At 60.3% G+C, this 230,686-nt stretch carries 188 protein-coding genes, 2 tRNA genes, 5 pseudogenes and 1 riboswitch (1 of these 196 only partly in view); of the genes and pseudogenes, 80 read left to right on the forward strand and 115 right to left on the reverse strand.

Annotated features, from left to right (window positions below):
- Positions 1 to 93: the beginning of a YebC/PmpR family DNA-binding transcriptional regulator gene (locus tag MPZ60_RS15570; protein ID WP_003053809.1), read on the reverse strand. The gene continues 612 nt to the left of window position 1, outside the view; only the first 93 of its 705 coding nucleotides appear in the window; it begins with the start codon at positions 91 to 93; its stop codon lies beyond the left edge, outside the window.
- A gap of 187 nt (positions 94 to 280) precedes the next feature.
- On the opposite strand from MPZ60_RS15570, the gene MPZ60_RS15575 reads away from it, so the two are divergent.
- The gene (locus MPZ60_RS15575) at positions 281 to 1,423 is read left to right on the forward strand and encodes a PQQ-dependent sugar dehydrogenase (RefSeq protein WP_034358411.1); all 1,143 of its coding nucleotides are present in this window, start codon (positions 281 to 283) and stop codon (positions 1,421 to 1,423) included.
- Positions 1,424 to 1,430: 7 nt separating this feature from the next.
- Here the strand turns inward: MPZ60_RS15575 and MPZ60_RS15580 are convergent, their stop codons facing one another.
- On the reverse strand, positions 1,431 to 1,856 hold the full coding sequence (locus tag MPZ60_RS15580; protein ID WP_034358413.1) for a hypothetical protein: 426 nt from the start codon (positions 1,854 to 1,856) through the stop codon (positions 1,431 to 1,433).
- A 134-nt stretch (positions 1,857 to 1,990) separates the two neighbouring features.
- Here MPZ60_RS15580 and MPZ60_RS15585 point away from each other — a divergent pair, with 134 nt between their 5' ends.
- Both MPZ60_RS15585 and MPZ60_RS15590 read left to right on the forward strand, forming a co-directional pair.
- A complete protein-coding gene (locus MPZ60_RS15585; RefSeq protein ID WP_034358630.1) occupies positions 1,991 to 3,220 on the forward strand; it encodes a nucleoside recognition domain-containing protein in 1,230 nt (409 codons plus the stop codon).
- Positions 3,221 to 3,235: 15 nt separating this feature from the next.
- Entirely contained in the window at positions 3,236 to 3,856 is a 621-nt protein-coding gene (locus MPZ60_RS15590) for an N-methyl-D-aspartate receptor NMDAR2C subunit (protein WP_034358415.1), read from the forward strand.
- Between the two features lie 37 nt (positions 3,857 to 3,893).
- Here MPZ60_RS15590 and MPZ60_RS15595 read toward each other — a convergent pair whose 3' ends face one another.
- Together MPZ60_RS15595 and MPZ60_RS15600 are read right to left on the reverse strand one after the other, a co-directional pair.
- Complete coding sequence (locus tag MPZ60_RS15595) at positions 3,894 to 4,817, reverse strand: amino acid ABC transporter substrate-binding protein (protein ID WP_034358417.1); 924 nt, start codon at positions 4,815 to 4,817, stop codon at positions 3,894 to 3,896.
- An 82-nt stretch (positions 4,818 to 4,899) separates the two neighbouring features.
- The gene (locus MPZ60_RS15600; protein ID WP_034358420.1) at positions 4,900 to 5,325 is read right to left on the reverse strand and encodes a VOC family protein; all 426 of its coding nucleotides are present in this window, start codon (positions 5,323 to 5,325) and stop codon (positions 4,900 to 4,902) included.
- A 185-nt stretch (positions 5,326 to 5,510) separates the two neighbouring features.
- Here MPZ60_RS15600 and MPZ60_RS15605 point away from each other — a divergent pair, with 185 nt between their 5' ends.
- On the forward strand, positions 5,511 to 6,398 hold the full coding sequence (locus MPZ60_RS15605; protein ID WP_034358422.1) for a LysR substrate-binding domain-containing protein: 888 nt from the start codon (positions 5,511 to 5,513) through the stop codon (positions 6,396 to 6,398).
- Between the two features lie 24 nt (positions 6,399 to 6,422).
- On the opposite strand, the gene sbcB is transcribed toward MPZ60_RS15605, so the two are convergent.
- Together sbcB and MPZ60_RS15615 are read right to left on the reverse strand one after the other, a co-directional pair.
- A complete protein-coding gene (gene sbcB / locus MPZ60_RS15610) occupies positions 6,423 to 7,862 on the reverse strand; it encodes an exodeoxyribonuclease I (protein WP_034358424.1) in 1,440 nt (479 codons plus the stop codon).
- 101 nt (positions 7,863 to 7,963) lie between these two features.
- Complete coding sequence (locus MPZ60_RS15615) at positions 7,964 to 8,143, reverse strand: hypothetical protein (protein WP_034358426.1); 180 nt, start codon at positions 8,141 to 8,143, stop codon at positions 7,964 to 7,966.
- A 9-nt stretch (positions 8,144 to 8,152) separates the two neighbouring features.
- Here MPZ60_RS15615 and MPZ60_RS15620 point away from each other — a divergent pair.
- The 3 genes and pseudogenes from MPZ60_RS15620 to MPZ60_RS15630 form a co-directional block, all read left to right on the forward strand.
- Positions 8,153 to 8,592, forward strand: a pseudogene (locus tag MPZ60_RS15620) (RtcB family protein); the annotation flags it as partial.
- A 359-nt stretch (positions 8,593 to 8,951) separates the two neighbouring features.
- The gene (locus MPZ60_RS15625) at positions 8,952 to 9,908 is read left to right on the forward strand and encodes an AEC family transporter (RefSeq protein WP_034358431.1); all 957 of its coding nucleotides are present in this window, start codon (positions 8,952 to 8,954) and stop codon (positions 9,906 to 9,908) included.
- A gap of 414 nt (positions 9,909 to 10,322) precedes the next feature.
- Positions 10,323 to 12,056 carry a methyl-accepting chemotaxis protein gene (locus MPZ60_RS15630; protein ID WP_034358433.1) on the forward strand — a complete coding sequence of 578 codons (1,734 nt, stop codon included), beginning with the start codon at positions 10,323 to 10,325 and terminating at the stop codon, positions 12,054 to 12,056.
- Positions 12,057 to 12,482: 426 nt separating this feature from the next.
- Here MPZ60_RS15630 and MPZ60_RS15635 read toward each other — a convergent pair whose 3' ends face one another.
- Positions 12,483 to 13,427 carry a GlxA family transcriptional regulator gene (locus MPZ60_RS15635; RefSeq protein ID WP_034358435.1) on the reverse strand — a complete coding sequence of 315 codons (945 nt, stop codon included), beginning with the start codon at positions 13,425 to 13,427 and terminating at the stop codon, positions 12,483 to 12,485.
- A gap of 116 nt (positions 13,428 to 13,543) precedes the next feature.
- Between MPZ60_RS15635 and MPZ60_RS15640 the strand changes: the two genes are divergently transcribed.
- The 3 genes from MPZ60_RS15640 to MPZ60_RS15650 are packed head-to-tail and all read left to right on the forward strand — an operon-like array spanning position 13,544 to position 15,962.
- The gene (locus tag MPZ60_RS15640; RefSeq protein WP_034358437.1) at positions 13,544 to 14,344 is read left to right on the forward strand and encodes an SDR family oxidoreductase; all 801 of its coding nucleotides are present in this window, start codon (positions 13,544 to 13,546) and stop codon (positions 14,342 to 14,344) included.
- Between the two features lie 21 nt (positions 14,345 to 14,365).
- Positions 14,366 to 15,499, forward strand: coding sequence for a thiolase family protein (locus tag MPZ60_RS15645; protein WP_034358439.1), 1,134 nt, complete (start codon positions 14,366 to 14,368; stop codon positions 15,497 to 15,499).
- A 49-nt stretch (positions 15,500 to 15,548) separates the two neighbouring features.
- On the forward strand, positions 15,549 to 15,962 hold the full coding sequence (locus MPZ60_RS15650; RefSeq protein WP_034358441.1) for a PaaI family thioesterase: 414 nt from the start codon (positions 15,549 to 15,551) through the stop codon (positions 15,960 to 15,962).
- 456 nt (positions 15,963 to 16,418) lie between these two features.
- Here the strand turns inward: MPZ60_RS15650 and MPZ60_RS15655 are convergent, their stop codons facing one another.
- A complete protein-coding gene (locus tag MPZ60_RS15655; protein WP_034358443.1) occupies positions 16,419 to 17,270 on the reverse strand; it encodes an NAD-dependent protein deacetylase in 852 nt (283 codons plus the stop codon).
- On the reverse strand, positions 17,270 to 18,709 hold the full coding sequence (gene cls / locus MPZ60_RS15660) for a cardiolipin synthase (RefSeq protein WP_034358446.1): 1,440 nt from the start codon (positions 18,707 to 18,709) through the stop codon (positions 17,270 to 17,272). Before cls ends, MPZ60_RS15655 begins: the two co-directional genes overlap by 1 nt.
- A 168-nt stretch (positions 18,710 to 18,877) precedes the next feature.
- On the opposite strand from cls, the gene MPZ60_RS15665 reads away from it, so the two are divergent.
- Entirely contained in the window at positions 18,878 to 19,174 is a 297-nt protein-coding gene (locus MPZ60_RS15665) for a helix-turn-helix transcriptional regulator (RefSeq protein ID WP_034358448.1), read from the forward strand.
- A gap of 88 nt (positions 19,175 to 19,262) precedes the next feature.
- The gene (locus MPZ60_RS15670; RefSeq protein ID WP_034358451.1) at positions 19,263 to 19,850 is read left to right on the forward strand and encodes a GAF domain-containing protein; all 588 of its coding nucleotides are present in this window, start codon (positions 19,263 to 19,265) and stop codon (positions 19,848 to 19,850) included.
- Between the two features lie 27 nt (positions 19,851 to 19,877).
- Here the strand turns inward: MPZ60_RS15670 and MPZ60_RS15675 are convergent, their stop codons facing one another.
- Complete coding sequence (locus MPZ60_RS15675; RefSeq protein ID WP_034358453.1) at positions 19,878 to 20,726, reverse strand: fumarylacetoacetate hydrolase family protein; 849 nt, start codon at positions 20,724 to 20,726, stop codon at positions 19,878 to 19,880.
- Between the two features lie 49 nt (positions 20,727 to 20,775).
- Positions 20,776 to 21,507 (reverse strand): aspartate/glutamate racemase family protein, encoded by a 732-nt coding sequence (locus MPZ60_RS15680; protein ID WP_034358456.1) that lies wholly within the window; start codon positions 21,505 to 21,507, stop codon positions 20,776 to 20,778.
- A gap of 268 nt (positions 21,508 to 21,775) precedes the next feature.
- On the opposite strand from MPZ60_RS15680, the pseudogene MPZ60_RS15685 reads away from it, so the two are divergent.
- From MPZ60_RS15685 to MPZ60_RS15715, 7 genes and pseudogenes are all read left to right on the forward strand, one after another.
- A pseudogene (locus MPZ60_RS15685) lies at positions 21,776 to 23,083 on the forward strand (MFS transporter).
- A 30-nt stretch (positions 23,084 to 23,113) separates the two neighbouring features.
- Positions 23,114 to 24,340, forward strand: a complete 1,227-nt coding sequence (locus MPZ60_RS15690) for a serine hydrolase (RefSeq protein WP_080746243.1) — start codon at positions 23,114 to 23,116, stop codon at positions 24,338 to 24,340.
- 8 nt (positions 24,341 to 24,348) lie between these two features.
- Positions 24,349 to 25,782, forward strand: coding sequence for a dihydropyrimidinase (gene hydA, locus MPZ60_RS15695; RefSeq protein ID WP_034358459.1), 1,434 nt, complete (start codon positions 24,349 to 24,351; stop codon positions 25,780 to 25,782).
- Between the two features lie 20 nt (positions 25,783 to 25,802).
- Complete coding sequence (locus MPZ60_RS15700) at positions 25,803 to 26,549, forward strand: aspartate/glutamate racemase family protein (protein ID WP_034358461.1); 747 nt, start codon at positions 25,803 to 25,805, stop codon at positions 26,547 to 26,549.
- Between the two features lie 142 nt (positions 26,550 to 26,691).
- Positions 26,692 to 27,339 (forward strand): GntR family transcriptional regulator, encoded by a 648-nt coding sequence (locus MPZ60_RS15705; RefSeq protein WP_034358464.1) that lies wholly within the window; start codon positions 26,692 to 26,694, stop codon positions 27,337 to 27,339.
- Between the two features lie 158 nt (positions 27,340 to 27,497).
- Complete coding sequence (locus MPZ60_RS15710) at positions 27,498 to 28,085, forward strand: chromate transporter (protein WP_034358466.1); 588 nt, start codon at positions 27,498 to 27,500, stop codon at positions 28,083 to 28,085.
- Complete coding sequence (locus tag MPZ60_RS15715; RefSeq protein ID WP_034358468.1) at positions 28,082 to 28,681, forward strand: chromate transporter; 600 nt, start codon at positions 28,082 to 28,084, stop codon at positions 28,679 to 28,681. Before MPZ60_RS15710 ends, MPZ60_RS15715 begins: the two co-directional genes overlap by 4 nt.
- A gap of 87 nt (positions 28,682 to 28,768) precedes the next feature.
- Here MPZ60_RS15715 and MPZ60_RS15720 read toward each other — a convergent pair whose 3' ends face one another.
- Positions 28,769 to 29,542 (reverse strand): NAD-dependent deacylase, encoded by a 774-nt coding sequence (locus MPZ60_RS15720; protein ID WP_052057660.1) that lies wholly within the window; start codon positions 29,540 to 29,542, stop codon positions 28,769 to 28,771.
- A 91-nt stretch (positions 29,543 to 29,633) separates the two neighbouring features.
- Between MPZ60_RS15720 and MPZ60_RS15725 the strand changes: the two genes are divergently transcribed.
- Complete coding sequence (locus tag MPZ60_RS15725) at positions 29,634 to 31,574, forward strand: hybrid sensor histidine kinase/response regulator (protein ID WP_034358474.1); 1,941 nt, start codon at positions 29,634 to 29,636, stop codon at positions 31,572 to 31,574.
- Between the two features lie 85 nt (positions 31,575 to 31,659).
- On the opposite strand, the gene rlmB is transcribed toward MPZ60_RS15725, so the two are convergent.
- A complete protein-coding gene (gene rlmB / locus MPZ60_RS15730; RefSeq protein WP_003069467.1) occupies positions 31,660 to 32,430 on the reverse strand; it encodes a 23S rRNA (guanosine(2251)-2'-O)-methyltransferase RlmB in 771 nt (256 codons plus the stop codon).
- 305 nt (positions 32,431 to 32,735) lie between these two features.
- On the opposite strand from rlmB, the gene sstT reads away from it, so the two are divergent.
- Positions 32,736 to 33,968 carry a serine/threonine transporter SstT gene (gene sstT / locus MPZ60_RS15735; protein ID WP_003069469.1) on the forward strand — a complete coding sequence of 411 codons (1,233 nt, stop codon included), beginning with the start codon at positions 32,736 to 32,738 and terminating at the stop codon, positions 33,966 to 33,968.
- 100 nt (positions 33,969 to 34,068) lie between these two features.
- Here the strand turns inward: sstT and MPZ60_RS15740 are convergent, their stop codons facing one another.
- Positions 34,069 to 34,749, reverse strand: a complete 681-nt coding sequence (locus MPZ60_RS15740; RefSeq protein ID WP_003069470.1) for an ABC transporter ATP-binding protein — start codon at positions 34,747 to 34,749, stop codon at positions 34,069 to 34,071.
- Between MPZ60_RS15740 and MPZ60_RS15745 the strand changes: the two genes are divergently transcribed.
- Entirely contained in the window at positions 34,748 to 35,479 is a 732-nt protein-coding gene (locus MPZ60_RS15745) for an arylesterase (RefSeq protein ID WP_034358476.1), read from the forward strand. The two genes, MPZ60_RS15740 and MPZ60_RS15745, sit on opposite strands and share 2 nt — an antisense overlap.
- A gap of 17 nt (positions 35,480 to 35,496) precedes the next feature.
- Here the strand turns inward: MPZ60_RS15745 and MPZ60_RS15750 are convergent, their stop codons facing one another.
- The 5 genes from MPZ60_RS15750 to MPZ60_RS15770 form a co-directional block, all read right to left on the reverse strand.
- Complete coding sequence (locus tag MPZ60_RS15750; RefSeq protein WP_034358478.1) at positions 35,497 to 35,715, reverse strand: hypothetical protein; 219 nt, start codon at positions 35,713 to 35,715, stop codon at positions 35,497 to 35,499.
- Between the two features lie 20 nt (positions 35,716 to 35,735).
- Entirely contained in the window at positions 35,736 to 36,533 is a 798-nt protein-coding gene (locus tag MPZ60_RS15755) for a DUF2189 domain-containing protein (protein WP_034358480.1), read from the reverse strand.
- 222 nt (positions 36,534 to 36,755) lie between these two features.
- Entirely contained in the window at positions 36,756 to 37,979 is a 1,224-nt protein-coding gene (locus MPZ60_RS15760) for a PLP-dependent transferase (protein ID WP_034358482.1), read from the reverse strand.
- 85 nt (positions 37,980 to 38,064) lie between these two features.
- Positions 38,065 to 38,574, reverse strand: coding sequence for a BON domain-containing protein (locus tag MPZ60_RS15765; protein WP_034358484.1), 510 nt, complete (start codon positions 38,572 to 38,574; stop codon positions 38,065 to 38,067).
- 176 nt (positions 38,575 to 38,750) lie between these two features.
- Positions 38,751 to 40,016 (reverse strand): MFS transporter, encoded by a 1,266-nt coding sequence (locus MPZ60_RS15770; RefSeq protein WP_052057661.1) that lies wholly within the window; start codon positions 40,014 to 40,016, stop codon positions 38,751 to 38,753.
- A gap of 275 nt (positions 40,017 to 40,291) precedes the next feature.
- On the opposite strand from MPZ60_RS15770, the gene MPZ60_RS15775 reads away from it, so the two are divergent.
- Entirely contained in the window at positions 40,292 to 41,323 is a 1,032-nt protein-coding gene (locus tag MPZ60_RS15775) for a patatin-like phospholipase family protein (RefSeq protein WP_034358633.1), read from the forward strand.
- 60 nt (positions 41,324 to 41,383) lie between these two features.
- Here the strand turns inward: MPZ60_RS15775 and MPZ60_RS15780 are convergent, their stop codons facing one another.
- The 11 genes from MPZ60_RS15780 to MPZ60_RS15830 form a co-directional block, all read right to left on the reverse strand.
- Positions 41,384 to 43,243 (reverse strand): acyl-CoA dehydrogenase, encoded by a 1,860-nt coding sequence (locus tag MPZ60_RS15780; RefSeq protein WP_034358486.1) that lies wholly within the window; start codon positions 43,241 to 43,243, stop codon positions 41,384 to 41,386.
- A gap of 138 nt (positions 43,244 to 43,381) precedes the next feature.
- Positions 43,382 to 44,557 (reverse strand): acetyl-CoA C-acyltransferase, encoded by a 1,176-nt coding sequence (locus MPZ60_RS15785; RefSeq protein WP_012838912.1) that lies wholly within the window; start codon positions 44,555 to 44,557, stop codon positions 43,382 to 43,384.
- A gap of 45 nt (positions 44,558 to 44,602) precedes the next feature.
- Complete coding sequence (locus tag MPZ60_RS15790) at positions 44,603 to 46,702, reverse strand: 3-hydroxyacyl-CoA dehydrogenase NAD-binding domain-containing protein (RefSeq protein ID WP_034358488.1); 2,100 nt, start codon at positions 46,700 to 46,702, stop codon at positions 44,603 to 44,605.
- Between the two features lie 242 nt (positions 46,703 to 46,944).
- Entirely contained in the window at positions 46,945 to 47,640 is a 696-nt protein-coding gene (locus MPZ60_RS15795; protein ID WP_003069489.1) for an ABC transporter ATP-binding protein, read from the reverse strand.
- Between the two features lies 1 nt (position 47,641).
- Entirely contained in the window at positions 47,642 to 48,460 is an 819-nt protein-coding gene (locus MPZ60_RS15800; protein ID WP_034358490.1) for an ABC transporter ATP-binding protein, read from the reverse strand.
- 3 nt (positions 48,461 to 48,463) lie between these two features.
- Positions 48,464 to 49,804, reverse strand: coding sequence for a branched-chain amino acid ABC transporter permease (locus MPZ60_RS15805; protein WP_034358493.1), 1,341 nt, complete (start codon positions 49,802 to 49,804; stop codon positions 48,464 to 48,466).
- A 3-nt stretch (positions 49,805 to 49,807) separates the two neighbouring features.
- Positions 49,808 to 50,761, reverse strand: coding sequence for a branched-chain amino acid ABC transporter permease (locus MPZ60_RS15810; protein ID WP_012838916.1), 954 nt, complete (start codon positions 50,759 to 50,761; stop codon positions 49,808 to 49,810).
- 103 nt (positions 50,762 to 50,864) lie between these two features.
- Positions 50,865 to 52,100, reverse strand: coding sequence for a branched-chain amino acid ABC transporter substrate-binding protein (locus MPZ60_RS15815; protein WP_012838917.1), 1,236 nt, complete (start codon positions 52,098 to 52,100; stop codon positions 50,865 to 50,867).
- 230 nt (positions 52,101 to 52,330) lie between these two features.
- A complete protein-coding gene (locus MPZ60_RS15820) occupies positions 52,331 to 53,566 on the reverse strand; it encodes a branched-chain amino acid ABC transporter substrate-binding protein (protein WP_034358496.1) in 1,236 nt (411 codons plus the stop codon).
- A gap of 186 nt (positions 53,567 to 53,752) precedes the next feature.
- Positions 53,753 to 54,775: a DUF4123 domain-containing protein gene (locus tag MPZ60_RS15825; RefSeq protein ID WP_034358498.1), complete on the reverse strand. Its 1,023-nt coding sequence runs from the start codon at positions 54,773 to 54,775 to the stop codon at positions 53,753 to 53,755.
- Positions 54,776 to 55,109: 334 nt separating this feature from the next.
- Positions 55,110 to 56,753: a 3-(methylthio)propionyl-CoA ligase gene (locus MPZ60_RS15830; RefSeq protein ID WP_034358501.1), complete on the reverse strand. Its 1,644-nt coding sequence runs from the start codon at positions 56,751 to 56,753 to the stop codon at positions 55,110 to 55,112.
- Between the two features lie 204 nt (positions 56,754 to 56,957).
- Between MPZ60_RS15830 and MPZ60_RS15835 the strand changes: the two genes are divergently transcribed.
- The 5 genes from MPZ60_RS15835 (at position 56,958) to MPZ60_RS15855 (ending at position 60,835) form a co-directional block, all read left to right on the forward strand.
- Complete coding sequence (locus MPZ60_RS15835; RefSeq protein ID WP_034358504.1) at positions 56,958 to 58,493, forward strand: YdiU family protein; 1,536 nt, start codon at positions 56,958 to 56,960, stop codon at positions 58,491 to 58,493.
- Entirely contained in the window at positions 58,490 to 58,906 is a 417-nt protein-coding gene (gene msrB, locus MPZ60_RS15840) for a peptide-methionine (R)-S-oxide reductase MsrB (RefSeq protein WP_012838923.1), read from the forward strand. The genes MPZ60_RS15835 and msrB overlap by 4 nt, the downstream gene beginning before the upstream one ends.
- Positions 58,907 to 59,123: 217 nt before the next feature.
- Entirely contained in the window at positions 59,124 to 59,693 is a 570-nt protein-coding gene (locus MPZ60_RS15845; RefSeq protein WP_034358508.1) for a septation protein A, read from the forward strand.
- Complete coding sequence (locus tag MPZ60_RS15850; RefSeq protein ID WP_003061279.1) at positions 59,690 to 59,956, forward strand: BolA family transcriptional regulator; 267 nt, start codon at positions 59,690 to 59,692, stop codon at positions 59,954 to 59,956. The genes MPZ60_RS15845 and MPZ60_RS15850 overlap by 4 nt, the downstream gene beginning before the upstream one ends.
- A 93-nt stretch (positions 59,957 to 60,049) precedes the next feature.
- Entirely contained in the window at positions 60,050 to 60,835 is a 786-nt protein-coding gene (locus MPZ60_RS15855) for a peptidylprolyl isomerase (RefSeq protein ID WP_034358635.1), read from the forward strand.
- 75 nt (positions 60,836 to 60,910) lie between these two features.
- On the opposite strand, the gene MPZ60_RS15860 is transcribed toward MPZ60_RS15855, so the two are convergent.
- The 3 genes from MPZ60_RS15860 to MPZ60_RS15870 are packed head-to-tail and all read right to left on the reverse strand — an operon-like array spanning position 60,911 to position 63,290.
- A complete protein-coding gene (locus tag MPZ60_RS15860; RefSeq protein ID WP_034358511.1) occupies positions 60,911 to 61,774 on the reverse strand; it encodes a hypothetical protein in 864 nt (287 codons plus the stop codon).
- On the reverse strand, positions 61,771 to 62,358 hold the full coding sequence (locus MPZ60_RS15865) for a sigma-70 family RNA polymerase sigma factor (RefSeq protein ID WP_034358513.1): 588 nt from the start codon (positions 62,356 to 62,358) through the stop codon (positions 61,771 to 61,773). The genes MPZ60_RS15860 and MPZ60_RS15865 overlap by 4 nt, the downstream gene beginning before the upstream one ends.
- A gap of 35 nt (positions 62,359 to 62,393) precedes the next feature.
- A complete protein-coding gene (locus MPZ60_RS15870; RefSeq protein ID WP_034358515.1) occupies positions 62,394 to 63,290 on the reverse strand; it encodes a hypothetical protein in 897 nt (298 codons plus the stop codon).
- A 405-nt stretch (positions 63,291 to 63,695) separates the two neighbouring features.
- Between MPZ60_RS15870 and MPZ60_RS15875 the strand changes: the two genes are divergently transcribed.
- A complete protein-coding gene (locus MPZ60_RS15875; protein WP_034358517.1) occupies positions 63,696 to 64,988 on the forward strand; it encodes a cytosine permease in 1,293 nt (430 codons plus the stop codon).
- A 65-nt stretch (positions 64,989 to 65,053) separates the two neighbouring features.
- On the opposite strand, the gene MPZ60_RS15880 is transcribed toward MPZ60_RS15875, so the two are convergent.
- The gene (locus tag MPZ60_RS15880; RefSeq protein ID WP_034358519.1) at positions 65,054 to 65,821 is read right to left on the reverse strand and encodes an ankyrin repeat domain-containing protein; all 768 of its coding nucleotides are present in this window, start codon (positions 65,819 to 65,821) and stop codon (positions 65,054 to 65,056) included.
- Between the two features lie 123 nt (positions 65,822 to 65,944).
- On the opposite strand from MPZ60_RS15880, the gene MPZ60_RS15885 reads away from it, so the two are divergent.
- Entirely contained in the window at positions 65,945 to 66,418 is a 474-nt protein-coding gene (locus MPZ60_RS15885) for an SH3 domain-containing protein (protein ID WP_034358521.1), read from the forward strand.
- Positions 66,419 to 66,484: 66 nt separating this feature from the next.
- On the opposite strand, the gene thiD is transcribed toward MPZ60_RS15885, so the two are convergent.
- Positions 66,485 to 67,357, reverse strand: coding sequence for a bifunctional hydroxymethylpyrimidine kinase/phosphomethylpyrimidine kinase (thiD, locus tag MPZ60_RS15890; RefSeq protein ID WP_034358523.1), 873 nt, complete (start codon positions 67,355 to 67,357; stop codon positions 66,485 to 66,487).
- Positions 67,358 to 67,422: 65 nt separating this feature from the next.
- A riboswitch (TPP riboswitch) is annotated at positions 67,423 to 67,584 on the forward strand.
- Positions 67,585 to 67,647: 63 nt separating this feature from the next.
- On the opposite strand from thiD, the gene MPZ60_RS15895 reads away from it, so the two are divergent.
- The 7 genes from MPZ60_RS15895 (at position 67,648) to MPZ60_RS15925 (ending at position 74,674) form a co-directional block, all read left to right on the forward strand.
- Positions 67,648 to 68,742 carry an FAD-dependent oxidoreductase gene (locus MPZ60_RS15895; protein ID WP_080746032.1) on the forward strand — a complete coding sequence of 365 codons (1,095 nt, stop codon included), beginning with the start codon at positions 67,648 to 67,650 and terminating at the stop codon, positions 68,740 to 68,742.
- Between the two features lie 105 nt (positions 68,743 to 68,847).
- The gene (gene thiS, locus MPZ60_RS15900; RefSeq protein WP_003061260.1) at positions 68,848 to 69,045 is read left to right on the forward strand and encodes a sulfur carrier protein ThiS; all 198 of its coding nucleotides are present in this window, start codon (positions 68,848 to 68,850) and stop codon (positions 69,043 to 69,045) included.
- 159 nt (positions 69,046 to 69,204) lie between these two features.
- Entirely contained in the window at positions 69,205 to 70,008 is an 804-nt protein-coding gene (locus MPZ60_RS15905) for a thiazole synthase (protein WP_003061258.1), read from the forward strand.
- A gap of 10 nt (positions 70,009 to 70,018) precedes the next feature.
- Positions 70,019 to 70,960, forward strand: coding sequence for a thiamine phosphate synthase (locus tag MPZ60_RS15910; protein WP_034358527.1), 942 nt, complete (start codon positions 70,019 to 70,021; stop codon positions 70,958 to 70,960).
- 325 nt (positions 70,961 to 71,285) lie between these two features.
- A complete protein-coding gene (locus MPZ60_RS15915) occupies positions 71,286 to 72,005 on the forward strand; it encodes a Crp/Fnr family transcriptional regulator (RefSeq protein WP_034349335.1) in 720 nt (239 codons plus the stop codon).
- 256 nt (positions 72,006 to 72,261) lie between these two features.
- On the forward strand, positions 72,262 to 73,347 hold the full coding sequence (locus MPZ60_RS15920) for a phosphotransferase (RefSeq protein WP_034358529.1): 1,086 nt from the start codon (positions 72,262 to 72,264) through the stop codon (positions 73,345 to 73,347).
- A gap of 52 nt (positions 73,348 to 73,399) precedes the next feature.
- Positions 73,400 to 74,674 (forward strand): acyl-CoA dehydrogenase family protein, encoded by a 1,275-nt coding sequence (locus MPZ60_RS15925; protein WP_034358531.1) that lies wholly within the window; start codon positions 73,400 to 73,402, stop codon positions 74,672 to 74,674.
- Between the two features lie 258 nt (positions 74,675 to 74,932).
- On the opposite strand, the gene MPZ60_RS15930 is transcribed toward MPZ60_RS15925, so the two are convergent.
- Positions 74,933 to 76,711, reverse strand: a complete 1,779-nt coding sequence (locus tag MPZ60_RS15930) for a methyl-accepting chemotaxis protein (RefSeq protein ID WP_034358533.1) — start codon at positions 76,709 to 76,711, stop codon at positions 74,933 to 74,935.
- Positions 76,712 to 77,007: 296 nt separating this feature from the next.
- Here MPZ60_RS15930 and prfB point away from each other — a divergent pair.
- From prfB to MPZ60_RS15955, 5 genes are all read left to right on the forward strand, one after another.
- A protein-coding gene (prfB, locus tag MPZ60_RS15935; protein WP_100086375.1) for a peptide chain release factor 2 occupies positions 77,008 to 78,112 on the forward strand; the annotation gives its coding sequence in 2 pieces (ribosomal slippage) (positions 77,008 to 77,088 and positions 77,090 to 78,112; 1,104 coding nt in all).
- 18 nt (positions 78,113 to 78,130) lie between these two features.
- Positions 78,131 to 80,833, forward strand: coding sequence for an aminopeptidase N (pepN, locus tag MPZ60_RS15940; protein WP_034358536.1), 2,703 nt, complete (start codon positions 78,131 to 78,133; stop codon positions 80,831 to 80,833).
- Positions 80,834 to 80,844: 11 nt separating this feature from the next.
- On the forward strand, positions 80,845 to 81,825 hold the full coding sequence (locus MPZ60_RS15945) for a hypothetical protein (protein ID WP_242607052.1): 981 nt from the start codon (positions 80,845 to 80,847) through the stop codon (positions 81,823 to 81,825).
- A 65-nt stretch (positions 81,826 to 81,890) separates the two neighbouring features.
- Positions 81,891 to 82,913, forward strand: a complete 1,023-nt coding sequence (locus tag MPZ60_RS15950; protein ID WP_003061245.1) for a class 1 fructose-bisphosphatase — start codon at positions 81,891 to 81,893, stop codon at positions 82,911 to 82,913.
- 13 nt (positions 82,914 to 82,926) lie between these two features.
- Positions 82,927 to 83,002: transfer RNA gene (locus tag MPZ60_RS15955), tRNA-Thr, on the forward strand.
- Positions 83,003 to 83,253: 251 nt separating this feature from the next.
- On the opposite strand, the pseudogene MPZ60_RS25260 reads toward MPZ60_RS15955, so the two are convergent.
- The 18 genes and pseudogenes from MPZ60_RS25260 to MPZ60_RS16040 all read right to left on the reverse strand — a co-directional run.
- Positions 83,254 to 83,363 (reverse strand): annotated as a pseudogene (locus MPZ60_RS25260) (IS481 family transposase); the annotation flags it as partial.
- Positions 83,364 to 83,481: 118 nt separating this feature from the next.
- Entirely contained in the window at positions 83,482 to 85,554 is a 2,073-nt protein-coding gene (locus MPZ60_RS15960; RefSeq protein WP_034358540.1) for a UvrD-helicase domain-containing protein, read from the reverse strand.
- Positions 85,551 to 91,976: a DEAD/DEAH box helicase gene (locus MPZ60_RS15965; RefSeq protein WP_034358542.1), complete on the reverse strand. Its 6,426-nt coding sequence runs from the start codon at positions 91,974 to 91,976 to the stop codon at positions 85,551 to 85,553. Before MPZ60_RS15965 ends, MPZ60_RS15960 begins: the two co-directional genes overlap by 4 nt.
- 9 nt (positions 91,977 to 91,985) lie before the next feature.
- A complete protein-coding gene (locus MPZ60_RS15970) occupies positions 91,986 to 92,708 on the reverse strand; it encodes a hypothetical protein (RefSeq protein ID WP_034358545.1) in 723 nt (240 codons plus the stop codon).
- 134 nt (positions 92,709 to 92,842) lie between these two features.
- Positions 92,843 to 93,778, reverse strand: coding sequence for an Abi family protein (locus tag MPZ60_RS15975; protein ID WP_207383074.1), 936 nt, complete (start codon positions 93,776 to 93,778; stop codon positions 92,843 to 92,845).
- Between the two features lie 209 nt (positions 93,779 to 93,987).
- Positions 93,988 to 95,751, reverse strand: coding sequence for a DUF262 domain-containing protein (locus tag MPZ60_RS15980; RefSeq protein WP_034358547.1), 1,764 nt, complete (start codon positions 95,749 to 95,751; stop codon positions 93,988 to 93,990).
- A 67-nt stretch (positions 95,752 to 95,818) separates the two neighbouring features.
- Positions 95,819 to 101,035, reverse strand: a complete 5,217-nt coding sequence (locus MPZ60_RS15985; protein ID WP_034358549.1) for a hypothetical protein — start codon at positions 101,033 to 101,035, stop codon at positions 95,819 to 95,821.
- A gap of 6 nt (positions 101,036 to 101,041) precedes the next feature.
- A complete protein-coding gene (locus MPZ60_RS15990; protein ID WP_034358551.1) occupies positions 101,042 to 104,014 on the reverse strand; it encodes a DEAD/DEAH box helicase in 2,973 nt (990 codons plus the stop codon).
- A gap of 398 nt (positions 104,015 to 104,412) precedes the next feature.
- On the reverse strand, positions 104,413 to 104,979 hold the full coding sequence (locus MPZ60_RS15995) for a hypothetical protein (protein WP_165571841.1): 567 nt from the start codon (positions 104,977 to 104,979) through the stop codon (positions 104,413 to 104,415).
- Positions 104,980 to 105,098: 119 nt separating this feature from the next.
- A complete protein-coding gene (locus tag MPZ60_RS16000) occupies positions 105,099 to 106,934 on the reverse strand; it encodes a DUF927 domain-containing protein (RefSeq protein ID WP_080746132.1) in 1,836 nt (611 codons plus the stop codon).
- Entirely contained in the window at positions 106,924 to 107,874 is a 951-nt protein-coding gene (locus MPZ60_RS16005; RefSeq protein ID WP_052057663.1) for a toprim domain-containing protein, read from the reverse strand. Before MPZ60_RS16005 ends, MPZ60_RS16000 begins: the two co-directional genes overlap by 11 nt.
- Complete coding sequence (locus MPZ60_RS16010; protein WP_034358553.1) at positions 107,874 to 108,218, reverse strand: hypothetical protein; 345 nt, start codon at positions 108,216 to 108,218, stop codon at positions 107,874 to 107,876. Before MPZ60_RS16010 ends, MPZ60_RS16005 begins: the two co-directional genes overlap by 1 nt.
- 61 nt (positions 108,219 to 108,279) lie before the next feature.
- Positions 108,280 to 108,561 (reverse strand): hypothetical protein, encoded by a 282-nt coding sequence (locus MPZ60_RS16015; protein WP_034358555.1) that lies wholly within the window; start codon positions 108,559 to 108,561, stop codon positions 108,280 to 108,282.
- Positions 108,561 to 108,809, reverse strand: coding sequence for a hypothetical protein (locus tag MPZ60_RS16020; RefSeq protein WP_034358558.1), 249 nt, complete (start codon positions 108,807 to 108,809; stop codon positions 108,561 to 108,563). The genes MPZ60_RS16015 and MPZ60_RS16020 overlap by 1 nt, the downstream gene beginning before the upstream one ends.
- Positions 108,810 to 108,955: 146 nt before the next feature.
- On the reverse strand, positions 108,956 to 109,798 hold the full coding sequence (locus tag MPZ60_RS16025; RefSeq protein WP_131324717.1) for a hypothetical protein: 843 nt from the start codon (positions 109,796 to 109,798) through the stop codon (positions 108,956 to 108,958).
- A gap of 182 nt (positions 109,799 to 109,980) precedes the next feature.
- A complete protein-coding gene (locus MPZ60_RS16030; RefSeq protein ID WP_187771848.1) occupies positions 109,981 to 110,277 on the reverse strand; it encodes an addiction module antidote protein in 297 nt (98 codons plus the stop codon).
- Positions 110,278 to 110,279: 2 nt separating this feature from the next.
- Positions 110,280 to 110,576: a type II toxin-antitoxin system RelE/ParE family toxin gene (locus MPZ60_RS16035; RefSeq protein WP_034358561.1), complete on the reverse strand. Its 297-nt coding sequence runs from the start codon at positions 110,574 to 110,576 to the stop codon at positions 110,280 to 110,282.
- A gap of 350 nt (positions 110,577 to 110,926) precedes the next feature.
- A complete protein-coding gene (locus tag MPZ60_RS16040) occupies positions 110,927 to 112,267 on the reverse strand; it encodes an integrase family protein (RefSeq protein ID WP_034358562.1) in 1,341 nt (446 codons plus the stop codon).
- Positions 112,268 to 112,815: 548 nt separating this feature from the next.
- Here MPZ60_RS16040 and MPZ60_RS16045 point away from each other — a divergent pair.
- The gene (locus MPZ60_RS16045; protein WP_003053604.1) at positions 112,816 to 113,034 is read left to right on the forward strand and encodes a hypothetical protein; all 219 of its coding nucleotides are present in this window, start codon (positions 112,816 to 112,818) and stop codon (positions 113,032 to 113,034) included.
- A 23-nt stretch (positions 113,035 to 113,057) separates the two neighbouring features.
- Positions 113,058 to 113,321 carry a translation initiation factor IF-1 gene (infA, locus tag MPZ60_RS16050; RefSeq protein ID WP_003061434.1) on the forward strand — a complete coding sequence of 88 codons (264 nt, stop codon included), beginning with the start codon at positions 113,058 to 113,060 and terminating at the stop codon, positions 113,319 to 113,321.
- 686 nt (positions 113,322 to 114,007) lie between these two features.
- On the opposite strand, the gene MPZ60_RS16055 is transcribed toward infA, so the two are convergent.
- Positions 114,008 to 115,576: a sensor domain-containing diguanylate cyclase gene (locus tag MPZ60_RS16055; protein ID WP_034358565.1), complete on the reverse strand. Its 1,569-nt coding sequence runs from the start codon at positions 115,574 to 115,576 to the stop codon at positions 114,008 to 114,010.
- A 940-nt stretch (positions 115,577 to 116,516) separates the two neighbouring features.
- On the opposite strand from MPZ60_RS16055, the gene MPZ60_RS16060 reads away from it, so the two are divergent.
- A complete protein-coding gene (locus MPZ60_RS16060) occupies positions 116,517 to 116,831 on the forward strand; it encodes a hypothetical protein (protein WP_034358567.1) in 315 nt (104 codons plus the stop codon).
- 4 nt (positions 116,832 to 116,835) lie between these two features.
- Here the strand turns inward: MPZ60_RS16060 and MPZ60_RS16065 are convergent, their stop codons facing one another.
- Entirely contained in the window at positions 116,836 to 117,768 is a 933-nt protein-coding gene (locus tag MPZ60_RS16065; RefSeq protein WP_034358569.1) for a LysR family transcriptional regulator, read from the reverse strand.
- Between the two features lie 119 nt (positions 117,769 to 117,887).
- Between MPZ60_RS16065 and MPZ60_RS16070 the strand changes: the two genes are divergently transcribed.
- Positions 117,888 to 118,877 carry a bile acid:sodium symporter family protein gene (locus tag MPZ60_RS16070; protein ID WP_034358571.1) on the forward strand — a complete coding sequence of 330 codons (990 nt, stop codon included), beginning with the start codon at positions 117,888 to 117,890 and terminating at the stop codon, positions 118,875 to 118,877.
- Positions 118,878 to 118,944: 67 nt separating this feature from the next.
- Here MPZ60_RS16070 and MPZ60_RS16075 read toward each other — a convergent pair whose 3' ends face one another.
- From MPZ60_RS16075 to aceA, 19 genes are all read right to left on the reverse strand, one after another.
- Positions 118,945 to 120,930, reverse strand: coding sequence for a LapD/MoxY N-terminal periplasmic domain-containing protein (locus tag MPZ60_RS16075; RefSeq protein ID WP_034358573.1), 1,986 nt, complete (start codon positions 120,928 to 120,930; stop codon positions 118,945 to 118,947).
- A 65-nt stretch (positions 120,931 to 120,995) separates the two neighbouring features.
- Complete coding sequence (locus MPZ60_RS16080; RefSeq protein ID WP_052057665.1) at positions 120,996 to 121,679, reverse strand: transglutaminase-like cysteine peptidase; 684 nt, start codon at positions 121,677 to 121,679, stop codon at positions 120,996 to 120,998.
- Between the two features lie 277 nt (positions 121,680 to 121,956).
- On the reverse strand, positions 121,957 to 136,491 hold the full coding sequence (locus tag MPZ60_RS16085; RefSeq protein ID WP_242899876.1) for a VCBS domain-containing protein: 14,535 nt from the start codon (positions 136,489 to 136,491) through the stop codon (positions 121,957 to 121,959).
- A gap of 258 nt (positions 136,492 to 136,749) precedes the next feature.
- Positions 136,750 to 137,388, reverse strand: coding sequence for a response regulator transcription factor (locus MPZ60_RS16090; protein WP_034358891.1), 639 nt, complete (start codon positions 137,386 to 137,388; stop codon positions 136,750 to 136,752).
- Between the two features lie 33 nt (positions 137,389 to 137,421).
- Positions 137,422 to 138,834, reverse strand: coding sequence for an HlyD family type I secretion periplasmic adaptor subunit (locus MPZ60_RS16095; protein WP_012838971.1), 1,413 nt, complete (start codon positions 138,832 to 138,834; stop codon positions 137,422 to 137,424).
- Positions 138,831 to 140,969 (reverse strand): type I secretion system permease/ATPase, encoded by a 2,139-nt coding sequence (locus tag MPZ60_RS16100; protein WP_052057675.1) that lies wholly within the window; start codon positions 140,967 to 140,969, stop codon positions 138,831 to 138,833. Before MPZ60_RS16100 ends, MPZ60_RS16095 begins: the two co-directional genes overlap by 4 nt.
- Positions 140,970 to 141,151: 182 nt before the next feature.
- A complete protein-coding gene (locus tag MPZ60_RS16105; protein WP_003069983.1) occupies positions 141,152 to 141,397 on the reverse strand; it encodes a hypothetical protein in 246 nt (81 codons plus the stop codon).
- 38 nt (positions 141,398 to 141,435) lie between these two features.
- A complete protein-coding gene (locus tag MPZ60_RS16110) occupies positions 141,436 to 142,947 on the reverse strand; it encodes a TolC family outer membrane protein (RefSeq protein ID WP_034358892.1) in 1,512 nt (503 codons plus the stop codon).
- 53 nt (positions 142,948 to 143,000) lie between these two features.
- Positions 143,001 to 143,564 (reverse strand): hypothetical protein, encoded by a 564-nt coding sequence (locus MPZ60_RS16115; protein ID WP_131324729.1) that lies wholly within the window; start codon positions 143,562 to 143,564, stop codon positions 143,001 to 143,003.
- Between the two features lie 190 nt (positions 143,565 to 143,754).
- Positions 143,755 to 143,831 (reverse strand) — tRNA-Pro (locus MPZ60_RS16120).
- 30 nt (positions 143,832 to 143,861) lie between these two features.
- Positions 143,862 to 144,311 (reverse strand): MerR family transcriptional regulator, encoded by a 450-nt coding sequence (locus MPZ60_RS16125; protein WP_034358893.1) that lies wholly within the window; start codon positions 144,309 to 144,311, stop codon positions 143,862 to 143,864.
- Positions 144,312 to 144,552: 241 nt separating this feature from the next.
- Complete coding sequence (locus MPZ60_RS16130) at positions 144,553 to 144,879, reverse strand: integration host factor subunit alpha (RefSeq protein ID WP_012838976.1); 327 nt, start codon at positions 144,877 to 144,879, stop codon at positions 144,553 to 144,555.
- A gap of 28 nt (positions 144,880 to 144,907) precedes the next feature.
- Entirely contained in the window at positions 144,908 to 147,376 is a 2,469-nt protein-coding gene (gene pheT / locus MPZ60_RS16135; protein WP_034358896.1) for a phenylalanine--tRNA ligase subunit beta, read from the reverse strand.
- A 165-nt stretch (positions 147,377 to 147,541) separates the two neighbouring features.
- A complete protein-coding gene (gene pheS, locus MPZ60_RS16140; protein WP_003069975.1) occupies positions 147,542 to 148,594 on the reverse strand; it encodes a phenylalanine--tRNA ligase subunit alpha in 1,053 nt (350 codons plus the stop codon).
- Between the two features lie 200 nt (positions 148,595 to 148,794).
- On the reverse strand, positions 148,795 to 149,154 hold the full coding sequence (rplT, locus tag MPZ60_RS16145; protein WP_003053572.1) for a 50S ribosomal protein L20: 360 nt from the start codon (positions 149,152 to 149,154) through the stop codon (positions 148,795 to 148,797).
- A 26-nt stretch (positions 149,155 to 149,180) separates the two neighbouring features.
- On the reverse strand, positions 149,181 to 149,384 hold the full coding sequence (gene rpmI / locus MPZ60_RS16150; RefSeq protein WP_003053571.1) for a 50S ribosomal protein L35: 204 nt from the start codon (positions 149,382 to 149,384) through the stop codon (positions 149,181 to 149,183).
- Positions 149,385 to 149,577: 193 nt separating this feature from the next.
- Positions 149,578 to 150,210, reverse strand: coding sequence for a translation initiation factor IF-3 (gene infC / locus MPZ60_RS16155; RefSeq protein WP_080745935.1), 633 nt, complete (start codon positions 150,208 to 150,210; stop codon positions 149,578 to 149,580).
- Between the two features lie 82 nt (positions 150,211 to 150,292).
- Positions 150,293 to 152,212, reverse strand: coding sequence for a threonine--tRNA ligase (gene thrS, locus MPZ60_RS16160; RefSeq protein ID WP_034396897.1), 1,920 nt, complete (start codon positions 152,210 to 152,212; stop codon positions 150,293 to 150,295).
- Positions 152,213 to 152,532: 320 nt separating this feature from the next.
- The gene (gene aceA, locus MPZ60_RS16165; protein WP_003053566.1) at positions 152,533 to 153,864 is read right to left on the reverse strand and encodes an isocitrate lyase; all 1,332 of its coding nucleotides are present in this window, start codon (positions 153,862 to 153,864) and stop codon (positions 152,533 to 152,535) included.
- Positions 153,865 to 154,370: 506 nt separating this feature from the next.
- Between aceA and MPZ60_RS16170 the strand changes: the two genes are divergently transcribed.
- The gene (locus MPZ60_RS16170; protein WP_034358902.1) at positions 154,371 to 155,282 is read left to right on the forward strand and encodes a DMT family transporter; all 912 of its coding nucleotides are present in this window, start codon (positions 154,371 to 154,373) and stop codon (positions 155,280 to 155,282) included.
- Positions 155,283 to 155,298: 16 nt separating this feature from the next.
- On the opposite strand, the gene rraA is transcribed toward MPZ60_RS16170, so the two are convergent.
- A complete protein-coding gene (gene rraA / locus MPZ60_RS16175) occupies positions 155,299 to 155,814 on the reverse strand; it encodes a ribonuclease E activity regulator RraA (protein WP_034358905.1) in 516 nt (171 codons plus the stop codon).
- A 278-nt stretch (positions 155,815 to 156,092) separates the two neighbouring features.
- Here rraA and MPZ60_RS16180 point away from each other — a divergent pair, with 278 nt between their 5' ends.
- Entirely contained in the window at positions 156,093 to 156,401 is a 309-nt protein-coding gene (locus MPZ60_RS16180) for an SWIB/MDM2 domain-containing protein (RefSeq protein ID WP_003053560.1), read from the forward strand.
- Positions 156,402 to 156,990: 589 nt separating this feature from the next.
- Here MPZ60_RS16180 and MPZ60_RS16185 read toward each other — a convergent pair.
- Complete coding sequence (locus tag MPZ60_RS16185; RefSeq protein ID WP_012838982.1) at positions 156,991 to 157,251, reverse strand: helix-turn-helix domain-containing protein; 261 nt, start codon at positions 157,249 to 157,251, stop codon at positions 156,991 to 156,993.
- 105 nt (positions 157,252 to 157,356) lie between these two features.
- Here MPZ60_RS16185 and MPZ60_RS16190 point away from each other — a divergent pair, with 105 nt between their 5' ends.
- Positions 157,357 to 157,752: a helix-turn-helix domain-containing protein gene (locus tag MPZ60_RS16190; RefSeq protein WP_080745936.1), complete on the forward strand. Its 396-nt coding sequence runs from the start codon at positions 157,357 to 157,359 to the stop codon at positions 157,750 to 157,752.
- A gap of 103 nt (positions 157,753 to 157,855) precedes the next feature.
- Here the strand turns inward: MPZ60_RS16190 and MPZ60_RS16195 are convergent, their stop codons facing one another.
- The 5 genes from MPZ60_RS16195 to MPZ60_RS16215 all read right to left on the reverse strand — a co-directional run bounded on the left by MPZ60_RS16195 (position 157,856) and on the right by MPZ60_RS16215 (position 162,613).
- A complete protein-coding gene (locus MPZ60_RS16195; RefSeq protein WP_034358907.1) occupies positions 157,856 to 159,259 on the reverse strand; it encodes a sulfite reductase subunit alpha in 1,404 nt (467 codons plus the stop codon).
- The gene (locus MPZ60_RS16200; protein WP_242607091.1) at positions 159,256 to 160,374 is read right to left on the reverse strand and encodes an FAD:protein FMN transferase; all 1,119 of its coding nucleotides are present in this window, start codon (positions 160,372 to 160,374) and stop codon (positions 159,256 to 159,258) included. Before MPZ60_RS16200 ends, MPZ60_RS16195 begins: the two co-directional genes overlap by 4 nt.
- 87 nt (positions 160,375 to 160,461) lie before the next feature.
- Positions 160,462 to 161,262 (reverse strand): DUF4198 domain-containing protein, encoded by an 801-nt coding sequence (locus MPZ60_RS16205; protein ID WP_003069955.1) that lies wholly within the window; start codon positions 161,260 to 161,262, stop codon positions 160,462 to 160,464.
- A 150-nt stretch (positions 161,263 to 161,412) separates the two neighbouring features.
- Positions 161,413 to 161,934 carry a DUF2271 domain-containing protein gene (locus MPZ60_RS16210; protein ID WP_012838986.1) on the reverse strand — a complete coding sequence of 174 codons (522 nt, stop codon included), beginning with the start codon at positions 161,932 to 161,934 and terminating at the stop codon, positions 161,413 to 161,415.
- A 28-nt stretch (positions 161,935 to 161,962) separates the two neighbouring features.
- Positions 161,963 to 162,613: a PepSY-associated TM helix domain-containing protein gene (locus tag MPZ60_RS16215; protein WP_034358910.1), complete on the reverse strand. Its 651-nt coding sequence runs from the start codon at positions 162,611 to 162,613 to the stop codon at positions 161,963 to 161,965.
- Positions 162,614 to 162,985: 372 nt separating this feature from the next.
- Between MPZ60_RS16215 and MPZ60_RS16220 the strand changes: the two genes are divergently transcribed.
- From MPZ60_RS16220 to hemP, 8 genes are all read left to right on the forward strand, one after another.
- Positions 162,986 to 165,238: a TonB-dependent siderophore receptor gene (locus tag MPZ60_RS16220; RefSeq protein ID WP_052057674.1), complete on the forward strand. Its 2,253-nt coding sequence runs from the start codon at positions 162,986 to 162,988 to the stop codon at positions 165,236 to 165,238.
- A gap of 312 nt (positions 165,239 to 165,550) precedes the next feature.
- The gene (locus tag MPZ60_RS16225) at positions 165,551 to 166,231 is read left to right on the forward strand and encodes a Fe2+-dependent dioxygenase (protein ID WP_034358914.1); all 681 of its coding nucleotides are present in this window, start codon (positions 165,551 to 165,553) and stop codon (positions 166,229 to 166,231) included.
- Between the two features lie 120 nt (positions 166,232 to 166,351).
- Entirely contained in the window at positions 166,352 to 167,479 is a 1,128-nt protein-coding gene (locus MPZ60_RS16230) for an alpha-hydroxy acid oxidase (RefSeq protein WP_034358916.1), read from the forward strand.
- 95 nt (positions 167,480 to 167,574) lie between these two features.
- Entirely contained in the window at positions 167,575 to 167,868 is a 294-nt protein-coding gene (locus MPZ60_RS16235; RefSeq protein ID WP_034358951.1) for a bacterioferritin-associated ferredoxin, read from the forward strand.
- A 144-nt stretch (positions 167,869 to 168,012) separates the two neighbouring features.
- Positions 168,013 to 168,741, forward strand: coding sequence for an energy transducer TonB (locus MPZ60_RS16240; RefSeq protein ID WP_034358917.1), 729 nt, complete (start codon positions 168,013 to 168,015; stop codon positions 168,739 to 168,741).
- Between the two features lie 23 nt (positions 168,742 to 168,764).
- A complete protein-coding gene (locus tag MPZ60_RS16245; protein WP_003069935.1) occupies positions 168,765 to 169,487 on the forward strand; it encodes a MotA/TolQ/ExbB proton channel family protein in 723 nt (240 codons plus the stop codon).
- 3 nt (positions 169,488 to 169,490) lie between these two features.
- Positions 169,491 to 169,907: a biopolymer transporter ExbD gene (locus MPZ60_RS16250; RefSeq protein ID WP_034358920.1), complete on the forward strand. Its 417-nt coding sequence runs from the start codon at positions 169,491 to 169,493 to the stop codon at positions 169,905 to 169,907.
- 249 nt (positions 169,908 to 170,156) lie between these two features.
- The gene (gene hemP, locus MPZ60_RS16255) at positions 170,157 to 170,366 is read left to right on the forward strand and encodes a hemin uptake protein HemP (RefSeq protein ID WP_003069932.1); all 210 of its coding nucleotides are present in this window, start codon (positions 170,157 to 170,159) and stop codon (positions 170,364 to 170,366) included.
- A 203-nt stretch (positions 170,367 to 170,569) separates the two neighbouring features.
- On the opposite strand, the gene MPZ60_RS16260 is transcribed toward hemP, so the two are convergent.
- Positions 170,570 to 170,977, reverse strand: a complete 408-nt coding sequence (locus MPZ60_RS16260; protein ID WP_003053536.1) for a heme-binding protein — start codon at positions 170,975 to 170,977, stop codon at positions 170,570 to 170,572.
- Between the two features lie 192 nt (positions 170,978 to 171,169).
- Between MPZ60_RS16260 and MPZ60_RS16265 the strand changes: the two genes are divergently transcribed.
- The 6 genes from MPZ60_RS16265 (at position 171,170) to MPZ60_RS16290 (ending at position 175,272) form a co-directional block, all read left to right on the forward strand.
- Positions 171,170 to 171,862 (forward strand): Bax inhibitor-1/YccA family protein, encoded by a 693-nt coding sequence (locus MPZ60_RS16265; protein WP_003053535.1) that lies wholly within the window; start codon positions 171,170 to 171,172, stop codon positions 171,860 to 171,862.
- A 145-nt stretch (positions 171,863 to 172,007) separates the two neighbouring features.
- Positions 172,008 to 172,361, forward strand: coding sequence for a hypothetical protein (locus tag MPZ60_RS16270; protein ID WP_034358922.1), 354 nt, complete (start codon positions 172,008 to 172,010; stop codon positions 172,359 to 172,361).
- A gap of 310 nt (positions 172,362 to 172,671) precedes the next feature.
- Positions 172,672 to 173,172 (forward strand): DUF2325 domain-containing protein, encoded by a 501-nt coding sequence (locus MPZ60_RS16275; protein WP_034358930.1) that lies wholly within the window; start codon positions 172,672 to 172,674, stop codon positions 173,170 to 173,172.
- Positions 173,169 to 173,684: a hypothetical protein gene (locus tag MPZ60_RS16280; protein ID WP_034358932.1), complete on the forward strand. Its 516-nt coding sequence runs from the start codon at positions 173,169 to 173,171 to the stop codon at positions 173,682 to 173,684. The genes MPZ60_RS16275 and MPZ60_RS16280 overlap by 4 nt, the downstream gene beginning before the upstream one ends.
- A 31-nt stretch (positions 173,685 to 173,715) precedes the next feature.
- A complete protein-coding gene (locus MPZ60_RS16285) occupies positions 173,716 to 174,351 on the forward strand; it encodes a superoxide dismutase (protein WP_034358934.1) in 636 nt (211 codons plus the stop codon).
- A gap of 3 nt (positions 174,352 to 174,354) precedes the next feature.
- Complete coding sequence (locus tag MPZ60_RS16290; protein WP_034358935.1) at positions 174,355 to 175,272, forward strand: ZIP family metal transporter; 918 nt, start codon at positions 174,355 to 174,357, stop codon at positions 175,270 to 175,272.
- A gap of 36 nt (positions 175,273 to 175,308) precedes the next feature.
- Here MPZ60_RS16290 and rlmD read toward each other — a convergent pair whose 3' ends face one another.
- Together rlmD and MPZ60_RS16300 are read right to left on the reverse strand one after the other, a co-directional pair.
- The gene (gene rlmD, locus MPZ60_RS16295) at positions 175,309 to 176,808 is read right to left on the reverse strand and encodes a 23S rRNA (uracil(1939)-C(5))-methyltransferase RlmD (RefSeq protein WP_034358953.1); all 1,500 of its coding nucleotides are present in this window, start codon (positions 176,806 to 176,808) and stop codon (positions 175,309 to 175,311) included.
- A gap of 152 nt (positions 176,809 to 176,960) precedes the next feature.
- Positions 176,961 to 177,272 carry a hypothetical protein gene (locus tag MPZ60_RS16300; RefSeq protein WP_012838997.1) on the reverse strand — a complete coding sequence of 104 codons (312 nt, stop codon included), beginning with the start codon at positions 177,270 to 177,272 and terminating at the stop codon, positions 176,961 to 176,963.
- Positions 177,273 to 177,502: 230 nt separating this feature from the next.
- Between MPZ60_RS16300 and MPZ60_RS16305 the strand changes: the two genes are divergently transcribed.
- From MPZ60_RS16305 to MPZ60_RS16320, 4 genes are read left to right on the forward strand one after another with little or no spacing between them, the layout of a single operon-like run.
- A complete protein-coding gene (locus tag MPZ60_RS16305) occupies positions 177,503 to 178,042 on the forward strand; it encodes a GbsR/MarR family transcriptional regulator (protein WP_012838998.1) in 540 nt (179 codons plus the stop codon).
- Positions 178,043 to 178,089: 47 nt separating this feature from the next.
- Positions 178,090 to 178,974, forward strand: coding sequence for an NAD-dependent epimerase/dehydratase family protein (locus MPZ60_RS16310; protein WP_034358936.1), 885 nt, complete (start codon positions 178,090 to 178,092; stop codon positions 178,972 to 178,974).
- Positions 178,967 to 179,404: a DoxX-like family protein gene (locus tag MPZ60_RS16315; RefSeq protein ID WP_034358937.1), complete on the forward strand. Its 438-nt coding sequence runs from the start codon at positions 178,967 to 178,969 to the stop codon at positions 179,402 to 179,404. The genes MPZ60_RS16310 and MPZ60_RS16315 overlap by 8 nt, the downstream gene beginning before the upstream one ends.
- Positions 179,401 to 179,877 (forward strand): DUF2269 domain-containing protein, encoded by a 477-nt coding sequence (locus MPZ60_RS16320; RefSeq protein ID WP_034358941.1) that lies wholly within the window; start codon positions 179,401 to 179,403, stop codon positions 179,875 to 179,877. The genes MPZ60_RS16315 and MPZ60_RS16320 overlap by 4 nt, the downstream gene beginning before the upstream one ends.
- Positions 179,878 to 179,985: 108 nt before the next feature.
- Here the strand turns inward: MPZ60_RS16320 and MPZ60_RS16325 are convergent, their stop codons facing one another.
- Together MPZ60_RS16325 and MPZ60_RS16330 are read right to left on the reverse strand one after the other, a co-directional pair.
- Positions 179,986 to 181,530, reverse strand: a complete 1,545-nt coding sequence (locus MPZ60_RS16325; protein ID WP_242882044.1) for a PAS domain-containing methyl-accepting chemotaxis protein — start codon at positions 181,528 to 181,530, stop codon at positions 179,986 to 179,988.
- A gap of 196 nt (positions 181,531 to 181,726) precedes the next feature.
- Positions 181,727 to 182,203, reverse strand: coding sequence for an Lrp/AsnC ligand binding domain-containing protein (locus MPZ60_RS16330; protein ID WP_034356242.1), 477 nt, complete (start codon positions 182,201 to 182,203; stop codon positions 181,727 to 181,729).
- Between the two features lie 115 nt (positions 182,204 to 182,318).
- Here MPZ60_RS16330 and putA point away from each other — a divergent pair, with 115 nt between their 5' ends.
- Positions 182,319 to 186,173, forward strand: a complete 3,855-nt coding sequence (gene putA, locus MPZ60_RS16335; protein ID WP_034356245.1) for a trifunctional transcriptional regulator/proline dehydrogenase/L-glutamate gamma-semialdehyde dehydrogenase — start codon at positions 182,319 to 182,321, stop codon at positions 186,171 to 186,173.
- A gap of 299 nt (positions 186,174 to 186,472) precedes the next feature.
- Here the strand turns inward: putA and MPZ60_RS16340 are convergent, their stop codons facing one another.
- From MPZ60_RS16340 to MPZ60_RS16380, 9 genes are all read right to left on the reverse strand, one after another.
- Entirely contained in the window at positions 186,473 to 186,688 is a 216-nt protein-coding gene (locus MPZ60_RS16340; protein WP_003053517.1) for a molybdopterin-binding protein, read from the reverse strand.
- A 346-nt stretch (positions 186,689 to 187,034) separates the two neighbouring features.
- Positions 187,035 to 187,967 (reverse strand): CysB family HTH-type transcriptional regulator, encoded by a 933-nt coding sequence (locus MPZ60_RS16345; RefSeq protein WP_034356248.1) that lies wholly within the window; start codon positions 187,965 to 187,967, stop codon positions 187,035 to 187,037.
- Positions 187,968 to 188,036: 69 nt separating this feature from the next.
- Positions 188,037 to 189,047 carry an ATP-binding cassette domain-containing protein gene (locus tag MPZ60_RS16350; RefSeq protein WP_034356250.1) on the reverse strand — a complete coding sequence of 337 codons (1,011 nt, stop codon included), beginning with the start codon at positions 189,045 to 189,047 and terminating at the stop codon, positions 188,037 to 188,039.
- A 112-nt stretch (positions 189,048 to 189,159) separates the two neighbouring features.
- Positions 189,160 to 190,005, reverse strand: a complete 846-nt coding sequence (ssuC, locus tag MPZ60_RS16355; protein WP_034356253.1) for an aliphatic sulfonate ABC transporter permease SsuC — start codon at positions 190,003 to 190,005, stop codon at positions 189,160 to 189,162.
- Between the two features lie 10 nt (positions 190,006 to 190,015).
- Entirely contained in the window at positions 190,016 to 191,239 is a 1,224-nt protein-coding gene (gene ssuD, locus MPZ60_RS16360) for an FMNH2-dependent alkanesulfonate monooxygenase (protein ID WP_034356256.1), read from the reverse strand.
- A 23-nt stretch (positions 191,240 to 191,262) separates the two neighbouring features.
- Positions 191,263 to 192,345: a sulfonate ABC transporter substrate-binding protein gene (locus MPZ60_RS16365; protein ID WP_034356259.1), complete on the reverse strand. Its 1,083-nt coding sequence runs from the start codon at positions 192,343 to 192,345 to the stop codon at positions 191,263 to 191,265.
- A 20-nt stretch (positions 192,346 to 192,365) separates the two neighbouring features.
- Positions 192,366 to 193,388 carry a sulfonate ABC transporter substrate-binding protein gene (locus MPZ60_RS16370; protein WP_045840483.1) on the reverse strand — a complete coding sequence of 341 codons (1,023 nt, stop codon included), beginning with the start codon at positions 193,386 to 193,388 and terminating at the stop codon, positions 192,366 to 192,368.
- A gap of 221 nt (positions 193,389 to 193,609) precedes the next feature.
- The gene (gene ssuE / locus MPZ60_RS16375; protein ID WP_242882043.1) at positions 193,610 to 194,206 is read right to left on the reverse strand and encodes an NADPH-dependent FMN reductase; all 597 of its coding nucleotides are present in this window, start codon (positions 194,204 to 194,206) and stop codon (positions 193,610 to 193,612) included.
- 68 nt (positions 194,207 to 194,274) lie between these two features.
- Complete coding sequence (locus tag MPZ60_RS16380) at positions 194,275 to 195,306, reverse strand: sulfate ABC transporter substrate-binding protein (protein ID WP_003066547.1); 1,032 nt, start codon at positions 195,304 to 195,306, stop codon at positions 194,275 to 194,277.
- A gap of 144 nt (positions 195,307 to 195,450) precedes the next feature.
- Between MPZ60_RS16380 and MPZ60_RS16385 the strand changes: the two genes are divergently transcribed.
- The 4 genes and pseudogenes from MPZ60_RS16385 to MPZ60_RS16400 all read left to right on the forward strand — a co-directional run bounded on the left by MPZ60_RS16385 (position 195,451) and on the right by MPZ60_RS16400 (position 199,223).
- Positions 195,451 to 195,726, forward strand: coding sequence for an oxidative damage protection protein (locus tag MPZ60_RS16385; protein WP_003053502.1), 276 nt, complete (start codon positions 195,451 to 195,453; stop codon positions 195,724 to 195,726).
- 341 nt (positions 195,727 to 196,067) lie between these two features.
- A complete protein-coding gene (locus MPZ60_RS16390) occupies positions 196,068 to 197,231 on the forward strand; it encodes a GGDEF domain-containing protein (RefSeq protein WP_034356269.1) in 1,164 nt (387 codons plus the stop codon).
- 65 nt (positions 197,232 to 197,296) lie between these two features.
- Positions 197,297 to 198,222: pseudogene (locus MPZ60_RS16395) on the forward strand (IS5 family transposase).
- Between the two features lie 275 nt (positions 198,223 to 198,497).
- The gene (locus MPZ60_RS16400; RefSeq protein WP_034356273.1) at positions 198,498 to 199,223 is read left to right on the forward strand and encodes an FAD-dependent oxidoreductase; all 726 of its coding nucleotides are present in this window, start codon (positions 198,498 to 198,500) and stop codon (positions 199,221 to 199,223) included.
- 81 nt (positions 199,224 to 199,304) lie between these two features.
- Here MPZ60_RS16400 and MPZ60_RS16405 read toward each other — a convergent pair whose 3' ends face one another.
- The 5 genes from MPZ60_RS16405 to MPZ60_RS16425 form a co-directional block, all read right to left on the reverse strand.
- Positions 199,305 to 199,745, reverse strand: a complete 441-nt coding sequence (locus MPZ60_RS16405; RefSeq protein ID WP_034356276.1) for a CopD family copper resistance protein — start codon at positions 199,743 to 199,745, stop codon at positions 199,305 to 199,307.
- The gene (locus MPZ60_RS16410; RefSeq protein ID WP_003066673.1) at positions 199,742 to 200,203 is read right to left on the reverse strand and encodes an Rrf2 family transcriptional regulator; all 462 of its coding nucleotides are present in this window, start codon (positions 200,201 to 200,203) and stop codon (positions 199,742 to 199,744) included. The genes MPZ60_RS16405 and MPZ60_RS16410 overlap by 4 nt, the downstream gene beginning before the upstream one ends.
- Before the next feature lie 13 nt (positions 200,204 to 200,216).
- Positions 200,217 to 201,482 carry an NnrS family protein gene (locus tag MPZ60_RS16415; RefSeq protein WP_034356279.1) on the reverse strand — a complete coding sequence of 422 codons (1,266 nt, stop codon included), beginning with the start codon at positions 201,480 to 201,482 and terminating at the stop codon, positions 200,217 to 200,219.
- Positions 201,475 to 201,879 (reverse strand): group III truncated hemoglobin, encoded by a 405-nt coding sequence (locus tag MPZ60_RS16420; RefSeq protein ID WP_034356282.1) that lies wholly within the window; start codon positions 201,877 to 201,879, stop codon positions 201,475 to 201,477. Before MPZ60_RS16420 ends, MPZ60_RS16415 begins: the two co-directional genes overlap by 8 nt.
- A gap of 390 nt (positions 201,880 to 202,269) precedes the next feature.
- Complete coding sequence (locus MPZ60_RS16425) at positions 202,270 to 202,659, reverse strand: MerR family transcriptional regulator (protein ID WP_012839044.1); 390 nt, start codon at positions 202,657 to 202,659, stop codon at positions 202,270 to 202,272.
- Positions 202,660 to 202,732: 73 nt separating this feature from the next.
- On the opposite strand from MPZ60_RS16425, the gene MPZ60_RS16430 reads away from it, so the two are divergent.
- Entirely contained in the window at positions 202,733 to 203,812 is a 1,080-nt protein-coding gene (locus MPZ60_RS16430) for an SDR family oxidoreductase (RefSeq protein ID WP_034356285.1), read from the forward strand.
- 242 nt (positions 203,813 to 204,054) lie between these two features.
- Here MPZ60_RS16430 and MPZ60_RS16435 read toward each other — a convergent pair whose 3' ends face one another.
- Both MPZ60_RS16435 and MPZ60_RS16440 read right to left on the reverse strand, forming a co-directional pair.
- Positions 204,055 to 204,453 (reverse strand): Fur family transcriptional regulator, encoded by a 399-nt coding sequence (locus MPZ60_RS16435; protein WP_034385118.1) that lies wholly within the window; start codon positions 204,451 to 204,453, stop codon positions 204,055 to 204,057.
- A gap of 67 nt (positions 204,454 to 204,520) precedes the next feature.
- The gene (locus MPZ60_RS16440; protein ID WP_034356288.1) at positions 204,521 to 205,618 is read right to left on the reverse strand and encodes a DUF1624 domain-containing protein; all 1,098 of its coding nucleotides are present in this window, start codon (positions 205,616 to 205,618) and stop codon (positions 204,521 to 204,523) included.
- Between MPZ60_RS16440 and MPZ60_RS16445 the strand changes: the two genes are divergently transcribed.
- Positions 205,608 to 207,173: an OprD family outer membrane porin gene (locus MPZ60_RS16445; RefSeq protein WP_242607051.1), complete on the forward strand. Its 1,566-nt coding sequence runs from the start codon at positions 205,608 to 205,610 to the stop codon at positions 207,171 to 207,173. The two genes, MPZ60_RS16440 and MPZ60_RS16445, sit on opposite strands and share 11 nt — an antisense overlap.
- Before the next feature lie 244 nt (positions 207,174 to 207,417).
- Here MPZ60_RS16445 and MPZ60_RS16450 read toward each other — a convergent pair whose 3' ends face one another.
- From MPZ60_RS16450 to MPZ60_RS16490, 8 genes are all read right to left on the reverse strand, one after another.
- A complete protein-coding gene (locus tag MPZ60_RS16450; protein ID WP_034356405.1) occupies positions 207,418 to 207,915 on the reverse strand; it encodes a hypothetical protein in 498 nt (165 codons plus the stop codon).
- A gap of 254 nt (positions 207,916 to 208,169) precedes the next feature.
- On the reverse strand, positions 208,170 to 214,070 hold the full coding sequence (locus MPZ60_RS16455) for a pilus assembly protein (protein ID WP_034356289.1): 5,901 nt from the start codon (positions 214,068 to 214,070) through the stop codon (positions 208,170 to 208,172).
- A gap of 131 nt (positions 214,071 to 214,201) precedes the next feature.
- The gene (locus tag MPZ60_RS16460; protein ID WP_165571815.1) at positions 214,202 to 214,768 is read right to left on the reverse strand and encodes a hypothetical protein; all 567 of its coding nucleotides are present in this window, start codon (positions 214,766 to 214,768) and stop codon (positions 214,202 to 214,204) included.
- 5 nt (positions 214,769 to 214,773) lie between these two features.
- Positions 214,774 to 215,904, reverse strand: a complete 1,131-nt coding sequence (locus MPZ60_RS16465) for a PilW family protein (RefSeq protein ID WP_080746125.1) — start codon at positions 215,902 to 215,904, stop codon at positions 214,774 to 214,776.
- A 3-nt stretch (positions 215,905 to 215,907) separates the two neighbouring features.
- A complete protein-coding gene (locus MPZ60_RS16470) occupies positions 215,908 to 216,423 on the reverse strand; it encodes a hypothetical protein (protein WP_034356298.1) in 516 nt (171 codons plus the stop codon).
- Positions 216,417 to 216,983 (reverse strand): GspH/FimT family pseudopilin, encoded by a 567-nt coding sequence (locus MPZ60_RS16475; protein WP_034356301.1) that lies wholly within the window; start codon positions 216,981 to 216,983, stop codon positions 216,417 to 216,419. Before MPZ60_RS16475 ends, MPZ60_RS16470 begins: the two co-directional genes overlap by 7 nt.
- Complete coding sequence (locus MPZ60_RS16480) at positions 216,983 to 217,399, reverse strand: type IV pilin protein (protein ID WP_052057621.1); 417 nt, start codon at positions 217,397 to 217,399, stop codon at positions 216,983 to 216,985. The genes MPZ60_RS16475 and MPZ60_RS16480 overlap by 1 nt, the downstream gene beginning before the upstream one ends.
- Before the next feature lie 237 nt (positions 217,400 to 217,636).
- Entirely contained in the window at positions 217,637 to 217,891 is a 255-nt protein-coding gene (locus tag MPZ60_RS16490) for a hypothetical protein (protein ID WP_131324677.1), read from the reverse strand.
- Positions 217,892 to 218,490: 599 nt separating this feature from the next.
- Between MPZ60_RS16490 and MPZ60_RS16495 the strand changes: the two genes are divergently transcribed.
- Positions 218,491 to 219,471, forward strand: coding sequence for a helix-turn-helix domain-containing protein (locus MPZ60_RS16495; protein WP_242882042.1), 981 nt, complete (start codon positions 218,491 to 218,493; stop codon positions 219,469 to 219,471).
- A 100-nt stretch (positions 219,472 to 219,571) separates the two neighbouring features.
- A pseudogene (locus MPZ60_RS16500) lies at positions 219,572 to 219,721 on the forward strand (LysR family transcriptional regulator); the annotation flags it as partial.
- A gap of 357 nt (positions 219,722 to 220,078) precedes the next feature.
- On the opposite strand, the gene MPZ60_RS16505 reads toward MPZ60_RS16500, so the two are convergent.
- Positions 220,079 to 221,479 (reverse strand): PLP-dependent aminotransferase family protein, encoded by a 1,401-nt coding sequence (locus MPZ60_RS16505; protein ID WP_034356316.1) that lies wholly within the window; start codon positions 221,477 to 221,479, stop codon positions 220,079 to 220,081.
- A gap of 171 nt (positions 221,480 to 221,650) precedes the next feature.
- Between MPZ60_RS16505 and MPZ60_RS16510 the strand changes: the two genes are divergently transcribed.
- From MPZ60_RS16510 to MPZ60_RS16525, 4 genes are all read left to right on the forward strand, one after another.
- Positions 221,651 to 222,940: a hydroxymethylglutaryl-CoA reductase, degradative gene (locus tag MPZ60_RS16510; protein WP_034356319.1), complete on the forward strand. Its 1,290-nt coding sequence runs from the start codon at positions 221,651 to 221,653 to the stop codon at positions 222,938 to 222,940.
- 82 nt (positions 222,941 to 223,022) lie between these two features.
- Complete coding sequence (locus MPZ60_RS16515) at positions 223,023 to 223,466, forward strand: hypothetical protein (RefSeq protein ID WP_034356323.1); 444 nt, start codon at positions 223,023 to 223,025, stop codon at positions 223,464 to 223,466.
- A gap of 17 nt (positions 223,467 to 223,483) precedes the next feature.
- Complete coding sequence (locus tag MPZ60_RS16520; RefSeq protein WP_003066594.1) at positions 223,484 to 224,866, forward strand: tripartite tricarboxylate transporter permease; 1,383 nt, start codon at positions 223,484 to 223,486, stop codon at positions 224,864 to 224,866.
- Positions 224,867 to 224,880: 14 nt separating this feature from the next.
- Positions 224,881 to 225,774, forward strand: a complete 894-nt coding sequence (locus MPZ60_RS16525; protein ID WP_034356325.1) for a hydroxymethylglutaryl-CoA lyase — start codon at positions 224,881 to 224,883, stop codon at positions 225,772 to 225,774.
- Positions 225,775 to 226,081: 307 nt separating this feature from the next.
- On the opposite strand, the gene MPZ60_RS16530 is transcribed toward MPZ60_RS16525, so the two are convergent.
- The 3 genes from MPZ60_RS16530 to MPZ60_RS16540 form a co-directional block, all read right to left on the reverse strand.
- Entirely contained in the window at positions 226,082 to 226,537 is a 456-nt protein-coding gene (locus tag MPZ60_RS16530; RefSeq protein WP_224648492.1) for a DUF4198 domain-containing protein, read from the reverse strand.
- Positions 226,538 to 226,970: 433 nt separating this feature from the next.
- The gene (locus MPZ60_RS16535) at positions 226,971 to 229,385 is read right to left on the reverse strand and encodes a TonB-dependent receptor (RefSeq protein WP_034356331.1); all 2,415 of its coding nucleotides are present in this window, start codon (positions 229,383 to 229,385) and stop codon (positions 226,971 to 226,973) included.
- Between the two features lie 130 nt (positions 229,386 to 229,515).
- A complete protein-coding gene (locus MPZ60_RS16540) occupies positions 229,516 to 230,676 on the reverse strand; it encodes a FecR family protein (protein WP_034356335.1) in 1,161 nt (386 codons plus the stop codon).
- Between the last annotated feature and the right edge of the window lie 10 nt (positions 230,677 to 230,686).

Below are 230,686 nucleotides of genomic sequence, written 5' to 3' on the forward strand. Positions count from 1 at the left end.
TGCAACCATGATTTCCTTGACCAGCTTGCCAAACAGCTTACCCTTGGCATCGGCGACCAGCGCCTTGCCCTTTGCTTTCCATTGCGCGCCCATGGCTGCGTTCCTTGTTGAATGTTGTCAAAACCCGCGCTATGCACACGCAAGCCGCCCGCCAAAACATCGGCGAGCAAAAGCCGGATTTATACACCTGCGCGCAATCTTTTGTCGGCAAACTGCATCAAGTCCGGGTCATAAATACAGGCAAACAGCAAGCGGCTGACCGCCCACCTAGGAGGAAAAAATGCACCGCATCACCATTCACGCCCTCACCTGCAGCGTGCTGGCCCTGCTCGGCTCGCAGGCCCTGGCGGCAGCCGAGCTGGGCACGCAAACCGTGGCAACGGGGCTGGAGCACCCCTGGGCACTGGCCTTCTTGCCAGACGGACGCTATCTGGTCACGGAGCGCCCCGGCCGCATGCGCATTGTGGAGGCCGGGGGCAGGCTCAACGCCCCTCTCAAAGGTCTTCCCGCCATTGCCGCAGCCGGGCAAGGCGGCCTGCTGGACGTGGTGCTGGACAGCGACTTTGCCAGCAACCGCCAGCTCTATTTCTGCTTCTCGGAACCGGGTCAGGGAGCGGACCGGGGCAAGAACAGCACGGCCATGGCCAAAGCCCGACTCTCAGCCGACGCCAGCGCCCTGGAAAACGTGCAGATTCTGTTCAGCCAGCGCCCCAAGATCGATTCGGCCCTGCACTTCGGCTGCCGCATAGTGGAGCGCAAGGTGAACGGCAAGCCCGACGGCTCGCTGTTTCTGAGCCTGGGCGAGCGCTACAAGGCCATGCAGGAGGCCCAGAACCTGCAGACCCACCTGGGCAAGATCGTGCGCGTCAACAAGGATGGCAGCGTGCCTCGCGACAACCCCTTTGCGGGCAGGCCCGATGCGCTGGCCGAAATCTGGAGCTATGGCCACCGCAACAGCCAGGGCGCCGCACTGGGGCCGGATGACGAACTCTGGATGACAGAGCATGGCCCGCAGGGCGGCGATGAACTCAACCGCATCGAGCCAGGCAAGAATTACGGCTGGCCCGTCATTACCTATGGCGAAAACTATGGCGGCGGCAAGATCGGTGCCGGCATCACCGAAAAGACGGGCATGGAACAACCCCGGCATTACTGGGTACCGTCCATCGCTGCTTCGGGACTCGCCTATCTGAGCAGCGAGCGCTATGGCGTGGCCTGGAAAGGCTCCTTCATCACGGGTGCGCTCAAGGCCATGCAGCTGCAGCGCCTGCAGATTGCCGATGGCAGGGTCACCGCCACTGAAGTGCTGCTGCCGCGCCTGGGCCAGCGCGTACGCGATGTGCGCCAGGGACCGGACGGCCTGCTGTACCTGCTCACCGATTCATCCAATGGGCAATTGATGCGCGTGCTGGCAACGCCTTGAGCTTAGATCAGCGCAGCACGCCGCGGCTTTTGAGCCAGTAGAGATAGCCCACTATGCAGAGCCAGAAGATGGCCTCTCCCAGCCACAAGCCCAGCGACAGCATATCGACCTGGCTGCCGAGCCTGCTGACATACCAGAACATGCCAGCCTGGCTGACCACGCCGAGCACCACGTAAAGAGCGCCCAGCAGCAAAGCTGCGCGATTGCGCGTCCACAGCAGCCACACCAGCGTGAAGCACATGGCCGAGTTCAGCGCCAGCATGGCCTGCAGCACCAGCGCCCACTGAATCCTGGCGCCAGTACGCCAGCCGTCGGAGAAATCGGCCTCCAGCAACATCCACCCGCTCATCAGGCCAAGAAAGCCGAACAGACACATCAACAGGGCCAGCCCTTTGCCATAGGGCTGCTCCCACAGAACTTGCTTTGCTGTCATCCGTCCACTGTCCCTGTCTGATTCAAAACATCTGAGGGCCCGCCATGCTCACCCGGGCAACCAAGGAGCCACAGTGTGCCATCGCGCCCCTGGTTTCGCGCCACAATCGGCAGCAGTACAGAACAGGCGCTCATATGCTCAATGCCTTGTGGCTCGGTTTTTTTCTCGTGGCAGCAGTGGCTGCCCTCGCGCAGTGGCTGCTGGGCGGTCAGGCAGATGTGTTCTCATCCATGGTGCAGGCTCTATTTGCCATGGCCAGGCTGTCGGTCGAAGTGATGGTGCTGCTGTTTGGCACGCTCACGCTGTGGCTGGGCTTTCTGCGCATTGCAGAAAAGGCGGGCGTGGTCGAATGGCTGGCAAAAATGCTGGGCCCACTGTTTGCCAAGCTCATGCCCGAGGTGCCGCGCGGTCACCCAGCACTGGGCCTGATCACGCTGAACTTTGCCGCCAACGGGCTGGGGCTGGACAACGCGGCCACGCCCATGGGCCTCAAGGCCATGCGTGCGCTGCAGGAGCTGAACCCGCAGCCCGACACCGCGACCAATGCGCAGATTCTGTTTCTCGTGCTCAATGCCTCGTCGCTGACGCTGCTGCCGGTCACCATCTTCATGTACCGCATGCAGCAGGGTGCGGCCGATCCGACGCTGGTCTTCCTGCCGATTCTGCTGGCCACTTCCGCCTCTACGCTGGTGGGCCTGTTCAGCGTCGCACTCGTGCAGCGGCTGCCCCTGTTCAGTCCCGTGGTGCTGGCCTACCTGCTGCCCGTGGGGCTGGCGCTGGCAGCCTTTATGGCCTTTCTGGCCACGCTCAGCGCGGCGGCGCTGGCCCAGCTTTCCTCGCTCATGGGCAACCTCACGCTGTTTGCGCTGATCGTGCTGTTCGTGGGCGTGGGCGCGCTGCGCAAGGTGGCCGTGTACGACAGCTTTATCGAGGGGGCCAAGGAGGGCTTCGATGTGGCCAGGAACCTGCTGCCCTATCTAGTCGCCATGCTTTGCGCCGTGGGCGTGTTTCGCGCCTCGGGGGCACTGGAATATGCGCTGTCGGCCATCCGCTGGACGGTGGACGTCCTGGGCGTGGACGCCCGCTTTGTCGATGCCCTGCCCACGGCGCTGGTCAAACCCTTTTCGGGTAGCGCGGCCCGCGCCATGCTGATCGAGACCATGCAAAGCCAGGGCGTGGACAGTTTTGCGGCTCTGGCCGCAGCCACGATTCAGGGCAGTACCGAAACCACGTTCTACGTGCTGGCCGTGTACTTTGGTGCCGTGGGCATTCAGCGCGCGCGCCATGCCGTGCCCTGCGCGCTGGTGGCCGAGCTGGCCGGCGTGGTTGCGGCCATCGTGGTTTGCTATCGCTTTTTTGGTTGATGTCCGGGAAACCGCATGACAGCTTCAGACCCCCTCTTAGAACGCTCCTGGCGGCGAGCCTGGCAGGCGCTTCACGCCACGCCGCCCCATGACCTGCAACAGGCCATTCTTGCCGCCTATGCCGAGCCGCAGCGCCACTATCACACGCTGCAGCATCTGAGCGAATGCCTGGCGCATTTCGAAACCGTGGCGTACCAGGCCCGGCACCCTGGCGAAGTAGAGATCGCGCTCTGGTTCCATGACGCCGTCTACGACGTCAAGGGCAAGGACAATGAACTGCGTAGCGCACGCTGGGCTGTCCAGGTCCTGGACGACAACGGCGTGGCCGAGGCCGCCTGCCGGCGCGTGCACGCTCTCATCATGGCCACCTGTCATGAATCCACGCCCGAGGACGATGAGGCCCGGTTGCTCGTGGACATCGACCTGGCCATCCTCGGCGCCGCCCCCGGCCGGTTTGCCGAGTACGACACCCAGGTGCGGGCCGAATACGCCTGGGTGCCACGCCCAATCTATGCGCTCAAGCGAAGGCAGGTGCTCAAGGGCTTTCTTCAGCGCAAGGCCATCTACGCCACCTCGCACTTCCACGCCCTGCTGGAGCAGCAGGCCCGCAGCAATCTGCAGCGGGCCGTGGCCTAGGACGGGCGGGCGTCGTCATTCGCGCCATGGCCTGACGCTATTGCGTGCGGCCCACCACGAGGCGCACCGCCACATAGTCCTCCAGCGGCTTGTCGCTGGGAGCGGCCCAGGCAGCGCGCGTCGCCTCCGATGCCGGCAGATTGATGGCCACTCCCGTCGGCGGCACGGGCTTCATGAACCACTTGTCGTAGAGCGCGGCCACTTCGCCGCTGGATGCCAGCTCGCGGATCTGGGCGTCGAACAGCTTCTTGAATTCAGGCGACTTCCTGTCCAGCATGATGGCAATGGGCTCCACGCTGAAGGGCTCGCCCACGATGGCGTACTGCCCTGGATCACGCAGCCGCGACAGTCCCGACGCCAGGATCTGGCCGTCCGCCACACAGGCATCCGCGCGGCCCGTCTCCAGCAGGATGAAGCATTCGGCATTGTCCTTGGCCATCAGCACATTGAAGTCCACGCCCTTTTCCTTGCTGAAGCGCCTGAGCAGGGTCACGGCCGTGGCGCCCGTGGTCGCGGCCACGTTGCGTCCCTTGAGCTGCGCCACCTCGGTGATGCCCGAGCTCTTGCGCACGGCCGTGCGCACCTCCTCCATGTAGACCGTGGGTGCGAACGCCACCTCCTTCTGGCGTGCCGCATTGTTGGTGGTAGTGCCGCATTCCACATCCACCGTGCCGTTGGCGACCAGGGGCACGCGGTTTTGCGCCGTCACCATCTGATAGCGGATCTCCAGCCGCGGCAGCTTCAACTGCTGCTGCATGCGTGCCAGCGCCTTCTCGCACAGCTCCACATGAAAGCCCGCGTACTTGCCGTTGCCCAGGGTGTAGGACATGGTGCCCGAGGCCTCGCGCACGCCCATGGTCACCACACCCGTATCCCTGATCCTGTCCAGCGTCTCGGCCTGCGCTGCGCCGGCCAGGCAGGCGGCCGCCCCCATGACGATATGGCTCAATATGACTTTCATCGTTCAATCCTTTTTGTTCTTGCCTGGAGAAAAACACCGTTTTGCGGGCGCTGCGGGAACAGGCCCGGACGCATCTCGCTGCCTACTTGGCGAACAGCTGGCTCATGTCCTTGAAAGCCTTGAACTCCAGCGCATTGCCGCAGGGGTCGAGCAGGAACATGGTGGCCTGCTCGCCCACCTGGCCCTTGAAGCGGATATAGGGCTCGATGACGAATTCGGTGCCAAAGGACTTGAGGCGCTCGGCCAGGGCTTCCCATTGCGGCCATGCGAGCACGATGCCGAAGTGCGGCACCGGGACGTCGTGGCCGTCGACCGGATTGGTGTGGGCGCTGTCCTGGGAGACAGTCTTGGGATGCTCGTGAATCACCAGTTGGTGGCCGTAGAAGTCGAAGTCCACCCACTGCGTGCTGGAACGCCCCTCGGGCAGGCCGAACACTTCGCCATAGAAACGGCGCGCCGCGGGCAGGTCATACACGGGAATGGCCAAGTGAAAGGGAGACAGGCTCATGGGGAAACTCCGGAAATCGTTATGGGGTCGAGGGAAAAGCCTGCGGGCAAGGCCTGGCTGCGTCGGACCTCGATGTCCGGCGTCGCTACGGGCCCGGACATGCCTGAGACTGCAGCCATCGTAAAAAGCCTTGATGAAAAACAAAATCAATATATTTTTCTCAAATACACAAATAAAATTTATGAATGTTGAAAGAGCTGAACACCTTCATCGCCGTGGCCCGAGAAGGCACCTTCGCCGCGGCGGGCGACCGCATAGGTTTGACGCAAGCCGCCGTCAGCGCGCAAATGCAGCGCCTGGAAAGTGAATTGGGGTTCGCCTTGTTCGACCGCATCGGCCGCACGGCCCGCTTGAACAAGATGGGGCAGCAGGTGCTGCTGCAAGCGCAGGAGCTGCTGCGGCTGTACGCCAACCTGGGTTCTTCGGGACAGGGTCAGCCCGCCAGCATTTCCGTGCAGCTGGGCTCCATCGCATCGCTGCAGCGCTCACTGCTGCCCGATGCGCTGGCCAGACTTCACCAGCAGTTCCCCCAATGCCGCACGCGCATCATCCCCGGCGTGTCGCTGCAGCTGATGAATCTGGTGGATGCGGGCGAGCTGGACATGGCCGCGCTGATACGCCCGCCCTTTGCGCTGCAAAGCGATCTGCGCTGGACGGCGCTGGCGCACGAGCCTTTCCGGCTGCTGGTGCCGCGCGCCACCCGGGGCGACAACTGGGCCGAGCTGCTGGCCAGCCAGCCCTTCATACGTTACGACCGAGCCTCGTTCGGCGGCCGTCAGGTGGATCGCTTCCTGCGCAGCATGCACTTCACGCTGAAGGAAGTGTGCGAAGCCGACGAGCTGGAAGCCATCGTCAAGCTGGTGTCCAACGGCGTGGGCGTGGCCCTGGTTCCCCAGACCGCGGCGCAGCGTCGCTGGCCCACGGCCGTGCGCGCCATCGACCTGGGGGCGCACACCTTCCACCGCGACGTGGGCCTGGTGCATCGCGCAGAGCGGCACCTGAGCGAGCCGGCGCGGGTGCTCATCGCCCTGCTCACCGAGCTTGCCAGGCGCAGCCTGCCGCAGGAGCGCTGATGCGGCTCAATTGAACGGCTACGCTCAGCTTTCGGGAACCAGATTGCTGCCGTAGTCGTAGAGATCGCCCAGAATCTCCTCGCCGCGCTCGTCCACGGATTCCGACAGCGCATCGATCATGGTGAACATCTGCTCCGCCGTGCGCGCCCCGCCCTGTCCTTCGATCAGGCAGGCTGCACGGTGCTGCTCCCAGCGCTGCAGCTCCCCGGCATCGAGCGTCTGAGGGAAATTGCGCGCACGGTAGCGCCAGGCCAGCTCTGTCAGGCGTGCATCGTCAAAGCCGGTCTTGTCCAGCGCCAGCTCCTGGGGCGAGAGGCGCTTGATGCGCTCCAGACGGCGACGGTCCTCATTGCCCACAAAGCCGCCATACAGATCCTGGTCGGCATCCAGCGGCTCGCCCGCCTCGCGCGTGAAGACGGCCTTCCACTGCGCGCTCATATCGGGCAGATCGCGGGCAATCGCCGCATGCTGCATCGCCAGCTCCATGTCCACGCCCCATTTTTCGGCCATCGCGGGACTCAGAGTCTTGAGGCTTCCCACCACCATGGGCGACTTGTTGACGTGGATGCTCTTGATGGGCAGACGGGTCACGCCCTCGGGCAGCTCGGCCTGACGCGTGAACAGGCGCAGGCGCAGCTCTTCGATGCTGATGCCCGAAAGCTCGGCCGGGTCCGCCGCCAGATCCCAGCAGATGACTTCGTTCTTGTTGGTGGGATGGGTGGCCAGCGGCCACATCACGCCCAGACAGCCACGCGCGGGGCTGATCATGCCGGTCACATGCAGAAACGGGCGCGCGTGCTCCTGTGTGGCGGGCAGGCCCATCTCGCGCAGAGCGCCGTCCTTTTTATGCAGACCAAAGGCAAAGTCAAACAGGCGCGGCTGCTTTTCGCGAATCAGTCGGGCCAGAGCAATCGTGGCGCGCACATCACTCAGCGCATCGTGGGCCTGCTCGTGCAACAGTCCATTGGCGCGGGCCAGATCCTCCAACCTGAAGCTGGGCGTACCGTCTTCCTTGGTCGGCCACTGAATGCCTTCGGGACGCAGCGCATAGACCATGCGCACCACGTCGAGCAAATCCCAGCGGCCGCAGCCGTTCTGCCACTCACGCGCATAAGGGTCGATGAGATTGCGCCAGAACATGAAGCGCGTGATCTCGTCGTCGAAACGAATGGTGTTGTAGCCCACGCCCACCGTGCCGGCCTGCGCCAGCTCGGCCTCGATCAGCGCTGCAAACTCATGCTCCGGAACACCCTCCTCCAGCGCCCGCCGGGGCGTGATCCCCGTGATCAGACAGGATTGCGGATCTGGCAGATAGTCATTGGCCGGCTGGCAGTACCACATCACGGGCTCGCCGATTTCGTTGAGCTGGTCATCCGTGCGTATGCCCGCAAACTGCGCGGGACGGTCGTAGCGCGGCTGGGCGCCAAAGGTTTCGTAGTCGTGCCAGAAGAAGGTATGAGCCATGGGCCCGAAGTATGCCTGCGAACCGGCACAGCTTGCGGCTCAGTCCATCAACTTAAAGCCTTTTTGGCCTTTAACGCTTATGGATAAAACGCAAGCAGCTATCAATATGATTGTTTGAGCTGTTCCCATTTCAAACCAAATTTATGCAGAAATTTGTACAGCCGGTCTGCATCGTTGACCAGGCTTTTTTTTTGCTGGCGCACCTGGTCAAATAACTTGCGGCCCGCATCGGACAGCGTGGTCGATGCGCGGCAGACGGTGATGACGGGCTGCAGCTGCAAGCGGTCAAACAGAAAGTGATGACGGCCAACCTGATTGCCACCGTGCGCCAGATGCTTGCCAGGCCTTGCCAGGCCATGTGGAAGTCGTGAACTGCCACCACAACTATGTGCAGAAGGAGCGTCACTTTGGCGAGGATGTGCTCGTCACCCGCAAGGATGCGGTAAGCGCCAGGCGCAGCGAGACGGGCATCATCCCCGGCAGCATGGGCGCGTGCATCTACATCGTGCGCGGCATGGGCAACCCCGAGAGCTTTGAAAGCTGCAGCCACGGCGCGGGCCGCGTGAGGAACCGCACCAAGGCCAAGACGCTGCACTCGGTGGCCGATCAGATCAAGGCCACGGAAGGCATGATCGACGGGATCCCGATGGCCTACAAGGACATCGATGCCGTCATGGCCGCCCAGAAGGAGCTGGTGGAAGTGCACCATACCCTCAGCGTCAAGGGTTGAATGAGACGGGAACATGGACTCACGCCTCATTGCCAGAAAGTAGGTCCATCGTGCAAGCCATTGAACAGAAAGCCATTCCGGGTGCGCACCTGCTATTGGAGGTCATGTGCGCCGCCGCACTCCAACAAAGGCACGATATGACGGTGCTGCTTGCCAGAGAGTCGGGCAAGCCAGGCTGGGGCGTCACCTCGCCCAATAGCAACCAAGACTTGCTCATTTAGCAGGTTGTGCGATAGCGAGCAGAGGATGCAGGCTCTGAAAACGAGTAGGCACAAGAGTTAAGCTCAGCGCCCGAGAAGTGCATATGCTCAAGCCTGGAGCAAGGTGCAAGCAGCGAGTCGGTTTTGTTGGAGAGTTGAATGAATGGTTCCGCAATAGCGGCACTACTACCGGTGATTGCGTTGATCGGTACGGGGTTTGGCTTGGCGCGTGTCGGGCTGGTGCGACAGGCAGCAGTCAAGGACATGTCCAACCTTGTGTTCCTATTGCTTCTGCCTGCACTGCTGTTTCGCACCATGGCTCAGGTCCATGTCGGCGAATTGGATTACCGTCCGATTGGCGTGTATTTCCTATCGGCCATCATCGTATTCGTGACAACGATGCTGGTCTACGGCTTCAACACTCTGGCTGCGGCGCGCGGATTGGCCAGCATGTTCAGCAATGCAGCCATGATCGGCGTACCGCTCGTGGGCCTGGCCTTTGGCGAGCAGGGGCTGGTGACACTGTTCACATTGATCTCGGTGCACGCCCTGGTATTGCTGACGGCCGCGACCATGGTGTTCGAGCTGGCATCCTCCCGTGAACAGCGTGCGGACGACACCCACAACAAACGGTCCATGGGGCGCACTGTCTGGCAGGCAGTGCGTAATAGCGTCATTCACCCCGTGCCTTTGCCGATTCTGGCTGGCCTGCTGTGGTCATTGACAGGCTGGCCTCTGCCAGACGTGCTTGATACCTCACTCAAGATGCTGGGCTCGGCCATGGGCCCCATGGCGTTGCTGCTCGTCGGCATCACGCTGGCCTACACCAGGATCGGAGCTTACTGGCGACCCGCGATGCGCATCACGCTGGTCAAGTCACTGGTGCACCCACTTGTGTTTCTCATCTGCGCCTGGGCACTTCAACTGCGCGGCCCGGCCATGGGGGTGATGCTGATCTGCTCGGCCTTGCCTGTGGGTGCCAACGCACTGCTCTTCACCCAGCGCTACCGGGTTGCCGAGGATGAGGTGGTGGCCAGCATCGCCCTCTCCACACTGCTGGCCCTGGTGACCATGCCGCTGCTGCTGATGCTGCTGCACGTCCTGCATGGGACATAGTCATCAAGATAGTCCTCGGCGCATATCCACCCTGACTCAATCGGAGCTCGGTCTTGCTCTGCCGGCGCATGGCACTCCGGCATTGGCTGAAACATGGCAGTGAACCGGTCAGGAGCCGGCCAGCGAAAGTTGGAGCAGATCTCGACCTGCCCTGAAGAAAAGCTTGGCTTTGGCGTCCGGGCGGCTACGCCAAAGTGCAGGACGGGATGACGCAAATCTGTAGACAGGAAACAGCGCTCATACGGCTCGGCAAGGAGGAAGAAGGCAAGGACTCGGGCTCTGTCGCTCAGAAGCCGCAATCACTCATAAAAAGGTGCCTCTGGAACTTGCAAAAAGTTACAATTTGAGTACATGGACACAAACTGACACGAGCTCTCAAACCGAAGGCATTGGCTGCTAAAGGAGGCGCGCGAAATGGATCGTTTGAAAATTTCCACCCGGCTGACTTTCTCGTTCATGACATTGATGGTGCTGATACTAGTGCTGGGAGGGGTTGCACTTTGGGGGTCGTCGACTCAGCGCTCAGCCCTCACCGACATCACCCAGAAGCAAATCCCGATCATTCGCACTCTGAACACCATCACGGATGGCGCCAATGAACAGGCGATTCAGTTCCGCAACCTCGCGATCTTTTCCACGGAGGCGCTCCAGACCTCGGCACGTGCCATGATTCAGAAGACCCGCACGGAGCTGGCTGCAGAAATGGACTCCCTGGGCAAGCACACTCACTCGGGCCTGGGCCAATCGCTGCTGGAGGAACTGAAGCTGCGCCGTCTGGCCTTCCTCAAATCCGGCGATGAATTTCTTGGACTGATCGATCAGGGCCAAAGAGATGAAGCTCTGAGGCTGCTGGAAACCCAGCTGCGCCCCAACCAGCTCGAATATCAGCGGGTCATCCGCAGCATGCTGGATCACCAGACCCAAAGCTCCGACGTGGCCAGCCAGAAGGCAGAAACTGCTGCCGACAACCTGTTCCAGGAAGTGTTGGCGACAAGTGCAATCGCCATTCTTCTAGCGGTGACCCTTGCCATCACGATCACTCGCTCCATCACCCGCCCCCTGTCCCAGGCCATGGCAGCAGCCGACCGAGTGGCCAGAGGTGATCTCAGCGGCCAGATCACGGTGAAATCTCAGGATGAAACCGGTCAACTGTTGAGTGCGCTGCAAAGCATGCAACACAGCCTCGTAAGCACGGTGTCGGCGGTGCGCGGCAATGCTCAGGGAGTTGCTTCGGGCAGCGCTCAGATCGCCATGGGCAATAACGACCTATCCAGCCGCACAGAAGAGCAAGCAAGTGCTCTTGAGCAAACTGCTGCGTCCATGGAACAGTTGAGTGCTACGGTCAAACAGAATGCCGACAACGCACGCCAGGCCAATCAGATGGCAGTGAATGCATCCTCTGTGGCTACACAGGGTGGTGAAGTGGTCGCCGAGGTAGTGGAGACCATGAAGAGCATCAATGAAAGCAGCCACAAGATTTCCGACATCATCGGTGTTATTGATGGCATCGCTTTCCAGACCAATATTCTGGCTTTGAATGCCGCCGTCGAAGCTGCCCGCGCCGGCGAGCAAGGACGAGGCTTTGCAGTGGTGGCAAGCGAAGTACGGGCTCTGGCTGGACGCTCGGCTGAGGCCGCCAAGGAGATCAAGCAGCTCATTACCACCAGTGTCCAGCGTGTGGAGCAGGGTTCCTTGCTCGTGGACAAAGCTGGCGAGACCATGACCGGTGTGGTCACAGCCATTCGGCGCGTCACCGATATCATGGGTGAAATCAGCGCTGCCAGCCATGAGCAAAGCTCGGGCATGGCCCAGATTGGGGAAGCCGTCACCCAAATGGATCAAACCACGCAGCAGAACGCAGCCTTGGTCGAGGAAATGGCCGCCGCAGCCAGCAGCTTGCACAACCAAGCACAGTCGCTGGTCGAAGCGGTGGCAGTCTTCAAGTTGTCAGAGCACGAGCAACATGCCTCTGCCGCAATGCAGGCAGCGTCGGTCAACCCGACAAAAACGGCCACAGTGGCAAAGGTATCGGAGTCGCCTCCAAAGCCCCTCATGGCCACCAAATCCCCTGTGCTGCGTCGCCCGGTTGCTATCGCTGGAACACAGCAGGCCACGAATAAGAATGGCGATGACTGGGAAACTTTTTGAGGGAGCTTCCGAGCGGATCCGTGAGCAAAGGCGGTGAGGCGTCAAGTCTGCCGCTTTTTGAACCTATCGGTGTCGTTGCATAACTCAGTGCTTTGCAGCAGATATGCGTAGACGATGAGCGACTCCACACACCAGGACCTGCTGCCAGCGGCTCCTTGGGAGCATTACAACGGCCGGCCCTACGTGATGCCCGCCAGTCATCATCTCTGACAGCAACTCTGTTTTTATTCGAGACGATGACAGATAGGGATTCAGGGGGAAGCGCCTCCCCGCACTAAAGCAGACATCCAAGTACTCGCATATCCCGCCGGCTGCGGCGGTACTTCGCAGTTCACAGATTGCCATCATGGCCAGTTGGCTCGGGGTCCGGCTGGTCGCTCCACGCAAGGTGCAAGTTACGCGTTTCACGGAACGTGCACAGACGTTTTACAGTTCCACCCGAGCTTCGCGCCGTACGGCCTGTGGCGGCATGCCGAAGCCACGCAGGAAGGCTTCGCGCATATGGCGCCGGTCACGAAAACCTGTCTCCCGAGCAATCACCTCCAGCGGATGCCGACTGCTTTCAATCATCAGCCGCGCGGCTTCTAGCCGAAGGCCCTCCACGGCTTTGGCGGGGGACTGGCCCGTCTCGGCCGTGAACACCCGGCTGAACTGGCGCGGACTCAAGCTGGCAGCCTCGGCCAGCTCTTCCACACTCAGTGCTTGAGAAAGGTTGCGCCGTGCATGCTCCAACGCCTGCTGGATACGGTCTGACTTGGGTGCCAGCTTGAGCATCTCCGAATGCTGTGACTGTCCTCCCGAGCGGCGCTGGTGCATGACCAAGCGATGTGCAACCGACCGTGCAACCTTCGCGCCCAGATCTTTTTCCACCAGCGCTAACGCCAGGTCGATCTCCGCTGTCATACCGGCAGAGGTCCAGATCGGTCCGTCGGCGATGTATATGCGGTCGGCCTCAATCTGCGCCTGTGGGTGGCGCTGCTGCAAGGCCTCGGCCCAATACCAGTGTGTGGTGGCGCGGCGCCCGTCAAGCAGGCCCGCGTCGCCCAGCAGGAAAGCGCCCGTGCACAGACCAGCCACGCGCCGCGCGGATACCGCCACCTTGCTAAGTAACCGGATCAGTTCCGGTGCCGGAGCGACGTCCCTTGGAGTGAGGTTGCCCGCAACCAGCCAGGTGTCTGCCCTGCTGTGTGCGGTGAGGGGCTTCGCCTGCAATGCAAGCCCTGCCGAAGCTCGGGCCGTACCACTCATCGCATAGGTCTCCACCTCATAAAAGGGCTTCTCCACCATCAGGTTGGCGAGTTCGAACACCGCCTGGGTAGCCAGCGCCATGACTTGGAAGCCTTCCGGCAGCATGTAACCGATGCGGTGCATAAGAAACGTCCTTTCCAATGTCCTTTTTCATGACTATATACGTCATTTACGACAAACCCCGCACATCGCACCATTCATGCCATGGACAACATCCGTCAACCTCAAGGAGTTTCACCATGGCACAAACCCATCTCGGTACCGCCCTCATTACTGGGGCATCCAGCGGCATCGGTGCGCTATATGCAGAAAAGCTCGCTCAGCGTGGCTATGACCTGATCCTGGTCGCCCGCAATCGCGAACAGCTGAACGCGCTGGCGAGCAGCATCAGCACACGCACCGGCCGTGCGGTAGAAGTCCTGCCGACCGACCTGAACGACCGCAATGAACTGGCACGCGTGGAAGAGCAATTGCGCACGGACGCCAGCATCACCTTGCTGGTCAACAACGCGGGCATGGGTACACATACGCCCTTGCTGCACAGCAACGTTGAACAGATGACCCGCATGGTCGATCTGAATGCCACGGTGCCCATGCGGCTGGCCTATGCGGCGGCTCCTGGCTTCGTGGCTCGTGGACGTGGAGCGATCATCAACATTGCGTCCATCGTCGCTATCTCCCCTGAGACCCTGAATGGCGTCTACGGTGCCAGCAAGGCTTTTGTACTGGCCTTCAGTCAGGCGCTGCAGCATGAGTTGACTGACAAAGGTGTTCGGGTGCAGGCAGTGTTGCCTGGTGCTACGGCCACGGACTTCTGGGCCATCGGTGGATTGCCGGTAGAGAACCTGGATGCAAGCATCGTGATGAGCGCCGAAGACCTCGTCGATGCAGCACTGCTGGGGTTTGAGCGAGGAGAAAAGGTCTCCATCCCCTCGCTGCATGCTGGCGAGAAGTGGGATGCCTATGAGGCCGCCCGCCGAGCTATGGCAGGCCAGTTGTCCAGCAACATCGTTGCCCAGCGCTACGCCACCGCGCACTGACTATCGCAAGGAGCCTAAGTCATGAAAGCCGTTATTGCAGCTTATGCGCGCTCGCCATTCCAATTCGCCCGCAAAGGCCGCCTCGCCGAAGTGCGGCCGGACACGCTGGCAGCCCAGGTCGTACAGGGTTTGTTGAAGCGCTCGGACCTCGATCCTGCACTATTGGAGGATGTGATCCTCGGCTGCGCCTACCCCGAGGCCTCGCAAGGCAACAATCTGGCGCGTATCGTCGGCCTGCTGGCCGACCTGCCCGAAACCGTGGGCGGCATGACCGTGAACCGGTTTTGCGGCTCGTCGATGCAGGCCGTGCATATCGCCGCAGCGCAGATCGAGGCCGGCATGGGCGACGCCTTCCTCTGTGTGGGCGTGGAGTCCATGACGATGGTTCCGCAGGGCGGCTTCAACTTCTCCCCGAACCCGCTGTTGCAGGCAAATACCGACGCCTATATTTCAATGGGCGAAACGGCGGAAAACGTGGCGCAGAGATGGGGTGTAAACCGCGCCGACCAGGAGTTGCTGGCACTGCAATCCCATCTGAAAGCCGCCGCTGCCCGCGACCAGGGTCTGCTGGTCGATGAAATCGTGCCTATTCTTTTACCGGGCGGAGAGCTGCTGGATGCCGACGGCTGCATACGCCCGGCCACCACACTGGAGGCCCTGGCCGGGCTCAAGCCCGCCTTCAGGCCTGATGGCGCGGTCACGGCGGGCACATCGTCGCCGTTGACCGACGGTGCTGCGGCCGTGCTGGTCACCCGAGACGATTTTGCCGAACGCCATGGTCTGCAGGCACTGGCGCGCATCCGCAGCTTCGCGACCGTGGGAGTGGACCCAGCGATCATGGGCATAGGCCCGATCCCTGCCACGCGCAAGGCGCTGGCCCGTGCAGGTCTCACTGTGGCCGATCTGGATGTGGTTGAGATCAACGAAGCTTTTGCGTCGCAGGCGCTAGCCTGCATTCGAGATCTCGGCCTGGACATGGCGACCGTGAATATTGACGGCGGCGGGCTGGCGATCGGTCATCCACTGGGGGCCACTGGTGCGCGCATCACAGGCAAGGCAGCTGCCTTGCTTGCACGACGGCAGGGACGATATGCCCTGGCCACCCAATGCATCGGCGGTGGGCAAGGGATTGCTACGGTACTTGAGAGACCGTGAGCTCGTATCGACAGAGACCAAGACTTCAACTCCACTCAAGGAAACCGTGATGCTCCGTAGCACCGAAACCCTGGACAGTCTGCTTGAACGCCAGCGCGGTACACTGCCCGATACCTTTGGCGCGCGGCCGCTGGCACTTGCCGAAGGCCGCATGACCATGGAGCTGACTATTGCGCCGTGGATGATGGCTCCCAATGGCTTTCTACATGCCGCCACTCAGGTGATGCTGGCCGACACCTGCGCCGGCTATGCGACCCTGGCGCATCTACCGGAGGGTGCAAAAGGATTCACGACACTGGAGCTGAAATCCAACTTCCTTGGTACTGCGAAGCAAGGAATCTTGCGCGTGGAGGCCGTGGCCGAACATCTGGGAAGGACAACGCAGGTGTGGTCGGCCACCTTGTTCGATGACAAGGGGCGCAGGCTATCGCTATTCCGTTGCTCGCAGATCGTGCTCTGGTGACTGGGCCCTTGCCGCGCTTGAGTCAGCAGCCTGAAAACATCTGACAGAAATCGATGGCACCCTGAGCGCGGGCGGAGCTCGGATACCGCACAGCGCGCAGGTCAGGCTTTCGCCATGACCTGCGATCCGCGCCAACAGCGCCCCCCCTGTGCGAAAGTCAGCCGAGCCGACGCACAAGACGCGCCCCCGAACTCGCAGGAACCAGAATACCTGCACCGTACGTTCCGGCAGCTATGCGCTCAACGCGAGCTCCGCCATGAGTTTCACGCTGGGGCTGCGGCTCTATGGCGGTACACAAAATCTCTTGGCACTTCCCGCCGCTTCATGAAGCGCAGCCATGCGCCGCTGCTGTGCCACGATTTCCACCCGACCGGTGGCGCCGAACTCGAGACCGTGATCGGCGACACCAGAGGCATGCTGCCATCCTTTACTTCAACGAGGCGCGGGGGGCGTGAGCTAGCTTGCCTCGATCAGGCCCATCAGGACCTGACCCACATCGGCCTCCACCTTGAAAGCCAGCAATGCATCGGCCCTTGTCACGCCTTGATTGATGGCCACGATGGACTTGCCCTGCTCATGCGCTGCCAGCGCAAATCGGTAACCCGAATAGACCATCAATGAAGAGCCGGCGATCAGCACGGCGTCGGCCCTGGCCACAGCCGCCATGCAGGTCTGCACGCGTTCACTCGGCACGGTCTCGCCAAAGAACACCACATCGGGCTTGATCAGGCCCGTCCCGCAATGTGGGCAGGCCGGCACGACAAAGCGGCTGAAGTCCTGGTTTTCCAGATCGGCGTCGCCATCGGGCGCCGGCGCTGCATACAGTTCAACCCAGGTCGGGTTCAGCGCCAGCAGCCGCTGCTGCAGATCGGCGCGGGCAGAGCGCTTGTCGCAGTCCATGCAGCGCACGGTGTCGATACGCCCGTGCAGGTCCACGATGTTCAGGCTGCCGGCCGCATCATGCAGGCCATCGACATTCTGGGTGATCAGCAACTCCAGCCGGCCTTGCTGCTCCAGTCGCGCCAGTGCCTGATGGGCGGAGCCGGGCCGCGCCTGCCCCATCACGCGCCAGCCCAGCATGGAACGCGCCCAGTAGCGCTGACGCACCAGCACATCGCCCATGAAGGCCTGATAGGTCACGGGCTGGGGGCGCTTCCACTGTCCGTTGCGGTCACGATAGTCAGGGATGCCGACTTCGGTGCTGCAGCCGGCGCCACCAATGACCACCACACGCGGATGCGCATGCAGCCAGTCTTGCAGGCGCCACAGCGCCAGAGCATCCACACAATGGTTCAAGGTTTCACTCATTACAGCAGCGGCGATGTCAATCGGGCCACGGAACCAACCAGCCGTCGCCGCAGACCTTTTTCGCTGCGATATTGCACCATTCGAGCCTGGCCCAGGTCAGCCTCGAACTGCGCAGCGATGGCCTGATTCAGCTCTGGCCCGTAGCCAATCACACAGACCTCGTAGTTGAGGAAAAAGCTGCGATAGTCAAAATTGGCCGTGCCGATCATCGCCATATTGTCATCGACCACCAAGGTCTTGGAGTGCAGCATGCTAGCCGCATATTCATAGATATGCACTCCACAGCGAATCAGCTCGTCAAAATAGGAGCGCGCAGCGGCCGTCACCAATAGCGAATCAGACTTCTTCGGCACCAGAATGCGGACCTCCACACCGCGCAGTGCAGCATTGGTGAGAGCCGTCAGCGCGCCTTCGGTCGGCACAAAGTAAGGCGTGGTCAGCAAGATGCGTTGCTGTGCCGCGTTGATGGCCGCCAGATAGGAGCGGTAGATGGCGTCCAGTTGGTCGTCAGGCCCCGAGGTCACGACCTGCATGGGGATGGGGCCGTCTTCGCAATCAGGCAGCAGATCGTCAAGATCGTTGGGCAGCCGGTGCGGATCGTCGCTGCGGGTGTAGGCCCAGTCCTCGAGAAACACTGTCTGCAGCCAGTTGACGACGGAGCCTTCGACCCGGATATGCACGTCATGATAAGCATCGTCACAAATGCGCTCGTTCTCTTCATCGGTGACGTTCACGCCACCCGTAAAGCCCACTTTTCCATCGCAGACCAGAATCTTGCGGTGGGTACGGAAGTTGACCACGGGTCGCAGCCGACGCCCTATCTTGGCATCGTGAAAGCGCAGCACCTCGGCCCCGGCCTGCTGCAGCGGCTCCAGAAACTTTCGCCCCAGCTTCTTGGAACCCAGGGCGTCCACCAGCAAACGCACCTGCACGCCTGCACGTGCTTTCTCGATCAGCAAATCACGCAAAGCCGTGCCGGTCTGATCAGGCTCGTAGATGTAGTACTCCAGATGCACATGGTGGCGTGCTGCGCTCACGGCATCGGCAATCGCATCAAAGGTCGCCGCGCCACCCACCAGCAACTGCATGGAAGTGGCCGTGCTTACCGGAAAATCGCTGGTCATGCCAACCAGCCGTGCCACCTGACGCAGGCGCTCCTGCTGGGCCGGAATGCGTTCCCTGAGTTTTTGCATGCTGTTGCGCACACGCGAACGCTTGCGCGAGCGCAGCCGCTTGATACGCTGGCGCTTCATGCGTTGCGGACCGAAGTAGTAATAGACCAGCAGACCCACCACAGGTAACGCTGCCATGGACAACAGCCAGCTCAGCGTGGCAATCGGCTGGCTGCGCTGCAGCAAAATCCAGATGCCTACCACGACGACATACAGCGACCAGCCCACGGACAGCCAGAGCTTGACGCTCTCGTGGCTCAGCTGCATTGCTATCCAGTCCAATTGCACACTCCTGTTGTTCGAGGAACCATCACCACCATGCCCTCGCAGTATGGCAGCGGCATGGCAGACTGCGGCGACCCGCCTGCCCGGGGGAAACACCCTCCAGCAGGCGCCATGCTTTTGTACCGCGCTACAAAGAGTATATTGATACGCATGATTTCCGAACTCATCACGACTCTGGCCCAGGCACGCAAGGCCGCCCGCATCACCCAGGCCGATCTGGCCGAACGTGCCGGCCTGTCACGCATGGCCGTACAACGCACTGAAACCGGCGACGTAGACCCGCGCTTTTCCACTCTGCAGGAAATGGCCCGTGTGCTGAATATGGAGCTGATTGCCGTGCCGGCCGAGCTGCACGCCCAGGTGCTGGCACTGATTCAGCCTCAGACCGGCCAGACGGCTGCAACCGACCGCATCGCCAGTCCGGTGACCGGCCAGGATTCGCAATGAAGTCTTACGTATTGTTAACTTGAGAACCCTGTTTGCTCGGCAACAATGGCCCGAGGTTTTTTTTGCGCGACATTCAGAGGTTTGAGAGATGGCGATTCACAACTGGGATTACGCACCAGAGGCACTGGAGGTACAGGTCAGCGAATTGTTGCTGGCCACGGCAGATCGAAGCGACGAACTGGTCGATGAAAGCGTGCGCCTGGTCCTGCAGGAGCTGCGCCAGCACCTCAATATGGAGGTGATTTTTGTCTCCGAGATCCGCAACGGCCAGCGCATGTTCCAGCATGTCGATACCGCCCCTGGCAAGGAATTGATTGCCACTGGCGGCGGCGGCCCCCTGGAAGAGTCGTTTTGCCGGTGCGTGCTCGACGGCATACTGCCCGGCCTGGTCCAGGATGCGACCAGCCACCCTGCCTTTGCCAAGCTGCCTGCAACTCCTTTTCGCGTGGGCGCCCATCTGAGCACGCCCATCGTGCTGGCCAGCGGCAAGGTCTACGGCACGCTGTGCTGCTTCAGCCAGGCGGCCGATGAAAGCCTGACGGCCAAGGACCTGCAAAAACTCGAATGCGTGGCCAGGATCACGGCCAGGCGAATCGATATCAAGCAGGCCCGGCAGCTCCAGCCGGCCGAAGAAAAGCGCACGCCTTGCGGCCCGGCTTCTCCCGGAAAGCTCTGAAAACCAGCTCTCCGGGAAAAAGCTGCGTCAGTTCACCGCCACGCAGACCTGGCGCTGCTCGCCCAGCCCATCGGCACCCAGCCGCACCACATCGCCGGGCTTGAGAAAGACGGGCTCCGGCTTTTGTCCCAGACCCACGCCCGCAGGCGTTCCAGTGAGAATCACATCGCCGGCCTCCAGCGTCATGAACTGGCTGATATAGCTGATGATCTCGGGCACGCCAAAGATGAAATTGCTGGTATTGCTGCTTTGCATGCGCTGGCCGTTCACTTCCAGCCACAGGCCCACGCGATGCGGATCGGCAATTTCGTCGGCCGTCACCAGCCAGGGGCCCAGCGGCGCAAACGTGTCATGGCTCTTGCCCTTGGTCCAGGTGCCGCCACGCTCCAATTGCCAGCCGCGCTCGGACACATCGTTGGCCAACAGATAGCCGGCCACATGGGACAGAGCCTGCGCCTCGGTCACGCGCCGCGCGCGGCTGCCGATGACAACGCCCAGCTCCACCTCCCAGTCGACCTTGTCCGCGCCCTGCGGAATCTGCACCGCATCGCCAGGACCGCAGATCGCCGTCACGGCCTTCATGAACAGCACGGGTTCGGCCGGCGCTGGCAGTCCGGCCTCGGCCGCGTGGTCAGCATAGTTGAGGCCCGCACAGACCAGCTTGCCCACCTGTGCCACGGGGCAGCCCAGGCGTGGCCTTCCGTCAACCTTGGGCAAACGGCTCCAGTCCGTATGCCGTATGCGCTCCAGCGCATCGGGACCTAGCTGGCCCGGGCCCCAATCGGGCACCAGGGCCGATGCATCACGCAGCACGCCGTCGGCGTCCAGCACGCCCGGGCGCTCCGCACCCGCGCTGCCATAGCGAAGCAGTTTCACGATGGTTGTCTCCTTATGAATCGGTCAGTGTCGCCCTCTAAGGCCTTCATCATGCAATATCGAACAGGCGGCCCCAGCCCTTGACGGCGGAAGGATCACGCCCGGCCGCGCGCAGCATGCCCCAGACCGTGGTACTCACGGTATCGAGCAGCGGCACGCCCCAACGGCGCTCCACCTCTTCGGCCAGGTGCGCAGCGCGCAAATTGGTGCAGTAAGTCACGACGGCGTCAGGTTTGCCTTCTTCGATCACGTTGCCGATGAGTTGCAGCAGTTGCTCGGGCTCCACCAGCGCAAAGCTGTGGTTGACCGAGATGTCCAGATGGCGCTCTGCCGCGGTCTCGACGCCTGCGGCGCGGTAGTTGTTGACGATGCATTGCTGCACGTCCGCCGTGTACGGGCTGACGATGGCCAGCTTCTTCACGGAGAGCTTTTCCATCAGCTCATTGAGTGCCAGGATGGCCGTCGTGGCCTTGATGCCGGTGCGCTCGGTAATACGCTCGCACAGCCGCATGTCGGTCTCAAAGCCGCGCCATCCTGCAGCCGTGCCGCTCCAGCCGATCACATCCACCTTGGCATCGGCCAGCAGCTCGGCGGCGGCCAGGATCTTGCTGTCGTCAAACTGGTTCAGTGCCCCCTCGGCCAGCGAAATCTCAGTCACCGTGAAGCGCGAAAAATGGGCCGAGCAGTTGCCGGCACTGGCAGCCAGCGCGCTGGTCAGAGGCTCCAGCGCGGTGTTGGAAGAAGGCGTGAGCACGCCCAGGCATGTCGTAGTTGCAGTCATCTTGCTTGTCTCCGTTGTATGGCCAACCGGCAAACCGGTTGGCCGGCATTGTTCACCTCACCCGAACAAACGTCAACAATATTGTTGACAATAAATCAAAGTTCAATCACTCAAAGTTATCTATCAAGAAAGTCTTCACTTCGTCACCGCCTTTCGCCTCACAGCATATTTCAGAGAAAAATTCCCAAATAGGTGTTTACGATATTGTCGACATTTAGATTTCGACCTCACATCGAACAACCAACCAACCGATGGAGCGAGACCCGAGATGCAAAACCCAACCACACTTGCCGCGCCACAGGCGGCGGCAGCGCCGACCAAGGTGCGCTGGAAGATCTTCCTGATGATGCTTTTCCTGATCGCGGTCAATTACATTGACCGCGCATCGCTGTCCGTGGCCATGCCCATGATCGCCAAGGAGTTCGATCTCAGCCCTGCCGTTCAGGGCCTGCTGATGAGCTCCTTCTTCTGGACCTATGCCTTCATGCAGATTCCCGGCGGCATGCTGGCCGACCGTTTCGGCCCACGCGTGGTCATCGTCTGCTCCACCCTGGGTTGGGGCTTCTTCCAGGCCATCGCCGCAGCTTGCACCGGCTGGGTGTCGCTGCTGATCACCCGTCTGGGTCTGGGCGCCTCCGAGGCCCCCATCTACCCCGCAGGCGGCAAGCTCAACGGCATCTAGATGACCCAGAACGAACGCGGCCGCGGCGCCACACTGCTGGACGGTGGCGCACCTCTGGGTGCCGCCTTGGGTGCGCTGATCATCGCCGGCCTGCTGACCCACTTCGACTCCTGGCGCGTGTCCTTCGTCGTCGCGGGCGTTGGCACCATGATCGCGGGTGTCTTTGCCTGGTGGTATATACGCAACCATCCCCGTGAGCACGCAGGCGTCAATGAAGCCGAAGCTGCCTTCATCGAGGAAGCACATGCCGCCGACCTCGCCGCCGAGCCCGCCCATGCCAGCGGCAAGGTGATGGACTTCTTCAAGTACCGCTCGGTATGGGGCATGTTCTTCGGCTGGATGTGCTTCAACGCGTTGTTCTACGGCCTGCTGACCTGGATGCCCACCTACCTGTCCAAGGTGCATGGCATGGACATCAAGCAGATGGGCGGCGCCGTGTTCATCATGTTCTTCTCCGGCTTCGTCGGTGAGATGGTCGGCGGCTGGATTGCCGACAAGTGGAAGGCTGCGGGCGCTTCGCAAGCCAAGGTGCTGCGCACGCTGTTCGGTATCGCCTCGATCATCGCCACCATCGCCATCTACAACGTGGCCCGCTTCAAGGACCCCGTGACCATCGTGATCCTGCTGTCGGTAACGCTGTTCTTCCTGCGCTGGTGCGGTCTGTTCTGGTGCGTTCCTTCCATTCTGGGCACCCGCAAGCGCGTCGGCTTCCTGGGTGGCGTCATGAACCTGGGCGGCAACTTCGCCGGCATCGGCGTACCCATTCTGGTGGGCGTGATCGTGCAGGCCACCGGCTCCTACGACATGGCCATGATGCTCTTCGCTGCTGCGGGCGCAGGCCTCTTCGTCTGCTCGTCGATCGTGATCGACTACAGCAAGAAGATCCCGGTCTAAGTACCGCCCCCGCCTCGCCTGGACACTTTGATGGAGAACCCCATGCCCTTGCCCACACGCCGAGCCTTGGCCCTGACCTGCGCCACGGCCATCGCCTCAACCCTGAGCGCATATGCCGCCACGCCAGCCAGCCGCAACTCTGTCGCCGTCCAGGCGAGTCCCGATTTCCCTGCTGCCGCCCCCGAGTCCGTAGGCGTGGATTCGCGCCCTCTGGTGCAGTTGTCCGAGATGATCCGCAAGGAAAACCTCGACGTGCGCAGCTTTCTCGTCGTCAAGGACGGCAAGCTGATCTATGAGCGCTACAGCCAGGGCCTGACGCGCAACCACAACTACGAGCTGTACTCCATCACCAAGAACGTGACGGCCCTGGCCGCCGGCGTTCTGGTGGACGAGGGCCGCAGCAAGCTCGACGAGAAAGTGGCGCCCATCCTGGCCAGGGCCCGCCCCGACCTCCAGGACGCCTTCTCCGACAAGCAATCCATCGAACTGCGGCATGTGCTGTCCATGTCCACGGGCCTGGTCTATAACTTCAAGCCCACCGACGACCCCATCTACTACGGCGCCCCCGATCGTCTCAAGCTGGCGGCCGAAACTACGCCCAAGGTAACACCCGGCACGAGCTTCGACTACACCGACGTCAACCCCATCCTGGCCAGCGCCACGCTGGGAGCCGACGCCGGTATGCCACTGCAGGACTTTGCGAAGGAGAGACTCTTCAAGCCTATGGGCATGAGCCATTACGCCTGGGAGCGGGCTGACGACAAAGGCCTGGTCTCCTCCGGCTGGGGGCTGCGCCTGCGCGCCGTGGACATGGCCAAGCTAGGCCAGCTGGTGCTGACTGGCGGCCGCTGGGACGGCAAGCAGATCGTCTCCCAGGCCTGGGTCCGCACCATGACCGCGCCCGCCTCGGCGCCATGGTATGGCTATTACTGGTGGATCAACGACATCGTCGCCACCGAGCCCGAAACCCACGCCATGGGCTTCAAGGGCCAGTTCATTGTGGTATTGCCCGAGCGCAATGCCGTGGTGGTCATGACCAGCATGCTGCCCATCGAAGGCGGCCTGCGCGAATCCCGGAACGTGCTGGCCATCCGCCGCATGATCAATGACTACGTGCTGCCCGCGCTGAGCAACCAGGCCCATGCCAAACCCACGCCCGTCCGCCACAAGGCGTTGGCGCGCGAACTCGAACTCGCATCACAACACCAGGGCAAGTCCGGAGCACCGGCAGACCCTACCGACACCCCGAAACTCTGATATTCAGCATGAAATCCAGCGAATTTGATCTCGTAGTGCGCAATGCGCGCGTTGCCACCGCCAGCGACATCTTTGAATCCGATATAGCCATCCGCGACGGCAAGATTGTCCAGCTGGGCGCCAACCTGCCCGCCGGCGCCCGCGAATATGACGCTGCCGGCCGCGTGGTCACGCCCGGCGGCATCGACGCCCACTGCCACCTGGACCAACCCATGGAACCGCCGGTGCGCATGGCCGACAACTTCGACAGCGGCACGCGCGCCGCGGCCTGCGGCGGCACCACCACCGTGATTCCGTTCGCGGCCCAGGCCAAGGGCCAGTCGCTACGCGCGGCCGTGGAGGACTACCACCGCCGCGCCGACGGCAAGGCCCACGTGGACTACGGTTTCCACATGATCGTCAGCGACCCCACGCCCGAAGTACTGGAAAACGAACTACCCGCGCTGATCCGCGAAGGCTATACATCCTTCAAGATCTACATGACCTATGACGATCTGAAGCTCGATGACGGCCAGATCCTCGACGTGCTGGACGTGGCTCGCAAATACGATGCCACGGCCATGATCCATGCCGAGAATGCCGACTGCATCCAGTGGCTGACCAAGCGCCTGGAAGCCAGCGGCCGCAAGGCCCCTCGCTATCACGCAGTCTCGCGCCCCATGTTAGTGGAGCGCGAAGCCACCCACCGCGCCATTGCCCTGTCCGAGTTGGCCGACGTGCCCATTCTCATCGTCCACGTGTCGGGCCGCGAAGCCGTGGAGCAGATCCGCTGGGCCCGCTCCCACGGCATGAACATCATGGCCGAAACCTGCCCGCAATACCTGTTCCTCAGCGCCGAGGATCTGGGCATAGACGACAGTTACCAGGGCGCCAAGTGCGTGTGCAGCCCACCGCCGCGCGATCAGGCCAACCAGGAAGTGATCTGGAACGGGCTGAACGACGGCCTGTTCACCGTGTTCTCCTCGGACCATGCGCCGTTCAACTACGATTCACCCGAAGGCAAGAAGCCCAATGGCGAGGAGGTGTCCTTTGGTCACATTCCCAACGGTATTCCTGGCATCGAGACCCGCCTGTCGCTGCTCTACACGCATGGTGTGCTGACGGGCCGCATGACACTCAACCGCTTCGTGGAGCTGACCTCCACCAACCCGGCCAAGGTCTACGGCCTGCATCCGCGCAAGGGCAGCATTGCCATCGGCGCCGATGCCGACCTCGTGGTCTGGCAGGAAGGCGAACGCGCCATCAGCAACCGCGATCTGCACCACAACGTGGACTACACGCCCTATGAAGGCCAGCAGCTCAAGGCCTGGCCCTGCCTCACTCTGTCTGCGGGACAGGTGGTCTGGGACGGCGAGCAATTCCACGCCCGCGCCGGCAGCGGCCGCTTCCTGCAGCGCGGCGCGCCCACACTGCTGCCCAAGCGCCACCAGGCCCGCTTCTGAAACTTCAGCACGAACACACCATGAAACTGCTCATCATCAACCCCAATATCTCCGAGAGCGTCACCGCGCTCATCGAGAAAGAGGCCAGGCTGGCCGCCGCGCCAGACACGGAAATCACCATGCTGACAGCCTCCATGGGGGTGGCCTATATCGAGACACGCTTCGAGGCCATGATTGCCGCCTACGCCGTGGCCGAGTTGGCCGCAACCCATGCCGCACAGCATGACGCCGTCATCGTGGCGGCCTTTGGCGATCCGGGCCTCGAAGGCCTGCGCGAGGCGCTGGACATCCCCGTGCTGGGCATGACCGAGTCCGCGCTCATGAGCGCCTGCATGCTGGGCAAACGCTTTTCCATCATCGCCATCTCCAGGCGCATTACCGCCTGGTACCGAGATATGGTCGAGCGCAACGGACTCATAGACCGACTGGCCAGCATTCGCTGCCTGGACGAGCCACTGCGAGATATCGGAAGTGTGCAGGATGACCATGCAGCACGCCTGCAGGCCTTGTGCGAAGCAGCGGTCAGCGAAGATGGCGCCGATGTACTGATCATTGCCGGCGCCCCGCTGGCGGGCCTGGCACGCTCCATCAAGCAGAGTTTGCCGGTGCCAGCCGTCGATGGCGTCTCCAGCGCCGTCAACCATGCGCAGAGCCTGGTCTCGCTGGCTCCCGCTGCAGCACGCGCCGGCAGCTTTGCCAAACCACCACGCAAGGACTTCAAGAACCTCCCCCCGGGGCTCACCCAGCTATTGAAGCAACTGCCCTGAACACTCTGCGGGATAACCTCAATCGGGACGTTCGAAGCCGACATGCCGTGTGACACTAGAATTCACCGGCATGTCGACAAAACACACTACAAAAGTGAACAATCGAAGCAACACATCTCGATCTGAAATTACCGTGGATGAAATGGCAGCCCGCATTGCCACAGCCATCCATGAGCACCGCCTGCTGCCGGGAACCAAGCTCGGCGAAGACAGGCTGGCCAATATCTTCAACACCAGCCGGGCTCGCGTGCGCGAGGTCCTTGCCCGCATGGCCCGCGACCAGATGGTGGAGCTGTTCCCGCAGCGCGGAGCCTTTGTCGCCAAGCCCAGCATCGAGCAGGCGCTGGACGTCTTCGAAGCGCGCCGGCTGATAGAGCCGGGCATCGTGCGTCGCCTCGTCCTGAACATGGACAACAGCAAGATCCGTCGCCTGCAGACCCATTTGAAGCAGGAGCGCGAAGCACGTGCCAATTCCGACAAGCGAGCCACGGTTCGCCTGTCCGGCGAATTTCATGTACTGCTTGCCGAACTGGCCGGCAACTCCGCGCTGCTGCGCAGCATGCGTGAACTGTCCACGTTGACCTGCCTGACGATCTCGCTGTATGAATCGGCTGTCAACACCTGCTGTCTGGTGGACGAGCACGAGGCCGTGGTTGATGCCATCGTCGCGGGCAATGGCGAGCTGGCAGAGCAGCTGATGCTCAGCCACCTGGACCACATACAGGGCAGCCTGCGCCTGGAGGCCGATGCCGACGACGCTGATCTGGAGCAGATCCTGGGCGACCTCTGATCACCGCCGGCGTCGCGATCCGGCAACGGGAGCCATCAAAGTGATCGATACGCCCTTCTCTACTGAAGATGGCTCGAGTCCGTACGGAGAGAAGCACCCGGATTAGCATTCATAGCTGACCCCGATCACTCTCTCCCTGAGGCCTTGAGACCCGCCCGATGAGCTCACCCGCCCCACCGTACTTGCCGCTAGCCGAGCGGCCACGCCCCCGCCATCTGCGTGAACTGTTCTGGTCACTGACCTTTCTGGCATTGCAGGGCTTTGGCGGTGTGCTGGCCGTGGTGCAGCGCGAACTGGTCGAAAAACGCCAATGGCTGAGCAATGAGGAATTCATGGAGGATTGGGCCGTGGCGCAGATCATGCCCGGCCCCAATGTGGTGAATCTTTCCATCATGCTGGGCGAACGCTACTTCGGCTGGCGCGGCGCCATCGTGGGGTTGTGCGGAATGCTGACGTTTCCCATGCTGGTGGTCATCAGCCTCACCCTGGTCTATACCCAGTTCGCGGCCAACCCGGCCGTGGCCGGAGCCCTGCGCGGCATGGGCGCCGTGGCGGCAGGGCTGGTGGCGGGCATGGGCCTGAAGCTGGCTGGCACGCTGCGCAAGCACCCGCTGGGCAAGTGGTATTGCGCAGGGCTGGCCATCGCCGCCTTTGTGCTGGTCGCCGTGCTGCGCCTGCCGCTGTTCTGGGCCTTGCTGCTGGTGGGCGCAACAGGCTGCGTGCTGACTTACCGGAGGCTGGCATGAACACACTGGCGATCGAGCTGCAGACCGTGGACTGGCTGCATCTTTTTGCCTATTTCCTGACGCTGTCGCTGATGGCCGTGGGTGGAGCCATCACCGCCGCGCCCGATATGCACCGCTATCTGGTCGACGGCAATCGCTGGCTGTCGGAAACCCAGTTCACCAGCTCCATCGCCATTGCCCAGGCCGCCCCCGGCCCCAATGTGTTGTTCATTGCCCTGCTGGGCTGGAACGTGGGTCTGAATGCGGGAGGCGGCGCCGGCCCGGCGGCCTGGGGACTGGGAGCACTGGGTGTTGCGGTGTGCATGGTGGGCATTTTGCTGCCCAGCTCGCTGCTGACCTGGCAGGCCTCGCGCTGGGGTCAGCGCAACCGGGACAAACGCGGCGTGCGCGCCTTCAAGCAAGGCATGGCTCCGCTGGTGATTGGTCTGCTGCTGGCGACAGGCTGGCTGCTGGGCAGCGCCAGCGGCAACCCTGGCAGGGACTGGAAGCTATGGCTGCTGAGCCTTGCATGCACATTGCTGGTATGGCGCACACGCATTCATCTGCTGTGGCTGCTGGCTGCCGGCGCGGCGCTGGGTGCGCTGGGCTGGGTGTAAACGCAGCACCGCCCCCTAGGCCAGAAGATCGGCGTCAACCGCCAAAGCAGTCTCCTTCCTGAGGCCGCTGCTGGCTCCAATGCCTGGCTACTCGGGATTTGCCAGCAGCAAGGGCAGCACCTGTGCCGATGGCATGGCGATCATCTGGTCGGCCACCGAGTCCAGCTCGCTGGCATGCGGGTTGATGATGACCACGCGCGCCCGGTTGCGCCGTGCGATCTTGGCCAGACCTGCTGCCGGGTAGACTGCGCCCGACGTGCCGATCACCAGCATCAGCTGACATTGCTCTGCCGCCTGCTCCGCCCTGGCCCAGGTCTGGCTGGGCAGAGACTCGCCAAACCACACGACGGCAGGCCGCAGCAAATTGCCGCAGGCGGCGCAATGAGGCGGCTCGCCCGGGACAGCCTGCTCCAGGTCACATAACGCACAACGGCGATTCAGCCAGCGATTCCTGCTCAGCTCCCCATGCAGGCTCAGCACATCTTCACTGCCCGCCTGCTGGTGCAGACCATCCACATTCTGCGTGATGAGTGTCATTCGACCGGGATGCTGTCGCGCCCAACGCGCCAGCGCCAGGTGCCCCTCATTGGGAGTCACCTTGGCAACCAGCGCACGTCGGTGCTCGTACCAGCGCCAGACATGAGCCGGATCGCGGCGGTACCCCGCCTCGCTGGCCATTTCCTCGGGCTTGAACTGGGACCAATACCCGTCTGCATCCTCCCTGAAAGTGGGCACTCCCGACTCGGCGCTGACACCGGCCCCGGTCAGCACGGCCAGTCGCTGAGCCTCGCCCAGCCAGCGACGTACGCAGGCAATCGCACCCAAGGACGTCGAAGAATTGTCAATAAGTGCTTGAACCAAGGCTATAACCTCAAAAATCGAGTTGCAACGTGGAATACTTGAATTTCTCTGCGGAGCTTCTTCTTTGCCTGATATTGCACCACACCAGCATATGAACGAATCGGGCCAATTGTTCGCACTTCAGCAAGCCATGACGCCTGCAGCATTGGCATGGGGTCTTGTTGATATCCAGACATTGGAACTGCGCTTTGCCAATCCTGCATTGCAGCGCCTTCTGCAGCCCAGTCGCCAGGCACCCGGCATTCCCGAGCGCGAGATTCTGGAAACAGCCAGGCTGGCTATCAGGCAGTGCATGGAGACAGGCCTGGAAGCGACTGCAAACTTGCCCGATCACCCCGGGCTCTGGCATTTTTCGCCGATTCAAGGCAATGGCGCGGCAGAAGCGGTGCAATGCTATGTATTGCCAACCGAAACCTCGTTTCGTGAACCCGATGACGAACTCGGGCTGGGGCATGTCAACCGCTTTGAGGACTTTCTGGACCACCTGCCCTACCAGGTCTGGATTGCAACACCCCATGGAGAGGTGACCTGGCTCAACCGGGCCCTGCATGAATACGCCTACCGGGAAGTACGCCTCCTGAGCCTGCGCGAAGGCATATGGATTGATATCGTGCATCCCGACGATCTGGCGACCGTCAACACCGGGCTGTCGCGCGCCCTGATCACCGAAAAGCCGACGGGATACCGGCTGCGCATCAAGCGCCATGACGGACAGTTCCACTGGTTTTTTTCATCGCTGTCTCCCGTCAAGAATGCGCAGGGCAGGATTCTCTACTGGGTCGGCGCCAACCTGGGCATAGACAGCGTCCGGCAATCCGAGAATCAGCTGCGCGACCAGATCACCACGCTGAGCCACCAGCTGAGACTCAAGCAGCAGGCGCTGGATCAGGCCGAAACCTACCTCGCCCAAGCCCAGAAAATGGGCATGGTGAACCAGTTGTCTGCCGGTGTCGCGCATGACATGAAGAACCTGCTTTTCATCACCGGCCTGCATGCCGGCATGCTGGAAAAGCAGCTGGGCGAGCCCGAGCAGCTCGAACATGTGGATGTGATACTCAACACCATCCAGAAAGCAGGCAGCCTGGCATCGCATCTGACGGGGTTCAGCAGTCGCAAATCCATGCAGCTGGCTGCCGCCGACCCCCGCGCACTGGTGCAGGATCTGGAGCCGCTGCTGAGCAAGGCCGTCGGCCAGAACGCTGAACTGCAGCTACATATGGCAAGCAGCATCTGGCCCATCAGCGTGGACAAGCTGTATTTCGAGAACTCGCTGATCAATCTCTGCATCAACGCGCGTGATGCTACCGAAGAGCAGGGCCAGATCACGCTGACAGCGGAGAACGTGCTGCTCAAGCGCGCCAGCCATGCGGGCGATTACGTAATGATCAGCGTGGCCGACAACGGCATGGGCATGAGTGAAGAGATCAAGGCCCGCATCTTCGACATGTTCTTCACCACCAAGCCCGAAGGCAAGGGCGCGGGCCTGGGCCTGCCCATGGTCAAGAACTTCATGGACCATGTTCAGGGCCTGATCGAAGTGGAAAGCACTCCAGGCCTGGGAACCATCGTGAGCCTGTACTTTCCGCGCGCGCAACCGGTCGTGCCGCAGAGCCCGCAAGCCTCGGCCCCAGCGGGCCGGCAGGAAACGATTTTGCTCATCGAGCCCGATCTGGCCACGCGCAATGCCATGGCCCAGGTGCTCTACGGACTTGGCTATCAGGTCGTGACCGCATATTTACCCGAAGTCGCGCTGCGCTATATCAACAGTGGAATGAAGGTGGATCTCATCATTGCCGCCGATGAGTTTTCCGGTGCTTTGAGCATCGCAAAAATGCAGGAAAAGCTGGCCCGGGAGCATGTTCTCATTCCGCTCATCCTCATGACCAGCAGCGAAGAGGCCGAAGTGCCACATGCCCAGGAATGCCGCTACGTGGTGCTGAGCAAGCCGATGGAGATTGGCGAGCTGGCACGCACCGTACAGCGCATGCTGCATCCAGACTGCACGACGCCAGCCGATCTGCCCGCCGTCTGAGAACGGTTCGGCCGCCCGCAAAAAAAGGCGCCACTGCTCTCGCAGTCGCGCCTTGCTTTCGCTTTCAGCGGCCGGACCAGCCGGCTCAGGCCTTGATCGCCACGGCCGCTGCCAGACGCTGGCGCAACGCCTCATACAGGCATACCCCGCTGGCGACCGACACATTCAGGCTTTCCACCGCGCCCTGCATGGGGATGCTGACCAGCGCATCGCAGGTCTTGCGGGTAAGCTGGCGCATGCCATCGCCCTCGGCCCCGAGCACCAGCGCTGTCGGGCCGGTCAGATCCATCTGATAGAGATGTTTGTCGGCATCGCCGCTGGTACCGATGATCCAGATGCCGCGCTCCTTGAGCTCCTTGAGCGTGCGCGCCAGATTGGTGACCATGAAGTAAGGCACGGTCTCGGCCGCGCCACTGGCCACCTTGGCCACGGTGGCATTGATGCCGGCCGCATGGTCCTTGGGGGCGATCACGGCATGCACGCCGGCACCATCGGCTACACGCAGGCAGGCTCCCAGGTTGTGCGGATCGGTCACACCGTCGAGCACCAGCAGCAGCGGGGCTTTCACCCCCTCCTCCTCCAGATCGTCGAGCAGCTCGTCGAGCGTGCGCGTGTCCTTGACTTCTTCCACGCGTGCAGCCACACCCTGATGGCCGTGAGAGCCGGCGAGCTTGGCAAGGCGCAGGGCATCGGCCTCGATCAGACGCACCCCGGCTTCCTTGGCACGTTCCAGAAACTGGCGCATGCGCGCATCGCGGCGCGAAGCCTCGAAATAGACTTCGATGATGGATTGGGGGGCGGTCTTCAGACGCACGCCTACGGCGTGAAAGCCGAAAAGAACTTTGGGGGACGACATGGGGCCACATTATCCCGGCGTTTACGGCAGACCTGAGACTCGCAGGGCCATGTCTGGGCTGACAGCTGAGGTTTTCCATTGCCGCTACACTGCGCCCCCAACGGGCAAGGCACCGGCTCATCAAGCAGCACCAGCATGGCTTTTTCCGAGTGCGAGTCTTCACATGAAGCTCCACTGCCACCCAGAACGACTGGCAACAGGCTTGAGCCTGCTGCCCCTGCATTCACGCATATCGCCTCTTCATGTCCGGCATGAGGAGGCCTACGTGTTTGCATCCCCCTCCAATTCCATAACGAATACCCAGCATGCTCAACGCCTTGCTCGATTGGTTCAACCGCAGCAGCCTGGTGCTGCAGATTCTGATTGCCCTGATTCTGGGCGGCCTGGTGGCCTGGCTATGGCCGGCCGCCGCCCAGTCGGTTTCCCTGTTGGGCAGCTTGTTCATTGCCGCGCTCAAGGCTGTCGCTCCGGTTCTGGTGCTGCTGCTGGTCATGGCGGCCGTCAGCAGCCACCGCCCCGGCCAGGAAACGCAAATCAAGCCCGTGCTCTGGCTGTACGTCATCGGCACGCTGGCGGCGGCCTGCGTGGCCGTTGCAGCCAGCGCGCTCTTTCCCTCGGTGATTCACTTTCGTGAAGCGCCCAAAGTCCAGAGCGTGCCCGGCGAGATCAGCCAGGTGCTGAGCACCGTCGTCCAAAGCCTGTTCGACAACCCCGTCAATGCATTGCTGAACGCCAACTACATCGGCATTCTGGCCTGGGCTATCGCGCTGGGCTTGGCACTACGCCACGCCACGCCCACCACCCGCACCATGGTGGAGGACTTTGGCCATGCCATCACCCGCGTGATTCAAGGCGTGATTCGCCTGGCCCCCTTCGGCATCTTCGGCCTGGTGGTCGCCACCTTCTCCTCCGGCGGGCTGGAAGCACTCAAGGACTACGCCCACCTGCTGGCCGTGCTGGTCGGCTGCATGGTGTTTGTGGCATTGGTGATCAACCCAGTCATTGTCTGGACACAGACTCGCCGCAACCCCTACCCGCTGGTGCTGACCTGCCTGCGCGAAAGCGCAGTGACCGCCTTCTTCACGCGCAGCTCGGGAGCCAACATTCCCGTCAATCTGGCCTTGGCCCAGAAGCTCAGGCTCGACGAGAACACCTACAGCATCTCCATCCCGCTGGGCGCCACCATCAATATGGCCGGCGCTGCCGTCACCATCAGCGTGCTGACACTGGCCGCAGCCCATACGCTCAACATCTCGGTGGACATTCCCACGGCCATACTGCTGTGCGTGGTCTCTGCGGTCTGTGCCTGCGGTGCCTCGGGCGTACCCGGTGGCTCGCTGCTGCTGATTCCGCTGGCCTGCAGCCTGTTCAACATCCCCAACGATGTGGCAATGCAGGTGGTGGGTGTCGGCTATGTGATCGGCGTGATTCAGGATTCGACCGAGACAGCCCTCAATTCCTCGACCGACGTGCTGTTTACCGCAGCCGCCTGCCGCGCCGCAGAGCGCAGGGCCGGACTGGAAGTCGCGCGCATCTGAGGCTTGAGCTCAGAATCTACTGATTTGATAGCTGCAAGCGCTTATTTGATAAGCGCCAGATCCCCAAAAAGGCCTGTGATCACACAGGCCTTTTGGTTTTTCAGACAGAGCGCCCGGCTTCTATGGTAATGCTTCGATCACATTGCGCCGCAATCTCGCGGTCATGCGTAACCAGAATCAGAGTCGTGCCGCGCTCGCGATTGAGTGCAAACATCAGCTCCATGATGGTCTGGCCCGTGGCGAAGTCCAGGCTGCCGGTGGGCTCGTCGGCCAGCAGCACGGCCGGCTCCACCACAAAAGCACGCGCCAGGGCCACTCGCTGCTGCTCGCCGCCCGACATCAGCCTGGGATAGTGATTGAGACGCTGACCCAGGCCCACGCGCTCCAGCATCTGCGAAGCTCTTGCTCGCGCATCGCGCTGACCCGCCAGCTCCAGCGGCAGCATGACGTTTTCCAGCGCCGTGAGATTGCCCAGCAACTGAAAGCTCTGGAAGACAAAGCCCATCTTCTGTGCCCGCACCGCCGCCCTGTCGTCCTCGCTGAGTGCAAACAGATCCTGGCCCAGCAAGCGGACCGTGCCGCGACTGGGGGTATCGAGGCCGGCCAGAATCGACAGCAAAGTGCTTTTACCTGAGCCGGAGGCACCCACAATGGCAACGGTTTCGCCGGCCGTGAAACTCAGATTGATATCCCGCAAAATATCCAACACGCCTGTGGAATCGCTCACCGATTTGGACAGTTGCTCAACGGCAATCAAAGGAATGGCAAGAGTTGTGGACATGAATCAATTGAATAGCAAAAACGTCAAGAGTCGCAACCAGCACTTTGCACTGCAGCGCCGTCACTGTATCGCTGTTGCTCTGTCGCTCACCATTTCGGGGGCTTGCGGTGCGGCAGTGGCCTCATCGCCCGCCAGGAACAAGGAGCCGGCCAAGGCCGCTCCCGGCGCGAAACCCGGCCCGGTGCTGGTGCTTGGCGATTCTCTGAGCGCCGAATACGGCCTGACGCGCGGCAAGGGCTGGGTGCAGTTGCTGCAGCAGCGCATGAATGACGAAAAGAATCCGCGCAAGGTGGTCAATGCCAGCATCAGCGGCGAGACCACGGCCGGCGGCAGAGCGCGCCTGGCGTCGCTGCTCAGGCAGCATGAGCCGGGCATCTTGATTCTGGAGCTGGGCGGCAACGACGCATTGCGCGGCCTGGCGCTGCAGAGCACTCAGCAGAATCTGGAAGTCATAATCAAGGCCGCCAGGGAGGCCGGGGCCCAGGTGCTGCTGGTGGGCATGCAGGTACCGCCCAACTATGGAGCGGCATATACCGAGCAATTTGCCGAGATGTTCAGGAGCATTGCCGACGCGCAAAAGCTGCCGCTGGTGCCGTTTCTGCTGTCGGGCATCGGCGATGCGGCAGACGCCGAGCGATGGTTTCAGAGCGACCGCATTCACCCCAATGCCCAGGCTCAGCCACAGATGCTGGCCAATGTCTGGCCCAAGCTCAGGCCATTGCTGAAATAAGTGACGGCCGCGCGGCCTCAGTCGCCGCTGCCTCCACCATCACCGCCAGAGTCGCTGCCGTCCGAGCTGCAGGCACTCTCGTTGCTGCCCGAGCCGCAAAAATAGCTGTCGTTGAAGACGTCGCGGCCGTCCTCGCGGCTGCTCGCCGAAGTCCAGGTCAGCTGCGAATCGGTGCTGTGGCCCGAAGCGCCTGGCTGGGGCGTAAAGACTTTTTTCAACCAGTTCCAGAACTCCATGACATCCCCCTCATTGCGCCTCAAGCAGGGTCCCCCTTGCTTTCGGCGCGGACGCTGGCTTTATAGGCATGCCAGCTGGTACAACCCAGCAGCGGCCCGATGACGATCAGACCTGCACTGTAGAAGAGCAGCGAGACCGCGATCAACACGGTGATGATCAGCCCCCACAGCAGCATCACACCCGTGTTGGCACCCACCACGCGCATGCTGGTGATGCAGGCCGTCAAGGCATCGGTATCCAGATCGAGAATGGCGGGCAGTGAAACCACCATGCAGGCAAACACCAAGGCAGCAAATATCCCGCCAACCGCGGTGTAGCCCAGCAGGAACTCCCAGTTCTCGGGCCGCAGCAGGGTCTGCAACAGGGTTGCCGTACTGGGCATGCCGGTATCGAACGAGATGGCGAACACCACCATGGCGGCGCGCCCCCAGAGCATCTCCAGCACCATCAGCACCATGACCAGCATGCCCATGCTGGCCAGATGCTTGTCCCAGCAGGTCAACGACTCCGACAGCAGCACGGGCTTGCCCTGCTCCAGTTGCTTGCTGACGTAGTACAGACCCATGGCCAGGAAGGGGCCTACCAGCAGACAGCCGCTGGCCATGGACATCAGATATTCGGGGCTGGAGCGAAACACCCAGGCCATCAGACGCGCCATGCCCCAGAAACACAGGCCGTAGAACAGCGCAATCATTGGTGCGCGACGCACATCGCCCAGGCCCAGCAGCAGCCATTGCCAGGGCTCGCTCCAGCGCAGTTGCAGAATCTGCAGATTGCCGGACTCGGCCTTGACCTCGGAAACAGGGGAAGCTTGCATGCGAGACCCTCCTTGTCGCCCGTACCGCGCCTCGGTGGCGGCAGCTGACAGGAACAAGTTACCCGCTCAACCTCGAATCTGCATTGCGGAAAGCCCGCATGCCGGCCTCCGCATTTCACTATGAAAACAAGAGCTTATAGCGCCCGGCTTTTGTTGACTTCAGTCAATAAAAGCATTGAAATCGCTTCTCTACAAGCGCTGCCAGCTCCTATTTAAATAGCTTCAACCAAAGGCCTTGAGCAGGGCCTGGGCCAGGTCGGCCTGCAGATCGCTCGTATCCTCAAGGCCGATGGCAAAGCGCACCACGGTGCCCGCCTTGATATGGGGTGTGGCACGGCTGCGCATCTCGGGCAGCTCATAGGGCACGACCAGGCTCACAGGCCCGCCCCAGCTATAGCCCAGCTTGAACAGGCTCAGGCTGTCACAGAAGCGATCGACGGCTGCCTGGTCGAAGCGCTCGTCGATGACCACGCTGAACAGACCGGCGGCCACGCCATCCTGGCCCTGCCCTTGTCCGCACAGCTGCTTCCAGCAAGCGTGGCCCGGGGCATCAGGCATGGCGGGGTGCAGCACCTGCGCCACGGCACGCTGGGTGGCCAGCCACTGCGCCAGCTGGCGTGCCGAGCGATCCTGCGCGTGATAGCGCAGGCCGATGCTGGGCAGGCTGCGCAGCACAGCTTCAGCGTCGTTGCCGCTCACGCCCAGACCCAGACGCATGTGCGCGAGCTTGATGCGCATATGCAGGGGCTGGTTGCGCGTGATGATGCTGCCCATCAGCACATCACCGCCGCCGCTGGGGTATTTGGTCAGGGCATGGACCGTGACATCGACGCCCAGGCTGCCATCGCCCAGCAGGTCGAAAGGACGAAAAGCCAGACCCGCGCCCCAGGTGTTGTCCAGCACCATGGTCACGCCCCTGGCCCGGCACAGGCGCACCTGCTCGACGAGATCGGGGAACTCCATGGTTACCGAGCCAGGAGCCTCCAGCCAGACCAGCTTGGTGGTCGGAGTAATCTTGGCCGCCAGGTCTTCGACGCACATGGGGTCGTAGTACTGATGGCGAATGCCGAAATGGGCCAGCTCGCCCTCGGTCAGCGTCTTGTTGGGACCGTATGCGTTATCGGGCACCAGCACCTCGTCGCCCGTCCTGAGCAGCGCCAGCGACACCGTGGCAATCGCGGCCAGACCGCTGGGTACCAGCAGGCATTGCAGACCGCCCTCCAGCGATGCCAGACGTTCTTCCAGGGCGTAGGTCGTTGGCGTGCCATGCAGACCGTAGGTGTAGCTGCTCTTGTCCAGCCAGCGGCGCTCGCGCATGGCCTGCACATTCTCGAAGTACACGGTCGAGGCCTTGTGCACGGCAAGCTGCGGGCCTTCGAAGTCCGTGGGAGGCTTGTAGGGATGATGGATCAGATGGGTGGAAAGCTTGTGGTCGGCTTGGGTCATGCCCTGATCTTAGTGCCATGCAGCCACAAAAAAGCCAGAGGGCTTGCGCGCTCTGGCTTCATGCGAGGTGGCCGGCCCAGGAGTATCAGCCAGCCTTCACGGTCAGATTGTTGTTGACCGAGGTCACGCCCTTGGCAGCCTTGGCGATATCGCCGGCCTGGGTCTTGACGGCTTCGCTGGGCACGTTGCCGGTCAAGGTCACTACGCCGCCCTTGGTATCCACATTGATCTGCAGAGCGCTGATTTCCGGGGCCTTGATGAAATCGGTCTTGACGGCAGCGGTGATGCCAGCGTCATCGAGGGCAGCACCCGCCTTGGCAGCACCTTCCTCCATCTTGTTGCCAGCCTTTTCCATGGCGGCACCGGTAGCTTCACCAGCCTTGGCCAATGCATCGGCAGCTGCATCGCCGGCCTTGGCCGTACCTTCTTCAATCTTGCTGCCAGCATTTTCCGCAGCCTTCTCGGTCTGGGAAATGGCGGAATCGAGCTTCTGGCCAGCGGTCTTGTTGTCGTCGGACTTGCCGCAGGCAGCCAAGCCAAAGGCCAAGGCGGTAATGGCCAGAACTTGAGCGGAACGCTTGAACATAGTGGTCATATCGATTTCTCCCTTAATGCTTGCAAAAACATGACGGTCAACTGTAACGAGCCACCATTTTGGCTCGGATACGAACTTTTCCCGCATCCCTGTAGGACAAATTTGTCCGAATTTGTGACATTTAATTAATAAGTGTTCTCTTCTGTGATTTACAGAAACTCTATGCAAGCCATGCGCTAATCCGCAACCCCTTGCATGCGCGGATGACGCGCAAATGCCAAGCCCAGCAGGGTAGCCAACAGCATGACAAAGCAGGCAAACAGGCTCACGGCCAGCTTGATGCTCCAGTGGTCGGCAATCCAGCCCACTGCCATCATGGGCAACATGGAGCCAAGCAAACCGATGGTCTGATAGGTAGACAACATGCCTGCCCGGTTGTCGGGCCTGGCAAGACGGCCCACCATGGTCATGCCGGCCAGCATGCACATGCCATGCCCCAGTGCTGTCAAGCCCACGCCCAAGATGAACAGCAGCGTTGATTGCAGTTGCAGATTCAGCAACAGCATGCCGTTGCTGAGCACCTGCAGCGCCATGCCGGCAAAGCCGCAGCGGTGCAGCGGCAGGCTGGCAGCCACCAGCTGAATGCCTGCAGAGACGAGCAAAATCACGGCAATGGCCGTACCGCTGACCATAGGGCCGCTCCAGGGAATCATCTGCTGCAGAAACAGCGGTGCCATGGAGGCATACAGCCCGAATACACCGAACGCCACGAACGGATAGCCACAGGTCAGTGCAAAGGCCAGGGAATCCTCGCGCACAGGCCATGTCAGCCGCGGCAGACAGTCCCGCCAGTGCAGACGTTCGGGGGCCTGTCCCAGCTGGCCCGCATCCCGCTGCACCGACTCCGGCAGCTTGAGCGTGACAACGCCTGCCACGCCGATGCAGCCCAGCACCAGCGGCACCAGATAGGCCGTCGTCAAGGGCTGAGGCAGCCACTGCCCCGCCACGCCACCGATCAAGGGCCCCAGACCAAAGCCCAGCACATTGAGAAAGCTGGCCACCATGGCCACGCGCTGCGGCTGCAGACCGGTGCTTGCGCTGGCAGCCAGCAGTGTCAGGCCCGTGGTGGCGCTGATAGTGATGAGGCTTGATGACACCCCCACCATGAAACGCCCGACGATCAGGCTGGGCAGATTCCAGGCCAGCATGGAGATCAGAGTGCCTGCCAGCGTCAGGCACAGAAAACACAGCATCACGCGCTGAAAGCCGATGCGGTCGGGCAGACGCCCCAGAAACAGCAGGGCGCACAGGCCACCGCACATATAGAGCACATAGATCAACGAGATATCGCTGGGCCGCAACTGCCAGGCTTGCTGATAGAGCGCATAAAGCGGGCTGATCAGCGCCGCCCCCAGCACTCCCACCACCAGGCCGAAGCCCACCCACCAGACCGAGGCCTGTGCCGTTGTGGCACCGGCCTGCCATGTATTGCTTTGCGACATTTGCAGCCTCTTGATCGGGCCGGGCCTGCGACAGGGACAGAGCGGACAGGTGTTCATCCTGCCGCGCCGTCAAAGCGGGCCAGCCACTTGCTTGTGATGTGAACATTGTCTGCAGAGTCGCATCGGCACGCATAGGCCAAACAAAGGATACATGTCTCAAACTATTTGCTATCAAACACAGGAAGCTATGCTTTTTGACGACCAAAACCAGTACGTCAACGGTTCAAACACCCGTCGCTATACTTTGCGCCCTAATGACAGCAGGATTTCCCGGCATGTGCCTGAATGCTTTTTTGCGCCCCTTGGTCTGTTTGAGTCTGCTTGGCCTTGCCGCCTGCGGCAGCAATCCCCCCAGCCCCGCTGCGACTCCTGAGACCCTCTCGACCACAACATCAGCCCCTCCGATCAAGATCGGCCTGGCGCTGGGCGGCGGTGCGGCCAAGGGCTTTGCCCATATCGGCGTCATCAAGATGCTCGAGGCCAATGGCCTCACGCCCTCGTTCGTGGCAGGCACCAGCGCCGGCAGCGTGGTGGGTGCGCTCTATGCAAGCGGCATGAACGCCTTTGAGCTGCAGGAAAAAGCCGTGGCGCTGGACGAAGCCAAGATCCGCGACCTGCAGCTGTCCGCTGGCGGCCTGGTGCTCGGCCAGAAGCTTGAGGACTATGTGAATGAACAAGTCCGCCGCAAACCACTGGAGCAGATGGCTAAGCCTTTTGTTGCGGTTTCCACGCGCCTGGAAGACGGTGAACGCACCGTGTTCGCACGTGGCAATGTAGGCCAGGCCGTGCGCGCCTCCAGCAGCGTGCCCGGCGTGTTCCAGCCCGTCACCATCGGCAAGCACCACTATGTGGACGGCGGCATTGTCAGCCCCGTGCCGGTGGATGCCGTGCGCAATCTGGGGGCCGACATCGTGATCGCCGTGGACATCTCCAACAAGGCCAGCGGCAAGACCCCCGCCAATATGCTCGGCGCACTCAATCAGTCGATTGCCATCATGGGTCAGAAGCTGGGCCAGGCCGAGTTGGCGCGTGCCGACATCATCATTCGTCCCAAGGTGCTGGACATCGGCCCGGCCGACTTCGCGCAGCGCAGCCATGCGATTGTGGAAGGCGAGAAGGCAGCCACCGCACTGATGCCACAGATTCGCGAACGCATCGCCCAGCTGCGCGCCGAACGCACCAAAGCCACTCAAATAGCACAGCAGAAAGCCGCCGAAGCGAGCTATCAGGACTGCCTGAAACAGCGCTCCAGCCTTCAAAAGCTGTCCGGCATGGTGGGTATGAGCGGCAACTGCGAAAAGCCCTGAGCTGAACCTGCTCCATGAAAAAGGCCCGCTGACGCGGGCCTTTTTGCAGCGCTGCGAGGCTCAGAACGCCTCTTCCTCCATCCCTGCACAGGTCATGTCGCGCGCCTTGACCACCTGCAGCCAGGCGCCGATACGCGGCAGCTCGTAATGGAAGAAGTAGCGCTGCGCGGCCATGCTGCCGCGGTGGGCGGCAATTGCCAGATCCTTGTCCATGGCCAGTACGGCCAGCGCCACATCCAGCCAGATCCAGGCCAGCACCAGATGACCGAAGGCCTGCATATAGGGCACGGCATTGGCCAGTGCCTCCTGCGGATTGCCCGTGGCCCAGGCCGCCTTGGTGGTTGAACCAACATCGGCCAGCGCACGCGCCAGCTGGTTGGCATAGGTGCCCAGCTTCTCATGCTGCATGGCACGCTGGATGGTGGCATTGATGCGTGCAGCCAGCAGTTGCAGCCCCTTGCCGCCATCCATGACGACCTTGCGGCCCAGCAGGTCCATGGCCTGTATGCCGTGCGTGCCCTCGTGAATCATGTTCAGGCGGTTGTCGCGCCAGTGCTGCTCGACCGCGAAATCGCGCGTATAGCCATAGCCGCCATGGATCTGGATGGCCAGCGAATTGGCCTCCAGGCAGAACTCGCTGGGCCAGCTCTTGGCCACCGGCGTCAGCACCTCCAGCAGCAGCCTGGCTTCTGCTGCCTGCTGTGCTTCGCCCGTGTACTGCTCGTCCACCAATCTGGCGCACAGCAGGTTCAAGGCCAGCGCACCTTCGCAATAGGCCTTCTGCGCCAGCAGCATGCGTTTGACGTCGGCATGCTCGATGATGCGCGACTGCGGCTTGCTCGCATCCTTGCCGCCCTCGCCTATGGGCCTGCCCTGTGGGCGGCTTTGCGCATATTCGAGACTGGCGTGATAGCCGGCCATGCCCAGCATGGAGGCCGCCATGCCGATGGAAATGCGCGCCTCGTTCATCATGTGGAACATGCATTTGAGGCCCTCGCCGGGCTTGCCGACCAGATAGCCGATCGCACCCGCGCCGCGGCCGTCCAGGCCGCCACCATGCTGACCGCGCACAGGGTATTTGCCCTCGCCGAAATTGAGCAAGGTATTGGTCGTGCCCCTCCAGCCCAGCTTGTGGTTGAGGCCTGCCAGGGCCACATCGTTGCGCTCGCCGGTCAACCGGCCTTCGGCATCGACCAGCTTCTTGGGCACGATGAACAGCGAAATGCCCTTCACGCCGGCAATGAGTTTGCCATCGGCACCGGGAATCTTGGCCAGCACCAGATGCACGATGTTCTCGGTCATTTCGTGGTCACCCGAGCTGATCCACATCTTGTTGCCCTTGAGCCGATAGCGCGGCCCCAGCGCGTCACTCTCATGCTCGATGCCATCGGGTTCCGCGCGCGTGGCGATGTCCGACAGCGACGAGCCCGCCTGCGGCTCGGACAAGGCCATGGTGCCGGCCCAGCGACCATTGAACTCGTTGGCGGCAAAGACTTTTTTCTGCCGCTCGCTGCCATGGGCCATGATGGCGTTGGCATTGCCCGAGGTCAGCATGTTCGAGCCGATGCTGATCGAGGCCGCCGCGAAAAAGCAGTTGGCTGCCGCCTCCACGGTATAGGGCAGCTGCATGCCGCCCATCTCGTAGTCCTGGGCCGCGCTGAGCATGCCCGATTCGGCATAGGCCTCGCGGGCTTCGTAGGTGCATTGAGGCAGGATGACCTTCTCGCCATCGAACTGCGGCTCCTGCAAGTCCACCGTGCGGTTGAAGGGCGCATATTTCTCGCGCGCGATGCGCTCGCAGGTATCCATCACCGCATCGAAAGTATCACGCGAATGATCGGCAAAGCGGGGACGGCTGGTCAGGCCTTCGGCCTGCAGCCAGTCGTAGAGCAGAAAGTCAATGGTGGAACGCAGGCGCATAGATTACCTATCAAAGCAGGCTTCATCGCTTATGGGCAAAGCGCTTGAAGCTATCAATTTCATATAGCCAGAGGAGAAAAAAGCCGCCTCCAGCCCCTACCCCAAGGTGGCCAGAAGGCGGCTTGGCTGAAGCCGTGCTTACAGCACTTCAAACACGCCCGCTGCGCCCATACCGCCACCAATGCACATGGTCACGCAGACGCGCTTGGCACCACGGCGCTTGCCTTCGATCAGTGCATGGCCCGTCAGGCGCTGGCCCGAGACGCCATAGGGGTGACCCACGGCAATTGCGCCGCCGTTGACGTTGAGGCGGTCGGCCGGAATACCCAGCTTGTCGCGGCAGTAGATGACCTGCACGGCAAAGGCTTCGTTGAGCTCCCAGAGGTCGATGTCATTGATCGACAGACCCAGCTTCTTGAGCACCTTGGGAATGGCATAGATGGGGCCGATGCCCATTTCGTCGGGCTCGCAGCCAGCCACGGCAAAGCCCAGGAAGCGGCCCAGGGGCTGCAGACCCTTGCGCGATGCATAGGCTTCGCTGACTATGGCGCAGGCTCCGGCACCGTCGGAGAACTGGCTGGCATTGCCGGCTGTGACTACGCCGCCGGGCAGCGCGCTGCGCAGGCCGCTGATGCCTTCCTTGGTCGTTCCCTCACGAATGCCCTCATCCTTGCTGACGGTCACCTCCTTGGTGATCAGGCCGCGCACCTTGTCGGCCACGCCCATGACGGTTTTCATGGGGGCGATCTCGGCTTCGAACAGACCGGCCGCCTGTGCCGCAGCCGCTTTCTGCTGGCTGGAGGCGCCGTACTCATCCTGGGCATCGCGGCTGATGTTGTAGCGCTTGGCCACCTGCTCGGCAGTCTGCAGCATATTCCAGTAGATCTCGGGCTTCATGGCCGTCAGCTCGGGATCGAAGGCCATATGCGGATTCAGGTGGGGCTGCACGCAGGAGATGCTCTCCAGGCCGCCCGCCACCAGCACATCGTTCTCGCCCGCGATGATGCGCTGGGAGGCCAGCGCGATCGCCTGCAGTCCCGAGGAACAGAAGCGGTTGATGGTCAGCCCCGATGTCGTGACCGGCAGGCCTGCACGGATGGCAATCAGACGAGCGACGTTGCCGCCTGTCGTGCCTTCGGGCAGGGACATGCCCATGATCACGTCCTCGACCTCGGCGCCCTCAATGCCTGCGCGCTCCACGGCCGCCTTGACGGCGTGGGCGCCCATGGTGGGGCCGTAAGTCATGTTGAAAGCGCCCTTCCAGCTCTTGGCCAGCGGAGTGCGCGCGGTAGAAACAATCACTGCGGATGTCATGTTCTGTCCTTTGATTCTGGGTGTTTCGTGGCAAATCGTCCGCGCCTAGCTGAACTGCTTGCCTTCGGCGGCCAGCTTGGCCAGCAGCGGTGCGGGCTGCCAGAACTTGGCATCGTCATTCGGGTTCTGGGCAAAGCGGCCCATGGCCTGAACCACGTTGAACAGGCCGACCTCGCCCGCATAGTGCATGGGGCCGCCGCGCCACAGCGGAAAGCCATAACCGGTCAGATACACCATGTCGATATCGCCGGACTTGCTGGCAATACCGTCTTCCAGAATCTGAGCGCCTTCGTTGACCAGCGCATAGACCAGGCGCTGCACGATTTCCTCGTCGGAGATCTTGCGCGGCGTGATACCCAGGCTCTTGCGATGCTCGTCGATCATCTTGGCCACCACCTCCGAAGGGATGGCATCCCGCTTGCCGGGCACATAGTCATACCAGCCTGCACCGGTCTTCTGGCCGAAGCGACCCAGCTCGCACAGACGGTCCGCACTGGCGCTGTACTTCATATCGGGCTTCTCGACATAGCGACGCTTGCGGATGGCCCAGCCGATATCGTTACCCGCCAAATCACCCATGCGGAACGGGCCCATGGCAAAGCCGAACTTCTCGATGGCCTTGTCCACCTGCTGTGGCGATGCACCTTCGTCCAGCAGGAAGCCGGCCTGGCGGGAGTACTGCTCGATCATGCGATTGCCGATGAAGCCGTCGCAGACGCCGGAGACCACAGCCGTCTTCTTGATCTTCTTGCCCACCTTCATCACCGTGGCCAGCACATCCTTGGCCGTGGCCTTGCCGCGCACCACTTCCAGCAGCTTCATCACATTGGCGGGACTGAAGAAATGCATGCCCACCACGTCCTGCGGACGCTTGGTGAAGGCGGCGATCTTGTCCACATCCAGGGTCGAAGTGTTGGACGCCAGAATCGCGCCAGGCTTGGCCACTTCATCGAGCTGCTTGAAGACCTGCTCCTTCACGCCCAGCTCCTCGAACACGGCCTCGATGATGAGGTCGGCATTCTTCAGATCGCCATAGTTGAGCGTGGTGCTGAGCAACGCCATGCGCTGCTCGTACTTCTGCTCGGAGAGCTTGCCCTTTTTGACCTGGGCCTCGTAGTTCTTGCGGATGGTCGCCACGCCGCGATCCAGGGCTTCCTGCTTGGTCTCCAGAATCGTGACGGGAATGCCCGCATTGAGGAAGTTCATGGAAATGCCGCCGCCCATGGTGCCGGCACCGATCACACCCACGGTCCGGATCTCGCGCACCGGTGTATCGCCAGGCACGTCGGGGATCTTGGAGGCGGCACGCTCGGCCATGAACAGATGACGCAGCGAACGCGACTCGGGCGTCATCATCAGTTGCATGAAGGCTTCGCGCTCGGCCACCATGCCATCGTCGAATTTCTTGGTCGTGGCATTCTTGACGGCTTCCAGGCAGCGCAGGGGAGCTGGGAAGTTCTTGGACATGCCCTGCACCATGGTGGCGGCGAACTCGAAATAGGCCTCGCCCTGGGGATGCTTGCAGGACAGATCACGCACACGCGGCAGCGGGCGGACATCGGCGACCTCCAGCGCCAAGGCCTTGGCCTCGGCCAGCAGCGTCTCGGCCGAAGCAGACATCTTGCTGAACAGCTTCTGGCCAGGCAGCATGGCCAGCATTTCGCTCATCACGGTCTCGCCGCTGACAATCATATTGAGTGCGGCTTCCACACCCAGTACGCGCGGCAGGCGCTGGGTGCCGCCGGCGCCTGGCAGCAGGCCCAGCTTGACCTCGGGCAGCGCCACGGCCGTGCCGGGAGCCGCAATGCGGTAATGGCAGCCCAGCGCCAGCTCCAGCCCGCCCCCCATGCAGACGCTGTGAATCGCGGCGATCACAGGCTTGGTCGACAGGTCCAGTTGCTGGATGACCGAAATCAGATGCGGCTCGCGGTAGGCATCTTCCTTGCCGAACTCGGTGATATCGGCTCCGCCCGAGAAGGCCTTGCCGGCGCCAGTAATGACGATGGCCTTGACGGCGTCATCCGCCAGAGCCTGGCGCAAACCCTCAACCACACCTCGTCTGGTGGCCAGACCCAGGCCGTTGACCGGCGGGTTGTTCAAGGTAATGACGGCGATGGCTCCGTCCACTTTGTATTCAGCAGTCATGCTGTTGTCCCCTGTTCAATAAATAGAAAAGAACGGTCGTGCGTTTTTTATTTTCCGAATTTTGCTGCGTTGCGCAACTGATGCTTGTCCTGAGCGAGACAGCTCACAGAATGAGCGCACCTCATGTCAGAGACAGCAAGCAAGGGCCTGGGCGGCCCCACCGCCCCGCAGCAAGGATGTTGTCCCCCTCCCGCAAAGCGAGAGAGGGGGAAGCGGCAAAGCCGCTCAAGAGGTATGCCAGCTCAAACCTCCAGCCACTCCTTGCGAACCTTTTCGTTCGCCCTGAGGGTTTCGGGAGTTCCGTCAAAAACAATATGCCCATGGCCCATGACCAGCGCCCGGTCCGAGATATTCATGGCGATGGTCAGCTTTTGCTCGATCAGCAGCACGGACACGCCACGATCCTTGATCTTCTTGAGGTATTCGCCCACCAGCTCCACGATCTTGGGCGCCAGCCCTTCCGTGGGTTCGTCGATGATGATGAGATCCGGGTCACCCATCAGCGTGCGGCAGAGCGTGAGCATCTGCTGCTCGCCGCCCGACATCACGCCGGCCTCGGTGTGCTGACGCTCCTTGAGACGGGGAAACATGGCATACATGTCGTCAAAGCCCCAGCGACTGCCTTTGCCCTTGCCTTTCTGCCCCAGCATCAGGTTCTGATGTACGGTCAGATTGGGGAAGACATCGCGGCTTTCGGGCACATAGCCGATACCCAGATGGGCCACCTCGTAGGCTTTCTTGCCATGCAGGTTCTTGCCTTTCCAGTCCAGTGCCCCCTCCCAGTGCACCAGTCCCATGATGGCCTTGGCTGTGGTGGAGCGGCCCGAGCCGTTGCGCCCCAGCAAGGCCACGATCTCGCCGGCATGGACCTCGAAGTCCACGCCATGCAGCACATGGCTTTTGCCGTAGTAGGCATGCAAATCGTTGATCTTCAGCATCTCAATGCGCTCCTGCCTGTTGGTCTGCGACGGAAGATCCCAGATATGCTTCTTGCACTCTGGCGTTGGCACGAACGGCTTCGGGCGTGTCATAGGCGATGACCTCGCCATAGACCACCACTGCAATCTTGTCCGCCAACCCGAAGACCACGCCCATGTCGTGCTCCACGGTCAGCAGCGTCTTGCCTTCGGTGACTTTCTTGATCAACTGAATGAAATGCGCGGTTTCGCTATTGCTCATGCCTGCCGTGGGTTCGTCGAGCAGGATGACGCTGGCACCGCCGCCGATGGTGATGCCGATCTCCAGAGCGCGCTGCTCGGCATAGGTCAGGTTCACCGCGAGCGTGTCGCGCTTGCGGTGCAGGCCGATCATCTCCATCAGCTCGTTGGCACGTTCGTTGGCGTCGTGCAGATTGGAGAGAAAACGCCAGAAGCTGTAGCGGTAGCCCAGGCTCCAGAGCACACTGCAGCGCAGGTTTTCAAACACCGAAAGCTTGGGAAAGATATTCGTGATCTGAAAGCTGCGCGACAGCCCCATGCGATTGATCTCGAAAGGCTTTTTGCCGTCAATGCGCTGGCCGTGCAGCAGCACCTCGCCACTGCTGGGCTCGAAGCGGCCGCTGATCAGATTGAACAACGTGCTCTTGCCCGCACCGTTGGGGCCGATGATGGCGACGCGCTCGCCCGCATTGACCGCCAGATTGGCGCCGCGAATGATTTCTGTCTTGCCGAAGCTTTTACGCAGATCGCGCAGCTCCAGCGCATGAGCAGACTGCTGCACCGCTTGTGCAGCCGGTTGATGGATGGCGATGCTGGACATGGTTCAGCCCTCCCCTTTCTTGATGCTTTCTTCGATCGCTTCCTGTATGCGGCCCCAGCGACGGGCCGTCAGTCGGCGCACGCCCTCCAGCAGGCCCAGGCCCACCACGAACACCACAATCGCCACTGTCCAGGTGGCAGCAGCACTGGTGTCCAGCTCGGTTCCCATGAACGGCACCTTGGGCCCCAGAGCCGCATTGAGCTGCATGTGATAGATCATCTCGATCAGCGAGGCGGCACCGATCACCGTCACGATGCCCGCCGCCAGAATGCCCAGATAGGGCATCAGCAGGCGCTTGAAATGCCCGAACTTGGCCACACGCAGATTCATCATGATCAGGCTGGCCACACCGCCAGGGGCATACATGACCATGAGCAGGAACACCAGGCCCAGATACAGCAGCCAGGCCTTGGTCAGCTCGGACAGCAGCACCGATGCCAGCACCAGCAGCACGGCACCGATGATGGGGCCGAAGAAGAAGGTGGCACCGCCCAGGAAGGTGAACAGCAGATAGCCTCCCGAGCGCACCACGCTGACGCTATCCATGGCCGTGATGATCTCGAAATTGATGGCCGTCAACCCGCCACCAATGCCGGCAAAAAAGCCTGTAATGATGAAAGCGAAGTAGCGCACGCGCTGGGTGTTGTAGCCCACGAACTCGACACGCTCGGGGTTGTCGCGCACTGCGTTCAGCATGCGTCCCAGCGGCGTGCCGGTGAAGGCAAACATGGCAGCCGTGCAGACAAAGCAATACACGGCAATCAGGTAGTACACCTGCAGGCCCGAGCCGAAATCCAGCCCGAAGAACTTGCTGTAGACCCGGTCCGTGGTGATGCCGCCCTCGCCGCCGAAGAACTCGGGAAACATCAGCGCCATGGATGCCACCAGCTCACCTAGACCCATGGTGATCATGGCAAAGGTGGTGCCGGATTTCTTGGTCGTCACATAGCCGAAAAGCGCAGCGAAGAACATGCCCGCCAGGCCACCCACAACGGGAATCAGCACCAGCGGAATTGCCATCTCGCCTGCAGCAGCCTTGTTCATGGCATGAATGGCCAGAAACGACCCCAGGCCGGTATAGACCGCATGACCGAAGCTCAGCATGCCGCCCTGCCCCAGCAGGATGTTGTAGGACAGGCAGATGATGATCAGATAGCCGATCTGGCTGAGCATGGTCAGCGCCAGCGAGCTGGTGAAGATCAGCGGTGCCACGATCAGTGCCAGCGCAAACAGGCCCCAGACCAGAATTCGCCCTATGTTCAAGGGCTTGAAGCGGTAATGTCCCTGGGACCGAGCTTTGTCGGCAGCAGAAGAATTCATGGATGTTTTTGCAATCGAAGACATGGCTCAATCCCCTCTGGTACCCAGCAAGCCCTTGGGGCGGAAGATCAGAATCAGCACCAGGAACAGGTAAGGCAGGATCGGCGCGACCTGCGACAGCGTCAGCCGCAGCACGGGCCAGCCGAAGGTGGACTCATTGACCTGATGGCCCATGGAGGTAAACAGGCCGGCCAGAGACCAGTCCAGCGCCACGGCAAAGGTCTGCACCACACCGATCAGCAGCGAGGCCACGAAAGCCCCGGCCAGCGAACCCATGCCGCCGACCACCACCACCACGAAAATGATGGAGCCCACGGAGGCCGCCATGGCTGGCTCGGTCACATAGGTGTTGCCGCCGATCACGCCGGCCAGGCCGGCCAGCGCGCAGCCACCGCCAAACACCAGCATGAAGACACGCGGCACGTTGTGGCCCAGCGCCTCCACCATTTCGGGGTTCTTGAGCGCGGCCTGAATCACCAGGCCGATGCGTGTGCGCGTCAGCAGCAGCCAGACGGCCACCAGCATCAGCAGCGCCACCAGCATCACAAAGGAGCGCGACTTGGGGAACTGTGTGCCATACAAGGTAAACAGCGGCCCCTGCAGCGCCGACGGCAGCGCATAAGGCACGGTGCCCCGCCCCCATACCAGCTGCACCACCTCGAGAATCAGATAGGACAGGCCAAAAGTCACCAGCAACTCGGGCACATGGCCATATTTGTGCACGCGGCGCAGGCTGTAGCGCTCGAACAGCGCCCCCAGCACGCCCACCAGCACGGGGCAGAGAAAGAGCGCGGGCCAGAACCCGATGATGCCGCTGAGCGTGTATGCGAAGTACGCACCCAGCATGTAGAAACTGGTGTGAGCGAAATTCAGCACGCCCATCATGCTGAAGATCAGCGTCAGGCCTGAGCTGAGCATGAAGAGCAGCAGCCCGTAGCTCACACCGTTGAGCATCGATATGGTGAAAAATTCAGGCGTCATCGACTTGCCTTGTTCTCATGAGCAAAAAGACTGCTGCAGCACTGCACCTGTTATGCGTTCTTGTGGGTACGGATGCTGCAGCACGAGGGAGAGTGAGCCTGACTCAGGACGGACGCTTCATCTGGCAACTGGTGGGCGTGCTGGCCACATAGGGCTCGTAGTACTTCACGGGGGCGAAGGTGTAACCTGTGTTTTCCGCGTCATAGGGGAACTTGCCGCCAGCCTTCTGCCACTTGGAGATATACAGGCCTTGCTGCAACTGGTGGTCGCTCTTGCGCATCTCGACATCGCCGTTGAAGCTTTTCAGCTTCATGCCCTCGAGTGCCGCCGCAACCTTGACCGGGTCGGTGGAGCCTGTCTTGACAAAAGCTGCATCCAGCAAGGCGAACACATGGTAGATGGAGCTTTGCGTCAGGTCATCGTTGAACTTCTTCTTGAAGCTTTCCATGCTCGCCTGAATCGGCGCACCCATGTTGTAGTGCCCATAAGTCACGGTATAGACCTTGCCCTCGGACGCTGCGCCCATGGCGGTGGGCCCCCCAGGACCGAAGGCATAGTAGGTATAGAACTTGACATTGTTCATCCCCGCATCATTGGCGGCCTTGAGCAGCAGCGACAGATCCGCTCCCCAGTTGCCGGTGATCACCGTATCGGCCCCAGACTGCTTGATCTTGGCCACATAGGGCGCAAAGTCGCGCACCTGAGCCAGAGGAGAGAAGTCATCACCCACGATCTGCACATCGGGGCGCTTTTTCTTGAGCAGGTCCTTGGCGTATTTGGACACCTGCTGACCATGGCCATAGTTCTGGTTGATCAGATAGACCTTCTTGACCTCGGCATCGTCCTTCATGAATGTGGTCAATGCCTCCATCTTCATGGAGGTATCGGCATCGAGACGGAAATGCCAGTAGCTGCATTTGCTGTTGGTGAGATCGGGATCCACCGCAGCGTAGTTCAGATAGAGCAGCTCCTTGCCCTTGTTGCGATTGTTGTGCTTTTCCAGCGCATCCATGATGGCCAGCGCCGGTCCCGAGCCATTGCCCTGAGTCACATAGCGCACGCCCTGATCCATGGCCGAGCGCAGCGCTGCCGTGGTCTCCTGCGGGCTGAGCTTGTTGTCCAGCGCCACGACCTCGAACTTCACGCCCGAGGCGTTTTTCTTGTTGAACTCTTCCGCTAGCAGCTGAAAAGTCTTGAGCTGATTCGTTCCCACGGCAGCCATCAGACCCGACAAGGGATCAATCCAGGCGACCTTGACGGTTTCACCCTTCTGAGCCCATGCACCACCTGCACTCACAGCCATAGCCGAGAGGGCCACCGCACGTATAACCCATTTCATACTTGTCTCCTTTCATTGTTTTTGCTAGCGACTGCCGCCAATCTACCGGTCGGTAGACTTTTTCCCGCTGGGGAAAGCCTTAGTAACTATCACGCATGCGACTTCCAAGGCCAATTCACGGCAGTTGGCGACACTTGTGCGACAGCTGCTCGCACTTGCAGGCGAATGAAACCCGGGAATAAAAAAGGACGCCACCAGGGCGTCCCGAATATCGATCCTGCCTCCCCCGCTCAGGAGGGGCGTTTCATCTGGCAACTGGTGGGGGTGCTGGCCACATAGGGCTCGAAGTACTTCACGGGCGCAAAGGTATAACCCGTGTTCTCCGAGTCCATGGGGTATTTGCCGCCGGCCTTCTCCCATCGCGCGATGTACAGGCCCTGCTGCAGCTGGTGATCGGTCTTGCGCATCTCGACCTCGCCGTTGTAGTTCTGGAACTTCATGCCCTCCATGGTCGAGGCGACCTTGACCGGGTCGGTGGTCTTGGCTTTTGCAAAAGCCTGGTCGAGCATGTTCAGCCCCGTGTACACGGTACCGGTGTACATATCCTCGTTGACCTTGGCCTTGAAGCCCTTGACGATCTTGTCCATGGCGCCGGGCATGTTCAGGTGGCCGTAGCCCACCATATAGACCTTGCCTGCCGCCGCCGCCCCCATGGCCGTGGGCGCGCCCGTGGCAATGGCGTAATAGGTGTAGAACTTGACGTTGTTCAGGCCAGCATCATTGGCGGCCTTGATGAGCAGCGCCAGGTCCGAGCCCCAGTTGCCGGTGATCACCGTATCGGCGCCCGACTGCTTGATCTTGGCCACATAGGGTGCAAAGTCGCGCACCTGGGCCAGAGGAGAGAAGTCGTCACCCACGATTTCCACATCGGGGCGCTTGCGCTTGAGCATCTCCTTGGCAAACTTGGACACCTGCTGGCCATGCGAGTAGTTCTGGTTGATCAGATAGACCTTCTTGACCTCTGGCACGTCCTTCATATACGTGGTCAAGGCCTCCATCTTCATGGAGGTATCGGCATCGAGGCGGAAATGCCAGTAGCTGCACTTGCTGTTGGTCAGGTCCGGGTCCACCGCCGCATAGTTGAGGAACACGACCTCCTTGCCCTTGTTGCGCGCATTGTGCTTTTCCAGCGCATCCATGATGGCCAGCGCCGGGCCCGAGCCATTGCCCTGGAACACATAGCGCACGCCCTGATCCATGGCCGAGCGCAGCGCGGCCGTGGTCTCCTGCGGGCTGAGCTTGTTGTCGATGCCGATGATTTCGAACTTCACCCCCGAAGCACTGCTCTTGTTGATTTCCTCGGCCACGTACTGCAGGCTTTTGAGCTGATTGGATCCCAGCGCTGCCATCAGGCCCGAGAGCGGGTCAATCCAGGCGACCTTGACGGTCTCACCCTTCTGCGCCATCGCACTCCCCGCGCACGCCAGGATCACCGATGCTGTCAAAGCCTTGATTGCAAACTTCATAGAGCGTCTCCGTTGGTGGTTATGAGCGACGCCCAGACTAAAGGGCAAGCCAGCGCCTGCGGCTTGGGGGTTGCCCTAGCGCATATCACTTTGGCGACTGCAGGGTTTACCTCAAGCCAAAGCGCCCAAAACAATAGCTGCTGGCGCCCGCCTATAAAAATGCAGAGACTTATCTGATTCAGCGGCCTAGAGCGGCAACTGGCTTTCCGTCAGCGGCAGGCCGCTGGAGCTGGTCAGCACCTGCGGTTCCGGCAGTTCCCTGTCCTCCAGATGCGGTCCTATATCGCGCATCAACTCGTCGAAACTCAGCCTGCCGGCCTTGACCCTGGCCAGCAGTTCGACCACTCCGGGCAATTGATCAAAGCGTGCTCCTGCAATCAGCGCCAGACACAGATAGTTGAGCAGGTCGCGCGTACCAGCAAGCCCATGGCGGCGCGCAAACTCCAGTTGCTGACGCGCAAACCAATGCATTGCCAGCGGCGGCAATCTGTCGCGCAGATGGACCTGGTTCAGATTCAGGTAATAGATCAGCAAATCGGGCACATTGCCCTTTACCAACGCATCGACCTGAGCGGTGCTGAATTGAAGCGGCAGGGGCGCCGCAGGCCCGGCAAAATCAGCCACCGCATATTCATGCAACCGGCCCGATCGACTCCAGCACCACCAGCGTGCAACCGGACCCAGCAAGGCCAGGCACTGGGCAGGGCGCAGCACGGGTTCGATGGCGGTTTGCATGTCCGGATCGCTTTGCCCAAGCAAGGCCGCCAGCACGGCGGGGTCCCATAAGGCAAGATAGCTGCCGTCGCCGCCAGGCAGTCTTGGATCCATGGCCAGGCGCAGATGGGCCAGCAGCACCGGCATCTCGCACTCGCTCGCCAGCAAGCTGGCGCAAGGGCAGGCCTGCACCACATCGAGCACGGCGTCGAGAAAATTCTGCTGCGGCATTTTCAAGGCCTGAGCAGTGCTGCCAAGGTGTACCAACCAGGGGCTGAGCTTGCCCTCCTTGCTCGCGCGTGTGAACGCAAACAAGGCCTCGGCACCGCTTTGCGGCACCTGCACCAACAAGTCACTGTTCTGCGCCGCATCCAGCAACAGATACAGCTGCAAGGGCTTGCCTGTTGGCTTACCAGTCGAGACGAGCTGCGACCAGCGCAGAGGCCAGCTCTTGCGTGCAGGTCTTGTTTGCGGCCAGAGCGGCCCGGCGCTCATGGCAACTCCTTGTTCACAAAGGCTGAGCGCTGCTGCGCCCGACGTGCCAGGCACTCCAGACACACATTGCGCGGTGCAGCCTGGGCGACAGCCTCTGGCCCACAGGCTGCTGCAGGAAGACTCCATGTACCCAGTCCGCCTAGCAAGGCGGCTCCGAGAAGCTGGCGTCGCGGCAAGTCGTGGGCACGACCACCATCCGATATCAAGAGTGACGAGCAGTCGCAAAAACCGGGAGCTGAAGGCATGGATGTCAAGCAATGGCGCCAGAAAAGGCACAGGCAAAAAAGCCATCATCTCACGATGATGGCTTTGCTCCGGCCTGGCCGGGGGACGTTCAGACCGCCGTGGGCAGTTGGTAGTCCTTGAGTTCCTCGCGCAGACGGGTCTTGAGCATCTTGCCTGTGGCACCGATCGGAATAGCGTCCACAAACACCACATCATCGGGAATCTGCCACTTGGCCGTCTTGCCCTCGTAGAACTTCAGCAACTCCTCGCGCGTGATTTCCGCACCGGGCTTCTTGACCACGGCCACGATGGGGCGCTCGTCCCACTTGGGATGCGGCATGCCTATGCAGGCAGCCATGGCCACGGCCGGGTTGGCCATGGCGATGTTTTCAATATCGATGGAGCTGATCCATTCGCCGCCGGACTTGATCACATCCTTGCTGCGGTCGGTGATCTGCATATAGCCGTCGGGATCTATCGTCGCCACATCCCCCGTCGGGAACCAACCGTGGCCGTCGGCCCCGCGCACCAGGGGGTTGCCGCTGCCTTTGTAATAGCTGTCGATGATCCAGGGGCCGCGCACCAGCAGGTCGCCATAGCTCTTGCCATCCCAGGGCTGCTCGTCGCCGGCGTCGTTGACGATCTTCATCTCCACACCATAGATCGCGCGCCCCTGCTTCTGCCGGATCTTCATCTGCTCTTCCTTGGGCAGTTCCAGATGCTTGTTCTTGAGCGTGCACAGCGTGCCCAGCGGGCTCATCTCCGTCATGCCCCATGCGTGCAGCACCTCCACGCCGTAGTCGTCCTGGAAGGCGGTGATCATGGCTGGCGGGCAGGCGGAACCGCCGATCACCGTGCGATTGAGCTTGGAAAAACGCAGGCCGCCTGGCTTCATATAGCCAAGCAGCATCTGCCAGACGGTGGGCACGCCAGCAGCAAAGGTCACGCCCTCCGACTCGATCAGCTCGTAGACCGACTTCCCATCGAGCGCCGGGCCCGGAAAGACCATCTTGCAGCCCGTGAGCGCCGCCGAATATGGCAGGCCCCAGGCATTGACGTGGAACATGGGGACCACAGGCAGCACCGAATCACGGGCCGACAGGCACATCACATCGGGCAGCGCTGCGGCATAAGCGTGCAGCGTGCTGGAGCGGTGGCTGTAGAGCACGGCCTTGGGGTTGCCCGTGGTGCCGCTGGTGTAGCACATGCTGGATGCGGTGTTCTCGTCGAACTGCGGCCAGCGGTATTGATCGGACTGGCCCGCAATCCAGCTCTCGTAGCTGACGAGGCCTGGAATGCCGCTGTCTGCCGGCAGCCGGTCTGTATCGCAGAGCACCACCCATTGCTGTACCTGCGGGCATTTGGCATGCACGGCCTGGATGATGGGCAAAAAGGTCAGGTCAAAGCACAGCACCTTGTCTTCGGCGTGATTGACGATCCATGCGACCTGCTCGGGATGCAAGCGCGGGTTGATGGTGTGCAGCACCCGGCCCGAGCCGCTGACACCAAAATACATCTCCATGTGGCGATAGCCATTCCAGGCCAGGCTGGCCACGCGCTCGCCCTGCACCAGGCCCATGGCATCGAGCTTGTTGGCAAGCTGACGCGAGCGCGCCGCCAGATCCTTGTAGGTATAGCGGTGGATATCGCCTTCCACACGGCGGGAGACTATCTCTCCATCGGCATGGTTGCGCGCGGCAAACTCGATCAGGGAAGAAATCAACAGCGGCTGGCTTTGCATCAGACCCAACATTGGCAGTCTCCTGGATATCGTTGTGATGATCGGGAAGCATCCTAGCGCGGGCTTCCAGGCCGTCATCTGAGGACTGTCACCAATGCGTAACCTTGGCGACCTTTGTCTGCATCCTCCCTCTGAACGATGTGCGCGCACTCAGGGAAAAACCTAGGCTGCTCTCCAACGGAAACCGGCTCAACAACCCTGCAAACCCTGTCCTTGATGCTGCTGAAGCACAATGATTGCATGAGCGAATCCCCTGCCCCGCAATGGCGCAAGCCCGGCCGCTTCGAAGCTCTGGGCCCGGCTTTTTTCACCTATCTCCAACCCACGCCCGTGCCAGAGCCGCACTGGATTGCAGCCAGCGTCAGCACGGCCCGCTGGATGGGTTTGAACACCAAATGGCTGCACAGCGCCGAAGCGCTGCAAATCCTCAGCGGCAATGCCGTCTCCGGCCATGGCAACGGCGGCAGCAAGCCGCTGGCCACTGTGTATAGCGGTCACCAGTTCGGCGTCTGGGCCGGCCAGCTTGGCGACGGCCGTGCCATCCTGTTGGGCGAGACTGAGCAGGGCTTGGAAGTCCAGCTCAAGGGCGCTGGCCGCACCCCCTATTCACGCATGGGCGACGGCCGGGCCGTGCTGCGCTCGTCGATTCGCGAATTTCTCTGCAGCGAAGCCATGGCAGCCCTGGGCATTCCCACCACGCGAGCGCTGGCGCTGACGGGCTCGCCCCTGCCCGTGGCGCGCGAGACCATGGAAACTGCCGCCGTCGTGACCCGTGTGGCCGAGAGCTTCATCCGCTTCGGCCATTTCGAGCATTTCGCCGCGCGCGACATGCAGACCGAACTTAAAGCCCTGGCCGATCTGGTCATAGACCAGCATTACCCGGAATGCCGCACGGCCGTTGCACTGAACGGCAATCCCTACGCCAATTTTCTGCAGGCCGTAAGCGAGCGCACTGCCCGACTGATGGCCCAGTGGCAAGGCGTGGGCTTTTGCCATGGTGTGATGAATACCGACAATATGAGCATTCTGGGCCTGACCATCGACTACGGCCCCTTCCAGTTTCTCGACGCCTTCGACCCAGGCCATATCTGCAACCACAGCGACAACCAGGGCCGCTATGCCTTTAACCGCCAGCCCCAGGTGGCCTACTGGAATCTGTATTGCCTGGGCCAGGCCCTGCTGCCGCTGATTGGCGACGAAGAGCTGACGATCTCCGCTCTGGAGTCGTACAAGACCGTCTTTCCCGCCGCCTATGCGCGCCAGATGCTGTCCAAACTGGGCCTGCCCGAAAACGAGGCCGGCACGTCGGCCACCGAAGGCCGCTTTGCACTACTGGTCAACCCGCTGCTGCAGATCCTGGCCGACAACAAGGTGGACTACACCATCTTTTTCAGCCGCCTGACCGATGCTGTTGCACAAAGGCAGGAAACGAAAATCGACTTTGAGCCACTGCGTGACATCATTCTGGATCGCGCCAGCTTTGATGCCTGGTCACTCACTTATTCAGAGCAGCTAGCGCAAGTGGACAAAGCACAGACCGTCGATTTGATGCAAAAATCCAATCCGCGCTTTGTGCTGCGCAACCATCTGGGCGAGACCGTGATTCGTGCCGCCCAGGCCGGTGACTTCGCCCCGGTGCAGCAGATGCTGGCCGTGTTGCAGACGCCTTATGACTCGCACCCGGACCACGCCGACTGGGCCGGCTTCCCGCCCGACTGGGCTTCCTCGATTGAAATCAGCTGTTCATCATGAGCTTTCCTGTCCAGAAATCCGACCAAGAATGGCAAGCCCTGTTGCAGGACAAAGGCGCCGAAGCTGCGGCCTTCCAGGTCACACGCCACGCAGCCACCGAGCGACCTTTCACCGGCAAATACGAACAGTTCTGGGCCGATGGCAGCTACCACTGCATCTGCTGCGGCAACAAACTGTTCGACTCCCATACCAAGTTTGACGCCGGCTGCGGCTGGCCCAGCTTTGACCAGGCCCTGCCCGGCGCCATCACCAATATCGTGGACCGCAGCCACGGCATGGTGCGCACCGAGACGGTGTGCAGCAACTGCGGGGCCCATCTGGGCCATGTCTTTCCCGACGGTCCCACCGACACCGGCCTGCGCTACTGCATGAACTCGGCCTCGCTGGATTTCCAGAACGAGCCCCCAAAATAAGAGCTGGCAAGGCTTGAGCAGCAAGGGCCGCGCGGCTTCGGGCCGGGCTCACTGCGCCGGCCTTGCGCATCAGCTTTGATAGCTGATTCCGTCCGGCGTACAAGGCTTTGCCCACGGTAAGGCCCGCGCTTTGGTGCATGATGCGACTTTGCTCGCAGCACCGGGAACCTTGTCGGTGCTACGCAGTCTGAATTTCAGAACGACTACCATTTCGCGCATGAAGCTGCTGATTGATTTCTTCCCCATCATCCTGTTTTTCGTGGCCTTCAAGGTCTGGGGCATCTACACCGCCACGGCCGTGGCCATTGTCGCCACCGTGGCGCAGATCGCCTATCTGCGCTTCAAGACCGGCAAGATCGAGCCCATGCAGTGGATGAGCCTCGGCGTCATCGTACTGTTTGGCGGCGCCACTTTGCTGGCCCATGACGACAACTTCATCAAATGGAAGCCCACGGTGCTTTACTGGCTCATGGGCGGCGCGCTGCTGATCGGTCAGCTGGTGTTCAAAAAGAACCTGCTGCGCTCCGTCATGGGCGCGCAGCTGCAACTGCCCGACGCCATCTGGCTCAAGCTCAACTGGGCCTGGACTGCTTTCTTCGCTGCCATGGGCGGACTCAACATCTGGGTAGCCTATAACTTCGACACCGATACCTGGGTCAACTTCAAGCTGTTTGGCGGCATGGGACTGATGGTGGTGTTTGTGATTGCACAAGCCATCTACATGAGCCGCTACCTGCCCCAGGACGGCGTGCCCAACGCAGCCGAAGCCAAGGACAAGCAGCCATGAGCGTGACCATCAGTGCCCAGGCCATGGACGCCGCCCTGCGCCAGCGTCTGGCCCCGACCCGACTCGAAGTCATCGACGAGAGCTATCAGCATGCCGGTCATGCCGGCGCCAACGACAGCGGTGTGGGCACGCATTTTCGCGTGCGCATCGCCGGCCCTGCCTTTGATGGAAAAACCCGCGTGGCACGCCACCGCCTTGTGTATGATGCACTGCAAGACTTCATTGACCAGGGTGTTCATGCCATCGCCATTGAAGTACTTTGAGAACGCACTGTTCTGACCACAGGCTCCTTGACGGGAGCCTGTTGCGTATGGACTGAACTTCACTCACTTTTCTCAATCACAACTCGAATGAGCATGAAACAAAAGCAACTGGCCCGCATCGTGGCCGCCGCTGTTCTGGGCGCAGCCGCCCTGTCCGCCTCGGCCCAGAATGTGGCCATCGTCAATGGCAAGGCCGTTCCCATGGCCCGCGTCAATGCCTTGAAGACCCAGATCGAAGCCAGCGGCCAGCCCGTTGTGCCCGAGATGGAAAAGATGATCAAGGATGAAGTCATCGCGCGTGAAATCTTCATGCAGGAAGCCAACCGCCGCGGCCTGGCCGGCTCCGAAGCCTACAAGCAGCAGATGGAAATGGCACGCCAGACCGTGCTGATCCGCGCGCTGTTTGACGACTTCCGCAAGAAGAACCCCGTGACCGATGCCGAAGCCAAGGCCGAGTACGACAAATTCGTCGCTGCCAATGGCGGCAAGGAATACAAGGCCAGCCACATCCTGGTGGAGTCCGAAGACCGCGCCAAGGCCATCATTGCCGAGGTGAAGGCCGGCAAGAAGTTTGAAGACATCGCCAAGAAGGAATCCAAGGATCCCGGATCGGGTGCCCGTGGCGGTGATCTGGACTGGGCCAACCCCAACAATTACGTACCCGAGTTCACCGAAGCCCTGATCAAGCTCAAGAAGGGCGAGATGACCGACGCGCCCGTCAAGAGCCAGTTCGGCTGGCACATCATCCGCATGGATGACGAGCGTCAGGCCGAAATGCCCAAGTTCGAAGATGTCAAACCCCAGATCACGCAGCAGTTGCAGCAGCAAAAAGAGCAGCAGTTCCAAGATCAGCTGCGCAAAAGCGCAAAAATCCAGTAACATGATCTAACGTCAGTACCTAAAAGTACTGGCCAGACCATCACCCAAGCCCGCGTCAAGCGGGCTTTTTTTGTCTCACCGCGGCGGATCCGCTATATATTTAGAAGCATCCTGCCCAGACTTGGCATCATCCGGCTGCGTTTCCCCATGCTTTCGCGGGCGGCAATCCAGCGGCTTGCCTGCGATGCCAGAGGCTTTGTCCGCCCCCTCTTTTGCAGCTTGCGTATTGCCATGCACCTCAGCCGTCAAGGGGCATAGCGGCAATTGCGCGCTTGACCTGGAGATCTGCGGCGCCATGGCCTCCGCCGTGGCAGCAGGTTCTGTGGTCTCATCGCTGCGGGATGGCGCTTTGGCAGCCGACTTTGCGGAGCGCGCCAGGCTGGCAGAGGCTGCAGCACCCGGGGCCGGAGCAGCCTCTGGCCGCAGCACAGGGGCTGATGCAGCTATAGATGCTTCCATATCCATAGCTTCTGGTGTTTTCCCTGCCTGGATTCGAGTCTTTTTTTCCGTGGATTTCTGCGCCAGCGCCGCCGCGCCCGGAGCCGATTCCACCATGGCAGCGCGATCCGCACCCTCAACTGCCGGAGCCGGCTGCGATTCAGCTGGCTGGGCCACTGCTTCGGCCCTGGAATCTCGCTCGCCCTCCTTGTCCAGCCCACTCCACCAGGCGGCGTGCTGCAGCATCAGCCAGCCCACCAGCCCGACAGCCGCCAGTCCGCCCAGCGCATGACGCAGCCAGAAGCGCTCATTGGCGGCAGGCTTGTCCATAGGCTCCGTGGGCTCCTGCCCCACAGCTGCCGCGCGCTGGCGTGCGCGCTTGAGGATGGCTGCGCTGCTTTGCGCACTGGGGCCACGATCCTCTGCCACGGCCTCGTGGTAGAGCTCGCGCAGCGCATCGGGCTTGTCGTCGCCAGACGGGTTTTCGGGGTGCATATTCATGCCAGTTCCTCCAGCGCGGCGCGCAGTTTGGCACGCGCATAGCGCAAGCGGCTTTTGGCCGTTTCCTCGGCAACGCCGGTGGCCTGGGCAATTTCGGCCAGCGTCAGATCAGCCTCGACCTGCAGCAGAAAGCACTCGCGCTGCTCGGCCGGGAGCCGGGCAAGCGCTGCCAGGATGGCCTGAGCCATGAGTTGACGATCGAGCTGCTGCTCGGGCTCAAAGCCCGAGGCCGCAAACAGGCTTTCGGCCAGCCGCATGGACTCTTGCGTGTCTGCCGACAGGCTGATGCCCGGCCGCTGCCTGCGCCAGTGATCGACCAGGCGGTTGTGCGCCATGGTGAACAGCCAGGTCGTGAACCTGCTGCGCACCTCATAGCGGCAGGCGCAGTCCACCACGGCAAGCCAGAGGTCTTGCGCCAGATCATCGGCCAGCGCAGCATCGCCCGTGTTGCGATAGAAATAGCGCCATATGCGCAGGCTGTGCCGGGCATAAAGCGTCTCGAACGCCGTGGCCTGCCCTGCGGCATAGCTGCGCATCAGGGCTTCATCGGCGAGTTGGGCTTGGGCAAGCGGCGGTGCAAGCATGCCCGCGATTATGCAAACTCCGCAGCCCACTTTGCTCAGTTGCGCGGCGGGTCCGGGACAAAACCATTGTCGCCAGGAAAGGGATTGGGCACGCGCGGCTGCGGCGGCCGTGGACGAGGCTCGCGAATCACGCCTCTGGCGACCAGATTGGCATAGCTGTCGTAGCGGATACGCACCATCTGCCGGGGCTGGTCTGTATCGGCCTCGAAGTCCACCTGGGTGACTTGCGAGCGCTCCACCGCGCCATGGCCCGTGCCTAGCGAGGGGGTCGGTGAGGCCTGTGGCGCACGGCGCTCGGCGCTGCGGCTCTTGCTGGCGGCCTGAGGCACGGCGACATCCGCCGCTGCAGATTCAGCCGACGAGGCACTGGCCTGCGCTTGCGGCTCATGGAGCGGCCCCTGGTAGGCAGCAGGCTCGGGCAGCTTTTCGCGGTACAGCGCGACCCCGATCACGCCCACATCCTGCGACCGGCCGGTTCTGGCGGCATAGGACATATCGCTTTCGGAAAAATAGAACGCGGCCACGTTGTCATTGCTCTTGCGCCAGCCCCGCACGTCATAGCTGTCGCCCGCATCCAGCACATAGCCGCCTTCGGCGCGAGAGCTCGCCGTGCGGCCATTGATGGCATTGACCCCGTCGACGCTGATGACGCCCATGATGCGGCGGCTCTCGAAGTTGCGGATGCGCACCGCATAGTTGGCACCGGGGCGGCCCACCACCCACAGCTCTCCCTCGTGACTGTACTGGGGCAGTACCCGGCCCGTGGCACGTTCGATGATGCTGACCTGGGCCAGCTTGTGGTTGCCGCGCGTCCAGGCCGAGGCCGGCGCGGCGGCCACCATCGCGACAGCGCAGAGCAGCGAAGCGCGCAGCAAACGGCCGCGCGACAGCAAGAAACCTGGAACCGGGGGTTCGATATGGACAGACAACATGGACAAGGCCTCCTCAAGGTACAGCCACAGCGGCGTGAAACAAACTTGTCGGAGGCTGAAACGCAGCAGCGGACGCAACGGGGTCAAGACAGGCACTCTGATTTGCAAGCATTTGCAACACAGCTTTGCGCTGCAGTTCTGCCCCCGCCGCTGCATGTCTGGCACAATCGCGCTCGCTGCAGCCCAAGGCAGGCAGCAATGCTGGGGGTGTCCTGACCATGACCGGTCAGGGCTGAGAGAGTCCCTTTGAACCTGATTGCGCAAGCGGTGTCTTGACCATCGCTTGCCCGAGATCATCCTCGCGCAGGGAAGCTGTCCAAGGTGTCAGACCGCGACTGGCCAGGTCTTTGCTGGCTCGCCGCGCAAACCATGCGGCCCCTGCTTCGTTTTTCTGGCGGAGCATTCATGAATTCATCTTCTTCCACATCGGCCAATCGGGCCCTGGCCCCGGTGACGGCTAAGGAGCGCGTCTTTGCCTGGCGCGACCATGCCTCGCTGTGGTTCAGTCTGGGCGTGGGCCTGCTGGTCATGCAGATGGGAGCCTATCTGCTGCCTGCGCTCAGCCCGCTACATGCGCTGATCGCGATAGCCATCGGCTCGCTGATCGGCGCCGGTCTGCTGGGCTGGGTGGGCAAGCTGGGCTGCGACAGCGGCCTGTCCAGTGCAGGGCTGATGCACAGCGTCTACGGCCGCCACTTCGCACGACTGCCTATCGTGCTCAACATCATCCAGCTGCTGGGCTGGGGCAGTTTCGAGCTGGTGGTGATGCGCGACGCCACCGTGGCGCTGGGCAAGCAAAGCGGCATCATGGGCGCTGCCTACTGGCCCTGGCTGGCCACTCTGCTCTGGGGTGGCGTGATCCTGCTGCTGATGAGCGGCTCCATGACCACCTTGGTGCGCCGCATCATCTCGCGCGTGGCCTTGCCGCTGGTGATTGCCTCGCTGCTGTGGCTGAGCTGGCAATTCCTCAAAATGGCCGGCGCCACCGGCCTCGGGACCTTGCTGGCCCGCGAAGGTGCAGGCGGCATGAGCATGCTCGGTGCCGTCGATCTGGTGATCGCCATGCCCATCAGCTGGCTGCCGCTGGTGGCCGACTATGCGCGCCACGGCAAAAGCGGCAAGTCCGCGCTGTCGGGTGCCTGGACCGGCTTTGCCCTGGCCAATATCTGGTGCTACTCCCTGGGCGTGCTGGTGGCCCTGACCCTGCCCAGCGAAGACCTGGTCACGGCCCTGCTGCTGGCCCAGGGCGGGCTGATTGCCCTGTCGCTGATTCTGATCGACGAGGTGGACAATGCCTATGGCGATGCCTACTCGGGCGCCATGTCGGCCCACAGCCTGCAACCTGGCTGGAGCATTCGCCGCTGGGGCCTGCTGATCGCGGCCCTGTGCACGGCACTGGCCATGGTGCTGCCCATGCACAGTCTGGAGCCGTTTTTGCTGCTGCTCAGCTCCTGCTTTGTGCCGCTGTTCGGCGTGATGCTGGGTCGCCTGGCCTTTGGCACCGATGCCGTGCAACTGATGCAAAAAGCGCCCGCCATGCGCTGGGATGCCGTGGCCATCTGGGTGCTGGGCATTGCCTTCTATCACCTGCTGCCCTATGTGAGCACGGCCCTGGGCTCGGCCCTGCCCACGCTGGCGCTGACTTTTGTGGTGGCTCTCGCCACACGCCAGCTGCAGCCTCGCTCCGTTGCCGCCTGACTGAAACTCAAAGGCAATAGCATCACACGCGCGATAGAAAGGCTCTGCAGCCATCTCCTCTGTTCTTACTTGGCGCCCGCCGCCTGCAGCATATGAACCACAGCCTTCTGCCCGCGCTGGCGTGCATGGGCCAGGGCCGTCACCCCATCCTTGTCAGGCAGATTCAGATCCGCCTTCGCGTCGATCAAGGCCCGGATGATGGCCTGATGGCGCGGCCCGCCGTCGCTGAGCACCACGGCTTCCATCAGGCAGGTCCAGCCCAGCCGGTTGACATGGTTCACATTCACGCCGGCGGCGATCAGCGCCTGGGCCGTTTCCAGATGGCCGCGCTCGCAAGCCGGAATCAGGGCCGTGCCGCCATAGCGGTTGGTGCTCTTGAGATCGGCGCCATAGGAAATCGTCATACGCACAATCTCCAGCCGGCCCTGCGCACCGGCCAGCAGATAGGCGCTGTCCTGCATCTGGTTCTGGATATTGGGGCTGGCACCGTGCATCAGCAGCGATCGCGCCACCTCGATATGGTTGGCCGCCGTGGCCAGCAGCAATGGGGTATTGCCCCGGGCGTCCTGCACGTCGACAGGCGCGTTGCCAGCCAGCAGATTGCGCACCGCCACGGCATCGCCCTGCGCGGCAGCGGCCAGCAATTGCTGGCCCAGCATCTGAGGATCCCCGGCTTTTGGCGCCGCAGCGGCGGCAGGTGTTGCAGCCGCTGCATTCGCCGATGCCCTACTCTGGCAGGCCGTGAGCAGGGTCGCGGCGGCCAGAGCCGTCAATGCAAGCGTCAATCGGGTGGTCAACGAGGCACGCCCATGGGCGCTGGTTGGCTGGTTCATGGCATTCCTTTATGGCTGTCGGGTGTTCAGCCCCTGTCAGCTTTCTACAGGAACTATAGCTAGCCACGCAAGTCCGATGGGGGTTACAGCCTGTTTTCAATCGATAAAAGGAGAATCTGCCCCGTGCCTTGCAACCGCTGGATCCGCACCGCCGCCACTTCAAGCCTGATCGCGCTGGGTGCGCTCACCGCCGGCCTGCTGCCGGCCCTCGCACAAGCCCAGGAATTTGTCAGTATCAAGGGCAAGACCGTGAATGTGCGCGAGCAGCCCAACACCCGCTCCGCAACCCTCTGGGAACTGAGCAAGGGCTATCCGCTGCAAGTCACCCAGCGCAAGGGGCAGTGGCTGCGCGTGAAGGACTACGAGTCCACGCTGGGCTGGGTCCACGCCCCGCTGACCAGCAAGAGCCCGCATATGGTGGTGACGGCGCGCACGGCCAATCTGCGCTCCGGCCCCGGCCAGAAGCACAAGCGCGTGGGCAAGCTGGAGCAGCATGAGGTGCTGCAGACTCTGAAAAAGCAAGGCAGCTGGGCCCAGGTGCAGCGCAGCAACGGCCAGAGCGGCTGGGTGGCCAAGAATCTGGTCTGGGGCTGGTAAGCCCTGCAACACGAACACCCAAAGCAAAGGCCTGCAGCAGCAGGCCTTTTTTGCGGGCGCCGGCAATCAGCCTTCGACGATCAGCTGCGTGCGCGGCGCATAGCCGTGATTGAGGGGGCCGTGACCCTGGCCGGTATAGACCTCGGCTCCCGCCTCGATGGCGCCCAGAATATAGCGGCGCGCCTCGGTCACTGCGGCCTCCAGCGCCAGCCCCTGAGCCAGGAAGGAGGCAATCGCCGACGACAGCGTGCAGCCCGTGCCATGGCCGTTATGGGTGACGATGCGCTGCGACTGCAGGCGCAGATAGTCGCCGACCTGCTGGCCTTGCCGGCCCAGAACATCCATGACCAGATCGCCGCTCAGATGCCCGCCCTTGAGCAATACGGCCGGCGCCCCCATGGCCAGCAGATCGGCCACGGCCGCATCCAACGCTCCAATGCCGTCGATGTTGCGACCCAGCAGCAAAGCTGCTTCATCCAGATTGGGGGTAATCACCGTCGCCAGCGGGAACAGCTCCTGGACCAGCGCCTGTGCCGTCTCGGGAACGATCAGGCGGTCACCACTGGTGGCCACCATCACGGGATCCAGCACCACGTTCCTGATACCGTGGCGACGGATAGCATCCGCCACCACGCTCACCACATCGGGGGTTGCCAGCATGCCGATCTTGACGGCATCGACGCCTATGTCCTGCACAACGGCATCGATCTGGCCGCGCACGGTATCGAGCGGAATGCCGTGAATACCCGTCACACCCAGCGTGTTCTGCACGGTGATGGCCGTGATCGCCGTCATGCCGTAGCAGCCCAGAGCCGCACAGGTCTTGAGGTCGGCCTGGATACCGGCGCCACCGCCGCTGTCCGAGCCAGCTATGGAGAGCACGCGTGCATAGCGCTTTTTTGCGGCGCCGGAGATGGAGGAAGAAGCAATCACTGTCATGGCAAAAATTATCGCCCATGCGCATGGTCAATGCGTGCTGTTTGCGGTTGTGCTGTAATGTCCAACGGACGAAACAGGGGTGTCCCGCAGGCAAGCAGCCTGTGCGGACTGAGAAACACCCTGGGGCTGCGCCAGCCACGGGCTGCGCACCAGAGCACCATCCGTGCCCTGTGCCCCCTGCACCCGATCCAGGTCATGCTGGCGTGGGGAGTTTCACAAGCCGCAAGGCATGCCGCGTTTTGTCCTGCACATGGCCCTGTTCCTGTGTCCGGATGGAAAACGATTTGCACATGTCATTGCTACAAGCTTCTTCAAAGATCGCAATTCTCGGCGGCGGCCTCATGGGCCGTCTGCTGGCTCTGGCCCTGGCCCAGCGCGGTCATGCCATCGACCTCTATGACGCCCATGGCCCGCAAGGCGATGGTGCTGCGGCGCGCGTGGCGGCTGCTATGCTGGCGCCGCTGGCCGAGTCGGCCATTACCGAGCCCGGCGTGGTGCGCATGGGCCAGCATGGGCTCAAGCGCTGGCCCGAGCTGATAGCTCAGCTCGAGCAGCATGTGTTTCTGCAGCAAAACGGCACGCTGATTCTCTGGCACCGCCAGGATCAGGGCGATGCGGCACGCTTTTTCGGCCTGCTGGAGAAAAACCGGCGCATCAACCCCAGCCTGCCGGCCATGCAGGAGAAGACCGGCGCGGCGCTGCAGGACTGCGAGCCCGCGCTGCAGGGACGCTTCAACCAGGCCGTCTATCTGCCCGGCGAAGGCCAGCTCGACAACCGCCAGCTGCTGACGGCGCTGGTCGACAAGCTCAGCGCCCTGGGCGTGCAGCTGCACTGGGACAGCCCGCGCGAGGTCGGCGACTTCCGTCCCGGCGCGGCCGGCCAGCCCGACTTCGTGTTCGACTGCCGCGGCCTGGGTGCCCGCAGCCAGTGGAAGCAACTGCGCGGCATTCGCGGCGAGGTGGTGCGCATTCACGCGCCCGAAGTCACGCTGCAGCGCCCCACACGCCTGATCCATCCACGCTACCCCATCTATATCGCGCCCAAGGAAGATCATCTGTTCGTGATTGGCGCGACCGAGATCGAATCCGACGATATGTCGCCGGCCAGCGTGCGCTCCACGCTGGAGCTGCTGAGTGCGGCCTATACCGTGCACTCGGGCTTTGCCGAAGGCCGGATTGTGGAGATCGCCACCCAGTGCCGCCCCACCCTGCCCGATAATCTGCCCGCCGTGCGCCTGCTGACGCCGCGCGTCATGGAAGTCAACGGCCTCTACCGCCACGGCTTCATGATCTCGCCCGCCATGCTCGACGTGGTGCTGGAGCTGCTGGACCACAACGACTCGCCGCTGGCGCGCGAGTTCGATGTCGCCGTGCATCGCGGCTGAGCCGCGAGCCCGAACTTTGGCGCACAGCACTTGCACCCCCTGCGCACGCAAGCGCCGCCGTGCAGAGGTTTAACTTAGCACCCGCTTTATTTTCCGTTTCATGCCATGAAGATCACCCTCAATCAGCAAGCCACCGAGCTGCAAGCCCATGCCACCGTGGCCGATGCGCTGGCGCAGATGCAGGCCAAGCCCCCGTTTGCCGTGGCGGTCAACACGGTGTTTGTGCCCAAGACGCAGTACGCCGACCATGCGCTCAACGAGGGCGACAGGATGGAAGTCATCTCTCCCGTCACCGGCGGCTAGAAATGAATCCCCCTGAGTCGCTTCGCGCCTTCCCCCAGGGGACGACACCCTCGCGGCGAGACGGCTCTTGCTCGGTGTCACTGACTTGGCACATGCCTGTTTGAGGCTCACTGGGCTTCACACGCATTGCGGTACAAAGACAAGAGATATAGATAGATCATGAATACAAAAACCACCGACGACACCCTGGTTCTCTACGGCCAACGTTTTGAAAGCCGCTTGCTGCTGGGCACCTCGCGCTATCCCTCGCCGGCGATTCTCGAAGCGGCTGTGGAGCGTTCCAGGCCCGCCATGGTCACGGCCTCGCTGCGCCGCCAGGGCAGCAATGCGGCCGAGACCGGCGCCAGCTTCTGGGAACTGCTGCGCAAGCTCAATGTGCCCGTGCTGCCCAACACGGCAGGCTGCATGACCATCCAGGAAGCCGTGACCACGGCCCAGATGGCGCGTGAAGTCTTCGACACACCCTGGATCAAGCTGGAGCTGATCGGCGACGACTACACGCTGCAGCCCGACACACTCAATCTGGTGGAAGCCGCCTCCATCCTCATCAAGGACGGCTTCCAGGTCCTGCCCTACACCACCTACGACCTGGTGCTGTGCCAGAAGCTCGTCGACGTGGGCTGCCAAGCCGTCATGCCCTGGGCCGCACCCATAGGCACCGGCCGCGGCCCCATCAACCCCTATGCCATGCAGATGCTGCGCGAGCGCCTGAAGGTGCCGCTGATCGTCGATGCCGGCCTGGGCCGTCCCTCGCATGCCTGCACCGTGATGGAATGGGGTTATGACGCCGTGCTGCTGAACACCGCCGTGGCCCTGTCCGAAGATCCCGTGGCCATGGCCGGCGCCTTCTCCGATGCCGTCAATGCCGGTCACGCCGCCTGGCGCGCAGGCGCCATGGCCGAGCAGAACGCCGCCCAGCCCAGCACACCCGTGCTGGGCACCCCTTTCTGGCATCAGGAATAAAGGCCGTCCCATGGACTCCGCTGAAATCAAGGCCCTGGCGCAAGCCATCATCCACCAGCACAGCGCCAACTTTGGCGCCCGGTTGCACCACGATGCCAACTCGGTCGAGCTGACGCCCCAGCCCGTGCCGCCCGCGCTGCGCCAGGACCCGGCCTATCTGGCTGCGCTTGAGGCCTGCAGCGAGCTGGGCTTTATTGCCGTGGATGCTGAGACTCTGGCCCAGGCCTGGCAGCGCCAGAGCGAGCGCACCGACCAGTTCGATGTCACCCACTGGCCCGACGACCCACGCGACTTCGGTCTCGGCAAGGCCGACCCGGCCCTGGCCTTTGCCCATTGTCCGCGCGAGCTGGGCCTGTATGGCGTGCTGCCCACGGCCGAATGGGTGGGCCGCATGGCCCGCGCGGGTCTGCCCACGGTGCAGCTGCGTTTCAAGTCCGGCGACAGGGCCGCCGTTGCACAAGAGGTCAAGGCCGCTGTTGATGCCGTCAAGGGCACGCAGGCACGCCTGTTCATCAACGACCACTGGCAGGCCGCGCTGGACGCAGGCGCCTACGGCATCCATGTGGGCCAGGAAGATCTGGACGTGATCGGCCAGCGCGATCTGGAGACCATCCGTAGCTCGGGCACACGCCTGGGCGTCTCCACCCATGGCTACGCCGAGATGGTGCGCGCCCATGCGGTCCAGCCCAGCTATATCGCCCTGGGCGCGGTCTTTCCCACCACGCTCAAGAAGATGGCGACAGCCCCGCAAGGACTGGCGCGGCTGGCGGCCTATGTGCGGCTGATGCAGCAATACCCGCTGGTGGCGATTGGCGGCATTTCCGAGGACCTGTTCCCCGCCGTGCGCGCCACGGGCGTGGGCTCGGTGGCCGTGGTGCGCGCCCTGGTCAACGCCCCCGATCCGGAAGCTGCGGCCAAGCATCTGCTGGCGCGCATGCAAGCTGCTGCGTGAATCCACGCACTACTAATTCAATAGCTTGGAGCGCTTGAAAGATAAGAGCTACCAGCTATTTTCACTTAAAGCCACAGATCCATCGCGCCTGAAAAGCTCGGCGCATGAAATACCGCAGATGACAAGACTGAATGCCCGCAGCCCGCGGGCATTTTTGTTTTCCGTCGCGCCGCAGCCCGCATGACTGCTGGGTTTTCTTGATCGGCGCAAGCCCTCTTCGCGTTAGAAGCGGACACACAGGTGACAACCCTGAGTCCCGCAGTTGCGGCACAGCCGGTCCCACACGCGACAATGGGGCGGTTACCAGTCACGCATAAGACAGAACATGGACGAGCCAATTCTTAGTATGGAAGAACGTGAGGCGATCAACTCTGGTCGCTGGTTTTCATCCCTTTCGCCCTCTTTGCGGCACGACATTCTTCGATGCGCTTACGTCAAACGATACAAAGATGGCATGCTCATCTGCGCTCGCGGCGAACCGCCCGAGGAGTGGATTGCCTGTGCACGTGGAGCGGTGCGGGTCAGCTCCACCTCCATCACGGGCAAGCAGATCACGCTGACCTATGTGGAGCCGGGCATCTGGTTCGGGGATGTGGCGATTCTGGATGGCGACAAGCGCACGCACGACGCCTATGCCCATGGCGAGACCACGCTGCTGTGCGTATCCAAGGCGGATTTCAAGCGCATTCTGGCAGAGCATGTGGAGTTTTCCGAAGCGATCTTGCGCCTCAATGCACGCCGAGTACGTCAGCTCTACGGCCTGGTGGAAGACCTCAACACCTTGCCACTGCGCGCGCGCCTGGCCAAGCAGCTGTTGCACCTGACGCGCAGCTATGGCGTGATGAGCCTGTCGGACAGCAACGAGATCCGCATCGGCCTGCATCTGGCGCAGGAGGAGCTGGCGCAGTTGCTGGGCGCCTCGCGCCAGCGCGTGAACCAGGAACTCAAATCCATGGAGCGCGAGGAAGTCATTCGCATCGAACCGGGTGGCCTCATCGTGCGCGACCGGGTGACGCTGCTGCGTATTGCAGACACCGACCACTGATTCACCCCCTGAGCGGCTTTGCCGCTTCCCCCTCTCTCGCTTCGCCGCGCTTGCGGGAGGGGGACGATGCCATCGCCGCGAGGCGGCTCTTGCTCGGCATCCCTGGCTGGGATCGCGCCAGTTTTCACCTTCGTTTCTCTCTTGCCGCGTTCTGCGGCAACTCTCCCCCCTTTCACGCATTCGCTCGCTGCGCCTTCGGCGCGGCGTGGCGGGCTGCGCCTTGCCCATCACAAATCGAACAAAGGACTGAGACAGCATGAGCACTTATGAGCATTTCGTCGGCACCCGCGCGGTTTCCGATCAGCATGCGTTTGATACCAATGCCATGACCGACTGGATGAGCCGGCATGTCCAGGGCTTTGAGGGCCCGCTGCAGGTGGAAATGTTCAAGGGCGGCCAGTCCAACCCCACCTACAAGCTGATCACGCCCGGCAAAAGCTATGTGATGCGCGCCAAGCCCGGTCCCGTGGCCAAGCTGCTGCCTTCGGCCCATGCGATCGAGCGCGAATACCGCGTGATGAAGGGCCTGGCCGGCACCGATGTGCCCGTGCCGCATATGTATGCGCTATGCGAGGATGAATCCGTCATCGGCCGCGCCTTCTACATCATGGAGTTCATGGAGGGTCGCGTGCTCTGGGACCAGTCCCTGCCCGGCATGACGCCTGCGCAACGCGCCGAGATCTACGACGAGATGAACCGCGTGATCGCAGCCCTGCACAGCGTGAAGTTTGCCGAGCGCGGCCTGGCAGACTACGGCAAGAGCGGCAATTACTTCGAGCGCCAGATCGGTCGCTGGAGCAAGCAGTATGTGGCCTCCGTCACCCAGCCGATCCCCGAGATGGACCGGCTGATGGAGTGGCTGCCCGCCCATATGCCGGCCAGTGCGCGCGACGAAGGCCGCGTCTCCATCGTGCATGGCGACTACCGCCTGGACAACCTGATGTTCCACCCCACCGAGCCGCGCGTGATTGCCGTGCTGGACTGGGAGCTGTCCACGCTGGGGCATCCGCTGGCCGACTTCAGCTACCACTGCATGAGCTGGCATATACCGGCCGAGCTGGGCCGCGGCATCGCGGGGCTGGACATCGCAGGCCTGGGCATCCCTGCCGAGCACGATTACATCCAGCGCTACTGCCAGCGCACCGGCATTGCCGATGTGGCCACGCTGCAGCGCGACTGGAACTTCTACCTGGCCTACAACATGTTCCGCATCGCGGCCATCCTGCAAGGCATTGCCAAACGTGTCGAGGCCGGCACGGCCTCCAGCGCCCAGGCCAAGGCCTCGGGCGACACCGCCCGCCCCATGGCGGAGCTGGCCTGGTCCTTCGCTCAGCGCGCCTGACTTTTTATCCACCACCACGCAACTTGACCGTCCCACAACAAAAGGAGCACTCATGGACTTCGACTACTCGCCCAAAACCAAGGACTTGCAGCAACGCCTGCTCAAGTTCATGGACGAACACATCTACCCGGCGGAAAAGGAGTATGCCGAGGAGATGCAGGCCAACACGGCCGCCGGCAAGCGCTGGACGCCGCTGCAAACCATTGAAAAGCTCAAGCCCAAGGCCCAGGCCGCGGGTCTGTGGAATCTGTTTCTGCCCGTGGACAGCGCCGAAGCCTCGGGCTACCACGGCGCGGGCCTGACCAATCAGGAATACGCTCCACTGGCCGAAATCATGGGCCGTGTGCCATGGGCTTCCGAAGTCTTCAACTGCTCCGCGCCGGACACCGGCAATATGGAGACCATTGCCCGCTACGGCAGTGCCGAGCTCAAGGAGCGCTGGCTCAAGCCCTTGCTGGAAGGCAAGATCCGCTCGGCCTTCGCCATGACAGAGCCCGAAGTCGCCTCCTCCGACGCCACCAATATCTGCACGCGCATCGAGCGCCAGGGCGACGAATACGTGATCAACGGCCACAAGTGGTGGATCTCGGGTGCCGGCGATCCTCGCTGCCAGGTCTTCATCACCATGGGTAAGACCGACCCAGAAGCGGCCAAGCATTCGCAGCAGAGCATGATCATCATCCCGGCCGATGCCAAGGGTATCCGCATCGAGCGCCCGCTGAACGTGATGGGCTATGACGATGCGCCCCACGGTCATATGGAGATGTATTTCGAGAACGTGCGCGTTCCCGTCGGCAATATTCTGCTGGGCGAAGGGCGCGGCTTCGAGATCGCCCAGGGCCGCCTTGGCCCGGGCCGCATTCACCACTGCATGCGACTGATCGGCCTGGCCGAGCGTGCGCTGGAACTGATGTGCAAGCGCGCCAGCAGCCGCGTGGCCTTCGGCAAGAGCGTGGCCCAGCAGACCGTGACGCAGGAGCGCATTGCCGAAGCGCGCTGCAAGATCGACATGGCGCGCCTGCTCACGCTCAAGGCCGCCTGGCTGATGGATGTGGCCGGCAACAAGGTGGCAAGGACCGAGATCGCCATGATCAAGGTCGTCGCACCCAGCATGGCCTGCCAGGTCATAGACTGGGCCATGCAGGTCCACGGCGGCGGCGGCATGTGCGACGACTTCCCGCTGGCCTATGCCTATGCCGCAGCACGCACACTGCGCTTTGCCGACGGCCCCGACGAGGTGCACCGCAACGCGATCGCCAAATGGGAGCTGGGCAAATACGGCAGCTACGGCAAGAACGCCGAAGTGCCCATCACGCGCGGCGGCTGATGCGAGGCGGCAGGAGCGGATCACGCCGCTCCTGCTCCCCGGAAACAAAAACACCCCGTCAGCCACGGCTGCGGGGTGTTTTTGTTTCGAAGGCAGGCTTGTTACTCGCTATCAACAAAGAAGCTTATACCGTCTTATATCAAAGGACTTCAGATACAAAACATATTGAAATTCAATGAATACATACGATAAAAGCTTCTTAATCAATAGCAACATAGCTAGCGGCACCAGGCCCGGCACCGCACGCCCGTACCGGGCCTAGAAGCTCTCCCACTCGCCATCGTCTGCCGTTGCTGCCTTTTGCGGCTGGGGCGCTGCTGCGCTTTTCGCGGGGCTCAGGACCGGCGGCTTGCTCCCCGCCGACATCGCCGGGCGCTTGAGCGCAGGCGACGGTGCCTTGAGCGGGGCCGCAGCCTTGATCGCAGCCCTGGCAGGCGCGGACTTGAGCGCCGCAGGCGCCAGGGCTGGCGTGGCTTGCAGACCGGACTGGGCGCCGAGCTTGAAGAAGCTCACCGTCTCGGCCAGCGCGGCGGCCTGGCTGCGCAGCGCGTCGGTCGCGGCTGCGGCCTCCTCCACCAGGGCAGCGTTCTGCTGGGTCATCTGATCCATCTGCGTCACAGCCTGGGTGACCTGCTCGATGCCCGAGGTCTGCTGGTGGCTGGCCACCGAGATCTCGCCCATGATGTCGGTGACACGGCGCACGCTCATCACGATCTCATCCATGGTCCTGCCGGCCTCGTCGACCTGGGTGCTGCCTTCCTGCACCTTGCTCACGGAGTCGTCGATCAGCTGCTTGATCTGCTTGGCCGCCTCGGCCGAGCGCTGGGCCAGGGTGCGCACTTCGGAGGCCACCACGGCAAAGCCACGGCCCTGGTCACCCGCACGGGCCGCTTCCACCGCCGCGTTCAGCGCCAGGATATTGGTCTGGAAGGCAATGGAGTCGATCACGCCGATGATGTCCACGATCTTGCGCGAGGACTCGTTGATGGCCGACATGGTCTGCACCACCTGGGCCACGGTGGCACCGCCGCGCACGGCCACCTGCGATGCGGCAGACGCCATCTGATTGGCCTGCTGGGCATTGCCGGCGTTCTGCTGCACGGTGGCGGTCAGCTCTTCCATCGAGGCCGCCGTCTGCTCCAGCGAGCTGGCCTGCTCTTCGGTGCGCGAGGACAGATCCTGGTTGCCGCTGGCAATCTGGCTGCTGGCCGAGGCAATCGAGTCCGTGCCCTGGCGCACCTGACCCACGATACGCTGCAGGCTTGTATTCATGTCCTTGAGCGCCTGCAGCAGCTGGCCCACTTCATCGCGGCTTTGCACAGTGATGCTGGCGCTCAGATCGCCCGCAGCCACGGACTGGGCCAGCTGAACGGCCGACTGCAAAGGACGCGAGATGGAGCGTGCGATCAGCACCGCCAGCGCCACGCCGATGACGATGGAGCCCAGCAGCAGCGCCATCACCCACCAGCGGGCAGCTGCATACAGGTCGTCGCCGGCCTGATTGGTTTCCTCGGTCGCCTGATGGTTGATCTCGCTGAGAGCATCCAGACGTGTATTGATGCCGCGGCTGATCTTGAGCGACTCGCCGCGCAAGATTTCGCTGGCCTCATCGTTGAGCAGCTGATGCGACAGATCCACCACCTTGGCCGTCTGCACGGCATAGGCCTTGAGCTCCTCGCCGATTTCGGCCAGCAGGGCTCGCTCCTTGTCGGTTCTCACGTACTTGGCATACGACTGCTGGTTCTGGACCAGCTCGTCCCAGAGCTTGGGCATGCTCTTGTCATAGACCGCCATTTCCTCGGACGACTGCGCCATCACATGCTGCATGGTCTGCGAGCGATAGCGCTGAAGCTGATAACGCATGTCCTGCAGGTTGCGGGCCGCCGGCAGCCACTGGCGCGCCAGATCGGTGGCCGTGGCATTGACACGCTCCATCTGGACCAGGCCGTACAGGCCCGATACCGCACTGATCAGCAGGATCAGCACAAAAGACACCAGCAGCTTGTTGGCCAGCTTGAGGTTGCGAAAGAAGTTCATGGGGGAATTGGGCGCCTGGGCGACCTGCAAGGTCTGGCACCTGCGAGATGGGGAATAGGGGAAACTGCCTGAAAAGCGCGTACACACTGCGCGTGCCTGCGAATTCTATTCAGTATTTGTTACTTCGAGTAACGGCATCCATGAATAAAACCGATGGTGGTATCAGGGGCATAGCGGGGCTCAAAAAGACACCCCGATGAAGCACTCAAAACCCCTGTCGAAGGCCATTGCATCCTTACAGCCGTCCGGCATGAGAAAATCAGCCCTTATTTATCAGCAAGAACAACGGATTCACCATGGAAGCAGAACGCGTCAACTCTATCGGCAACACCCTCCAAGATCTGGCCGAGCGCACGGCAGATCTCCGGAGGTATCTTTGACTACGATGCCAAGTACGAACGCCTGCGCACGGTAAACGCCTCGCTGGAAGACCCTGCCGTCTGGAACGACCCCAAGAAGGCACAGGAACTGGGCAAGGAAAAGAAGTCGCTCGACTCCGTCGTGCTGACCCTGGAGAAGCTCACCACCGAGCTGGCCGACAATTCCGAGCTGTTCGAGATGAGCAAGGAAGAAGGCGATGATGCCGGCCTTGAAACCATCGAAGCCGAAACCGCCAAGCTCAAGCCGCTGATCGAGGAACTCGAGTTCCGCCGCATGTTCGGTGGCGAAGCCGATCCGCTCAACTGCTTCATCGACATCCAGGCCGGCGCCGGCGGCACCGAAGCCTGCGACTGGGCCAGCATGCTGCTGCGCCAGTACCTGAAGTACGCCGAACGCAAGGGTTTCAAGGCCACGGTCGAAGAAGAGACTCCGGGCGACGTAGCCGGCATCAAGAGTGCCACCATCAAGGTCGAAGGCGAGTATGCCTACGGCCTGCTGCGCACCGAAACCGGCGTGCACCGTCTGGTGCGCAAGTCGCCCTTCGACAGCTCGGGCGGCCGTCACACCAGCTTTTCCTCGCTGTTCGTCTACCCCGAGATCGATGACTCCATCGAGATCAACATCAATCCGTCGGATGTGCGCACCGACACCTACCGCGCCTCGGGCGCCGGCGGTCAGCACATCAACAAGACCGATTCGGCCGTGCGCCTGACCCACATCCCCACGGGCATCGTGGTGCAGTGCCAGGACGGCCGCTCGCAGCACAGCAACCGTGACGTGGCATGGCAGCGCCTGCGCTCCAGGCTGTACGACTTCGAGATGCGCAAGCGCATGGAAGAGCAGCAAAAGCTCGAGGACACCAAGACCGATGTGGGCTGGGGTCACCAGATCCGCTCCTATGTGCTGGACAACAGCCGCATCAAGGACTTGCGCACCAACGTTGAAGTCTCGGCCACCCAGAAGGTGCTGGACGGCGACCTGGATGTGTTTATCGAAGCCTCGCTCAAGCAAGGCCTCTGATCCTAGAAAGGAATCGATATGCTGCAACTGCGTGACGGGCAAGCCCCGGCCACCGCGATTTACCGTGCCGACTACGAGGCCCCGGCCTGGTGGATCGACACGGTGGACCTGACTTTTGACCTGGACCCGGCCAAGACGCGCGTGCTCAGCAAGATGCGCGTACGCCGCAACCCCGAAGTGCCGGCACAGGCACTGCGCCTGGACGGCGACGAGCTGAATCTGGCGCGGGTGATGGTCAACGGCGGTGGTACCTCCTTCAAGATGGATGGCGACCAGCTGGTGCTGGAGAACCTGCCCGAGGGCAACGAGCCCGTGGAGCTGGAGATCTTCACCACCTGCGCCCCCATCAAGAACACCAAGCTCATGGGCTTGTATGTGAGCGAGGACACGTTCTTCACGCAGTGCGAGGCAGAAGGTTTCCGCCGCATCACCTACTTCCTGGACCGCCCCGACGTGATGGCCATGTACACCGTCACGCTGCGCGCCAGCAAGGCCCAGTACCCGGTGCTGCTGTCCAACGGCAATCTGGTGGAGTCCGGCGACCTGGAGGACGGTCGCCACTTTGCCAAGTGGGTCGATCCGCATAAAAAGCCCAGCTATCTGTTTGCGCTGGTGGCCGGCAATCTGGTGGCCCGCGAGCAGAAGATCAAGAGCCGTGCCGGCCGCGATCACCTGCTGCAGGTCTATGTGCGCCCCGGCGACCTCGAAAAGACCGAGCACGCCATGAACTCCCTCATGCACTCCGTGGCATGGGACGAGGCGCGCTTTGGCCTGAGCCTGGATCTGGACCGCTTCATGATCGTCGCCACCAGCGACTTCAACATGGGCGCCATGGAGAACAAGGGCCTGAACATCTTCAACACCAAGTATGTTCTGGCCAGCCAGGCCACGGCCACCGACACCGATTACGCCAATATCGAATCCGTCGTCGGTCACGAATACTTCCATAACTGGACGGGTGACCGCGTCACCTGCCGCGACTGGTTCCAGCTGAGCCTCAAGGAAGGCCTGACGGTCTTCCGCGATCAGGAGTTCAGCATGGACATGGCGGGCACGGCCTCGGCACGTGCCGTCAAGCGCATCGACGATGTACGCGTGCTGCGCACCGTGCAGTTCCCCGAAGATGCAGGCCCCATGGCCCACCCCGTGCGCCCCGACAGCTATATCGAGATCAACAACTTCTACACGGTCACGATCTACGAAAAAGGTGCGGAAGTCGTGCGCATGCAGCACAACCTGGTCGGCCGCGAAGGCTTTGCCAGGGGCATGAAGCTGTACTTCGAGCGCCATGACGGCCAGGCCGTGACCTGCGACGACTTCTCGCAGGCCATCGCCGACGCCAACCCCGGCTCTCCCCTGGCCCAGCATCTGCAGCAGTTCCGCCGCTGGTACAGCCAGGCCGGCACGCCCGTGCTCAAGGCCGTGGGCCAGTATGATGCAGACGCCCGGACCTATACGCTGACGCTGTCGCAAAGCTGTGCGCCCACCGTGGGTCAGGCCGAGAAACTGCCGTTCGTCATTCCCGTGCAAATGGGTCTGCTCACGGCCAGCGGCCAGCCCATCGCCCTGCAATTGCCAGGCGAAGATGCGGCCCAGGCAGTCGCCAGCCGCATGCTGGTGCTGACCGAAGCCGAACAGCGCTTTGTCTTCAGCAATGTGAGCGAAGCCCCCGTGCCCTCGCTGCTGCGCAGCTTCAGTGCCCCCGTGGTGCTGGAACATGAATTCAGCGATGCCGATCTGCTGACCCTGCTGGCCCATGACAGCGACCCGTTCAACCAATGGGAAGCCAGCCAGCGCCTGGGCCTGCGCTATGCCCTCAAGGCCATCGCGGCCAGCGGCGACGCCAGTGCCGAGATCCTGCCTGAAGCCTTTATCGAAGCCATGCGCCGCGTGCTGCGCGACGACAAGCTGGACGCGGCGTTCAAGGACCTGGTGCTCACGCTGCCGTCCGAGAGCTATATCGCCGAGCAACTGGCCGAAGTCGATCCCCAGCGCGTGCATGCCGTGCGCGAAGCCATGATCTTGCAGCTCGCGAGTGCCCTGCAGCCCGAGTGGGAAACCACCTGGGAGGCCAACCGCGACACCGGTGCCTACCGCCCCGACCATGTCAGCGCCGGTCGCCGTGCGCTGGCGGGCCGCGCCCTGTCCATGCTGTGCCTGCAGGCAGCCCGCACCGGCGACACGGTCTGGCCCGGCAAGGCCTACCAGCGCTGCAAGGATGCCGGCAATATGACGGACCGCATGGCGGCCCTCTCCGCCCTGGTTTACAGTGCTAGCCCGCTGGCCGAGCAGGCGCTGCAGCGCTTTCACGCGCTGTTCAAGCAGGATGCACTGGTCCTGGACAAATGGTTTGCCCTGCAAGGTGCAGCCAGCGATCGCGGCGGCGATGTGCTTCCGGCCGTCAAGGCGCTGATGAAGCATGCCGACTTCCAGATCAAGAACCCCAACCGCGCACGCAGCCTGATCTTCAGCTACTGCAACAATGCCGGCGCCTTCCACCGCGCCGATGCGGCGGGCTATGTGTTCTGGGCCGATCGCGTGATCGAGATCGACGGCATCAACCCCCAGGTGGCCTCCCGCCTGGCCCGGGTGATGGACCGCTGGAAGAAGCTGGCCGAGCCTTACCGCTCTGCGGCCCGCGAAGCCATCGCCCGTGTGGCTGCCAAGCCCGATCTGTCCAACGACGTGCGCGAGGTCATCACCCGCGCGCTGGCGGACTGATGGGTCTGAACATGCTTGCTCGACACGCGGCTCGGGGCATGAAGGCCCTTGCCGTCGCTGCGGCGAGCATGTCGCTGAGCACTCAGGCAGCAAAGCCTGATGCGGGATTCGAAGCCCGTTTTGCGCCCCTCTATGCAACTGTCTTCAGCGAAGGCGGCAGCTTCAGCGGGCGAGCCATGAGTGCCGATCTGCAGGCGCTGGAGCCGCTGTTGAAAAAGCCGGGGTTCGCTGCACGCGATATCTTCCGGCTCTACTACACACAGGCCAGCGTCTATGCGCGCCGCGGCATGCCCAAAGAGGCAGCCGAAGCAGCGCAGACGGCACTGACGGCTTTGTCCGGCACTCAGGACCCTGAGCTGTCATACGCTCATTTTTTCCTGCGCTACTCAAGCATCCGCTGGCTGGCAGATGCCGGGCATCACGCAGCGGCGCTCAAGCAGGTCAAAGCCTTTCAGGCTCAATACCCGCTGCCGCAGATTGCCGGGCTGCCCGCCGAAATGCGCTGGGACGAGAGCGTGAGGCCTGCACGGGCTCTGGATTTTCCGAGCCAGATGCAGATTCTCGGCGTCTATGAGGACGAAGGCTATCTGCTGCATGAACTGGGGCAGTTTCGCGCGGCCAGGCAAGCCAACGAGCGACTGCTTCCTGTCGCGCGTGAACGCCTCAAAGCCATGGGCAAGCTGCAGCAAATACGCGGTGTACTCACCAATATTGCGCAAAATTGCTATGAGCTGGGCGATCTGAAGCAGGCTGCCATCTATCTTCAGGAGCGTCTGCAGATTGCGCAGGCGGCGCAAGACCATGCCACCGTCTACGACAGCTATTTCCAGCTCATGGTCCTTGCCCATGAGCAAAAGCAAGAACCGCAGGCCCGCCAATGGCTGGCCCGCTATGAACAATACGCGCTGAACCAGAAAGACAGCAAGCAGCAAACCCGCGTCAAGGAGCTGCTGGTGGAACTGGAGCAGCGCACTGCGGGGCATCGTCCATGACAGCAGATGCCCTGCCCTGTTTTCTGTCCATTTCAGATTTGCATCGAATATCAAGGAGTTGAAGCATGAAGAAAAACATCAGCCTGACCCGCTATCTGGTCGAGCAACAACGTGTGGACGGGCTCATCCCCGGCCAGTTGCGCCTGCTGCTGGAAGTGGTGGCCCGCGCCTGCAAGCGCATCAGCTTTGCCGTGAACAAAGGTGAGCTCGGCGACGTCATGGGTACGGCCGGCAGTGAAAACGTGCAGGGCGAAGTGCAGAAAAAGCTGGACATCATCGCCAACGAGACCCTGATCGAAGCCAATGAGTGGGGCGGCCACCTGGCCGCGATGGCATCGGAGGAAATGGAAGGCATCTATGTGGTGCCCAACCGCTACCCTCAGGGCGAATACCTGCTGATGTTCGACCCCCTGGACGGCTCGTCCAATATCGACATCAACATGTCCATCGGCACCATCTTCAGCGTGCTCAAGAAGCCTGAAGGCCACCCTGGCGTGCACGACAGCGACTTCATGCAGCCCGGCACCCAGCAGGTGGCTGCCGGCTACTGCATCTACGGTCCCCAGACCACACTGGTGCTGACCGTGGGCGACGGTGTCTCCATGTTCACGCTGGACCGCGAGCAAGGTTCGTTCGTGCTCATCGAGGAAAACGTCAAGATCCCCGAAGACACCAAGGAATTCGCCATCAACATGTCCAATATGCGCCACTGGGATGCCCCTGTGAAGCGCTACGTGGACGAATGCCTGGCTGGTGCAGACGGCCCACGCGGCAAGAATTTCAACATGCGCTGGGTTGCTGCCATGGTGGCTGACGTCCACCGCATTCTGTGCCGCGGCGGCATCTTCATGTACCCCTGGGACAAGCGCGAACCGCAAAAGGCCGGCAAGCTGCGCCTGATGTACGAAGCCAATCCCATGAGCTGGCTTGTCGAGCAGGCCGGTGGCATGGCCACCAACGGCCGCCAGCGCATCCTGGACATCCAGCCAACGCAGTTGCACGAGCGCGTGAGCGTCGTCCTCGGCTCCAAGAACGAAGTGGAACGCGTGACCAGCTACCACCTCGAAGCCGATGAAAAAGCGCTATAATTTATAGCTTATCGCCGGTGTAGCTCAGTCGGTAGAGCAGCTCATTCGTAATGAGAAGGTCGCGTGTTCGATTCATGTCTCCGGCACCAAGTCAGTAAAAAAAAAGCCCGCTATTTAAAAGATAGCGGGCTTTCTTCTTTTTCGGGTCATGCATCCCCTATGCATCCAGCGGTACATAGTTTTGCGCGTTTTGGCCTGTTGCTGGCGCTACCTTTCCCCCGTTTCATTTAGGTTCTTGTTGTTTTGTGGTGTCCCAGGTGTCACCCGTGTCACCCGTGTCACAGCCTTATTTCATGCGGGCTTCAGTGTTTCCTTACTGTCACAGCTTGGCTGCCGCCTACTTGGAATAGGTGTCAACAAAGGTCTGCGGGTAGATGCGGCTCACGCCCTTTATCGCGCGCACATAGAAGGTGTCCTGGTTGCCTAGATGCCAAGATGCGCTGTCTCAATGAGGTTCTCCGCTGGGCGCTTTCACGCCCGGATTGATAAAGATTCGTACCCTTATCAAAACGGGAAACCTCACCTGTTGGCAAGGCCCACTGTCAGATCAAGACTGAACTTCTACAACTTATGCCAAACGAATCAATGCAGCAGTACGCTTTGCTCGCGTTAATGCAACGTAAATCAGCTTGCGTTGATTAGTAGTCTTCTCTGGGTCCCCTAGATAAGTCTCCGGTACCACAACTACAACGGAGTCAAACTCCAAGCCCTTGGCGCGGTGCATCGTCGCGAAATGCACAACACCTCGGCTATCAGCATGGTTCGTCTGCGCAGTAATGGTCACACATGAAAAACCTGCTGTCGTGACCTGTTGAGCAAGCGTCTCACGGATTTTTTCCGAGGGTGCTATCACGCACACAGACCATGCATCTTGCTCACCTTGCGCCTGCTGTCCATTTTTGAGGAAAGTAATGGCTTGCGCTGCGGCTGCCTCTAAACCTTCAACCTGATAAACACTTGGTACTGGCCCGTGAGACAGGGATTTATATCGCAGAGTCTCATCTTGGCCGCCATCCAGGTCATCCACATCGCAGCCTTCAAGCAAAGCCACAGCCTGCTTGCGAATTTCATCTGTTGTGCGGTAGTTCAGGTACAGCTTGCGTGCTCGACCACGGATATCAATGCCACATTTACTCATAGCCGCTTTATTGCGGCTGTAGATGCGCTGGTGACCATCTCCTACAAAGAACAAGTCATTGGCTCCGTACTCAATCATGGCTCGTAGAAGCTTCAGTGCTTGCTCGCCAAAGTCCTGTGTCTCATCTATCAGGATAGCGCTGTACGCAGGGCGCTGTGCCTCACCGGAAGAAAGCATGGCAGCCACTTCGCGGTAAGCATCGTCTACTTCCTTGAGCTTGCGTGAGCTGAGCTGACCTCGATACTCTTCAAACACAGGCCAGATAGCGTCTCGCTTGGCTCGACTCAAGATGCCTTCACGCCCTATTCGACGGGCAACTCGGTATTCATCGCGTGTGGTGATACCTTGGGCAAGAATGACTTGCTCCAGTTCTTTTTCGTAGAAGTCCTTGGACAAATCTAGGGTCGTATCCCGCACCGCCATCGCCGATTCCCAAGCCTGTAACGCACCATCTTGCTTGCGGTCATAAACAATGCGGTGTTCTAGCTTGTGACTGCGCATGAATCCATGGACCCAAGCATCAAAGTTACGGACCTCAATTTTTTCGAGTATTGACTTGTTGCACAAGGTGCGCAGGTTCTGCTCGATATCACTGGCAAGGTTTTTGGTGAATGTGGTGAACAGTACCTTTTTACTTTCTGGCGTGCGGTTCTCCGCCAACCACTTGGCACGATGCATGGCTAGCACCGTTTTGCCAGTACCTGCCCCCCCCAATACACGCATTGCCCCACTGCGGTCACCATCAGCGAGCTTCTTTTGTGTCGGATGCAGGAAGACTCGCCACTGTGCCAAGGGCGCATTCATGATCGCCAGCATGGCTTCGTCGTCATCCACAATCACAAAACGGGACTGAGACTCCGCAGTGTCTAAAGCTGCAGCAAAGTTCTCCGTATCGATGGTGCGGTCCACTCGCGTTTCTCGAGCAGTGAGCACTTGACTCACTGTGTCCCCTGCAGCGACTAAGAACAGGCCTTCATAGGCTTCTACAGGCAATCTGACCTGTAACGCATCTAGTTGGGTATCGGAAACGATGGTGCGTACTGTTTCCAACATCTCCTGTGGCACACCAAGGCTTAGCAACTCGCGGTCTTGCAGCGCTTCAAACAATGGCGGTGTGTTCTGTTCAGCCGTGGCGGCTGCAGATATAGTCTCCTCGGTGCTTTGCACCAACACCATTTGCATCGCACCAGTGACAGGGTTCACTGCGAGCTTACGGTTCTCAGCCCAACGATATGCCTCATCGTGATGTGCAACATAGAGCAGCACATACACATCACCACTGCTAGGTTTGAAGACAATACCGCGCCAGTCGCTATCTATACGTACGGACTTCAGATTGCTATCGCGTGCACCAAGAATGTTTTCGTAGTTAATCCCTGGACTTTTCGGGTCTGTCTGGAACTTGATGGCCCATTGCATGACCTTGGAATGCACATTTTTTGGCAGCTTGGAAAGTTGGAACAAAAAATCTTGTGACAGGGCTACTTTGGGTTTGAGGCTCATGCAGCCACTCCTTCATCCAATTTGACTTCAATACCTAAATATTCAGCAGCAACGACTTCCCACGGCTTGCCTTGCGCCATAGCCATATCTTCATCGAGCACCAAGCATTTCCAGCCATCGACCACCCAATGCTCTTGCAGGTCTTCTTGGTCTGCTCGTAGTATGACAAACTGGGCATCACTCCAAGCCAGCTCACAGTCAGCCACTGCACGGCCTTTGCTGTCAGCCAGTTCTAGCCCTACCTCGGGTGGCGACACGCCTGCATGTGCCAAGGCTTTAATGCCAGCAGCCATAGGTTCCATTACTTGCTCAATCACGGCCTGCCAAATGCCATTGAGTGCAGCCTGGGTTGCACCTTGAGCTGGCTGCGCAGACTTGGAGCTGGCACTGAGTACGTCGTAATCGTGTGCAAGCAAACCTTCGCGCTCCACCAGCCATGTGCCTGGCATGAACTGCAATGCGTTAAAGGCTTGCAGCCACATACGCCATGCGTGGTGTAGCGCCTCTTCACCATCAGCTGAGGTGTCATCAAACAGCACGGCACAAGGTGCAGTCCAGTTTGCTTGCTCTGGCCACCCCTTAGCGATAAGCATAGGCCACCACCCAACAACACTCGTGGCACCTGACTTCTTCGACATGACAGGGGCGAACCCAGCGCCTGGCTCCTTGAGGTGCATAGGCAAGTACTCTTGCCACTGTGCGCGCTGGTGCGTTGCAGCCTCTTTGTCTACAGGTGTAGAAGGGACCATCAAAAACTGCAACCAAGAAGCATTGCGCTGCAGGGCATCCACTGCCGCGTCTTGACTTGCAGTGCCTTCAGGGCTGGCAAGCCACTGCAGCAGTTTGGCGACTGCATGCTGGGTGAATGCCTTGGCTTGTGCTCTTGGCACTGTCACGGGGGCTTTGCTGCCGTCATGGCGACTCAACGCGACCGTCAGCGCTTCCAAATCAGTATCTGTAGTCTTATCTAAGGCTGCGGCTACATCTTGGTGGGTCACAGACCACACCCAAAACATTCCACTGGCCACCAAAGCACTGCGTTTGAGAGCATCTTGTCGGATGCTGTCTTTGTGATAACTCCAGCCGTCACAGAACACCGCTATGGGTCGGCGCTTCGAGTTGGTGGACCATGGCCAAATTACAAAGTCTGGCAGACTAGGTACAGCTACCCCATCATCGCTGTGGCATTGGCGTTGAGGTTCAATGCGATAACGCTGGCCATTGAGTTCCAGCACATAGCCGGACTTGCCATGGACAACGTCTTGCACGAGCTTCACAGTGGGTAGGCCTGCCACCCCACCCATCTTTTTGAGGCTCTCAATAAAGCGCGCTTCTAAGACGGAATCGAAATTCGGGTTGATATAAATGTCAGAGATGGTTTCTACCCGCTGCAAAGCAGGCAAAGAATCGACCAAATCAGCGAGAACCGCCTTGGCGCTATCTCGGGAAACCAGTTCCATATTGCGCCCAAGCCGGTATTGGTAGAGGCAGCGATAGCAGCCATCTTTTTCAAGGTCAACGTTGCAGCTGCAGGTTTGCAGCGCATCTAGCGCAAGGTGCAAGACTTCAGCTAAGGTCTTTGCATCTTTAGCTAGCAACTGGTGCAAATAGCCTGTCCCGCCTGGTACCGAGTCATACAACATGACATAGTGCTTGCGCGGGCCACCATCTTTGCCGGGCTCATCTTGCAACACCATGCGCAAGTGGTCGACCTTTCCGCCAAAACGACGCTTCAGACCCAATTGCACAGCCGCCATAAACGACTGCACCACGGTGTCGTCCACGCCATTTTTCGTATAGGGCACCAAGATGCGCAGTGCCTCAGACTCAAACTCACGGTACAGGTACAGGCAATCGAGCAAATTGCTTGGTTCATTGCTGCCGTGTTTCACGCAGTCGAAACTATGGTCTTGCTCCCCAGACAGCGTAGCTTTGCGGGTAATTTTTTGCACCTTGCCACAATGCTTGCACAGCTTAAAGCCGGGGCGCTGTGTTTCTTTATCAGCGACCTTGAATGCCTCACCTGACTTGGCCAACTCACCAAAGTTCACATCCCTGAACGTGACGCGGCCAATAAATTCAAAGCCAAAAGGCGTCCCGCCTGTGGGTATCTGCCATGCCTCTTTGATATCGACAGGCTTGAAGTCCGCCAGCAGCTGGCGCACGTAGTACTTTGGTTCGCGGTCTTCTGCGCTGTCATCAATACGCACCTCGGTGTCATTGCTGTTGGCAATCGCTTGTCTAAAGCGCAAAAGGGTTCGCTTTTGTCCACCGTCCGACCACATGGCATCACCGCAGTTCGGGCATACCGCATGTACATCAGGCTCGATGCTCAGGTTCTGCATGTGGTGGCAACTGGGGCAAAACCGCCAGTCGTCCGTATCGGCCAAACTCATATTGATTTGGTCGATTTCCACCCGGCGCTGGTTCGCATAGAAACGATTTTCTGGCGCAAACTCTGACAAGGCGGACTGCGCAGGACGCTCGTACTTTTGCGTGGCAAGAGCCACATAGTTGCCTTGACCAGGCTCGTCCTCACCACGTTTGCGCCACAGCACAGATTTCAGCTGAATGCCCGACTCAGGGAAGGCGTAGTTGGGAATCAAGCCTGCATCGGTCAAGGTGTTGAGCAAGTCGCGACCATTGATTTCCTTGATAAGCTCCAGCATCTTGTCACGCTCCCGCAAAAGCGCATCCAGTTCTTCTTTGGTGGCTTCGTCTTGTGGCTTTTGCTGCAACTGTTTTTTGCTGGCGTCTAATTCCTTCTGGCGTTTTTTGTAGGTTTTGCGCTCCTCCACCAGCTCTTCCAAGGTCTTGGTCAAACGGGTGCGCAAGCCATCGCTGTCGCCTTGGCCTTGCATAAAGTCCCACAACCGGTCGCGGACTACGGCATCCACATCCTGCCCCAGCAAAGCCATAAAGCCATCAAACAGACACTGCTCATGTTCAACCACATGGTCACAGAAGATGTATGGGAAGCGGTCTTGCTTGGTCTGCTCCATCGCGTCCAGCGCTTGCGAGGTTTTATCGGGAAGTGCACTGTCATTTTTGAGAGTGGATACCCAGTCATCCATGCAAAAGGCAAACAACTGCCTGCGCAAGACTTCAGCAGCTTTCAAAAAGACGCCGGGCGGGGCGACTTCACCGGCAATCATTTCCTCGGTCTCAGCAAAGAAATACAGGTCGTGTGGGCTGTTGCCATCGGCCAAAGTGGTGGTCATGGCATTGCCATCGCGCCGGCCGGCACGGCCAATGCGCTGCAAAAAGCCCGCTTGGTTGGGAGGCACCGAGCACAGCAGCACGGAAGACAAGTCCCCAATATCCACACCCATCTCCAGTGTGGGGGTAGCTGAGAGCAAGTTCTCAAACCAAGGTTGCGGATTTTTGTCCTTAAACCGTAGCTCCAAGGCCTCACGCGCTGTGCGTTCCAGCAAACCCGTGTGTTCAGCCGCAATCACGCGGCGCAAGTCCCCATGGCTAAAACGCTTGACCCACCAATCCCCTGCCTCAGGTATGAGCTGGTCATAGCGGTACTCCACAGCGTTCAGGCAGGGCATGCCCAGCAACTGCTCGGCATCCTCACGTGCTACCGCCAACTTGCGTTTGTTGGCGGACGTGGACAGAAAAGCCACGTCCGTGCTCACTACCAAGGCATCCGGGTTTAACGCCAAGGTATCGCCCTGCTGGCTCATCGTCCGCAACAACACGCCATGTTCCACCAGCACCTTGATGGCAGCTCGGCACAAATCCGCCGCCATTCCTTTCGATAGCAGTGCCTGTTGGCTCAGTACTGCCTCAGTCCAACGCTCATACCAAGTTGGCTTGGTGCTTCCTGCTAGCTTGTCGAAATGCTTATGTTGGCCCAGCGTCAGCAAAACTGGCTTGGCGGTGTACTCGCCCATTTTTGGCATCCACTCCGCACGGCCGGCTCCTTTGACCAAGCGCCATACATTGGCGGTCTCTGCATACTCCTGCATATCCGCATGCATCACGCCACCGCGACGGCGCATGTGGGTCAATGCCCCCCAAAGCCATTGGCACAGCAAGCTCTTATCGACCGCTTGCATGCCAAAGCTCTCGCGCAGCGCAGGCAAAAGGTCATCTACTACTTCGCTCAGCCGTGACAGCGGCACCGCCATAGTCACTTTGCCAATGCGCTCTAGCGTGCGGCCACGCTGGCTTTGGTAGGTTAGGTCGCTAAACAGTTGCCACAACATGCGCTTGCGCACCTTTTGCGGCAGGCGGGAGGTCGCGGGCAAGCTACCTTTTTCCAGTAGCTCCACCGACCAATCGTGCTGCCACGCCATATTGGGCGCCAAAAACTCGGCGACGAACTCCGCTGGTGGTCGGTGCAGTACAGACCCCTCTTGCGCAAAGCGTTGCTCAGCCTGCTCCAGCAACTGCGACCAAGTCATGCTGACAGCGCCCAGCTCATCCAGCACATGCGCCCATGCGGTACGCACATTGTTTTGCCATGTACGCGCCCCAAAAAATCCCGCGCGGTGGGCTGCGTCTTGCACGGAGTCAGAGAACGCAATCAGCTTTTTGTCATCGTTAAAGCGGCTGGCCCAGCTTGCATCCACCACTTGCGAGCCCAAGGTCGCATTACGCGCACCCAGCAAGAGCAATTCACCGCGCTCTCCGCAGCAGGGGCAGGTATCATCATGCCGTGTGTAATGCACATTGCCCGATACTTGCGAGCGCTGTGCCGTTACTTGAAATATTTGCAGCAACTCCTGGTGCCCACAGGCCAAGCACTCTTTGTCAGCGGCTTGCACATTGCCGCAGGCTACACAGGCAAATTGGTGCAAGCCTTGTACCTCTGGCCTGTTACCTACGCTTTTAGCCGCATACAGCCTGGCCGCTTCGGGCCTGCTAGCAAACCACGTGTTGTAAATCTCATCGAGCTTGGTGGACAGCTTGCTGCTACCGGGCACCATGCGCGAAATCCAGCCCGTAGTCCGGCACTGGCTGCACTGCACCATGGGCAGGTAAACGCCTTCGCGCTCTGCAGGTAAGTCACGCTCACTGCGCAAGCAAACATCTTCTGGGTTGATGGCCAGCTTGCCCACCATGCGGCGCAGCTCGCGCACCCACAGTTGCACACGCAGTGTTACCAAGGGCTGCTTGCCATCACGCAAGGCCCACGCCACCAGCACTAGCAAGGCATCCAGTACCCGAGCCACCTGGGCACGGCTGGCGGCAGGCATATTGCGCGCAAATGCATCCTCCAGCGCGTCGTAGCGCGCCACACCGCTTTTCATCAGGCGCAGCAAGTTCAAAAACAACTGATGCTGCTTGAGATATCGGCCCAACCCTTGGCGCCATGGCAGTGTGGAAACCTCTTCCAAACTGGCCGGTTGCGGCTCACTCGGGAAAAACACCTCAAACCACGCCTGCACCGCCTGCTCAGGCGATGCGTAGCGCTCTGGGTCTAAGGCAGCATCTACTGCGGGCGTCCACATGAACATATAGCTCACCATGGCATCGCCCAGAAAATCGTCCACAGACAAGCGGTTTTCCGTTACCACCGCGTCGTCTGCAAAAGGCACGCCAAACACCTGGCGTGCATATTCACGCAGCGGCGCGGTGCCGGATGAGCCTCCCAGCGTTGCCGAAGTCCCCGCGCAAATCAGATGTCCTTCTGGCGTCTTTAACCGCGCCCGCAAGCGGCGCAATAGCAGCGCCAAGTCCGTGCCTTGTGCGCCATCAAATGTGTGCAGCTCATCCACCACCACATAACGCAAAGTGGTCGGTCCGTTGTGCGCCCACAGCTTGCGGTCTTTGGGCCGCAGCATCAGGTAATCCAGCATCTTGTAGTTGGTCAGCAAGATGTCTGGCGGGTTCTTGCGCAAGGTGTCACGGTCGGTAATCACCGAGGTTGGCGTCATCACCATGCCAGTGCCAGGTGCACCTGCCGCACCGCCCACATACAAGCCCACACGCAGTCCAGCAAACGCGGGCACCTTGGCAATGAGCTCTGCAATACGTCGCGCTTGGTCGGTGGCAAGAGCATTCATGGGATAGATGACCAAGGCTTTGATGCCGCTCTCACCCGCTTTTTTGCTGCGCACGCAGTGGTCTAAGACCGGAAATAAAAAGCACTCCGTCTTACCAGAGCCAGTCCCCGTGGCTACCAAGGTACTTGCCGCCATGCGCTGGCTTGAGAGGCGCTGCCAAGCCATCTCTTGGTGCAGATAGCCTGGGTGCTCTGTCTCAAAGGACGGAAAAAAAGACCGCCCGGCCGTCCCCACTGCGAACGGCAGGCCCATTTGTACATAAGGGCCCTTGAGCCACGTGGCCTCATCGTCCGTAAAGCGACGCATGAGCCCATGCATGAATGCATCGGCTGGCTCATAGCTTGATACCAAGAATTGTTTAAGCCCTGTTTGGATGTCACGGGCGAGCAAGGAAGGGAGCATGGCTACAAACTACTTCTTGGGGGATTTCTTGGAGTTTTTAGGTTGAGGAGGTGTGGGCCTCCAGCCCAAGGCTTTCTCCACCTCATCCCAAGCACTTTTGAGTAAATTTCTCTCGGCGGTCACCAATACACCCCGCCGCAAATCATCTAGCGGGAACCAATTGCCATTACCTTCACAGTAAAAAACACGGGTGTACACATTGCCGGTGTGTGACAGTCGATGCTTTTCATAGCGCTCCGACAGCAGGGTGAATGCGTGGTTCAAGCTAATTGCTGGCTCCTCGAACCCCTCTGGCATAAGGACCGTACTGGCTTGTAACTCACAACGCTCCAGCCCCTTTACCTTGAGCCATAAGCCTCCCGAGTCCAAAGACAGTTGCCCTTTCACTGGGCGTTGCGGGCCTAAGCGCACTTTGGCAAAGCGGGTGGTTCCCCAAGGCACACTGATGGGCATTTTTTCTGGATAACCGATTAAGCGCCCATTGGTATCGTGGTCAGTCAGCGCCACCAGCAACTCTGTCCCTTCATCCAGAATCTTGACCGTCAATTCCTGCATCACTCGTTGCTTGAATTGCTCGTTGTTGATGTCCCTAGCATCCAGTGTCAACTCGGCCAACGTGCCCTCGCGCACCGGCACATCACCGCCGTAGAAAAACTCCCAATGCGCGCCCACGCGCTTGACCGGCAGAGTCACCTTCTCCGTCCAGTCGGCATCAAAATAGTTGCTACTCATATCTCCTCCGGCCCTAAGCGGGCTCCGCCTCTCACATGGCTGTAGTTGTTCGTCATTTGACAGGGCCACCAGGAATGGCTAAAATCTTCCGCAATACGACCGGCGCCTCTGCACTTTTGTGTACGCGTCGGTTTTCATTTGTGGCTTTCGCGTCGTCTCCACAAAGCGTCACCCTTCCAGCCAGGGTACAAGCCAAAATCTGACAGCGCCAATACGCCCTGCGCCGTTTGCGGAAAGTCGTCTTCCAACAACTGCGCCAGCCGCGCGCCCCAAGTGGAGTTCGGGCAAATCCGGCCCAGCAAGTGCTGCATCAAGCAAAAGTAAAAAAATGGCCGCGCAGGCTTGAGTTGTGTGGGCCAGCCTGCAGGCAAAGGCGATAGCTCCAGCACATTCAGGTTCCACAGCCGGGCGTGGTGCGCAGCTACGTTGCGAATCATGTTCAAACTGCGCAACCATTGGCCAAATGCTTTGCCATCGACCGCACCGTATCGGTGTGCAATGGTTTGCTGGTCTTCGTATTTCATGCCAGCGAACAGCTTGGAGAGCAGGCCAAAGTCCCACACCTCTACAGCGGCCCATACCGGCAGCGCCCCGTAAGCCTGCAAGTGGTGCTGCACAAACGGCTGCTTGCGTGCTTGCGACTGCAGTTGCTGAAACCGCTCCAGCCACATCTGATGCATGGTCTTGCCCGCACCAGCACCCTTGGCAATTACCTTCTTGGTGAAGTTGCCGTGCAAGTGCTCGGGTTTGAGGTGCGCCAGCGGGTCACGCTTGCCCAGCACATGGGCCACATCCACCCGCACGGCCATTTCAATGCGTTCCAGCGCATCCAAGGCCAGCAGGCGCAGCTTTTTGTCAAACACATACAACTGCACCACGCTTTGAAAGCGGCTGCCCGGCACAAAGCCGTCAGAGCGCACCGCTTTGCCTTGCTGCGCGGAAGCTTGCTGGTCCACCTCTCGCATGGGATACCAATAGCCGCTGAGCCGGTAATAGCCCAGCCGCGCCAAGTAGTTCAGCGCGGCAGCCTCATCTTCCACCTGCAGGCCACGCTCACGCAGCTGTGCCAATTGCGCTTTGTAGGAAAGCCAAGGCTTTGGAGGCTTGAAAACCTGATGGATAACTTGCTGACTCAATGCTCTTGCCCTTTAAAAACGTCCACGCCGCACGATAGTCGTCCTCGCTATTGAACAACCGGCTCGGCGCTGAGCCTATACCCGCCAATTTCTGCTGCTTGAGCACAGCAAATCTGCCTGGACGAACTGGCGCATAACCTGCATTACGCCGCAATCGGCCAACGCTGCTGCATGAGCTGCGCCAAAGACTGGCTACGTTCTTCAATGTTTTCCAGCTTGTAACCCAGCGGTTTGCCCACACGGCTGGCGGCAAGTGCCTTGACCGAGACCAATCCTGAGGCAGCGTAAAGCGTTGGGACTGTGACCTTGGACTCCACCGTGGCGTTCTGGCAGGCGCTGTTCAGGCCCTTTTCCAGCAGCAACAAATTGCCCAGACGGTGCTTGTGCTCCTCGAACTCCTCGGCGTCCTTGAAGCCGTAGCTGGCAATGTCAAACGCCGGGTTTTGCGGCAGCACATGCTCGACCGACAGGCCGGCGGCATTCAAACGGGACAACTCCGCAATGTCTGCCGCAGGCTGCTGCAGGGAAAGACGGGTTTGGTCTTCCTCCTCCCACAGCATGCGCTGCAGGCCCATATTGCGGTACAGGTCTTCGCTGAGCAGGCGCGAGGTCAGCAACGTATCGGGCATGAACTTGCGGCAGAAGTTCTGCAAATCCATCACCACCTGCTCCAGGGTGGTGCTCGCCAGCCCTCGGGTGATACTGAACACGTCCGCCTGCGGATTGGTGCCGCGCAGCTTGAAGACCCGCAGGTCCACCAGTTCCATCAAAGACTGCAGGGTTCGGCTGTCAATGGAGGATGTCTGCTGCAGCCAGCCCATCAAGTGCAGGCGAATCAGCATGGGATACAGGGTGGCAGACAGGTCTTGCACCACCAGCAGCATGTAGTTAGCGCGGTCTGTTCGCGTGGATTGCACCAAGGCCTCCAAAGCACCGAAAAAGCCCGTCAGGTCTGCGGTGTATGCCTCAATGAAAGCGCGCAACTTCTGCGGGTCAGAACGCAGTTTTTGCAGGGCAGGCTTCAAAAAGCTTTCCAGCACGGACTCTGTGGTTGCGTTGTAGTCCCCGCCTGCCTCCACACCGAAGGGCGTCGCGTTGAATGCGAAGTAGTGGTAACGCAGCACATCGTCCTCGCGGAACGAATCGCGGTCGATATGCCGTATCTGGTAGCCAGGCTCGTTGGCCAAGGCCTTGACGTTGTTGAAAGAGCGGAACGCTTTGCCAAACTGCGTAGCAATACTCTGGTCCAAAGCACCGTCCAGATAGCGGTTGGAATAATAGACCAGCAAGCTTTTGACAATGTCCATCTTGGCCAGAGGCACGCCACGGTCGTTCACGGTCTGGAACATGCGAATGGCCTTGCCCTCGTCACGCTCAATAAACTCCAGCACTTCCATACGGGTCAAGGTGGTCAGCCACTGCAACACCAGCGGCTGCCCGCCTTGCTTGACCAAGTCCTGCACTCGCAAGCGAATGTGCTGGTAAGCCTGCTTCAACCGGGTTTGCCCCGCCGAGGTAGGTTCGGGGTTTTGCTTGGCCAACATGGCCTCAAAGAAATCTTTGTTCTCACCCAGCACCTGAAATTTGTAGCCCGTCAAAGGGTGGCGGATATAAGTGCTGCGCATCGCCGTGCGAACCTCACCATCCTCCAAACTGCCAATCAAGGCATCGAGCAGCATGGTCAAGGTGGTGAGGCGCTGCTGGCCGTCAACCACAAACACCGGCGCAGACGTTGATTGCTGCGACAAGATAAAGGTGCCCAGGTAATGGCCACCCACTTCCAGGGCCTCTTCCACGTCCGCAAACAGCTCGTCGATGTTGCGCTCCTTCCAGGCGTAGTCGCGCTGGTAGCTGGGAACCACCAGGGTCTTGCCAGCAAAAAAGGTTTCAATGGTTTGCTTGCTCATCGCTCGGTTTTCTTGAATATTTGGTCAAAAGCGCCTCTAGCGCTTGCTCAACAAGCGCAAGCAGCTATTAAATTTGATTCTCTGAAAAGAACGCCCAAGCCATGCGGTAGTCATCCTCACGATTGGCGCGCACAAAGGGAGCCACATAGGTGCGCTCGACTTCGCGGGGGCCGCCGGGTAGTGTGTCGTCCATCACCCATTGGGTAATCACCGTGCCATCGGGCACTTGGGGTTTGCCACCGGCGTGCAGTATTTCGGGGCTGTCGCCTGCTTCGACGTTGGCGTAGGTCCATAGGTCTTCCCAGCCAAATTGGTGATTAAAGACCTTGCCATCAGGCGTAGTCATGCGGGTGCGTGGTGTTTTGGGGCCGCCCTTGCGCGGCAGGCCCACGCCGACTAGGCCCTTGCTGTTGGTAAAGACGATGCGGCCCGTGATGTCGTACCAAGTGTCGCGCTCGTAGCCTTGCATGACGGGGAACTGCACGCGATAGATGAGCAGCAGCTCGTCCAGCGTCAGGCCCAGGGCTTGGGCCACCAGCACGTCGATTTCGACCAGGGCCATGCGGCGGGCGTAGTCGCTGCGCAGGGCGCAGTCGCGCGTCCAGGTGCTGGTGAGGGCGGGCCAAAAATCGTGTGGCAGGCGCGGGTTGCCGGGCTGGCTCCAGCTTTGGTCGGCAAAGTCCAGGTCATAGACCTGCTCCCACAGCGGGGCGTAGTGGGTGGTGAGGCAGTTGAGAGCGAGGTAACGGCTCGAAATCGCTGGCAATGACGGCAACAAAGGAACCTTGTCAACCAAGTCCCCCCGCATATCACCTTTGCCGGTGCTCTTTATCAAGAAGTCGAACGGTACTGACGCAAGTGCGCTGGAGAACGCCACCATTTCTCGTGGCTCTTGAAAAGTAATTGAAAAACCACCGTCTATGTGCGCCACACCCGGCGGCAGCAGGATGCCAATAGAGGTTCGCTCCATTGATGTGCTGATTGCCCGCCGATGCACATGCCTAAAAAACTCCGTCACCGGCCTGCCCTGCGTTTCGCCCGGCTCCAGCCAACTGACGCGCGGCGTGCGGCGCAGGTACTCGGCGCGGTCGGGCATGGGACGGTAGTTGGTGCGCGGCAGGTAGTCGTCGGGCAGGGTTTCGAGGTCGATGATGTCGTAATGCCCGTTGGCAGTGCAGACCTTGCGCGGGGTTTTGTTGAACGGGTTGGCCAAAAAGAAATGCGGACCAGATAGCACCCAGTCGTGCGGCGTGGCGGCAAAGCCGGGGTCGGTGTTGGGGCGGCGGGTGATGGTGCCGTCCTTCTGCTGCATGGTTTCGTGCCACATCTCGGTGGAGACGTAGCCCTCGCCCACATCCGCCAACCGGCGCGGGTAGGCGGCCAGTTTGGCCAGCACGCTGCCCAAGGCCCCCGCGTGCAGCGCGGGCAGGCGGGCGCGGCGCGCCGGGGTGCCGGGCTCGTCGTAGAGCTGGGCAAAGGTGGCCAGCGCGGCCTCGTCCACGCGCACGATGCGGTCGCGGTGGCCGGTGGTGTTCCACTTTCCGACCTCGTTTTTGTAGCCGCCCACCATGCCGGTGCCGTCGTGCAGGTAGCAGGCATCGACCGTGGCGGGCGCAAACAGGTTGGCCAACTGGTCAAAGCCTGTTGAGGCTTGTGCAGTGCCGTAGATATTGATGCTGTATTTGGTGTGGTGGTCTACCTCGGCAAAAAGCTGCAACTCGTTCACAAAACCAAAATGCCGCCGCAGCCGCGCATACACCGCCTCGCGCAGGTTGCCGCCCTTGGGGTCGTCGTACGGCCCTTCGGGGTGCAGCAGCCCGGCCACGCCCTGCGCGCTGCTCAAGCCCCAGGCCAGCGGCATAAAGCATTTGTAGAGGTTGGTTTGCACGCCTTTGAGCAGCGGGTAGTTCTGCACCGCGTTCAAAAAGGCTTGCGTGCCTTCGGCCTCTTCCAGCTCTTGCAGCCAGTCGGCTTGCAGGCCGGGGAACTGGGCAAAGGCTTCGGCGCGCAGCTTGGCCAAATCGCTGGCACTGATTTTTCGGATGGCAAACACGGGATTGCGCTCGCCCAGAATGCCGGCCTCGTTCCACTCCACCTTCAGCCAAGGCGGGTTGCCCAAAATCAGGTCAAAACCGCCCCCGGCGCGGCCAGCGGTGGCTGGGCCTGCGCCCAGCAGCACATCGGCAAAGCACAGCTCCCAGTGCATAAAGCGGCGCTGCGCGGCAATGCCTTCCACCACAGGGATGCGGCTAAACAACTGGCGCAATTTGCTGATGCGCAGCTGGCCCAGCTTGTCGTGCAGGCGCGGGGCTGCGGACTCGGCCAAGGGGAGCTGAGTTGCAAAGCCGTCCAGGCTGGGCTGCACCTCGGGAATGACGACGGTTTGCGCGCTGGTTGGCGTGCCGGGCTGGAAGTCAAAGCCCGCCTGGGGCGTCACGTCGATGACGTTGCCTTCCAGAATGGCGCCCACTTCCATCCACCACTGCTCGCGGCTGGGCAGCGCGTGGCTTTGGCTGATGGGCCAAAACCACAGGGCGCACCAGTAGTCCATCACCAGCTTGAGGCGGCGAAACGGTGTGGCCAGGTCTCCGTCTTCGTTCAGCAAACCCTGCTGGCGGATGGCTTCTTTTTGTGCGCGGCTGATACGGCGGCTGTGGCTTTTACTACTGCTTTGATAGCTGTTTGCGCTTGCTGGGTAAGCGCTAGAGGCTGATTTGGCTTGTAATTCGTGGCGCATACCGTGCGGCCAGATGGGGGTGGCATCTTCGGTGCGGGCGCGGTCGCGGGCCAGGGCGGCGCGGTGTTCGGCCCACAGGGCTTCGACCTGCTGGCTGAGTTGCTGCAGCCGGGCCATTTCGTGCGCGGCCAGCGGGGCGCAGAAGGCTTTGCGCCAGGTTTTCAGGTGGGCAAATTCGGCGGGGTAGAGCTTTTTGGCATCCTTATCGCCATAGTCGGCCATGCCGGGGTCGGGCAGCAGAAAGTGCCAAATTTCATCGGGGCGGCGCGGCGCATCGGCTGTGGCGCGGCGCGGGGGTTCTTCGTGCCAGGCGGGTTTGGCGCCTTTTTTCAGCGCTGCAGCTTTGAACACGTGGTGGCGCGCGCCAATCAGGCTGTTGCCCGCAAACAGTTGGTAGCCAAACCAGGGCACGCGGGCGGGCAAGGGTTGCTTTGTGACTTCATCCAGTTCCCCATAAATGGCGTTGAGCCACAGGGACACTTCGGCCAGCTCCACGGCCACGGGGTTCAAGTCCACTCCAAACACATTGCGGTCGGCCAGGTGCATGCGCACTTTTTGCAGCTCTTGCGCGTATTGGTCGTGGGGAATGCGTTGTTTGAGCTCGGCCTGTTTGCGCTCCAGATAGGCCTCGGCCAACTGGTTCACGGCTTCGTTCAAGAAGGCGGCGCTGCCCATGGCAGGCTCACAGACGGTGAGCGTCAAGATGTCATCAGCCTTTTGCACGCGGCCGTTTTTCTCATCGAGCAGTTCTTTGAGCGCGTATTTGACCAAACACTGCGTGAGCACCTGGGGGGTGTAGTAACTGGCGCTTTTTTGCCGGTCGCGCCCCGCCAGGCGGTAGATGAAGCTGCCTTTGGGGTACATGCGCAAGCGGCGGCGGCCGTCTTCCACGTCGTACACCTTTTCATCGTCGCGGTATTCGTCAATGCGGCTGCGGGGCACAAACCATGCGTTTTCCAGCATGTCGGCGCTGCTGTCGGTGTCGCGCGCTTTGCGGGTGCTGGTGGCTTCGGCTTCGTCGCTGTCGTCACCCTCGTCATCGCTGGCGGCAGCGCTGGCTTTTTTGGGGGCGGGTTTGACTTCGTACAGGTCTTCCTGCGCAAAGAAACCGCGGTAACTGAGTAGTGCTTCATACACCGCGCCCAACTGGTTGATGGACAGCAGCTGGTAGCTGACGCGGCCCGAGCGGCGGCCTTTGCCGTTACCTTTGCTCAGTGACAGCAGCTTAATGACCCGCTGCCACACCAAGTTGGGAAAGCACACCTTGGAGAGCAGCGGCACGGCGCTGTCGTCAAACAAACGGCTGTCCAGTGGTGCCAGTGCAAAGGTGTCTTTGGCACCTTGCAGCACGGGCAGGCTAGTGTCGCGCACATCGCGCAGTTCGGCCTGCTCACCCGCCAAGCCACAGCCATGGGCCACCAGGCTGAACAGGCGGCGCAGGGTTTGGTCAAAGTAGGTACCTTCTTGCGCTTGGGGAGTAGGCAGGGGCTGCAGCTCCAAGTCGCGCAGGCTTTCAAGGCTGTAGCCTTTGAGGTAGACCTCGCTTTTGCTGATGGGCACATAGCCCAGCTCTGGCCGCGCCTCGATGTAGAACATGAACAGCAAGCGGTAGACCATGCGCAGGCATTCCAGGCTGAGGTCGCCCGCGTCGAGCTTGTATTGACCCGAATACACGCTTTTTTTGTGGCCAATGGCCTGCGCTTCCAACTGGCTGGCGGCTTCGTTGCCCAGCAGTTCAATGGCTTCGCGCAGCGCGTATTTGAGGTCTTCACTCACGCCAAAGGCGTGCTTGTGGGCGTTCTCGTCCAGGCTTTCCAGCAGGCTATTGCCTTCGCCGGGTGCAAGACTGTCTTTGTGCAGCAGGGCTGCGCAGGCTTTGAGGGTGTCGGCATCTTTGCGGTCCAGGATGTCGGCCCAGGCAAAGCGCAGGGCACGGTTGTTGGGCCATTTGTAGCGGTCCAGCAGCAGCCATTCGTCCAAACCCAGCAACAGCACATAGCGCGGTGGCTGCTCACCGCCAAAAACGGCGTCAGACAGCAGCTCAGCCCACGACTGGCCCTTGATTTGGGGCGGCAGAGGCTCTGCGCCGTAGTGGAAGGCGGTGAGCTCGTGGTCTAGCAGGTCATCTTCTTCACGGCTGGGCTGGTAGGCCGGGATGATGGCCAGGCGCTGGCCTTGGAGATGCCACAGCGGCACAGGCAGGCCGATGCTGAACTCATGCAGCGTGCAACTGCGCGGTGGCTGTGCATAGCCCAGTGCTTGCAGCAGGCCGGTTTGCATTTGCACAAAGCTGTGCCAGCGCTCGTTTTCATCTTTACCGCGCTGCACTTGGTTGCGCAGGGAGAACCAGCGCTGTGCCCAGCCTTGCAGGCGTTTGGCGGGGGCGCGGTGAGCCTCATCGCCAGGGTGCTGGGCTTCTTCAGTATCCCAGGCAGCAAGGCGGTCTTTGATGTCGCCCTTGAAGACTTCAGACAGGTAGTGGTGGCTGTAAAACTCGTTTTCGTTGGCAATGCCAGCGAAGGTTTGGACGGCTTCTAAAACTCGCATGGGGGATTACGCTCCGGCGCTTTCGGGGTGACAGACTGCGGCAATGACCTGAATCCAAGGCTGGGGTTCGGTGGTCAGGGTGTCTTGCACCCACAGGCGGTAGTCGTCAAAAACGCGGTTGATTTGTTGGGTGCGCTGCTCTAAACGGCCACGCTTGATGGTTTCAATCTGGCCTTCAAGGTCCAGCGCGAGCTGCTCGACTTGTTTGCCTTGCAGGCGCTTGAGCTCTGCCAAGGTGTCTTGCAACCTTGTAGAGAGCTGCTGGGCAAAGCTGCTTTGCTCCTTGACCATGTGCTGGTGCATGGTGGCAACTGCAGCGGGCAAGGCGGCTTGCAGGCTTGGCATCGCCGGGTGACCGGCTTGCAGCAGCCCACGGTTGGGCAGCTTGCCAGCCTTGAGGCCCGCACGGGCGGCAAAGTCGTCAAACGATTGCAGGGTAAAAGCGCCTTGGCCCTGCGCATTGGGCACGCGATGCGCCACCTGCCACTGCACCAACAGCGGCTGGCCTTTGCGGTTAGGCACTAAGCCCATCAAGATAAAAGCTTGCTCTTGGGGTTGCAGCCTCAAACACTCCAGCACGGGTGCGCAGTGGCGGCCAAATTGGGTGAGCACGCGGTCGCCCAACCATTCCATGATGGGGTGTTGGGGCCACAGGTAATGCAGCTGGGGCCAGCTTTCTTCCTCCGCACGGGCTTGGCGCGCAGTTTCAATGGCTTGGGCCATGCGCTCACGGTTGGCCGTGAGGGTGTAGTAGTCGTTGTCGGCCTGGACTTCTTTGGGCAATTGCTTGAGACGCTCTTGCAGGTCGCGCGGGGCTGTCAAAGCAATCATCTGGGTGTCATCGGCAGGTTGCCACTGGCACAAGGTATCGTCTTTGTTGAGCTGCGTCAGCGCGGCCTTGGCGTAGTGGTAGTCGCTGTCAAACAGCGAAGCGGGCTCGTCAATGTGGTCGGTGCTGCTGCCCGTGTGCTGGGCCGATTGCTGGGCCGCAGTGGTGGTTGTGTCCGGGGCTGTATCGGCACCGCCGCCAAATAGCTCCATCAAAAAGTCTGCATCGTTATCGCTGGTGTTGGTAGCTGCGTGGTCCAGCTCGGCTTCCACCTGCTCGGGCGTGGCGCCTTGGGCCATGTAATCACTGACTTTTTCAACTTCCTTTTCAGGGTCGTAGACATTCAAGAAGGCCGATGGGTCGCCCAAGTTGAAGTTGGCCTGCTCGTCTTTGCGCTCCAGAATTTCCAGAATGCGCAGGTCACCGCGAATCTTCTCGTTTACGGTTTCGGTGAACAGGTAAACGATGTGCGGCTGGTGCTGCTGGCCATAGCGGTCCACACGGCCATTGCGCTGCTGGAAGGTCATCAATGACCAAGGCAGGTCAAAGTGCACCAAGCGGTGGCAGAAGTAGTGCAGGTTCAGGCCTTCGCTAGCCACATCAGAGCAGACCAGTACACGGATGGGGTCGTCTTTACGGCCAAATCGCTCGACCAGCGCTTGCTGCTCGATGTCGCTCATGCTGCCGTGCAGGACTTCCAGCTGCTTGGGCTTGAGCTTTAAGTCGCGCGTGAGCTGTTCTTTGAGCCAATGCAGCGTTTCAATGCGCTCCGAGAAAATCACCAGGCGGTCACCCGCGTCGTCTTTGTTCCAGCCAAATTCACTGGATTGCAGCTGCTCCAACAGCTTTTGGTAGCGGCTAAAGCTTTTGGCGCTGGTGTCATTGACAAGGGTGAGCAGGGTTTCTTGAAACTCTTGCAGGCCAGTGACTTCGATGCGCTCATCGTCCGAGATGGCTGGGCGACCTTGCAGCAAGGCAATGCGCCGCTGCGTGGATTCCAAGGCAGCTTTGGGGCTGGAGAACAGCGCTTTTTGCATGCCAATACGCTGCAGCTCTTGCTGGCGGCCTGCTTTGTGATTGCCGCCTTGGGTGAAGCGAATGGCCAACAAGGCACGGTAAGCAGCCTCTTCTTCAGCAGAGGCGCTTTGGCGCAAGCAGGTGGTGATGCGCTCTTGAAAGTCTGCAGAGACTTGGTCTCGGATGTCTTTTTTAAAGCGCCGAATGACCAAGCCTTTGCTGCGGAAGTCTTGCGGCGTGTAGTGGTCGGGGTCTGAGATGGCTGTGGGGTCCAGCAAGCTCATCAACGACGCAAAGCTGCGTGCCGAGCCATCGTGGGGCGTGGCCGAAAGCAGCATCAAGGTGTCTGAACGGTTGGACAGCAACCGCGCCAAGCGAGCACGCCGCGACAAGCCCGATTCACCCGCACGCGCAGCCACGTTGTGGCATTCGTCAATGACGATGATGTCCCACCACGCGTTTTCCAGGTAATTGCGGTACTCAAGATTGCTCTTGAGCGTGTCCATGGAAATGATGCTGCGGTCGAAGTAATTGAAAGGGTTGTGATTGGCTGGGATGCGGTTACGCACGCGCGCCAAGCCCAGTGAGTCCAGTCGCACCAAGGGGATGGAAAAACGGCTCCACCACTCTTTTTGGAACTGCGTGAGCATGGCTTTTTGCGTCACCACCAGGATGCGCTTGCCCCGGCCGCGCTGAATCAGCTCGGTGGCCAAAATGCCGGCTTCCAGCGTCTTCCCTAAGCCCACTGCGTCAGCAATCAAGATACGCGCACGCGGCTGGTGCAGGGCTTGCAAGGCAGGGTCGAGCTGATAGGGCACCAGGTTCATCACCCCCCTATGCCCCAGATGGATGTGCTCATCATTGGCGATGCTGCGCCGACGCATGCTCTCCAAATACAACATGGTGGCGTTGTAAGTGGGACTGGTATCTGCGACCAGCTTGGTGTGTGCTGGGTCCAGCACCTCAATCGGACCTTCAAGCTCGGTCAGAAACAGTGCTTCGCGCCCTCGGACGAGTTCCGAAATGCCGTCACAGGTTAATAACCATCCACCATCTGTGGACGGGTCTACCCGCCGAACCAACCACTCTTCATCACGGATAACGACACGGGCACCAGGCGCAAATGAAATCATGCTTGAAATTCTGAATATTTTTATAAAGGGTCCAAGGGCTTTCTCCTGAAGCGCCCTACTTCTTATGCTCTAAATTGGACTTAACCACTCAGAAGCAGCCATCGACCTTCAGACGGTGCTATTAAAAATGACTGCACCCTAACCGCTTGTTACAGGCATAACGATAACAGCTGTCTGCAGCGGTAGAGCTCTCAACAGGTGGAATATAAAGTTTCCAAATCCGTTATCAGCCATGCAAAAAGCCTGCTTGGCTTTCAACGCACCAAGCAGGCTTTTCATCCTTCTCTTCCAATGTCTATCGATTCAAAGCATCTTGAATCGCCTTCACTTCCCTCAACTCCTCGCGAACTTCTTTGGCCAGTTCACGCAGCAGGGTCCTTTTGCCACCTTTCCAGGCATTACGGGCTACGGCGGCCTTGCCCTCTGCGCTTTTGGGTCCTGTGCTCTGGGTCCAAGGCTGCCATTGTCGAATCAGTTGCGCCTGTCGTTTGCGACGCTCCGGTGTCCAGGATGTTGTCATGCTTGGCCTCTTCCAATAGTTTGTTTGGCGCACTTTCGATTTTTCCCGCACGCGGTGCAGCAGGAACCCTCGCAGGCACGCCGTTGTTGACTTGCTGATGGCCGTGGGCAATATTGGCCTGCTTGATATAGGGCTGAGGGTTCTTCATGACGGAAAGCGTCTCCGCCGTGGCGCGAGCCTGGGCTTGCGCCTTGAATGCCAGGCGGGTGAGCGTCTCTATACCCTTGAATGAATCCTGGAGACTGGCGCGCTGCGCGAGGTTGCTGAACATTTCATTCAAGGTCAGCAACTGGTAAGTGAGGATGCGCTCAACGCGCGCAAAGTCGCCACCCACAACCTCATCACCCGCTTTCTTCATCGAGGCAACCAAGTCCATCACATCCATCAGCGGGTTGGTGTTGGCATAGACCTGAGTGGTCGCACTCATCAAGGTTCCGTTGGCCACAGCCTCTGCCAAAGCTTGTGAACCCGTCTGCCCATGCTGGAGCTGCAGTTGCGGGCTACGCGGGTCACGCGCTACCGCACTGTCTTTGCCGTTTTGGGCACCTTTGGCTTTGAACTTTGTCATATGCCCTCCTTGTCTTTCAGATATTGATCGGACCGGATTTTGTAAACACGCACAAAGCGGCCATGAATGCGCTGACTTTTTGACTTAACCCCCGTGGCTGGGGCAACCAAAAGCTGCGCCGAACGCAGGCTCTCCAATGCACGCCCAAAGTCAAAGCCCTTCAAAGCTTCACGCAAGCCGTCGGTGGTGAACAGATACTCCATGCCTTCACCCGTGGATTGCCACCAGCCCGCTCTATCACGCACCATGGTCTGCACGCGCTCGTCAAAGGGTCCAGTAGCATCCGAGAAGCGGCTATCCCCATGGCGCTCAATAAAGGCCAGCACTGCCTGAGTGATTTGGTCTTGCTCGGCATTACCACCGACCTCACCACGCCCAGCCTTCCAGGCCTCAAAACCCACCATGGCAGCCTGAATGGCATCTCCCTCCTGCCAGTTGGTGATGCCATAGCGGGTGGCCAGTTCGCCCGCCAGCGCCAGCACCGCCAGGCGCGCGGCAGCACGGGCGGGCTGCCCATCACCGCTTGCAACGCCCTGCATCAGCTGGTTTTTGATGGCCTCCAGTTGGTCTGTGTGCGCTGTGCCGTCACGGGTCAGCTTCTCCAGGAATGCTCGACCCGCTGTGCCATATTGAAGCAATGCAGCGCGCTTGAGCGCATCCGAGAATGCCGGTCCACAGCTATGGTGATGCAACTCATCCCAGGCGCCAAAGCGACGCTGCACTGGAATATCCAGCAAGCGCACCGCCTGTCCTGCTTTGACGCGTTGACCCGCATCCAGCATGCTGGTGGCAATGCTGCGCTCTCCTGTGCTGAGAATGCTGGAGCGCCAGCGGTGCACTGCGCGAGCGGCTCCCATACGGCTGGCACGCTGTTTGCCACGACCATTGCCCAGCATGTAAACAACTTCTCCAACGTCACGTGGGTCGCACTCGCTGATTTCATCCAATGCAAGCAAAGAGTCGTTGAAAAGTGCGGCCGCACCTTCCAGGCCGTTAGCCGTGGTGCGCCAGCTGCGGCGAAAGCCATCGCCACCCCACACGCTGGCCGCGGCTTGCAAGGCCGTGGTTTTGCCGGTGGAGCTGTCACCAATCAGATGCAAACCACCCGATTCAGCACCCACCAGCGCCAGCACAGGCCCGGCAAAGGCCACGCACAATGCCAGCACCAGCATGGGATTGCCCACCGCTGCAGCTGCAATACCTTGTTGCCAGCCGTCCAGGGTTCCGCGCTGGGTGTACTCATCCGCCCCTTTGACTTCGCTTTGAAAGGTGACGCGACTGGCCTGCGGGCCAATCACACAGTCCGGCAAAGCATAGGCTTTGAACTGACCGCCCGCCCAGCCCGTCTGCAAAACGGCTTCCATCTGGCGCTTGGGTGTCTGACTCTGCAGGAAGTTCACCAGCATCTGGCGACCTGCATTACCGGGGTCAAGGTGCACTCCCATGGAAAGCAGCACGCCACGCAAGTCAGCGGCATCGCTGCGCAGCATCTCCATAGGCATGGCCCACTGCCCCCACTTGCCCAAGGTATTACGAAAACGCAGGAGGCGGCCGAAGTTGCCTCCGGCATGGTCATAAGTCACAGCGTCAACATGCAGCGGGCTGCAAATCCACTGCTGTACCAGCGTGGGCGGGTTCTCGCCTTTACCGGGCTTGATACCGAAATACCAGACGCCTGCGCGGTATTCGCTGCCATCGGCCGCTTGATAGGACTCATCCAGCACCACAAAGCGTGGACGTTCCTTGTCTCCGGGGATAGGGTTGTAGCGTCCGTTCACATCCATTTCAACAATGGCTGTGACTTCTTCATAAGCGGAGTCATTAAAGGTCATGGGAAAGGCCCTCCATGACCTCTGCAAAGCACTCGTGCACGACACCAGTGCCTGCCAGTGCAGACAAGTCGTTAAAGTCCGTCGCCTTGCCCGGACGATTGGCTGGAAATTGCGGCATAACAACCAAGCCACCAACGGCCATGGCTGCAGCGCGGGCAGCAGTCAAGCCTGGATTGCCTTCCGTCAGATGGTCATCATCAGCCGCAATAATGATGGTGCACTCGGGGTTCTTCTGCTTCAAGGCCTGCGCCACAGGCATCAGATTGCTGGCACTGAATGCCGCTGCCAGCGTCAAATTGGTTGCTTCACGGATGCTGTGAGCAGTTGCTACTCCTTCGCACACCACCCATACCGAGCTGGCTTGACCAAGGCCGTAATAACAGCCTCGTACACGACCACCCGTCATAAAGCGCTTATGCCCCTGCGGCGTAATGCTTTGCACGCTATGCACCATGCCATTGGTGTCATGCAAAGGCACCAGCAGCATTTCCCCATCGACACGCAACTTGTAGCCTTGTACGCCTTTAGCCGTCAGATAAGCATGCTGGCCCACAGGCAGCGCCACCTCCCATTTCTTCGTTGCCGCCACCTGGGTTTGCTGCTGGCGCTGCAGGGTGCCGGCATCACGCAAAGCTTTGGCCACCTTAATGCGCTGACGCAGCATGCTGCTCTCGGCATAGGTCAGCGTATGTTCAGGCTTGCTGCTCCAGGTTTCAGTCAGGCCCGCGCGCCAGCAGCCGAATACACCGGCAGGTACAGCACCGTCGTGCAGAACATACCAGCCAGAAAAATCACCGCGCTTGCCACTGGTGCTAAAGCGATGCAGCAAACCATCCGAATAGACCGTCTCTGGAGGCTGGAGACCGGCCGCCTTTATCGCTTGGGCGAAAGCAAAGACAGGCGCACCACGGTAGGTAGTAGTGGAGTGAATAGGGGACATCACTGGCCCCCTTTCTCTGCCAAGCGATGGCGCCCCACCAGGCTAAGGCGGTATCGGCCAGCTTGGACAGACAGGCCATCGCAGTCAAGCACACTCACTCTCTGCATCTCGATGGCGTCATAGCCCCAGCGAGAACGCAGTTGACGGACAATTTCTGGGCCATTCGAGGCTCCAGCAATGCTGTCAATGGCCTCACGGCTGATCCAGTCGTTAGTGTCAGCCAAAGCCTTTGCAACGCGCATTTGACGTGGCGTCATGGGTTTGATGCTGCTAGGATAAGAGCCATTACCAGTGGCGCTCAGTTCTGCTTTTTTGTGGGACTGGGCGTTTTTCTTGGACGTCATTTTTTGCCACCCTTCTTTGCACGAATACGTTCAACGATGTAGAAGATTGCGAAGATGAACATCACTCAACTCCCTTCGCTACCGCCAGAAACTTCGCTTTGCAGCGACGCTCATGGCTTTTAGCCTTGAACAAGGCAGCGTATTCATCGGTGGTAGCTTTCATCATGGCCATCCACTCCTGAGAGCCACGCTCGATGTAAACACCCTCCATATCATTGAGTTCGCGCCATTCCAAATAGGCCCACTGGAGGCCACTCTTGCAGCGCTTAGAGTTTTCAATGGCGTGTGCGTAGTCAAGCGCAACGCCAGCCAGGGTGTTGAGGGTATGTTTGACGCGCACCATCACTGCACCTCCAGAACCGAGCGGATACCAGAGGTGGACCAGGCAATGCGATTGCCAATCTTGATGGGGTTCAAGCGCGGGTCGTAGCTACCGCGCATGTGCTGCTCACGCAGAGTTTGAGGGCGCAGCAGTAAATAGTGAGCGCATTGCTCGGTGCTCACGCGGGGGCGTGTTTCTTGCTCCAGTGGAGGGAACTTGGTTTCAAGAGCAGCACGGCAGATATCAACGCTGTATTGAATGGAATGCATGGTTTGCTTTCAACCCAGCAGCACTGGCTAGGTATGTGCAAACTGTTTTCGGAGCAAGCCTTGCCCCAAAAGCGCGACCAACGCCCCTCAAACCCGCATGAATACAGGTTTTTACGGGGCAAGGCATTTGCCCCGATTTTTTTGCCCTATTTGCCCCGTGCGTTGGAGATAGATAGCTGTCGATGTCTTGCACTCGATATACCCTTGAGTGCATGGCGTTTGATGTAAGACCCTTTCAATGGCTTACCTCCTTCCCCAACGACCCCCTTAGATCGAAGCTCATTTGCCACATGGTCGGCAATTTCTATCTGAGACGGGTAACAGTGCAGTTTTTTCCGACTATTGATGTATTCGCGTGCAAGGCTCTGAGCTTGTTTAGTCCATTCAGGCATAACCTTCAGCACAGTTGCCGATACTGCCTGGGATTGCGCGCTTGCCACACCATTTTCACTGCACAATCCAGTGCTCACGATGGCCTGCGCAAAGCCTTCCATCAAAACCTCACGCCAGTCTCCACTCAGCCCCCATGCCTCCGGGCTGAAGTTTAGGCGGTAAGCTTTCGCATCGTAGGATTCCCGATTAGCCAGCGCGCGCAAACTATCCGGCCCATATTCACTCTGATAGGCGGCCTCGAACTCATCACGCCAGACAAACACACCAGAGGGCAGCAAAGTCCAAGATTCTTGCCTCCACTGCTGGTAACCCACCTCATAATTGGTATGCGTTTCTTTGATGCGCGTGCTGCAGGCATCCAGCCCCCGGACCACCCAGCTTTCCCATGCTCGTTTTTCGGTTGCTACATAGGAGCCATCACTGTTGAGCTGATAGGCACACAAAGACTCAAACGCCGGAAGATGGAGAAATAATTTTTCATCACCTGCAAAGATACGTGCGACAAAGTCGGGTGATATTTTTTTCCAATCAGTCAGCAACGGAATAGCACGAACCGGAATGGCCTCACGGCCTTCAATAGTGACGATGACTTTCATTGCATCCTCCCGAATGCGCTCCCAAATAGAAAGCCCCAGCAAGCAAGCGGGAGGTCTGGCTTTTCAACCCAGTATCGAGGCGGGCCTAGCCAGGGCGTAAACATGTAATGCCCTTAACTGTATATGCATACATTGGTTTGCGCCAGTCCCTATAGGTGCGTGACACTATGTCAAAGGATTACTCAGGCGTGGATAGGCTGGGCCACCAAGCGAACCCCAAGGGCACCACAGACCCGGCGGATGGTGTCAAAGCGCGGCTGGCTGCCAGGGCGTAGCGCCTTGTAAAGAGCCTCGCGGGTCAGGCCGCTGGCGCTGGCAATCTCGGTCATGCCACGGGCGCGGGCAATCACACCCAGAGCGTTGGCCAGCTCTGCGGGGTCGTCTTCTTCCAGCACCAAGGATAGGTAGGCAGCCAGGTCTTCATCGGTTTTCAGGTGCTCTGCCATATCAAAGGTGGGCAGGTCTGCAATCTTGGTCATGGTCAGTCCTCCAGGGTCTTGGACAAAGCAATCGCGGCCTGAATGTCGGCCTGCTGGGTGGACTTGTCCCCTCCGCCCAGCATCACCACCAGCACATCACCGTGCTGCACGTAGTACATGCACCAGCCAGGGCCGAAGTCCTCGCGCAGCTCATGCACGCCATCACCCACGGGCTTTGTATCTCCAAGCGGGCCACGCTGCACCTTGTCCAGTCGCTTGGCAAGGCGGATGCGCGTCATGGTGTCGCGCAGGCCGAATAGCCATGCATCAAATTCAGCGGTTCGCTTGATGGTGAACATGGGTCTATTGTAATCGTTCGTTCACACAATGGACAATCCACACCAAGGGAGAGGTAGCAGAGGCGGGGATTGCTACTGCTTCTATAGTAGTAAATGCATATATCTATTGAGTGTGACACCTGTGACACCTACCTAATACATAGTGTCTCACTCTAAGCTATTGATTTATAAGGTCGTGACACCTGAGACACCAGTGACACCTACAAATTCAAGTCGCGTGAAAGATATTCCCCGGCTGGCGCAGCTCTACCTTTACGGCTGGTGTGCCACGAGCTTTGGTGCCCGGATGCTGGAGCTGGTATCCGTGCTCGGTATCCAAGCTTGGTATCCATGGAAAGCGCTTCTAAGACCTACAGCACAGCGCGCAGCTTGCCGGGCTCTGCCTTGGCGTCGAACTGCACCCCAGCCTGCTCCAGAATCCATGCCTCGATGCGCTCCAAGAATGGGCGCAGGGCATCCACACTGCGGGGCCGGTAGCCCTCTGCTGTGGCGCTTGGTTTGTGGCCCATCACCTGGGCAATCGCTCCGGCTGGTGCTCCGGCTGCCTCAGCAAGTAGGGAGAAGCTGCGGCGCAGACCGTGGAAGGTCAGGCGCTCGATTGCGGCAGATTGAAGCGCCTTGCTGTGGCATGAGCGCACATCAACAATGTGGCCCTTCTCCCCCGTACTGGCGAAAACGAACTCCCCCACCCTTGGCAGCCCTGCCAACATGTGGTGCAGATATGAGGTCAGCGGGATGGTACGGCTGTCCTCTACCTTGTCGGCCAGGGTCAGCTTGCACCACCTGAAATCCACATCCTTCCAGCGCAGGGAAGCCATTTCCTCACGGCGGGCACCAGTCAACAACAATGCACGCAGATAGGCACTAGCCGTGCGGTTGCTCAGCTGCTCAACACCAGACCACCACGCCGCGACCTGTGCCGTCTCCAGAGCATCAGTGCGCCGAGTCATAGCGGGCAGGTTCTGCACGATGGCCGGGGCCTGCCCTGCCTCGCGGTCGGTCATGGCTCTATATTGAGGCTGTGAAGCACACCAACGCAGAAAGCCCCGGAACATCATCAAGGCCCGCGCAGCTTGGTGCTTACCGGATTTGGCTTCTTGGTCATGCCACTGCTTGAGCGAGTCCTCATTGATTCCAGCCAATGGCAGCGCCAGCAAAGGGTACAGCGGGCCGGGGCGGGTCAGCCCCTGCCCTCTTTTCTTGGGCACACCACCGGGCGCAGCCATTTTGTGCAAGTCCTCTAGGTAGCGCGGCTTCCATGCATCCCGGCGCTTGGGCCTGCCATTCTCAAGATACAGTGGCCACACTTCCCCCACCGTCAACGCCTGGGCCTGCTCCCGCTGGCGCAGGGCTTCTTTCTCGGCCTGCTGCTGACGCTCCAGTTCTCTGGGGTCTTGTCCACTGTCCAGCGTCACAGCCAGGTGGCGGCCTTCGGTACGGGCTTGCTCAATCGTCCAAGTTCTCACGTCTCCAATGGTCCGGCTGAAAAATGCCTTCTCCTTTGTCTTAGTCTGGAACACAAAGGACTTCGCCCCCTTGGCGGTCACGCGCACACACAGGCCGGGTATTTCGCTGTCGCGCAGAAACGCTTTGTCTTTGCCATCTGGACATGCCAAACGCTCTATCAAGCCCACGGTCAGGACATGACGTTCGGAGAGGTTTATTGAGGCATCTTTTTTGGGCCTGGCCATGGATTGCGTCCTTCGGGTTAATGGTGCTCGGGATCCATGCATCCCCCATGCATCCCCAAGCACCCTATTTTGCCCTATCCCAACCTATGAAGATGCTGATTTTTTGAACAGTACAAATTACATAAGCTGTTGATTCATTATGAAAACTCTATATCAACCTATACCAACACATGCATTTACCCGGTCATTCGTAATGAGAAGGTCGCGTGTTCGATTCATGTCTCCGGCACCAGAATAAAAGCCCCAGGTTCGCAAGAGCCTGGGGCTTTTTCTTTTGCAGCTACTCGGTTTCATCACGATTTGCGCATAAAAGAACAATGCTTTATAATCTGCGGATTGCTGCGTGGCACTTGCCCTGCGCAGTATCTCTCAGGCAGTTCTCACGTTGCCCACGCTTGGCTCCATACAGTCATAGCACTCCATGGCAAGAAGCTTAAGCCACCCGCAAGCGGCTGGCTTATTTGATCCCGGCTCATCAGAGCTGGATTCCTTCATTTTTCATTGGTCGGCATGCCCTGCCCTGGGTTTGTGCCGCCCGTTGACTCGATATGCACACAGAACAAATCACAGAGCGTGTCGGCAACTACATTGTGACTGCCCTCACCCAAATGACTCACTCCGGCAAGGTTGCTGCAGCGGTTTCCATCCGACGCGGAACCTATGACCGGATTTTCAGGTTTATCCGCCAGTTCGACACTCCGGATATGGCCAGCAAATATGCCCTCGCCGAGGGGCGCAGCATGGTGCTGGACAACCAGTTGAACTGACCTCTTTGTTGAAAGGAAATATTTTGGCCAAAGAAGAATTGATTGAAATGCAAGGCAGAGTGGACGAGGTTTTGCCGGACGCCCGTTTTCGTGTGACGCTGGACAACGGCCACCAGCTGATTGCCTATTCCGGCGGCAAGATGCGCAAGCACCGTATTCGCGTGCTGGCAGGCGACAAGGTAACGCTGGAGATGTCTCCCTATGATCTGAACAAGGGTCGCCTGACCTTCCGTCATATCGAGCGTTCCAACAACAGCAACCCTGCGCCGCAGCAGCGCCGCCACTAAGCCTCGGCGGTTGATCTGGTGCGCTACGGCGACCAGTTCGACATGCTTGTGTCAGCTGCAGGATCACGGGGCCGCGCAAGCACCCGGCCTGCAGCTCAATTGCCAGCTCTGCCTGCTCCAGATGCAGATCGCAGAGGTCAGCTCTGGCTCTTCGATGCTCGCACTGCCTTCAGCGCGTGTCGATATGGATCGCTGAGGCACTCTCACGCCATTTGCTTGAGATTCCCACAGCCTGCACATCCAGCCTGACCAGCCTGGAATCAGGTATGCACAAAGTCCGCCACCAGTCATCGGTGGCGTTGCTATACCCAGCCTCATCCCAGCTCCAGCCCCTCGCTGCAAGTGTTGAATTTCCTTGTAGATCTGCGACCTTCCTGCACGTAGCGCTGGCCTCGATGCAGGTCATAACTATCAGAGCCAGCATCAACATGATGCCCTGTCGTAAATCATGCGATAGGCCAACCTCCCTGCGTTTGCGGGCACCAGTGTTCAGGCCAGATATTCGCAGGAATACGCCAACCGGCTTCGGTGCTTTTGCTGCGTCCTGCGCCAACCTCCTGGCCATGGATCGACAAATACCTCCAGGCAGCGTTCCCCTTTGGCAAGACTACGGATTTGAAATGATGGCTCGCGCCCTCAGATTGCTTGAATGTCGTCCAAGGATCCGAGAGATCAGCGCCGACAGCTCAGCACTCGGCACGATTGCGCCCAGCCGCCTTGGCCCGATACAGGGCTTGATCGGCCGCTTCAACCAGATCCAGCGGACTCGCCAGTCCATGCCTACCCTGCATGCTTGCCGCTCCTACGCTCACAGTGACATGGCCGAATTGGCTGGACTCATGGGCAATGTCGAGTCCTCGTATGCACTTCAGCAACTCCTCGGCAACGCGCATGGCCCCCTCCAGCGCGGTATTGGGAAGAATGATGGCAAGTTCCTCCCCACCGTAACGTGCTGCCAGATCCCCTGAGCGCTTGGCCGACAGCTCCAGCTGCCGCGACACCGCTTTCAGGCATTCGTCGCCGGCGACATGACCATAGCGGTCATTGAAGCCCTTGAAATGATCCAGATCGATGAGCAAAAGCGAGAGCACCGTCCCGTCACGCGCGGCACGCCGGACCTCCAGTTGCAGTACCTCGTCGAAGCGTCGCCGGTTCGCCAGCCCTGTCAACGAATCCTGGGTGGCCAACCGCTCCAGTTTGAGGTTGGCATCCAGCAACTTCTCACGCACTGCCATCAAGGATGTCTCTGCCTGCGCACGCTGTCGGATGAGCAGGATCAGGCGCCAGCCTATCAGTGTGACAACTGCCAGCAGGCCTAGCACCACACCAGCCGTCAGCAGCGCCTGGCTTCGCCAGGCTTGCAGTGCCTCATACCGCCCCCGGGCCACCACCGTGAAAACGGGATAACGATCATTGCTCCTGAAGGCATATAGCCTTTCCGTTCCATCTATGCCGGACTCAAAGGACGCCGTGCCGGATTTCAGGTTTGAGTAATAGCGCAGAAAGTTAGGGGAGCGAGAGAAGTCACGCCCCAGATCCTGTTCACGAAATGGATAACGCACCAACAACTGTCCGCTGGTCGTTGCGAATCCAATAGACCCTTGCTCGCCGACATCGATCTTGCCGAACAAGTGCAGAAAGTTCTCTATCCCCAGCACGACAACGATGACCCCGGCAAAGTCACCCTTTTGGTTCTCAAATCGCCGGCTGATGGTAAGCACCCATTCACCCGTAGAGCGGCTGCGTATGGGCGCACCGATGAAGATCTCGTGCGACGGGTTATCGCGGTGGTATGAAAAAAAGCGACGGTCAGCGCTGTTGGTTCCCTCGAGAAATCCCCCTCTCGATGACATGAGCCATTTACCGCTCGCATCGAGGACGAGCAATTCATTGAGCTGGGAAAGCAGATGTTCCTGGCGACCGACCAGCTGCTGCATGCGCACAAGATGCTCAGGCGTGGTGCCCTGCACCTCCAGGCGCTCAAGCATGCCGAGCAGCAGCATGGAGCTCTGGGTGAAGCCCCCCTCGGCATAGGTGTTCAGCGTCTGTGCAAGATTGCGATTGTTGGTATCAATCTCGCTCAGAGTGCGCTGATGTGCCGACCAGATTTGCCAGCTGGTGGCTACCAGTACAGAAACCCAGATTACCAACAACAGACTGGTCGCCAGCTGCGCATCGCGCTTGGCAGCCAGAACTTTGCACCCGCCATCACGACTGGTGACGCTGGTCTCCCTCTTCTTCTTTCGACACCACACCTCGACATTCCTCTCATCGTCAACCTGGCAAGAACGGCACTTTTGCATTGCCTGCAGCTCCCCTGCTCAGATTGGACAGGGTAGGGACGAATTTTCCACCATCTCGTGAAACGACACGGGACAGAGCCGCAGACGAGGCCGAACCTGAAGCTACGATTCAATCGCTGCCAACAGGGCCGCAGCGATCATTCCTGCTCAAGGAAACATGCGGCACAGCTCCCAGGGCGGCCAGGGCTGCGGCAGCATCCGACAGACCGTGCCTGGAAAGACATTCAGCCTGCTTGGCTTGCCGATGGAAACGGCTGGCAGACGGGTGATCCATCCAGTGAGCAGGACATGGGATCACCCCCTGTGGCGCCATCGATCCGGCGATAGACAGCGCCAGAGCCGAGCCATCTCTTGACCGCACGCGTCGGCCAAGGCGACCAACGCGACACCATCATGGAACAGTTGCCCGCAAAGCAGCCCAGCACGTCTCAGAATTGCAACCCTGCAGCTTCAAAGTCTCTTCAGGCGCAGGTGTGTTCCGGGAGAAAACCGGCGAACCGGCCCAGCCCAAAACGGTCTTGCGAGGCGCAGCCAATCCCGGCGCCGGTTTGCGAGATCAATGTCCGTCTCCTGAAGCCATGGCATTCGAGTAGCTGTGTCTACTACCACGGTCCAGATCAAAGCAGTTATCCATTGAAAAGCTATCTTTTGAGTAGCTTGTTCCGCTTCAATTTACTTAATTTCAGATAGAAATCATGTCAAAGCTAATGTATTTCAAGCACAAGCCGCTCTCTTTTGCATAAGTACCAGCACCTCACGCACGTCCAGCGCACAGTCACAGCACAAATCTCGCTCATGAATTGATACAGTCTCTTCGGTGCATTGCGCTTATGCTCGCAGCGTTCTGAAACCGATGCGGCCATGGCTTGGGCCATGGACTGCCCCACCCACAATGAAGAAAATCCTTGCTCTTGTTTCCATCTGCCTGCCTGTGGTGCTGATTGCCACGCCACTGAGCAGCCAGGCACATGATCGTCATCACCATCACCACAAGCGCGAGCACAAGGAAGAGTACTGGGACGGCCACTGCAAAGTGGAGCGCAAGTGGAAGAGCAATGGCGAGTACAAGGAAAAGCGCAAGTGCAGAAACCGTCCAGATGCCTACTATGCGCCACAACCGGTTTATGTAGCCCCGCCCCAGCCGGTATATGTCGCGCCGCAGCCGCAAGGGCTGGTGATTGATTCACGCATCGTGCTCAGGCCCTGAGCCGCTATTCGCCCAGAAGGCCGACAGCCTCCGCTGCAATCAGATCCCAGACCAAGTGCGCGACGGGCGATAGCTCACGCTGCTGGCGCTTGACCAGCATGATGCTGCGCTGCACCTTGGGCACCAGGGGACGGCTGACCAAAGCGGCACTGCCAGCTGCCGCAGTCCTAGCAGTCTGAGCTGCCCAGGCCGAGGGAATGGCGAGACGCGGCACCACGCTCAAACCCAGACCTTGCTGCACCATGCTGTAGATGGTGGCCGTATGCCCTACCTCCTGCACCACCGATGCAGCCGCGCCATGCGCCTGTAGTGCGGCATCGATCAAGCGACGGCTGCCCGATGCATGATCGAGCAGCACCAACGATTCACCGGCCAACTGTGCCCAGTGCACCTCTTTCTTGCGCGCCAGGCTATGCGAGGAAAGGCAGACCAGACAAAAAGGCTCGGTCAGGATGGTCTGTGCATGCAGATCCTGTTTCTCGGATGGGTCGATCACCACCCCAAAATCCACCTCGCCGCTGCGCACGCTGAGCAGCACATCGCTTTGAATACGATCGAGCAGCTGGATATTGACGCCCGGCGACTGCTGTCTGCCACGCGCAATGCATTGCGGCAGCAGGTTGGCGGAAAGCGTGGGACTGCTGGCCACCTTCACGCGGCCCTTGCGCTGTGTCGCCAGGCCTTGCACTTCGAGCAGGCAGGCATCGAGATCCTCGAGCACGCGCGAGAGATTGCCCAGCAGCAGACGGCCTGCCTCGGTCAGTTCCACCTCACGCGTGGTGCGATGCAGCAGCAGCAAGCCCAAGGCCTGCTCCAGCTCCGTCACATTGCGGCTGACGGCAGGCTGGGTCAATGCCAGAACATCGGCCGCACGACTGAAACTGCTGCTTTGGGCCACTGCCACAAAGGCACGCAGTTGACGCAGACTGATATTCATATCAAAAAATTATAGGTCTATCGAATAAATCCATTTCTCTTTTAAATGGATTGCGTGTCCAATACGCAGCCATCGCGCACCGGACCGGTGCTTTGCATGGATGGCTTCAGTTCAAGAATATGTCTCGCCCCCGCTTTGTCCCCGATAACTTCACGCTGGCATTGATTGCCACCGTCGTCCTCGCCAGTTTTCTGCCCGCCTCGGGCCAGGTCGCCAAATATGTGGAACTGACCACCACCGGCATCGTCAGCCTGCTGTTCTTTCTGCATGGCGCCAAGCTCTCGCGCCAGGCCATCCTGGCGGGCATAGGCCACTGGCGCCTGCATATCTGGATCTTCATCGCCACCTTTGTGCTGTTCCCCGTGCTGGGGCTGGCACTGCGCCCGGTGCTTTCGCCCCTGGTCACCACCGAGATGTATGTCGGCGTGCTGTTTCTTTGCACCCTGCCCGCCACGGTGCAATCGGCGATTGCCTTCACCTCCATGGCGCGCGGCAATGTGTCCGCCGCCGTGTGCAGCGCGTCCGCCTCTACCCTGCTGGGCATTCTGGTCACACCGATTCTGGTGAGCCTGATACTGCACAAGAATGCGGAAGGCGGCGATGCACTGCATGCCATTGGCAAGATTGCCGTGACGCTGCTGCTGCCCTTTGTCATCGGTCACCTGATGCGCCCTGTGATCGGCGGCTTTTTGCAGCGTCGTGCCTCCATCATCAAGCTGGTGGACCAGGGCTCCATCCTGTTTGTGGTCTATGCCGCCTTCAGCGCTGCCGTCATCAGCGGACTGTGGAAGCAGACACCCCTGCCCTCGCTGCTGGGCTTGATCGTGTTGTGCTGCATTTTGCTGGCCGTCGTGCTCCTCATCACCACCTGGGGTGCACGCCGCCTGGGCTTCAGCAAGGAGGACGAGATCACTCTCGTGTTCTGCGGCTCCAAGAAAAGCATGGTCAGTGGTATTCCCATGGCCAATGTGCTTTTTCCCGCTGCCTCCGTGGGTGCAATCGTGCTGCCGCTGATGCTGTTCCATCAGATCCAGCTCATGGTCTGCGCCGTACTGGCGCAGCGCTATGCCAGGCGTGTGCAGATCGCCGATCAGAGCGAAGCTCATTAAGAGCACAAGACCCATAAAAAGGGGCGCTTCATGCGCCCCTTGTTCTTTTCACGGCAGATCCATCATTTCAAGTAAGCAGCGTCAGCGCGTTTTGCTGACGCAGCAGCTTCGCAGCCTCCGTATTGACGACATCGGTCACCACCACTTGAATTCCAAGCCCGGTCGCAGTCTCGACGATGGCCTGCAGCAGATGCAAGGCACCAGGGCTTTGCGCAGCCTGCTCCGAGAATTCACCACCCAGTTTCACATAGCGCAGCGGCAAGGTATGGAGCTTGGTCAGGCCCATGGGCTGCTGATCCAGGCGACGCAGCCCCACTCCCACGCCAGCCATTGCCATAGCCTGGCAAAATTCGGTGACTTCATCGGGATACGCCGCAAGTCCGTGCGCATCCAGCTCCAGACAGAGTAGCGGCAAGCGGCGTGCCCATCCCGGAGCGTTCAGCTCTTCGCGCAGCCGGCCCAGGAAGTCGGGCTGGGCCAGCGAGGGCAAGGAGATTCGAATGACCAGCTCGCAATCGTTCTGCTCAAGCCATGCAGACCCGAGGGCCACCGCTCGCAAATCGAATTCTGCCGACAAGCCCAGGCGCACGGCGACCGGCAGGAACAGCGACCCCATCAAGGTCTCGCCGGAAGCAGTGCGCAGCGAGAGCGACGCTTCGCCGCGCTCCTGCATCCCGTTTCGGCCTTTGAATTGCAGTAGTTGAACGGACAGGGAAAGCGCATCCTGTGCCTCCAGGGCGGCAATCAGCATCTGACGCCACAAGGTTTCCCCGGCCAGATCGGAAACCACCTCATCATCGCCGTAGGCTACATATTCCACCTCGGCCTGGCCCGAACTCTCGGCTCGCATCAGACCGTAGTCCAGCCGCGCAAGCACACCTGTTACCGAACTCGATGCCGAGTAATCGGTCAGGGCAAAGCTCCAGCGGCACCATTGGCCACTGCTCAAGGTCACACGCATGGACAGCAGCACCTGTCGGATCTGCTGCACCAGCGACATGGCCTGTGGCCCGGCCAGGGCCGGCATGAGAACCACAAAGTCCGAGCCATTGAGGCGCGCCAGTTGGGCCTTGCACTCGGCATGACTCTTCAACACCTGATTGACCTGTTCACCCATCGCAGCCAGCCATGCATCGGCACTGGCCCGGGACATCTGCGCATTCAGAGCCAGCAGATCACGCTGCCTGAACAGCATCACATGGCCATGTGCCGCAACGCCATCAGTTTCGCTCAGCGCGCGACGCAACTCATTGACAAAGTACTTGCGATTCGGCAGCTGAGTAACTGGATCAAGATTGACCTCCAGCTCCAGTGATTCGATACGCTCCATTTGCTCCTGCGCCGTAGCCTGCACCCGCTCTCGGGTGTCTGCAATGGCGCTGAGTACGGGCACCAGCTCGGCGACCGCGGCCTTGACGGGCTTCGCCGGTACCTCACTTCCTGCCTGACGTCCAATCGCCTGAACCTGTGCCGAGATTTCCTGCTGCAAGACCTTGCGAAACCATCTGAACAGCAAGACTACAAAGAAAGCCCAGGCCAGCCCGGCCAGCACCACCACACCCGCCAAGCGCACGCTGCTGCCCCACAGTGCCTGGCTCGCATAGCTGTTGTCCACAACCAGCGTCAATTGCCCAACCTGCTTCCAGCCATCGCTGATCACACGCTCTGCCTTTGGCGAACGCAGCGGCAGCACCTCCACAAACCACGGCGGAGCAGCGCCGTCCTGGAGCTTTGCAGCAGAGGCAGAACTATCGGTAATACCGTTGTCGCGCCTGCGCTCGAACAAGGTCTCGCCCTGCGGGGACGCCAGGCGGATCAGCTTGAACTGCCCGCCATCGAACAAGGCCATCATCAGCAGCTCCTGCGTGACCGGATCCTGGTTGGCCGGCTGCGACAGCGACAAGGCCAGCGAAGATGCGGCGTTCTCACTCTCGGACTGCAACTGCCCATCCAGATACTGGCGCGCAGCACCGATGCTAAAAGCCAGGGTGCCGATCAAGATTGCCACAATGGCCACCGTCACGCTGATCAAAAGTTGCTTTAACAACGACATCTTGCTGCCTTATCTGTGTCGACCATTCAACATGGCTCCGCTGCCCGCACCGCCAAACATGACATTCATGGCAAAAAACCTTCCTGCTTCATGCGCGCCAGCAGATCGCGCCAGCGCGTAATCCTGTCCACCGAAGCAGGCTGTGCGCCCGCGACATATACACCCTGTGCATTGAAGCTGAATACAGGAGTCAAGTCCTTGCGCTGGCTTGCCAGCATGATGTTGTCCAGCAGACTGTCCAGCACCAGCGGCTCGGCTGCAGGTGTCTCGTAATAGCCCAGCACCATATGCGCAATGCTCTGCGTACTACCCACGCCCCCCAGGCGGGCACGCACATAGATCAGGCGCAGTTTCTCTACTGCCACGCCCAGGCGCAGCAGCGAGAAATACTTGCCAATCACATAATCCTCGCAGTCTCCAGCCCCTCTGCCCAGGGTTTCAAGGGGTGTGGCCCAATAGTCAGACTGGGACCAGAGGACGCTGTCCTCCGACTGCAACACTGCGCGATTCCAGAACGTGTTTACGGCCGGCAACTGCTGCTGCAGCGACCTGTCTTTCTGGGCTTGCAGCATCGTCAGCCACTGACCCAGTCTCTGGACACCTGCAGCGCCATAACGAGACTGCATGCTGCTCTGCAGCCGCTCGCCGTCGAAATCCAGCGCGACGGCTTCAAACCCGTTCTGCAGCGCCCAGGCTCCGAGAATCGCCGAGCCATACAAAAGCATGCCTCTGCGCGACAGACGCTGCATTTTTTCCACGGGCTGTGGAAACAGGAGGCTAGGCGAAGTACTCAAGCGAGTTGCAAAAAGAGCAAGCGCGCAAGACATAAATTGCTTGAGACGCCTGTAAATATTGTGATGACTGCTATGAATCTTGAAAGGTCGATGAGAACGCAGTCAGGATTCAATGCTCACAAATGTAACCAATCAAGCAAGCTCTTGAAACAACCTGCCGATCACAGCCGAGCGAAGAGGCAGAAGACTTGATATTTCAAGACTTCTGCCTGACCTCGCCGGGGGCTGCTTATCAGCTGTGGTCGATCTTGAGCTTGCCTTGATCGATCAGCTCCTTGATCAAGGCGTTCTGATCCGCCGTGGTGGTCAACGAGTGCCCAGCGGTGAGATCCACTCCCTTGAACGTGATCAGTTGATCGTAGTTGGAGCCTGTAGCACCCAGATTCCCATTGGTGGAGACCTTGAGTACGGTATCTGCACCACTCTTGGAGAAGTTCAGGAACTGGGACAGATCCGAACTCTTCTCCTCCCCTTGGAGCAGATCATGCAGGTCCAGCACATCATTGCCATTGACGTCAGAGCCGCCCCTGCCAAAGTCATTGATCACATCCTTGGCAGGAGCATCAGGGGCTCCCTGATCTCCCTTGAGCCAGACAAAGATATCGTCGCCCGCTCCGCCGATCAGAATATCGTCGCCCTTGCCACCAATCAACGTGTCGTTGCCGGTTCCGCCATACAGCTTGTCGTTGCCGTCATCGCCCCACAAGACATCGTTGCCGCCCTGACCATAGATGATGTCGTCGCCCTTACCGCCGTGCAGTTCGTCATTGCCACCACGCGTGTCGCCCGGGACGTCGAACTGTCCCGGATTCTGCTTGATGAAGTCGTAGATCCGATCATTCGTCGGCGCGACGCCATCCAGTGCCGTGAGGTACTCCTTCAAGGAGTCGAGACCGCCACCATTGTGGGATCCCGCGGGATTGCCGGCCCACGCCAGGTGGTCGGTATTGATCGCGTCACCGAAGATGATGTCATTGCCGTCGCCACCGTAGACGGTGTCGTGGCCGACTTCAGCCGGATTGCTCGTGCTGCTGCCTCCCTTAAGCGCGACCGCCAGGTCGTTGGCGGTGTTGACGATGTCAATCGCGCCTGTTTTGCCAGAGACTGTATCCCACCCGTTGGGCTTCCCCCAAAAGTTCCAGCTATTGGGCAAAGTGATTTGGCCGTTGCCAGTGCTGTCTGTATTGTCGAAGAAGCGCAGGATGTTCGAGTCGATACCGGTTCCGATGCCGATACCATGCACCTTGCTTGCGTTGCTAAGCGATTTGAAGGCATCGACGGATTCCTTCATAGTGTCGTAATCAGTATCGTTACCAAGTCCGGACACCCACTTCTTATTGTTATTGCTGTAGTACTGCGTCGGGTTGCCGTCGGTCAGGAAGAACGTCAGGTTCTCGAACTTCACGCCACTCGGGTTCGCTTTGCCTTGGTCAGCAAACCATTTAACGGTAGCGTTGAACGCCGCCTCGTAGTTTGTGCCCGCGGTATCGCCGCTCTCAATCGTGAGTTTGTTGATCGCCTCGATCAACTTGTTCAGGTTGGCCTGCGTGAGGTTGTTGAACGTGATCGCGTCTTGGGCATGGGTCGCGAAGCCGATCAACGTTACGTTGACAACGCCGTCATGGTGCGCCAGATCGCCAGCAAGCTTGACCAACGCGTCCTTCACCAGCTGCATGCGGTTGACACCGGAACCCGATTGGGCGGACATGCTAGCCGAACGGTCCACCACCAGCGCAATGTTGTAGTTCGTGCCGGGGGTGACATTCGTGACGTAACCGCCGTTGTCCCCCAGGATGATGTCGTCGCCCGAGCCACCGTTTAGCGGCGGCTTGCCGCCGCTGCCGCTGTTCTCATTGCCATTGGTCACCAGGTGATCGGCGGAGATGACGAACTTGTGCTCGGCCGAGGTGTCGTTGCCGCCATTCGCCGTGCCGCCATTGTCCTTCACTTGGAAATTGAAGGAGCTGTCCTGCTTGTCGGCGCCCGGAGTGAACTTCAGCAGGCCTTGTTCGATGGCCGACTTTGGAATCTCCTGGCCGGCCGTCACCGGCTTGCCGTTATAGGTCATCGTGCCGCTGGTGGGCGGTTGGGTGATGATGACGCTTTGCAGGCTGTTGCCTTCGGCGCCATCGTCGAAGCGGAAATCATTCAGCGAGAAGACGTACTGGTTATCGCCAGCTTCCAGGTTCGCGGAGCCGTCCACGGTCGTGGGCGCGTCGTTGACACCATTGATAGTAATGGTGATGGTGCTGGTGGCCGAGCCGTCAGCGGATGCGACCGTGTAGGTCTCGACGATGCTCTCGCCCGCCTTCAGGAACTGGACGGCGGCGTTGTCGACGTTGTAGGTATAGGTGCCATCGGGCTTCATTACGATGACGCCCAGCGCTCCGCCCGCATGCGTGCTGCTGGTGAGCTTGAGGGTGGCTGTGTCGAAGGTCGACTGGCCCGCATCGGGGTCCGTGATCGTGACCGCACCCTTGACGGTGAGATTTCCGCCCGTGACGTTCACATCTTCAGTGACCGACTTCGCATCATTGGTCACGGTCGGCACGTCGTTGGTGCCATTGATCGTGATGGTGATGGTCGTGGTGCTGAAGTCACCATCTGAATCACGGATGGTGTAGGAGAACACGTCCGAGAGCTTGTCACCTTGCCCCAGTTCATTGACGCGCGGATCGCTGTTGTTCAGAGTGTAGGTATAGGTGCCATCGGCGTGGATGGTGATCTTTCCGTACACGCCGTTGACCTCGGTGTCGACGTTGCCTTCGATTGCCTTGTTCGGGTTGGCCGAACCCTTGGCCACGCCAACCACGGTGGTTACGTCTGCGCCCACGGCGTCTGCACCGGTGCCGGTGATGACGTTACCCGTGGCTTTCAAGGTCTTGTCTTCTGTCACGCTGGCCGTGTCCGGCTTTGCTTCGGGCGCGCTGTCGGTGATCTGGATGGTCAGGCTGCCGCTGCTGCCGTGGCCGCTAGCATTCTTGGCGGTCACAGTGAAGTCGTCATGCACACTATCCTTGCCGTGGGAGTGATCCTGGGATTTCCCCTTCTCAGTATAGGTGTAGGTGAGCTTACCGGTAGCTTGATCGTAGCCTGTTATCTTCAGCGTGCCCTTGCCTGTGGTCAGGCTGATAGGGTTAGCGTTCGTCGCCTTCGTGACGTCCACGCCATTTACGTCAACGCTCATGATGCCCAACGCTGCGGAGATCTGTATCGATCCCGAAACGGTGTCCCCAGTGGCTTCCGCCACCTTATTCGTTGCGCTCGTAACGGCGGACTCCGCGGCGGAGGTCACGTTGAAATGCGTGTTCACCTTGTCGCCGTCACCATCGGTCCCGGTCACCCCAACCGTGAAGTCCATCGGGCCGGCGGGAACGCTTTCCGTATAGGAGCCGGTCGTGAGGAAGGACATCTTGACGCCGCTGCCCGCGGTGATATCAATACTATCAAATTGAGAGAACGAGGGACTACCCTGACTCAACATCTCCTTCGTGATGTGGATGGAGCCAGTCGTATTGTTCACGGGTATGGCGATGACCTTGGAAACGCCATCGCTCCATATCGTGACATTGAGCGTGCCGCTTCCCTTGACTTCTGCGACATTCAGCGTGAAATCCGAGAGAGCTTTCCTGAAGTCCATGCGGAAGCTTTCGCCCGCATCGAAGGAGGGGTTTCCGATACCGAAAGAGTTTCCGTTGCCGAACGTGTTGGCGTTAAACACCTTCCCGCCGCCTGCGCTCAGCGTGGCATAACCGAGGTCATAGGTGGATTGGGGGTTGTTGCTGATCGAGGAAGCCAAGTCGATCGACGCGGTCGTCCCGGGCCGAGCCTCGTGCTGGGTGACGGTATAGCCCCCCTCCAGATTCAGGGTCACCGTGAAGATCTTGGTTCCGTTGGGCGAGAAAATGTCGACCGAAGACTTGTTGAGTTCGCTGGTCGTCCAACCTTGTGGCAGCTGACCGACAGACGATACGACCAGCGTAGCGCCCACGGCGTCGGCACCCGTATGGAATTCCAGAGTGCCGGTGGCGCTGGTGACGGCGTTCTCCATCACCGTATTGGTGACGGCGCCAAAATCCGGACTGTCATCCTCGATATTGATCGTGATGGTGCCGTTGCTGGTGGCGTGACCATCGCTGACCTGCACGCCGATGCCCAGCTGGAGCACGTCCTCGATGGAATTCTGCGGATGATCCACCTGGCCCGACAGGGTGACGGTGTAGGCGCCCGCGTCGGTCATCGTGACGGTGATGACGGAGTTTCCGTGGAAGTCCTTGCCGATCAGAGTGTGGCCATTGTCCGACAAGGTCCAGACGACAGGTTTCCCTTGCGAACTCAGGGCGTTGGCCGCCGGCTGCACCAGCTTGACGGTGTGGCTGTCGTTCACGTCCACATCGGCAATGGTCAGCTTGCCGGAGTAGGTAACGGCATCGGTCGTGTCCGTATTGCCCTGGTCGTCCTTCAGACCATGCGGCAACCCTTCTTCGGAAAGGTTGAGCGTGGCGCTGCTGATGGAGGGCACGTCATTGGTGCCGTTGATGGTGATGGTGATGGTGCTGGTGCCCGTGCCGTCAGCGGACTCGACCGTATAGGTCTCGACGATGGTCTGGCCTGCCTTCAGGAACTGGACCGCAGCGTTGTCGACGGTATAGGTGTAGGAGCCGTCGGCCTTGATGTCGATGGCACCGAGCTGGCCGCCGGCGTGCGTGCTGCCGGTGAACTTGAGGCTGCCGGTGTCGAAGGTCGACTCGCCATCGTCGGTGTCCGTGATGGTGACTGCGCCGTCCACGCTCAGCTTGCCGCCGGAGACGCCAGCGTCTTCGGTGACGGACTGCGCATCATTGGTCAGCTCCGGCACGTCATTGGTGCCGTTGATGGTGATGGTGATGGTGCTGGTGCCCGTGCCGTCAGCGGAGGCAACCGTGTAGGTCTCGACAATGGTCTGGCCGGCTTTCAGGAACTGAACTGCAGCGTTGTCGACCGAGTAGGTGTAGGTGCCATCAGCATGGATGACGATGGCGCCCAACTGGCCGCCGCTGTGCGTGCTGCCGGTGAACTTGAGGCTGCCGGTGTCGAAGGTCGACTCGCCATCGTCGGTGTCCGTGATGGTGACTGCGCCGTCCACGCTCAGCTTGCCGCCGGAGACGCCAGCGTCTTCGGTGACGGACTGCGCATCATTGGTCAGCTCCGGCAGGTCGTTGGTGCCGTTGATGGTGATGGTGATGGTGCTGGTGCCCGTGCCGTCAGCGGACTCGACCGTATAGGTCTCGACGATGGTCTGGCCTGCCTTCAGGAACTGGACCGCAGCGTTGTCGACGGTATAGGTGTAGGAGCCGTCGGCCTTGATGTCGATGGCACCGAGCTGGCCGCCGGCGTGCGTGCTGCCGGTGAACTTGAGGCTGCCGGTGTTGAAGGTCGACTCGCCATCGTCGGTGTCCGTGATGGTGACTGCGCCGTCCACGCTCAGCTTGCCGCCGGAGACGCCAGCGTCTTCGGTGACGGACTGCGCATCATTGGTCAGCTCCGGCAGGTCGTTGGTGCCGTTGATGGTGATGGTGATGGTGCTGGTGCCCGTGCCGTCAGCGGACTCGACCGTATAGGTCTCGACGATGGTCTGGCCTGCCTTCAGGAACTGGACCGCAGCGTTGTCGACGGTATAGGTGTAGGAGCCGTCGGCCTTGATGTCGATGGCACCGAGCTGGCCGCCGGCGTGCGTGCTGCCGGTGAACTTGAGGCTGCCGGTGTTGAAGGTCGACTCGCCATCGTCGGTGTCCGTGATGGTGACTGCGCCGTCCACGCTCAGCTTGCCGCCGGAGACGCCAGCGTCTTCGGTGACGGACTGCGCATCATTGGTCAGCTCCGGCAGGTCGTTGGTGCCGTTGATGGTGATGGTGATGGTGCTGGTGCCCGTGCCGTCAGCGGACTCGACCGTATAGGTCTCGACGATGGTCTGGCCTGCCTTCAGGAACTGGACCGCAGCGTTGTCGACCGAGTAGGTGTAGGTGCCATCAGCATGGATGACGATGGCGCCCAACTGGCCGCCGCTGTGCGTGCTGCCGGTGAACTTGAGGCTGCCGGTGTCGAAGGTCGACTCGCCATCGTCGGTGTCCGTGATGGTGACTGCGCCGTCCACGCTCAGCTTGCCGCCGGAGACGCCAGCGTCTTCGGTGACGGACTGCGCATCATTGGTCAGCTCCGGCACGTCATTGGTGCCGTTGATGGTGATGGTGATGGTGCTGGTGCCCGTGCCGTCAGCGGAGGCAACCGTGTAGGTCTCGACAATGGTCTGGCCGGCTTTCAGGAACTGAACTGCAGCGTTGTCGACCGAGTAGGTGTAGGTGCCATCAGCATGGATGACGATGGCGCCCAACTGGCCGCCGCTGTGCGTGCTGCCGGTGAACTTGAGGCTGCCGGTGTCGAAGGTCGACTCGCCATCGTCGGTGTCCGTGATGGTGACTGCGCCGTCCACGCTCAGCTTGCCGCCGGAGACGCCAGCGTCTTCGGTGACGGACTGCGCATCATTGGTCAGCTCCGGCAGGTCGTTGGTGCCGTTGATGGTGATGGTGATGGTGCTGGTGCCCGTGCCGTCAGCGGACTCGACCGTATAGGTCTCGACGATGGTCTGGCCTGCCTTCAGGAACTGGACCGCAGCGTTGTCGACGGTATAGGTGTAGGAGCCGTCGGCCTTGATGTCGATGGCACCGAGCTGGCCGCCGGCGTGCGTGCTGCCGGTGAACTTGAGGCTGCCGGTGTTGAAGGTCGACTCGCCATCGTCGGTGTCCGTGATGGTGACTGCGCCGTCCACGCTCAGCTTGCCGCCGGAGACGCCAGCGTCTTCGGTGACGGACTGCGCATCATTGGTCAGCTCCGGCAGGTCGTTGGTGCCGTTGATGGTGATGGTGATGGTGCTGGTGCCCGTGCCGTCAGCGGACTCGACCGTATAGGTCTCGACGATGGTCTGGCCTGCCTTCAGGAACTGGACCGCAGCGTTGTCGACGGTATAGGTGTAGGAGCCGTCGGCCTTGATGTCGATGGCACCGAGCTGGCCGCCGGCGTGCGTGCTGCCGGTGAACTTGAGGCTGCCGGTGTTGAAGGTCGACTCGCCATCGTCGGTGTCCGTGATGGTGACTGCGCCGTCCACGCTCAGCTTGCCGCCGGAGACGCCAGCGTCTTCGGTGACGGACTGCGCATCATTGGTCAGCTCCGGCAGGTCGTTGGTGCCGTTGATGGTGATGGTGATGGTGCTGGTGCCCGTGCCGTCAGCGGACTCGACCGTATAGGTCTCGACGATGGTCTGGCCTGCCTTCAGGAACTGGACCGCAGCGTTGTCGACGGTATAGGTGTAGGAGCCGTCGGCCTTGATGTCGATGGCACCGAGCTGGCCGCCGGCGTGCGTGCTGCCGGTGAACTTGAGGCTGCCGGTGTTGAAGGTCGACTCGCCATCGTCGGTGTCCGTGATGGTGACTGCGCCGTCCACGCTCAGCTTGCCGCCGGAGACGCCAGCGTCTTCGGTGACGGACTGCGCATCATTGGTCAGCTCCGGCAGGTCGTTGGTGCCGTTGATGGTGATGGTGATGGTGCTGGTGCCCGTGCCGTCAGCGGACTCGACCGTATAGGTCTCGACGATGGTCTGGCCTGCCTTCAGGAACTGGACCGCAGCGTTGTCGACGGTATAGGTGTAGGAGCCGTCGGCCTTGATGTCGATGGCACCGAGCTGGCCGCCGGCGTGCGTGCTGCCGGTGAACTTGAGGCTGCCGGTGTTGAAGGTCGACTCGCCATCGTCGGTGTCCGTGATGGTGACTGCGCCGTCCACGCTCAGCTTGCCGCCGGAGACGCCAGCGTCTTCGGTGACGGACTGCGCATCATTGGTCAGCTCCGGCAGGTCGTTGGTGCCGTTGATGGTGATGGTGATGGTGCTGGTGCCCGTGCCGTCAGCGGACTCGACCGTATAGGTCTCGACGATGGTCTGGCCTGCCTTCAGGAACTGGACCGCAGCGTTGTCGACCGAGTAGGTGTAGGTGCCATCAGCATGGATGACGATGGCGCCCAACTGGCCGCCGCTGTGCGTGCTGCCGGTGAACTTGAGGCTGCCGGTGTCGAAGGTCGACTCGCCATCGTCGGTGTCCGTGATGGTGACTGCGCCGTCCACGCTCAGCTTGCCGCCGGAGACGCCAGCGTCTTCGGTGACGGACTGCGCATCATTGGTCAGCTCCGGCAGGTCGTTGGTGCCGTTGATGGTGATGGTGATGGTGCTGGTGCCCGTGCCGTCAGCGGACTCGACCGTATAGGTCTCGACGATGGTCTGGCCTGCCTTCAGGAACTGGACCGCAGCGTTGTCGACCGAGTAGGTGTAGGTGCCATCAGCATGGATGACGATGGCGCCCAACTGGCCGCCGCTGTGCGTGCTGCCGGTGAACTTGAGGCTGCCGGTGTCGAAGGTCGACTCGCCATCGTCGGTGTCCGTGATGGTGACTGCGCCGTCCACGCTCAGCTTGCCGCCGGAGACGCCAGCGTCTTCGGTGACGGACTGCGCATCATTGGTCAGCTCCGGCACGTCATTGGTGCCGTTGATGGTGATGGTGATGGTGCTGGTGCCCGTGCCGTCAGCGGAGGCAACCGTGTAGGTCTCGACAATGGTCTGGCCGGCTTTCAGGAACTGAACTGCAGCGTTGTCGACCGAGTAGGTGTAGGTGCCATCAGCATGGATGACGATGGCGCCCAACTGGCCGCCGCTGTGCGTGCTGCCGGTGAACTTGAGGCTGCCGGTGTCGAAGGTCGACTCGCCATCGTCGGTGTCCGTGATGGTGACTGCGCCGTCCACGCTCAGCTTGCCGCCGGAGACGCCAGCGTCTTCGGTGACGGACTGCGCATCATTGGTCAGCTCCGGCACGTCATTGGTGCCGTTGATGGTGATGGTGATGGTGCTGGTGCCCGTGCCGTCAGCGGAGGCAACCGTGTAGGTCTCGACAATGGTCTGGCCGGCTTTCAGGAACTGAACTGCAGCGTTGTCGACCGAGTAGGTGTAGGTGCCATCAGCATGGATGACGATGGCGCCCAACTGGCCGCCGCTGTGCGTGCTGCCGGTGAACTTGAGGCTGCCGGTGTCGAAGGTCGACTCGCCATCGTCGGTGTCCGTGATGGTGACTGCGCCGTCCACGCTCAGCTTGCCGCCGGAGACGCCAGCGTCTTCGGTGACGGACTGCGCATCATTGGTCAGCTCCGGCACGTCATTGGTGCCGTTGATGGTGATGGTGATGGTGCTGGTGCCCGTGCCGTCAGCGGAGGCAACCGTGTAGGTCTCGACAATGGTCTGGCCGGCTTTCAGGAACTGAACTGCAGCGTTGTCGACCGAGTAGGTGTAGGTGCCATCAGCATGGATGACGATGGCGCCCAACTGGCCGCCGCTGTGCGTGCTGCCGGTGAACTTGAGGCTGCCGGTGTCGAAGGTCGACTCGCCATCGTCGGTGTCCGTGATGGTGACTGCGCCGTCCACGCTCAGCTTGCCGCCGGAGACGCCAGCGTCTTCGGTGACGGACTGCGCATCATTGGTCAGCTCCGGCACGTCATTGGTGCCGTTGATGGTGATGGTGATGGTGCTGGTGCCCGTGCCGTCAGCGGAGGCAACCGTGTAGGTCTCGACAATGGTCTGGCCGGCTTTCAGGAACTGAACTGCAGCGTTGTCGACCGAGTAGGTGTAGGTGCCATCAGCATGGATGACGATGGCGCCCAACTGGCCGCCGCTGTGCGTGCTGCCGGTGAACTTGAGGCTGCCGGTGTCGAAGGTCGACTCGCCATCGTCGGTGTCCGTGATGGTGACTGCGCCGTCCACGCTCAGCTTGCCGCCGGAGACGCCAGCGTCTTCGGTGACGGACTGCGCATCATTGGTCAGCTCCGGCACGTCATTGGTGCCGTTGATGGTGATGGTGATGGTGCTGGTGCCCGTGCCGTCAGCGGAGGCAACCGTGTAGGTCTCGACAATGGTCTGGCCGGCTTTCAGGAACTGAACTGCAGCGTTGTCGACCGAGTAGGTGTAGGTGCCATCAGCATGGATGACGATGGCGCCCAACTGGCCGCCGCTGTGCGTGCTGCCGGTGAACTTGAGGCTGCCGGTGTCGAAGGTCGACTCGCCATCGTCGGTGTCCGTGATGGTGACTGCGCCGTCCACGCTCAGCTTGCCGCCGGAGACGCCAGCGTCTTCGGTGACGGACTGCGCATCATTGGTCAGCTCCGGCACGTCATTGGTGCCGTTGATGGTGATGGTGATGGTGCTGGTGCCCGTGCCGTCAGCGGAGGCAACCGTGTAGGTCTCGACAATGGTCTGGCCGGCTTTCAGGAACTGAACTGCAGCGTTGTCGACCGAGTAGGTGTAGGTGCCATCAGCATGGATGACGATGGCGCCCAACTGGCCGCCGCTGTGCGTGCTGCCGGTGAACTTGAGGCTGCCGGTGTTGAAGGTCGACTCGCCATCGTCGGTGTCCGTGATGGTGACTGCGCCGTCCACGCTCAGCTTGCCGCCGGAGACGCCAGCGTCTTCGGTGACGGACTGCGCATCATTGGTCAGCTCCGGCAGGTCGTTGGTGCCGTTGATGGTGATGGTGATGGTGCTGGTGCCCGTGCCGTCAGCGGACTCGACCGTATAGGTCTCGACGATGGTCTGGCCTGCCTTCAGGAACTGGACCGCAGCGTTGTCGACCGAGTAGGTGTAGGTGCCATCAGCATGGATGACGATGGCGCCCAACTGGCCGCCGCTGTGCGTGCTGCCGGTGAACTTGAGGCTGCCGGTGTCGAAGGTCGACTCGCCATCGTCGGTGTCCGTGATGGTGACTGCGCCGTCCACGCTCAGCTTGCCGCCGGAGACGCCAGCGTCTTCGGTGACGGACTGCGCATCATTGGTCAGCTCCGGCAGGTCGTTGGTGCCGTTGATGGTGATGGTGATGGTGCTGGTGCCCGTGCCGTCAGCGGACTCGACCGTATAGGTCTCGACGATGGTCTGGCCTGCCTTCAGGAACTGGACCGCAGCGTTGTCGACCGAGTAGGTGTAGGTGCCATCAGCATGGATGACGATGGCGCCCAACTGGCCGCCGCTGTGCGTGCTGCCGGTGAACTTGAGGCTGCCGGTGTCGAAGGTCGACTCGCCATCGTCGGTGTCCGTGATGGTGACTGCGCCGTCCACGCTCAGCTTGCCGCCGGAGACGCCAGCGTCTTCGGTGACGGACTGCGCATCATTGGTCAGCTCCGGCACGTCATTGGTGCCGTTGATGGTGATGGTGATGGTGCTGGTGCCCGTGCCGTCAGCGGAGGCAACCGTGTAGGTCTCGACAATGGTCTGGCCGGCTTTCAGGAACTGAACTGCAGCGTTGTCGACCGAGTAGGTGTAGGTGCCATCAGCATGGATGACGATGGCGCCCAACTGGCCGCCGCTGTGCGTGCTGCCGGTGAACTTGAGGCTGCCGGTGTCGAAGGTCGACTCGCCATCGTCGGTGTCCGTGATGGTGACTGCGCCGTCCACGCTCAGCTTGCCGCCGGAGACGCCAGCGTCTTCGGTGACGGACTGCGCATCATTGGTCAGCTCCGGCACGTCATTGGTGCCGTTGATGGTGATGGTGATGGTGCTGGTGCCCGTGCCGTCAGCGGAGGCAACCGTGTAGGTCTCGACAATGGTCTGGCCGGCTTTCAGGAACTGAACTGCAGCGTTGTCGACCGAGTAGGTGTAGGTGCCATCAGCATGGATGACGATGGCGCCCAACTGGCCGCCGCTGTGCGTGCTGCCGGTGAACTTGAGGCTGCCGGTGTCGAAGGTCGACTCGCCATCGTCGGTGTCCGTGATGGTGACTGCGCCGTCCACGCTCAGCTTGCCGCCGGAGACGCCAGCGTCTTCGGTGACGGACTGCGCATCATTGGTCAGCTCCGGCACGTCATTGGTGCCGTTGATGGTGATGGTGATGGTGCTGGTGCCCGTGCCGTCAGCGGAGGCAACCGTGTAGGTCTCGACAATGGTCTGGCCGGCTTTCAGGAACTGAACTGCAGCGTTGTCGACCGAGTAGGTGTAGGTGCCATCAGCATGGATGACGATGGCGCCCAACTGGCCGCCGCTGTGCGTGCTGCCGGTGAACTTGAGGCTGCCGGTGTCGAAGGTCGACTCGCCATCGTCGGTGTCCGTGATGGTGACTGCGCCGTCCACGCTCAGCTTGCCGCCGGAGACGCCAGCGTCTTCGGTGACGGACTGCGCATCATTGGTCAGCTCCGGCACGTCATTGGTGCCGTTGATGGTGATGGTGATGGTGCTGGTGCCCGTGCCGTCAGCGGAGGCAACCGTGTAGGTCTCGACAATGGTCTGGCCGGCTTTCAGGAACTGAACTGCAGCGTTGTCGACCGAGTAGGTGTAGGTGCCATCAGCATGGATGACGATGGCGCCCAACTGGCCGCCGCTGTGCGTGCTGCCGGTGAACTTGAGGCTGCCGGTGTCGAAGGTCGACTCGCCATCGTCGGTGTCCGTGATGGTGACTGCGCCGTCCACGCTCAGCTTGCCGCCGGAGACGCCAGCGTCTTCGGTGACGGACTGCGCATCATTGGTCAGCTCCGGCAGGTCGTTGGTGCCGTTGATGGTGATGGTGATGGTGCTGGTGCCCGTGCCGTCAGCGGACTCGACCGTATAGGTCTCGACGATGGTCTGGCCTGCCTTCAGGAACTGGACCGCAGCGTTGTCGACGGTATAGGTGTAGGAGCCGTCGGCCTTGATGTCGATGGCACCGAGCTGGCCGCCGGCGTGCGTGCTGCCGGTGAACTTGAGGCTGCCGGTGTTGAAGGTCGACTCGCCATCGTCGGTGTCCGTGATGGTGACTGCGCCGTCCACGCTCAGCTTGCCGCCGGAGACGCCAGCGTCTTCGGTGACGGACTGCGCATCATTGGTCAGCTCCGGCAGGTCGTTGGTGCCGTTGATGGTGATGGTGATGGTGCTGGTGCCCGTGCCGTCAGCGGACTCGACCGTATAGGTCTCGACGATGGTCTGGCCTGCCTTCAGGAACTGGACCGCAGCGTTGTCGACGGTATAGGTGTAGGAGCCGTCGGCCTTGATGTCGATGGCACCGAGCTGGCCGCCGGCGTGCGTGCTGCCGGTGAACTTGAGGCTGCCGGTGTTGAAGGTCGACTCGCCATCGTCGGTGTCCGTGATGGTGACTGCGCCGTCCACGCTCAGCTTGCCGCCGGAGACGCCAGCGTCTTCGGTGACGGACTGCGCATCATTGGTCAGCTCCGGCAGGTCGTTGGTGCCGTTGATGGTGATGGTGATGGTGCTGGTGCCCGTGCCGTCAGCGGACTCGACCGTATAGGTCTCGACGATGGTCTGGCCTGCCTTCAGGAACTGGACCGCAGCGTTGTCGACGGTATAGGTGTAGGAGCCGTCGGCCTTGATGTCGATGGCACCGAGCTGGCCGCCGGCGTGCGTGCTGCCGGTGAACTTGAGGCTGCCGGTGTTGAAGGTCGACTCGCCATCGTCGGTGTCCGTGATGGTGACTGCGCCGTCCACGCTCAGCTTGCCGCCGGAGACGCCAGCGTCTTCGGTGACGGACTGCGCATCATTGGTCAGCTCCGGCAGGTCGTTGGTGCCGTTGATGGTGATGGTGATGGTCTGAGTCGCTGTGCCGCCGTGGCCGTCGTCGACGGTCACGGTGATGGTGTCGGTGACCTTCTGACCTTCGGCCAGGGCCTGGACCTTGGGATCGTCGTTGTTCAGCACATAGGTCCACTCGCCGTTCTGGTCGACCGAGAAGCTGCCGTACTGGCCCTTACCTTCGTTGCTGACGCTCCAGCTGTGGGTATCGGTGATGTCGACATCGGCCACGTCGAGCTTGCCGGTGACCACCGACACGCCGTCTTCGGCCAAAGCGCCATCGGCCTTGCCGGTGAGGGCGGGGTCGTCGTTGGTGCCAACGATGGTGACAGTCAATGTCGCAGAAGAACTGGCGCCGTCTTTATCGACCAGGGTATACGTAAAAGTTTCGACCAGGGTCTCACCCACACCCAATGCCTGCACAGCATTCAAGCTGCTATCAAGCTGATAGCTGTAGCTGCCATCGGAGTTGAGGGTAATCTTGCCGTACAGCCCTTGATCTGCGCCGACCAGAACAACTCGATGCTCTGTGAGGACCCCTTCGCCCAATTTGTCGTTGGCGAGCACATTGCCTTGCAAGGCGGATACCGCATCTTCGAAGATCACACCCGAATCAGCACTTGCCTGGGGAATGCTTGTGACAGGCTGAGGCGGCGTAACTTGATCCGTGTTGTCCGCCAAAACGCCCACCCCACTAAAAAGTGGAAGGACGGTAGTCGCTGGTACAGGACGTCCATACTCCAGCGCCAGCGGCGACACTGCCTCAATGATGCTGGAAAGGCGCACAAAAGTGCTGCCACCCTCGCTGCCGCCCGACAATGTGGCCGCCGTGGGATCCAGCTCATCGAACGGATCCTGGCCGGCATTGATGGCCGCAATGATCTGGTCAATCTGCGCATTCGCGGGGCTCGCCACAGCCGCCTCTTCCACGGTGGGCGGCTGAATCAGGTCCGCAGTGAGATGCACGTCCTGGTTCTCGCCCACCATCAGCGGTGGCTGACCATCCGCCTGCAGTTGCACGGTGCTGCCGGAAGCCGTCACTATCTCGGCGTCGGCGGGAATACGCATGCCTTCACGGAGCGCCGTCAGATTGCCATCAGAACCACGCATCCAAGCCTGGCCAGTGAGTTTGGTAACGAGAACGGTTTGAGCTGCCATGAGGGTCTGCCTATCCAGTCAGATTAAAAAGTGAAGGTGCACAAAGGCACCTCTCCAATATTTCAGCTGAATGGTAGAAGCCAAGGCCCCACGACACTATTGGCGCCAAAGCCAATCGGGATCTGTTTTATTCGATCTCTGCTGCTGTAAATCAAAAAAAGCCTGAAGCCTGCATATTGCAGGCTTCAGGCTTTTCAGCAACAGGCACTCCAGAGGAAAGAGGTGACTATGTATTCATCAGCGGCCCCAAAATCAGGTTCAAGCCAGTTGCTTGCGCCCGATACCGTGAACCTTCAGGGTCAGCGCCAGCCGATCCTGTACCTGCAGCTTTTCAAAAACCGCAGACAGATGGGCGCGCACGGTACGTTCGCTGATGGACATACGTTCGGCGATCTCCGCATTGCTGTCACCCAGCGATGCATAGCGGGCAACCTCCTGCTCTCGTGCAGACAATGGCTCGGCCCAGTCCGACTCATGCTCAGGCAGACGGGCATCCACATCGCGCAACAAGCGCTGCAACAGAGAACGTCCAAGCCAGATGTTGCCGCCGGCCATACTTTGCAGCATCCGTGCCAGCACCTCCGGGTTCGATTGCGCATGGGCGTAGCCCGATGCTCCGCGGGACAGCAGGTTTCGACCCTCCTCATCGCTGGGGCGGTTGCTGAGAACCAGAACCTGAAGATCCTTCAGCAGCTCAATCCAGCGGGCCGCAGTCGACTCGGGCAAGGATGGCAGGGCTGCATCCAGCACCACCACGGTACGACCTTGCTGCTTCCAACGTTGCAAATCGGCCAGGCTCTGGCCGCGCGCAGGCATCCACTGAGGGCCTGCGATCTGCTGCCATTCCTGCCACAGCGTGGCATCCTGAGTCAGCATCAATACAGGCAAGGCATTCATAGAGTTCCTTTGTAATTGTTGGCGATCCATGAACTAACGTTCGATCAATGCATTGGACTTGGCACGCAGAATCGGCTTGAGCAGATACTGCATCAAGGTGCGCTTGCCCGTGAGGATATGCACCTCGGCCTGCATACCGGGAATGATGGGGCGCGAGTCATCGCCCACGTGAGCCTTCTCCGTGCGCACCTTCACGACATAAAAGGAGTTCCCCTTTTCGTCGGTAACGGTGTTGGCACCGATCTGCTCCAGCTTCCCCTGCAGGCCTCCATAGATGGCAAAGTCATAGGCCGTGAACTTCACTTCGGCCTGCTGACCAAAATGCAGGAAGCCGATATCGCGTGGATTGATCTGCACTTCCATCAACAAGGTGTCATCCAGCGGCACGATGTCCAGGATGTCCTTGCCCGGCTGCACAACACCGCCGACGGTATTCGCCATCAAGGTGTTGACCGTGCCGCGCACGGGCGAGCGCACTTCGGCCAGCTTGACGCGATCCTCCAGCGCCACCTTGCCTTGCTCCAGGGTGCCCAGTTTGGCCTGGGTTTCCGAGAGCTCGGAGCGAGACTGATTGCGCATATTCAGCTCCGACTCCTGAATCTTGCGCTCCGCCTCCTGAATCGCAGCCTGAATGCGCCCGATCTGCGCACCGGCCGCCTTGGCCTCGCCACAGAAGCGAGCCACATCACGTTGCAGGCGCAGCAAATCCACTTCGGACACTGCTCCACTCTTGAGCAAGGGGCGAGTCACCGAAAGCTCTTCGGACGTCAAGCTGCAACTGGAGGAAGCCTGGTCACGGTTGGCCTGGGTTTCGCGCAGCTCCTGCTGACGTTGGCGCAACTGGTCACGCGCAATATTGACGTTGGTATTGAGCTCCTGGGAGCGGCTCTCCCACATGCGCCGCTCCATCTCCACCAACTGAGGCGCCAGAGCCTGCACATCTTCCGGAGCCTTGAAAGGCTCGCCCGATGCCAGGGCCTGAAGACGCGCGGCCTTGGCCTTCAATGCCAGAAGTTCGGCCTTGTTCTCGCCCAGGGACGAACTGTAGCGCGTTGGATCGATGCGCAAGATGACCTGACCCTGCTCCACATGCTCGCCGGGGTGCACCAGAATTTCCTTGACGATGCCGCCATCCAGGCTCTGCACCACCTGAACCTGACGCGAAGGAACCACCTTGCCCTGGCCTCGCACCACTTCATCAATGCGACCCAGGCAAGCCCATAGCAGCAGAACCACCACGGTGACCAGAGATACCCATATCAACAGACGCGAACCACGCGCCTGCTGCTGCCCTGCAGCCCACTGCGCATCGGCCTTGAGGTCATCCGGCTGATGCGTTCCGACAACCTCGCTGCCGTCAAGCAGCCATCGCTCCAGTCGCGTCCAGCGCGTCTTGAGCGCATCCTTGAAGCGCGACGGCTTTTTTTGGGGTTTGGACTCGCTCATGCTCGCCCTCCTACTCCACCAATCCGCCCCTGCTTCAGGGCTTCGATCACCTGATCCTTGGCTCCATCGGCAACAATTCTGCCGCCGTCAATCACGATCAGCCGGTCAACCAAGGTCAACAAGGCCGTGCGATGAGTGACCAGCAAAATGGTCTTGCCCTGGGAGGCCTCTTCCAGACGACGTTTGAGTTGTGCCTCGCTCTGGTTGTCCAGATTGCTGCTAGGCTCGTCCAGCAGCAATATGGCCGGGTCGTTGATCAGGGCACGAGCGACAGCAATGGATTGGCGCTGGCCGCCAGAAAGTGACTCGCCCCGCTCGCCAACCAACATGTCGTAGCCCTTGGGATTGCGCGCCGCGAAATCATCCACACCCGCAATGCGTGCCGCATGCAGCATGTCTGTCTCATCCGCGAATGGCGCACCCACCAGCAGGTTGTGCTTCAAGCTGCCATAGAACAGCATCGGGTCCTGCGGCACATGCCCGATGGCCCGACGCAGATCCACCGGGTCTATCTGACGGGCATCCATACCATCGATCAGAACCGAGCCTTCACTGGGCTGATACAGACCCAGGACCAGCTTTTCAAGCGTGGTCTTGCCCGAGCCGATACGCCCAATGATGCCAACCCGTTCGCCGGGTCGGAGCGAAAAGCTCACTCCCGAAAGACTGGCCTGCTCGCTTCCCGGATAGCTGAAGCTGACATTGCGAAACTCGATAGCGCCACGCAGATCCGGACGTGAGACGAATTCGCGCTCAGCTTCGTGCTCGACCGGCATCTTCATATAGTTGTCAATGGAATTGAGCGAGGTGCGCGCATTGTGAAACTGCATCATCAGCCCCGCCACCTGACCAAAGGGTGCCAGACAACGCCCTGCAATCATGGAGGCTGCAATGATGCCGCCCATGGAAAGCGACGCATCCTGCACCTGATACACGCCGATGACGACCACGGCTATGGTGACCAGTTGCTGCAAGGTCTGAACGAAGTTCACCGTACCGGACGAGATGAACTTGATCTTGCCCCCCATGTAGGCAATGTACTGAGTGGAGCTCTCCCACAGACGCTGCACTCCGCTTTGGGCATTGAGCGTCTTGACCGCCTCCAGATTGGTCAGCGACTCCACGAGCAGCGCGTTGCGCTGAGACGAAGCCTGAAAGGTCTTGAGCGTCAGACTCTCCATGCGTGCCTGGGCCCAGAAGGAAACCAGCAAGATCGCGGCAATCGCCACCACAGGCGGAATCAGCATCCAGGGCGAAACCCATGCAATCGCCACCAGAAACAGAAGCACAAAAGGCAGATCCACCAAGGTCGTGAGACTTGCAGACGCAATGAAATCACGAACCGACTCAAACGAGCGCAGATTGGCCGCAAACGAACCGACGGATGCGGGTCGGCTCTCCATGCGCAAGTCCAGAACGCGCTCCATGATCTGCGCGGACAGCTGCACATCCACACGCTTGCTCGCGGCATCCACAACATAGGCACGCGTCGTCGTCAGCACAAAGTTGAAGATCAGCACCAAAGAAATTCCGATAGCCAACACCCACAATGTTTCCACCGCGTTGTTGGGCACCACCCGGTCATACACGTTCATGCTGAACAAGGGCATTGCCAGTGCGAAGACATTGATGAGTACGGCTGCCAGCAAGGCATCGCGGTACAGGCGCCGATTCTCCAGGATCACCGCCCAGAACCAGTGACTGCTGCGAGGCTCCATGCCTTGCTGCACGGAGCGCGGCTCGAAGCGGAACTGCGGACGCACAAAGCACATCAGCCCCGCGTAGTCCTGCAGCAAAGCCTGGGCCTCTACCTCGACCGGACTCTCCGACTCCGGATACTGCAACAGGAAGCGACCGCTCTCCAGCGCTCTGAGCAACAGACAGGCACGGTCTCCATGGAGAATCAGAATTGCCGGCAGCAAGCCCTGAGGAACATCGTCAAGACCGCGCTGCACGATACGCGTGCTGAACTGCGCGCGAGCCGCAGCCCGAGCCAGCAATGAAGGCGTCAGGCGCTGATCCACCAACGGCAGACCATTGCTCAGTGCCTGCGCGGTGTAGGGCTTGCCATGCAGGTTGGTGAGCTGCACCAGGCAATCCAGCAAGGGATCCGCATGGGTCTCATGGGCCGGCATGCGCCAGTCCCCCGCCGGTGCATGCGCCGAGCTTCGCGCCCCCAGAAAGGCCGGGCCGGCCTGCTCCGCCGCTGCCGCGGCATCCGGCAAAGAACCTTGCCCGGCCTTCTGAGTCGCATCCGTACCGTTGCTCGATGCCAATGAAGGCTCAAAGTCTGGTCTGGTCATCTTCAACAATCAACCTATAAAAGCTCTTCGTCATCATCAATCAAGTCCAGCGAATTACGCATACGCTGGCGCGCCTGCTTGCGCTGGTTCAGCTTCTCCAGCGCCTGCGGCGGAAGATCCGTCAAGCGCAAAGCCCCATTGGCAAGCAAGGCGTCAATCAAGTCCTCGAGAACGCGGATGAAATCCGCATCCAGTGCCGACAATTCCTGCCGGGAGGACTGCTCCGACGGTGGTGAATCGCTTTTATCCATCTTGTTCATCAACTCCCACTAAAAGCTGCGCCAGGCGCCACCAGCTATCACTGACGGCCCGCCGCACCAGATGCCGGGGCTTGGGCTGGAGCCCCCAGATCAACCGCTGCGCTGGCAGGCACAGGCGTCAGATTGCTGGTGTCCGGCACCGAGGATTTGCAGCTACGCAGCAGATCATCCGGCAAGTTCAGCGCCTGCTGCTCATCCGGGCGGCTGTCGTCATGCGGCTGCGCGAGCCCCAGCACAGGCAGAATCTGGCTGGACAAAGTCAGCCACTGGTACTCGGCCTTTTTCAGGTCATATTGAGCGTTGACCAGAGCGCGCTGGGCATCGAACAGCTCGTTTTCCGTATTGAGCAGATCCAGCAGCGAACGCTGACCGATCTTGAATTGCTGCTGATACGCCACGCGGACCTTGGCCGTGGAAAGAACATGCTCACGCAGGAACGGCGTTTGCTGACGCAGGCGGGCCATGTTGTTCCAGGTAATCGACAGCTCCTGCTGGATGTTGCGGCAGGTGTAATCGCGCACATCCTGTGCGGCATAGCCCTGAGCAATCGTCTGACGCAGGCGTGCCTCGTCCGCACCACCGCGATACAGGTTGTAAGTCAGCATCAGCTGCACTCGCGAACTTTGCACATCCCAGTAGGCCGGCGAGTTCTGATCACGATCACGCCCCGTGGACGCCAGCAGCTCGAGCTTGGGCATATGTGCCCCCTTGGCAGCCTTCTGACCGGCCTCTGCCGCTTGCACCAGAGCCTGCTTGGACAATAGCAGCGGACTCGCGCGCAGCGACTCGCCGAAATCCTTGGCCACCCCGGAAGCAGGCAGCTTGGCACTCACATCGGGCACCGGGTCCAGCGTGGCCGCAGGATACTCACCCACCACGCGGCGGTAGCGCTGCAGCACATCGTTGAGGTTGTTGCTCTCGGTCATCAGATTGGTCTGCGCCAGCGACAGACGTCCACTTGCCTGCTCCAGATCAACACCGCGGCCCACGCCGGACTGCTGGCGCTCACGCAACTGCCCCAGCGTCACCTGGTGCGTGCCGAAATTCTCACGGGCCAGCTTTTCCATTTCGCGATAACGCTGCACATCCAGATAGGCGGCGACAACATCATTGGCCAAATTTTCAGTGGTGGCGCGCAGGTCGTAGAACTTGGCCAGCTTCTCAAAGCCCAACTGACGGATATTGCTGCTAGTGGTGAAGCCATCAAAGATCAGCTGACGCAGCTGCAGGTTCCAGCCCGGACGGTTCCAGTTCTGCGATGGAGCATCCTGGATATGGCTGCGCCACTCGCGACCGACCCAACCTTGCGCGGTGACTTGCGGACGCCAACCTCCCCGGGCCACGTTCTGACCTTCAGCGGACGAGCTGAAATCCTGAAAGCGCGCCTGCACTTCGGGATGAGTCATCAGTGCCTGCTCGACAACCTTTTGCAGTGCAACACCCTGCTCGTTGGCTTGTTGCGCATTCATGGTCGTCTGAGCCATACCCCCCATGGCCCACGATGCCACACCCAGAGTGGCTACCACTTGTGCAATCTGACTGAATTTCATTGTTATCCCTCTTGTTTGACTCCGACCGGGCAATGCGATGTCTAGCCCGCCAACTAATTGGCGAGAGCAATCGGTGCGACTTCTACAAATCGTTCCCGCGGAAGCTGGTTGTTAATGTGGATCGGCTCGCTGCTGCCCGAAAAGGCATTGCATGCGGCCTCAGAACTCGCAAAATGGAATTCTGTAACTCTCGTGCTCACAGCCTTTGGCGTCATGCCAGTACCGCACAGGAGACTGACGGTCAGGTCAAGCTTGTTGCCTGATCGACAAAACTCACTATTTTTGCTTGACGAGCCACCACTCAGCAGTGGTACAGGGATGACATCGCCAATCCCTTGGCCAAACAAATCGCGCGGACAGGCTGTGGAGCGTCTATCGGCTAGACACAGCGCATTTGGAGATGTTCCTTTCCACGATAGCAAGGCGGAGCCTCCGGTTTCCGGCCGGTGTTCTTGACGCATAACCCTGCATGCGAAGCCGTGCGTTGATGGCAGATCTCCTGGCAACACCATCAAACAAATGGATTCAATTGCAAATCTAGCACAAGGCATGCAATGATTTGTTTCAAAAAACCACTCAACCAACCGAACTTCGATTTTTTTGCCGGGAATTGGCAATTCTTTTCATTCCTTCTTTATATCAAAGAAATTAAGAATCAATACCGCTTCCAGCACCGCAACCATGGCGGCGCATGCGTTGCAAAGTGAAATCAGCCCACATCCAAAGTCGTAATCGAACAATTGACAATGAATTGATCCGAAATAGAAAAAGGGCTCCTGACTGAATAGTCAGAAGCCCTTGTCTAATTGGTCGGAATGGCGGGATTCGAACTCGCGACCCCTTGCACCCCATGCAAGTGCGCTACCAGGCTGCGCTACATTCCGAAGACTTGAATTATACACAGAAATTCGACATCAAAGAGAAAGCAGCGCCCTGATCTGCAAAAGCTCCTCTTTGACCTCCTCCATGCCCATTGCACCGGCAGGCTCCGAGCGGCCCTGCTCCAGCATTGCAGCCAGCAGATGGCTTTGCGCCAGCTCTTCCCCCTGCAGGGGCAGGTCCGGATGCACAAGCACCGGCAGCTGCTCGACGGCCTTGCCGTGACCCGTCACCAGTTCGCGCAGACGATTTCGTGCGCCGCTGATGGTGAAGCCCTGCTCGTAAAGCAGCTCGCGAATGCGACGCACCATCAACACCTCATGATGCTGGTAGTAGCGGCGGTTGCCACGACGCTTCATGGGCTTGAGCTGCACAAACTCCTGCTCCCAGTAACGCAGCACATGAGGCTTGACGTCGCAAAGATCCGCAACCTCACCGATGGTGAAATAGCGCTTGGCGGGAATTGCTGGCAAAGAAGAAGCCATGGCTGGTTGCAAGCGGTCAGTGAAGGGATGGGTGAAAGATATGCAATCACGACTTGCGCAAATTCGGGTCAGGCACGGTGTTTTGTCATTAGAAATGCCCGCCATGCATTCCTGTTTGCACAAGTCCTAGCAATATAGCGCGAAGAGCTGACAGGACCTTGCACCGCTCGCGACGCAAAACTGTCAGCTCCTCAGTCACCGATGCCTAGCCTGTCCGCGCATCAGTGGATTTACCAATCGCTTATGACCCCGAGCCTTCGCCCTGGATCAGCTCCTTGAGCTTGCTGCTGGCATGGAAGGTCACCACGCGGCGCGCAGCGATGGGAATCAGCTCACCGGTGCGCGGGTTGCGACCGGGCCGTGGCGCCTTGGTGCGGATCTGGAAGTTGCCAAAGCCCGAAAGCTTGACGTCCTCGCCCTCCACCAGCTTTTGCGAGATCAGGTCGAAAAACGCATCCACCATGTCCTTGGCTTCGCGCTTGTTCAAACCGATTTCGTCAAACAGCAGATCGGCCAGCTGCGCCTTGGTCAACGCGGGGCTGTCGATGCTCTCTACGGCAAGCTCCATAGGTCGATCTCCTTGTGGATTGAACATATCAACGCAGGCGAGCCGCAACGCGTTCAACCAGAGCCGCAATTGTGCCCTGCATGGCGGCATCGATTTCCGCATCGGTCAGCGACGCGGTGTCGCTGCCCAGCGTCAGACGCACGGCCAGACTCTTCTCGTCCTGAGCCAGGCTGCCCGGCGCCGCTTCCTCGCCAGCCTTGAGCTTCTTGGGACGGAATACGTCGAACAGCACGGCCGAGCGCAAAATGCCGCCCTGCACGCCTTGCTGCACGGCCTCCATCACCTGAGCGTGAGTCACGGCTTCCTTGACGACCACGGCAATGTCGCGCTCCACGGCCTGGTGCTTGGCTACGGGCTTGAACACGGGGACCTCGCGGGCCAGCACGGCATCGAGCTCGAGCTCGAACATCACGGGAGCCTGGGCCAGATCCCATTCCTGGCGCCATTGGGGGTGCAGCTCGCCGACAAAACCGATGGCCTTGCCATCCAGCAGCACGCGCGCGCAGCGGCCGGGGTGCATGGCCGGATGCTCGGCAGGCTCAAACACGGGCTTGGCTGGAGCCAGCAAGGCCTCCACATCACCCTTGACGTCGTAGAAGTCGACCTTGGCTTCCGCCCTGCCCCATTGCAGCTGGTCGGCAGCGCCGTAGGCGAGACCCGCCACGCGCATGGGCTGATAAAAGCCCTTGACGGTGGTGTCGGAGTCAACGACGGAGTCGTCCTTGAAGAACACGCGACCCAGCTCGAACACGCGCACGCGCTGAGCCTTGCGGTCCACGTTGAACTTGAGCACCTGCAGCAGCGAGCCCAGCAGGGACGAGCGCATCACGCTCAGATGGCTGGCAATGGGGTTGAGCAGCTTGATGGCGTTGTTGTTGGCGGCCAGCTCCTGCTCCCACTTTTCTTCGACAAAGCTGAAGTTGATGGTTTCCTGGTAGCCCAGGCCCGCCAGTTCGTGGCGCACGGCATAGGGGCTGCGCTCGTTCTCGGCGCGCAGCTTGGGCGAGATCGGGGCCAGTGGCTTGGTGGTCGGCAGGTTTTCGTAGCCGATCATGCGTGCCACTTCTTCGATCAAGTCTTCTTCCAGATTGATGTCGAAGCGGAAGGTGGGAGCGGTGACGCTGATCACAGGTTCGCCTGCCGCACCTTCGCTGGCCACGGTGGCCGGCAGACCCAGGCCGTTCAAGGCATCCAGGCATTGCTGCTGCGTCACGGCCATGCCGATGACCTTGGCCGCACGCGCCACGCGCAGTTGCACGGCCTTGGAGGCAGGCATATTGGGCTTCTGGTCGTCCATGGCACCGACTTGCGTCTCTGGCGTGCCGCAAATTTCCAGCACCAGCGCGGTGATGCGCTCGATGTGCTCGGTGGTGAACTCGGGGTCCACGCCGCGCTCGAAACGGTGACCGGCATCGGTCGAGAAGTTGAAGTGGCGCGAACGGCCGGCCACAGCCTTGGGGAACCAGAACGCAGCTTCGATGTAGATGTTCCTGGTGTCGTCAGACACGGCCGTGGCGTCGCCGCCCATAATGCCGGCCAGCGACTCGACCTGCTTGTCATCGGCAATCACGCCGACCTTGAGGAAGTCGTCGATCTTGATGGTGTTGCCATTGAGCAGCTTGAGCGTTTCGCCCTCCTTGCCCCAGCGCACATTCAGGCCGCCGCTGATCTTGTCCAGATCGAAGATATGGCTGGGACGGCCCAGCTCGAACATCACATAGTTGGAGATGTCCACCAGCGGGCTGACCGAGCGCTGGCCGCAACGGGCCAGACGGTCCACCATCCACTGAGGCGTCTTCACCCGCGTGTTGACATTGCGCACGATACGGCCCGAGAAGCGGCCGCACAGATCGGTGGCTTCAATCTTGACGGGCAGCTTGTCCTGCAAGGCCACGGCCGCAGCGGGGAAGGACAGGGCTTTCAGTGGCGTGCCGGTCAGCGCCGACAGCTCGCGCGCCACGCCGTAGACGCTGAGGCAATGCGCCAGGTTGGGCGTGAGCTTGAGCGTGAACAGCGTGTCGTCCAGATTCAGATACTCGCGCACGTTCTGGCCTAGGGGCGCATCGGCGGGAAACTCCAGCAGGCCGCTGGCGTCTTCGTCAATGCCCAGCTCCTTGGCCGAGCACAGCATGCCAAAGCTCTGCACGCCGCGCAGCTTGCCGATCTTGATCTTGAAGGGCTTGCCATCGGCACCGGGCGGCAGCTCGGCGCCCACGGTGGCGCAGGGAATGCGGATGCCCACGCGCGCATTGGGCGCGCCGCAGACGATGTTCAGCAGCTCGGGGCCGCCCACGTCGACCTGGCAGATGCGCAAGCGGTCGGCGTCGGGGTGCTGCACGGCTTCCTTGATTTCACCGACCACGATGCCGGTGAAGGGAGGCGCCACAGGATCCAGCTCTTCCACTTCCAGACCGGCCATGGTCAGGGTATCGGCCAGCTGCTGGGTGGTCAGGTTGGGGTTGCAGTATTCGCGCAACCAGGATTCAGGAAATTGCATAGTCAGACTCTTTGGCGTTCATGCCAGTCGCACCGCAAGCGGTCTGCCACTGGCTGGGCATGCGTATCTCAAAAAGATGAGCTATTAGCGCTCGGCATATAAGGATTTCAGCATCAAAACTATCTGAAATCGTTTCAGAGCATGCGCTAGCAGCTCACTTTTCAATTACTGAAACTGCGACAGAAAACGGATGTCGCCGTCGAAGAACAGGCGCAGGTCGTTCACGCCATAACGCAGCATGGTCAGGCGATCGGGGCCCATGCCAAAGGCAAAGCCGATGTATTTTTCGGGGTCCAGCCCCATGTTGCGCACCACATTGGGGTGCACCTGGCCGGAGCCCGCCACTTCCAGCCACTTGCCGGCCAGCGGGCCGCTCTGGAACTGGATGTCGATTTCGGCCGAAGGCTCGGTGAACGGGAAGAAGCTGGGGCGAAAGCGCAGCACCAGATCATCCTGCTCGAAGAAGGTCTTGCAGAAGTCGGTGAACACGACCTTCAGGTCCTTGAAGCTCACGTTCTCGCCGATCCACAGGCCTTCGCACTGGTGGAACATGGGCGAGTGGGTGGCGTCCGAGTCCACACGATAAGTGCGGCCGGGGGCAATCACGCGGATCTCGGGCATGGTCTGACCGGCATCGAGCGCGTTGCGGTAATTCTTCACATGCTGCACGGCATGGCGCACCTGCATGGGGCTGGTGTGCGTGCGCAGCAGATTGGGCGCGTGCTGGGTGCCGCCTTCGACATAGAAGGTGTCGTGCATGGAGCGCGCGGGATGGTCTTCAGGCGTGTTCAGCGCCGTGAAGTTGAACCAGTCGGATTCGATCTCGGGGCCCTGGGCCACATCAAAGCCCATGGAGCCGAAGATGCCCTCGATACGCTCCATGGTGATGGAGACGGGGTGCAGCCCTCCCGCGCCACGACGGCGACCGGGCAGAGTCACATCCAGCACCTCGGCCTTCAGATGGGCCTGCAGCTCGGCGTCTGCCAAAGCCTTGCGACGGGCGGTCAAGGCCGCTTCGATCGCCTGCTTGGCCACGTTGATGGCGGCGCCGCGCGACTTTTTCTCTTCGACGGAAAGCTGCGCCATGCCCTTCATGAGCTCGGTCATCTTGCCCGACTTGCCCAGAAACTGCGCCTTGGCATTTTCCAGATCAGCGGGGGTGTGGGCTTGCGCAAACAGTTGCTGTGCGCTTTCGACCAGAGAATCCAACTCGTTCATATCGACTCTTTATCGACTTGTAAAAATAAACAAGGGCTAGTGCCTTTTCAAGCCCTAGCCCTTGCTGTTTGTGCATCAGCAGCTACTGAACAAGACACGACTTCTGCAATCAAGTTCAAGCAAGATGCTCGCCCATCGGCAAATGCCTGTGGGGATCCTTGTCTGCAAAAGTCCTACAAGAGTAACTACCGATCGTGACCTCAGGCAGCCAGCTTGGCCTTGACTTGGTCGACGATAGCTGCAAAAGCAGCCTTGTCGTGCACGGCGATATCGGCCAGCATCTTGCGGTCGATTTCGATGGCAGCCTTCTTCAGGCCGTTGGCGAATTGGCTGTAAGTCAGACCCAGTTCACGTGCAGCAGCGTTGATACGAGCGATCCACAGCTGACGGAACACGCGCTTCTTGGTACGACGGTCACGGTAGGCATATTGACCAGCCTTCATGACCGCTTGCTTGGCAACGCGGAAGACGTTACCACGGCGACCGCGGAAACCCTTGGCCAGATTCAGAACTTTTTTGTGACGGGCGCGAGCCGTTACACCACGTTTGACGCGAGGCATGTGTTTTCTCCTAGTTCGTCAGTGAATTACAGGCCTGCGGAAGGCAACATCTTTGCGATGGAGCCCATATCGCCGGAATGCACGTTGACAATGCCACGCAGGTGACGCTTGTTCTTCGTGGTCTTCTTGGTCAAGATGTGACGCTTGAAGGCTTGACCGCGCTTGACGGTACCACCGGGACGAACGCGAAAACGCTTCTTCGCGCTGCTCTTGGTCTTCATTTTGGGCATGTGAATGCTCCTATTGAACTTGTGCTCGCAAGGCGGTGTGCAACCCGCACACACTTCGCTGGCCTCCGAGGCACTTGTTTGTCAGTCCGGCCAGGCCGGGCTGACGTCTTGCAGGCAAGCCTGCAAATTCTTTATCTGCCGCACAAAACAAAAGTGGGCCAAGCCCACTTTTGCCGACAAGGCAAAACCGCAATTATGCCTTATCTGCAGCCTCAGGTGCAGCTGCGGCGCCATCAGCCTGTGGTTTTGCAGCACCGGCGGGCTTCTTGCCGCCTGCACGAGCCGGCGCAACCATCATGATCATCTGACGGCCTTCCAGCTTGGGGAACTGCTCCACCTGGATGGAATCGGCCAGATCGTCACGCAGACGGTTGAGCAGATTCAGACCCAGCTGCTGGTGCGTGATTTCACGGCCGCGGAAACGCAGCGTGATCTTGCACTTGTCGCCATCCGCCAGAAAACGGCGGATATTGCGCAGCTTGATGTTGTAGTCACCATCATCTGTACCAGGGCGGAACTTCACTTCCTTGATTTCGATGACGGTCTGCTTGGCCTTGGCTTCAGCAGCCTTCTTCTGTTCCTGGTACTTGAACTTGCCGTAATCCATCAGACGGCAGACCGGAGGAGATGCGTTGGCCGCAATCTCCACCAGATCGACATCCAGCTCGCCGGCCATGCGCAGCGCTTCTTGCAGCGGCACGATGCCCAGAGGCTCGTTGTCGGGACCAGACAGACGCACTTCAGGCGCCATGATTTCTCGGTTCAGTCGATGCTTGCGCTCTTCACGGTGGCGCCGATCGCGAAATTCAGTAGCTATGGTTTTCACCCTTGGATTGAAATGGCTACAACAGCGTAGCCGGCTAGCGTGCCTTGCACGCTGACCGGCCCGCCACAAAAATTAATCTGCTTCAGGCCTTGGCCGCGATGTCCTTGGCGAGCAATTCAATGAATGCATCAACCGACATCACTCCGAGGTCTTTGTTACCCCGAGCGCGCACTGCAACCGCACCAGCAGCCTTCTCCTTGTCGCCTGCGACAAGGATGTAGGGCAGCTTCTGCATGGAATGCTCGCGTATTTTATACGTAATCTTTTCATTGCGCAGATCTGTCACCACTCTAAGGCTTTGATTCGGCAATGCTTTTTGCAGCTTCTGCGCAACTTCCTGCGCATAGTCGGCCTGAGCGTCCGTGATATTGAGCACGGCAGCCTGCACCGGAGCCAGCCAGGCAGGCAGCGCGCCCGAGTGATGCTCAACCAAAATGCCGATGAAACGCTCGAGCGAACCCAGAATCGCGCGGTGCAGCATGATGGGTCGATGGCGCTCGCCATCCTCGCCCACGAATTCCGCATCGAGACGCTCGGGCATGTTCGGGTCCACCTGAATGGTGCCGCACTGCCATTCGCGACCCAGTGCATCCTTCAGGGTGTATTCGATCTTTGGCCCGTAGAAAGCACCCTCGCCCGGCAGATACTCGAACTCGCAACCCGATGCGCGCAGACCTTCGGCCAGCGCGTTCTCGGCCTTGTCCCAGGCTTCATCGGTGCCGATGCGCTTTTCGGGGCGAGTGGACAGACGGTACAGGATGTTGGTGAAGCCGAAGTCGGCATACACCTTCTGCAGCAGCGAGGTGAAAGCCGTCACCTCGGCCTGGATCTGGTCTTCGGTACAGAAGATGTGACCATCGTCCTGTGTGAAGGCACGCACGCGCATGATGCCGTGCAGCGAACCCGTGGGCTCGTTGCGATGGCAGTTGCCGAACTCGCCAAAGCGCAGAGGCAGATCGCGATAGCTCTTGATGCCTTGCTTGAAGATGATGATGTGGCCCGGGCAGTTCATGGGCTTGAGGGCATATTCACGCTTTTCCGAATCGGTGGTGAACATGTTTTCGCGGTACTTGTCCCAGTGGCCGGTCTTCTCCCACAGGCCCTTGTCCAGAATCTGCGGAGCCTTGACTTCCTGGTAGCCGTTGTCCTGATAGACGCGGCGCATGTACTGTTCGACCTGCTGCCAGACCGCCCAGCCCTTGGGGTGCCAGAACACGGTGCCGGGCGAGTGTTCGTCGATGTGGAACAGATCGAGTTCGCGCCCAAGCTTGCGATGGTCGCGCTTTTCGGCTTCTTCCAACCTGAACAGATAGTCCTTGAGCTCGTCCTTGGTTGCCCAAGCGGTACCGTAGATGCGCTGCAGCATCTCGTTGCGGTGGTCGCCACGCCAGTAGGCGCCGGCCACCTTCATCAGCTTGAAGTGCTTGAGCTTGCCGGTGCTGGGCACGTGAGGGCCACGGCACAGGTCTTCGAAGGCGCCTTCACGGTACAGGCTCACATCCTCGTTGCTGGGGATAGAGGCAATGATCTCTGCCTTGTAGGCTTCGCCGATGCCCTTGAAGTACTGCACGGCCTCGTCGCGCGGCAGCACGCGGCGCACCACCTGCTCGTCCTTGTTGGCCAGCTCGGTCATCTTCTTTTCGATGGCGGCCAGATCTTCGGGAGTGAAGGGGCGCTTGTACGAGAAGTCGTAGTAGAAGCCGTTTTCGATCACGGGACCGATGGTGACCTGCGCATCGGGAAACAGCTCCTTGACGGCATAGGCCAGCAAGTGAGCGGTGGAGTGGCGGATCACCTCCAGACCGTCGGCATCCTTGGCGGTGATGATGGACAGCGGCGAATCCTGCTCGATCACAAAGCTGGTGTCCACGACCTTGCCGTTGATCTTGCCGGCCAATGCGGCCTTGGCCAGGCCGGAGCCAATTGAAGCAGCGACTTCGGCAACCGAAACCGGGCCTGAGTATTCGCGCTTGGAGCCATCGGGGAGCGTGATGTTGATCATAAATTCCTTGTCAAACCAAATTTGTGTGGGTGAGGGCCAGCGCCAGAGCTTTGGAGTTGCCTGAAAGCAAAAAGCGCGGAACCAGTCCGCGCTTTGATGAGGGTGTCGAGAAATCTCGGGCAGGCGCGAACCGCCAGCTGCCATCAGCAGCTGAAGTACATCTCCGATGTAGTTCGCGGTGTCATAACCGTTGATGCCTTTCTCGCCCTTGTGAATTGAAGTCGCGCCATTTTAACCCGGCAAACAAAAAAGCGCCCGAGACTTTCGCCCCGGGCGCATAACCCCTTTTTTACCTAGACAGAATCACGATTCATCGTGGCTCAATGGAACTGCTCTTCCTCGGTGGAGCCGGTCAGCGCCTTGACGCTGGATGAGCCGCCCTGGATCACGGTGGTCACGTCGTCGAAGTAACCTGCGCCCACTTCCTGCTGGTGCGAGACAAAGGTGTAGCCCTTGTCACGTGCCGCGAATTCGGGCTCCTGGATCATTTCCACGTAGTGCTTCATGCCCTCGCCGCGAGCGTACTCGTGGGCGAACTTGAAGGTGTTGTACCAGTTGCTGTGGATGCCGGCCAGCGTGATGAACTGGAACTTGTAACCCAGTGCGGACAGGTCTTCCTGGAAGGAAGCGATCTGGCTGTCGTTGAGGTTCTTCTTCCAGTTGAACGAAGGCGAGCAGTTGTAGCTCAGCAGCTTGCCTGGGCAGGCTGCATGCACGGCCTGGGCGAATTCGCGGGCAAAGCCGATATCGGGCACACCGGTTTCGCACCACACCAGATCCGCGTAGGGAGCGTAGGCCACGCCGCGGCTGATGGATTGCTCCAAACCGTTCTTGACACGGTAGAAGCCTTCCTGAGTACGCTCGCCAGTCAGGAACGGGATGTCGTTCTCGTCATGGTTGCTGGTGATCAGGTTGGCCGCCTCGGCATCGGTACGGGCCAGCACAATGGTGGGCACGCCCATCACATCGGCTGCAAAACGGGCGGCAATCAGCTTTTCGACCGCTTCGCGAGTGGGCACCAGCACCTTGCCGCCCATGTGACCGCACTTCTTGACCGCAGCCAGCTGGTCTTCGAAGTGCACGCCGGCAGCACCTGCCTGAATCATGTTCTTCATCAGCTCGAACGCGTTGAGCACGCCGCCGAAGCCGGCTTCCGCATCAGCCACGATGGGCAGGAAGTAGTCGATGAACTCCTTGTCGCCGGGGTTGATGCCCTTGCCCCATTGGATTTCATCGGCACGCTTGAAGGTGTTGTTGATGCGGCGCACCATGGTGGGCACGGAGTCATAGGCGTACAGCGACTGGTCGGGGTACATGGTCTCGGAGGTGTTGCCGTCGGCAGCTACTTGCCAGCCCGACAGGTACACGGCTTCCAGACCGGCCTTGGCCTGCTGCATGGCCTGGCCTGCGGAGATGGCACCGAAGGCGTTCACATAGCCCTTTTTCGAGCTGCCGTTGATCTTGTCCCACAGCACTTCGGCACCGCGCTGGGCCAGGGTGTACTCTGGCTGCAGGCTGCCACGCAGACGCACCACATCGGCAGCGCTGTAGCCGCGCTTGACGCTCTTCCAGCGTGGGTTCTGTGCCCAGTCTTTTTCGAGGGCTGCGATTTGCTGTTCACGGCTCAGTTGCTGAGTCAGGGATTGGGGCATGGTGCACTCCTTAGCGGTTAAAACAAGATGAATTGGTGTTCGTCCTTGGGATCTACTTTATGTCTTCAGCACTCTTTTACAGAGTCTTATGTCTTATAAAAGACTTAAATTTATATTCAATAAAATCAATAGCTTATTTTTATTTTTCACAATAAGAAAACGTATTTCTCGTATTGAGAAATTTTGCGGCAGCGCAACATTTCAATTTTTCATAATGCAAAATTGAATTCTTGCTTCATGAAAAATTTGCAGAAGCACGACTTCCGGAGTCCGCATCCTTTGAACGCAGTACGAAAAAAGTCCCGGCGCATGCCTTGATCTGCTCATTTATCCGGCACGAGACAGGCCAAGCCACTTGAACAAAAACAGGTGACACGACAAAGACATGGCGCCCAAGGCGGCGGGAACCAAAAAAACAACAGTTCCCTCCCCTGGGTCAAATGCATGCAACAGCCCTGCCACACTGCTTTGCATCACCGTCTCTTGTCATTGAAATTCATTTCGCCATGCACACGCCCAGCCGCCCCATCGCCTATCTCTGCCTGGCACTCAGCATGTCTTTGGTAGGAAGCTATGTGGCCTTGTCCAAGCCTCTGGCTGCCATCTTTCCGGTCATGCTGCTGGCTTGGCTGCGCTTTGGCATCGGTGCCGTGGCCATGCTGGGCTGGCTCAGGCCACCAGCGCACGAGACAACTCTGACCAGGCAGACCAAGTGGCTGCTGTTTTTTGAGTCCTTCTTCGGCAATTTCCTTTTCACGCTCTGCATGATCAGCGGCGTGGCCTTGACCAGCGCGGTCACGGCGGGCGTGACCATGGCCGCAATTCCTGCCGCAGTCGCCATCATGAGCTGGCTTTTTCTGCGCGAAGCCGTTGGCGCGCGCACATGGACAGCCATTGCTTTCGCAGTGGCCGGCATAGGGCTGAATGCCTTGAGCAAGACCGAAAGCAGCAGCCTTGCCGCGCATCCCCAGCAAGGCCTGGGCCAGTTGCTGCTGATTGCTGCCGTGCTGTGCGAGGCCGCATATGCCGTGATCGGCAAAAAGCTCACCGCCAGCGTAAGCCCCAAACGCATTACGGCGCTGATCAATCTCTGGGGGTTTGTGCTTTCCACACCCGCCGGACTCTATCTGGCCTGGCAGTTTGATTTTTCCCGGGTTTCGGTGCCCGCATGGGGTCTGTTGCTGTTTTACGCCCTGGCCGCCTGCGTCTGGACGGTGTGGCTGTGGATGACGGGATTGCGCGCCGTGCCCGCATCGCGGGCCGGCATTTTTACCGTGCTGCTGCCCATCAGCGCCGCCGTGGTGGGCATGCTGGCCCTGGGCGAGCGCGTCGGCAGCATGCAATTGCTGGCCTTCGGCATTGCCCTGACCAGCGTGGTGATCGCAACCTGGCCCGGTTCATTGCAGATCAGGCGCTAGGCGCCGTCGATTCCAATCAGGAAAGCAGATTGCGGCGGCTCAGCACAATGCCGTCGGAGTCGGCATACAGCCAGTCGCCCGGGCGAACCCACAGGCCGGCGATCTGCACATAGACATCGCGCAGTCCCTGGCCTTGCTTGACGGTAGGCATGGGGTTGAGCGCCAGCGCATACAGACCCACGGGGGTGGATTTCAGCTCGGCCACGTCGCGCACGCAGCCATAGACAAGCACCCCGGCCCAGCCGTTCTGGGCCGCCGATGTCGCCACATTCCCCCCCACCAGAGCCCGGCGCAGCGAGCCGCCGCCATCGACCACCAGCACACGACCACCTCCCGGCTCGGCCAGCGCCGCTCGCACCAGGCTGTTGTCGTCCAGACACTGCACGGTGCTGACCTCCCCCATAAAGCCGACATTCCCTCCATAGCTGTGGAACACGGGCGGCAGCACACGAAAGTCGCTGCTGTCATCGCTGATATGCGCATCGCACAAATCGCAGGTGCTGAAGCCAAGAGAAGCCGAGGAATCGCTCATGAAAATCTCCACAGAACCAAGTCTCCCGCATCTTGCCCTGAGCACCTGACATAGCACAAGCACCAGCGGACACACACAGAGAGCAACTTTTTCACAACACTCTCGGGGAAAAACCCGTGAAAACGGACACTAAAGGGCCTGAGAGCAACAAATCGAGGCAAAAAAACAGCCCACTAGCTTGGAAGAGCGATTTTTTGCCATTAGCATCAGACTCAGCCAGTGGATTGCAGCTGTATTTCGCTGGTGATAAGTCCACTACCCAATTAGGAATAAGCAATATGGCAACTGCAAAGAAGGCACCCGCTGCAGCACCGGCAGCAGCTCCCGCCGCTAAGAAGCGCACTCCCAACGCTGCCTTCATGAAACCCCTGACCCCCAGCGCCGCTCTGGCTGCCGTGGTTGGCAAGGATCCCCTGCCCCGTACTGAAATCATCAGCAAGCTGTGGGTCTACATCAAGGCCAACAACCTGCAAGACGCTGCCAACAAGCGCATGATCAACGCCGACGCCAAGCTCAAGGAAGTCTTCGGCAAGCCCCAAGTCTCCATGTTCGAGATGGCCGGTCTGATCGGCAAGCACGTCAAGTAAGCACTGCGCTTGCGCTGACCACAAAAAAGCTGGCCCGAGCCAGCTTTTTGTATTTCTGAGGCAAGTGTCGCGTACAGGCCGACGCGACTGGGGCGGCTTTACCGCAGCAATGCATGCGTGCATGCCCCGGTCTCGACGCCGACGGAATCACGGCCGCGAACGCTGGTCAGGACGGAACCGGCCGGCAGGTCTTTCCGACAACCGCGCGGCCCACCGATTGGCGCGGCCCTCACGAAGCTGACCCCGGGCTATCTCCGCCATCGTGCCCCGCCATGCTTGCACCCTGAACCGCACATTCCTGCAAAACTGCAACTGCCGGGCAGCCAGGACATGGGCTCCATAGGCATGGAGACGCGTGCGCACGTTCGGGTCTCGGTGCGGCGAACGCCTCCCCGGCAGCCCCGGCCATGGGAGGTGCACAAGCTTGAGCGCTGTCCCTCAATAACCGTCCAAAGCCGTCACGACGCCGGCAATGCCCATGAGACATCCGCAGAGGAGACCGGCCAAGAAAATCAGTGCTGCAATTCCAAAGCTCATTGAACGCCTCTCCTGCCGCGCAGGGCCGTGTGATTGCGGCACGCCGTGCGACTCATGGCGCCCCCCTTGCGATACGCGCGTCCGCTCCTTCTGGGCGTGTGCTGTGCAGTGCATGGCGCTCGTTGACAGGCGGCCAGAGCATATCGACGGGCATGCCTGTGATTTCTGCAATGCGCTGTCGAATGCGGGCCGATACCGCACGACCGCTGATGACTTGCGACACGCTGCTGTTGGCCACGCGCATTTCGGACGCCAATGCCGTGGGGGAAATGCCTTTCATGCGCAGCGCCGCTTTGATTTGCTCGGGATGCATCTGGTAGCCTTTCGCCTAATTATTTAGGTTAAAGCACGTCGTCGTGCTTTTGGCGAATTATGGGAAAGATTTCTTTCCCATGCAATACACCTTGGACAAATTTTTATGACCCTAGGGGAACGGCTGCGCGAAGAAAGAAACCGGCTGGGCATGAGCCAGCCGGCCTTCGCAGCACTTGCTGGCACTACGAAGCAAACTCTTTTTTCCTGGGAATCCGGCAAGACAGCGCCGGATGGCTTTCAGATGAGCGCGCTGAGCGCACACGGAGTGGACCTGTTGTATGTGCTGGCAGGACACCGCACACCGGCAGTTCACCCTGCAGAGGCTCTGTCAGACGATGAACTCCGCCTCCTTCACGGATATCGCAGGTGCAATGCGGATGGAAGGCAGCACCTCATACGATCCGCAGAACTGCTGTCTGCGGCACGTGCCATGTCCGCCGAAGACCGCAAGCAGGCCCTCCAGGATCGGCCACATCGACCGGGTGAAGACGCCCTCTGATCCGTCCTGCCCGATGTCCGAGCGGTGCGGCACCTATAGGATGCGGTGCAGTCCTGCTCCAAGACGGTGGCAGGGCCTGCTGCCATCCCCCGCCTGGACGTGCTCAGTACACATCGCGTCGGTAGCGGCCCGAGCCCAACAGCTCGGTCACCTTGGCCTCGCCCAGAATGGCCTGCAGCGTCAGATGCACGCCTTGACCCATGCCGTTCAGGCTGCCGCAAACATAGATGGCCGCACCACGCTCCACCCATTGTCGGACTTCCTCCGCATGGCTGCGCAGCAAATCCTGCACATAACGCGAATCCTTGCCGTTGCGCGACCAGACCTGATCCAGTCGTGCCAGTCGGCCTTGCCTGAGCCATGCGCCCAGTTGATCGGCAAATAGCGCGTCATGTTGTGGACTGCGCTCTCCGAACAACAGCCATTGATCACTTAGCTCCTGCTGCACACGCGCCTTGATATGGCTGAGAAGGCCCGCCAGGCCCGAGCCATTGCCGATCAGAATCAGCGGCCGCCCGGCGTTGTCACCGAGCCTGAAGCCGCGGTGCTCGCGCAAGGTCAACGGCAGCACATCTCCCTCGGCCATGCCACAGCACAACCAGTGCGACGCAAGGCCCGGCGAACCATCGGCACGCGTGCTCTCTCGCACCAGCAGTTGCAGGCTGCCGTCAGCCGTGATCGAGGCGATCGAGTAGTCGCGCGCGCGCTCAGGGTCGGCGGGCACGCACAGAGACACCAGATCGCCCGACTCCCAGCGCGGCAGCTCGCCGGACTGCGGCGTCCACTCCAGCAGGTATAGCGCCCCACCCTGGCTGCCGGGATTGAGCAAACGCCGCCGACTGAGCACAAAAGGCATGCTGACCGGCGCCTGCAACCAGTCCGAGTCCAGTTCCTGAGCGGGCGCAGACTCGCCCAGCAAGTCCTGTCGCATCTGAGCGACCTGGGTCTGCCAGCTCTGCAAGCTTGAGGCATCCATATTGTCCACGCAGACGAGATCGCTGCGCGCGCCGCTGGTCTGCAACCACTCATGCACTTGCACACCAAACGCACAGAACTCCTGGTATTCACGATCACCCAGCGCCAGCACCAGGCTTTGGTGCTGGGTCAGCGCAGGCTGCGTGGCCATGAGCTGCTGCACAAAGCCCAGCGCATGGTCGGGCGCATCGCCCTCGCCTGTAGTGGATAGCAGCCACAGGCTGTGCTCGAATTGCTGCAGCAGCACGGCCGTCAGTTTTTCCACGGGCAGCAGACGCACCTGCAGACCGCCGTCGACCAGCATCTTGCCCGTGGCGCGTGCCAGCGCCTCAGCCTGCCCCGTCTGGCTGGCATAGGCGACCAGGACGGCAGGCGCAGCGGCATCGCCCTGCGAGGCATTGCTCTCGGCCTCATCGGCCAGGCGCTGCCTGCGTACCTTGGTGCCAATACCCCAGCACATGCCTGCGTACGCGGCTACCAAACCCATAGCTCCATAGATGCGCTCGGGCGTCAAAATCCATTCCACTGTCATGCCTCAAATAGGTTGATCCAGGCCGGTGTCTTGAGCACCTGTCTGCGGGCCTCATTGCCATCGGATGCGAGATGCGATGTGAGCACGGCCGCAATCTCATGTTGACGGGCAAAGTCCATGCCTTGCTGCGGACCCAGCACCGTGAGCACGGTGGCCAGCGCATCGGCATGCATGCATTCCTCATGGAACACGGTCACGCTGGCCAGATCATGCGTCACCGGCCAGCCCGTGCGCGGATCCAGCGTGTGCGAATAGCGCCTGCCAGCCTGCGTGAACTGATGCCAGAAATCGCCCGAGGTGGCAAAAGCGCCCTCCCTGCAGGCCACGACCAGCGACTCGGCCTCGACAGAACCGCCCGTGCCCAGTTGCACCTGCCAGGGCCGCCCATCAGGGCGCTCCCCCCAACTACGCAGCTCACCGCCGATTTCGAACATGCCCGCAGCCCAGCCTGCGGCCTGCAACTTCCGCACAGCCCAATCCACGGCAAAGCCCTTGGCAATGCCGCAAAAATCCAGCTCAAGACCACCGCTCTGCTGCAACTGCCGGGTCTGAGCATTCCAGCGCAGATGACCATGGCCGCTGGTCTTCAGCAAGCGTCCGATCTCATCGCCGGCCGGTGCCTGCCCTGAATGCGGCTGCAACGGGTTCTGACGCGGCCCGAACCCCCATAGCGAGACCAGCGCTCCCATGCCGGGGTCCATCGCCGCGCCTGAAAGCTTTGCCCAATGCAAGGCCGCTTCCAGAACATGGGCGAACTCCGCCGGAACTACATGCATTTCACCGGGACTTGAACGATTGAACCGGGTGATCAGCGAATCCGCCTCCCAGTTGCTCATCTGGGCAATGACATCCTCAAACACCTGCTCCAGCAGGGCCTGCACCGGCTCCGTGGGCAGGTAATCAGGATTGACCAGGCGCAGCGACCAGTGCGTGCCCATGGTCTGGCCGGACAGGCGGTGAATGCGCCCGTCCTGCTGGTGCTGCAGACTTGCAGGTCTCCAGCGCTGCACACCAAAGTCCAGCGCCGGCGTCCGGGGACGAGCCTGACTCTGTGCCGCCGACGAGGGCAGTTGCCAGAGACTGGCATCAAAGCGTACGCGGGGGGGTGTGGGCATGGGCATCCAGACAAAGACAAAAACAGCAGCGAAAACAACGACGCGCCCGTAGCGGGCGCGCGTATTCAGTCCATCAAGCGCCAACGCTTAAGGCAGGACTTCCAGAGTCGCGATATAGCCCAGGCGGCGCTCCGTTGCCTTGGCAATGCTGGTCTTCTTGTCCGTGGCATCGGCATTCAGCCAGAACAGACCTGCACGGGGGAACTTGATCTTGACCTGACCCTTGGCATCGGTCTTGAGCTTCATGGCGTCCACACCGTCGCGATAGCGAATACCGTCGGCCACCAGCTCCAGCTCCAGATCAGCTGCGGGCTTGCCGTCAAGATGGAATTCGAAAGTCGCCTCTTCGCTGGCCACCAGGTCATTGGGGTGAGTCACGGGCTTGAGCTCCAGACCCTTGCCGGTCAGCGCCAGCGCCGAGGGCTTGCCCAGAGACACAAAGGTTTCCATGCGACGCAGATTCTCGGTCACGCGCACTTCCTTGGCATCGGCAGGAATCTGCTTGAGCACTTCTTCCACCGAACCGCGCAGGCGCTTGGGCTGGCCGTTGGCATCCTTGTAGCCGCCCATCACGCCGGTCATCAGCATGGTGACGCGGTAGGTACCGGTCTTTTCTGGCTTGAAGTCGAACATGCTGCGCAACTCGCCCTTGGCGACATTCTTCATTTCCACGGCCGCGCCATCGGGTGCGGTCACCTTGACGGCTTCCAGACCCAGCGGACGGTGGTTGAAGAAGAACACATCGTTGGACACGGCCGCATCCACCGTCACCCAGTCGGACTTGGACAGCACGGTGCTGGAAGGCTTGAACCACAGATCATGTGCCTGGGCGCCCAGGGCAGCCAGAGCCAGAGTTGCAGCGACGATGGCACGAGTTTGGAACTTCATATCAGGTCCTTAAAAACAGAAAGGGTGACAAATCTGAAAATGAGGCGAGGCCCAAGCTAGGAACACCAAGCAAGAGCCGCCTCGCAGCGAAGGTGTTGTTCCCCTCCGCGAAGCAGAGAGGGGGAAGGCGCGGAGCGCCTCAGGGGGTGATCAAGGCTTCAATTCCAGCTTGATCGCGCCCAGCTCGGTACTGCCATTGGCGCTCAGGCTGGTGGCCTGCTTGACGGGCCACTCGAAGGGAATGGACACCAGTTCGCGGCCGCCGACTTCACGCGCGGCTTCCACCATCAGCTTGTACTGGCCGGGAGCCAGCTGGGGCAGCGGGTTCTTGCCTTCGGCAAAAGACAGCGCATGGGTGCCCACGGGCTTGGTCGGCTGGGTCACACCATCGATGGGAAAGCTCAGCTCGCGGCCGGTACGACGCCACCACTGGCGCATGTCCTTGAGCCACTTGGTGCCCTCGGCATTCTTCATCTTCACGTCATACCAGACGGACAGATTGGCAGCCACACCGCCGTCGGCCTTTTCCAGCCACACGGCGACATAGGGCTTGTGGTATTCGGCCACCTGCAACTGGGGCACGGTCACAGCCACATTCATGCCGCCCGCGATTGCCGGCAGGCCCACCACGGCGCTCAGCGCCACCGTGGTCTTGAAAATCCGCTTCGCCATTTTTTCTTCCTTCACAAAATTCTTGGGCTCAATGCACGAGCAGCAACACCAGCAAGGCGGGCAGCACCAGACCCAGGCCCACCATGGGCCAGGTCATGGGGCGGCGCTGCGCATGCATCTTCAGGATCAGCAGACCCGTGATGCAAAACACCAGGCAGCCAATCGCAAAGACGTCTATGAACAGGCTCCAGGCTCCGCCCGTATTGCGCCCCTTGTGCAAGTCGTTGAGGTAGGAGATCCAGCCCCGGTCGGTCTTCTCGTACTCGACCGAGCCCTCCTTCAGGTCCACACGCAGCCAGGCATCGCCACCCGGGCGCGGCATGGGCACATAGGCCTCGTCTTCGCTCCACTCCACGGCAAAATCCTTGGCACTGACCTTGATCTGCTGAGCCAGCCAGCCATCCACCTCGGCAGGCAAGCCCACGGCATTCTTGTCCGCCGCTTCCACGCCCTGCTTCTGGGCTTGTTGCAGTTTTTCGAGCAGATCCGGGGGCAGTTGCGCATCACGCGATTCGACCTTGGGCTTGGACTCGATCTGCCCGGCGTGATTCAAGGTGAATCCCGTCACGGCAAACAGCAGCATGCCGATCAGGCAGATGGCGGAGCTGATCCAGTGCCACTCATGTAATTTTTTGAGCCAGTACGCCCGCTGCGGGGCGTTGGAGGAAGCCGCGGTCATTCAGAACTTTCTGGGATTGCGTTGCCGCCGGGCCGGGCCGAGCCGACCTTTGGGACATAGCGCCACAAGGCCAGTCCTTGCTTGCGCAGCAAGGCGGCATTCTAGTTGCGCAAATTCTAAATGCATCTCACTTTTATTTACTTTACTTGACGTAAACAAAGCGCCCTCGCGCCCAGGGCTTTTGCCAGCTCAGCAAACCCGTGGCTCGACCGATTCCGGCGATCCGCTGCACGCCCTCCACTCAACAATCTGTTGCCTCACTGCAACAAAACGTAGATTGCCGATACTCATTATTGAATGGTATCGAGAATTATTATCAATATCACCTAGAATCCGCACGCTTTTTCAAAAAATCGACTCTTCATCAAAAGCATGTCCAACAACCATCTGACCCCGACCGACTCCAACGGCTTGCGCTGCGAGCTCAAGCAAATCGTGATTGCCGCAGGCCTGTGCCTGATTGGCGCCAGCGCGATGGCTCAGCAGGAAACCACCTTGTCCACCGTGAATGTGGAAGCCGCTGCCGAGTCCAGCTTCAAGACCGAAGCCAGCCCTCAAGGCAAGTTCACCGCTCCCCTGCTGGACACGCCCAAGACCGTTCAGGTCATCAATGAAGAGATCATCAAGCAGACCGGCGCCACCAGCCTGCAAGACGCTCTGCGCTCCACCCCCGGCATCACCTTCGGCAACGGCGAAGGCGGCAACCCCACCGGCGACCAGCCTTTCATCCGCGGCATGGACGCCCAGTCCAGCACCTTTGTGGACGGCATGCGCGACATCGCTTCTGGAACCCGCGAACTGTTCAACGTCGAAGCCGTGGAAGTCATCAAGGGCGCCGACTCGGCCTATGCCGGTCGTGGCGGCGCTGGTGGCTCCATCAATATCTCCACCAAGAAGGCCAAGAACGAGAACTTCATCTCCGGCGACGTGGGCCTGGGCACCGACAACTATCTGCGCGGCACGCTGGACATCAACCGCAAGATCAACGAGACCACCGGCATTCGCCTGAACGCCATGGGCCACAGTGCCGACGTGCCCGGCCGCAACGGTCCTGACAACAAGCGCTGGGGCATTGCCCCCACCGTGACCTTCGGCATGGGCACAGCCACCGAAGTGACCCTGTCCTGGCAGCATCTGCAGACCGACAATACCCCCGACGGCGGCGTGCCTTATCTGTACAGCAATGCCGCCATGGCCACCCTGCCCGGCGGCAGCACCGTGCGTCCCACCTATGGCAACGACCGTGCCAACTGGTACGGCCTGCACAACCGTGATTTCGAGAAGGAAAAGAGCGATCTGTTCACTGCTTCGGTCACGCACAAGTTCACTGACACCAACAAGATCCGCAACAGCCTGCGCTACAGCAAGACCAAGCAGGACTATGTCTGGACCCAGCCCGACGACTCCAAGGGCAATGCCCTCAATGGCTATGTCTGGCGCCGCGGCAACTACCGCGTCTATGACACCACCACACTGCAGAACGTGACCGAATTTACCGGCAAGGAACAGACCGGCTCCATCGGCCACAGCTATGCCTTCGGTCTGGAGTTGTCCAAGGAAAAGGCTGACGGCAGCTCGGGCGCCATCCAGAGCGGTGGCACCTGCACAGGCGTTTCCGATCCTTGGTGCACCACTTTGAGCAACCCCAGCGGCGCCAATGCCCCCTGGAACTTTGCCTGGTCACTGCCTGCGCAATCCACCGTCAACAAAATCGACACCATTGCCGTCTACGGCTTTGATACTCTGAAGCTCAACGAGCAATGGCTGGTGAATGCAGGTCTGCGCGTGGACCACTACAAGCTCAACGCTTCCGGCCCCGCCGGCGGCCGTGGCGCCAGCGCCTACCCGGCGTATGACCTGAGCCGTAGCGATACGATGTTCAACTACCAGCTGGGCGTGGTCTACAAGCCCGCATCCAATGGCAGCATCTACGCCAACATCGGTACCTCTTCGCGCCCCGGTGGCTCGACTCTGGGCAACGGCAGCGAGGACCTGACCACGACCACCGATGCGCTGATCAGCCTGAAGCCGGAAAAGACCAAGTCCATCGAGCTGGGCACCAAGTGGGACCTGCTGGACAAGAAGCTGAACCTGACTGCCGCAATCTTCCGCAATGAAGTGACCAATGTGCGCATCACCGATGCAACCGGCACATACATGGGCGGCAACAAGGAAGTCAATGGCATCGAACTGGGCTTTACCGGCCAGATCCTGTCCAATCTGAGCGTGTTCGGCGGCTATACCTTTATGGATAGCGAGTTCAAAAACATGGGCAAGGACGATGTTCGCAATGGCCTGCCCTTCTACAACACGCCCAAGCACAGCTTCAGCCTGTGGACCAGCTACAAGCCCATGGCCAAGCTGACCTTGGGTCTGGGTATCTATGCTCAGAGCGACGTTGCTGCCAGCTACATTCAAGGCAAGGGGGGCATCGTGACCAAGGGTGCTTCCGGCTATGCCCGTTATGACGCGATGATGGCCTACCAGATCGACAAGAACCTGAGCTTCCAGCTGAACGTCTACAACCTGGGCAACAAGGTTTACTACACCGGCGTGCGCTCGCCTCATTACGCCAATATGGGCGCCGGCCGCTCGGCCGTGGCTTCGCTCAAGTTCACGTACTAATTCATGTACTGACAGGAGCAATGACAGTCCTGCCTGCGCTTGATCTGGCGCAGCCTGGCTGCAAACCATGCCCCAAAGCCCCGCAGGCTCCTGATGCCAGCGGGGCTTTTTACATGCACACTTGGCGGATCAAGCGCATTGTCGCTGGCTCGCAAAGCCTGATCTTCGCCATCAAAACCATAGCTGATAGCGCCTTTCCATAAATGTTTTCAACCCAATAAATCATTGAAAGCTATAGGCATCAAGCGCTACCAGCTATGGTTAATGATGTAACCCGGATCATCAACAAATAGATATCGCCTCACTCCCGCCATGTTGCTACGCATCCCCTGCCTGCTCACCCCCGATGAAGTACGCCACTGCCGTCAGGCGCTGGAAGCCGCCAGCTGGCAGGACGGAAAGACCACGGCCGGCCACGTGGCCGCTCAGGTCAAGAGCAATCTGCAGCTGCCGCTGGACAGCAAGACCGGCCAGCAGATAGGCGATCTGATCCTGGACCGGCTGGGCCGCAACCCGCTGTTCATGTCGGCAGCCCTGCCGCTCAAGGTCCTGCCGCCGCGCTTCAATCGCTATGAGGGTGGAGGCACCTATGGCAACCATATCGACAACGCCTTCTTCACCATTCCGGGCACGGCCATCAAGGTCAGAACCGATGTCTCCACCACGGTGTTCTTCAGCGATCCCGACGAATACGAAGGCGGCGAGCTGATGGTGGAAGACACTTTCGGCCAGCAAAGCGTGAAGCTCGCGGCCGGCGATGCCATCGTCTACCCTGGCACCAGCTTGCACCGCGTCAACCCCGTGACGCGCGGCACGCGCTATGCCTCATTCTTCTGGACGCACAGCCTGGTCAAGTCGGCGGAGCAGCGCCGTCTGCTGTTTGATCTGGACCAGAGCATTCAGCAACTCACGCAAGAGCAGCCCGAGCATCCGCGCATCGCCGCCCTCTCGGGCACCTATCACAATCTCTTGCGCATGTGGTCTGAAAGCTAGCCCCCTGGGAGACGACAGCCTGCGCTGCTGGGTAGCCCTCGCCGGCTGTCTCCCCCTAAACTGCGCCTGCTTTGCTGCCTCGCCCCCATCCAACCGGCTTGATTTATGACTGTTGAACCTTTGAATGCCGCTGGCCAGCCCGTCAAACCACCACTGACGCAGATTTCCGCGCAGATAGGCTCCTTGGCTGACTACGCCCGGCTGGCCCGCGAGCATATGGAGGCTCAGGCCTGGGCCCACCTGGAAAGCGGTGCGGACCAGGGTCTGACTCTGGCCCACAACCGCCAGGCCTTCGACCGCATCCGTCTCTGCCCTGAGCCGCTGGCCGATCTGTCGGCCGCGCATACGCGGCAAAGCCTGCTGGGCCAGAGTCTGGACTGGCCGTTGCTTCTGGCACCAGTTGCCTATCAACAGCTGGCGCATCCCGAAGGCGAGCTCGCCACGGCGCGCGCGGCCATGGCCATGCGCACCGGCATGGTGGTCAGCACTCTATCCAGTTGCACGCTCGAAGAAATCGCCCAGGCTGCGCAAGCTGCAGCGCAGGAGCTGGGGCGCAGCGGCCCGCTGTGGTTCCAGCTCTACCAGCAGCCAACGCGCGAGCACACGCTGCAGCTGATTCGCCGCGCCGAAGATGCCGGTTATCAGGCCCTGGTCTGGACGGTGGACGCCCATATCAAGCGCTCCAGCTACCCGCTGCCGCCAGGCGTGGAGGCCGTCAATCTGCGTGGCATGCCCCAGCAACGGCAGACCGGCGATCTGATGAGCGAGCACATTCTGTTCGGCAGCGAGCTGGCCCGAGGCGCGCCCACCTGGGACGACCTGGTCTGGCTGCGTCAGCAAACCCGGTTGCCGCTGATCATCAAAGGTCTGCTCTCGGCCCGTGCCGCCGCGCAAGCCGTGGAACTGGGGGCTGATGCCATCGTGGTCTCCAACCATGGCGGGCGAGTGCTGGACACCGCCGTCTCCCCCCTCGAAGTGCTGCCTGCCATTCGCGCGGCCACGCCTGCCCATATCCCGCTGCTGATGGATGGAGGCGTGCGCCAGGGCACCGATGTGCTCAAGGCCATCGCCCTGGGTGCCAGTGCCGTACTGCTGGGCCGGCCGCAAATGCATGCCCTGGCGGTGGCCGGGATGCTGGGGGTGGCACATATGCTGTATCTATTGCGCGCCGAGCTGGAGCTGGCCATGGCCCAGACCGGCTGCGCCAGCCTCGATCAGATCGGGCCCCGGCTTTTAACCACTTGCTGATTGTGCGTAATTTGGCGGCATGCATTGCAAATGCGATGGATTCTCATTTATACTCCGCCTATTACATCAATAGCCAGCAACAACTGCCTGTAGCCATGATCGTCTGTGTATGCCGCCGGGTTTCTGACCGAGAAATAGCACGCCACGCGCATGCGGGGATGAGCTTTGACGAAATCCAGTTTGAATTGGGTGTTGCCACACAATGCGGGCGCTGCGAAGGCTGCGCACGTGATGTCGTCGCCCAGTGCAGTGCAAGCCATCCGATCGCGGCCATCCACAACGAAGCGCAATCCTGCGCGTCGGTGCAGACGGTTCAGCTTGCCACCAATATTCTGGAAAGCAAAGCATGGCCCACCTCTCCGTCCTCTCAGCCGTCTTTGGCAGTCTGATTCTCGTGATGGTATGCACCTGGTGGATCCTGCGTGAATGATGCAATCCTGTCTGCGTGCCCTGCTTCCTGTGCCTGCTATTGCCGGTTGACCAGCGCTTTTCCTTTCTGATCCCAGCCTGCGCTGGTTGCTCTTCTCGTTCTTATGTCCCAGTCTGATCGATTTGCACCTGCCAGCGGCCCGAGCCGCAATATGGCAGTTGCTGGTGCTGTGGTTGTCGTGCACGCTGCCGCCCTGTGGGCCATGCAGCATGGCCTGGCACAGCAAAAGCTGCCAGAGATAGTGATTCCCGCCAGCGTGATTGCCCAGTTTGTGGCACCGCCGGCTGCCGAACCTGCCCCGCCGGCCCCTCCCCCTCCACCCAAGCCTCCGGCGCCAGCGCCCAAGCCCGAGACCAAACCGCAGCCCAAGCCCGAGGTCAAGAAGGCTCCGCTGCCCAAGGCCATCAAGGACCCGACACCGGCACCGGCTGCACCTCAGGGGGCATTGGAGGACAGCGACAGCAAACCGGACAAGACACCGCCGGCACCACCCGCGCCCCCGGCACCTCCGGCTCCGCCTGCGCCTCCGGCACCACCAGCTCCGCCCAAGATCGAGCAGCCATCAAGCAATGCAGCCTATCTGAACAACCCAGCTCCCGCTTATCCTTCGGTCAGCAAGCGCATGGGTGAACAAGGCAAGGTGCTGCTGCGCGTCTATATCAACGAGCAGGGCCAGCCCGAGAAAATCGAAATCAAGCAGTCCAGCGGGTTTGACCGCCTGGATGACGCCGCCGTCAACACCGTGCGCCAGTGGAAGTTTGTCCCCGGCAAGCGCAACGGCGTGGCCGAACCCATGTGGCACATCGTGCCCATCAACTTTGTTCTCAAATAAATCTGCAGTTCTCAGGAGTACCCATGGAATCCCAATTCGGCATTGCCCACGTCTGGACACAGGGCGACTTCGTGACCAAAGGCGTGGCCATCATCTTGCTGGTCATGTCGGTGGCCTCTTGGCTGGTCATTATTCTCAAGGCGCTGGATATTGTGAAATTCAAGAAGTTCGCCACCCAGGCGCAGGACTTCTGGCACAGCCCCGATCTGGCCACCGGCCTGGAAAAGCTGGGTGACGACAAGCAGAACCCCTTCCGCTTCATGGTGCTCGAAGGCCGTGAAGCCTCCGCCCACCACCGCAAGACCAGCGTCCACCTGCATGACACGCTGGACATCAGCGACTGGGTGACCCGCTGCCTGCGCAACGGCATCAACGAATTCACGGCCCGCCTGCAATCCGGCCTGGCCATTCTGGCCTCCGTGGGCTCGACCGCCCCCTTCATCGGCCTGTTCGGCACCGTCTGGGGCATCTACCACGCTCTGGTGGCCATCGGCATGTCCGGCCAGTCATCCATCGACAAGGTGGCCGGCCCCATCGGCGAAGCGCTGATCATGACCGCTCTGGGCCTGGCCGTCGCCATCCCCGCCGTGCTGGGCTATAACGCTCTGGTACGTGGCAACAAGGGCATTTTGAACGCCCTCAACAGCTTCGCCCACGACGTGCACGCCTACTTCGTGACCGGTGCCCGCGTTTCCGTGGACGGCCAGGTCTCTGGCAATGTGCTGCCCCTGAAGAAAGGCGCCTAAGCCATGTCATTCGGAACCATGGACGATGGGGACAGCGATGATGTGATGAACGAGATCAATATGACGCCTCTGGTGGACGTCATGCTGGTTCTGCTCATCATCTTCATCATCACCGTGCCCGTGATGAAACACTCGGTCAACGTGGACCTGCCTCGCGCCACCAACCAGCCCGAGGACACCAAGCCTGCCACCGTGCAACTGGGCATCACGGCCGACGGTAAATATTCCTGGAACGGCCAGGAAATCAGTGATGAGCAACTGGAGACCAATCTTCAGACCGAGGCCGTCAAGGAGCCGCAGCCCGACCTGCATATCCGCGGCGACAAGGAAGTGCGCTACGAGCGCGTGGCCCAGGCCATGGCCGCCGCCCAGCGCGCTGGCGTCAAGAAAATAGGCTTTGTGACCGACCCATCCAAATAAGCCCGTGCTTGCAAAAAACGGCCCTCAGGGGCCGTTTTTTATTGTGGAACCTGCATCAAAACAGCACTCAAGCCGCCCGGCACAGGCACAAACTGCTGATGGACCGCAGGCAAAAGTCCTCAGATGCGGCTGGACAGATTCCACATGAAAAATAAATGGCAGTTTTTTGCGAATGAGATTAAGTATCACTTGCTTTTCAATTGAGAATTGTTATCATTACACCAGTTTTTGATCTTAAGGAATCACGGCATGTCTGCACCGCTTGTTGCGACCTCACAGCCCAACAACCGTAGCACCCCCTCCATGGCTGCTGCAACCCCCTCAGCCGCTTCCGGCTCCAGCCTGGGCCTGGACAGTGCCCTGCTGCTCAACGGCCAGAAGGCAGTCACCATCCTGCACAACGGCACTCCTTATCGCCTGCAGGCCACCAAGCTGGGCAAGCTCATTCTGACCAAATAAACCGTTTCATCGTGGGGCGACACCGCAAGTGTCGATTCGCCAGCCATAGTCGTTGTAGAGCACCTGCCCTCTCTTGTGCTCACACTTCACATAGCCACGCGTTTTTTCCTCATTCGCAACCCGCCAAAACAAAACCCCTGCGCGCATCAAGCGGCAGGGGTTTTGTTTTGGACTCTGCCGCTGCAGCGGCAGAAATCAAGCCATTACAGGCCCAGGGCTGCGATGCCGGCCTTGGCAACCTGTGCGTCTTCGTTGGCCTTCACACCCGAGACACCCACAGCGCCCAGCACCTGACCGTCCTTGACGATGGCCACGCCGCCTTCGAGCAGACCGTCCACAAACGGAGCGCTCAGGAAAGCGGTACGGCCATTGTTGATCATGTCTTCAAAAGCCTTGGTGTCCTTGCGGCCCACGGCTGCAGAGCGTGCCTTGGCGGGGGCGATATGCGAAGAGATGGGAGCAGCACCATCCATACGCTGCAACAGCAGCAGATGGCCGCCGTCGTCCACGATGGAGATCGTCACGGGCCAGTTGTTCTTCAGTGCTTCAGCTTCGGCAGCCGCAGCGATGGCTTTCACATCGGCCAGTTCGAGTTCGTGCTTGGTCTTCATAAGATAAAAAGCTCCGTTGGATTGTCAATGCAGCAAGCATATTCTGTACTTTGCAGGCAAAAGTAGATGCGATGTGAAAAACATTCCATCCTAAAACTGCCGCATTGCAACGGGGTATTGCAAAGGCTTCTCAAGACCCCCACCTAGAATGACAATGTTTCAACCCACAATTCCTGAAGGAGGAATGGCTACATGAACGAACAAGTCACCACACTGGGCTCTGCGGGCTACGGTGTCTCGCAGCAAGAGCGCAACCGTGTCTTGCGCAATACCTACTGGCTGCTGGCACTCAGCCTGATCCCCACCGTGCTGGGCGCTTGGCTGGGCGTAGCCACTGGCATGACTCGCGCGCTGACTGGCGGCGTGGGCCTGATCGTGTTCATGGTCGGCGCCTTCGGCTTCATGTTCGCGATCGAAAAGACCAAGCACAGCGCCGCTGGCGTGCCCGTGCTGCTGGCCTTCACCTTCTTCATGGGCCTGATGCTATCGCGCCTGATCGGCATGATTCTGGGCTTCTCCAACGGCACCCAGCTGATCATGACGGCCTTTGCCGGTACCGCTGGCGTGTTCTTCGTGATGGCCATGCTGGCCACCGTGATCAAGCGCGACCTGTCGGGCATGGGCAAGTTCCTGTTCGTGGGCGCTCTGGTGCTGATGGTAGGCGCCATCATCAACGTCTTCGTGGGCTCCACGGCTGGCATGATGGCCATCTCCATGCTGGCCATCGGCATCTTCTCCGCCTACATGCTGTATGACCTCAAGCAGATCATCGACGGCGGCGAGACTAACTACATCAGCGCCACCCTGGCCCTGTATCTGGACCTGTTCAACGTGTTCCAGAGCCTGCTGGCCCTGCTGGGTATCATGGGCGGCGACCGCGACTAAACCTCGCCACCATCCAAGCAGAAAGGAGTGCCTTGCGCACTCCTTTTTGTTTCCGGTAACCTTGACGTCAAGCGCGGTCATCGCATTGATGGATATTTCAGTCATGGCCTAAATTTCCGACTGCCGCTGCCGATAAGCAGACAAGATGAAGCCAAACCACCTTCCCCGCGCACTTGCCATTGCCCTGCTGCCTCTGGTACTGGCAGGCTGCAAGATTGAAGACATTCCGGGCCTGGGTCCAGACCCACGCACCGTGGCGCGCGAGTCCGAAGCCAAGGCCATTGGTGGTGCCTGTAGGCATGCCATGCGCGGGCTGGAGGATTGCTACGTCCTCAACCCCAAGGCGCCCAAGGCGCTTGTGTTTGCGGGCTGGAAGGACATGGATGAATACATGCGCTCCAACAAGATCGAAGGCGTGCCTTCCGTACTAGGTCAGAGCTCAGCCGAAAAGCGCAGCACTGCGGAGCCAGAAAACAGCCCCAGTCGCAACCGCAGCTGAAATCGCTTGTGCCAGGCCCGGATCATGAGTTCCGGGCCAGTGCCAGCCAACGCCCGCACAGGCCGTAGCAACACTGCTACGGCCTTTTTCATGCTCGACATCTCTCACGCCAAGCTTTTCGGATGTCATATTTCTTTTACGGACTTTGAATACAAACAATTCTCATTTATATTCATTGACTATTGATTCCATTCTTAGCCGCACATACGCGCATCCCAGCGACAAGTTCTGTTGTGCTCTCAACCATGGGGACAAGACTGCCGTGCCAGATGATGACTTCAACCAAATACGCCTTGAGCATGAGGCCCTCATGCTGACCTATACGGAAGTGCAGACCCGCTGCACGGCACAGATGCAGTCGCTGGCACGGGAAGTCGAAGCACTCCAGCAGCAGCTCGTACAGCTCAGGGCCAAGGTCATTGTCCGCGACAGCGCTCTTGCCTGGGAGCGTGAGCAGCGCCACGCCCTGGCCCAGGCGATGGCACTGGATCTGCTGCGGGAAACACCTCAACCCACAGCTGAACAGACAGTGTCCGGCATCGACTGGCCTTTGGTTGAGGATACCGACACCCAGGCCTTGTCCGAGCAGCAGCTACTGGAAGACAGTCTGCACGCCGCCGACCTGGTGATTTGCCAGACAGGTTGCATCAGCGATGGAGCCTACTGGCGCGTGAAGGATCACTGCAAGCGCACCGGCAAGACCTGCTTGCTGGTGGATCAGCCGACCGCCTTGCGGGTGGTTCGCATTCACCCATCGGGAGAGAACGGAAAGGTCGTTGCTGCCCAAGCCTGCATCGAGGGTGCTCCATGAGCCACGGCACAGGAAAAACCTGGGCTGCAGATTTGCTGTCTGCCTGGAAGCAGCACACCCGCATGGCGCTGGCCGCAACGCTGGAGCATCGCCATCTCTCAGCACTTGGACACTACCGACATGCACAACAGCTTGGCTTGCAGTTGCTGGTCGCGGAGTCCGGCGATATTGCCGACGATGACCGTATCGCCGCTTATGTCGTTGCCCACCTGAATCTGGCAGATGCTCTCGTCGAAGCGGACCGGGCAGGAGCTGCATTTGAATGCCTGCATGAGGCACAGCAAGCCCTGATGCCATTTCTGCAGCAGGACTCCACCAGCCGGTCCCTGAGTCTGGCGATATACCGTCATTTACCGCAGCTCCTGGCCGCGCAGGCTGAGCACGCGGCAGCACGGCCCCATACCTCCTCCGGTGCCGGCACCCCAGCACCCGCCCATCTTGTCGTTCACCCCGCCAGCAACAGGCACTCTCGCCTTGCCAGCTTCGAGTTCGTGCATGCATCACTGCACTGACTCCCTTCTCTCACTGCCAAGGCTTTTACTCATGAGCTACACCCTGCCCCCACTGGCCTACGACTACGCGGCGCTGGAGCCCCATATCGATGCGCAAACCATGGAGATTCACTACTCCAGGCATCACCAGACCTATGTCAACAACCTCAACACGGCGCTCGAAGGCAGCGAATACGCGCAATGGCCGCTGGACGATCTGCTCGTCAAGATCGAATCGCTGCCTCAGCCGCTTCGCCAGGCCGTGCGCAACAATGGCGGCGGCCATGCCAATCACAGCTTGTTCTGGCAAGTCATGTCTCCCAAAGGGGGTGGCCTGCCGCAGGGCGCTCTTGCGGCAGCCATTGACAGGGACCTGGGCGGCTTTGAGAACTTCAAGACCGAGTTCACCAAGGCCGCCATCAGCCGTTTCGGCAGCGGCTGGGCCTGGCTCAGCGTGGACCGCAGCGGCAAGCTGCATGTGGAAAGCAGCGCCAATCAGGACAGCCCTCTGATGCAAGGCATTGGCAGCAGCAACACGCCGATTCTGGGCCTGGACGTCTGGGAACATGCCTATTACCTGAAATACCAGAACCGCCGTCCCGAATACATCGCTGCTTTCTACAGCGTGGTGGACTGGGACGAAGTGGCGCGCCGCTTCGCTGCCGCCACCCAGCCTGGCAGGAGCTGAGCCATGGGCCCGGACGGACTGCAGAGCGCATCTTCAAGCCAATCGCCCCTGCCGCTCAGAACCCGGCTCGGGCTGCTGATCTCCGCAGCTGGGGCTCTGGTGCTTGCATCCATGGTCTGGAAGCAGCTGCAGAGCAATCCCGCAGCACTGAATGCACTGCTGGGCGGCAGTGTGGCGGCGCTGGCGACCGCCCTGGGCGCTTTGCCTGTGCTGCTGACCCAACATCCATCGGAGCGCACACAGGACACGCTGTTTGGCTTTGGCGCAGGAGTGATGCTGGCCGCTTGCGCCTTTTCATTGATTCTGCCCGGACTGGAAGCCGCCAGGGCGGCCACCCCGAGCGGGAGCAGCGAATGGCTGGGCGGCGCCATGATCGGCATCGCCATTTTGCTCGGCGGTGCCGCTCTGCTGGCCATGGACCGTCTGCTGCCGCACGAGCACTTCATCAAAGGCCGTGAAGGCAACCATGCCCGCCAGTTGCGACGCACCTGGCTGTTTGTGATTGCCATCACCCTTCACAACCTGCCCGAAGGTCTGGCCATCGGCGTGGGCTATGCCGCCAACGAGGGGCTGCGCGCCAGCTCGCTGACGCTGGGCATTGCCATACAGGACGTGCCCGAGGGTTTTGTCGTCGCAGCCTCTTTGCTGGCTGCCGGCTATACCCGAGGCTTTGCGGTAGTGCTGGGCGCACTGACAGGGTTGATCGAGCCTCTGGGAGCCGTGATCGGCGTCATCGTGGTCAGCAGCTCCACCATGCTGCTGCCCTGGGGCCTGGGCTTTGCAGCCGGGGCGATGCTGTTTGTCATCAGCCACGAGATCATTCCGGAATCTCACCGCAAGGGCCATGAAGCCTGGGCCACCACGGGACTCATGCTGGGCTTTGTGCTGATGATGATTCTGGATACGCCCCTTGGCGGCTGAACTGCGCCGCGCAGGCGCAGTTCAGGTCATGCTCGCTTATGCGCGCTCGAAAACGGCCATGGATTCCACATGCGCCGTATGCGGGAACATGTTCACCACACCTGCTGCCACGCAGCGATAGCCGGCCTGGTGCACCAGCAAGCCTGCATCACGCGCCAGCGTGGCCGGGTTGCAGCTCACATAGACAATGCGCTTGGGGAACTGCCAGCTTTCCTGCCCCTCGGGCAGCGGAGGCAGCAAATCAGGCTGCTCTTCGCTGGCCACACCGGTCTGCTTGGCACCGATGCGGATCTGGTGAATATCGGCCAGTGCCTTGGACAGGGCAAACGCCCCTTCACGCGGGGGATCGACCAGCCACTTGTCGGAGTTGCCGTCGGCAATCAGCATGGCAGGCGTCATCTCGAACAGATTGCGCGCCACGAAGCTGGTGGGAGCCAGCTTGTCGTCTTCGCTGCGAGTGGCATTGTTGCCCGCGTAGTTCTCGTGCGAGCGCTTGACCAGGGTTTCCGAGCCTTCGATGCCCAGCACCTCGCGCGCCATGGTGGCAATGGGCAGCGTAAAGTTGCCAAGACCGCAGAACCAGTCGATGACGCGTTCGTCCTTTTTCGCATCCAGCAGACGCAGCGAGCGCGTGACCAGCACACGGTTGATATGCGGATTGACCTGGGTGAAGTCGGTGGGTTTGAACGGCATGGTGATGCCGAAGTCCGGCAGACCATAGGACAGCTGTGTGCCGCCTTCTTCCATCAGGTGCACGGTATCCGGACCCTTGGGCTGCAGCCACCACTGGACGTTCTGCTCGGCAGCAAAGTCGCGCAGGCGCTGCTTGTCGGCATCCGACAGAGGCTCCAGATGGCGCAGCACCAGGGCGGTGACATGGTCGCCGCAAGCCACTTCGATCTGAGGACAGGTTTCGCGGGCATCCATGCTGGCGATCAGAGCGCGCATGGGCATGAGCATTGCGTCCACATGGGGCGGCAAAATCTTGCAGACCTCCATGTCCGCGATGTAGCGGCTCTTGCGCTCGTGGAAGCCCACCAGCACCTTGCCCTTCTTGGCCACATAGCGCACCGACAGGCGCGAGCGAAAGCGATAGCCCCAGGCCGGGCCTTCGATGGGGCGCAACAGCGTCTCGGGCTTGACCTTGGCCAGATGCCAGAGGTTGTCTTCCAGTACACGCTGCTTGATGGCGACCTGGGCCGCCACATGCAGATGCTGCATCTTGCAGCCACCGCAGGCGCCGGCATGCAGCCCGAAATTAGGGCAGCCGGGCGTCACGCGCTGCGAGGACTCTCGGTGGATTTCAGTCAGCGTGGCCGCTTCCCAGTTGTTCTTCTTGCGATGGGTGTTGGCGCTGACGATTTCACCGGTCAGGGCGCCGTCGATGAAGACCACCTTGCCATCCGGCTTGCGGGCTACGCCCTGGGCATCCATGTCCATGGACAGCACTTCCAGCCAGCCCTCGGGCAGCGCCGGGGCATCAGACGGGACTTCGGGCAGGTTTTCGGGAATTTTGTTGTCGCGGGATTCACTCATGGTGCCCGATTGTCTCAGGCCACCCCATACCCGAGAGCCGACCACGGCAAAAAACTGCATGGGCGCCCATATCACGCGCCCAGCCGATAGGCCCTCTGCAAGGCAAAATCAAGCCCCAATGTGCCGTCGACTCTTGTCTGACAGCTATGCAATCAGAAGCGTTGCTCTTCACGCAGCCGGCGCTCGCGGCTATTGCGCGCCGCAGCAATCTGGGCGCGCTCGGCGATCAGGTTGACCTCGGTGGCACAGTTGTACTCGTCGAGCGAAAAAAACATGCGGGCTCCGGGGGCGAGTTGCGACACCGTCTGATGCAGGGGCAGAGACAGGTCAACCGGCGCCACATTGGAGCGATAGATCAGTTCGTTATTGGGTGCATAGACAAAATAGCAGGCAGCCGATGCGACCTGGGCCCCAGCACAGGCCGACAGAACCAAGGCGGCACGCAGGACGGATGCAGCGGTCATGAACTCTCCCTTCCCTGTCGGGGCTCCATGCCCCTGTAATGCGGCTATTTTACGAGTAGCGACGCAGCGACCAGGTCGATGCGAAATTTCTTCATTGCAAGAAAATTGCTTGCCGCCATGCTCCCTATGCGCACAGCCTGCACAAACACCTTGTGGACCCCGCTCGGGCATTCGCACGAATATAAATTTCTGTATTGACAGAAATTTCAAGCAAGACCACACTTCACCTCATGCAACTGAGTCCTATCGCTGAACGCTTTGTGCACCACTGGGGAGATATGGGCAACGCCTGGGGCGTGAACCGCACTGTGGCGCAAATTCATGCACTGCTGTTCTTTCATGGCCGTCCCCTCAATGCCGACGAAATCTGCGAAACCCTGGGCGCGGCACGCTCCAACGTCAGCAACAGCCTCAAGGAGCTGCTGAACTGGAACCTGATTCGCAGCAGTCGCAAGAGCGGCGACCGGCGCGAGTATTTCGAGACCTCGGCCGATGTCTGGGAGCTGCTGCGCACCATTGTGCGAGAGCGCAAGCAGCGCGAGTTCGACCCCACCAGCGCACTGCTGCGCGAATTGATCGCCCAGCCCGAATTCGAGCAGGAAACGCCCGATGCCCAGGACCGCGTGCACGAGACGCTGCGCCTCATGGATTCGCTGGGTATCTGGACCGACGAAATGCTGCGCCTGTCTCCAGCCACGCTGGACAAGATCCTGCGCCTTGGCGCCAGCGTCCAGCGCTTTGTCCGAGGCAAGGATGGCGGCAACGATTGAAGCCGAACTGAATTCTGTCAAGGCAGAAAATTGCAAAGGAGTAGCGTATGCGAGTTCTGATCTGCGGCGGCACAGGCTTTCTGGGCCGACATATCGTGAATGCGCTGGCCCTGCTGGAGCACGACCCCGTGGTGCGCAGCCGCCACAGCCAGCCGCCTGTGGACTTTGGCGCCTGCACCACGGCCGAGGCATGGCTTGAGCATCTGCAGGGCATCGATGCCGTCATCAATGCCGTCGGCGCTCTGCGCGACAAGCCCGGTCAGGATCTGCAGACCCTGCACTCTCTGGCTCCCATCGCGCTGTTTGATGCCTGTGCCCAGGCCGGCGTGCGCCGCGTGGTGCAGGTCTCGGCCCTGGGCGCGGGTCAGGGCGGCACTCAGTACGCAAGCACCAAGCGCGCGGCCGACGAGCATCTGCTGGCGCTGGGCAGACAAGGCGGGCTCCATCCCGTTGTCGTGCGACCCAGCATCATCTTTGGTGCGGGCGGAGCCAGCAGCCAGCTGTTCCTGAATCTGGCCAGGCTGCCCGTTCTGCTGCTGCCCGAACTCATGCGCAGCAGCCAGATACAGCCCGTGGCCGTGCGCGACCTCGCCGAAGTGCTCGCGCATATGGCGACATCGGACACCTCCGAAGGTATCGTCGAAATCGGCGGCCCCCAGCCACTTTCGACAGAAGCCTTCATCGCCAGCCTGCGTAACCAGATGGGTTACGGCCCGGCATCGGTGTATGCCCTGCCCGACTGGATGAGCAAGGGCAGTGCCAGAGTCGGCGACCAGATACCAGCCCTGCCCTGGTGCAGTGAAACCATGGCCTTGCTGGAAAACGACAACGTCACCGATCCTCAGACCCTGGCCTCGCTGCTGGGGCGCCCCCCCGTGGCTCCGGATGCCATGCTGGCCACCTTGCCCAAGGAAGGCCGCCGCCATGCCTGAGTTGCAAAACGGCAGCAGACCCAACCCGCAGAAGCAAGCTGCCCAATTCATGCACGCCAGTCTGGTCGTCGTCTGGCTGGGCACGGCTCTGGTCAGCGCACTGGACTATCTCGGACTCTCGGGCCTCAACCACGAAGGAGCCCGCTTGCTGGACCAGGGCGGCATTGGCGATACACGCTGGCAGGCACTGCTCATCTGGTCCGGCCTGCTGGCCGATTTGGCTCTGGGTCTGGCCTTGCTGCTGCGTCCAGGCCGCGCCATCTACCTGAGCGCCCTGCTGCTGATGACGGCCATGACCGTGATCGGCACGGCTCTTCAGCCCACGCTGTGGCTGCACCCCCTGGGGCCGCTGCTCAAGAACCTGCCCATCGCCGCCATGCTGTGGTTCTTGCTGCAAACAGATCACTCGTACAACAGGCTTGAATCATGAATACCTATCTGTTGCTCAAGACACTGCACATCCTCTCCAGCGTGCTGCTGGTCGGCACCGGCCTCGGCTCGGCCTTCTACATGTTCTTTGCCAACCGCAGCGGCTCGGTCGCTGCCCAGGCAGTGGTCAGCCGCCTTGTGGTGCGGGCCGACTGGTGGTTCACTACTCCCTGCGTCTTCATTCAGCCGGTCACGGGCATTGCCATGGCCTATCTCGCAGGCTGGCCGCTCACCACTCCCTGGCTCGCGCTTTCGCTCGGCCTGTATGCGCTGGCCGGCATCTGCTGGCTGCCCGTGGTCTGGCTGCAGATCCGCATGGCGGCGATGGCGACCCAGGCGCATAGCCAGAGCCAGGCCCTGCCGCCGCTTTTCCGGCAGTATCAGTTGCGCTGGGAAGCTCTGGGCTACCCCGCTTTTGTGGCCATGGCCGGCACCTATTATTTGATGGTGAACAAGCCACAGCTCTGGGGTTGAGGCGTCTGCCATGATCGGCTCGCCCACATCTCGCTCATCAGGAAGGACGGCAGCCCGCTCATTGCAGCGATAGCGGCCATGCCGTCTCAACCTTTTGCGACTCGTCAGCTATCGAAACACACCAATCGCTTCCACAAGATTCTTCACCTGCCATTGCATGCTGCTGGAAGCCTGCGCCCCCTGGGTCACCAGCTGCGCGTTCTGCTGCGTCAGATAGTCCATGTCCGCCACCGACTTCCCGACCTGGCTGATCTCCTCGCTTTGTTCTCGCGTGGCCTTGCTGATCTCGGCAATGAAGTCCGCCACGCTGCGGGCCTGGGAGACGATATCCCCAATGTTGCGCCCCGCATCGCTGACCACCAGAGAGCCGGCCTCGATGGTGGCCGTGCTGGCCTGAATCAGCGCCTTGATCTCCTTGGCCGCATCGGCGCTGCGCTGCGCCAGGGCCCTCACCTCGCCGGCAACGACGGCAAACCCCCTGCCATGCTCGCCCGCGCGGGCAGCCTCCACGGCCGCATTCAGCGCCAGCAAATTGGTCTGAAAGGCAATGCTGTCAATCACGCCGACGATGTCGGCAATGCGGCGGGAGTTGGCCGTGATCGACTCCATGGTGGAGACGATCTGATCCATGGACTGGCCCCCGCGCAAGGCCGCCGCGCTGGCTTCGCTGGCCAGCACACCGGCTTTTTGCGCCGTATCGGCGCTGGATTGAACTCTGGCCGTGATCTGCTCCATGGAGGCCGAGGTCTGGGCCACATTCACCGCCAGTTGCTCCGTCTGCCCGTGCAGATAGCTGTTGCCCTGCTCGATCTCGTTACAGGCCTGCTGAACATTGAGCGCCTGCTGGTTCACGTCGTCCACCAGCCAGCGGAACATGAGACCGATCTGGTTGACCGTGCGCAGCGTGGTGCCGATTTCATCCGAGCGCTGCAAGTATTCCGTCTGCCGGTTGTTGCCGGTTGCCACGTTCAGCGACTGACGCTTGAGCAGCTCCAGCGGCGTGGCGAACTGACTCTCGAGCAACAGCGTCATCACCAGCAGGGCCACCGTCATGAAGGCCGCCATCGACAAAAACTGCATCTGGCTTTGACCCAGCAGCCAGGCCCCAAACACCAGGGCGGCCCACAAGGCCAGCGAGTTCAGGCGAATGCGCCGGCGCACCCCCATGTGCCGCCAGATCGACAGCAGCTTCCCCAGCCCCTTCTTGGAGACTATGCCTTTGTGCAGCTCAGGCGCGGAACCGCCCTTGTCGTGCATGGACTCATACAGCTTTTGCGCCGCCTCGACCTCTTTGCGCTCAGGCTGGGTACGCACCGACATATAGCCCTTGGCCTTGTCATTGCGGATGATGGGAATGGCATTGGCCCGAACCCAGTAGTGGTCCCCGTTCTTGCGCCGGTTCTTGACCAGTGCGCTCCAGGGCTCGCCGCTTTTGAGGGTGGCCCACATGTCGGCAAAAGCGGCCGGTGGCATGTCCGGGTGGCGCACCAGATTGTGCGTCTGGCCGAGGATCTCTTGCGGCTCGAAGCCGCTGACCTCCATGAACGCCTGATTGGCATATTTGATGTAGCTCTCCGTGTCCGTGGTGGACATCAGAGTCGCGTGCTCATCAAAGCTGTACTCCCGCTGTGTCACTGGTGCATTGACTCTCATAGATGCCGCTTTTTGGTCATTAATCGAGAAAAACTGCACAGCTTGTGCCGCAGCCTTCACTGCGGCAACCACCTCTGTGTGTATCAATTATTTACATGTTTTTTGCGGCCCATCTATTCCTGAAAAAGCAGTTGTTGCTAGCCTGCGTCAACGCAGATACAGAGTCCTGAACCCCTCATGCAAACGCGCTTTTCTCCTACAAAGGCAGCCGCGCATCATCCTTGATCTCCTCCATCACCGCATAGGTTCTGGTCTCGCGCACGCCCGGAAGCTGCCACAGCACCCGGCCCGCGAAGTCACGGTAGGCCGCCATATCGGCCATGCGGGTCTTGAGCAGATAGTCAAAACCGCCCGCCACCATATGGCACTCCATGATGGCCGGGTAAGCCAGCACGGCGGCCTTGAACTCGTCAAACACATGGGGCGTGGTGCGGTCCAGCAGCACCTCGACAAACACCGTCATGCCCACGCCCAGCTTCTGCGGATTCAGCCGCGCTTCGTAGCCCAGGATGTAACCATCGCGTGTAAGCCGGGCCACGCGGGCCTGCACGGCTGTGGGCGACAGCGCCACCTGCTCTGCCAGGCGCAGATTGGAGATGCGCCCATCGGTTTGCAGAATTGCCAGTATTTTTCGATCAATCCTGTCGATATCCACTTCTGAAGCATCAATCATTGGTGAATTCCTCTTTTTAATTCACTCAATATAGTGATTCATTTTTCGACAAACCAGCAATGATTTTCCCTATGTAGACAGCCGCGTCCGCGCCGCTTGCAATGCAGCTGTGAACATGGTGAAGGCCGCGCACCCGCTCGCGTCCAGGCTCTACGACACCTGCACAGACATGCCGACTTTCACTGCGCTGCCAGATTCCAGCCGCCCTGCCGATGAACTGCGTCAAGCCATCAGTTGCGCCACCCGCATGGCCGAGTCCGATGCCGTGGCCCGGCTGCTGCCTGCAGCCACGCTGCCGCCCGCCGAGGCTGCCCAGGTCGCTGCCCATGCGCAAAAGTTGGTCGAGCAGCTGCGCGCCCAACCCGCCAGCGCCGGGCGCCAGGGACTGGTGCAAGGTCTGCTGCAGGAGTTTTCGCTGTCCTCGCAGGAAGGCGTGGCGCTGATGTGCTTGGCCGAAGCCTTGCTGCGCATCCCCGATGCGGCCACCCGTGATGCACTGATTCGCGACAAGCTGCGCGGCGGCGACTGGCAGGCTCATCTGGGCAAGAGCCCCTCGCTCTTTGTCAATGCTGCCGCCTGGGGACTGGTGGTCACCGGAAAGCTGGTCGATACGCATAGCGAGTCAGGCCTGCTCGCGGCGCTCAAACGCATCACAGCCAGGGGCGGCGAGCCGCTTGTGCGCAAGGGCGTGGACATGGCCATGCGCCTGATGGGCGAGCAGTTTGTGATGGGCGAGACCATTTCCCAGGCTCTGGAGCGCGCTCGCGAACTGCAGGCCAGAGGCTTTCGCTATTCCTACGACATGCTCGGCGAGGCCGCACTCACCGCAGAGGATGCGCAGCGCTACATGCAGTCCTATGTGAATGCGATTCATGCGATCGGCAAGGCCGCTGGCGGCGAGGGCGTCTATGAACGGCCGGGCATTTCCATCAAGCTCAGCGCCCTGCACCCGCGCTACAGCCGCGCGCAATGGCAGCGCGTGATGAGTGAGCTGCTGCCACGCGTGCTGCAACTGTGCGAGCTGGCACGCAGCTACGACATAGGACTCAATATCGACGCCGAAGAAGCCGACCGCCTGGAGCTGTCGCTGGACCTGCTGGAACAATTGGCCCACGCCCCTGGCCTGGCAGGCTGGAACGGCCTGGGCTTTGTGATTCAGGCCTATCAAAAACGTTGTCCCTATGTGATCGACTATCTGATCGACCTGGCACGTCGCAGCGAGCGCCGTCTGATGGTGCGCCTGGTCAAGGGCGCTTACTGGGACAGCGAAATCAAGCGCGCCCAGGTCGACGGTCTGAGCGACTACCCGGTCTACACCCGCAAGCACCACACCGATGTGGCCTATATTGCCTGCGCTCGCAAGCTGCTGGCAGCATCCAGCGCCATCTACCCGCAATTCGCCACCCATAACGCCCAGACAGTGGCCAGCATCGAATCCCTGGCCGGTGCCCAGCCCTACAGCGCCGGACGTTACGAGTTTCAATGCCTGCACGGCATGGGCGAGCAGCTCTACCTGCATGTGGTCGAGGCCGAGGACAAGGCCGCACGCCGCCCCTGCCGCATCTATGCTCCCGTGGGTACGCACGAGACACTGCTGGCCTATCTGGTTCGCCGCCTGCTGGAAAACGGCGCCAACAGCTCATTCGTGCACCGCATCGCCAACCCCGACTGGCCCATCTCTGACTTGATAGCAGCCCCTGCAGACCAAGTCTGGGCTGAGGGCCAGCCGAATCCCCTAACCCGAGCCGGGATCGAGACATTGATTGCGGTCGATGCCATAGGCCTGCCCCACCCCCGCATAGTGCTGCCGCGCGAGCTGCTGGGCGGACAGCGCCGCAACTCCTCAGGTCTGGACCTGAGCGATGACGGGGTGTTGAGCGCTCTGTCTCAAGCGCTTGCGCAAAGCCGGCCCGCACAACTTCGCCAGGGTGTCCATGCCGTGCATGCCGCCGACGCCATCGGCACAGCCATAACCAACCCGGCCAGCCATCAGGAGTTGCTGGGCTATGTCAGCGATGCCGGGCCTGTGCAGATTCAGCAGGCAATGCAGGCGGCCGCACAGGCCCAGCCCGCCTGGGAAGCCAGCCCGGCCGAGCTGCGCGCCAGTCTGCTGCAGACCGCAGCCGAGCTCTTTGAAACGCAGATGCAGCCGCTGATGAGCCTGCTGATGCGCGAAGCCGGCAAGACTGCGGCCAATGCCGTGTCCGAGGTGCGCGAGGCCGTGGACTTTCTGCGCTATTACGCGGCTCAGATTCTGCGGCAGGCCGATGCGGATCTGCTCGCCCCCGGCATAGGCCCTGTGGTCTGCATCAGCCCCTGGAATTTTCCACTGGCCATCTTCACTGGCCAGGTCGCAGCCGCCCTGGGCGCTGGCAATGTGGTGCTGGCCAAGCCCGCCGAGCAAACCCCGTTGATCGCCCTTGAAGCCGTGCGCCTGCTGCATCAGGCCGGCATTGCGCCAGACGTGCTGCAATTGCTGCCCGGCCGGGGCGAGACCGTGGGCGCCGCGCTGGTGGCCGATGCGCGCGTGGCAGGCGTGCTGTTCACCGGCTCCACCGAGGTGGCGCGACTGCTGGCTCTGCAGACCGCCGCCAGGCTGCGCCCCGACGGCCAGCCTGTGGTGCTGGTGGCCGAGACCGGCGGCCAGAACGCCATGCTGGTCGACTCATCCGCCCTGGTCGAGCAAGCCGTGCAGGACATTGCTGCATCCGCCTTTGACAGCGCGGGCCAGCGCTGCTCGGCTCTGCGCCTGCTGTGCGTGCAAAACGACTGCGCCGACCGGCTGCTGGCCATGCTGCGCGGTGCCATGCAAGAGCTGCATTGCGGCAACCCGGCCGAGCTGGCCACCGATGTGGGACCCGTGATCGATGCCGATGCCAAGACTGGTATCGAGCGACATATCGCCAGACTCAGGGCTCTGGGTCTGCGCATCCATCAATCGCCGCTGAGCCCGGAAACTGCCGCACAAGGGCATTTTGTGGCGCCCACGCTGATCGAGCTGCCCGATCTGCATCAGCTCAAGCGCGAAGTCTTCGGCCCCGTACTCCATGTACTGCGCTATCAAAGGCGCGAGTTGCCGCAGTTGCTGGAGCGCATCAATGCCCTGGGCTACGGCCTGACCATGGGATTGCACACGCGCATCGACGAAACCGTGCAGCAGGTCGCCCAGGCGGCACATGTTGGCAATCTGTATGTGAATCGCAATATGGTGGGGGCCGTGGTCGGTGTTCAGCCCTTTGGCGGCGAGGGGCTGTCGGGCACCGGCCCCAAGGCCGGCGGCCCCCTGTATCTGCCGCGCCTGCAGCAGACACCCGGCTCGCCCCTGCGTTTGCTCAGTCTGCTGCTGCATCAATCCGGAGAGCTACAGGCACAGGCAAGCGCCACGTCCGTCACGGCAGCAGCGGCGACCGCCTTGCAGCAACTGGGCCACTGGGCCAGGCAGCATGGTGAGGCCATCGTCAGCCACGATTGCGAGCGCCTGCAATCGGCCCTGCCCGATCTGCATGCCGCGCGTCTGCTGCCCGGCCCCACAGGCGAGCGCAATCTCTACCAGTTGCTTGGCAAGCCGCGCACACTGTGCCTGGCACAGGAGAGAACCATGCTGCTGCTGCAACTGGCTGCAGCACTGGCCTGCGGCTCGCAAGCCCTGTGGCTACCCGGCCCGCTAGGCACCGCAGTTCACGGCAAGCTGCCAGATGCACTGCGCCTCCATGTGCGGCTGCTGCCTGCCGAGCTCAGCGTCGAGGAAATTGCAGAAACCGAGCCCATGGATGCAGCACTGCTGGAATGCGACGCCCCCCAATTTCTGCGCTGGGCGCAGGCCTTGGCAAGGCGACCAGGCCCGTTGGTACTGCCCACACGCTGTGTGACAGGCCAACCCATCCGGCTGGAGCGACTCTGGCATGAACGCGCTCTATCGCACAACACGGCGGCAGCGGGCGGCAATGCGGCATTGATGACGCTGGAATAGGCAAGCCCCCTGAGGCGCTTTGCGCCTTCCCCCTCTCTACTTCGCGGCGGGGCCGCCAAGGCCCTTGCTTGCTGTCCACGGCTTAGGCCATGCCTGTTTGGCACTGTGCGCCCGATGCTCACCATGTCCCTCAGAACCGCTAACACTCCCCAGCAAACCGCAGGCTTGCCATTGAGACCAGGCGCGAAGCCGCAAGGCGAAGCAACGACATATCAAGGGTGGTATTAGCGGATCCCAAAAAGAAAGCACCCAGCGCAAGCAGTACCTGCGCTGGGTGCTCTTTTGAGAGCAAATGAGATTTACAGCTTGGCGATGGACACCTCTGTGGACTTGACCAGAGCGACAACCTCCGAGCCCACCGCCAAGCCCAGATCATTGACCGAGCGTGTGGTGATCACCGAAGTGACGATGCCCCAGGGCGTTTCCACATCCACTTCCGAGACCACGTCACCGCGGATGATTTCCTTGACCTTGCCCTTGAACTGATTGCGTACGTTGATGGCTTGAATGGACATACAAAATTCTCCTGAGAAGTCATGAAGGTTCTGAAAAACAGTGTTGCTGCACTGCATGAAAACAATTCTGAAACCTTCTTCAAAAAACTCAAAAGAATAAAAACAAAAATTTTTATATCAAAAACATCTTATGAAAATAAGCGACCGTAGCGTGGCACAAGCCTGCGCGGCCATGCATCGCGCAGCAGTCCGATCGCGCGGATGACAAGGACGCCCAACACCACGATATGGCTGCGCAAAAAGTTCGAGACATTGAGCACCACCTGTGCCAGCCCCTGCTGCACAGTCGCCCCATGTAGTGCAATACCAGGGGCTTGAAGCTCTTTCGGGAGGTTCGAGTTGAAATTCAGTCTTCGGCAGATTGCAGTGCCGCACGCACCACCTGGGGCGTCAGCGTAGGCACAAAGCTCTCGATGAAGGCATAGGCATAGCCACGCAGCCAGGCATCGCGGCGCAGAGCCAGGCGTGTGAGATTGACCTCGAACAGATGACGGGCATCGATAGCGCGCAGATGGCGGTCGCGCTCGGCATCGAAAGCGATGGAGGCAATGATGCCCACACCCATGCCCAGCTCCGCATAGGTCTTGATTACATCAGCATCCATGGCGGTGAGCACCACATCGGGCACCAGCCCGGTCGCCGCAAACGCCTTGTCGATATGGGCACGCCCCGTGTAACCCTGCTCGTAGGTGATGATGGGGTGGCGCGCCAGCGCCTCCAATGTCAGTGCTCCGTCCGTATCGAGCAGTTCATGGCCGGGCGGCACGACCACGCTGTGCGACCAGCGGTAGCAAGGCAGGGTCACCAGATTCTCATAGCTGCCCAGCGCCTCGGTGGCCACGCCGATATCGGCCTCACCCGAGAGCAGCATCTCGGCCACCTGGCGTGGCGAGCCCTGATGCAGATGCAGCGAAACCTGGGGGTAGAGCCTGCGGAAATCGCGCACCACCTGGGGCAAGGCATAGCGTGCCTGGGAATGCGTGGCAGCAATCGACAGGCCACCACGCTCGCTGGCGTGGAAGTCCTCGCCCGCGCGACGCAGATTGTCGGCCTCGAGCAGCATGCGCTCGACAATAGGCAGCAAGGCCGTGCCGGGCGGCGTCAGCCCCGTCAGGCGCTTGCCGGCGCGCACAAAGATATCGATGCCCAACTCCTCCTCGAGCTCGCGAATCTGCCGGCTCACACCGGGCTGCGAGGTGTGGAGCATGGCCGCCACCTCGGTCAGATTGAAGCCACGCCTTGCCGTTTCCCGGACCGAACGCAGTTGCTGAAAATTCATATCTTGATGGCAGGCGGCACAGCTTGTGGCTGCGCCAGCCGCCTGTTTCTCTTTGTTTTCGTTGGATGCTCAAATCGCCCAGCGCAGACCCGTAGCCGGCACGCCAGGCCAGCTCGGCAATCCGGTTGGCTGTTCTGACTCGGGCTTTTGCAGCACGCGATCCAGAATGCGTGTCTCCAGCGCGGCAAAGCGGGCATCGCCATGCACACGCGGACGCGGCAAATCGATGCGCTCGTCGAGCGCAATGCGCCCATCCTCGATCAGCACCACGCGGTCGGCCAGGGCCACGGCCTCCTGTACATCGTGCGTGACCAGCAAGGCCGTGAAGCCATGACTGCGCCACAGACCTTCGATGAGGCGGTGCATCTCGATGCGCGTCAGCGCATCGAGAGCGCCCAGCGGTTCATCGAGCAGCAGCAGTCGCGGCTGGTGAACCAGGGCACGGGCCAGGGCTACGCGCTGGCGCTGGCCGCCAGACAGCCGCGCCGGCCATTCGTTTTCGCGGTCAGCCAGTCCTACCTGCGCCAGCACCTTGCGGCCGCGCTCGCGTGCCGAATCGGGCAACCCCAGAATCACGTTGTCCAGCACCCGCTTCCAGGGCAGCAGACGCGCGTCCTGAAACATGATGCGCGTATCCCTGTTCTGCCGGCGCTGCTCGCGCGCATCGCCCGCATCGATCAGTAGCTGCCCGGCACTGGCCTCTTCCAGCCCTGCCACAAGGCGCAGCAAGGTGGACTTGCCACAACCGCTGCGCCCAACGATGGCGATGAACTCGCCCGGCCGGACATCGAGCTGCACCTGTTTGAGCACTTCCCGCTCGCCATAGCGCTTGGTCAGCTGCAGGGTCTGCAAATGCACGCCCTGCGCGCCCTCGGTCTGCTCTTTCTGCTCCGCGTCCGGCTGCTGGCTGCTGTCCTTTTTTTCCTCTTCCGCATCCTTGGCCCTGCGCCACAGCTGGCCGCTAGCCTGCAAGGCCTCAGCCTCGTCCCAGGATGCCTCCCATGCCACCAGCGGCTGACGCGCATTCAAGGCACCGGCACTCACCAGCGACTGCGTCAAACGATTCCACAAACTGCTCATCACCAACTCCCGTCTTTGTCTGTTCAAAACTGGCGCAGCACATGCGCGTGGCAGCGAGCAAGCGCCGCCGCGCAGCGAGGCTGTCGTCCCCTGGGGGAAGCCGCAATGCGGCTCAGGGGGCTCCATAGCTCGGATGCCAGCGCAGCCACCAGCGCTCCAGCGAACGGGCAAACACATCGGCCAGCTTGCCCAGGATTGCGTAGAGCAAGATGCCCACAAGCACCACATCGGTCTGCAGAAATTCACGCGCATTCATGGTCAGGTAGCCGATGCCCGCCTGGGCCGAGATGGTCTCGGCCACGATCAGAATCACCCACATCAGCCCCAGCGAAAAACGCAAGCCCACGAGGATGGAAGACAGCGCTCCCGGCAAGACGATGTCGCGATACAGCTGCCAGCGCGTGAGGCCATAGCTGCGGCCCATCTCGATCAGACCAGGGTCCACGTTGCGAATGCCGTGAAAGGTGTTCAGATAGATGGGAAAGAACACCGAGACGCTGATCAGAAACAGCTTGGCCGATTCGTCGATGCCGAACCACAGAATGACCAGCGGAATCAGCGCCAGCGCAGGGATGTTGCGCACCATCTGGATCGTGGAATCGAGCAGCGTCTCGGCCCAGCGCAGCGAGCCTGTGAGCAGCCCCAGCAGCAAGCCCAGGCTGCCGCCAATGGCCAGCCCCGCCAGCGCACGCCCGGCACTGACCTTGACATGGGTCCATAACTCGCCCGACTCTGCCAGAGCCCAGGCTGCACGCAACACATCCAGCGGTGCGGGCAGCACCCGTGTGGACAGCCAGCCATAGGCCGATGCGGCCTGCCAGGCAGCGATCAGCGCGACCGGCAACAGCCAGGGCAGCAGCCGCAAAGCGACCTGACGCGCCAGCAACTCAAGGCGCGGCACCGGCGGGCTTGCAGGCTGGACAGCGGATTGCAAGGTCAGCGTTTGAACATCACTCATACACACTCCTTCAGCTTTGCGACACTCGGACCTGCTCGCGCTCTGGAGCGGCGGCTCCCGAAGCAGCGGCTCCCGAAGCGACGGCTCGCGGCGAGTACAGATTGGCCACGGTCTCGCCGAACGGGCCGCCGGGGTTGCCACCACCGAGCTTTTCCTGCACGTTGACGGGCAGCAACGGGAAGACCAGCTCGGCAAAGCGATAGGCTTCCTCAAGATGCGGGTAGCCCGAGAGCACAAAGGTGTCTATGCCCAGATCGGCATATTCCTTGATACGGTCTGCCACAGCCTGGGCGCTGCCCACCAGGGCCGTACCCGCGCCGCCACGCACCAGACCCACACCGGCCCACAGATTGGGGCTGATCTCCAGGTCCTTGCGGCTGCGCTTGGTGCCGCCCGCATGCAGCTGGGCCATGCGGCGCTGGCCTTCGGAATCCATGCGTGCAAACGCAGCCTGGGCCTGCACCACGGTCTCGTCCTTGAGGCGGCTGATCAATCGCTCGGCGTCGGCCCATGCCTCTTCATCGGTCTCGCGCACGATCACATGCAGGCGGATGCCGAACTTGACCTGGCGGCCACGGCGATCGGCCTTCTCGCGCACATCGGCAATCTTTTTGGCGACTTCGGCCGGTGGCTCGCCCCAGGTCAGATAGGCATCGACCTGCTCTGCCGCCAGCTCGTGGGCGGCAGGCGAAGAGCCGCCGAAATACACGGGTGGATAGGGTTTTTGCAGCGGCGGGAACAGCAGCTTGGCACCCTTGACCTGCAGATGCCGACCTTCGAAATCCAGCGACTTTCCCTCATGGCTGCGTGCCAGAATCTCGCGCCAGATCTCGATGAACTCGGCCGATTGTTCATAGCGCGTCGCATGATCGAGAAACACGCCATCGCCCTCCAGCTCGGCCTGATCGCCGCCGGTGACCAGATTGATCAGCAGCCGCCCGCCGGAAAGCCGGTCGAAGCTGGCGGCCATGCGAGCAGCCAGGCTGGGCTGATGCAGGCCGGGACGCACGGCCACCAGGAACTTGAGGCGCTTGGTGACGGGCAACAGGCTGGACGCCACTACCCAGGGATCTTCGCAGGAGCGGCCCGTGGGAATCAGCACGCCTTCGTAGCCCAGGCTGTCGGCCGCCACGGCCACCTGCTTGACATAGTCATGGCTCAGCTGGCGTGCGCCTTCGCTGCTGCCCAGGTAGCGGGCATCACCATGGGTGGGAATGAACCAGAACACTTGCATGACGAAATCTCCTTGAACCTGACTTAGAACCTGGATGCCACGGAGGGCGTGATGGATGAAGCGGCGGGGCTCGCCTGGCCATGGCCGGCGTATTCAGCCGCCGTGGGCTGCCAGACGATGTCGGCCACCTTCACCTGGCGTGGAATCACGCCCAGACGAAAAAAGGTATCGGCCACGCGCTGCTGCTCGACCACGATGGCGGGATTGAGCAGCGTGGTCGGCGAGCTGGGCCTGCGGCCGATGAAGCGGCTGACCACATTCGCATCCAGCCCGCTGAAAGCAGCCAGCAGTTGCACGGCCTCCTTGCGCGAGGTCTGCACCAGCTGATCGGCGCGCGTGAGCTCGTCGAACAAGGCCTTGATGAGCTGGGGATGACGCTCGACCAGGCCGCGCGAGGCCAGATAGAAAGAGTTGTTGCCCGACAGCCCTTCACCGCTGGTCAGCACGCGCGGCCGGATGCTCAGCTCGGTGGCCGCATAAAACGGGTCCCAGATGGCCCAGGCATCGACGCTGCCGCGTTCGAAAGCGGCACGCGCATCGGCCGGTGCCAGATACACGGGCTGAATGTCGGCCCAGGCAATACCTGCCTTGTCCAGCGCACGCACCAGCAGGTAATGGGCGCTTGAGCCTTTTTGCAGCGCCACGCGCCTGCCTTTGAGGTCGGCCAGGGTTTTCAGCGGCGAATCGGCGAGCACCAGAATGGCCGAGCTTTCAGGCTTGGGCGGCTCGGCCCCTACATAGCGCAGCTCCTTGCCCGCAGCCTGGGCAAACACGGGCGGCGAATCGCCGGTCAGGCCAAAGTCCAGGCTTCCGGCCGACAGCGCCTCCAGCAACTGCGGCCCGGCTGGAAACTCCAGCCAGCTGACCTTGGTGCCTGGAAAGCGCTTTTCCAGAATGCCATGCTGCTTGAGCACGACCAGATTGACGGCCGACTTCTGATAGCCGATGCGCAACTGGGCCGGAGCCGCAATAACCGGCCCAGGCTGGGCCAGTGCATCGTTGGCGTAATGCGCGGCAAGGGTCCAGCTGAAAGCCGTGGTGCCCAGCAGTTGCAGTGCCTGGCGACGGCCGCGATGGAAACGGAGTGAAGAGGATGCAGGACTCATGGCAATGACCTTTTCATGAATCAGCGGCTGGCCAGCAAGTCCACAGGCGCGGCATGCAGCAAATTGAGCTTCTTGGGGATCAGCTTGAGATCGAAGAAGGTGTCTGCAATCTTTTGCTGCTCACCCAGGATTTCGGCATTCACGGCCTTGGTGCCGAACTCGGCACGGCTCAGGTACAGCTCGGTCACCGCGGTGTCCAGGCCCAGGATCTGAGACAGCTCGGCCGCTGCTGCGCTCTTGTTCTTGCTGGCCCAGGCATCGATGGCGGCAATTTCCTCGATCGCGATGCGCAGCACATCGGCATTGCGGCTCGCATAGTCACGCGAGGTGAAGTAGTAGGCACGGTTGTTGACCACGCCCTTGGCATCGGCCAGCAGGCGTGCATCCAGCGCCTTCTGGGCCGAGGCCAGGAACGGGTCCCAGATCACCCAGGCATCGACCGAGCCCTTCTCGAACGCGGCCCGCGCATCGGGAGGAGCCAGAAAGACCGACTGCACATCGCCGTACTTGAGGCCATGCTTTTCCAGCAGCTTGACCAGGAAGTAATGAACGTTGGAGCCCTTGTTGTAGGCAATGCGCTTGCCCTTGAGGTCGGCCACGCTGCGGATCGCCGAGCCCTTGGGCACGATCACCGCTTCCAGGCCGGGGCGCGCCACCGTGGCACCCGCATAGACCAGGGGCGCACCAGCGGCCTGGGCAAAGATGGGCGGTGCCTCGCCCACATCGCCAAAGTCGATCGAGCCGACATTGAGCGCTTCCAGTTGCACAGGTCCGGCATTGAATTCAACCCAGCGCACGGCCACGCCCAGCGGGGTCAGGCGCTTTTCCAGCGTGCCGCGATTCTTGAGAATCGACAGCCAGCCTTTTTGATGGCCCACGCGCAGCACGCGCTGCCCGCCTGCCGTGCCATTGCCCTGCTGCGCATGCAGTGCGCCCGAGGCCAGGGCCAGCGCCGAAGCTGCCGTACCCGCCAGCCACTGACGGCGTGTGGTGCTCAGCAATTGCGACGAAATGACGACAGAAGTGTTGTTGCGATCGGTCATGAGAAATCAATCCTTGGAGCTTGCAGTCCACACACTTCAGGCGCACCTTCGGCCTGATTTCAGGCGCAACTCAGCCTTCGCAGTGCGGGAACTGCTATCAAAAACAGAGACATGGAGAAATGGGCACCGCCCCATCAGTGAGGCAGCAAGCAAGGGGCGCCCCGCAGCGATGCTGCCGTCCCCTCGGGGGGAAGCCGCGTAGCGGCTCAGGGGGCGCTAGTTCAAACGCTACATCGCACGTCGGAGAACGCGATGCTTTCAAAGTCATTGGCTGCAGCCCATTGGGCACTGCGGCGCAGATCGGTGGCCAGCAACTGGGCGGCATCCTCGACGCGCTCGGCGATCTCGGGGGCCAGGCCATAACCGCCTTCAGGCAGCAGTGGCCCCCCCTGATCGGTGGCATAGATGCCCGGCAGTATGTGGCGCGCGCCAAGCGACTGCAGCACGGGACGCAGCGCGTAGTCCAGCGCCAGCATATGGTGAGGGCTGCCGCCAGTGGCCAAAGGCAGGACCAGCTTGCCCTTGAGCGCCGTCTGTGGCAGCACATCGAGAAACACTTTGAGCAGGCCGCTGTAGGCAGCCTTGTAAACGGGTGTGGCCACCACCACCGCGTCGGCACGGGCCACTCTATCGGTCACGGCACGAATCTCGGAGTGATCGAAGCGGGCATGCAACAGGGCTGCGGGGTCCAGCTGGTTGAGCTGCAGCACGGGCTCGGTGCTCAGGCCCTGTGCCTGCAGGCGGGCAGCCACGGCATTGAGCAAGGCACTGGAGCGCGAAGGCTGCGAGGGACTACCGGCAATCAGCAAAATCGACATGGCTTGGCTCTATCTTTTTGTCATTGCAAAGACAGGAGCACTCATCGCGCTCCCATCCTGCGTTTCGCTTATTTCTTGGTGTAGATCTGGTCGAAGCTGCCGCCATCGGCGAAGTGAGCCTTGTCTGCCGCTGCCCAGCCGCCAAAGGCCTTGTCGATGGTGAACAGCTCCAGCTTGGGGAACTGGCCGGCAAACTCGGCGGCCACCTTGGCATCGGTCGGACGGTAGAAGTTCTTGCCGGCGATGCGCTGGGCCTCCTCGGAGTACAGATACTTCAGATAGGCCTCGGCCACGGTGCGCGTGCCCTTTTTATCGACCACCTTGTCGACCACGGCCACCGAAGGCTCGGCCAGGATGGACAGCGAAGGTGCGACGATCTGGAACTTTTCTGGGCCGAACTCCTTGAGCGCCAGATAGGCCTCGTTCTCCCAGGCCAGCAGCACATCGCCCAGACCGCGCTGCACAAAGGTCACGGTGGAGCCACGCGCGCCGGTGTCCAGAACGGGCACGTTCTTGTAGAGCTTGGTGATGAAATCCTTGGCCTGTGCATCGCCGCCGTACTTGCGCTTGGCAAATTCCCAGGCTGCCAGATAGTTCCAGCGTGCACCACCCGAGGTCTTGGGGTTGGGCGTGATCACCTGAATACCGGGCTTGACCAGATCGTCCCAGTCCTTGATGCCCTTGGGATTGCCCTTCTTGACCAGGAACACGATGGTGGAGCTGTAGGGCGCGCTGTTGTGCGGCAGGCGCTTTTGCCAGTCGGCCTTGACATTGCCGTTCTTGACCAGGGCGTCGATATCGCCTGCAAGGGCCAGCGTGGCCACATCGGCCTCAATGCCGTCGATGATGGAACGCGCCTGCTTGCCCGAGCCGCCATGCGACTGCTTGATGGTCACATCCTGGTTCTGCGCAGCCTTCCAGTGCTTGGCAAACGCCTGGTTGTAGTTCACATACAGCTCGCGTGTGGGGTCGTAAGAAACGTTGAGCAGCTGCACGCCGGTTTGTGCAAAAGCAGGCAATGTGGGCAGAGCCGAGAGGGTCAAGCCGGCAATCAGACCGGCAGCCAGAGGAAACTTGATAAAGTTGCGACGATTTTTCATTGGACTGTGTTCTTGGAGTGAATGGTTAACGGGCTTCTGCCCCCGTTGCTGTGCATTCTTGAGCCGCATTCTTAAAACTCAAACTACTAAGATTTCAGTTTGTTATTACCTAAACATCTGAAATCAACCAAGAGGACCCTACACATGGCACGTACCGTTCACTGCATCAAGCTTGGTCAAGACGCTGAAGGCCTGGATTTCCCTCCTGCCCCTGGCGAGCTGGGCAAGCGTATCTATGAAAGCGTGAGCAAGCAGGCCTGGGCCGACTGGCTCAAGCACCAGACCATGCTGATCAATGAAAACCGTCTGAACCTGGCCGACGCCCGCGCCCGCCAGTATCTGGCTCGTCAGATGGAAAACCATTTCTTTGGCGGCGGTGCCGATGCTGCAGCCGGCTATGTGCCTCCCAGCGCCGAGTAAGTTCTTCTGACTCGGACACCAAGCCCCGTGGCCCTGCCCCGGGGCTTTTTCATGTGTGAATTCGCAGCCGTAGCGGCGATGTCGCACGGCCGCTCCGCGTGTGCCCGGGTCGCCGAGGACGGCCTGCCGATCGCGGCGGGAGCTGCGTCGGACATCCTCTCCTTATGCCCGGCTCCATCCGTTAATTCCTCCCGGTGACCCAGCCCACAAGAGATACTTGAAAATCCGCATCCTGCGACAATTCGCCTCGCGTGCGGCCCGTTCCATTTCAATCAATGCCACGGCCCCGACCGTCACCCCCGAGCAGCTGATCGGCTCCCCCGCTGACACATCCATCGTCCATGGTTCTCGATCCCTTCACCCTGCTCGTCCTCTCCGCGGCCATGGCCGCAGCCTCGGCGCTGTACCTGGCTGCGGAATGGAGCAGCGTCCGCGAACGATCGCTGCTGCTCTGGAGCGCGGGGTTTGCGATCATCGCCGTGGGCAGCGTGCTGGCCCTGCTGCGTTCCAGTGGCTATGTGTTGTTCGGCATCTGGTTCCCGAACGGCTTGCTGATCTCAGCCCATTGGCTGTTCCTGGTTGGCGTTGCCGGATTCACACGCACTAGGCTGCCGCGCACCTGGTGGCTGCTGGCCGTCGTTTGGCTGGCGATGCTGTTTCTGCCCGACGGGCCCTGGTGGTCCAAGACGATGCTGGGCATCCAGTCGCTGATGATTGCCGTCATCACCTTGCGCGCCGGCCTGCTGCTGCGCCCGCATGGCGCGGCGCTGAGTGTGGGTGCGGCGCAGCTGCGCTTCGTCCTGCTGGCACACGGCCTGTTCTACCTGGCCAAGGCCGGTTCGGCCGTGGCACCGGACGCTTTCGTCAACCTGGCCAGTTTCCGAGGCGCGGTGATTCTGGTCTCGCTGGTAGAAGGCGTAATGGCGATCATGCTGCTCGCGATGTCCATGACCGGCACCGAGCGCCATCGCCGCGAAGAGCGCATCGCACAGATCGCCGCCCGCGATCCGCTGACCGCCCTGGACAACCGCCGAGCGCTCTATCTGCGCGCACCCGAGCTGCTGCGGCAGGCCTCGCCAGCCAGCCCAGGCGCCCTGCTGCTGATCGACATTGACCACTTCAAGCAGGTCAACGACCTGCACGGTCACGATGCCGGCGACCGCCTGCTGGTGACCCTGAGCGACCTCATCCGAGGCTTGCTGCCCCACGGCGCACAGGCCGCGCGACTGGGCGGGGACGAGTTCGTGATTCTGCTGCGCAGTGTCTCCGGTGCCGTCGCACAGGAGCTGGGACAGAACCTGCGCGAGTCGTTCGCGCAGCAGGCGCGCGCCATGTTCGCAACGCCGGAGCCAGTGTCCCTGAGCATCGGTGCAATCTTGTTCGACCAGCCCGAGACCGAGCTGTCACATTGGCTCAAGCGGGCCGACGAAGCCCTCTACGCATCGAAGCGCAAGGGACGGGACCGGATGGAACTCGCCCCGCTTCCGCCAGGGCGGTCGCAATGATGCCCCCTAGCCTCGACAGGGCGTTGTTGCATAAATAGCTATGCCGCCAGCCGTAGGCTTGCTGCATGATCCCAGCCAACAAACCTCGCTACCAAACCACGAACTGGAAACAGTACAACGCGGCACTCAAGGCACGTGGTTCACTGTCAGTTTGATTGGACAAGCACATGGCCTGGTTTGCCGCTGGCAGCGGCAAACGCGGACGTAGTCCGAAGTTCTCTGATGCTGCCATCCAGTTTTGCTTGACCCTTCAAAACTTGTTTGGCTTGGCGCTGAGGCAAACCACTGGTTTGGTGGAGTCGGTGCTTCAACTGTGCGGCCTTGCATGGCCAGTGCCCGACTTCAGCACCCTGTGCAGGCGACAGCGAGATTTGAATGTCCAGATTCCGTACTCTCGCAGCAAAGCAGGCTTGCACTTCTGGTTGACTCAACAGGAATCAAGTTTCTGGGTGAAGGCGAATGGAAGTGCAAAAAGCACGGTGCCGAATATCGCCGTCAGTGGCGTAAGTTGCACATAGGCATCGATGCCGACACCTTGCAGATTCGGGCAATCTGTGTGACGAGCAACAACGTCAGCGATGCCTCAGTGCTCTGCGATTTGTTGGAACAATTGCCACCAGATGAAGCACTTAAAAGTCTTACTGGTGATGGTGCTTACGATACACAGCCCGCCTACGAAGCAGTCATCAGACGCGGGGCTATACCCCTCATTCCTCCACGCAAGAATGCACGAGTGCGCAGGGGAACAGTTTTTGAACACCGCAATGCAGCTATTGCTGTGTGCAGGCGCTTGGGACGCAGTATCTGGAAACGCTGGATTGGCTACCACCGGCGAAGTCTGGTGGAAACGAAGATGAACTGCATCAAAAGACTGGGTGAGCGAGTGATGTCTCGCACCTTTGAACGCCAAGTCAACGAGCTGCACATCCGAGCAGCCATATTGAATCGATTTACTGAACTGGGCCGTCCTCAGACGGCAGCCGTGGCATAGCCACGGCCGGGGTATGGGGTCACTCGCCTCAAACTGGATTTATGCAACAACGCCTCTTTGAGTTAAACGGCTACAGCCAGCCTAGACCTCCCGTTCGCGGCCTTGTGCTGAACGGGGCTGCTTCTGGCCAAACGCCGCCATAACAGGCTGAGGTGGTCGGTTCAATGAGAACACCCAATTCGACCCGTTTCTCACGGTGGGTATCGATTGGCGGGAATATTTGCTCCATTGGACGCATCCAATGTGTAGATCCATCGATTGCGAAGGAGTGAATCATGGGCATAGAGCACAGCAAAATCCTCGAGTGCGAAGAGGTTGCACAGGGTACGATGGCATTCCATCTCGCCAAACCGGCGGGGTTTGATTTCCGCCCTGGACAGGCGTTTGAAATCCAGCTGCCGGGCGCGCTCCCAGGGGAAAGCAAAGAGGAGCGATGTCACGCATTCTCCATTGTTAGCGCGCCACACGAGAGTGAATTGGTGTTTGCCACGCGGATGAGGGACAGCGTTTACAAACGCGCTTTGGGAGCTCTACCCGTAGGTGCAGAGTTGGATATCGATGGACCATTTGGTTCGCTGACCTTGCATAAAAACACGGCGCGAGCGGGTGTGCTCATCGCCGGTGGGATTGGCGTGACGCCGTTCATGAGCATGCTGCGAAACGCTGCAGTGCAGCAGTCACAGCAGGATTTGCTTCTGCTGTATTCCAATCGTCGTCCAGAAGATTCGGCGTTTCTCTCTGAGCTTCAAGCTCTCGAAAAGAAGAATCCAAAATTCCGGCTCAAAGCCACCATGACGGATATGGAGCACTCTGCCGTGGATTGGAGTGGTGATACACAAACGATCGATAGAGAGTGGCTCCAACAGGCCATTGAGGGCTTGGCTAATCCGATCTTTTATGTTGCTGGCCCACCTTCCATGGTGGCGGCAATGCAGCAGTTGCTGTTATCAGCCGGCATTGATGAGGACGATGTGCGTAGTGAGGAGTTCTTTGGATATTGATTTGGCAGACTCACCCTGATCAAGGGGAAAGTCTGCCATGACGCATTTGGATGCAGCCGCTTGGCATACCTGGCCAGGCTCTTACCAGGGCAGATAGAACATGGCCTTGGCCAGCAAGACAATGACCAGCACATGGCAGAACACGCTCAGATGCAATCGGTGCGAGCGTCGCCCATTAAGTTGTCCTTGGCGGCGCCACCACATGGCGCTGGCGAAGTGCGCAAGCACGCTAAGCGCCAGCGCAATCTTGAGCACCATCAGCATGCCTGTACTGCTGGCCAATGGGTGCGCCAGTACCGAGCGGTGCTGCCAGGCCAAGCCCGCTCCCGCAAAATACAGCACTAGCAACACCCAGGGCATGACGGCGGTGGCGCGTGTCCCCAGCGCCTGCTCCACGGGGAGCATGTGCTGCTTCGGCACTCGGCTGTGCACGTTGGCCAGCAGCACGACTTCGAAGAACACTGTGCCTGCAAACGCCACGGCGGCCAGCAGGTGTAGTGTGATCAGCAGGCCATAGCTCATGTCTGGGCCTTCTCTCTTGACAGTCGTATGGCAGGAATCAACGGCACTGCGCTGACAGACGTTGGCGGTATCAGGTCCGCAAGAGTGAAGCCATCTAGATGCGCCATGAAGCTGTGCAAAGCTCCTTGCAACATGCCAGCGAGGCGACAGTCGCCGGTCAGCGTGCACCGGTTGTCGTTGCCAAAGCATTCCACCAGCGTGAAGTCGGACTCTAGTCCACGTATCACTGTACCGATATGGATCTGCTTAGGTTCACGGGCGAGGCGCATGCCGCCTCCCTTGCCACGTACCGTCTCTATCCAACCCTGCAGGGCCAGCTGATGCGTCACTTTCATCAGATTTGCCTCGGAAATGCTATAAGCCTGCGCCACCTCGGAAATCGTGCATAGGCGCTCTGGCCGCTGGGCCACATGCATGAGCAGCCGCAGCGCATAGTCGGTCATCAGGGTTAGACGCATTGAGTGATCTCGTTCAAACAGATTTTCTGGACTTGCTGGCGACATATCCTGATGGTTGAGCCGCTGAGAGTCCAGCTGGTGGCAGGCGCGGCCGAATCAGCAAGGGCGCAAATCGCCATAGGTACAAAGCAAAGGCCAGCACCCATGCAAGCGCCGAGGCATGCAGCGCGGCTTGAGGGAGCCCCGCAGGCAGAAGTGCCAGCAGGCGCAGCAAAGCGGCGGCAAGCACCAGCACATACATCACCACGATGCTCCCATCGGCGCGCAATGGTCGCCCCAGATGGCCCAAAGCCGTACGTGTCACCATGCCGATTATCAGCACCGCAAAGCCGGCCACCCCGATCACATGGACCGGCCAGGCCAAGCGCAGTACCCAGCCGCTCGCCTGGAACGCTGCCACCAGCAGGCCCGTGCCCAAGGCCGCATGACCCAGATACAGAATCCACAGCAACGGCACCTGACGCACAGCCCAGGGTTTCCAGGCCAACACCTGCCATAGGGTGATTAGTCCCGTGACAGCCAATGCGGTCACCATACCCGACACCCACCCCAGCAACAGGCAGACAATGCCAAGCACGCCAGCCCAGAGTTGCCACTGCCCGCTGGCCGTATGCATGGGAATCTGCAGATCCGTCACCGCCCGCATTGCGAAGAATGGAATAACGCGCCGCGCAACCAGTAGTGCAATCACAGCCATGCACAGCAGCCCTGTATAAAGGTAATGCATCAGCGTTGCGTAGTCGCTGCCTTGCCATACCGAGCGCAGAAAGAGTGCATCGGCCACGCCCAGACCTGACACCAGCAGCGGCAGGCCGTAGTTGCGTCGGCTGCGTGCTGCATAGATCACCCGGCCCAGCACTACGGCAGCGGCGGCGAAAAACAGCAGTTCGCATACTACGGCAAAAGCAAAAGCTGTATCACCCACCACCAGGAAACCCACGCGCGCCAGCAGCCACAGTACGCACAGCCCGCCCAGCGCCCGGCCCTGAATAGGGTTGCTTCCAGTCCAGTTACTAGCCGCCGTGAGCAGAAAGCCCACGGCAATCGTCGCCACAAAGGCCCACAACATCTCGTGCGCATGCCACTGCACGCCGCCCAAACGCCCCGCAAGCCACTGTGGCGCGAACACCCACAACGCGACCGACACCGCAGCCCACAGACAACCGGCCATGTACAAGGGCCTGAAGCCAAGCTCCAGTAAGGCTTTCCACTGGGGTGCAGGAGCCTTGGGTTGGGGCACAAACCCCATCGGCTCCTCGATCTGCAGCAGCTCAGACATGGCTCACCACCTCCGGTAGTGCTTTAGGATCACGGCTCACCTGGTAGCCCGACCACAGGCTCTGTGCAATACGGCGCGCCGCCTGCCACGCTTGATCAGCCATGGCGCGGTTGGGTTGCTCGGCCAGCGTGATCTCGAACAGGCCCAGCCAGCGCTCAAACAGCTCTAGGCTTAGACCCGGTAGCGCAGCATGCTTGGGCATAGGGGCCCCTGAAAAGCGTGCTGTGCGTCGCAAAATGGCCGACCAGAAATCCACCAGCTTGGTCAGATGATGGTCCCAGTCCACTATACGTGCATCGAAGATGGGGCCGAGCACCTCGTCCTGGCGTATTCGCGCATAGAAGGAGTGCACCAAGCTGACGACCTCCTCTTCAGTGCAAAGCTCATGAATCCTCATTGCACACTTCCTTTCGCTGTCGTTACCGCACATAAGATTCATTAATTATGTATCTTATAGCTAGACATGTCTCTAGGTGCATGGTGTTGTTGCATTACAGGGACTTCCCGTCAATGCAAGCGCTGATCAGTAACTTTTGACGGACCTGTCTGCCAAGACGATCAGGTGCTTGAAACGAGGAACAGACTGCCCATCTACAGACGGGGTTAGGCACGAGGTGTGCGCCCCCAGAAACAAACCGCGCAGCAGGGCTCCATTCAAATCTCGTAGAGAGGACGCGCAAGCCTGTACTGAACCAGACAGGGTCCGGCCGCTACGTTCCAGAAAATACCTGAGCGGGGGCTTGAAACCGGAAGCCGGCGGCAGCTTCCGTTCCTGGGCACCGACAGCTCAGCTCGAAGCCTTGGCCAGTTGCTGCAGTTCAAGTTGTCTGGCAGCACTGGCTTCGAGGTTTGCACGCTCTTCATCCAGATAGCGGTAAATGCTTTTGAGGTCGGCGATTTTCTGCCTGATCTCCGCCATCTTCTTTTCAATGAGTTTGGCGCCGTCAGCACAATCAATCGTCTTGTTCCGCTGCGCATCCAGGATCTGGCCTATTTCCCCCAGCGAAAAACCCATGCTTTGCGCGCGCTGGATAAAGGTCAGATCCTGCAGGGTTTGCGCAGTGTAGACGCGATAGTTGTTGGTTCGCCGCGTCGGCGAGATCAGACCGATTTGCTCGTAGTAACGCAAAGTATGGCGGCTGGCGCCGCTGCGGGTTTCAAGTTCGCCGATTCTCATCAAAATACCGCTTGACTATAGAGTTAGGTCGACACTCTACATTTGATTTCTCACCTTACCAAGGAGCAGGAGAATGAACGTGGAGTGCTTTGTCACGGGAGGGACCGGCTTCATCGGTCAACATTTGCTGGCAAACCTGAGTGCCAAAGGTCACACCGTCCGGGTGTTGATGCGCCGCCCAGAACGGCTGGCTGCACTGCGAGAGCAAGTCGACAATCTGGGAGGAATTGCCACCCGGATATTTGCCGTTGCAGGCGACCTTGAGCGGGACAACCTCGGGCTGAGTCCCGCCGACCAAGCAGTGCTAAGGCAGGCCAGAGTCGTATTCCACCTGGGTGCCCACTTCGCTTGGGGGCTTTCATTGGAGCATTCTCGTGCGGTCAATGTAGAAGGGGCAAAGCGCGTGGCGCTGTTGGCGGCTAAGCTAAATAGCCGCTTGGTGATGATCGGCGGCTACATGCTGAAGAATCATGAACATCTGCTTCGCATCGGAATTGATCCTCGTCATCCAGAGCTGACCGATTGGCCTGCCGTCTACCGACACGTCGGTGCTTACGAGGCGAGCAAGCTGGAAGCGCACTTTGCGACCCTGCAGGTCATGTCCACCAAGGGTGGGGAAGCTACCGTAGTTCACCCCGCGACGGTCTGCGGCCATAGCCGTACCGGACATATCCTTGACGGTCAGCCGCTGGTGGCACTGATACGCAATCTTGCGCAGGGAAAGCTGGCTGCAGTGCCCGGCACTGCCAAGCATTGGCTGCCACTGGTCACCGTGGATTACCTGGTTGAGTTGGTGGCGGCTTGTGCTTTCGATCCTGCCATGGTGGGCAAGGAACTGCTGGCGCTTGATGACCAAAGCCCCAACTTGCGGGAGCTCTTGGGACAGGTGGCACAACCCATGGGCTTGAAGCCTCCCAGGTATCACATCTCACTGCGATTGCTGAAGTTGCTGCTGAGTATTCCGCCCGTCGCGCGGTTCTTGAATACAGACGCTGAAGCCTTGGACTTTATCCAGACCACTCGCTTTGATACGGCGGCGGTCGAGCAATTTGCCAATAGGCATGGAATAGCCAAACCGGATATACGTCAGGCTTTGCAGCACACTGCAATGTTCGTCAACTCATATTGCATGACCAAGGACAGGACTGCCTGACATATTCCTTGGGGCAGCAAACAACATCAAGATCGAAGGTGGTCGTACGGAGCAGTACGGCGCGGTCTCGGGCTCGTCGCAGATGTGCGCTTGCATACGCCCGCAAGGGTCTGCTGCACCATTTCGGCACACGCAGAAGCAGTCATCCAGATGATGTCGGACATGACAACAGATCGCATGGCCGGTCTGGGATGGAATCGGTATTCAAGGCTGACCGACAAGACGGCTACCGGCAAGAGAGGTCATCCCCCCGACAAATTGGACGCGCACTCACGACAGCGGCCATACAGCGTAATTTCATGGCTATCTACCAGAAAACCAGGTGGCGCCAAGCCCGCCAGGTTGCCGGGACAGGCATGCACATCGAAAACCCGCTGACAGACGGTGCACTGAAAATGGTGGTGGTGGCCGTGGTGAGCTACCTCGTACATGGGCGTGCGCTCAGGCAAGTGGACTTCATGAAGAAAACCCTCTTCAGCCATCGCTTTGAGCGCTCGGTACACGGTCGCAATCCCCAGCCCAGGTAGCGTTGCCTGCGCCAACTCCAGCACCTCCTGTGGCGCAAGCGGCCTGTCGGCCTTCGTCATGGCCTGCTCAATAGCCGCGCGCTGCTTCGTGGATCGTTGCTTGGAGGGGGTCATTGTGGCAAGGCTATGTCGTGGAAGCGGGGATGCGATATTGTGCCCTGGCTCGCCCCTTGAGCGGCCCCTACAGGTACTTGAGCCAAGTGATGTCGCGTCGACGCTGCTTGAATGCAGCAAACCAGCGAACGACGGGATACAAAGTCACGGCCAGCAGCGCCGAGATCACCCATAGCCAAAGCAAACTGCTCAGCCCGAACAGTTGTCCCTGGTTGGCCCCCCAGACCGCCATTGCGCTCAAGTACATGAACTTGAGCACGTACAGATGCAGCACATAAAAAAACATAGGCGCGGCCCCCAGCGTGGCCAGAAGCAGCAGCCAGCGGCGGCCTGTGGCTTTCTCGAACGCTCCCAGCAGCAGCAATCCGACGCCGAGCGTCAACAGCAGGAACAGCAGTGAGGGCGGATACTTGGTGACGTTGAACCAGGACATGACCGTCCGCAGCGTATCCGCACCGGCCAGCCAAGGTGCATCGCCATACAGGTTCAGCGTGCGCAACAGCGCAAAGCTCAGCAGGCAGCTAATGCCTGCAACGAGCAGATGGTGTCTGCGCCGTGCCGGGTCACAGGCTTTGCCAAACCACGGTCCGATGCCGTAGCCCAGGGCGATCACACCAATCCAGGGCAGCAAGGGATAGGACGTGCGCAGTTGCAAGCCCGCCAGCTCCAGCCAGCCACGATCATGCAAGATTGCCCAGGGAATATGCATCACGTGATCCGCCGGGAAATGCAGGCTATCGAACAGGTTATGGCCTGCTACCAGCACCAGGCCCAATAGCAGCAAGGCCTTGCGTGGCAGCCACACCAGCACCGACAGAGCCAGCATGGAAAGACCAATGGCCCAGATCACTTGCAGGAAGATCTTGGCGGGGGGAAATTGGAAAGTCCAGGCGAAGTTGACTACCGTCACCTCCAGCAGCACCAAGAACAGGCCGCGCCGCCACAGGAAGCCTGACGCTGCACTCGCCTGACCCGCCTCGGCATGGCGGCTGGCATACAGATATGCCCCCAAGCCTGTCAGAAACACAAACACAGGCGCACACAAATGGGCCAGCATGCGCGGAAAGAACAGGCCAGGCGCAGTGTCTGCCACCACCATCGGGTCCGGCACTTGCAGATGCAGGTAAAAGGTTTCACGGACATGGTCGAGCAGCATGAACAGCATGACGAGACCACGCAGCGCATCGATCGATTGCAGACGGCCAGCACTCGCTAGCGAAGATGGAGAAGGTGACAAGCTGTTTGCTATATTGATATTGAATTATCACTATCATATCAACTCTATGTTTACCCGCACATGGTTCCAGCTCTTCCCTTCCAGCAAGCAAACCATGTGTCCAAGAGCGCAGGAGCACATGCACGCTGTCTTCCCCGAAAAACCTATCGAGACCTCCCGCCCCACCCTCTGCTGCCCTGCAATCGTCGCTGCCTTGCTCCTGGCCAGCGGCAAGGCCTTCGCCATTGGACAGGACGAAGCCAAAGGCTTTGCCGAGGGCAGTTCTCTCATCATGCACAACCGCATGCTTTCAGAGCAGCTCGACTATCAAAATGGCAGCAGCTTTCGCGCCGCAAGTGGGCAAAGAGGCCGAACCCTTGCGCGCGAATCGGCCTACGGGCTCATGCTCAATTACGAATCAGGCTACACACGTGGCCTTGTTGGAGTGGGGCTTGATGCGCATGCCTATGGGGCCCTCAATCTAGGCACCGAAGCGAACCATGCACGCGCAACACCTCGCTACGTGGCCAGGAATGGACAAGAGATTGCCGATCGTTTTGGGCGCGCCGGCGCTGCGCTGAAAATCCGAATGTCAGCCACCGAGCTGAAGGTGGGCGAGATGCGGACCAGGTCCCCGCTCTTCAGTTCGTCCGATACTCGACTGCTGCCTGAAAGCAATCGAGGCTGGCAAGTCATCAGCACAGACATCCCTGCGCTCACACTGCAGGCCGGACGCTTTACCGGCTGGGCTGACCGCAACGCCCGCAAGAACGGTGCCGACCTGCAGGCCAACTACTCGGGCGTGACCAGCAGCTCCTTCAGCTTTATAGGCGGTACATGGCTCACACCCATCACCAACCTGACGCTCAGCAGCTACTACGGGCAATACGCGGACAACTGGAACACCGCTTATCTGGGAAGTTTCTACAAACTTCCTCTGCCAGATAAGCGTTCACTCTCGTTCAATCTGAATATCTATCGCAGCACCGATACCGGCAGGGCAAAGTCCGGCGTCATCGACACCACCACCTGGAGCTTGATGAACAGCTACGCCATAGGAGCTCACAAATTCGGACTCGGCTACCAGAAGGTCCGCGGGAACAACCCGTTTGACTATGTGAATCGCGGCTCCATCTGGCTGGAAAACGCGATGCAGCTATCCGACTTCAACGGTCCGCGCGAAGCCTCCTGGCAACTCAGGTACGACGTGGACCTGAGCTCCATTGCAACCCCTGGATTGAGCGCTGGCGCGGCCTACACCAGAGGCTCCGGTATCGACAACAGCCGTCTCAACGCAGTGTATGCCAGCTACCTCGGCTATTCGGCGGCCAACGGCAAACACTGGGAGCGAGACATTCAGGTTCGATACACGGTGCAACATGGGGCGGTGAAGAATCTGAGTTTGCAGTTGCGCTACGGAGTGCATCGAACGAATAGAGCCCAAGGTGAAGCCAATATGAATCAGCTTCGACTACAAGCGGAGCTTCCATTCAAGGTCCTGTAAACCTGAACGAACTGCCTGATGGGCTGCAATCAGTGATTCATTGCGGCCTCTTTTTCTTCCGATACCTGGCATGAAGCGGTCGATGGGGAAAGTTCACGCCCGACCGCTTTCGAGAGCATGAGTGAAATGGAGGTCCCGGCCACAGGCCGTCGCTGGAGGCATGCGAAACTGACGCTCGGCGCAGGCATCGGATATCGGATGGCGATGAGGAAGTACATGCAACCGAAGGGCGCGCAAGCGATCTTCATCCGAAATGAGAGAAGATGATCCATCCACGCTTGGGAATTACTATCAAGCCAGACTCATGCCCAGTTGCATAGAAGGAGCCTGGTTCTCTCAACGCCTCATCGATGCCGCGCTGCATTTCGGAGGGAATATCCGAGCATCCCTCGTTCATACCGGTCAGCCAGCCGTTTCGAACTATTTCGCCCTTCGGCTCAATGTAGGGTGTTTCCTTCCAGTCACTGTATTCACGCGCTTTATGCCGCCTGGCCTGCTTGGCATCTCTTAAGGCATCGAGCCCATTCGTGCGAATGCGTTCCAGCGAAAGCCCATTCATTTTGTAGATAGCTGCTCCGCAACCTTCTCTCAAGCCGCCGCTGTCCTCAACAAACAGTAGTTCTTCAGTCTCGATCGCCTGAGGCAGATAGCCTTCGTACCAGTAGCTATTGAGGCCAGCGCAGCCTCGGGTTGCAAGGAGCAACGCAGCCACCATTGAAAGTGCCATCAAACTGAGCTTCATTGCGCCTCTCATATCGTCTTCGGGTAACCCTTCAGTCCAGTCGCCCCCATTCTGCGGTCGGCTTACCCAGTCCGTCAGCCACTCTATGTCCGTATCCTTGTACTTGCGCATTTCGTGGATCGGCGGTGTTAGCCCCCCTGAGAAGGGCCTGCCCCCCGGCTTTCATGCACCAATCCATCACAACCCATTGAGTAGATTGGATTGGATTGGCTTGAATTTCCAGAAAACGAAGTTTTGCAGAGGCCCCCTCATGCTTATTTCACCAGTTCACGCCAGCTAATGCGTCTACCCAGCGGCTTGGGTGAAGCATAGGGAATGTCAATGTCCAAAGGCCTGTCCCTGTTGCCCGTCGTCGATATGTGATCGGTTGCCTTGCCATCGCCGGTGGTAGTGGTGGCATGTCCCGAGATCGTTGAGCCATCCACAATGATCGATACATCGCCCTTGCCATCCGGCCCTTGGATCACGGCCTGACCAGTGTTGAAGTTCAGGTAATTGATCCAGCCATAGCCGCCCGCCAGGCACACATCGGGTGAAGGCACGTTGCTGGCGATGACCAGGGTTGTGTTGGCCAGGCGCATGTCAATATTTACGCGTTCGCCTGAGTCGGGCAAATCTACGTACCAGCCCTTGGCATCATCCTTGCAGTCAGTCGAACTGCCCAAGCACCTTATCGTACGCGTGCGCTGGCCGCCCACTCCGGCGCTGGGCTCCAGCAGCATTTGCTTGAGCCGGCTGCGCAGCGACTCCCCCGAAGTGCTATCTATGTTGTCATCGAAGCCATAGACGCTTTGCGTACCCTTGTCTGCAAGATCGGATGAACCATACAGCCTGCCGGTGCCCACCAGGATGCGCGGCCTCTCGGTAGCGGCAGAAGTGGGTACCAGTTCAATGCGCGTGGTGATGGGCTGGGGATTGCTGCGCTCGTCCACGAGTTGAACCACCTTCTTCGCGCTCATGGCTGAGCCGTCCTTTTTGAACTCGAAGCGCCAGATATTGCCTTCCAGATCGCCGCCGTACAGCAGCTGGGTAGTGTTGTCGATGGCTGGGTTGCGCACGTAGTTGTTGATCTCCCTCAGGCCGCTGCCTGCCGTGGCAATCGTGTGGATGATGCTGCCGTCGTTGGCATCAAGCACATAGAGATACCCTCTGTTGTCGATGTTGTTGTAGCCCGAGGTCAGGAACACTGCCCAGCGGCCGTCAGGCAACTTGGACACCAGTGGCCGCCCAAAGCTGTGACCCATGGTGGAGATGGTCGTGCTGTTGACCTCCCACAGTGGCTTAGGGTCCTGCGGGTGGGTGATATCCAGCGCATAGTAGCCCTTGCCGCCCTTGTTGAATCCGCCCACCAGGATGGTTTTCCAGGTGCCGCCGGCCTGGATGTCGGCCATCACCGCAGAGCCGTCCACGAAGTAGCGGTGACCGCCCTCATAACTGGTGCTGGCCAGCCTGGGCAGCTCCGGCATCACGGTCGTAGGCACAAAGGCCCAGGCCTCGCGTGCAGCGGTCTGCACCGACTTGCTGCCTTCGATGCCGGAAGCCGTCGGGTCCACCTCGGCATAGAAGGCATGCAGCATGCCATCGTTGCCGCCCACATACACCATCGGCGTGCGGCCGCGCTGGGCCAGCCGAAAGGCGCTATGGCCTGCATCCCGGTACTTGCGCAGTGGCTCCCCCACATACAGCGGCTGGGAGCTGATGATGTCCCCCAGCCTGCTCTCGCGCGTACGGTACAGCTTGCTATTGTGGTCCTTGGTGAAGCCTTCCTTGCTCTGGTCGCCACGGATGAAGTTCACCAGATTCTGGCCCAGAGCCTCCTGCTGTTGCGCTTGCGACATCTGGTCGTACTGCGCCAGACGGCTCGAGGCATTGGTGCCACTGAAGTGGCTTTGCAGGCTGCCCAGTTCGCTCCATGTGAAAAGTTTCCGCGTCCTGCCGTCCATGAAATAAATGGTACGGGGGTCGCCGGCCTGATCACGGGCATCGAGCCTGGCACGTGCCGACCAACCATCAATCTGTGTGCGCTGGCCCGATTGCGGATCGATCTTGTAGGCCAGCAGATCGCCAGACCATCGGCCGGTCTTGTAAGTGGCGCCATAGGCGTAGTTGCTGTCGGCACTGACCAGTGCAGAGGACACCGCCACGCCGGCGCCAGATCCCATGGCGGCGCGGATGTCTGTAAACACCTCGCTCAGGCCGGCCTCAATGGCTTTGGGATCATTGGCACTGAAGTACAGGCCCCGGCCATTCACGGCGGTATGCCAGAAATCATCGATGGATTGCCGTTGCTCGTAGTTCGAGGTGCCCTCAATGGGCCAGATCGGCCAGGCCTTCTTGCCCGTGCGCAGGTCGGCGAAATCGCCCGCACCATTCTTGTAGTTCTTGTCGTACTTGAGCGTCCCCGAAACGCCCATGCCAATCACATAGGTGCTCATGTGCTGCCATGTCGCCTTGTCATCCTCCGCTCCGTTACCTGCGGGCTTCACCACATTGTCGCGGTCAGGGCGAAGGTCGGTTGCATAGTAGTACTGGGCCACGTCGGCCAGCGAGTTGATGCTTCCTTCTGTGGCGGCTTGCATATTCAACTCTTCGCAGGGCAGCTTGCCACAGCTCGTGTGGGTCGCGGGAAGCTGTGTCCAGGGCGGCGTTCCTGGCTGCGGCCGCCCGTTCGGGGGTTGCTCAAGCGGCTCCAGTGCAACCCATTCCTCAGGTGCATAGCATCTTGCAGGGGACTCCAGGTCACCGCAGAAGTCAATTCGCGGACCCGTCACCGATGTTCCCGTCTCGACCGTGCCGGACATTATCTTCTTGTCGGACCAATACTGGCCCTGGTAGGTCTTCTTCCTGCCAAAAACTTTCTCGCAGGTCCCCGCAGGGCAATTGGCGGGTTTGTCGACCACGATTTCGCTTGTGGGTTGGCCCACGCCTGCGCAGTCCGTCACCTTTTTCGTGCTCGCGTTGTAGCCTGGGACGCAGCCTTCACCCTGGAGCACTGCGACGGTGTGGGGGCCATCCTTGATACATTGGATTTCGACACCATTGCCAGCCGTGCCCTTGCTGGCCTCGCAAGCCGCAAAGTCCGCTTCGGACTGCAAGTAGCTCAGTCCGCCGCCTGCCCCTTCATCGACCTTGAGACAACTGCTGGTGGTCCAGCCATTGGCTTGCGTTGGATTCCCGCCCCCATCCAGCCCAGGCAGCGAGGATTCGCAGGTGCCGTAGGCCATGTCTGTGGCACTGGAATGGTTTGTACAGTCGGTAACTTGCTTGAAGCCTATCGATGATTCCGAGCAGGAAGGCACGGATTTGCCTGGCTCGGACTCACTGGTGCATATGGTCTGCGTCCAGTTATTGGTCGCCGAAGCCGCGCTGGCAGTGCACTGATTCGTTGCAACGTCAACCGGATCGGTGACATCAACAGTGCACCAGCTGACAATACAGCCATTTTCTGCCGTGGCAGCCTGTGGCGTGCAGGTGCCTGGTTCCTTGGGGCCGCCCGCCGGGGTTGCAATGCCCTCCATGCCTGGCGCTGGCTTGCACGATGGCGGGTCTGTGACTTCGCCTTTGTTTTTGCACTCGCGGCCGATCCAGCCATTGCTTGCCGAGGGAGCCTCAGCCGAACAGGTCTGCGCAGGCTGCCATTCACTGGTTCTTTGCTCGCAGGTCAGCCCCTTCGAAGCGTTTGTCTGGCAAGCGAGGGAGCCCTGCTGAACCGGGCCGCTCCAAGTGCTCGGCAAGCGCGTGCATTCATAGAAATATCCGTTCGCATTGGCGCCGGGTTGGCAAGAGTTCGGAGGGACATCCTCGACTTCAGGGTCCCCACGGCTGCCGCACTGGGTATTTATGCGCTCCGATGTGTCAGCAATGGGACCCGGGGTACAGGATGCGGTCCACTCCTGGCCAGAAGACTTTGTGCATTCTGAATACAGGTTGTTGTCGGATGCATCCAGCACGGGGGTCGTCGTAATCTGGCAGCTATTGTCCGTGCCCGATCCGACCTGCACTTTCGTGCAACTGGTCGTCTTGAATCCGTTGTCCTTGCTGGGCGACACCGATTTGCATTCGTCGGCCGTGACGAATTTTTCTTCCCTGTGCCCTGCGTTGCAGTTGGAGAACTGCACCATTGAAAGAGGATTGCCGCCATGGCCTTGCGATGCCTCCAGGATTTTGTCCCGCAGGTCCGGGTGAATGGCCCCGCAAGAGGCAACAGGCCCGGAATAAGGTGCGACCCAGGTACCGTCACATTGGATGAGCCCCAGTCCCTCCACATACTGGCCATTTCTGCCACAAAAATCCTTTGCGCTGACTTGTATGGGCACGGTCTCGCACTCGACCTTGAAGAATCCGTCCATACCGCCAGAGCAGGACTGCACCACGCTCCACTGGTCGCTGCCCTCAAGCCTGCAGCCGCCTGCAAATTGATTGCACACGTTTTTGTCGGTGGTCTTGAGGTCCTGTTCGCCCACGGCAGGGTTCTTATACCAGTAAAAATAGCGCTTTTTCCGGGTCTGAATGGCCAGGGCCGAAGCCCATGGCGTCTGTGTTTGCGTACTCCAGGTGGTTGTAGCCTTGTAGCGGTATTGCGTCTTGGTGACATAGTCCCAGGTAAGCAATTGTCGGTAGCGCTTGCTGGTGACCTGGTCTTTCCTTTGCGAATACCAGTAGGAGCGGATGCGCTTGGGCCATAGCAGCTCCTCCTCTCTGTTGCTGATTTTTCCGAAGTGCTCTCGCAGCGTATTCGTGCTTTTCTTCCTCCAACTAAGAGTGGCGGTGGTCCACGTTTTCTGGAGAACGTCCTTCTTGACGATCTTTTTGTAGGTGGTCTCGGTCTTGGTGCCGCCGCCTGGCGTCGTCACCTTCCAGCCCAGTTGGCACTGTGCCAGCTTATAGCTGACGTTGGCATCGTGTACCTCTTTGGTGCCCTTGACCGAGCCGTCGAAAATGGGCCGCGGGCGCAGTCCATCGGCATCGGTCAGCGATTCTGGCGGGCCGTCCTGCTGGCCTACCAGGGTTTGGCCATCAAGCTTCACAGGCCCTGCGCTCTCTTGCCCGATGTTCCAGTACCCGTCAGTGGTAACAATGGCGTAATGGCGCTGGCAGGCCGACACCACGGGGTCGACGAAGGGCGTCATGCTGGCATTGATGCTGTCGCTTTGGCCTGCATAGTAGCGGCCCACGCGAGCCAGCGCCTCGCGGGCAGGCGAGGTGCCGCCGGTCTTGACCGTCTGTATGGCCTCGAGCCACTGCCGCTTGCCCTCTGTGTTGAAGTCAGCAACCGGTAGAAACTTGCTGTGAGGCCCGGCACCGGGATTAGCCACGGTCAGAAAGCCGATGCGAAAATTGTCGTTCAGTGTGGAAAAAGCCAGGCTGACCGACGACTTGGCCATATTGATGCGCGTGCGGTAATAGCTATACCAGTTGGCGAAATTTTGCCTCTGGGCGGCTGGTATGGCTCGGCGTGTCCAATATCCGTCTGGGCCGCCGCCTCCATAGATGTTGGGGCTGGAAATGTCGACGCGCAGTGTGCCGTCGTCCACGCGCGCTGAGTTATAGCTCGAACTGCTGCTGATCTTGTTGCAAACACCGATTTTTTCGGACGGCTCCTCAAAGTGAGGCTCCGGTCTATAGCCTGCAGAGTAGAAATTACGCCATTCAAAGAAATAGGCTGGCTGGACGGGATCTTCATATAGCGCCCTGCGGCGGGTGTCGTTGTCGTAGGCCTGAAAATTTCTGGAAAGGTCTACCGTGCCCAGCGACTGGTCGTAGCCGTCCTTCCAGGCGTTCTCAAACACAGGCGCATCCATGTCCCGGCCATCAGGCCTCTTGGGCAGCACATAAGTAGTTTGCGGGTTGTAGTACAGCGTATTGCATAGCGCGCTTTTGTAGCCGACGGGAAAGTAGGTGGTGCTGTCCTGCTCCCAGTCGTCGGGCATGTGAGTCCACTTCATGGAGTCAGAGGTGTCCAGAAGCAGCATCACGTTGGTCTTGTTCTGATCGGCCATGATGCCCAGCGGCGTATCCGATATCTGCACGACATCCTGGGCCGGAGCTTCGGCCACGGCCATGCGGCCAGCGAAGACCAGCATGCCCAAACCGATGAACCCTGCCAGCGATGCCGCTACGAATGGCCGCAGCCTGTACGTCAGTTTCTGGTGCATCTCGAACCTCCCTTTTCCAATCTCGGGTCGCCCGAGTGTCTGTCTGCCTGTCTGCCTGTCTGCCTGTTGGTCTGCATTCATGCCGAGCTGTCCACGGCCTGCGTTCTGCCGCCACCCATGGCCACCCTCGGTCAATACACAGTCATCTGCACACTGCTCAGAGTGCTGCGCGGGCCCGTGGCGCGTGCGGTGATGCGGTACATGGGGCGGGCGTTGCAAGAGGAAACACTGCCTGCCGTCTCTGAGGAGCCTGGGCACTCCAGCTCGTGCGGCAGCACGCAGCTTTGGCCAGGCGCATCCCAGCGGCCGGCATCCCTGCACAGTCGGTGAATGAGAAATTCCACCTTGTTGCCCAGGCCATCGTCTTCGGTGACCAGCTTGGCCTGGCTCCAGTCCAGCGGCGCCCTGGGGTCATGGCTGGCGAAGTAGCCGCCGTCGGCGTCGGCCTCCAGCGTCGCACTGCCAGCGGAATACAGCGCATCGAGCTGGGCCATGCCTCTCTCCAGCCCCAAGTCGGCGCCCGATGTGGCCCCTTGCTTGAGCGCAAGGCTGCCTGCCATGCTGGCGCCCTGAGTGGAGGTGCGCACCACGGCCAGGCCGGTGAGCGTCATCACCAGCAGCACGATCAATGCGACCAGAAGGATGACGCCGCGTTGCGGGGCCTGCTGGGGCCTGGGGCGATGTGTAGGTGAATGCACGGCATTCATAACTGCTGACCCCACAGCGTGTTGCGCAGCGGGACGATGCTTTCGTATACCCGGTAGCGGTAGTGCATCCATTCATCCCCGTCTCCCATGCTGAATTGCTTGGTGCCGTTGGCCCAGCGGGGTGCGGAGTTGGTGACTTTGTCTTTTTCGTAGTGCGGAATACGCATCAGTACGGCGATACGCACGGCAAGAATTTGCTCCCACCTGATTGCATTGGGGGAAAGCGAGGCGGTCCATTCGACTTCTTCATCAATCGCGCCATTGCCGTTGGCGTCATAGCCGTATTCGGCCTGAAGTTGAAAGATGTCATGGGCCACGGCAACCTTGTCCGTCTCGGTCTCGTCGAGATAGTTGTAGCGGGTCAGTTGCTTCTTGTCGTCCACGCCCCAGACGGTGAGGGTGGGCTCCGGCCCCAGGCTGTAGAGCATGCCTTCGCCCAGACTGCTTTTGCTCGAATCCAGGAGGCTGATGTGAGCGCCATCATTGCGCGTGGCATCGACCTCCTTGCCTTGGTAAAAATCCTGGTAGGAGCCGGTCTTTCGATGGACCTTGTTTTTGTTGACGGCTGCCGTTGCGGATGTCGGGTCGGCGCCGGCGGTCACTTCCATCAGCAGGCAGCTGTCGGTGAAGCTGTCGCTGGTGCCCAGGATCACATCGCCAGCCTGAAAGCCCGCATTGGATCTCTCCATCTTGAATTCACCGCCACTGCTGCCCACATAGCGGGCGCCGGCAAACATATTGCTGGAAGAGCCGGTCAGCACCCAGATTCTCCCGTCTGCTATGCGCACGGGTAGCAGCGGGAAGTCGAAAGCGGCCGTGCTGCGTCCGCTGTTGTACGCTTTCACTGAGCAGTTGAGATGGCGGGCGTCGATGCTTGCAAACCCCAGCCCTGCCGAGCGGATGTCGCGTTCGATGGCAAACAACGCCATGGAGCCTGCCGTCTGCGCTTCACTGATCGAGACGATGGTGCGCCGCCGCCCTTCGGACGTTGCATACAACTGGTAGATGGCCAGCATGCTGGCCAGACCTATGGCCAACCCCACCATGATTTCGATCAGGGAAAAGCCGAGGGACCGACCCATCGCCAGCGGCGTTTCGTATGGGAGCGTGCGTTTGTGCATCGGCATGCCCTAGTGCACGAAAGCCTGGATCTGGTAGTTGCGCACGGCCGGGTCGTTGGGCCCTTGCCAGCACAGCGTGACCGTGATCCGATTGTCGTTCGCTGCATCGACCCTGACTTGCTGCATGGCAGCCGTGGCGCCAGGCAGGCCATGTACGTTGGTTTGCTCACCCCGTGCGGCTTTGAGCACGCCTTGGAACGTGGAGTCTCCTGCGCTACTGCCGCTGAAGTCGCACATCTCGCCATCGGGCTGGTGCTGGAACGCTGCGAGCGAGTTCGCCAGATTGTCTGGCGAGCTGCGGCTCACTTTGAGTTCGATCAGTCGCACGATCTGCGAAGCGAACATGCCCGCCTCCGTGCGGTGTTGCGCATGGCCGGCCCAGGTCGCGGACTTCATCGTCAGCCCGGCAATTCCGAGGATGCCGGTCATGACGATGATGATGGATACAAGTGACTCGATCAGCGCAATGCCGTGCTGGTGACGGCCCTGTCTTGCGCCTGTACTCACGGGGCGCGAGGTCAGCATTTGCGGTTATCTCCGTTGTTTGAAATGCCTGGATCGCACAAACGAACCTGTCCGCCAAGCGATATGACGACATGCAGGCAGCGGGGCCCCTGCGGATAGCAGGTGTCCGCTGCGGGGCCCAGGAATTTGACGATCTGGTTGACGGAGGCCGCACCCTGGCCATCGAACTGCACGACGGCCTCATTGGCGGCCACGTGCAGTCCCGTTGTTCGTGCTTCCTCCGGATCTTTGCTGGCAACCCATTCCACCCCTTCGAGCGTGCTCCAGTCGACTCCCTGCGGACCACCTGCCAGCATTACCCAGCCGAGGCCATTCACACTGGCAGTGGGCTTTGAAGCGCGGGGATCATTGGTCAGCAAAAGCCGTACCTCGGCATTGCGACGTACGGCCTCGGCGCGCGCAAGTTGTGCGCCGCTGTAATAGCTCTGTGCCGCTGCGCGGATGCGAGCGTCGGTCAGGTAGGCGCTGGCGCTGGGCAGCGTCATCAGCATGAAGACGACTGTGAGACCCAGGCCCACGAGCATCTCGACAAGAGTGAAGCCCTGTACGGCGCGGCGCATCAGCAACTTCCATCCTTGTGTGAAGACCAGCAATTTGCTTCAGGCTTCGTCCAGCCAGTAGGCGTTGCGGCAGTCTTGCGCACGCCCTTGGTGTCAAGGGTGAAGACAAAACCACCCATGCTGCCCTTGCCTGTGGCAGTGACCTTCGGGGGGGCTTCGTCCAGGGCGCAGGTGTACTTGAAATGGCTGGTTTCTGCAGGCAAAGGCGCGATCGAGTCCGCCGAGCAGGCACCGGTGTACGTGCGGTAATCCTGGAAATACTGCTCCAGCTTGGCCCCCATGTCCGCAAGAGGCACCAGGCCATCGACGATGCGCCCGCGCTTGAGGTAGTCGCTATAGCTAGGCACGGCGATTGCCGCCAGGATGCCGATCATGGCTATGACGATCAGAATTTCGATCAGTGTGAAGCCTCTCACACACTCACTCTTATGCATTGATACTCAGTTTTTATTAAATTCAAGGCGCAATTCAGGACGCGAATTTAAGCGAAAACCCCAAAAAAAGCCCCCACAGCAAAATCTTAAAATAAGAATATTCTTATAGAAACCAACGAGTCCTGTGCGTAAAGTACATTCTTCAATCCGAGTTCCATGGATTAATCATGGGAAATATTGTTGACGCCGGAATTAACAACTCCATCATTCGCATGATTTTCATTTTCTATTCCTTTCCCACTCATGAATATCCGCCCAAACTGCAACTCCCGGTTGCTCCGGAGGTTCTGAGTTGATATCGTTTTCGTTCTCTCTATTTTTTTCCTGAGCTCTGCGATAACTCACCAAAATCAACCACAACAACAAAAACAAGAACGTCATACTTAATGAGTACCACGACCAATCCACAACTGGCTCAACCCCCATTAACTTCAATGCCGAAACAACCGCACCCAATAGAATCAAAAAATACATACCACCTCCCCCCCTGCTGAACATGTGAAATGGGCAGACTTCAGTCGAACCATATTGACTTCAATGCAATTTATTGATCGGCGACAAGCCATTACGTTAGCTGCGCATGCAAGCCAAAGCACGGAAACGAACAGCAATTGCCAACGCCAAGAAGATCATTCCCATTCAGCTCTCACAAACACCCAATAACTCGTCTCTCTTGCAAGGATGAACAGCCATAAAATCAATGTCCTTGCAGTAATCTTGAGCATCTGAAAACCAGGTATGAGCGCCTTCTTTGTACTGAAATGGAAAATCTTGCCGCTCATCAACAATAGTGATCCGACTTTGCACGCCAATCACCTGCTTAGCATCTTCGCTACATCTCAAATCCCTGCCAGGAATTATCAATGATGAGTTTCAAGAAAAAAGTATATGCATCCTGCTTATTGATTTATCGTACATATTTTGGCGACCTTCCCGAAGATAGAACCGATTCGCTCTATTGGACAGATCACTCCTGATCCTGAGCAATAGAAAATTTCCTCAGTGCCTTATATATCCACGAGATTCACGCAGCAGCCTCTCTAGGAAATCAACAAGCGATCAGCCGAAAAATCATGGGAAAATGCAGTAAGAAAAACAGCTATTCAGGCGTTTTGGCTCCTCCGCAGCAATCGACTCCTGCCTCACGCCCGCGTGCGCAGGCATGGTCCGCGCTTGAATATAGACTGGAGGAAACTTCACTTCCGCAGATTGATAGCATCAAGATCCTTCATTCCAGTGAAGGGGGCGGATGGAGCGATTTAGCGGCCGCGATTACTCAGGAGTCCCCTCACACCATTGAGCACCGACCTATCTCCAGCATATGGATTGCGATGGTGCTGACTCCAGCGGATATTCAGCGGAATGCACGGGGGGAAAATTTTGCAGGCTTGCTTGAGCCTCAGGCGCTGGTCATAACTCCGCCCGGTGAGGCCGTTGTAGATACGATAGGCAACCATCCACGCACGTTGCATTTCTTCCTGAAAGATAGTGTGCTTAGAGAAGTCGCCGAGGACATATTCGACTTAGAGAAAGTGGAATTTCACTACAAGGCTTCGTTCGGCGCCACCGATCCTATATTGTCGCAACTGATGCGCACGACCAAACAGATGCTTTTGGAGGGTCTATATCAGGACTGGCGCAGCGAGTACCTCGCACGCGCCATTGGCAGCCACATTCTCCAGCGGCATTGTGTACTTGAAGGCAAGGATCCCCCTCATGCCGACGTACGGCTGTCAGCGTCTCAACTCAGAAAAGTGGACGAATATATGCATTCCCATTTGGAGCGGCATTTCACATTCGGAGAACTGGCCGCATATGTCGGCTTGAGCCGCACCGTACTTTTCCAGCGATTCACCCGGACCTTGCATCTAACGCCCAACCAATATCGACAGAATCTGCGGGTTGCACAGGCCAAGGCGCTCATTAAAAATGGAAAAATGACGCTCTCCGAGGTTGCCAGCGCTTGTGGGTTTTCTGACCAAACCCACATGAATCGAACCTTCCGACAGCGACTGGGGGTGACACCTGGTCAGTATCGCAGGGACATCGAATAGGGCTCCACGACAGTCAAGAGTCCGCCATGAACAATCCAGTTTTCAGACTCGGGCTCGGTGGTGTTCTCCCAGCCTGCAGAAACCATCAGCGAGAACCGGACTTCGTCCTGCCCCTCTGCAATTGCTGGGGGCATACAGCCATCGCCATTCCGCGACCGCTCGTGTCCAGGCACTGCTGGAATTGAGACAAGTGCGATTGGCTGAAGCAGTTGACCCTCCCATGGCCCCCCGATCTTGCGGGAAGGTCTAGGATCGAAGTGGGGCACCGGGCCCAAAGTGAAGTCCTTCGAAGCGCAAGCAATCGCTTGGTATGACTTTCTCAATGCCCGCTTGTGACCGAGCAAAACGCCCGGCTTCCATACACCCGCTCAGATGTTCAGCGCATGTGTTGCATCGACCAGTTGAATCCGCAGTCGTTTGCTGCCGGTGGTTAGTACAAGCAGGCCGGTCCTCGCGTATCGGACTGATGGTCAATTAAGGCCAGCGACCGCAATCGGCTGCCATAAGTCCGTAGCGTTGATCAATCCAGGGAAGGCGGCTCTCAACCAAGGCCACTTCTCTTCTTTTGACTCCAAAAAATGAGTTTCGCAAAGCTATGCAAAAGCGATCAGCGCACCTCCTGCATTGCTCGATAGGCAACCTCAAAGCGGGGGTCCAGCATGGCACCTACATTGCAGCGCGACCAAGGCGAAGTCTGGCTCGGATCGAGGTTGAAAACATGGCCCGGAGCCATGGTGACTTTGTGGGCGAGCAAACGCTCAGCTAGACGCACGGCATCGGGATTGCCGGGGAACGTGGCCCAGAGGTATAGCGATTGAGTGTTACGCGCAAACACCTCGCACTCGTGCATCTCCAACCAGTCCAGCGCCTGCTCCGTTGCCTTGCCCAAACGTTGGCGCAAGCGCACGAGATGCCGCTCGTAATGGCCTTCGCGGAGCATCACATCGACCATGCGCTCGCAGTATTCTGACCCGCTCACATGGATCAGCGATCGCAAATCTGCCAGGTCGCTGGCTAAAGCATCGCTGCAGGCGATGAATCCCACGCGAAGGGCTGCAGAAAACGACTTAGAAAAACTGCCTATATAGATCGTGCGTTCCAGCTGGTCCAGCGTGGACAAACGCACTGACGAGGTTGGTTTGAAATCGGCCAATGGGTCGTTCTCTACCAGCAAGAGGTTATGCCGTTCTGCAAGCTGCAGGACGCGGTAAGCCTTGGCAGCGCTGATGTCCGAGCCAGTGGGGTTGTGCGCCAGAGACTGGGTAAAGAACAAGCGCGGGCGCTCGGTCAGCAGCAACTGCTCCAAAGCCTGGACATCGGGCCCATCGGCTTGCCTGGGGACTCCCAACACACGTGCTCCTGCCAGTTTGAGCTTGCCAAACAGCAAATAGTAGCCAGGATCGTCTACCAGCACCGTCGCGCCGGGCGGGACGAAGTAGCGAATCACCAGATCCATGGCCTCATTCGCACCTTGGGTCAGGACCATTTGCTGAGGTGTGACTCCCAGGCCGAACACGCCCAGCTTGCGCACCAAGCTATCTCGCAGCGGCGCATAGCCAAAGCGGCTGCCATAGCGAAACAAGGACCCCAGTCCGGTTCGCACCACTTTCTGGTGATAGCGATCCATGCGCATATCGGCCAGCCACTCTATAGGCGGAAATCCATCGCCAACCGCGACAGCATCTGGCTGGGTCTTGAGTTGCTCGCGCATCAACCAGACCACATCCATCGCGCGATTGAGCTGCCCTGCGTCTTCGTCCTGAACCGCATGGCGGGCCTGCGGTTGAACATAAAAGCCAGCACCGCGCCGGGACTCCACCAAGCCGCGTGAGACCAAAAGATCAAAGGCGGCAACCACGGTGTTTTTGGCGTAACTGTGCAAATGCGCCAGCTCACGCAAGGATGGCAACTTGTCCCCTGCACGATACACGCCATCGGTTATTTGCTGCCCTATCAAATCAGCTAAACGCTCTGCAATAGGGGCCTGACGCTTGCTACCACCCGCCATTCAAGTCTCCTAGATCGTGAGTTGCCAATATGTATGCCGATGGGTCCAATGCTGCATTGCGGCAGTACTGTTCTCGCAAACTGTACCTGTATTTAAAGGTACAGTTTGAATAAATTCTCGGCCAACCGTCCCCTTGTATTGATATCCAGATTTGGATCTGTAGGAGTTTTCATGGCCGTCGATTCGCGTCTTCCCAATTTCCGAGCTCTCACCCCCGCACAGCGCTGGGAGCATGTCGCCACCGCATGCAATCTCAGCGCCGAAGAACGCAATCTACTGACCCATGCTGGCGCCTTGCCCGTCACCTTGGCTGACGGCATGATCGAAAATGTGGTGGGCACGTTCGAGCTACCCATGGGCGTCGCAGGCAACTTCCGCATCAACGGTCGCGATGTGCTGATTCCGCTCGCAGTGGAAGAGCCCTCCATCATTGCTGCTGCTTCGTATATGGCCAAGCTGGCCCGTGAAGACGGAGGCTTTGAAACGTCGAGCACCTTGCCGCTGATGCGTGCGCAGGTGCAAATCGTCGGCATCAGCGACCCCTATGGTGCAAGACTGGCGTTGTTCAAGGCCCGCGATGAGATCCTCGCGCAAGCCAATAGCCGAGACAAGGTGCTGATCAGCCTGGGCGGTGGCTGCAAGGACATCGAAATCCATGTCTTCCCCGATTCTCCGCGCGGCCCTATGGTCGTGATGCACTTGATCGTTGACGTGCGCGATGCCATGGGTGCCAACACCGTGAACACCATGGCTGAATCAGTCTCGCCACTGGTGGAAAAGATTACCGGTGGTTCGGTGCGTCTGCGCATTCTCTCGAACCTGGCAGATCTGCGCCTGGCCCGTGCTCGTGTACGCCTGACCCCACAAACCTTGGCCACCAAAGAGCGCAGCGGCGAGGCAATTATTGAAGGCGTGCTCGACGCCTACACTTTCGCAGCCATTGACCCCTACCGCGCCGCCACCCACAACAAGGGCATCATGAACGGCATCGACCCCGTCATCGTCGCTACAGGCAACGATTGGCGCGCGGTGGAAGCCGGTGCCCATGCCTATGCCAGCCGCAACGGCCAATACACCTCGCTGACGCACTGGGAAAAAGACAATGCCGGCGCTTTGGTGGGAACCATCGAGCTGCCCATGCCCGTGGGCTTGGTGGGTGGTGCCACCAAGACCCATCCGCTGGCGCGCCTGGCGCTCAAGATCATGGAAGTGAAATCTGCCCAGGAACTGGGCGAGATTGCCGCCGCCGTGGGTCTGGCCCAGAACCTGGGTGCTTTGCGCGCGCTGGCCACCGAAGGCATTCAGCGCGGCCATATGGCACTTCACGCTCGCAATATTGCACTGGTCGCAGGAGCCGTGGGTGAAGAAGTAGAGATCGTCGCCAAGCGCCTGGCTGCCGAGCATGACGTGCGCACCGATCGCGCACTGGAAGTGCTGCAAGAAATTCGCGCCCGGCGCTAAGCATCCTCAGCCTCGCCAGGCACATCCGGGCGAGGCTTTTCTTACCCGAAACGGGAACAACAACAAGCAAGGAGACAAGGCTATGAGTTCCGACAAGCAAGCCTCGCACTGGCAACTCGCTGAGGTCTGGGGTGATACCGTCGACCTCAAGCACCTGAGCTGGTCCATCCTGATTGGCATCGGGATCAGCGTGCTCGGATTTTTTGCAGCCAGCCGTTGGCTGAGCTCGATGGTCGAATCCAAACAGCTGGCTCATGCCTACGCCATGCTCGCTGGTCTGGCCGGCTGTGTTCTGGCTGGCGTTATTTGCGCTCGCATCTTCCCCCCAAAACGTGTGGTGACCGAAGAAGACATCTCCAGCAACCCTGAATGGCGTGCCGAAGTGCTGCGTGAGCTGGAGCAGCAGCCCGGTGGTCTGGGTTCTGTGTCTGACCTGCCCCCAGTCGTGGTGCAGGAGCTCAAGGAACTCAAGCTCTACGAGCTTTTCGTCACGCCCAAGACATCCCAAAGCCGTGATGGCCAATAACCCTAGGAGTACACGGCATGGATCCTCAACTCATTGAACAAATCGGCGTCGCTGCGGGCATGGGCCTGATCGGCGCCATCGTCTTTGCTGCAATCGGACTGGTTTCCGGCACCGACGAAACCACGACACTCGCACCACTCACCCTGCTTGTCGTTTTGCTCGGCGTTCCGCCTGCAGGCGTCTTTACCTTCTTTCTGGCTGGTGCTGTTGCCAAGCACATGACCCACGCCGTTCCTACAGCACTGCTGGGTATCCCCGGAGATACACTCGCCACGCCTTTACTGCAGGATGCAGACTTGTTGCGCAAACTTGGCGTGCCGCATATTGCCTTACGCAAAATGGTCTCGGGCGCCATCGTCGCGGCCTTTGTCGCCGTGCCGCTGGCGGTGCTGTTTGCCGTGATGTTGGCGCCATTCGGCTCAACCATTACCAAGACTGCACCCTGGATTTTTCTGGCCGCAGCCGTGCTGATTGCCTATTTCTCCAAAGGCCGCTGGGGTGCAATTGCTTTGCTCGTGCCTTTTGTTGTGGTGATTCTGGCTCTGCAGGCACTGACTGCCAAGTACGACACCAAGCTCAGCATCAGCTACTTCCTGGGTATCGCCATTGGGCCTCTGGTCGCCGATCTCTTTACCGTCATGGCGCCCGCGGGCCGCAAGAGCATGTTGCGCGACAAGGTTCGCCAGTTCAACCTGGCTCCTGATGTCAAAGGTTGGTCGGGCTATTTCCCCAACCCTCTGAAGGTGCTGGATCGAACCCAGACACGTTGGACGTTGACGACTGCCGCCATTTCCAGCGCAACCTTTGTATTCAGCCCTGTGGCCATGACCGTGGTGCTGGGCGAGTTGGTGGGCTCTCGCATCAAACACGCTTATCACCGCCTGACCACGGTGCTGAGCGCTCGTAACGGCGTGACAGAAGCCACCTACATTGCTGAAGCGCTGATCCCGCTGATCGCCTTCGGTTTGCCCTTGAGTCCTGTGGCTGCCGGCCCTGCTGCACCGTTGTTCAATGCACCTCCACGCTTTACGGTGGATGCTGCTACGGGCCAGACCCACAATCTGCACAACCTGCTGAGCCACTGGGAGTTTCTGGGCTACGGCATGTTGTCGGTGTTGCTTGCCGCAGTGGTGTCCTATCCGTTTGCAATGAACTACGCGCGCCGTGCTGCAATGTTTGTATCGCGCAAAGTCAGCCACGAAGCCATCATTGCCACCTTTGTCGGCCTGATCATCGTGATCAGCGTCTGGGAAGGCGGTCTGCTGGGTCTGCTGGTGATCTTGACCATGGGCCTCATGGGTGGCTTGCTCTCCCGTACCTTCGGCTTTAACACCGGCGTGCAGTTCATGGGCTATTACACAGCCGTGCTCAGCGTTCCTGCGCTGCTCAAACTGTTCTGAAAGCGAGAGCAGCAATGTCGAATGCATCAGAGCGCCGGGTCAAGATCGTGGAAGTCGGGCCACGCGACGGCCTGCAAAACGAAAAGCTGCCTGTGCCATTGAATGCCAAGGTCGAGCTGATCAACCAGCTCAGCCGCGCAGGCCTGCGCTTTATCGAAGCGGCTTCGTTTGTGTCGCCCAAATGGGTTCCGCAAATGGCCGGCAGCGCCGAAGTAATGACCTTGATCGAACGTAGCCCTGGAGTTTGCTACAGCGCATTGACACCCAATCTGCAAGGACTGGAAGCTGCTCTGACTGCTCGCTGTGACGAGGTGGCGGTCTTTGGTGCGGCTTCGGAGACCTTCTCGCAACGCAATATCAATTGCAGCATTACGCAGAGTCTGGATCGCTTCAGACCTGTGGTGCAGAAGGCGCTGGAGGCCGGTGTCCCTGTGCGTGGCTATGTATCCTGCGTGTTGGGCTGCCCCTATGAGGGCGATGTTGCTGCAGAGGCGGTCTTGCAGGTTGCACAAGAGCTTTTGGCCATGGGGTGCCATGAGATATCTCTGGGCGATACGATTGGCCGCGGCTCGCCCGAATCCACACGCAAGCTGCTGGAAGTCTGCCTCAGGGACCTTCCCAGCGCGCGCCTGGCAGGCCATTTTCACGATACCTATGGTATGGCGGAAGCCAATGTCTGCGCATCTCTGGAGATGGGACTTCGCATTTTCGACAGCTCTGTGGCGGGCTTGGGCGGCTGCCCCTATGCCCAGGGAGCTTCAGGCAATCTGGCCACCGAAAAGCTGATCCATGCCTTGCATGCCATGGGCTATGAAACCGGCGTAGATATGTCCAGGGTTCAAGCCGCAGGTTGCTATATCCGACAAGTGTTGAGCGACTTACATGGCCAGCAAGTGGTGCAGCTCTGAAACCTGCGCTCTACATAAACACCAGCGCAAAAAGGCCTTGAGATCTCAGATCTCAAGGCCTTTTTCTTTGAAGGCGTCAACGCCCGCTGTCAGAGCAAGTCCCGACTTCTACACGCAAGTCTGCCATGTGCTGAAGCAGTCGTTGGTGTCTCTGAGATGAATTGCCTCAAGCCGCCAGAAGCACTCACCAGAGAGAATTCCTTCAAGGACTGCTCCTGGCTGTCTTTCACCTCAATTATTGCGATGAGCGGCTCATACTCTTCAACAGAGTCGATTGTGGTGTGCCTCTAGCCCAGCACCAGACAACTCACCTCCCCTCTTGCTGAGGGACAATAAAACTAAGCGTCGCGGTATAGCGTACATCGCTATATTTTTTACCGCCCACAGTAACCACTGCATCATTGACACGAGCCGATACCTCCAGCACATACAGGCCAGGGAAAGACGGCGTGAAGCTCACCGTACCGTCCTTTGACGGGGTCAGTGAACGGCGCCATCCTTCCCCCGTTTCGATATTCACTTGACTGGCTGCAACAGCTCGTCCCTTGAATATCAATCGAAAGGTGTTTCCGTCAGGGTGGGTCGGAACCAGCTCCAAGTCGTTCATGGCCTGAATGTCCTGGCGACCGTAGCGAGCTTGATAGTAGGTAAGAACTCCATCATCGAACCCGGTTGCAGAGAAGCGCAGATCGCTGAAGGGCTTGGGAACAACGATATGGTTGATCGCAGTCTGAATTGGCAATGATTTGCCATCAGCTTGCATGGCCTTGGGCTCCAGCAATGCAGGCAACTTGTCTAAAGGTTTGTGTAGCTCTCCTAGGTAGGCTCGGACCTCCGCCCCGTCAGGCTGCACCCAGAGATACTCCGCTTGTACCTGTGCTGGACACCATAGGCCACTGATTAGCAGGCACAAAGCCATTCGATGAAATACAGGAAGCAATTGCACTCAGTGATCCTCATCTTCAAGGTTGTATCCAATGCGCTCGGCGTCTTGGCGCCTTTTGGATTTCTTCCTGCTCGACAATGGCCTGCAGTCCAGGCCCTGCGTCGAACAGCACATAACAAAGGCTGGGCAGGTTGATTGCCGGTCAGCGTGGAGTTTCTATCCGCCTTGCCCAGAATCAGAATCAGCGGAGGTCCATCATTGCGAGCTCCAAGGCAGCGAAGTACTGACGTTCAACTTTGAATATCGGCATTCAGAAGTCATAACGCATTCCGACATTTACGCTGCGCGGAGCACCCCAGGTGTAGAACAAGCCTGCCGCGGTAAAGTTGGTGAGCCCGGCCATGTACTTCTTGTCCAGTGCATTGTTCACGTTCAGGCTGAACGACAGGTGCTTATCGACCTGATAGCGCGCCATCAGGTCCAGCACCGCATAACCCCTCTGCGACAAAGTGGCAGCGCTATTGCTCATCGAGGTCTTACCCTGCCAGCGTGTGGCCGCTCCCACAGTCAGTCCCCGCAACGAGCCCTGGTCAAAGCGATAGGTCGTGCCGAGCTTGAACTGGTACTTGGGATATTGACTGGCGCTGGTGAGCGAGCTGCTTTGCTGCACCAGACTGCCCTGCGCTTGCCAGCCGCGCGCGAGCTCGCCCGCCAACTCCAGCTCCCAGCCACGCCGCGTTGCAGACGAGACCGCACGGTAGGCCGTATTGCCCGCAGGAGTGAGATCACCACTTTCCTCTGCGGTGTTTTCCGTCTTCATCCAGAAGTGAGCGATGCTGGCGTTCAAGCGCTTGTCGAAGAATTCGGCCTTGGCGCCGACCTCATAAGTGTTGCCCTCCTCCGGTGCCAGCGTTGCACCCCGCGCATCCTGAGCCGTCTGCGGCTGGAAAATGTTGGCATAGCTTGCGTACAACGATACGTTCGGCTGCACCTCGTAGACCAACCCAGCGTACGGGGTGATCACACCGTTCTCCTTCATGTCATAGTTCCACCAATATGGTGTGATGTCGCGCTCTTCAAACCGAGTAACGCGTAACCCAGTGATCAACTGCAGAGGATCAGCCACCCGGAAGCGTCCCGCCGCATAGACATAACGCTGCTTCTGACTGAATTTGTTGTTGCCGTAGTTCAAGACACTGAAATCAGGCTGAGGCAGCACCGCCCCACCCTGTGCCATGTTGATACCGAGATTGCCGAGCGGCACCAGGTTCAACGCATTCAGCGGCAATTGCACATTGCTGTGAAAGCGCGATACGCCTGCGCCAGCCAGAAGTTCATGCGAGCGGCCCAACAGCTGGAATGTCCCCTTCACATCGAGATTGACGCTCCAGTTATCGGTCTCCATGTTGCGCCATCGGCCGAAGCTTGCGCGGTCCTGGTCGTAGAAGTAGCCAGCCTTCATATCGTCCATGGATACGTTCTGATGTGAAAACTTGAGCGTGGCTGTCCAGTCATCCGCCAGACGTTGCTCCAGACTGCCGAAGAGATTGAGACCTTTTTGGGAATATCCGCCCCAGGGGGCACCGGTGTTGAAAGAGCGCGGCATCCACGCCACCTCACCACCTGTTCGCGTGTAGCGCTGGATCGGCTGCGTAGTGCCGATGCCTTGTGCATCGCGTTCGCGATAAGTCATACCGAGGTTGAGGACTGTGCCGGGAGTGATGTCCGCTTCGAGTGCCCCGAACAGCATCTTGCTGCTGCTCTTTTCATGATCGCGGAATCCCCCCGCGTCCATGGCAGAAGCGACCAGACGCCCCCGTACCGTGCCCGCCTCGTTCAGTGGACCGCTCACATCGGCCTGTGTTCGATAGGTGTCCCAACTTCCCGCATTGGCACGCACGCTGGCCTGAAATTCGCGGGTGGGGCGTTTACGGATCATGTTCACTGTGGCGCCATAGTCGCCCTTGCCGACAACCAGACCGGATGAACCCTTGAGGACCTCGATCCGGTCGATCTCCGCCATATCGTCGAGCGAAAACATGGTGCTGGTAAGGTAGTACCAGCCGCTGCTCAGCTGTGCCATGCCATCGGTCTGCAGGTTTACCTTTGCCCCACGCGCTTGAAAGTCAGTGGCATTGTTCTGCCTGTAGACGGCGATGCCAGGTGTCTGTTCCATCACATCGGTCAGCGTCTCCAGCTTGAAGTCATCCATGCGCTGACGCGTCATGACGGTCACGGATTGAGGTGTCTCGCGTAGCGAGAGATTCAGGCCCGTTGCCGTCCGGCTGGGACCCGTCTGGGTGTAGCTGCCCGTGCCCTCGGTAACGCCGTCCCTCTCAAGCTGTGCAGTCACCGTGACTGTGGCCAGCGATGCGGAATCATCGTTTGACGCGATGGCCTTGATGATCAGGCCGCCCCCTTGAGTCACGGCGACCAAACCACTTCCAGCCAGCATCTGCTCCACAGCCTGCTTCAGCGTGAGAGCTCCATGGACGGGGCGCGCTGTCTTGCCAGCGACCAACGCGGGAGCAAACCCGATCGAGGTGCCAGAGGCCGCTGCCAGTTCATTGAGTGCGCTCCCCAATGGCTGGGAATTAATCGAGAAACTGATGCTTTTTCCACTATCAGCAGCGGATTGCGCCTGCGCAATCATCGGGGAGAGGACTGCCAGGGCTGCGGCCAAAGCAAGAGGAGCGGGCTGAAAATGAGGCTGCGTGAAGCGCATGGAGAGGGATTCCGAACGTCGAGTAATGAATGAAAATGAAACTCACTACTCTCTAAGACGCATCAGATCACCAGAAATACACCTCTAGTCCGAAAAAAAATTCGAAATGGCCGCATTGAGCATGAAGTGCTCAATGCGCACTGACGATTTCAGTCTTCCCCGATGACATGCCGACCAGCTTCACAGGCAGGATCTGGCTCAGCATGCGCGCAAACTCCCCTGGTCTATCAATCTGGTAGCTGCCGCCGATGGTCAGAGCGGCAACCGCAGGGTCGCGGATCTCCAGACCCGTAGGCCCGTAGCGCTCCAGCTCTAGCAATGCATCAGCCAGTGAGGTGTTATCAAAACGCACCAAGCCCTTGCGCCAAAGGGCGACACTGCCGGGAGAAACACTGGCCACCTGGCCTAACACCCCATTGGATGACACCCTCAGGCCTTGCCCTGCCAGCAATTCGACAGGCAGATCAGTCTTCGCGTTGGCGGCGCTGTAGGAACTGGTGACCCGTACATGGCCCTTCTCCACCGAAACATTGACAGCCCCGGCATCGGCCCCCTGGTTGCGATAGCGAACGGAAAACCGTGTCCCAAGTACCGTGACACGCGCAGGCCCAGCGAGGACATGAAATGGCTTCTTGGGATCGGCGGCGACCGAGAACATGATTTGTCCATCAGCAATCCGCACTTCTCGGCGGTCGCGGTACATGGTGACCTGAGCCTGGGTGTCGGTGTCCATGGCGATTTCGGTGCCATCTGGCAAGGTGACAAGCCTTTGCTGCCCCTTCTGCGCAACATAGCTGCTCTCGAATGTCGGCTGCAGCATCCATTGATGCCATCCAATCCCTGCCGCAAAGACCGCAGCACAACAGGCAGCGACCAAGGCAGAGCGCGGCTGCATCCAGCTAAACAGAGCGCCTGTGCGGGCCCATCCCTCCATCGCCTTCGGCTTCGCGGGCTCCTCGCCTAGCTGCGCAGAAGATCCACCACTGGCAATGGCTTCGCGCTTGAACGAGGAACGTGCTTTTGCAACCATATCGGAAGGAGCAGAACGCAGCACCGCCATGTCTTGTGTCAGACAACGAAATGCCGTGCCATGTGCAGCATCCTCAGCCAACCACTGACGCAGGGCTTCATGCTCGCTCTCGCTCAGGCCTTGCTCCCAACGCGAGTGCCATTCGACGGCCGCCACATCTACCGGATTCTGTCGACTGAAAAAATCCGCAAGCTCGCGCGCTTCCGCAGCCTCGTCAAAGGAGGCTGGCACATTGCGCTGGGATGCAAAAGAGTGACTCATCTTAGGGATA

Source organism: Comamonas sp. 7D-2 (assembly GCF_022749555.1).
Classification (GTDB): domain Bacteria; phylum Pseudomonadota; class Gammaproteobacteria; order Burkholderiales; family Burkholderiaceae_C; genus Comamonas; species Comamonas thiooxydans.

Bases quoted from the DNA above. Each gene is read 5' to 3' on its own strand.
- MPZ60_RS15575 (WP_034358411.1), top strand. From the start codon at position 281: ATGCACCGCATCACCATTCACGCCCTCACCTGCAGCGTGCTGGCCCTG.
- MPZ60_RS15580 (WP_034358413.1), bottom strand. From the start codon at position 1,856: ATGACAGCAAAGCAAGTTCTGTGGGAGCAGCCCTATGGCAAAGGGCTG.
- MPZ60_RS15585 (WP_034358630.1), top strand. From the start codon at position 1,991: ATGCTCAATGCCTTGTGGCTCGGTTTTTTTCTCGTGGCAGCAGTGGCT.
- MPZ60_RS15590 (WP_034358415.1), top strand. From the start codon at position 3,236: ATGACAGCTTCAGACCCCCTCTTAGAACGCTCCTGGCGGCGAGCCTGG.
- MPZ60_RS15595 (WP_034358417.1), bottom strand. From the start codon at position 4,817: ATGAAAGTCATATTGAGCCATATCGTCATGGGGGCGGCCGCCTGCCTG.
- MPZ60_RS15600 (WP_034358420.1), bottom strand. From the start codon at position 5,325: ATGAGCCTGTCTCCCTTTCACTTGGCCATTCCCGTGTATGACCTGCCC.
- MPZ60_RS15605 (WP_034358422.1), top strand. From the start codon at position 5,511: ATGTTGAAAGAGCTGAACACCTTCATCGCCGTGGCCCGAGAAGGCACC.
- sbcB (WP_034358424.1), bottom strand. From the start codon at position 7,862: ATGGCTCATACCTTCTTCTGGCACGACTACGAAACCTTTGGCGCCCAG.
- MPZ60_RS15625 (WP_034358431.1), top strand. From the start codon at position 8,952: ATGAATGGTTCCGCAATAGCGGCACTACTACCGGTGATTGCGTTGATC.
- MPZ60_RS15630 (WP_034358433.1), top strand. From the start codon at position 10,323: ATGGATCGTTTGAAAATTTCCACCCGGCTGACTTTCTCGTTCATGACA.
- MPZ60_RS15635 (WP_034358435.1), bottom strand. From the start codon at position 13,427: ATGCACCGCATCGGTTACATGCTGCCGGAAGGCTTCCAAGTCATGGCG.
- MPZ60_RS15640 (WP_034358437.1), top strand. From the start codon at position 13,544: ATGGCACAAACCCATCTCGGTACCGCCCTCATTACTGGGGCATCCAGC.
- MPZ60_RS15645 (WP_034358439.1), top strand. From the start codon at position 14,366: ATGAAAGCCGTTATTGCAGCTTATGCGCGCTCGCCATTCCAATTCGCC.
- MPZ60_RS15650 (WP_034358441.1), top strand. From the start codon at position 15,549: ATGCTCCGTAGCACCGAAACCCTGGACAGTCTGCTTGAACGCCAGCGC.
- MPZ60_RS15655 (WP_034358443.1), bottom strand. From the start codon at position 17,270: ATGAGTGAAACCTTGAACCATTGTGTGGATGCTCTGGCGCTGTGGCGC.
- cls (WP_034358446.1), bottom strand. From the start codon at position 18,709: ATGCAGCTGAGCCACGAGAGCGTCAAGCTCTGGCTGTCCGTGGGCTGG.
- MPZ60_RS15665 (WP_034358448.1), top strand. From the start codon at position 18,878: ATGATTTCCGAACTCATCACGACTCTGGCCCAGGCACGCAAGGCCGCC.
- MPZ60_RS15670 (WP_034358451.1), top strand. From the start codon at position 19,263: ATGGCGATTCACAACTGGGATTACGCACCAGAGGCACTGGAGGTACAG.
- MPZ60_RS15680 (WP_034358456.1), bottom strand. From the start codon at position 21,507: ATGACTGCAACTACGACATGCCTGGGCGTGCTCACGCCTTCTTCCAAC.
- MPZ60_RS15690 (WP_080746243.1), top strand. From the start codon at position 23,114: ATGGAGAACCCCATGCCCTTGCCCACACGCCGAGCCTTGGCCCTGACC.
- hydA (WP_034358459.1), top strand. From the start codon at position 24,349: ATGAAATCCAGCGAATTTGATCTCGTAGTGCGCAATGCGCGCGTTGCC.
- MPZ60_RS15700 (WP_034358461.1), top strand. From the start codon at position 25,803: ATGAAACTGCTCATCATCAACCCCAATATCTCCGAGAGCGTCACCGCG.
- MPZ60_RS15705 (WP_034358464.1), top strand. From the start codon at position 26,692: ATGGCAGCCCGCATTGCCACAGCCATCCATGAGCACCGCCTGCTGCCG.
- MPZ60_RS15710 (WP_034358466.1), top strand. From the start codon at position 27,498: ATGAGCTCACCCGCCCCACCGTACTTGCCGCTAGCCGAGCGGCCACGC.
- MPZ60_RS15715 (WP_034358468.1), top strand. From the start codon at position 28,082: ATGAACACACTGGCGATCGAGCTGCAGACCGTGGACTGGCTGCATCTT.
- MPZ60_RS15725 (WP_034358474.1), top strand. From the start codon at position 29,634: ATGAACGAATCGGGCCAATTGTTCGCACTTCAGCAAGCCATGACGCCT.
- rlmB (WP_003069467.1), bottom strand. From the start codon at position 32,430: ATGTCGTCCCCCAAAGTTCTTTTCGGCTTTCACGCCGTAGGCGTGCGT.
- sstT (WP_003069469.1), top strand. From the start codon at position 32,736: ATGCTCAACGCCTTGCTCGATTGGTTCAACCGCAGCAGCCTGGTGCTG.
- MPZ60_RS15745 (WP_034358476.1), top strand. From the start codon at position 34,748: ATGAATCAATTGAATAGCAAAAACGTCAAGAGTCGCAACCAGCACTTT.
- MPZ60_RS15740 (WP_003069470.1), bottom strand. From the start codon at position 34,749: ATGTCCACAACTCTTGCCATTCCTTTGATTGCCGTTGAGCAACTGTCC.
- MPZ60_RS15750 (WP_034358478.1), bottom strand. From the start codon at position 35,715: ATGGAGTTCTGGAACTGGTTGAAAAAAGTCTTTACGCCCCAGCCAGGC.
- MPZ60_RS15755 (WP_034358480.1), bottom strand. From the start codon at position 36,533: ATGCAAGCTTCCCCTGTTTCCGAGGTCAAGGCCGAGTCCGGCAATCTG.
- MPZ60_RS15760 (WP_034358482.1), bottom strand. From the start codon at position 37,979: ATGACCCAAGCCGACCACAAGCTTTCCACCCATCTGATCCATCATCCC.
- MPZ60_RS15765 (WP_034358484.1), bottom strand. From the start codon at position 38,574: ATGACCACTATGTTCAAGCGTTCCGCTCAAGTTCTGGCCATTACCGCC.
- MPZ60_RS15770 (WP_052057661.1), bottom strand. From the start codon at position 40,016: ATGTCGCAAAGCAATACATGGCAGGCCGGTGCCACAACGGCACAGGCC.
- MPZ60_RS15775 (WP_034358633.1), top strand. From the start codon at position 40,292: ATGTGCCTGAATGCTTTTTTGCGCCCCTTGGTCTGTTTGAGTCTGCTT.
- MPZ60_RS15780 (WP_034358486.1), bottom strand. From the start codon at position 43,243: ATGCGCCTGCGTTCCACCATTGACTTTCTGCTCTACGACTGGCTGCAG.
- MPZ60_RS15785 (WP_012838912.1), bottom strand. From the start codon at position 44,557: ATGACATCCGCAGTGATTGTTTCTACCGCGCGCACTCCGCTGGCCAAG.
- MPZ60_RS15790 (WP_034358488.1), bottom strand. From the start codon at position 46,702: ATGACTGCTGAATACAAAGTGGACGGAGCCATCGCCGTCATTACCTTG.
- MPZ60_RS15795 (WP_003069489.1), bottom strand. From the start codon at position 47,640: ATGCTGAAGATCAACGATTTGCATGCCTACTACGGCAAAAGCCATGTG.
- MPZ60_RS15800 (WP_034358490.1), bottom strand. From the start codon at position 48,460: ATGTCCAGCATCGCCATCCATCAACCGGCTGCACAAGCGGTGCAGCAG.
- MPZ60_RS15805 (WP_034358493.1), bottom strand. From the start codon at position 49,804: ATGTCTTCGATTGCAAAAACATCCATGAATTCTTCTGCTGCCGACAAA.
- MPZ60_RS15810 (WP_012838916.1), bottom strand. From the start codon at position 50,761: ATGACGCCTGAATTTTTCACCATATCGATGCTCAACGGTGTGAGCTAC.
- MPZ60_RS15815 (WP_012838917.1), bottom strand. From the start codon at position 52,100: ATGAAATGGGTTATACGTGCGGTGGCCCTCTCGGCTATGGCTGTGAGT.
- MPZ60_RS15820 (WP_034358496.1), bottom strand. From the start codon at position 53,566: ATGAAGTTTGCAATCAAGGCTTTGACAGCATCGGTGATCCTGGCGTGC.
- MPZ60_RS15825 (WP_034358498.1), bottom strand. From the start codon at position 54,775: ATGAGCGCCGGGCCGCTCTGGCCGCAAACAAGACCTGCACGCAAGAGC.
- MPZ60_RS15830 (WP_034358501.1), bottom strand. From the start codon at position 56,753: ATGTTGGGTCTGATGCAAAGCCAGCCGCTGTTGATTTCTTCCCTGATC.
- MPZ60_RS15835 (WP_034358504.1), top strand. From the start codon at position 56,958: ATGCTGCTGAAGCACAATGATTGCATGAGCGAATCCCCTGCCCCGCAA.
- msrB (WP_012838923.1), top strand. From the start codon at position 58,490: ATGAGCTTTCCTGTCCAGAAATCCGACCAAGAATGGCAAGCCCTGTTG.
- MPZ60_RS15845 (WP_034358508.1), top strand. From the start codon at position 59,124: ATGAAGCTGCTGATTGATTTCTTCCCCATCATCCTGTTTTTCGTGGCC.
- MPZ60_RS15850 (WP_003061279.1), top strand. From the start codon at position 59,690: ATGAGCGTGACCATCAGTGCCCAGGCCATGGACGCCGCCCTGCGCCAG.
- MPZ60_RS15855 (WP_034358635.1), top strand. From the start codon at position 60,050: ATGAAACAAAAGCAACTGGCCCGCATCGTGGCCGCCGCTGTTCTGGGC.
- MPZ60_RS15860 (WP_034358511.1), bottom strand. From the start codon at position 61,774: ATGAATATGCACCCCGAAAACCCGTCTGGCGACGACAAGCCCGATGCG.
- MPZ60_RS15865 (WP_034358513.1), bottom strand. From the start codon at position 62,358: ATGCTTGCACCGCCGCTTGCCCAAGCCCAACTCGCCGATGAAGCCCTG.
- MPZ60_RS15870 (WP_034358515.1), bottom strand. From the start codon at position 63,290: ATGTTGTCTGTCCATATCGAACCCCCGGTTCCAGGTTTCTTGCTGTCG.
- MPZ60_RS15875 (WP_034358517.1), top strand. From the start codon at position 63,696: ATGAATTCATCTTCTTCCACATCGGCCAATCGGGCCCTGGCCCCGGTG.
- MPZ60_RS15880 (WP_034358519.1), bottom strand. From the start codon at position 65,821: ATGAACCAGCCAACCAGCGCCCATGGGCGTGCCTCGTTGACCACCCGA.
- thiD (WP_034358523.1), bottom strand. From the start codon at position 67,357: ATGACAGTGATTGCTTCTTCCTCCATCTCCGGCGCCGCAAAAAAGCGC.
- MPZ60_RS15895 (WP_080746032.1), top strand. From the start codon at position 67,648: ATGTCATTGCTACAAGCTTCTTCAAAGATCGCAATTCTCGGCGGCGGC.
- thiS (WP_003061260.1), top strand. From the start codon at position 68,848: ATGAAGATCACCCTCAATCAGCAAGCCACCGAGCTGCAAGCCCATGCC.
- MPZ60_RS15905 (WP_003061258.1), top strand. From the start codon at position 69,205: ATGAATACAAAAACCACCGACGACACCCTGGTTCTCTACGGCCAACGT.
- MPZ60_RS15910 (WP_034358527.1), top strand. From the start codon at position 70,019: ATGGACTCCGCTGAAATCAAGGCCCTGGCGCAAGCCATCATCCACCAG.
- MPZ60_RS15915 (WP_034349335.1), top strand. From the start codon at position 71,286: ATGGACGAGCCAATTCTTAGTATGGAAGAACGTGAGGCGATCAACTCT.
- MPZ60_RS15920 (WP_034358529.1), top strand. From the start codon at position 72,262: ATGAGCACTTATGAGCATTTCGTCGGCACCCGCGCGGTTTCCGATCAG.
- MPZ60_RS15925 (WP_034358531.1), top strand. From the start codon at position 73,400: ATGGACTTCGACTACTCGCCCAAAACCAAGGACTTGCAGCAACGCCTG.
- MPZ60_RS15930 (WP_034358533.1), bottom strand. From the start codon at position 76,711: ATGAACTTCTTTCGCAACCTCAAGCTGGCCAACAAGCTGCTGGTGTCT.
- pepN (WP_034358536.1), top strand. From the start codon at position 78,131: ATGCTGCAACTGCGTGACGGGCAAGCCCCGGCCACCGCGATTTACCGT.
- MPZ60_RS15945 (WP_242607052.1), top strand. From the start codon at position 80,845: ATGCTTGCTCGACACGCGGCTCGGGGCATGAAGGCCCTTGCCGTCGCT.
- MPZ60_RS15950 (WP_003061245.1), top strand. From the start codon at position 81,891: ATGAAGAAAAACATCAGCCTGACCCGCTATCTGGTCGAGCAACAACGT.
- MPZ60_RS15960 (WP_034358540.1), bottom strand. From the start codon at position 85,554: ATGAGCCTCAAACCCAAAGTAGCCCTGTCACAAGATTTTTTGTTCCAA.
- MPZ60_RS15965 (WP_034358542.1), bottom strand. From the start codon at position 91,976: ATGCTCCCTTCCTTGCTCGCCCGTGACATCCAAACAGGGCTTAAACAA.
- MPZ60_RS15970 (WP_034358545.1), bottom strand. From the start codon at position 92,708: ATGAGTAGCAACTATTTTGATGCCGACTGGACGGAGAAGGTGACTCTG.
- MPZ60_RS15980 (WP_034358547.1), bottom strand. From the start codon at position 95,751: ATGAGCAAGCAAACCATTGAAACCTTTTTTGCTGGCAAGACCCTGGTG.
- MPZ60_RS15985 (WP_034358549.1), bottom strand. From the start codon at position 101,035: ATGCGAGTTTTAGAAGCCGTCCAAACCTTCGCTGGCATTGCCAACGAA.
- MPZ60_RS15990 (WP_034358551.1), bottom strand. From the start codon at position 104,014: ATGATTTCATTTGCGCCTGGTGCCCGTGTCGTTATCCGTGATGAAGAG.
- MPZ60_RS16000 (WP_080746132.1), bottom strand. From the start codon at position 106,934: ATGACCTTTAATGACTCCGCTTATGAAGAAGTCACAGCCATTGTTGAA.
- MPZ60_RS16005 (WP_052057663.1), bottom strand. From the start codon at position 107,874: ATGTCCCCTATTCACTCCACTACTACCTACCGTGGTGCGCCTGTCTTT.
- MPZ60_RS16010 (WP_034358553.1), bottom strand. From the start codon at position 108,218: ATGACGTCCAAGAAAAACGCCCAGTCCCACAAAAAAGCAGAACTGAGC.
- MPZ60_RS16015 (WP_034358555.1), bottom strand. From the start codon at position 108,561: ATGGTGCGCGTCAAACATACCCTCAACACCCTGGCTGGCGTTGCGCTT.
- MPZ60_RS16020 (WP_034358558.1), bottom strand. From the start codon at position 108,809: ATGCATTCCATTCAATACAGCGTTGATATCTGCCGTGCTGCTCTTGAA.
- MPZ60_RS16025 (WP_131324717.1), bottom strand. From the start codon at position 109,798: ATGAAAGTCATCGTCACTATTGAAGGCCGTGAGGCCATTCCGGTTCGT.
- MPZ60_RS16030 (WP_187771848.1), bottom strand. From the start codon at position 110,277: ATGACCAAGATTGCAGACCTGCCCACCTTTGATATGGCAGAGCACCTG.
- MPZ60_RS16035 (WP_034358561.1), bottom strand. From the start codon at position 110,576: ATGTTCACCATCAAGCGAACCGCTGAATTTGATGCATGGCTATTCGGC.
- MPZ60_RS16040 (WP_034358562.1), bottom strand. From the start codon at position 112,267: ATGGCCAGGCCCAAAAAAGATGCCTCAATAAACCTCTCCGAACGTCAT.
- MPZ60_RS16045 (WP_003053604.1), top strand. From the start codon at position 112,816: ATGCACACAGAACAAATCACAGAGCGTGTCGGCAACTACATTGTGACT.
- MPZ60_RS16060 (WP_034358567.1), top strand. From the start codon at position 116,517: ATGAAGAAAATCCTTGCTCTTGTTTCCATCTGCCTGCCTGTGGTGCTG.
- MPZ60_RS16065 (WP_034358569.1), bottom strand. From the start codon at position 117,768: ATGAATATCAGTCTGCGTCAACTGCGTGCCTTTGTGGCAGTGGCCCAA.
- MPZ60_RS16070 (WP_034358571.1), top strand. From the start codon at position 117,888: ATGTCTCGCCCCCGCTTTGTCCCCGATAACTTCACGCTGGCATTGATT.
- MPZ60_RS16075 (WP_034358573.1), bottom strand. From the start codon at position 120,930: ATGTCGTTGTTAAAGCAACTTTTGATCAGCGTGACGGTGGCCATTGTG.
- MPZ60_RS16080 (WP_052057665.1), bottom strand. From the start codon at position 121,679: ATGCAGCGTCTGTCGCGCAGAGGCATGCTTTTGTATGGCTCGGCGATT.
- MPZ60_RS16085 (WP_242899876.1), bottom strand. From the start codon at position 136,491: ATGGCAGCTCAAACCGTTCTCGTTACCAAACTCACTGGCCAGGCTTGG.
- MPZ60_RS16090 (WP_034358891.1), bottom strand. From the start codon at position 137,388: ATGAATGCCTTGCCTGTATTGATGCTGACTCAGGATGCCACGCTGTGG.
- MPZ60_RS16095 (WP_012838971.1), bottom strand. From the start codon at position 138,834: ATGAGCGAGTCCAAACCCCAAAAAAAGCCGTCGCGCTTCAAGGATGCG.
- MPZ60_RS16100 (WP_052057675.1), bottom strand. From the start codon at position 140,969: ATGCCGGCCCATGAGACCCATGCGGATCCCTTGCTGGATTGCCTGGTG.
- MPZ60_RS16105 (WP_003069983.1), bottom strand. From the start codon at position 141,397: ATGAACAAGATGGATAAAAGCGATTCACCACCGTCGGAGCAGTCCTCC.
- MPZ60_RS16110 (WP_034358892.1), bottom strand. From the start codon at position 142,947: ATGAAATTCAGTCAGATTGCACAAGTGGTAGCCACTCTGGGTGTGGCA.
- MPZ60_RS16125 (WP_034358893.1), bottom strand. From the start codon at position 144,311: ATGGCTTCTTCTTTGCCAGCAATTCCCGCCAAGCGCTATTTCACCATC.
- MPZ60_RS16130 (WP_012838976.1), bottom strand. From the start codon at position 144,879: ATGGAGCTTGCCGTAGAGAGCATCGACAGCCCCGCGTTGACCAAGGCG.
- pheT (WP_034358896.1), bottom strand. From the start codon at position 147,376: ATGCAATTTCCTGAATCCTGGTTGCGCGAATACTGCAACCCCAACCTG.
- pheS (WP_003069975.1), bottom strand. From the start codon at position 148,594: ATGAACGAGTTGGATTCTCTGGTCGAAAGCGCACAGCAACTGTTTGCG.
- rplT (WP_003053572.1), bottom strand. From the start codon at position 149,154: ATGCCTCGCGTCAAACGTGGTGTAACGGCTCGCGCCCGTCACAAAAAA.
- rpmI (WP_003053571.1), bottom strand. From the start codon at position 149,384: ATGCCCAAAATGAAGACCAAGAGCAGCGCGAAGAAGCGTTTTCGCGTT.
- thrS (WP_034396897.1), bottom strand. From the start codon at position 152,212: ATGATCAACATCACGCTCCCCGATGGCTCCAAGCGCGAATACTCAGGC.
- aceA (WP_003053566.1), bottom strand. From the start codon at position 153,864: ATGCCCCAATCCCTGACTCAGCAACTGAGCCGTGAACAGCAAATCGCA.
- MPZ60_RS16170 (WP_034358902.1), top strand. From the start codon at position 154,371: ATGCACACGCCCAGCCGCCCCATCGCCTATCTCTGCCTGGCACTCAGC.
- rraA (WP_034358905.1), bottom strand. From the start codon at position 155,814: ATGAGCGATTCCTCGGCTTCTCTTGGCTTCAGCACCTGCGATTTGTGC.
- MPZ60_RS16180 (WP_003053560.1), top strand. From the start codon at position 156,093: ATGGCAACTGCAAAGAAGGCACCCGCTGCAGCACCGGCAGCAGCTCCC.
- MPZ60_RS16185 (WP_012838982.1), bottom strand. From the start codon at position 157,251: ATGCATCCCGAGCAAATCAAAGCGGCGCTGCGCATGAAAGGCATTTCC.
- MPZ60_RS16190 (WP_080745936.1), top strand. From the start codon at position 157,357: ATGACCCTAGGGGAACGGCTGCGCGAAGAAAGAAACCGGCTGGGCATG.
- MPZ60_RS16195 (WP_034358907.1), bottom strand. From the start codon at position 159,259: ATGACAGTGGAATGGATTTTGACGCCCGAGCGCATCTATGGAGCTATG.
- MPZ60_RS16200 (WP_242607091.1), bottom strand. From the start codon at position 160,374: ATGCCCACACCCCCCCGCGTACGCTTTGATGCCAGTCTCTGGCAACTG.
- MPZ60_RS16205 (WP_003069955.1), bottom strand. From the start codon at position 161,262: ATGAAGTTCCAAACTCGTGCCATCGTCGCTGCAACTCTGGCTCTGGCT.
- MPZ60_RS16210 (WP_012838986.1), bottom strand. From the start codon at position 161,934: ATGGCGAAGCGGATTTTCAAGACCACGGTGGCGCTGAGCGCCGTGGTG.
- MPZ60_RS16215 (WP_034358910.1), bottom strand. From the start codon at position 162,613: ATGACCGCGGCTTCCTCCAACGCCCCGCAGCGGGCGTACTGGCTCAAA.
- MPZ60_RS16220 (WP_052057674.1), top strand. From the start codon at position 162,986: ATGTCCAACAACCATCTGACCCCGACCGACTCCAACGGCTTGCGCTGC.
- MPZ60_RS16225 (WP_034358914.1), top strand. From the start codon at position 165,551: ATGTTGCTACGCATCCCCTGCCTGCTCACCCCCGATGAAGTACGCCAC.
- MPZ60_RS16235 (WP_034358951.1), top strand. From the start codon at position 167,575: ATGATCGTCTGTGTATGCCGCCGGGTTTCTGACCGAGAAATAGCACGC.
- MPZ60_RS16240 (WP_034358917.1), top strand. From the start codon at position 168,013: ATGTCCCAGTCTGATCGATTTGCACCTGCCAGCGGCCCGAGCCGCAAT.
- MPZ60_RS16245 (WP_003069935.1), top strand. From the start codon at position 168,765: ATGGAATCCCAATTCGGCATTGCCCACGTCTGGACACAGGGCGACTTC.
- MPZ60_RS16250 (WP_034358920.1), top strand. From the start codon at position 169,491: ATGTCATTCGGAACCATGGACGATGGGGACAGCGATGATGTGATGAAC.
- hemP (WP_003069932.1), top strand. From the start codon at position 170,157: ATGTCTGCACCGCTTGTTGCGACCTCACAGCCCAACAACCGTAGCACC.
- MPZ60_RS16260 (WP_003053536.1), bottom strand. From the start codon at position 170,977: ATGAAGACCAAGCACGAACTCGAACTGGCCGATGTGAAAGCCATCGCT.
- MPZ60_RS16265 (WP_003053535.1), top strand. From the start codon at position 171,170: ATGAACGAACAAGTCACCACACTGGGCTCTGCGGGCTACGGTGTCTCG.
- MPZ60_RS16270 (WP_034358922.1), top strand. From the start codon at position 172,008: ATGAAGCCAAACCACCTTCCCCGCGCACTTGCCATTGCCCTGCTGCCT.
- MPZ60_RS16275 (WP_034358930.1), top strand. From the start codon at position 172,672: ATGCTGACCTATACGGAAGTGCAGACCCGCTGCACGGCACAGATGCAG.
- MPZ60_RS16280 (WP_034358932.1), top strand. From the start codon at position 173,169: ATGAGCCACGGCACAGGAAAAACCTGGGCTGCAGATTTGCTGTCTGCC.
- MPZ60_RS16285 (WP_034358934.1), top strand. From the start codon at position 173,716: ATGAGCTACACCCTGCCCCCACTGGCCTACGACTACGCGGCGCTGGAG.
- MPZ60_RS16290 (WP_034358935.1), top strand. From the start codon at position 174,355: ATGGGCCCGGACGGACTGCAGAGCGCATCTTCAAGCCAATCGCCCCTG.
- rlmD (WP_034358953.1), bottom strand. From the start codon at position 176,808: ATGAGTGAATCCCGCGACAACAAAATTCCCGAAAACCTGCCCGAAGTC.
- MPZ60_RS16300 (WP_012838997.1), bottom strand. From the start codon at position 177,272: ATGACCGCTGCATCCGTCCTGCGTGCCGCCTTGGTTCTGTCGGCCTGT.
- MPZ60_RS16305 (WP_012838998.1), top strand. From the start codon at position 177,503: ATGCAACTGAGTCCTATCGCTGAACGCTTTGTGCACCACTGGGGAGAT.
- MPZ60_RS16310 (WP_034358936.1), top strand. From the start codon at position 178,090: ATGCGAGTTCTGATCTGCGGCGGCACAGGCTTTCTGGGCCGACATATC.
- MPZ60_RS16315 (WP_034358937.1), top strand. From the start codon at position 178,967: ATGCCTGAGTTGCAAAACGGCAGCAGACCCAACCCGCAGAAGCAAGCT.
- MPZ60_RS16320 (WP_034358941.1), top strand. From the start codon at position 179,401: ATGAATACCTATCTGTTGCTCAAGACACTGCACATCCTCTCCAGCGTG.
- MPZ60_RS16325 (WP_242882044.1), bottom strand. From the start codon at position 181,530: ATGAGAGTCAATGCACCAGTGACACAGCGGGAGTACAGCTTTGATGAG.
- MPZ60_RS16330 (WP_034356242.1), bottom strand. From the start codon at position 182,203: ATGATTGATGCTTCAGAAGTGGATATCGACAGGATTGATCGAAAAATA.
- putA (WP_034356245.1), top strand. From the start codon at position 182,319: ATGGTGAAGGCCGCGCACCCGCTCGCGTCCAGGCTCTACGACACCTGC.
- MPZ60_RS16340 (WP_003053517.1), bottom strand. From the start codon at position 186,688: ATGTCCATTCAAGCCATCAACGTACGCAATCAGTTCAAGGGCAAGGTC.
- MPZ60_RS16345 (WP_034356248.1), bottom strand. From the start codon at position 187,967: ATGAATTTTCAGCAACTGCGTTCGGTCCGGGAAACGGCAAGGCGTGGC.
- MPZ60_RS16350 (WP_034356250.1), bottom strand. From the start codon at position 189,047: ATGAGCAGTTTGTGGAATCGTTTGACGCAGTCGCTGGTGAGTGCCGGT.
- ssuC (WP_034356253.1), bottom strand. From the start codon at position 190,005: ATGAGTGATGTTCAAACGCTGACCTTGCAATCCGCTGTCCAGCCTGCA.
- ssuD (WP_034356256.1), bottom strand. From the start codon at position 191,239: ATGCAAGTGTTCTGGTTCATTCCCACCCATGGTGATGCCCGCTACCTG.
- MPZ60_RS16365 (WP_034356259.1), bottom strand. From the start codon at position 192,345: ATGAGTCCTGCATCCTCTTCACTCCGTTTCCATCGCGGCCGTCGCCAG.
- MPZ60_RS16370 (WP_045840483.1), bottom strand. From the start codon at position 193,388: ATGACCGATCGCAACAACACTTCTGTCGTCATTTCGTCGCAATTGCTG.
- ssuE (WP_242882043.1), bottom strand. From the start codon at position 194,206: ATGTCGATTTTGCTGATTGCCGGTAGTCCCTCGCAGCCTTCGCGCTCC.
- MPZ60_RS16380 (WP_003066547.1), bottom strand. From the start codon at position 195,306: ATGAAAAATCGTCGCAACTTTATCAAGTTTCCTCTGGCTGCCGGTCTG.
- MPZ60_RS16385 (WP_003053502.1), top strand. From the start codon at position 195,451: ATGGCACGTACCGTTCACTGCATCAAGCTTGGTCAAGACGCTGAAGGC.
- MPZ60_RS16390 (WP_034356269.1), top strand. From the start codon at position 196,068: ATGGTTCTCGATCCCTTCACCCTGCTCGTCCTCTCCGCGGCCATGGCC.
- MPZ60_RS16400 (WP_034356273.1), top strand. From the start codon at position 198,498: ATGGGCATAGAGCACAGCAAAATCCTCGAGTGCGAAGAGGTTGCACAG.
- MPZ60_RS16405 (WP_034356276.1), bottom strand. From the start codon at position 199,745: ATGAGCTATGGCCTGCTGATCACACTACACCTGCTGGCCGCCGTGGCG.
- MPZ60_RS16410 (WP_003066673.1), bottom strand. From the start codon at position 200,203: ATGCGTCTAACCCTGATGACCGACTATGCGCTGCGGCTGCTCATGCAT.
- MPZ60_RS16415 (WP_034356279.1), bottom strand. From the start codon at position 201,482: ATGTCTGAGCTGCTGCAGATCGAGGAGCCGATGGGGTTTGTGCCCCAA.
- MPZ60_RS16420 (WP_034356282.1), bottom strand. From the start codon at position 201,879: ATGAGGATTCATGAGCTTTGCACTGAAGAGGAGGTCGTCAGCTTGGTG.
- MPZ60_RS16425 (WP_012839044.1), bottom strand. From the start codon at position 202,659: ATGAGAATCGGCGAACTTGAAACCCGCAGCGGCGCCAGCCGCCATACT.
- MPZ60_RS16430 (WP_034356285.1), top strand. From the start codon at position 202,733: ATGAACGTGGAGTGCTTTGTCACGGGAGGGACCGGCTTCATCGGTCAA.
- MPZ60_RS16435 (WP_034385118.1), bottom strand. From the start codon at position 204,453: ATGACCCCCTCCAAGCAACGATCCACGAAGCAGCGCGCGGCTATTGAG.
- MPZ60_RS16445 (WP_242607051.1), top strand. From the start codon at position 205,608: ATGAACAGCATGACGAGACCACGCAGCGCATCGATCGATTGCAGACGG.
- MPZ60_RS16440 (WP_034356288.1), bottom strand. From the start codon at position 205,618: ATGCTGTTCATGCTGCTCGACCATGTCCGTGAAACCTTTTACCTGCAT.
- MPZ60_RS16450 (WP_034356405.1), bottom strand. From the start codon at position 207,915: ATGAAGCTCAGTTTGATGGCACTTTCAATGGTGGCTGCGTTGCTCCTT.
- MPZ60_RS16455 (WP_034356289.1), bottom strand. From the start codon at position 214,070: ATGCACCAGAAACTGACGTACAGGCTGCGGCCATTCGTAGCGGCATCG.
- MPZ60_RS16465 (WP_080746125.1), bottom strand. From the start codon at position 215,904: ATGCCGATGCACAAACGCACGCTCCCATACGAAACGCCGCTGGCGATG.
- MPZ60_RS16470 (WP_034356298.1), bottom strand. From the start codon at position 216,423: ATGCTGACCTCGCGCCCCGTGAGTACAGGCGCAAGACAGGGCCGTCAC.
- MPZ60_RS16475 (WP_034356301.1), bottom strand. From the start codon at position 216,983: ATGCGCCGCGCCGTACAGGGCTTCACTCTTGTCGAGATGCTCGTGGGC.
- MPZ60_RS16490 (WP_131324677.1), bottom strand. From the start codon at position 217,891: ATGTATTTTTTGATTCTATTGGGTGCGGTTGTTTCGGCATTGAAGTTA.
- MPZ60_RS16495 (WP_242882042.1), top strand. From the start codon at position 218,491: ATGGGAAAATGCAGTAAGAAAAACAGCTATTCAGGCGTTTTGGCTCCT.
- MPZ60_RS16505 (WP_034356316.1), bottom strand. From the start codon at position 221,479: ATGGCGGGTGGTAGCAAGCGTCAGGCCCCTATTGCAGAGCGTTTAGCT.
- MPZ60_RS16510 (WP_034356319.1), top strand. From the start codon at position 221,651: ATGGCCGTCGATTCGCGTCTTCCCAATTTCCGAGCTCTCACCCCCGCA.
- MPZ60_RS16515 (WP_034356323.1), top strand. From the start codon at position 223,023: ATGAGTTCCGACAAGCAAGCCTCGCACTGGCAACTCGCTGAGGTCTGG.
- MPZ60_RS16520 (WP_003066594.1), top strand. From the start codon at position 223,484: ATGGATCCTCAACTCATTGAACAAATCGGCGTCGCTGCGGGCATGGGC.
- MPZ60_RS16525 (WP_034356325.1), top strand. From the start codon at position 224,881: ATGTCGAATGCATCAGAGCGCCGGGTCAAGATCGTGGAAGTCGGGCCA.
- MPZ60_RS16530 (WP_224648492.1), bottom strand. From the start codon at position 226,537: ATGCAAGCTGATGGCAAATCATTGCCAATTCAGACTGCGATCAACCAT.
- MPZ60_RS16535 (WP_034356331.1), bottom strand. From the start codon at position 229,385: ATGCGCTTCACGCAGCCTCATTTTCAGCCCGCTCCTCTTGCTTTGGCC.
- MPZ60_RS16540 (WP_034356335.1), bottom strand. From the start codon at position 230,676: ATGAGTCACTCTTTTGCATCCCAGCGCAATGTGCCAGCCTCCTTTGAC.